General features: G+C 58.7%; 201 protein-coding genes, 6 tRNA genes and 2 pseudogenes (2 of these 209 only partly in view). 158 read left to right on the forward strand and 51 right to left on the reverse strand.

The genetic code is table 11. The features are described 5' to 3' along the window. A protein-coding gene (locus L2D14_09720; protein ID WNJ98158.1) for a LamG-like jellyroll fold domain-containing protein crosses the window boundary here: on the reverse strand, positions 1–5,182 show its start. The gene continues 15,917 nt to the left of window position 1, outside the view; the window shows 5,182 of its 21,099 coding nt (coding positions 1–5,182); the start codon lies at positions 5,180–5,182; its stop codon lies beyond the left edge, outside the window. Between the two features lie 471 nt (positions 5,183–5,653). After that, a tRNA-Thr gene (locus tag L2D14_09725) sits at positions 5,654–5,729 on the reverse strand. Between the two features lie 288 nt (positions 5,730–6,017). On the opposite strand from L2D14_09725, the gene L2D14_09730 reads away from it, so the two are divergent. After that, positions 6,018–6,911: an ion transporter gene (locus tag L2D14_09730; GenBank protein ID WNJ98159.1), complete on the forward strand. Its 894-nt coding sequence runs from the start codon at positions 6,018–6,020 to the stop codon at positions 6,909–6,911. A gap of 110 nt (positions 6,912–7,021) precedes the next feature. Then, a complete protein-coding gene (locus L2D14_09735; protein ID WNJ98160.1) occupies positions 7,022–7,453 on the forward strand; it encodes a hypothetical protein in 432 nt (143 codons plus the stop codon). 5 nt (positions 7,454–7,458) lie between these two features. On the opposite strand, the gene rlmB is transcribed toward L2D14_09735, so the two are convergent. Continuing rightward, positions 7,459–8,298, reverse strand: a complete 840-nt coding sequence (gene rlmB / locus L2D14_09740) for a 23S rRNA (guanosine(2251)-2'-O)-methyltransferase RlmB (GenBank protein ID WNJ98161.1) — start codon at positions 8,296–8,298, stop codon at positions 7,459–7,461. A 160-nt stretch (positions 8,299–8,458) separates the two neighbouring features. Between rlmB and L2D14_09745 the strand changes: the two genes are divergently transcribed. The 56 genes and pseudogenes from L2D14_09745 (at position 8,459) to L2D14_10020 (ending at position 54,317) form a co-directional block, all read left to right on the forward strand. After that, positions 8,459–8,543: transfer RNA gene (locus L2D14_09745), tRNA-Tyr, on the forward strand. A gap of 42 nt (positions 8,544–8,585) precedes the next feature. Further along, a tRNA-Gly gene (locus L2D14_09750) sits at positions 8,586–8,659 on the forward strand. Between the two features lie 95 nt (positions 8,660–8,754). After that, the gene (tuf, locus tag L2D14_09755) at positions 8,755–9,945 is read left to right on the forward strand and encodes an elongation factor Tu (GenBank protein WNJ98162.1); all 1,191 of its coding nucleotides are present in this window, start codon (positions 8,755–8,757) and stop codon (positions 9,943–9,945) included. Positions 9,946–9,996: 51 nt separating this feature from the next. Continuing rightward, a tRNA-Trp gene (locus L2D14_09760) sits at positions 9,997–10,072 on the forward strand. A 119-nt stretch (positions 10,073–10,191) separates the two neighbouring features. After that, positions 10,192–10,389, forward strand: coding sequence for a preprotein translocase subunit SecE (gene secE, locus L2D14_09765; GenBank protein WNJ98163.1), 198 nt, complete (start codon positions 10,192–10,194; stop codon positions 10,387–10,389). 4 nt (positions 10,390–10,393) lie between these two features. After that, the gene (gene nusG, locus L2D14_09770) at positions 10,394–10,924 is read left to right on the forward strand and encodes a transcription termination/antitermination protein NusG (GenBank protein WNJ98164.1); all 531 of its coding nucleotides are present in this window, start codon (positions 10,394–10,396) and stop codon (positions 10,922–10,924) included. A 109-nt stretch (positions 10,925–11,033) separates the two neighbouring features. After that, positions 11,034–11,465 (forward strand): 50S ribosomal protein L11, encoded by a 432-nt coding sequence (gene rplK, locus L2D14_09775; GenBank protein ID WNJ98165.1) that lies wholly within the window; start codon positions 11,034–11,036, stop codon positions 11,463–11,465. A gap of 1 nt (position 11,466) precedes the next feature. Beyond that, entirely contained in the window at positions 11,467–12,156 is a 690-nt protein-coding gene (gene rplA / locus L2D14_09780; protein WNJ98166.1) for a 50S ribosomal protein L1, read from the forward strand. Between the two features lie 321 nt (positions 12,157–12,477). Further along, entirely contained in the window at positions 12,478–12,996 is a 519-nt protein-coding gene (gene rplJ, locus L2D14_09785) for a 50S ribosomal protein L10 (GenBank protein WNJ98167.1), read from the forward strand. A gap of 45 nt (positions 12,997–13,041) precedes the next feature. Then, positions 13,042–13,422, forward strand: coding sequence for a 50S ribosomal protein L7/L12 (rplL, locus tag L2D14_09790; protein WNJ98168.1), 381 nt, complete (start codon positions 13,042–13,044; stop codon positions 13,420–13,422). Between the two features lie 318 nt (positions 13,423–13,740). Next, on the forward strand, positions 13,741–17,889 hold the full coding sequence (gene rpoB / locus L2D14_09795; GenBank protein WNJ98169.1) for a DNA-directed RNA polymerase subunit beta: 4,149 nt from the start codon (positions 13,741–13,743) through the stop codon (positions 17,887–17,889). A gap of 31 nt (positions 17,890–17,920) precedes the next feature. Beyond that, positions 17,921–22,093 carry a DNA-directed RNA polymerase subunit beta' gene (rpoC, locus tag L2D14_09800; protein ID WNJ98170.1) on the forward strand — a complete coding sequence of 1,391 codons (4,173 nt, stop codon included), beginning with the start codon at positions 17,921–17,923 and terminating at the stop codon, positions 22,091–22,093. Positions 22,094–22,283: 190 nt separating this feature from the next. After that, positions 22,284–23,453 (forward strand): ABC transporter substrate-binding protein, encoded by a 1,170-nt coding sequence (locus L2D14_09805; protein WNJ98171.1) that lies wholly within the window; start codon positions 22,284–22,286, stop codon positions 23,451–23,453. A gap of 91 nt (positions 23,454–23,544) precedes the next feature. After that, positions 23,545–24,468 (forward strand): branched-chain amino acid ABC transporter permease, encoded by a 924-nt coding sequence (locus L2D14_09810; GenBank protein WNJ98172.1) that lies wholly within the window; start codon positions 23,545–23,547, stop codon positions 24,466–24,468. 10 nt (positions 24,469–24,478) lie between these two features. Continuing rightward, entirely contained in the window at positions 24,479–25,474 is a 996-nt protein-coding gene (locus L2D14_09815) for a branched-chain amino acid ABC transporter permease (protein WNJ98173.1), read from the forward strand. Then, the gene (locus tag L2D14_09820) at positions 25,467–26,216 is read left to right on the forward strand and encodes an ABC transporter ATP-binding protein (protein WNJ98174.1); all 750 of its coding nucleotides are present in this window, start codon (positions 25,467–25,469) and stop codon (positions 26,214–26,216) included. The genes L2D14_09815 and L2D14_09820 overlap by 8 nt, the downstream gene beginning before the upstream one ends. A 7-nt stretch (positions 26,217–26,223) precedes the next feature. After that, the gene (locus L2D14_09825) at positions 26,224–26,928 is read left to right on the forward strand and encodes an ABC transporter ATP-binding protein (GenBank protein WNK01673.1); all 705 of its coding nucleotides are present in this window, start codon (positions 26,224–26,226) and stop codon (positions 26,926–26,928) included. 432 nt (positions 26,929–27,360) lie between these two features. Continuing rightward, the gene (rpsL, locus tag L2D14_09830; protein WNJ98175.1) at positions 27,361–27,732 is read left to right on the forward strand and encodes a 30S ribosomal protein S12; all 372 of its coding nucleotides are present in this window, start codon (positions 27,361–27,363) and stop codon (positions 27,730–27,732) included. Positions 27,733–27,744: 12 nt separating this feature from the next. Continuing rightward, entirely contained in the window at positions 27,745–28,215 is a 471-nt protein-coding gene (gene rpsG / locus L2D14_09835; GenBank protein ID WNJ98176.1) for a 30S ribosomal protein S7, read from the forward strand. A gap of 16 nt (positions 28,216–28,231) precedes the next feature. After that, positions 28,232–30,316, forward strand: coding sequence for an elongation factor G (fusA, locus tag L2D14_09840; GenBank protein ID WNJ98177.1), 2,085 nt, complete (start codon positions 28,232–28,234; stop codon positions 30,314–30,316). A 22-nt stretch (positions 30,317–30,338) separates the two neighbouring features. Next, positions 30,339–31,529, forward strand: a complete 1,191-nt coding sequence (tuf, locus tag L2D14_09845) for an elongation factor Tu (protein ID WNJ98178.1) — start codon at positions 30,339–30,341, stop codon at positions 31,527–31,529. A gap of 64 nt (positions 31,530–31,593) precedes the next feature. Further along, a complete protein-coding gene (gene rpsJ, locus L2D14_09850) occupies positions 31,594–31,902 on the forward strand; it encodes a 30S ribosomal protein S10 (protein ID WNJ98179.1) in 309 nt (102 codons plus the stop codon). A 23-nt stretch (positions 31,903–31,925) separates the two neighbouring features. After that, positions 31,926–32,594, forward strand: a pseudogene (rplC, locus tag L2D14_09855) (50S ribosomal protein L3). Positions 32,595–32,766: 172 nt separating this feature from the next. After that, entirely contained in the window at positions 32,767–33,387 is a 621-nt protein-coding gene (gene rplD, locus L2D14_09860) for a 50S ribosomal protein L4 (protein WNJ98180.1), read from the forward strand. Continuing rightward, a complete protein-coding gene (locus tag L2D14_09865; GenBank protein WNJ98181.1) occupies positions 33,384–33,707 on the forward strand; it encodes a 50S ribosomal protein L23 in 324 nt (107 codons plus the stop codon). Before rplD ends, L2D14_09865 begins: the two co-directional genes overlap by 4 nt. 15 nt (positions 33,708–33,722) lie before the next feature. Continuing rightward, positions 33,723–34,559: a 50S ribosomal protein L2 gene (rplB, locus tag L2D14_09870; protein ID WNJ98182.1), complete on the forward strand. Its 837-nt coding sequence runs from the start codon at positions 33,723–33,725 to the stop codon at positions 34,557–34,559. Positions 34,560–34,573: 14 nt separating this feature from the next. Beyond that, positions 34,574–34,852 (forward strand): 30S ribosomal protein S19, encoded by a 279-nt coding sequence (gene rpsS / locus L2D14_09875; protein ID WNJ98183.1) that lies wholly within the window; start codon positions 34,574–34,576, stop codon positions 34,850–34,852. Positions 34,853–34,854: 2 nt separating this feature from the next. Continuing rightward, the gene (rplV, locus tag L2D14_09880; protein WNJ98184.1) at positions 34,855–35,235 is read left to right on the forward strand and encodes a 50S ribosomal protein L22; all 381 of its coding nucleotides are present in this window, start codon (positions 34,855–34,857) and stop codon (positions 35,233–35,235) included. Next, the gene (gene rpsC / locus L2D14_09885; protein ID WNJ98185.1) at positions 35,235–35,912 is read left to right on the forward strand and encodes a 30S ribosomal protein S3; all 678 of its coding nucleotides are present in this window, start codon (positions 35,235–35,237) and stop codon (positions 35,910–35,912) included. Before rplV ends, rpsC begins: the two co-directional genes overlap by 1 nt. Positions 35,913–35,937: 25 nt before the next feature. Then, positions 35,938–36,357: a 50S ribosomal protein L16 gene (gene rplP, locus L2D14_09890; GenBank protein WNJ98186.1), complete on the forward strand. Its 420-nt coding sequence runs from the start codon at positions 35,938–35,940 to the stop codon at positions 36,355–36,357. A gap of 4 nt (positions 36,358–36,361) precedes the next feature. Beyond that, the gene (gene rpmC / locus L2D14_09895) at positions 36,362–36,565 is read left to right on the forward strand and encodes a 50S ribosomal protein L29 (GenBank protein ID WNJ98187.1); all 204 of its coding nucleotides are present in this window, start codon (positions 36,362–36,364) and stop codon (positions 36,563–36,565) included. Between the two features lie 11 nt (positions 36,566–36,576). Next, positions 36,577–36,813, forward strand: a complete 237-nt coding sequence (gene rpsQ / locus L2D14_09900; protein WNJ98188.1) for a 30S ribosomal protein S17 — start codon at positions 36,577–36,579, stop codon at positions 36,811–36,813. 31 nt (positions 36,814–36,844) lie between these two features. Then, positions 36,845–37,213 (forward strand): 50S ribosomal protein L14, encoded by a 369-nt coding sequence (gene rplN / locus L2D14_09905; protein WNJ98189.1) that lies wholly within the window; start codon positions 36,845–36,847, stop codon positions 37,211–37,213. After that, on the forward strand, positions 37,213–37,530 hold the full coding sequence (rplX, locus tag L2D14_09910) for a 50S ribosomal protein L24 (protein ID WNJ98190.1): 318 nt from the start codon (positions 37,213–37,215) through the stop codon (positions 37,528–37,530). The genes rplN and rplX overlap by 1 nt, the downstream gene beginning before the upstream one ends. 19 nt (positions 37,531–37,549) lie before the next feature. Continuing rightward, positions 37,550–38,092 (forward strand): 50S ribosomal protein L5, encoded by a 543-nt coding sequence (gene rplE / locus L2D14_09915; protein WNJ98191.1) that lies wholly within the window; start codon positions 37,550–37,552, stop codon positions 38,090–38,092. Between the two features lie 22 nt (positions 38,093–38,114). Next, on the forward strand, positions 38,115–38,420 hold the full coding sequence (gene rpsN, locus L2D14_09920; protein WNJ98192.1) for a 30S ribosomal protein S14: 306 nt from the start codon (positions 38,115–38,117) through the stop codon (positions 38,418–38,420). Between the two features lie 13 nt (positions 38,421–38,433). After that, on the forward strand, positions 38,434–38,832 hold the full coding sequence (gene rpsH / locus L2D14_09925; protein WNJ98193.1) for a 30S ribosomal protein S8: 399 nt from the start codon (positions 38,434–38,436) through the stop codon (positions 38,830–38,832). Positions 38,833–38,865: 33 nt separating this feature from the next. After that, the gene (rplF, locus tag L2D14_09930) at positions 38,866–39,399 is read left to right on the forward strand and encodes a 50S ribosomal protein L6 (GenBank protein WNJ98194.1); all 534 of its coding nucleotides are present in this window, start codon (positions 38,866–38,868) and stop codon (positions 39,397–39,399) included. Between the two features lies 1 nt (position 39,400). After that, positions 39,401–39,763, forward strand: coding sequence for a 50S ribosomal protein L18 (gene rplR / locus L2D14_09935; GenBank protein ID WNJ98195.1), 363 nt, complete (start codon positions 39,401–39,403; stop codon positions 39,761–39,763). A gap of 11 nt (positions 39,764–39,774) precedes the next feature. Continuing rightward, positions 39,775–40,377 carry a 30S ribosomal protein S5 gene (gene rpsE / locus L2D14_09940; GenBank protein ID WNJ98196.1) on the forward strand — a complete coding sequence of 201 codons (603 nt, stop codon included), beginning with the start codon at positions 39,775–39,777 and terminating at the stop codon, positions 40,375–40,377. Between the two features lie 19 nt (positions 40,378–40,396). After that, the gene (gene rpmD, locus L2D14_09945) at positions 40,397–40,591 is read left to right on the forward strand and encodes a 50S ribosomal protein L30 (protein ID WNJ98197.1); all 195 of its coding nucleotides are present in this window, start codon (positions 40,397–40,399) and stop codon (positions 40,589–40,591) included. Between the two features lie 68 nt (positions 40,592–40,659). Next, a pseudogene (gene rplO, locus L2D14_09950) lies at positions 40,660–41,109 on the forward strand (50S ribosomal protein L15). Positions 41,110–41,247: 138 nt separating this feature from the next. Beyond that, positions 41,248–42,591, forward strand: coding sequence for a preprotein translocase subunit SecY (gene secY / locus L2D14_09955; protein WNJ98198.1), 1,344 nt, complete (start codon positions 41,248–41,250; stop codon positions 42,589–42,591). Next, complete coding sequence (locus tag L2D14_09960; GenBank protein ID WNJ98199.1) at positions 42,588–43,154, forward strand: adenylate kinase; 567 nt, start codon at positions 42,588–42,590, stop codon at positions 43,152–43,154. Before secY ends, L2D14_09960 begins: the two co-directional genes overlap by 4 nt. 124 nt (positions 43,155–43,278) lie before the next feature. Beyond that, positions 43,279–43,650 (forward strand): 30S ribosomal protein S13, encoded by a 372-nt coding sequence (gene rpsM, locus L2D14_09965; protein WNJ98200.1) that lies wholly within the window; start codon positions 43,279–43,281, stop codon positions 43,648–43,650. A 12-nt stretch (positions 43,651–43,662) separates the two neighbouring features. Next, the gene (gene rpsK / locus L2D14_09970) at positions 43,663–44,058 is read left to right on the forward strand and encodes a 30S ribosomal protein S11 (protein WNJ98201.1); all 396 of its coding nucleotides are present in this window, start codon (positions 43,663–43,665) and stop codon (positions 44,056–44,058) included. Positions 44,059–44,203: 145 nt separating this feature from the next. After that, the gene (locus tag L2D14_09975) at positions 44,204–45,220 is read left to right on the forward strand and encodes a DNA-directed RNA polymerase subunit alpha (GenBank protein WNJ98202.1); all 1,017 of its coding nucleotides are present in this window, start codon (positions 44,204–44,206) and stop codon (positions 45,218–45,220) included. A 107-nt stretch (positions 45,221–45,327) separates the two neighbouring features. Next, the gene (rplQ, locus tag L2D14_09980; GenBank protein ID WNJ98203.1) at positions 45,328–45,753 is read left to right on the forward strand and encodes a 50S ribosomal protein L17; all 426 of its coding nucleotides are present in this window, start codon (positions 45,328–45,330) and stop codon (positions 45,751–45,753) included. Positions 45,754–45,904: 151 nt separating this feature from the next. Next, positions 45,905–47,335, forward strand: a complete 1,431-nt coding sequence (locus tag L2D14_09985; GenBank protein ID WNJ98204.1) for a Do family serine endopeptidase — start codon at positions 45,905–45,907, stop codon at positions 47,333–47,335. A gap of 93 nt (positions 47,336–47,428) precedes the next feature. Further along, positions 47,429–48,124: a dienelactone hydrolase family protein gene (locus L2D14_09990; GenBank protein ID WNJ98205.1), complete on the forward strand. Its 696-nt coding sequence runs from the start codon at positions 47,429–47,431 to the stop codon at positions 48,122–48,124. 18 nt (positions 48,125–48,142) lie between these two features. Further along, positions 48,143–49,447, forward strand: coding sequence for a replication-associated recombination protein A (locus L2D14_09995; GenBank protein WNJ98206.1), 1,305 nt, complete (start codon positions 48,143–48,145; stop codon positions 49,445–49,447). Beyond that, entirely contained in the window at positions 49,444–49,830 is a 387-nt protein-coding gene (crcB, locus tag L2D14_10000) for a fluoride efflux transporter CrcB (protein WNJ98207.1), read from the forward strand. The genes L2D14_09995 and crcB overlap by 4 nt, the downstream gene beginning before the upstream one ends. A gap of 34 nt (positions 49,831–49,864) precedes the next feature. Continuing rightward, positions 49,865–50,863 carry an RluA family pseudouridine synthase gene (locus L2D14_10005; GenBank protein WNJ98208.1) on the forward strand — a complete coding sequence of 333 codons (999 nt, stop codon included), beginning with the start codon at positions 49,865–49,867 and terminating at the stop codon, positions 50,861–50,863. A gap of 151 nt (positions 50,864–51,014) precedes the next feature. After that, positions 51,015–51,698 carry a response regulator transcription factor gene (locus L2D14_10010; GenBank protein ID WNJ98209.1) on the forward strand — a complete coding sequence of 228 codons (684 nt, stop codon included), beginning with the start codon at positions 51,015–51,017 and terminating at the stop codon, positions 51,696–51,698. A gap of 2 nt (positions 51,699–51,700) precedes the next feature. Next, the gene (locus tag L2D14_10015; protein ID WNJ98210.1) at positions 51,701–52,840 is read left to right on the forward strand and encodes a DUF2336 domain-containing protein; all 1,140 of its coding nucleotides are present in this window, start codon (positions 51,701–51,703) and stop codon (positions 52,838–52,840) included. A 79-nt stretch (positions 52,841–52,919) separates the two neighbouring features. Next, positions 52,920–54,317, forward strand: a complete 1,398-nt coding sequence (locus tag L2D14_10020) for a PAS domain-containing sensor histidine kinase (protein ID WNJ98211.1) — start codon at positions 52,920–52,922, stop codon at positions 54,315–54,317. 308 nt (positions 54,318–54,625) lie between these two features. Here L2D14_10020 and L2D14_10025 read toward each other — a convergent pair whose 3' ends face one another. Beyond that, positions 54,626–55,483, reverse strand: a complete 858-nt coding sequence (locus tag L2D14_10025) for an OmpA family protein (GenBank protein ID WNJ98212.1) — start codon at positions 55,481–55,483, stop codon at positions 54,626–54,628. Positions 55,484–55,800: 317 nt separating this feature from the next. Between L2D14_10025 and L2D14_10030 the strand changes: the two genes are divergently transcribed. The 4 genes from L2D14_10030 to L2D14_10045 are packed head-to-tail and all read left to right on the forward strand — an operon-like array spanning position 55,801 to position 60,931. Continuing rightward, positions 55,801–56,469 carry an HAD-IA family hydrolase gene (locus L2D14_10030; protein ID WNJ98213.1) on the forward strand — a complete coding sequence of 223 codons (669 nt, stop codon included), beginning with the start codon at positions 55,801–55,803 and terminating at the stop codon, positions 56,467–56,469. A 5-nt stretch (positions 56,470–56,474) separates the two neighbouring features. After that, positions 56,475–58,586, forward strand: coding sequence for an AsmA family protein (locus L2D14_10035; protein WNJ98214.1), 2,112 nt, complete (start codon positions 56,475–56,477; stop codon positions 58,584–58,586). A gap of 10 nt (positions 58,587–58,596) precedes the next feature. Next, positions 58,597–59,349 carry an ATP12 family protein gene (locus tag L2D14_10040; GenBank protein ID WNJ98215.1) on the forward strand — a complete coding sequence of 251 codons (753 nt, stop codon included), beginning with the start codon at positions 58,597–58,599 and terminating at the stop codon, positions 59,347–59,349. Positions 59,350–59,398: 49 nt separating this feature from the next. Continuing rightward, complete coding sequence (locus tag L2D14_10045; protein WNJ98216.1) at positions 59,399–60,931, forward strand: acyl-CoA carboxylase subunit beta; 1,533 nt, start codon at positions 59,399–59,401, stop codon at positions 60,929–60,931. 6 nt (positions 60,932–60,937) lie between these two features. Here L2D14_10045 and L2D14_10050 read toward each other — a convergent pair whose 3' ends face one another. The 3 genes from L2D14_10050 to L2D14_10060 form a co-directional block, all read right to left on the reverse strand. Beyond that, positions 60,938–61,528 carry a GNAT family N-acetyltransferase gene (locus tag L2D14_10050; GenBank protein WNJ98217.1) on the reverse strand — a complete coding sequence of 197 codons (591 nt, stop codon included), beginning with the start codon at positions 61,526–61,528 and terminating at the stop codon, positions 60,938–60,940. Between the two features lie 141 nt (positions 61,529–61,669). Further along, positions 61,670–62,614, reverse strand: coding sequence for an N-carbamoyl-D-amino-acid hydrolase (locus tag L2D14_10055; GenBank protein ID WNJ98218.1), 945 nt, complete (start codon positions 62,612–62,614; stop codon positions 61,670–61,672). A gap of 47 nt (positions 62,615–62,661) precedes the next feature. Next, a complete protein-coding gene (locus L2D14_10060) occupies positions 62,662–63,579 on the reverse strand; it encodes a diguanylate cyclase (GenBank protein ID WNJ98219.1) in 918 nt (305 codons plus the stop codon). A 191-nt stretch (positions 63,580–63,770) separates the two neighbouring features. Here L2D14_10060 and L2D14_10065 point away from each other — a divergent pair, with 191 nt between their 5' ends. The 6 genes from L2D14_10065 to L2D14_10090 all read left to right on the forward strand — a co-directional run bounded on the left by L2D14_10065 (position 63,771) and on the right by L2D14_10090 (position 68,303). Beyond that, on the forward strand, positions 63,771–64,655 hold the full coding sequence (locus L2D14_10065; protein ID WNJ98220.1) for a DMT family transporter: 885 nt from the start codon (positions 63,771–63,773) through the stop codon (positions 64,653–64,655). 43 nt (positions 64,656–64,698) lie between these two features. Continuing rightward, a complete protein-coding gene (locus L2D14_10070; protein WNJ98221.1) occupies positions 64,699–64,941 on the forward strand; it encodes a 2TM domain-containing protein in 243 nt (80 codons plus the stop codon). 86 nt (positions 64,942–65,027) lie between these two features. After that, a complete protein-coding gene (gene accC, locus L2D14_10075) occupies positions 65,028–67,019 on the forward strand; it encodes an acetyl-CoA carboxylase biotin carboxylase subunit (GenBank protein ID WNJ98222.1) in 1,992 nt (663 codons plus the stop codon). Between the two features lie 4 nt (positions 67,020–67,023). Further along, a complete protein-coding gene (locus L2D14_10080; GenBank protein ID WNJ98223.1) occupies positions 67,024–67,305 on the forward strand; it encodes an acylphosphatase in 282 nt (93 codons plus the stop codon). A 9-nt stretch (positions 67,306–67,314) separates the two neighbouring features. Further along, positions 67,315–67,785: a MaoC family dehydratase gene (locus tag L2D14_10085; GenBank protein ID WNJ98224.1), complete on the forward strand. Its 471-nt coding sequence runs from the start codon at positions 67,315–67,317 to the stop codon at positions 67,783–67,785. Next, on the forward strand, positions 67,782–68,303 hold the full coding sequence (locus L2D14_10090; GenBank protein ID WNJ98225.1) for a DUF2478 domain-containing protein: 522 nt from the start codon (positions 67,782–67,784) through the stop codon (positions 68,301–68,303). The genes L2D14_10085 and L2D14_10090 overlap by 4 nt, the downstream gene beginning before the upstream one ends. Positions 68,304–68,307: 4 nt before the next feature. Here L2D14_10090 and lipB read toward each other — a convergent pair whose 3' ends face one another. Further along, positions 68,308–68,946 (reverse strand): lipoyl(octanoyl) transferase LipB, encoded by a 639-nt coding sequence (gene lipB / locus L2D14_10095; protein WNK01674.1) that lies wholly within the window; start codon positions 68,944–68,946, stop codon positions 68,308–68,310. 201 nt (positions 68,947–69,147) lie between these two features. On the opposite strand from lipB, the gene L2D14_10100 reads away from it, so the two are divergent. From L2D14_10100 to L2D14_10200, 21 genes are all read left to right on the forward strand, one after another. Continuing rightward, positions 69,148–69,234, forward strand: a tRNA-Leu gene (locus L2D14_10100). A gap of 202 nt (positions 69,235–69,436) precedes the next feature. Next, the gene (gene mgtE / locus L2D14_10105) at positions 69,437–70,843 is read left to right on the forward strand and encodes a magnesium transporter (protein ID WNJ98226.1); all 1,407 of its coding nucleotides are present in this window, start codon (positions 69,437–69,439) and stop codon (positions 70,841–70,843) included. A gap of 57 nt (positions 70,844–70,900) precedes the next feature. After that, on the forward strand, positions 70,901–71,290 hold the full coding sequence (locus tag L2D14_10110; GenBank protein ID WNJ98227.1) for a MerR family DNA-binding transcriptional regulator: 390 nt from the start codon (positions 70,901–70,903) through the stop codon (positions 71,288–71,290). Between the two features lie 26 nt (positions 71,291–71,316). Further along, a complete protein-coding gene (locus L2D14_10115) occupies positions 71,317–72,135 on the forward strand; it encodes an aspartate dehydrogenase (GenBank protein ID WNJ98228.1) in 819 nt (272 codons plus the stop codon). A gap of 5 nt (positions 72,136–72,140) precedes the next feature. Further along, a complete protein-coding gene (locus tag L2D14_10120) occupies positions 72,141–72,596 on the forward strand; it encodes a PaaI family thioesterase (protein WNJ98229.1) in 456 nt (151 codons plus the stop codon). Positions 72,597–72,611: 15 nt separating this feature from the next. Then, positions 72,612–73,430 (forward strand): hypothetical protein, encoded by an 819-nt coding sequence (locus L2D14_10125; GenBank protein ID WNJ98230.1) that lies wholly within the window; start codon positions 72,612–72,614, stop codon positions 73,428–73,430. Between the two features lie 118 nt (positions 73,431–73,548). Further along, a complete protein-coding gene (locus L2D14_10130) occupies positions 73,549–74,721 on the forward strand; it encodes an isovaleryl-CoA dehydrogenase (GenBank protein ID WNJ98231.1) in 1,173 nt (390 codons plus the stop codon). A gap of 1 nt (position 74,722) precedes the next feature. Continuing rightward, positions 74,723–75,220, forward strand: coding sequence for a hypothetical protein (locus tag L2D14_10135; GenBank protein WNJ98232.1), 498 nt, complete (start codon positions 74,723–74,725; stop codon positions 75,218–75,220). Between the two features lie 66 nt (positions 75,221–75,286). Next, entirely contained in the window at positions 75,287–76,498 is a 1,212-nt protein-coding gene (locus L2D14_10140) for an acetyl-CoA C-acyltransferase (protein ID WNJ98233.1), read from the forward strand. Continuing rightward, positions 76,498–76,884, forward strand: coding sequence for a RidA family protein (locus tag L2D14_10145; GenBank protein ID WNJ98234.1), 387 nt, complete (start codon positions 76,498–76,500; stop codon positions 76,882–76,884). Before L2D14_10140 ends, L2D14_10145 begins: the two co-directional genes overlap by 1 nt. Before the next feature lie 212 nt (positions 76,885–77,096). Then, positions 77,097–77,780, forward strand: coding sequence for an SDR family oxidoreductase (locus L2D14_10150; GenBank protein ID WNJ98235.1), 684 nt, complete (start codon positions 77,097–77,099; stop codon positions 77,778–77,780). Positions 77,781–77,916: 136 nt separating this feature from the next. Beyond that, positions 77,917–79,053 (forward strand): acyl-CoA dehydrogenase family protein, encoded by a 1,137-nt coding sequence (locus tag L2D14_10155; GenBank protein ID WNJ98236.1) that lies wholly within the window; start codon positions 77,917–77,919, stop codon positions 79,051–79,053. Positions 79,054–79,277: 224 nt separating this feature from the next. Beyond that, on the forward strand, positions 79,278–79,679 hold the full coding sequence (locus L2D14_10160) for a GxxExxY protein (GenBank protein WNJ98237.1): 402 nt from the start codon (positions 79,278–79,280) through the stop codon (positions 79,677–79,679). Positions 79,680–79,741: 62 nt separating this feature from the next. Further along, positions 79,742–80,344 (forward strand): 2-hydroxychromene-2-carboxylate isomerase, encoded by a 603-nt coding sequence (locus tag L2D14_10165; GenBank protein ID WNJ98238.1) that lies wholly within the window; start codon positions 79,742–79,744, stop codon positions 80,342–80,344. 19 nt (positions 80,345–80,363) lie between these two features. Then, positions 80,364–80,777 (forward strand): rhodanese-like domain-containing protein, encoded by a 414-nt coding sequence (locus tag L2D14_10170; GenBank protein WNJ98239.1) that lies wholly within the window; start codon positions 80,364–80,366, stop codon positions 80,775–80,777. A 44-nt stretch (positions 80,778–80,821) separates the two neighbouring features. Then, a complete protein-coding gene (locus tag L2D14_10175; protein ID WNJ98240.1) occupies positions 80,822–82,429 on the forward strand; it encodes a carboxyl transferase domain-containing protein in 1,608 nt (535 codons plus the stop codon). A gap of 49 nt (positions 82,430–82,478) precedes the next feature. Then, positions 82,479–83,282, forward strand: coding sequence for an enoyl-CoA hydratase/isomerase family protein (locus tag L2D14_10180; protein ID WNJ98241.1), 804 nt, complete (start codon positions 82,479–82,481; stop codon positions 83,280–83,282). Between the two features lie 3 nt (positions 83,283–83,285). Further along, positions 83,286–85,298, forward strand: a complete 2,013-nt coding sequence (locus tag L2D14_10185) for an acetyl/propionyl/methylcrotonyl-CoA carboxylase subunit alpha (protein ID WNJ98242.1) — start codon at positions 83,286–83,288, stop codon at positions 85,296–85,298. A gap of 17 nt (positions 85,299–85,315) precedes the next feature. Then, a complete protein-coding gene (locus tag L2D14_10190; protein ID WNJ98243.1) occupies positions 85,316–86,230 on the forward strand; it encodes a hydroxymethylglutaryl-CoA lyase in 915 nt (304 codons plus the stop codon). A 10-nt stretch (positions 86,231–86,240) separates the two neighbouring features. After that, positions 86,241–86,678 (forward strand): DUF1489 domain-containing protein, encoded by a 438-nt coding sequence (locus tag L2D14_10195; GenBank protein WNJ98244.1) that lies wholly within the window; start codon positions 86,241–86,243, stop codon positions 86,676–86,678. A gap of 82 nt (positions 86,679–86,760) precedes the next feature. Next, positions 86,761–87,246: an Hpt domain-containing protein gene (locus L2D14_10200; GenBank protein WNJ98245.1), complete on the forward strand. Its 486-nt coding sequence runs from the start codon at positions 86,761–86,763 to the stop codon at positions 87,244–87,246. Between the two features lie 217 nt (positions 87,247–87,463). On the opposite strand, the gene xth is transcribed toward L2D14_10200, so the two are convergent. Together xth and erpA are read right to left on the reverse strand one after the other, a co-directional pair. After that, positions 87,464–88,276 carry an exodeoxyribonuclease III gene (gene xth / locus L2D14_10205; protein ID WNJ98246.1) on the reverse strand — a complete coding sequence of 271 codons (813 nt, stop codon included), beginning with the start codon at positions 88,274–88,276 and terminating at the stop codon, positions 87,464–87,466. Between the two features lie 21 nt (positions 88,277–88,297). Further along, positions 88,298–88,648: an iron-sulfur cluster insertion protein ErpA gene (erpA, locus tag L2D14_10210; GenBank protein WNJ98247.1), complete on the reverse strand. Its 351-nt coding sequence runs from the start codon at positions 88,646–88,648 to the stop codon at positions 88,298–88,300. A 241-nt stretch (positions 88,649–88,889) separates the two neighbouring features. Between erpA and L2D14_10215 the strand changes: the two genes are divergently transcribed. The 6 genes from L2D14_10215 (at position 88,890) to scpB (ending at position 94,903) form a co-directional block, all read left to right on the forward strand. Beyond that, positions 88,890–90,104 carry a deoxyguanosinetriphosphate triphosphohydrolase gene (locus L2D14_10215; protein ID WNJ98248.1) on the forward strand — a complete coding sequence of 405 codons (1,215 nt, stop codon included), beginning with the start codon at positions 88,890–88,892 and terminating at the stop codon, positions 90,102–90,104. Positions 90,105–90,299: 195 nt separating this feature from the next. Next, complete coding sequence (locus L2D14_10220) at positions 90,300–91,304, forward strand: SPOR domain-containing protein (protein ID WNJ98249.1); 1,005 nt, start codon at positions 90,300–90,302, stop codon at positions 91,302–91,304. Further along, positions 91,304–92,338 carry a beta-N-acetylhexosaminidase gene (gene nagZ, locus L2D14_10225; GenBank protein ID WNJ98250.1) on the forward strand — a complete coding sequence of 345 codons (1,035 nt, stop codon included), beginning with the start codon at positions 91,304–91,306 and terminating at the stop codon, positions 92,336–92,338. The genes L2D14_10220 and nagZ overlap by 1 nt, the downstream gene beginning before the upstream one ends. A gap of 33 nt (positions 92,339–92,371) precedes the next feature. Continuing rightward, positions 92,372–93,067: a site-2 protease family protein gene (locus L2D14_10230; protein ID WNJ98251.1), complete on the forward strand. Its 696-nt coding sequence runs from the start codon at positions 92,372–92,374 to the stop codon at positions 93,065–93,067. Between the two features lie 45 nt (positions 93,068–93,112). Further along, positions 93,113–93,985: a ScpA family protein gene (locus tag L2D14_10235; GenBank protein ID WNJ98252.1), complete on the forward strand. Its 873-nt coding sequence runs from the start codon at positions 93,113–93,115 to the stop codon at positions 93,983–93,985. 192 nt (positions 93,986–94,177) lie between these two features. Then, complete coding sequence (gene scpB / locus L2D14_10240) at positions 94,178–94,903, forward strand: SMC-Scp complex subunit ScpB (GenBank protein WNK01675.1); 726 nt, start codon at positions 94,178–94,180, stop codon at positions 94,901–94,903. A 42-nt stretch (positions 94,904–94,945) separates the two neighbouring features. Here the strand turns inward: scpB and L2D14_10245 are convergent, their stop codons facing one another. Next, the gene (locus L2D14_10245; GenBank protein WNJ98253.1) at positions 94,946–97,192 is read right to left on the reverse strand and encodes a CHASE2 domain-containing protein; all 2,247 of its coding nucleotides are present in this window, start codon (positions 97,190–97,192) and stop codon (positions 94,946–94,948) included. A gap of 36 nt (positions 97,193–97,228) precedes the next feature. Next, positions 97,229–98,386: a FecR domain-containing protein gene (locus L2D14_10250; GenBank protein ID WNJ98254.1), complete on the reverse strand. Its 1,158-nt coding sequence runs from the start codon at positions 98,384–98,386 to the stop codon at positions 97,229–97,231. Positions 98,387–98,663: 277 nt separating this feature from the next. Here L2D14_10250 and L2D14_10255 point away from each other — a divergent pair, with 277 nt between their 5' ends. The 10 genes from L2D14_10255 (at position 98,664) to L2D14_10300 (ending at position 107,328) form a co-directional block, all read left to right on the forward strand. Then, on the forward strand, positions 98,664–100,313 hold the full coding sequence (locus L2D14_10255; GenBank protein WNJ98255.1) for a ShlB/FhaC/HecB family hemolysin secretion/activation protein: 1,650 nt from the start codon (positions 98,664–98,666) through the stop codon (positions 100,311–100,313). Positions 100,314–100,497: 184 nt separating this feature from the next. Beyond that, positions 100,498–100,764 carry a twin-arginine translocase TatA/TatE family subunit gene (locus L2D14_10260; protein WNJ98256.1) on the forward strand — a complete coding sequence of 89 codons (267 nt, stop codon included), beginning with the start codon at positions 100,498–100,500 and terminating at the stop codon, positions 100,762–100,764. 64 nt (positions 100,765–100,828) lie between these two features. Then, a complete protein-coding gene (gene tatB, locus L2D14_10265) occupies positions 100,829–101,308 on the forward strand; it encodes a Sec-independent protein translocase protein TatB (protein WNJ98257.1) in 480 nt (159 codons plus the stop codon). A 5-nt stretch (positions 101,309–101,313) separates the two neighbouring features. Then, positions 101,314–102,174 carry a twin-arginine translocase subunit TatC gene (gene tatC, locus L2D14_10270; GenBank protein WNJ98258.1) on the forward strand — a complete coding sequence of 287 codons (861 nt, stop codon included), beginning with the start codon at positions 101,314–101,316 and terminating at the stop codon, positions 102,172–102,174. A gap of 253 nt (positions 102,175–102,427) precedes the next feature. Further along, on the forward strand, positions 102,428–103,705 hold the full coding sequence (gene serS / locus L2D14_10275; protein ID WNJ98259.1) for a serine--tRNA ligase: 1,278 nt from the start codon (positions 102,428–102,430) through the stop codon (positions 103,703–103,705). Next, positions 103,698–104,480, forward strand: a complete 783-nt coding sequence (surE, locus tag L2D14_10280) for a 5'/3'-nucleotidase SurE (GenBank protein ID WNJ98260.1) — start codon at positions 103,698–103,700, stop codon at positions 104,478–104,480. The genes serS and surE overlap by 8 nt, the downstream gene beginning before the upstream one ends. Continuing rightward, a complete protein-coding gene (locus tag L2D14_10285) occupies positions 104,477–105,118 on the forward strand; it encodes a protein-L-isoaspartate(D-aspartate) O-methyltransferase (GenBank protein WNJ98261.1) in 642 nt (213 codons plus the stop codon). Before surE ends, L2D14_10285 begins: the two co-directional genes overlap by 4 nt. Beyond that, entirely contained in the window at positions 105,115–106,167 is a 1,053-nt protein-coding gene (locus L2D14_10290) for a LysM peptidoglycan-binding domain-containing M23 family metallopeptidase (protein ID WNJ98262.1), read from the forward strand. Before L2D14_10285 ends, L2D14_10290 begins: the two co-directional genes overlap by 4 nt. 162 nt (positions 106,168–106,329) lie before the next feature. Beyond that, positions 106,330–106,704: a hypothetical protein gene (locus L2D14_10295; GenBank protein WNJ98263.1), complete on the forward strand. Its 375-nt coding sequence runs from the start codon at positions 106,330–106,332 to the stop codon at positions 106,702–106,704. Positions 106,705–106,842: 138 nt separating this feature from the next. Continuing rightward, a complete protein-coding gene (locus L2D14_10300; GenBank protein ID WNJ98264.1) occupies positions 106,843–107,328 on the forward strand; it encodes an ATP-binding protein in 486 nt (161 codons plus the stop codon). A 24-nt stretch (positions 107,329–107,352) separates the two neighbouring features. Here L2D14_10300 and L2D14_10305 read toward each other — a convergent pair whose 3' ends face one another. After that, positions 107,353–108,207 carry an ATP-binding protein gene (locus L2D14_10305; GenBank protein ID WNJ98265.1) on the reverse strand — a complete coding sequence of 285 codons (855 nt, stop codon included), beginning with the start codon at positions 108,205–108,207 and terminating at the stop codon, positions 107,353–107,355. Positions 108,208–108,441: 234 nt separating this feature from the next. Here L2D14_10305 and yajC point away from each other — a divergent pair, with 234 nt between their 5' ends. Genes yajC through L2D14_10325 form a run of 4 tightly spaced genes read left to right on the forward strand, consistent with a single transcriptional unit; the run spans position 108,442 to position 111,936 of the window. After that, positions 108,442–108,933, forward strand: coding sequence for a preprotein translocase subunit YajC (yajC, locus tag L2D14_10310; protein ID WNJ98266.1), 492 nt, complete (start codon positions 108,442–108,444; stop codon positions 108,931–108,933). 36 nt (positions 108,934–108,969) lie between these two features. After that, on the forward strand, positions 108,970–110,550 hold the full coding sequence (gene secD / locus L2D14_10315; GenBank protein ID WNJ98267.1) for a protein translocase subunit SecD: 1,581 nt from the start codon (positions 108,970–108,972) through the stop codon (positions 110,548–110,550). A gap of 21 nt (positions 110,551–110,571) precedes the next feature. Next, on the forward strand, positions 110,572–111,528 hold the full coding sequence (secF, locus tag L2D14_10320) for a protein translocase subunit SecF (GenBank protein ID WNJ98268.1): 957 nt from the start codon (positions 110,572–110,574) through the stop codon (positions 111,526–111,528). A 24-nt stretch (positions 111,529–111,552) separates the two neighbouring features. Further along, positions 111,553–111,936 (forward strand): Mth938-like domain-containing protein, encoded by a 384-nt coding sequence (locus L2D14_10325; GenBank protein ID WNJ98269.1) that lies wholly within the window; start codon positions 111,553–111,555, stop codon positions 111,934–111,936. A gap of 162 nt (positions 111,937–112,098) precedes the next feature. Here the strand turns inward: L2D14_10325 and L2D14_10330 are convergent, their stop codons facing one another. Then, positions 112,099–112,701, reverse strand: a complete 603-nt coding sequence (locus L2D14_10330) for a superoxide dismutase (protein WNJ98270.1) — start codon at positions 112,699–112,701, stop codon at positions 112,099–112,101. Positions 112,702–112,902: 201 nt separating this feature from the next. Between L2D14_10330 and L2D14_10335 the strand changes: the two genes are divergently transcribed. Continuing rightward, entirely contained in the window at positions 112,903–113,736 is an 834-nt protein-coding gene (locus L2D14_10335; protein WNJ98271.1) for a phytoene/squalene synthase family protein, read from the forward strand. Between the two features lie 145 nt (positions 113,737–113,881). Here L2D14_10335 and L2D14_10340 read toward each other — a convergent pair whose 3' ends face one another. Next, on the reverse strand, positions 113,882–117,250 hold the full coding sequence (locus L2D14_10340; protein WNJ98272.1) for a hypothetical protein: 3,369 nt from the start codon (positions 117,248–117,250) through the stop codon (positions 113,882–113,884). A 455-nt stretch (positions 117,251–117,705) separates the two neighbouring features. Continuing rightward, a complete protein-coding gene (gene trmFO / locus L2D14_10345) occupies positions 117,706–119,097 on the reverse strand; it encodes a methylenetetrahydrofolate--tRNA-(uracil(54)-C(5))-methyltransferase (FADH(2)-oxidizing) TrmFO (protein ID WNJ98273.1) in 1,392 nt (463 codons plus the stop codon). A gap of 197 nt (positions 119,098–119,294) precedes the next feature. Here trmFO and L2D14_10350 point away from each other — a divergent pair, with 197 nt between their 5' ends. Further along, a complete protein-coding gene (locus L2D14_10350; GenBank protein WNJ98274.1) occupies positions 119,295–120,662 on the forward strand; it encodes a pentapeptide repeat-containing protein in 1,368 nt (455 codons plus the stop codon). A 117-nt stretch (positions 120,663–120,779) separates the two neighbouring features. Here the strand turns inward: L2D14_10350 and L2D14_10355 are convergent, their stop codons facing one another. Further along, entirely contained in the window at positions 120,780–121,274 is a 495-nt protein-coding gene (locus tag L2D14_10355; GenBank protein ID WNJ98275.1) for a hypothetical protein, read from the reverse strand. A 295-nt stretch (positions 121,275–121,569) separates the two neighbouring features. Here L2D14_10355 and L2D14_10360 point away from each other — a divergent pair, with 295 nt between their 5' ends. The 3 genes from L2D14_10360 (at position 121,570) to L2D14_10370 (ending at position 124,052) form a co-directional block, all read left to right on the forward strand. Then, positions 121,570–122,367 carry a hypothetical protein gene (locus L2D14_10360; GenBank protein ID WNJ98276.1) on the forward strand — a complete coding sequence of 266 codons (798 nt, stop codon included), beginning with the start codon at positions 121,570–121,572 and terminating at the stop codon, positions 122,365–122,367. A 117-nt stretch (positions 122,368–122,484) separates the two neighbouring features. Beyond that, entirely contained in the window at positions 122,485–123,312 is an 828-nt protein-coding gene (locus tag L2D14_10365; protein ID WNJ98277.1) for a CoA transferase, read from the forward strand. Further along, positions 123,309–124,052, forward strand: coding sequence for a CoA-transferase (locus tag L2D14_10370; GenBank protein WNJ98278.1), 744 nt, complete (start codon positions 123,309–123,311; stop codon positions 124,050–124,052). Before L2D14_10365 ends, L2D14_10370 begins: the two co-directional genes overlap by 4 nt. A gap of 103 nt (positions 124,053–124,155) precedes the next feature. Here L2D14_10370 and L2D14_10375 read toward each other — a convergent pair whose 3' ends face one another. Next, a complete protein-coding gene (locus L2D14_10375) occupies positions 124,156–124,893 on the reverse strand; it encodes an MBL fold metallo-hydrolase (GenBank protein ID WNJ98279.1) in 738 nt (245 codons plus the stop codon). A 3-nt stretch (positions 124,894–124,896) separates the two neighbouring features. Continuing rightward, positions 124,897–125,721: a DUF2189 domain-containing protein gene (locus tag L2D14_10380; GenBank protein ID WNJ98280.1), complete on the reverse strand. Its 825-nt coding sequence runs from the start codon at positions 125,719–125,721 to the stop codon at positions 124,897–124,899. Between the two features lie 133 nt (positions 125,722–125,854). Here L2D14_10380 and L2D14_10385 point away from each other — a divergent pair, with 133 nt between their 5' ends. Both L2D14_10385 and L2D14_10390 read left to right on the forward strand, forming a co-directional pair. Further along, on the forward strand, positions 125,855–127,036 hold the full coding sequence (locus L2D14_10385) for a CoA transferase (GenBank protein ID WNJ98281.1): 1,182 nt from the start codon (positions 125,855–125,857) through the stop codon (positions 127,034–127,036). 63 nt (positions 127,037–127,099) lie between these two features. Beyond that, positions 127,100–127,426, forward strand: coding sequence for a hypothetical protein (locus tag L2D14_10390; protein ID WNJ98282.1), 327 nt, complete (start codon positions 127,100–127,102; stop codon positions 127,424–127,426). Here L2D14_10390 and L2D14_10395 read toward each other — a convergent pair. The 4 genes from L2D14_10395 to L2D14_10410 form a co-directional block, all read right to left on the reverse strand. After that, positions 127,423–127,821, reverse strand: coding sequence for a hypothetical protein (locus L2D14_10395; protein ID WNJ98283.1), 399 nt, complete (start codon positions 127,819–127,821; stop codon positions 127,423–127,425). The two genes, L2D14_10390 and L2D14_10395, sit on opposite strands and share 4 nt — an antisense overlap. A 5-nt stretch (positions 127,822–127,826) precedes the next feature. After that, positions 127,827–128,255: a PaaI family thioesterase gene (locus tag L2D14_10400; protein WNJ98284.1), complete on the reverse strand. Its 429-nt coding sequence runs from the start codon at positions 128,253–128,255 to the stop codon at positions 127,827–127,829. Further along, positions 128,255–128,791, reverse strand: coding sequence for a hypothetical protein (locus L2D14_10405; protein ID WNJ98285.1), 537 nt, complete (start codon positions 128,789–128,791; stop codon positions 128,255–128,257). Before L2D14_10405 ends, L2D14_10400 begins: the two co-directional genes overlap by 1 nt. A gap of 71 nt (positions 128,792–128,862) precedes the next feature. Further along, positions 128,863–129,060 carry a hypothetical protein gene (locus tag L2D14_10410; protein ID WNJ98286.1) on the reverse strand — a complete coding sequence of 66 codons (198 nt, stop codon included), beginning with the start codon at positions 129,058–129,060 and terminating at the stop codon, positions 128,863–128,865. A gap of 124 nt (positions 129,061–129,184) precedes the next feature. On the opposite strand from L2D14_10410, the gene L2D14_10415 reads away from it, so the two are divergent. Further along, positions 129,185–130,891, forward strand: a complete 1,707-nt coding sequence (locus L2D14_10415) for a hypothetical protein (GenBank protein WNJ98287.1) — start codon at positions 129,185–129,187, stop codon at positions 130,889–130,891. 41 nt (positions 130,892–130,932) lie between these two features. Next, positions 130,933–132,048: a C1 family peptidase gene (locus L2D14_10420; GenBank protein ID WNJ98288.1), complete on the forward strand. Its 1,116-nt coding sequence runs from the start codon at positions 130,933–130,935 to the stop codon at positions 132,046–132,048. 9 nt (positions 132,049–132,057) lie between these two features. Here the strand turns inward: L2D14_10420 and uvrA are convergent, their stop codons facing one another. Further along, positions 132,058–134,985 carry an excinuclease ABC subunit UvrA gene (gene uvrA, locus L2D14_10425; GenBank protein ID WNJ98289.1) on the reverse strand — a complete coding sequence of 976 codons (2,928 nt, stop codon included), beginning with the start codon at positions 134,983–134,985 and terminating at the stop codon, positions 132,058–132,060. A gap of 264 nt (positions 134,986–135,249) precedes the next feature. Here uvrA and L2D14_10430 point away from each other — a divergent pair, with 264 nt between their 5' ends. The 8 genes from L2D14_10430 to L2D14_10465 all read left to right on the forward strand — a co-directional run bounded on the left by L2D14_10430 (position 135,250) and on the right by L2D14_10465 (position 143,221). After that, complete coding sequence (locus L2D14_10430; GenBank protein WNJ98290.1) at positions 135,250–135,492, forward strand: hypothetical protein; 243 nt, start codon at positions 135,250–135,252, stop codon at positions 135,490–135,492. 72 nt (positions 135,493–135,564) lie between these two features. Further along, on the forward strand, positions 135,565–136,071 hold the full coding sequence (gene ssb / locus L2D14_10435) for a single-stranded DNA-binding protein (protein ID WNJ98291.1): 507 nt from the start codon (positions 135,565–135,567) through the stop codon (positions 136,069–136,071). Positions 136,072–136,224: 153 nt separating this feature from the next. Further along, positions 136,225–137,394 (forward strand): MFS transporter, encoded by a 1,170-nt coding sequence (locus L2D14_10440; GenBank protein ID WNJ98292.1) that lies wholly within the window; start codon positions 136,225–136,227, stop codon positions 137,392–137,394. Between the two features lie 156 nt (positions 137,395–137,550). Next, positions 137,551–140,409: a DNA gyrase subunit A gene (gene gyrA / locus L2D14_10445; GenBank protein ID WNJ98293.1), complete on the forward strand. Its 2,859-nt coding sequence runs from the start codon at positions 137,551–137,553 to the stop codon at positions 140,407–140,409. Continuing rightward, the gene (gene coaD, locus L2D14_10450) at positions 140,406–140,948 is read left to right on the forward strand and encodes a pantetheine-phosphate adenylyltransferase (protein WNJ98294.1); all 543 of its coding nucleotides are present in this window, start codon (positions 140,406–140,408) and stop codon (positions 140,946–140,948) included. Before gyrA ends, coaD begins: the two co-directional genes overlap by 4 nt. A gap of 131 nt (positions 140,949–141,079) precedes the next feature. Beyond that, positions 141,080–141,155, forward strand: a tRNA-Lys gene (locus L2D14_10455). Between the two features lie 133 nt (positions 141,156–141,288). Further along, the gene (locus tag L2D14_10460; GenBank protein WNJ98295.1) at positions 141,289–142,725 is read left to right on the forward strand and encodes an amidase family protein; all 1,437 of its coding nucleotides are present in this window, start codon (positions 141,289–141,291) and stop codon (positions 142,723–142,725) included. Between the two features lie 91 nt (positions 142,726–142,816). Next, positions 142,817–143,221 (forward strand): hypothetical protein, encoded by a 405-nt coding sequence (locus L2D14_10465; GenBank protein WNJ98296.1) that lies wholly within the window; start codon positions 142,817–142,819, stop codon positions 143,219–143,221. Positions 143,222–143,299: 78 nt separating this feature from the next. Here L2D14_10465 and L2D14_10470 read toward each other — a convergent pair whose 3' ends face one another. The 3 genes from L2D14_10470 to L2D14_10480 all read right to left on the reverse strand — a co-directional run bounded on the left by L2D14_10470 (position 143,300) and on the right by L2D14_10480 (position 145,227). Then, a complete protein-coding gene (locus tag L2D14_10470) occupies positions 143,300–143,533 on the reverse strand; it encodes a DUF465 domain-containing protein (protein ID WNJ98297.1) in 234 nt (77 codons plus the stop codon). A 69-nt stretch (positions 143,534–143,602) separates the two neighbouring features. After that, positions 143,603–144,745, reverse strand: coding sequence for an alpha/beta hydrolase (locus L2D14_10475; protein WNJ98298.1), 1,143 nt, complete (start codon positions 144,743–144,745; stop codon positions 143,603–143,605). Positions 144,746–144,792: 47 nt separating this feature from the next. Further along, entirely contained in the window at positions 144,793–145,227 is a 435-nt protein-coding gene (locus L2D14_10480) for a cyclic nucleotide-binding domain-containing protein (protein ID WNJ98299.1), read from the reverse strand. Between the two features lie 76 nt (positions 145,228–145,303). Here L2D14_10480 and L2D14_10485 point away from each other — a divergent pair, with 76 nt between their 5' ends. Beyond that, a complete protein-coding gene (locus L2D14_10485; GenBank protein WNJ98300.1) occupies positions 145,304–145,570 on the forward strand; it encodes a hypothetical protein in 267 nt (88 codons plus the stop codon). Positions 145,571–145,597: 27 nt separating this feature from the next. On the opposite strand, the gene L2D14_10490 is transcribed toward L2D14_10485, so the two are convergent. From L2D14_10490 to L2D14_10500, 3 genes are all read right to left on the reverse strand, one after another. Beyond that, positions 145,598–145,801, reverse strand: coding sequence for a hypothetical protein (locus L2D14_10490; protein ID WNJ98301.1), 204 nt, complete (start codon positions 145,799–145,801; stop codon positions 145,598–145,600). 11 nt (positions 145,802–145,812) lie between these two features. Beyond that, positions 145,813–146,103, reverse strand: a complete 291-nt coding sequence (fliN, locus tag L2D14_10495) for a flagellar motor switch protein FliN (protein ID WNJ98302.1) — start codon at positions 146,101–146,103, stop codon at positions 145,813–145,815. Between the two features lie 105 nt (positions 146,104–146,208). Further along, positions 146,209–146,787 carry a gamma-glutamylcyclotransferase gene (locus tag L2D14_10500; GenBank protein ID WNJ98303.1) on the reverse strand — a complete coding sequence of 193 codons (579 nt, stop codon included), beginning with the start codon at positions 146,785–146,787 and terminating at the stop codon, positions 146,209–146,211. Between the two features lie 282 nt (positions 146,788–147,069). On the opposite strand from L2D14_10500, the gene L2D14_10505 reads away from it, so the two are divergent. From L2D14_10505 to L2D14_10520, 4 genes are all read left to right on the forward strand, one after another. Then, positions 147,070–175,188, forward strand: a complete 28,119-nt coding sequence (locus L2D14_10505) for a LamG-like jellyroll fold domain-containing protein (protein WNJ98304.1) — start codon at positions 147,070–147,072, stop codon at positions 175,186–175,188. Positions 175,189–175,193: 5 nt separating this feature from the next. Further along, complete coding sequence (locus tag L2D14_10510; protein ID WNJ98305.1) at positions 175,194–176,333, forward strand: TIGR03032 family protein; 1,140 nt, start codon at positions 175,194–175,196, stop codon at positions 176,331–176,333. Between the two features lie 80 nt (positions 176,334–176,413). Next, positions 176,414–176,893: a hypothetical protein gene (locus L2D14_10515; protein ID WNJ98306.1), complete on the forward strand. Its 480-nt coding sequence runs from the start codon at positions 176,414–176,416 to the stop codon at positions 176,891–176,893. Positions 176,894–176,914: 21 nt separating this feature from the next. Further along, complete coding sequence (locus L2D14_10520) at positions 176,915–177,871, forward strand: hypothetical protein (protein ID WNJ98307.1); 957 nt, start codon at positions 176,915–176,917, stop codon at positions 177,869–177,871. Between the two features lie 6 nt (positions 177,872–177,877). Here the strand turns inward: L2D14_10520 and L2D14_10525 are convergent, their stop codons facing one another. Beyond that, positions 177,878–178,471 carry a 2-hydroxychromene-2-carboxylate isomerase gene (locus L2D14_10525; protein WNJ98308.1) on the reverse strand — a complete coding sequence of 198 codons (594 nt, stop codon included), beginning with the start codon at positions 178,469–178,471 and terminating at the stop codon, positions 177,878–177,880. 242 nt (positions 178,472–178,713) lie between these two features. Between L2D14_10525 and L2D14_10530 the strand changes: the two genes are divergently transcribed. Next, a complete protein-coding gene (locus L2D14_10530) occupies positions 178,714–178,953 on the forward strand; it encodes a hypothetical protein (protein ID WNJ98309.1) in 240 nt (79 codons plus the stop codon). 36 nt (positions 178,954–178,989) lie between these two features. On the opposite strand, the gene L2D14_10535 is transcribed toward L2D14_10530, so the two are convergent. From L2D14_10535 to L2D14_10545, 3 genes are all read right to left on the reverse strand, one after another. Next, complete coding sequence (locus L2D14_10535) at positions 178,990–180,645, reverse strand: acyl-CoA synthetase (GenBank protein WNJ98310.1); 1,656 nt, start codon at positions 180,643–180,645, stop codon at positions 178,990–178,992. Positions 180,646–180,732: 87 nt separating this feature from the next. Further along, positions 180,733–181,866 carry a hypothetical protein gene (locus L2D14_10540; GenBank protein WNJ98311.1) on the reverse strand — a complete coding sequence of 378 codons (1,134 nt, stop codon included), beginning with the start codon at positions 181,864–181,866 and terminating at the stop codon, positions 180,733–180,735. 29 nt (positions 181,867–181,895) lie between these two features. Beyond that, positions 181,896–183,008, reverse strand: a complete 1,113-nt coding sequence (locus L2D14_10545) for an NAD(P)/FAD-dependent oxidoreductase (protein ID WNJ98312.1) — start codon at positions 183,006–183,008, stop codon at positions 181,896–181,898. A gap of 154 nt (positions 183,009–183,162) precedes the next feature. Here L2D14_10545 and L2D14_10550 point away from each other — a divergent pair, with 154 nt between their 5' ends. From L2D14_10550 to L2D14_10580, 7 genes are all read left to right on the forward strand, one after another. Beyond that, entirely contained in the window at positions 183,163–185,232 is a 2,070-nt protein-coding gene (locus tag L2D14_10550; GenBank protein WNJ98313.1) for a molybdopterin oxidoreductase family protein, read from the forward strand. A gap of 24 nt (positions 185,233–185,256) precedes the next feature. After that, positions 185,257–186,099: a division plane positioning ATPase MipZ gene (locus L2D14_10555; GenBank protein ID WNJ98314.1), complete on the forward strand. Its 843-nt coding sequence runs from the start codon at positions 185,257–185,259 to the stop codon at positions 186,097–186,099. 79 nt (positions 186,100–186,178) lie between these two features. Next, positions 186,179–186,889, forward strand: coding sequence for a VWA domain-containing protein (locus tag L2D14_10560; GenBank protein ID WNJ98315.1), 711 nt, complete (start codon positions 186,179–186,181; stop codon positions 186,887–186,889). A 36-nt stretch (positions 186,890–186,925) separates the two neighbouring features. Continuing rightward, positions 186,926–187,648, forward strand: a complete 723-nt coding sequence (locus L2D14_10565) for a hypothetical protein (GenBank protein ID WNJ98316.1) — start codon at positions 186,926–186,928, stop codon at positions 187,646–187,648. 105 nt (positions 187,649–187,753) lie between these two features. After that, positions 187,754–189,079, forward strand: coding sequence for a UDP-glucose/GDP-mannose dehydrogenase family protein (locus tag L2D14_10570; protein WNJ98317.1), 1,326 nt, complete (start codon positions 187,754–187,756; stop codon positions 189,077–189,079). A 3-nt stretch (positions 189,080–189,082) separates the two neighbouring features. Next, positions 189,083–190,474 (forward strand): phosphomannomutase/phosphoglucomutase, encoded by a 1,392-nt coding sequence (locus L2D14_10575; protein ID WNJ98318.1) that lies wholly within the window; start codon positions 189,083–189,085, stop codon positions 190,472–190,474. 60 nt (positions 190,475–190,534) lie between these two features. Continuing rightward, on the forward strand, positions 190,535–190,951 hold the full coding sequence (locus L2D14_10580) for a gamma-glutamylcyclotransferase family protein (protein ID WNJ98319.1): 417 nt from the start codon (positions 190,535–190,537) through the stop codon (positions 190,949–190,951). 3 nt (positions 190,952–190,954) lie between these two features. Here the strand turns inward: L2D14_10580 and L2D14_10585 are convergent, their stop codons facing one another. Beyond that, entirely contained in the window at positions 190,955–192,163 is a 1,209-nt protein-coding gene (locus tag L2D14_10585; protein ID WNJ98320.1) for a D-alanyl-D-alanine carboxypeptidase family protein, read from the reverse strand. A gap of 432 nt (positions 192,164–192,595) precedes the next feature. Here L2D14_10585 and L2D14_10590 point away from each other — a divergent pair, with 432 nt between their 5' ends. The 3 genes from L2D14_10590 to clpA all read left to right on the forward strand — a co-directional run bounded on the left by L2D14_10590 (position 192,596) and on the right by clpA (position 196,150). Further along, positions 192,596–193,171 (forward strand): phasin family protein, encoded by a 576-nt coding sequence (locus L2D14_10590; protein WNJ98321.1) that lies wholly within the window; start codon positions 192,596–192,598, stop codon positions 193,169–193,171. Between the two features lie 246 nt (positions 193,172–193,417). Then, entirely contained in the window at positions 193,418–193,768 is a 351-nt protein-coding gene (gene clpS, locus L2D14_10595; protein ID WNJ98322.1) for an ATP-dependent Clp protease adapter ClpS, read from the forward strand. A gap of 72 nt (positions 193,769–193,840) precedes the next feature. Then, entirely contained in the window at positions 193,841–196,150 is a 2,310-nt protein-coding gene (clpA, locus tag L2D14_10600) for an ATP-dependent Clp protease ATP-binding subunit ClpA (GenBank protein WNJ98323.1), read from the forward strand. A 102-nt stretch (positions 196,151–196,252) separates the two neighbouring features. On the opposite strand, the gene L2D14_10605 is transcribed toward clpA, so the two are convergent. Both L2D14_10605 and L2D14_10610 read right to left on the reverse strand, forming a co-directional pair. After that, positions 196,253–196,852, reverse strand: coding sequence for a DJ-1/PfpI family protein (locus tag L2D14_10605; protein ID WNJ98324.1), 600 nt, complete (start codon positions 196,850–196,852; stop codon positions 196,253–196,255). 14 nt (positions 196,853–196,866) lie between these two features. Then, positions 196,867–197,865, reverse strand: coding sequence for a GlxA family transcriptional regulator (locus tag L2D14_10610; protein WNJ98325.1), 999 nt, complete (start codon positions 197,863–197,865; stop codon positions 196,867–196,869). Between the two features lie 132 nt (positions 197,866–197,997). On the opposite strand from L2D14_10610, the gene L2D14_10615 reads away from it, so the two are divergent. Next, positions 197,998–199,125 carry a CoA transferase gene (locus L2D14_10615; GenBank protein WNJ98326.1) on the forward strand — a complete coding sequence of 376 codons (1,128 nt, stop codon included), beginning with the start codon at positions 197,998–198,000 and terminating at the stop codon, positions 199,123–199,125. 3 nt (positions 199,126–199,128) lie between these two features. Here the strand turns inward: L2D14_10615 and L2D14_10620 are convergent, their stop codons facing one another. From L2D14_10620 to L2D14_10645, 6 genes are all read right to left on the reverse strand, one after another. Then, positions 199,129–199,680, reverse strand: a complete 552-nt coding sequence (locus tag L2D14_10620) for a hypothetical protein (GenBank protein WNJ98327.1) — start codon at positions 199,678–199,680, stop codon at positions 199,129–199,131. A gap of 72 nt (positions 199,681–199,752) precedes the next feature. Further along, on the reverse strand, positions 199,753–200,931 hold the full coding sequence (locus L2D14_10625) for a GNAT family N-acetyltransferase (GenBank protein WNJ98328.1): 1,179 nt from the start codon (positions 200,929–200,931) through the stop codon (positions 199,753–199,755). A gap of 42 nt (positions 200,932–200,973) precedes the next feature. Then, the gene (locus tag L2D14_10630; GenBank protein WNJ98329.1) at positions 200,974–201,906 is read right to left on the reverse strand and encodes a cobalamin-binding protein; all 933 of its coding nucleotides are present in this window, start codon (positions 201,904–201,906) and stop codon (positions 200,974–200,976) included. Then, positions 201,903–202,370: a RidA family protein gene (locus L2D14_10635; protein ID WNJ98330.1), complete on the reverse strand. Its 468-nt coding sequence runs from the start codon at positions 202,368–202,370 to the stop codon at positions 201,903–201,905. Before L2D14_10635 ends, L2D14_10630 begins: the two co-directional genes overlap by 4 nt. 59 nt (positions 202,371–202,429) lie before the next feature. After that, a complete protein-coding gene (locus tag L2D14_10640) occupies positions 202,430–203,668 on the reverse strand; it encodes a response regulator (protein WNJ98331.1) in 1,239 nt (412 codons plus the stop codon). A 252-nt stretch (positions 203,669–203,920) separates the two neighbouring features. Continuing rightward, the gene (locus tag L2D14_10645; protein WNJ98332.1) at positions 203,921–207,583 is read right to left on the reverse strand and encodes a vitamin B12-dependent ribonucleotide reductase; all 3,663 of its coding nucleotides are present in this window, start codon (positions 207,581–207,583) and stop codon (positions 203,921–203,923) included. 645 nt (positions 207,584–208,228) lie between these two features. On the opposite strand from L2D14_10645, the gene L2D14_10650 reads away from it, so the two are divergent. The 5 genes from L2D14_10650 (at position 208,229) to L2D14_10670 (ending at position 211,663) form a co-directional block, all read left to right on the forward strand. Beyond that, positions 208,229–208,588: an NADH:ubiquinone oxidoreductase subunit NDUFA12 gene (locus tag L2D14_10650; protein ID WNJ98333.1), complete on the forward strand. Its 360-nt coding sequence runs from the start codon at positions 208,229–208,231 to the stop codon at positions 208,586–208,588. Beyond that, complete coding sequence (locus tag L2D14_10655) at positions 208,585–209,067, forward strand: MlaD family protein (GenBank protein WNJ98334.1); 483 nt, start codon at positions 208,585–208,587, stop codon at positions 209,065–209,067. Before L2D14_10650 ends, L2D14_10655 begins: the two co-directional genes overlap by 4 nt. 25 nt (positions 209,068–209,092) lie before the next feature. After that, positions 209,093–209,545 (forward strand): outer membrane lipid asymmetry maintenance protein MlaD, encoded by a 453-nt coding sequence (locus L2D14_10660; protein WNJ98335.1) that lies wholly within the window; start codon positions 209,093–209,095, stop codon positions 209,543–209,545. A 62-nt stretch (positions 209,546–209,607) separates the two neighbouring features. Continuing rightward, the gene (locus L2D14_10665) at positions 209,608–209,961 is read left to right on the forward strand and encodes a DUF2155 domain-containing protein (GenBank protein ID WNK01676.1); all 354 of its coding nucleotides are present in this window, start codon (positions 209,608–209,610) and stop codon (positions 209,959–209,961) included. A 106-nt stretch (positions 209,962–210,067) separates the two neighbouring features. Then, entirely contained in the window at positions 210,068–211,663 is a 1,596-nt protein-coding gene (locus L2D14_10670) for a Rieske (2Fe-2S) protein (protein ID WNJ98336.1), read from the forward strand. A gap of 5 nt (positions 211,664–211,668) precedes the next feature. On the opposite strand, the gene aat is transcribed toward L2D14_10670, so the two are convergent. From aat to aroQ, 4 genes are read right to left on the reverse strand one after another with little or no spacing between them, the layout of a single operon-like run. Next, a complete protein-coding gene (gene aat, locus L2D14_10675) occupies positions 211,669–212,343 on the reverse strand; it encodes a leucyl/phenylalanyl-tRNA--protein transferase (protein ID WNJ98337.1) in 675 nt (224 codons plus the stop codon). Continuing rightward, positions 212,340–213,698 carry an acetyl-CoA carboxylase biotin carboxylase subunit gene (gene accC / locus L2D14_10680; protein ID WNJ98338.1) on the reverse strand — a complete coding sequence of 453 codons (1,359 nt, stop codon included), beginning with the start codon at positions 213,696–213,698 and terminating at the stop codon, positions 212,340–212,342. Before accC (L2D14_10680) ends, aat begins: the two co-directional genes overlap by 4 nt. Positions 213,699–213,711: 13 nt before the next feature. After that, on the reverse strand, positions 213,712–214,176 hold the full coding sequence (locus L2D14_10685; protein WNJ98339.1) for an acetyl-CoA carboxylase biotin carboxyl carrier protein subunit: 465 nt from the start codon (positions 214,174–214,176) through the stop codon (positions 213,712–213,714). Between the two features lie 3 nt (positions 214,177–214,179). Then, positions 214,180–214,626: a type II 3-dehydroquinate dehydratase gene (aroQ, locus tag L2D14_10690; GenBank protein WNJ98340.1), complete on the reverse strand. Its 447-nt coding sequence runs from the start codon at positions 214,624–214,626 to the stop codon at positions 214,180–214,182. A 157-nt stretch (positions 214,627–214,783) separates the two neighbouring features. Between aroQ and thiS the strand changes: the two genes are divergently transcribed. The 3 genes from thiS to L2D14_10705 all read left to right on the forward strand — a co-directional run bounded on the left by thiS (position 214,784) and on the right by L2D14_10705 (position 217,093). Continuing rightward, positions 214,784–215,776, forward strand: a complete 993-nt coding sequence (gene thiS / locus L2D14_10695) for a sulfur carrier protein ThiS (protein ID WNJ98341.1) — start codon at positions 214,784–214,786, stop codon at positions 215,774–215,776. A 106-nt stretch (positions 215,777–215,882) separates the two neighbouring features. Then, positions 215,883–216,464, forward strand: coding sequence for a TetR/AcrR family transcriptional regulator (locus L2D14_10700; protein ID WNJ98342.1), 582 nt, complete (start codon positions 215,883–215,885; stop codon positions 216,462–216,464). 32 nt (positions 216,465–216,496) lie between these two features. Then, on the forward strand, positions 216,497–217,093 hold the full coding sequence (locus tag L2D14_10705) for a thioredoxin family protein (protein ID WNJ98343.1): 597 nt from the start codon (positions 216,497–216,499) through the stop codon (positions 217,091–217,093). A gap of 3 nt (positions 217,094–217,096) precedes the next feature. Here the strand turns inward: L2D14_10705 and L2D14_10710 are convergent, their stop codons facing one another. Beyond that, positions 217,097–218,179 carry a GntG family PLP-dependent aldolase gene (locus L2D14_10710; protein ID WNJ98344.1) on the reverse strand — a complete coding sequence of 361 codons (1,083 nt, stop codon included), beginning with the start codon at positions 218,177–218,179 and terminating at the stop codon, positions 217,097–217,099. A gap of 49 nt (positions 218,180–218,228) precedes the next feature. After that, positions 218,229–219,791 carry a DEAD/DEAH box helicase gene (locus L2D14_10715; GenBank protein WNJ98345.1) on the reverse strand — a complete coding sequence of 521 codons (1,563 nt, stop codon included), beginning with the start codon at positions 219,789–219,791 and terminating at the stop codon, positions 218,229–218,231. 178 nt (positions 219,792–219,969) lie between these two features. Here L2D14_10715 and L2D14_10720 point away from each other — a divergent pair, with 178 nt between their 5' ends. Both L2D14_10720 and meaB read left to right on the forward strand, forming a co-directional pair. Continuing rightward, positions 219,970–220,656, forward strand: a complete 687-nt coding sequence (locus L2D14_10720) for an alpha/beta fold hydrolase (GenBank protein ID WNJ98346.1) — start codon at positions 219,970–219,972, stop codon at positions 220,654–220,656. A gap of 1 nt (position 220,657) precedes the next feature. Then, positions 220,658–221,599, forward strand: a complete 942-nt coding sequence (gene meaB, locus L2D14_10725) for a methylmalonyl Co-A mutase-associated GTPase MeaB (GenBank protein ID WNJ98347.1) — start codon at positions 220,658–220,660, stop codon at positions 221,597–221,599. A 91-nt stretch (positions 221,600–221,690) separates the two neighbouring features. Here the strand turns inward: meaB and L2D14_10730 are convergent, their stop codons facing one another. Continuing rightward, the gene (locus L2D14_10730) at positions 221,691–222,134 is read right to left on the reverse strand and encodes a GNAT family N-acetyltransferase (GenBank protein ID WNJ98348.1); all 444 of its coding nucleotides are present in this window, start codon (positions 222,132–222,134) and stop codon (positions 221,691–221,693) included. 100 nt (positions 222,135–222,234) lie between these two features. Between L2D14_10730 and L2D14_10735 the strand changes: the two genes are divergently transcribed. Then, on the forward strand, positions 222,235–223,734 hold the full coding sequence (locus L2D14_10735; protein ID WNJ98349.1) for a PLP-dependent aminotransferase family protein: 1,500 nt from the start codon (positions 222,235–222,237) through the stop codon (positions 223,732–223,734). A 105-nt stretch (positions 223,735–223,839) separates the two neighbouring features. On the opposite strand, the gene phaC is transcribed toward L2D14_10735, so the two are convergent. Continuing rightward, a complete protein-coding gene (phaC, locus tag L2D14_10740) occupies positions 223,840–225,642 on the reverse strand; it encodes a class I poly(R)-hydroxyalkanoic acid synthase (GenBank protein ID WNJ98350.1) in 1,803 nt (600 codons plus the stop codon). A 348-nt stretch (positions 225,643–225,990) separates the two neighbouring features. Between phaC and L2D14_10745 the strand changes: the two genes are divergently transcribed. The 4 genes from L2D14_10745 to glpX all read left to right on the forward strand — a co-directional run. Next, the gene (locus L2D14_10745; protein ID WNJ98351.1) at positions 225,991–227,172 is read left to right on the forward strand and encodes an OmpA family protein; all 1,182 of its coding nucleotides are present in this window, start codon (positions 225,991–225,993) and stop codon (positions 227,170–227,172) included. 69 nt (positions 227,173–227,241) lie between these two features. After that, positions 227,242–228,465, forward strand: a complete 1,224-nt coding sequence (locus tag L2D14_10750; protein ID WNJ98352.1) for an LL-diaminopimelate aminotransferase — start codon at positions 227,242–227,244, stop codon at positions 228,463–228,465. Further along, complete coding sequence (locus L2D14_10755; GenBank protein WNK01677.1) at positions 228,459–229,751, forward strand: homoserine dehydrogenase; 1,293 nt, start codon at positions 228,459–228,461, stop codon at positions 229,749–229,751. Before L2D14_10750 ends, L2D14_10755 begins: the two co-directional genes overlap by 7 nt. 142 nt (positions 229,752–229,893) lie before the next feature. Further along, positions 229,894–230,686, forward strand: partial view of a class II fructose-bisphosphatase gene (gene glpX, locus L2D14_10760; protein WNJ98353.1) — the 5' portion only. 185 nt of this gene lie beyond the right edge of the window; only the first 793 of its 978 coding nucleotides appear in the window; its start codon is at positions 229,894–229,896; its stop codon lies beyond the right edge, outside the window.

Raw genomic sequence — 230,686 nt, forward strand, 5'->3', positions numbered from 1 at the left:
AAACTCCGGTGAACGTCTTAACGAGTTGGCCGTCGACATAGAGTTTCAGTGTGCTGTTGCCATCGTGTGTCGCCGCGACGTGATGCCAGTCGCCGTCGGCCACACTGTCGGCACCGCCCGTGCTGCCGGCGGCATAGACGGTTTCACCGCTATGGTCGGTGTGGATGTATTTTAGCTCTCCGTTTTCGACGACCAGTTGGCCGGCGGTGCTTGACGGATTGGTCGCCGTGATGCTCAGGCCGTCGATCTCTTGTGTCGAGTTCGCGCCGCCCGTGCGTCCGGTGAAGATGTAATCGTAAGAGGTCTTGGTCGCGTTCTCGTAGGCCGTGATCCTGTGATTGGTGAGGATGTTCGTGCCGCCGACCGTAACGGTCAGGCCTGAATGCGTATAAGAGACGTCGACCTCCACACCGCTGGCGCTCGTGAAATCGACCGAAGTGTTGGCGGAACCAATGCGCGAACCATTCCACCACACTTCGACACCTTGCTCATCGCCAGAGACATCGGTGTTGTCGAGGGTGTCGAACGTGACGCTCAGACCGCTGGAGAGGGGGTCTTCCCCTAGGCCAAGCGTGCTTGCCAGGCCGTAATGGAAGCCAACGCCGTCTGCGATGCCATTGCCGCTGTCGGTGATGTACAGATCGAAATTCGCGTCGAAGTACGTCGCGCCGCGCAGGTTGCTCGGTGGGTCGATGGTGGCTGTGGCATTCTGGCCATGGTTGTCACTCGATGAGACGAGCAGGTCGTATGTGCCGATTCTGTTGCTGTCGGTGCCATTGGTCGAACCGACTGCGATGTAATACTCACCCGAGTAAGGTGCCGTATAAGTGTGAACGGCATCGTCGCCGGTACCGCCACTGTCGCCACTGTAGCCAGAGAGCGCGTTACCGTTGTAGTCAAAAATACCCTCCAGGTCCGGATCTTCGAGCGTGCGTCCGCCGCCGCTGTCCTGACCGAGAATATTGATCGTGTAATCCCGTCCTTTGACCAGAATGACTCGAATCCAGTCGACGTCTCCCGCCGACTGCAGTTCGCCGCGTAAGGCGCTGCCGATCGACGTTTGCCCGGTGGTCGATGTGCTTTCAGCGCCATTACCGTCACCCGTGTTGGTGAGGTCATAGTCCACGGTAAGGCGCAGTCGACCGTTATGTATTCCTGCATCGCCGCTGAGCGACAGGCCGCTCGAATTCGAGAAATTGGTGTTCAGCACCGTCGCCGTTTGTATTTCGCCGAACGAGAACAGTGTATTTCGGCCTGCAGCGTTGTCCGTGCTGTTTATCCATGCCTCCAGTGTCAGCGGATCATTGCTGTCCGTCAGCGTGGTCGCATTGCCGAGCGTGATCCGGTCGTTGCCGTCGAACGACAGTACCGTCCGCGCACCGGTGTGAGACACGAAATTATCGAACTGAACTTCGTTGAAATCGACGATGCGCGTGGCACCGGTGGTGTTCGCGTTCTGGCCGTCCGACGCGGTGAAGGTGATCGTCTTCTCGGCGGATGTATCGGAATCGTGGTCGGCGGTGCGGATTGTCACCGCGCGGGCGAGGGCCTGCACGGCATCGTTGGAAGCATTGCCGTTCAGGTTGATTTTCAGCGCCTGGTTCGACGTGCCGTTCAGCGTGCCGTCGATGGTGCCGATTGTCGTTCCGGCATAGGTGACGTTGGTGCCATCGAATCCGATTTGCCCGGCGCCGTTGCCGAAGTTGTTGATCGACAAGACATCGCCGGTGGTCTTGTTCGTTGTGATGGCGATTTGCAGGTAACCCGTGCCGGTATCGGCATAGGTGCCCGTGGCCGACCCGTTCGCGTCAGGATCGATCAGCGCGAGGCCCGGATCGATCAACACAGCCCTTGCCACGTTGGCCGGTGTCGTGCGCCCGCTGGCGGCGGTGATCTTCGGCGCATCATCGACGGCGGCAACGTTCACGGTTGCGGTTTTCGTATCGGCCACAGCAGTAAACTGCTTGCCGTCTCCGACGGCGAACTTGAACGTCGCCGTGCCGTTGTAATCGGCGGTCGGCACGAACTTCAGTTGTCCGGCATCAAGTTGCGCTTTGGTAATCTCTGCATTGACGGGAATATCAGCGCCGTTCAGTTGCAGCTTGCCCTGTGCCGAGGTCGGCAGTTGCGTGATCTTGATCGCCGTGAGGGTATCGCCCGCATCGCCATCGCTGAACGAGAAGTTGGCTGTCGTCAGCGTAAGCGTGGTGTCTTCGGTCCCATTGACCGAGAAATCCGACGTCGTCGGGCGCTGGTTGTTATAGGCTTCGACGCTCGTCGAGAATGTCTCTTCCGCGCCGTTGGCGTCGGTGAGGGTCATGTTGATGGTGCGATTTTCCTGCACCACCGTGCCCGCCGAGTTTTCGAACTGCAGCGATTTCAGCACTGCCTGTACCCGTGCCGTCGTCGCATTGGCGTTAAACGTGATCAGCAGAACCTTGCCGGTGGTATCTGTGCCGACGGTCGTGTCTGCGGTGCCGCCAAGGGTGGCGTCGATGGTGCCGACCACAGTGCCGTCGACGGTGATGTCGTTTCCGGAAAGGGCGACGACCAGACCATCGACCGTTTGCGCTTTAACCGACAGCGTATCGTCTTTCGATCCGCCTGCCGTACCTGTGCCGGATGCGGCGGCAGGCGCGGACATTTCGACACGGACCGTGCCACCGTTGAAGTTACCCTCCGCATCGGCCAGCGCGATTGCGGAATCAAGCGCTACCGCGCCACCACCAGCAGAGAAGATGGCATTGCCGCCGCCGCCTGCCGTCAGGTCCGGTGCGTCGTTGACGGTCAGGATGAAAGTGTTTGAAGCATTCCCGCCCGTGGATGAGCCGTTCACCGTGATGGTGTGGCTCTGATTTACAGCGCCCGCGGCGGGCGTGCCTGTGATGGAGGTGCCGTTGAAGCTTGCCCACGACGGCAGGCCCGTCACGGACATGCTGATGCCGTCGCCTTCCGGATCGCTGAACAGGTTGCTCAGAGAAAGATCGAGCGCATCGCCCTCATTGGCCACCAAGTCGCTGACCGGGCTGGCCACCGATGGCCCTTTGTTTGGCGGCGGCGGCGGTGGCGGCGGCGGCGGCGGTGGCGGCGGCGGTGGTGGCGGTGGCGGCGGCGGTGGCGGCGGTGGCGGCGGCGGCGGTGGCGGCGGAGGTGGAGGTGGAGGTGGAACATACAAACCACCGCCTTTATCCCACGGCATGCGAATTTCGTCCGGCGGCGGTGGCGGCGGCGGTGGCGGCGGAGGTGGCGGCGGCGGTGGCGGCGGTGGCGGCGGAGGAGGTGGCGGCGGCGGTGGCGGCGGTGACGAGATGTCACCTCCATCGCCGTTCCCATCCCCGTCACCGGTGTCACCATTGCCTGTATCGCCGTCATTCCCGGCGTCGGCATCTCCCTGACCACCGGTATCTCCGTCCGTTCCCGGAGTCCCTTCGTTACCGGCATCGTTCGATTGCCCGGTTTCGGCGCTCAACCCAGAGCCTGAGCCCGTGCCGCCACTCGGTTGTGTGTCCGTCGGCGGAGAGAATGCGATGTCAACGTTGTTGCCTGAGGCCCCCTGACTTCCCTGTGGGTCTGGTGGCGGCGGTGGCGGTGGCGACGTTTCCGCCGTTTGCGTCGTTGAATCCGTGCTGCCGGTTGTTGTGCCAGCATCCGGTGTTGCGTCGTTGGCGGCAATGGTTGAAACGGTTTCTGCATCACTCGCGGCTTCTGTCGGCGTGGCGCCGTCCGTTACCGCATTCGAAAGCTGTTGCGTAAAGGCCTCGGTCGCGGCAGCAGCTTGCTCTGGCGACATGCCGGACGTGTCCGGCCCAAGATTGTCCGCATTCCCGGACGCAAGCTGGGCAAGGACCGAGTTCTGTTCACCGGCGGTAGCCTCAGCGGTGGCCGTTGCGGCGGCGGTCGACGATTCCGTGGCCCCGGCAAGGGCAGCATCAGGCGGCGCACCGTCTGCAAGCGCACCGGTCAGTGATTGCTGGAATGCTTCGTTTGCCGCCGCAGCTTGTTCCAGCGACATACCGGACGTGTCGGGACCCAGATTGTCGGCATTGCCTGAAGCAAGCTGGGCAAGGACCGAGTTCTGTTCGCCTGCTGAGGCTTCCGCCGTTGCTGTCGCAGCGGCCTGCGATGCATTGCTGGCGGCCTGCAGGGCGTCAGTGGCGGAACCCCCATTGTCGAGCGCTTGGTTCAGTGCTTGCTGAAAAGCTTCGTTGGCGGCGGCGGCTTCCTCGGGCGACATGCCGGTGGTGTCCGGACCCAATGCGCCGCTGTCGTTGTTGCCCGATGCAAGCGCGGCGAGCAGGGGATCTGCATTGGCTTCGTCGGCCCGCTGTTCGGCAGTGACCAGACTGCTGGATTCGGCGGCTTGATTGGCCTGTTGAAGTGCGTCACCGATGCTGCCACCTTCGCCAAGTGCGGCGACAAGGGCATCCTGGAACGCGGCAGCGGCATCGCCCGTGCCGTCTCCTTCAAGCGCCCCGACGGTTTCCTCGACGCCTTCGCCGGACGCGAGCGCCGCGATCAGCGCATCGCCTGGAGTTGCGGCGGCAAGTTCAGCGTCAATCTGGTCCTGGACCGCTTGTGCTTCCTCGGCTTGTGCCAGTGCTTCGCCGATGTCGGCGCCGCCATCCAATGCGGCCTGCAAGGCTTCCTCGAATGCCGTTGCGTCTTCCCCGACGGCCTGGTCGACGTTCTCGCCGGTCGCCAGTGCATTGGCGATGGCGGCATCCTGCTCACCTGCCTGCTGTTCCTGGTTGACTTGCAGGGCGCTGAGAAATGCCTGATCGGCGGCGACAACGGCATCTTCCGCGCTCAACCCTTCGGACATGATGTCGACGAGGGTGGAGCGGAACGCGTTAACGGCTGCGGCTATGGATTCCGGCGTGGCATTGAGGTCGGCGGCCCGGGCCAGGCTGCTTTCCAGCATCTGGCCCATGGCTTCATCAATATCCTGACCCTGGGATATCGCCAGAAGTAAGGTGGCCAGGGCTTCGGGGTCCAAGTCTATGGCAGTGCCGGGAGAACCACCGGGTTCGCCCGGCGCGCCGTCGGGGGGCGGTTCTGACTGAGCGACATCCGATGTGACGTCTGGCTCATTGCCCACCTGTGCGACAACGATCTCGCCGGTATCGTCAGGTGTGGTCGATGGCGCCGTTTTGGGCGTATCGGGTGGGTTGTCTAAAGCCATATTGGATTTTGTTGCCCCGAGACCTTTTTCATATTGCCTAAACTTTTATAAAATTACCACTCTTGCGGCAGTGATACACGTCACTCAACATTGCCAGTGTTAATGGTGATAACTAATTGAAAACAATAGTAAAAAAATAGCTTTACCGCGTGCTCAGCAAGACTCCTTTATACGGCTGGATTAAACTATTCATCAGCACCATTCGCTGGAGCATTCTATTACATTTTTCTGACGGTTACGTTACGGCGGTAAGGACGGCTTTTCAGCACTAAATTGGTTTTGATTTGTTACAAAAAGTTGCCCAGCGATCCATGCCAAAGGATCGTGATAATTCGTGATCATTACAGCAAGCGGAGAATCAGCGGGAATATGTTAAAAAATGGATGCCATAGACGGAAAATAACAACTTAATCGACTGGAATATCGGACTAATATAGCTTAACTAATAAATGGTTATGCTTAAATAAAGAGTGGTGCCGGCGACAGGAATCGAACCCGTAACCTACCGCTTACAAAGCGGTTGCTCTACCAATTGAGCTACGCCGGCATCTGCATCCGGCCCGCAACATAATCGGGACACGCCGCCGGGACAATACTGTATTCCATAATGTTGATGCCCCGCCTCATTGGCGTAAGAAAGCAAGAAACCGACCTTCATTCCCATAGCGATTTTGAACTCACATTCAGCAACCTTCGGTATTGAGCGACACATACCTGTACATTCAGGGAAAATAATGGGTTACACTATAAAATATGTACAAATTGCGTAGTATGATCTTGTCCCCACCCTGTTCTCGGTTGCATTCACAGTGATCATTGCCTACGAAGACAGGGCTTGAAGGGACGCGTGCAGTTGCAACGCCGGCGTATCTATGACGAGGGATGGCAGTCGATGGACGGCATTCGCGAGACACTGGGCAATCTCGTAGATCATACCATTACACAGCGCTTCATCGTGTTTGTGCTGTTTCTGAATGCCGTGACCCTTGGTCTCGACACTTCCCCGGATGTTATGGGGCAGTACGGCGATCTGATCGATACCATCAACACAATCATCCCCGTTATATTCGTTATCGAAGTCGGTACCCGTTGGATTTCCAGAGGAAACCGCTTCTTCAAAGAATCCTGGAATATTTTCGATATCATCATTATTTCGGTTTCGTTCCTGCCGTCGGGAAGTGCTTTTTCAGCGCTCCGCGCACTGCGTATCCTGCGGGTTCTGCACGTTATCTCTTTGGTGCCGAGAATGCGTCATGTCGTGGCGGCAATGATCCGTTCGCTGCCGCAGATCGGCTCGATTCTGGCCTTGCTGGTGATCATTTCCTACATTTCGGCGGTCATCGTGACGCATCTTTACGGGGCGGATTACCCAGAATTATTCGGTTCCATCGGGCGTTCGATGCTGACACTGTTCCAGTTGATGACACTCGAAGGCTGGGCGGCTGAGGTCGTGCGTCCAGTGATGGAAACGCATCCGAATTCAGTGTTCCTGTTTATTCCCTATATGCTGATGACGGCGTTCGCCATTCTGAACCTGTTCACGGCGGTGCTTGTCGACAGCATGCAAATCCTGCAGCAGAATTATACTTATGAACGCTCAGAGCAGCAGACCGCGCGGGTCGTGACGACGGAGCTGATCGATGTCAAAGCCGACCTATTGAGTCTGACCCAGGAAATAAAGCAACTGCGCAACGAACTTGAACGCACAAACAAAAACAGCAGTGCCTGAACGCCATCTGTTTCCCACATGCAACGCCTCAACTCTTTGCTTCAACTTCGTTCTATGCCAGCATGTGCGGCGTGAAAGCGTTGGTATCAGGCTAGGACTGGAATGATTTTATGTTTCTAAATCTATTGACGGATCGGCAAAAGCAGTCGTTCCTCGCACTGGCAACGAAAATCGTTATGGCCGATGGCGAGGTGGTGCCGAAGGAACACGTCACGCTGAATGTGCGGGTCGCTGAAATGGGCGGCAATTTCAAAGCGCCGCCTGACGAGATCTACGGAGAGCCTAATTTTGCTGTCTTCGATACACCGCTTTCACAGGCAATTGTCGTGCTGGAGCTTTTGGTGATTGCCTATTCGGATGAAGAATATCACGAGAATGAAAAGCCGATTGTCGATCAGCTCATCGACAAATTCGAGATATCGCCTGATCACTTGGAGATGTTCGAGAATTGGGCGAAACGGCAATCTCCGCTCAGTGTCGAAGGCTGGAACTTCTTATCAGAAGTCAGTCCTATCGGCGAGAACCCGGGCGGCGGCAATTAATCGGTTCATCGTGCTCGCGTCAGCACATATAGCGCAATCGCTGCTGCATTTGATAAATTCAGGCTTTCCTGGTCCGTATCCATGGGGATGCGAACAAGCTGGTCACAGGTTTCACGGGTAAGCCGCCTGAGCCCCGAACCCTCAGCCCCCAGCACGATCACTCGCCTGGGCGTTGGATCGACGGCGCCGATGTCATCTTCGGCATATCCATCAAGCCCTAGACACCAGTAACCGGCATCTTTCAGGGTCCAGATTGCGCGCGCCAGATTGGTGACACGCACCAGAGATACGTGCTCCAGAGCGCCGGATGCGGCTTTCGCCATGGAGCCTGTTTCAGGCGGCGCGTTGCGATCCTGGATGATCAGTGCGCGCGCACCGAAGGCACGGGCCGAGCGCATGACGGCGCCGATGTTGCGGGGATCAGTAGCCTGATCCAGAACGACCAGAGTGTCAGGTGCCTGATCTTCGGGGGCTATTGCGTCCTCGACGTAAAGTTCGGGCAGAGGGTCGACCAAAAGTGCCAGCCCCTGGTGGACGCTGTCCGGACCAAGGACGGCTTCGATTTCGGCCCGGTCGACGGATTCGGCGTTAAATTCGGTGATATTTCTCCCTGGCAGGGCTTTTTCAAGGGATTCAATGCCTTGTTTCGTGGCAATCAGGCGATGTCTTCGGCGTTTCGGGTTCAGCAGCGCTGCACTGACGGCATGAAGGCCGAATAGCCATAGAGCGTGCCCGTGCGGACTTTGCCCGATACCTTTTGTGCTGCTGCGTACCGACGTTCCAGTGGGCCGCGGGGCGTTAATTCGGCTTCGTGCCGATCTCGGGGTGCGCTTGCGCTTGCTCATGTGGCCTTTTATCATACCATTGAGTGATGTTCCGCAAGTCAATTTGATGTTTTGAATTTGCTTGGGATTTGTCACGTTTAGGCGTTGACAATACTGCGGAAATCTTCATATTCCGACCGCCCGATCCACCGCCCCCGCGGTGGATCGTCACGTATTCGTCGGGGGGATGCCCGAGTGGCTAAAGGGGACGGGCTGTAAACCCGTTGGCTATGCCTACGTTGGTTCGAATCCAACTCCCCCCACCATTCTCCGGGGTGCCGGAGGGGCGGATAAGTGAAGAGGCGCTGGCGGGTGTAGCTCAATGGTAGAGCCCCAGCCTTCCAAGCTGGTTACGAGGGTTCGATTCCCTCCACCCGCTCCAACGCCGGCGAAGTGCGACCGCTGGGTTTTTATTTAGGTTTTTTTGTTTTCGGACCACTGATCGGGCCGAGGCGACAAGGAAAAGAGAGAACGAAGATGGCCAAGGAAAAGTTTGAGCGTAACAAGCCGCACTGCAACGTTGGCACGATTGGCCACGTTGACCATGGCAAGACGACGCTGACGGCGGCGATTACGAAGGTTCTTGCGGAAGCCGGCGGCGGTGAAGCAATGGCATTTGATATGATCGACAAGGCGCCTGAAGAGCGTGCCCGTGGGATCACGATTTCGACGGCGCACGTCGAGTACGAGACGGAAGCGCGTCACTACGCGCACGTCGACTGCCCGGGTCACGCGGATTATGTTAAGAACATGATCACGGGTGCGGCGCAGATGGACGGTGCCATTCTGGTTTGTTCGGCTGCTGACGGCCCGATGCCGCAGACGCGCGAGCACATTCTTCTGGCCCGCCAGGTTGGTGTTCCGGCGCTTGTTGTTTTTATGAACAAGGTCGACCAGGTTGACGACGAAGAGCTTCTTGAGCTTGTCGAGATGGAAATCCGCGAGCTTCTGTCGAGCTACGATTTCCCGGGCGACGATATTCCGATCATCAAGGGTTCGGCTTTGGCCGCGCTTGAAGGCCGCGATGACGAGATCGGCAAGAACGCCATTCTTGAGCTGATGAAGGCTGTTGACGATTACATTCCTCAGCCTGAGCGTCCGGTCGATCAGGACTTCCTGATGCCGATCGAGGATGTTTTCTCGATTTCCGGTCGTGGGACGGTTGTGACGGGCCGCGTTGAGCGCGGTGTGATCAACACCGGCGACGAAATTGAAATCGTCGGCATCAAGGCGACGCAGAAGACGACGTGCACGGGTGTCGAGATGTTCCGCAAGCTGCTTGACCAGGGTCAGGCCGGCGACAACATCGGCGCGCTGCTGCGCGGTACGAAGCGCGAGGAAGTTGAGCGCGGTCAGGTTCTGGCGAAGCCGGGCTCGATCACGCCGCACACGAAGTTCTCTTGCGAAGCGTACATTCTGACGAAGGAAGAGGGTGGCCGTCACACGCCGTTCTTTGCCAACTACCGTCCTCAGTTCTACTTCCGGACCACGGATGTGACCGGGACGGTTGAGTTGGCCGAAGGTACGGAAATGGTGATGCCGGGCGACAACATCTCGATGAACGTGACGTTGATTGCCCCGATCGCCATGGACGAAGGTCTGCGTTTTGCTATCCGTGAAGGCGGCCGCACCGTTGGTGCCGGCGTCGTCGCGAAAATCATCGAGTAACGGGAGTTACAAGGTCGCGGCTCCGTACTGGACGGGGGCGCGAGGCGGCATAGGGGTATAGCTCAGTTGGTAGAGCGGCGGTCTCCAAAACCGCAGGTCCCGGGTTCGAGCCCTGGTGCCCCTGCCACGCTTCTTTACCGATGAAGAGGTTGCGTAAGGCGATTTGAAACTACATCTCAAGGGAATGATCCCGGGGATGACTTGAAGAGCAGGTTCTTTTTTGAAGCTGCAAGGTGTGTAAGGCCAATGGCAAAAACCAATCCGGCACAGTTCGTTCGCGAAGTCCGACAGGAAGCCTCGAAGGTGACCTGGCCGACGCGCAAGGAAACCGGTATTTCGACGGCGATGGTGTTCGTATTCTGCATCATCGCGGCGATCTTTTTCTTGTTGGTCGATCAGGTCTTGCAGTTAGGTGTGAAGTTCTTGTTCGGACTCGGAGGCTGATCCCATGGCCATGCGTTGGTACGTCGTTCACGTTTACTCCGGCTCGGAGAAAAAGGTTGCTCAGTCGATTGAGGAGCAGGTGCGTCAGGCGGGGATGGAAGATCTTGTCGAGGAAGTCCTGGTGCCGACCGAAGAGGTTGTCGAAATGCGCCGCGGCGCCAAGCACAATTCCGAACGCAAGTTTTTCCCGGGCTATGTGCTGGTTCGCATGGAACTTTCCGACGAAACCTGGCACCTCGTGAAGAACACACCGAAAGTGACCGATTTTCTTGGCGGTCAGGGCCGTCCGTCGCCGATTACGGATGCCGAAGCCGAGCGCATCATTTTCCAGGTCAAAGAGGGCGTCGAGCGTCCGAAGCCGTCGATCACTTTCGAAGTGGGCGAGCAGGTTCGGGTTTGCGACGGTCCGTTCAACTCATTCAATGGCCTTGTCGAGGATGTCGACGAGGAACGGGCACGTGTGAAGGTTGCGGTCAGCATCTTCGGGCGTGCAACACCTGTCGAGCTGGAGTATTCGCAAGTCGAAAAGCTCTAACACAGGTTAACGGTGTGGAAGGCCCGCCAAGGCCGGACCACGCACTCAGATACGGGATGATCCCGTAAATGTAACGGGGCTTCAGCCTCATAGATAAACTGAGAGAGACATGGCAAAGAAAATCGCTGGCTACGTAAAGCTGCAGGTACCGGCGGGGCAAGCAAACCCGTCGCCGCCGATCGGTCCGGCCCTTGGTCAGGCCGGCCTCAACATCATGGAATTCTGCAAGGCGTTTAACGCCGAGACCCAGAACATGGAACCGGGCATGCCGATTCCCGTGGTTATTACGGCCTATGGCGATCGGACGTTCTCGTTCATCACCAAGACCCCGCCGGCCAGCTACTTCCTGAAGAAGGCAGCAAAGGTCAATAAGGGGTCGGGCACGCCGAACAAGAACAAAGTCGGCAAGGTGACCATGAAACAGCTCCGTGAAATCGCGGAACTGAAGATGAAAGATCTCAATGCGAACGATATCGAAGCCGCAGCAAGCATGCTTGCCGGTTCGGCACGTTCCATGGGTATCGATGTGGAGGGCGCATAACATGGCTCGCAAAGGTAAGCGTTATACGGCTGCGCTCGATAACATTGATCGGAATGCCGTCTACACGATCGAAGACGCCGTTAAAATCCTCAAGGACAACGCCAAGAGCAAGTTCGATGAAACCATCGAAGTTGCAATGAACCTGGGTGTCGATCCGCGCCATGCCGACCAGATGGTCCGTGGTACGGTGTCGCTGCCGCATGGGACCGGCAAGTCCTTGCGTGTCGCGGTTTTCGCCAAAGATGCGAAAGCGGATGAAGCCCGCGAAGCCGGTGCGGACATCGTTGGTGCCGAAGATCTGATGGAACAGATTCAGGGCGGCATGATGGATTTCGACCGCTGTATCGCGACCCCCGACATGATGGGGATCGTTGGTCGCCTCGGTAAGGTTCTGGGTCCGAAGGGCCTGATGCCGAACCCGAAACTCGGCACCGTGACACCGGATGTCGCCGGTGCGATCCAGGCAGCGAAAGCCGGCCAGATCGAATTCCGTGTTGAGAAAATGGGTATCATTCATGCCGGTGTCGGCAAAGCGAGCTTCTCCGCCGAGCAATTGCAGGAGAATATCGCGGCTTTCGTCAGTGCCATCCAGCACGCGAAACCGACCGGCGCCAAGGGCACGTACATGAAAAAAGTCAGCGTCACCTCGACGATGGGGCCTGGCATTAAATTGGACCTGAACGCGCTATAATCGCAATCAGGTCTTGAAGAATTCGGCCGAAACGTTTATGCGTCCGGTCGAATAGGGGCGGCTCCGGCAAGTTTCGGGGCCGTTCTGACCTGTCCGAGACCGTAGGTACACCTGTTTATTCAGGTGTTTAATGGGATTTCCCACCTGCATAGACAGTGTCGATGCCAATTCTTTTGATATTATTTTCAATGGATTGGCTTGGACTGTTGTACTGGACAGGGCGAGCCGGCCTTGATTGAAGCGCATCTTCGGGTGAGTTCGTATCAAGGTCAAAGTGCAACAGGGGTTCAATTGTGAACCACTTTTGACTGGAGACGATCCGTGGACCGATCGGAAAAAAAAGAACTGGTCTCGTCGCTCCGTGGAACGTTCGAGAACGCATCAATCGTCGTCGTGACCCACTATACCGGGCTTAACGTCGCCGATATCAGCGATCTCAGAACGAAGATGCGGGACGCCGGCGCCAGCTTCAAAGTTACCAAAAATCGGCTCACTCGTCTCGCTTTGGAAGGCACGCCCTACGATCAGATCGGCGATCTTTTCACCGGTCCCACGGCCATCGCTTATTCCGATGATCCCGTGGCGCCTGCGAAAGTCGCTGTGGATTTTGCCAAGAAGAACGACAAGCTCGTCGTTCTCGGCGGTGCAATGGGTGACGTTCGACTTGATGAAAATGCCATCAAGCAGCTCGCCACTCTGCCGTCGCTTGACGAACTCCGCGCCAAGATCGTGGGTATGCTGAACACACCGGCGACGAGAGTTGCAGGCGTCCTTCAGGCGCCGGCAGGTCAGATCGCACGGGTGCTCAGCGCGCGTAGCCAACAAAGTGAAGCGGCGTGACGCCGTAAACGATTGTCAATAGTTCAAGCCTTAGGAGACTGATAAATGGCTGATCTTGAAAAGATTGCTGAAGAACTGTCGAACCTGACGGTTCTCGAAGCTGCTGAGCTTTCCAAGCTCCTCGAAGAAAAATGGGGCGTTTCCGCCGCAGCACCGGTTGCTGCTGCAGCCGCGCCGGCCGCTGGTGGTGGTGATGCCGCCGCTGCGGAAGAAAAAGACGAATTCGACGTTATTCTTGCCGCTGCTGGCGACAAGAAGATCAACGTGATCAAAGAAGTCCGCACCATTACCGGTCTGGGCCTCAAAGAAGCGAAAGATCTCGTCGAAGGTGCACCGAAACCCGTCAAGGAAGGTGCCAAGAAAGACGAAGCCGAAGAGATCAAGAAGAAGCTGGAAGAAGCCGGCGCTACCGTCGAGCTTAAGTAAGCTTTTGGTGGACGCGGCCGCTTCGGCGGCCGCGTCGCCTGCTTGCGCATCGCCGCTGTATTTCAAGGCTGGTGCGTTGATTGGTTAGAACATTAGTTCAGGGAACGTATATCGTTCCCAGCCCATTATCGGGCACGACACTGCAGACGCGCTTTTACCCGCATAGGCCTTGCCGCGGCCGGGAAAGTGGAAGCGCAGAATTCGCGGGTCGGGATCATCGGTGCGGCATGCCGTTAGGTCTCTCCCACATGCAAACGGTCTCCGTTTGGAACGCAGGGAATGGCGTTCGAATGGGGCATTAGGAAATCGAGGGACGTAATGGCGAGCAGCTTTACGGGACGCAAACGCGTGCGGAAATATTTCGGCCGACTACAGGCCGCCGTTGAAATGCCGAACCTGATCGAGGTTCAGCGCACTTCTTACGAACAGTTTCTGCAACGCGACACGCCTAGAAACGAGCGGACGGACACCGGTATTCAGGAAGTTTTCAAATCGGTTTTCCCGATCCGTGACTTTTCCGAGCGCGGTACGCTTGAGTTCGTTTCCTACGAATTCGAAGACCCGAAATACGACGTTGAGGAATGCCAGCAACGCGGCATGACCTATGCAGCGCCCCTGAAGGTGACGCTCCGTCTTGTGGTTTGGGATATCGACGAGGAAACCGGGGCTCGCTCAATCCGCGACGTCAAGGAACAGGACGTCTACATGGGCGACATGCCGCTCATGACGGGTAAAGGTACCTTCGTCGTGAATGGTACGGAACGTGTGATCGTCTCACAGATGCACCGTTCACCGGGCGTCTTCTTCGACCATGACAAGGGCAAAACCCATTCTTCAGGTAAATACCTGTTTGCCGCGCGTATCATTCCCTACCGCGGCTCCTGGCTCGATTTCGAATTCGATGCCAAGGATCTGGCTTATGTGCGTATCGACCGTCGCCGCAAATTGCCGGTGACGACGCTTCTGCTTGCGCTCGACGATGAAGAAACCGCGAAGAAGCGCATCAAGGCCGCTGCAGACGAGGTTCCGATCGATCCGTCGGAAATCACCGGCCTGACGCCCGAAGACATTCTCAAGTATTTCTACGACGTGGTCAGCTACGAGCGCGTCAAGCGCGGTTGGAAGACCCCGTTCAACCCGGATATGTTGCGTGGCGTCAAGCTGACGGCCGACCTGATCAACGCCAAGACCGGCCGTGTCACCGCCGAAGCGGGGACAAAGATGACGCCGCGTCTGCTGCGCCAGCTTGCCGAGAAGGGGATGGAAGAGCAGGTCGTTACCGACGAGGAACTGATTGGCCGTTATGTCGCAAGTGACATCATCAATCAGGAAACCGGCGAGGTCTATGTCGAAGCCGGTGACGAAATCGTCGAAGATACGCTGGAAATGCTGGCCGAAGCCGGTGTCGACGTTATCGACACACTGGCCATCGACCACGTCAATGTCGGCCCGTACATCCGTAACACGCTTGCCGTCGACAAGAATACCAGCCGTGATGAAGCGCTGATCGATATTTACCGTGTCATGCGCCCGGGCGAGCCGCCGACCCTGGAAACCGCCGAAGCGCTGTTCCATGGTCTGTTCTTCGATTCCGAACGTTACGACCTGTCATCGGTCGGCCGCGTCAAGATGAACGCGCGTCTTGGTTTCGAAACCGAAGACACCCTTCGTGTGCTGCGCAAGGAAGACATTCTCGCCGTCGTCAAAACACTCGTTGAGTTGAAAGACGGCAAGGGTGAAATCGACGATATCGATCACCTCGGCAACCGCCGTGTGCGTTCGGTCGGCGAACTGATGGAAAATCAGTACCGTGTCGGCTTGTTGCGTATGGAACGTGCGATCCGCGAGCGCATGAGCTCTGTCGAAATCGACACCGTCATGCCGCATGATTTGATCAATGCCAAGCCGGCAGCGGCGGCGGTGCGTGAATTCTTCGGCTCTTCGCAGCTGTCGCAGTTCATGGATCAGACCAACCCGCTTTCGGAAGTCACCCACAAACGGCGCCTGTCGGCGCTCGGTCCGGGCGGTCTGACCCGCGAACGAGCCGGCTTCGAAGTGCGCGACGTGCACCCGACGCACTATGGCCGTATCTGCCCGATCGAAACGCCGGAAGGCCCGAACATCGGTCTGATCAACTCGCTGGCAACGTTCGCCCGCGTTAACAAGTACGGTTTCATCGAAACGCCTTACCGCGAAGTTAAAGACGGCAAGGTGACGTCCGATGTCGTGTACATGTCGGCAATGCAGGAGGGGCGCTATACCATCGCCCAGGCCAACGCCGAGTTGGACGCCAAGGGGCAGTTTGTTGACGACCTCGTTAGTTGCCGCCGTGGCGGTGACTTCCTGTTGTCACGTCCGGAAGACATCAATTACATCGACGTCTCGCCGAAACAGCTCGTTTCCGTCGCAACCGCGCTGATCCCGTTCCTCGAGAACGATGATGCGAACCGTGCGCTGATGGGCTCGAACATGATGCGTCAGGCGGTCCCCGTGATCCGCGCCGAAGCACCGTTCGTCGGTACCGGTATGGAAGCCGCCGTGGCCCGTGATTCCGGTGCGACGGTCGTTGCCCGCCGCTCGGGTATCGTCGATCAGATCGACGGCGCGCGTATCGTCGTCAACGCCACCGACGAGACCAACACCTCGGAAACCGGCGTCGATATCTACAACCTTCTGAAGTTCCAGCGTTCGAACCAGAACACCTGCCTGCACCAGCGTCCGCTTGTGAAGGTCGGTGACCGGGTCGAAGCCGGGGATACCATCGCCGACGGCCCGTCGACTGAGATGGGGGACCTGGCGCTTGGCCGGAACGTGCTCGTCGCGTTCATGCCATGGAACGGTTACAACTTCGAAGACAGTATCCTGATTTCCGAACGCATTGTACGAGACGACGTCTTTACCTCGATCCACATCGAGGAATTCGAAGTCATGGCCCGCGACACCAAACTGGGTCAGGAAGAAATCACCCGTGATATTCCGAACGTCGGTGAAGAAGCCCTGAAGAACCTGGACGAAGCCGGTATCGTATACATCGGTGCCGAGATCGAGCCGGGCGATATCCTGGTCGGCAAGGTGACGCCAAAGGGTGAAAGCCCGATGACGCCGGAAGAAAAACTTCTGCGCGCCATCTTCGGCGAAAAAGCCTCCGACGTCCGCGATACATCACTGAAACTGCCGCCGGGCGTTGCCGGGACGGTTGTCGAAGTGCGGGTGTTCTCGCGCCGTGGCGTCGACAAGGACGAACGTGCTCTGGCTATCGAGCAATCTGAAATCGAACGCTTGGCCAAGGACCGTGACGATGAACGCGCGATCCTCGAGCGGTCCTTCTCGCAACGTCTGAAGACGCTGATCCTCAAGAAAAAGGCAGTCAGCGGTCCGAAGGGCCTGAAAGACGGGACGGTCATCACCGAGGAAGTGCTCGAAGAGTACACCGTCGGCCAGATCGCCCAGATCGTCGTCGCCAATGACAAGGTCATGAGCGACGTCGAGGCCCTGAAAGCCAAGTTCGAGAGCGACATTGCCCTGTTGCAGGCGCGATTCGACGACAAGGTCGAAAAGCTGCAGCGTGGCGACGATCTCAGCCCTGGCGTCATGAAGATGGTCAAGGTCTTCGTCGCGGTGAAGCGCAAGCTGCAGCCGGGCGACAAGATGGCCGGCCGTCACGGCAACAAAGGGGTGATTTCGAAAATCATTCCTGCCGAAGATATGCCGCATACCGAAGACGGGACGCCGGTCGATATCGTGCTGAACCCGTTGGGTGTGCCGTCACGGATGAACGTCGGTCAGATTCTTGAAACTCATCTGGGTTGGGCCTGCCGCGGTCTCGGACAGCAGATCGGTGAGCTTCTGGATACCGGCAAAGCGCCGCAGACGGTTCGCTCCAAGCTGAAAGAGGTTTACGGCGAGAAGAACTATAAGGACGACATCCAGTCGCTCGACGATGACGAAATTATGGAACTTGCCGGCAACCTGCGCGGTGGCGTACCGATCGCAACCCCGGTCTTTGACGGGGCGCGTGAACCGGACATCGTTGAAATGCTGGATATGGCCGGGCTCGATTCCTCCGGTCAGGTCACCCTGTTTGACGGCCGCACCGGCGAGCAATTCCATCGCCCGGTCACGGTCGGCTACATTTACATGCTGAAACTGCACCACCTGGTGGACGACAAGATCCATGCCCGTTCCATCGGCCCGTACTCGCTTGTTACCCAGCAGCCGTTGGGTGGTAAGGCGCAGTTCGGTGGTCAGCGCTTCGGTGAAATGGAAGTGTGGGCACTCGAAGCTTACGGTGCCGCCTATACGCTCCAGGAAATGCTCACCGTTAAATCGGATGACGTCTCCGGCCGGACGAAGGTTTACGAAGCCATCGTCCGTGGCGACGACACATTTGAAGCCGGCGTGCCGGAATCCTTCAACGTTCTCGTGAAGGAACTCCATGCACTCGGCCTCAATGTTGAACTCCGCTAACCGGCAACGTCCCGAATAAAGGAAAATCGCTATGAACGAACTCTCGAAAATCTTCGGTCAACAGCAGGGGACGCAGCGTTTCGATCAGATCCGCATCTCGATCGCGTCGCCGGAACGTATTCTCAGCTGGTCCTTCGGTGAGATCAAAAAACCGGAAACCATCAACTACCGGACCTTCAAGCCGGAACGCGATGGCCTTTTCTGTGCCCGCATCTTCGGTCCGGTAAAAGATTACGAGTGCTTGTGCGGCAAGTACAAGCGGATGAAATACAAAGGCATCATCTGCGAAAAGTGCGGTGTCGAAGTCACACTGCAGAAAGTCCGCCGCGAACGCATGGGGCACATCGAACTGGCCTCGCCGGTTGCGCACATCTGGTTCCTGAAGTCGCTGCCGTCACGCATCGGACTTTTGCTCGACATGACGCTGAAGGATCTGGAACGGGTTCTGTATTTCGAGAACTACGTCGTCATTGAGCCGGGCACCACGCCGCTCAAGATGCACGAGCTGCTGACGGAAGAGCAGTACCAGAACGCCATGGACGAATATGGCGAGAGCGAATTTACCGTCGGTATCGGTGCCGAAGCGATGCGCGAAATGCTGATCGCGATCGATCTTGAGGAAGAGCTTGAAATTCTCAAGGTCGATCTCAAGGAAACCGGTTCGGAAGCCAAGCGCAAGAAATTCGTTAAGCGCCTGAAGCTGATCGAGGCATTCATGGAATCCGGCGCTCGTCCGGAATGGATGATCCTGACGCACATTCCGGTCATTCCGCCGGAACTGCGCCCGCTGGTGCCGCTCGACGGTGGCCGTTTTGCGACGTCGGATCTGAACGATCTGTATCGCCGCGTCATCAACCGTAACAACCGCCTCAAGCGTCTGATCGAACTACGTGCGCCTGATATCATCATCCGAAACGAAAAGCGGATGCTGCAGGAATCCGTCGATGCGCTGTTCGACAACGGCCGCCGTGGCCGTGCCATTACCGGCGCGAACAAGCGCCCGCTGAAGTCGCTTTCCGATATGCTGAAGGGCAAGCAAGGCCGGTTCCGTCAGAACCTGCTCGGCAAGCGCGTCGACTATTCGGGCCGTTCCGTGATCGTTGTCGGTCCGGAACTCAAGCTGCACCAGTGCGGCCTGCCGAAGAAGATGGCATTGGAACTGTTCAAGCCGTTTATCTATGCCAAGCTTGAACTCTATGGCCGCGCCACGACGATCAAAGCCGCCAAGAAGATGGTCGAAAAAGAACGTCCGGAGGTCTGGGATATCCTCGAAGAGGTGATCCGCGAACATCCGGTGCTTCTGAACCGTGCGCCGACGCTTCACCGTCTGGGCATCCAGGCGTTCGAGCCGGTTCTGATCGAAGGGAAAGCCATTCAGCTTCACCCGCTGGTCTGTGCCGCCTTTAACGCTGACTTTGACGGTGACCAGATGGCCGTGCACGTGCCGTTGTCGCTCGAAGCCCAGCTTGAAGCCCGCGTCCTGATGATGTCGACCAACAACATCCTCAGCCCGGCCAACGGCAAGCCGATCATCGTGCCGTCGCAGGATATCGTGCTTGGCCTGTACTACATGACGCTCGACCGTGAAGGCGAGAAGGGCGAGGGCATGGTGTTCGCCGACGTCAGCGAAATTCAGCAGGCGCTGGATTCCGGCTCTGTGTCGATGCATGCAAACGTCGAGGCGCGCTACCATACGGTCGATGAAGAGGGTGAGCCGAAAGTGGTGCGCGTAAAGACAACGCCGGGCCGCATGCTTCTCTCGGAAATTCTGCCGAAGAACAAAATGGTGCCGTTCTCGCTGATCAACCAGCTTTTAACCAAACGTGAAATCACCAACGTCATCGACGAGGTGTATCGTCACTGCGGTCAGAAGGAGACGGTAATCTTTGCCGACCGCATGATGGGCCTGGGCTTCAAGCATGCGTGCCGTGCTGGCATTTCGTTCGGTAAGGACGATCTGATTATTCCGGATTCCAAGGTTCAACTCGTCGGTGAGACCGAAGACAAGGTGAAGGAATACGAACAGCAGTATCAGGACGGTCTGATCACGCAGGGCGAGAAGTACAACAAGGTTGTTGATGCCTGGTCGCACTGTACGGACCGTGTTGCCGACGAGATGATGAAGGAAATTCAGAAGATCGAAGCTGGCAAGCCGATCAACTCGGTTTACATGATGGCGCACTCCGGTGCTCGTGGTTCGGCAGCGCAGATGAAGCAGCTGGCCGGGATGCGGGGCCTGATGGCCAAACCGTCGGGCGAGATCATCGAAACGCCGATCATCTCGAACTTTAAAGAAGGCCTGACCGTGCTCGAATACTTCAACTCGACGCACGGTGCCCGTAAGGGTCTGGCCGATACCGCGCTCAAGACGGCGAACTCGGGTTACCTGACCCGCCGTCTGGTCGATGTCGCGCAGGACTGCATTATTCTCGAAGAGGACTGCGGTACCGAGGGCTACATCACTGTGCATCCGGTTGTCGAAGGGGGCGATGTCGTATCGCCGCTGTCGGAACGGACGCTGGGCCGCACCACGGCAGAAGATGTGATCCACCCGATTTCCGGTGAAGTCATCATCAAGAAGAATAACATCATCGAAGAGCCGCATTGCGCCATCATCGAAGAAGCGGAAGTCGAAAGCATTCGCATCCGCTCGGTGCTCACGTGCGAACTGACCGGTGGTGTGTGCGCCGCTTGCTACGGCCGGGATCTTGCCCGTGGGACTTCGGTCAACATGGGTGAAGCGGTTGGTGTCATGGCGGCACAGTCGATCGGTGAGCCGGGTACACAGCTTACGATGCGGACGTTCCACATCGGCGGCGCCGTGCAGCGTGGCACCGAACGTTCGTACATCGAGTCGGTGGCGGACGCGAAGGTCAAGCTGATAAATTGCACGACCGTCAAGAACTCGCGCGGCATCCAGATCGTCATGAGCCGTAACGCCGAACTGACCCTGGTCGACGGTAAAGGCCGCGACCGTGCCAAGCACCGTATTCCTTATGGTGCGCAGCTCATGGTCAAGGACGGCGCAAAGGTTACACGCGGTGACAAGCTGGCCGAGTGGGATCCGTACACGTTGCCGGTGATCACCGAACGTGAAGGTATTGCTAACTACGTCGATCTGCAGGACGGCATCTCGCTGACCGAACGGACCGATGAAGCGACCGGGATTTCCTATAAGGTCGTTACGGACTGGAAATCGCAGCCGAAAGGTTCGGACCTGCGTCCGCGCATCACGCTGCGTGACAAGAAGGGTGAGGTCATCGCGCTCGATACCGGTCACGAAGCCCGTTACTTCCTCTCCGTCGACGCTATTCTCTCGGTCGAAAACGGTCAGGAAGTGCATGCCGGTGACGTGCTCGCACGTATTCCGCGTGAAAGCGCCAAGACCCGTGACATCACCGGTGGTCTGCCGCGTGTTGCGGAACTGTTCGAAGCACGCCGTCCGAAAGACCACGCGATCATCGCCGAGAGCGAAGGCCGCGTAGAATTCGGCAAGGACTACAAGAACAAGCGCCGTGTTATCGTGCAACCGGTTGACGATGGTCAGGAGGCAACGGAATATCTGGTGCCGAAAGGCCGTCACCTTTCGGTTCAGGAAGGCGACTATGTTCAGATCGGCGATGCGCTGATGGACGGTAACCCGGTGCCGCACGATATCCTGCGCGTTCTGGGTGTCGAGGCCCTGGCCGAATACCTGATCAACGAGATCCAGGACGTCTATCGTCTACAAGGCGTGAAGATCAACGACAAACACATCGAGGTGATCGTTCGCCAGATGCTGCAGAAGGTTGAGATCACGTCCGGTGGCGAGACCACGTTGCTGGTCGGCGAATTGGTCGACAAGGTCGAGTTCGACAAGATCAACGCCAAGGCACTGGAAGAAGGTGCCAAGCCGGCTGAAGCGACCCCGGTTCTTCAGGGGATCACCAAAGCAAGCTTGCAGACGCAGTCGTTCATATCGGCGGCGTCGTTCCAGGAGACAACGCGCGTGCTGACCGAAGCCGCCGTTTCCGGCAAGGTCGACGATCTGATCGGTCTCAAGGAAAACGTCATCGTCGGTCGTCCGATCCCTGCCGGGACCGGATCGGTTATGAACGGCATGCGCGAAATCGCTGCCAATCGCGATGCAGCGGTTGCCAAGACGCTGCCGCCGGAAGAAGCCGCCGAGCTTCTTGATGCACCTGTCGCAGCCGACGCCGACTAAGAAAAAGGTGCAAGAGCAAGAAAAACGGGCGCGTATCCTTCGGGGTACGCGCCTATTTCTATGCGACAAGCCGTACAGCCAGAGCTGCGCTGATACGTTGTCTGGGGGGGAAGGATCATTTAACCTCTGGCCCGGGTGCGCGCGTGGGGACAGTCCCGGCGCTGAAACGATAACCGGGGAGAAAAATCGGATGAAACGCTCAGGTATGCTTGCCGCTGCAGCGGTAATCAGTGGGATCGTATGTTCGCCGCCATTGGCTGCTGACGCGGTAAAGGTCGGGATGATCACGACACTTTCAGGTGGCGGCGCATCGCTCGGCATCGATATACGCGATGGCTTTGAGTTGGCGCTCAAGCAAAAAGGCGGAAAGCTCGGTGGCGTAGCAACGGAGCTGACCGTCGTCGATGATGCGCGCAAGGTCGAAACGGCCAAGCAGATCGCAACACGCATGATCAAACGTGATGATGTGGATGTAGTGACCGGTATTGTCTGGTCCAACCTGGCAATGGCGGTTGTTCCCAGTGTCACCCGCGCCGGCAAGTTCTATATCAGCCCGAACGCGGGTCCTTCGGCACTTGCAGGCAAGCAGTGCCATGCGAACTATTTCAACGTCGCATGGCAGAACGATAATCTGCACGAAGCCATGGGTCAGTACCTGCAGGACAAGGGGTACAAGAACGTTTATCTGATGGCGCCTAATTATCCTGCGGGTAAGGATGCGCTGGCGGGATTCAAGCGTTTCTATAAGGGAAATGTTACTGCGGAAGTCTATACCAAGTTGGGTCAGGTCGATTATGCAGCCGAGATCGCCAACCTCCGCGCTGCCAAGCCGGATGCCGTATTTTTCTTCCTGCCGGGCGGCATGGGCGTCAACTTCGTCAAGCAGTACGCCCAGTCGGGTTTGAACAAGGAAGTGCCTCTGTTCGGGCCGGCGTTTTCTTTCGATGAGGGAATTTTGAAAGCCGTGGGTGAAGCTGCGGTCGGCACCTTCAATACGTCGCAGTATTCACATGACCTGGACAACGCGGCGAACAAGGCCTTCGTGAAGGCGTTCACGGAGGCTTATGGCCGCAAGCCGTCCCTGTATGCATCCCAGGGGTATGACGCAGCGATGCTGCTGGATAGCGCCATCGCCAAAGTCGGCGGCGACGTTAAAGATGCTGGTGCTTTTCGCGCAGCACTTAAGGCTGCCGATTTCAATTCCGTGCGTGGCGCCTTCAAGTTCGGCCCCAACCATCACCCTGTTCAGGATGTCTATGTTCGTAAAGTGGTGAAGGATGGCGCGGGCGTTACCAATGAACTGGTCGGCAAAGTCTTTACCGCGCATGCCGATGCATACGCCAAAGAATGCAAGATGTAATCAGCAGGCGAGATCGCAAGAGACCGGAGATGGCAGGCGTGCCGTCTCCGGTTCTTTTGTATCCGGCTGAATTCATCGGCAGAACCATATCATGACCACCGTGCTGTTTCTGGAACAAGCCCTGAACGGTCTTCAGCAGGGTGTGACGCTGTTTCTGATGGCCGCCGGACTGACGCTGATCTTCGGCATCATGAATATGATTAATTTGGCGCACGGCTCATTGTACATGGTCGGCGCCTACGTGACGGCAAGCACAGCGGCCGCCAGTGGCAGTTTCACCGTCGGGGTCATCGCCGGCATGATTGCCGCAGGTCTGACCGGTGCGGTTCTGGAGCGACTGGCGTTACGCCGATTGTACGCACGCGATCATCTGGATCAGGTTCTTGCCACTTTCGGGGTCATCCTGACCTTCAACGAACTGACAAAGATCATCTGGGGTGCGCAGGCGCTGTTCATGACGACGCCCGCATGGCTTTCGGGCACGCTTGAGGTTATTCCCGGTGTGCCTTATCCGTCGTACAGGCTTTTCATCATTGCCGTGGGTTTGCTAGTGGCAGTCTTGCTGCGGTATCTGATCGTGATGACCAGATTGGGTATGCTGATCCGGGCCGGGGCAACAAACCGGGAAATGGTTGGGGCGCTCGGCGTCGATATTGACCGGTTGTATACGGTGGTATTCGGTATCGGCGCGATGCTTGCCGGTTTGGCGGGGGCCATGGCCGGCCCCGTGCTGGCAATCGAGGTCGGCATGGGCGAGCGGATTCTGATCCTGACGTTCGTTGTCATCATCATCGGCGGCATCGGATCCATACGCGGTGCTCTTGTCGGCGCCTTACTGGTCGGCATGGTCGATACATTCGGGCGCGCCTTTATGCCGTTGATCATGCGGTCCTTCTTCGATCCTTCATCTGCCGACAGCATCGGCGCATCCGTTTCCAGCGTGTCGATCTATATTTTGATGGCGCTGGTGCTGATCCTGCGACCGCGCGGCCTTTTTCAGGCTTATGGGAACTAGGGTCGGCAGGATGAAATTTTCCAGACGCACTTTGGTTCATCTTATCGGTCTTGCAGTACTGATCTTTTTGCCGTTGTTGGCGGAGCTTGGCGGTGAACCTTTTCTCGTCAATGTTTCAAGCCGGGTCCTGATCTATGCCCTGGCGGCGGTCAGTCTGGATCTGATCTTGGGATATGGGGCGATGGTCAGTTTCGGGCATGGCGCTTTTTTCGGTATCGGCGCCTATGTCGTCGGCATTCTCACGCATCATGCATTCAATGCGACGGATATCGCTTTCCTGCCAGGTATATGGACAGGGACGACAAGTGCAATTGTCCAGTGGCCTTTGGCCGTTCTTGTCAGTGGTTTTTTTGCGTTGGTCATCGGCGCGCTCAGCCTGCGTACGCAGGGTGTCTATTTCATCATGATTACATTGGCTTTTGCGCAGATGCTTTATTATTTCATGATTTCACTGCCGACATATGGGGGCCAGGACGGGTTGAGCCTGTGGGAGCGCTCTTCACTCGGTACGCTTGATCTATATGACGAGCGGACTTTTTACTACGTCTGCCTTTGTGCGCTGCTGGGGTTCCTGTTTCTTACACGGAAAATCGTCGCCAGCCGTTTCGGCATGGTGATTCGGGGATGTCAGCAGAACGAGACACGAATGCGCGCGCTCGGGTTTCCCACCTACCGCTATAAACTGGCCGCTTTCGTCATCGCGGGCATGGGGGCGGGACTGGCCGGCGCGCTCGCGGCCAATCACACGGAATTCGTTGGCCCCGGTCTGATGCACTGGACTCGCTCCGGTGAAATCATGGTGATGGTGATCCTGGGTGGCATGGGCACGCTGTTCGGTCCGATTCTGGGGGCAGCAACGCTTTTGATCATGGAGGAAGTGCTGATCCAGTATACAGAGCACTGGATGATCATCCTCGGGCCGTTCCTGCTGTTTGTGGTGCTGTTTGCCCGGCGTGGTATATATGGCTGGCTTATCGGCACGGAGAAGGGGGCGGACGATGACTGATCCCGTTCTCGATGTGCAGCAATTAAGCAAGTCATTCGGCGCGGTGCAGGCATCTGACAAGTTATCGTTCAGCGTCGCACCGGGGCAGGTACATGCACTGATCGGCCCGAACGGTGCCGGTAAGTCGACGGCGATCGCGCAAATAGTTGGCGAGTTACCACCGGATAGTGGGCGGATTTACTTTTCGGGTCAGGATATCACCGACCTTCCGACGTATCAGCGCGCTCAAGGTGGCATGCAGCGGTCTTACCAGATCACCAGCCTGTTTCAGGGGCTGACGGTCGAGGACAATGTTGCGATGGCGATACAGGCGCAGCAGGGTCACAGTTTCAGCTTCTGGGAAGCGGCGAGAAAAGTGTCGGCGCTCCGCACCCCGGCAATCGAAGCCCTGAAACAGGTAGGGTTGGAAGGCAAGGCCACGCTCCCGGTCACGGCGCTTTCGCACGGAGAGCAGCGTCAGCTCGAGCTGGCCATGGTGATGGCGGCAAAGCCGACCCTTTTATTGCTCGACGAACCGATGGCCGGGATGGGCCAGAGCGAAAGCCGCGCCATGATGGAGATTCTTAGACCGTTGAAGGGACGTATCAGCATATTGCTGGTTGAGCACGATATGGATGTCGTGTTCTCGCTGGCTGATGTGGTGAGCGTGTTGGACAAAGGGACCGTCCTGATGACCGGATCGCCGGACGAGGTCCGAAGCGATTCCCGTGTGCGCAGCGCATATCTGGGGGACGAGGGCTGATATGAGGATTCTCGAACTCGAAGCCGTCGAGACCTGTTACGGACCCAGCCAAGTGCTGTTCGGCGTTGATTTCACTGTCTCGCCCGGCGAGGTGGTAACGCTCATGGGGCGGAACGGCATGGGCAAGACGACAACCGTGCGCAGTATTATGGGGCTGTCACCCCCGGCACGGGGGCGGATTCGCTTTGACGGTAAGGATCTTGTCGGCATGCCGGCTTATCGAATCGCCCAATTGGGTATTGGATACGTGCCCGAGGGCAGGCAGGTGTTCCCGAATCTGACGGTCTTTGAAAATCTGGTTGCAACGGCATCGAATCGCCATGAAAGCCTTGCTCCATGGTCAGTTGCACGGGTTCTGCAGTTGTTCCCGCGCCTCGCCGAACGCAAGGAACAGTACGCCCGGACCCTATCAGGGGGGGAGCAGCAAATGCTGGCGATTGGCCGTGCGCTGATGACGAATCCCAAGTTTCTGATATTGGACGAAGCTACGGAAGGGCTTGCACCGGCCATTCGCGACGAAATATGGGGGGTGTTGGAACACAACCTCAAGAAGGCAGGGCAGGCGATACTGGTCATCGACAAGCACCCGAAAGCCATGGCACGCCTTGCTGACCGCCATTTCGTCATGGAGAAGGGGCGGATCGTATGGTCTGGCGACTCCGCCGCGCTTTTGGCCGGTCGGACGATGCAGGAACGGTTCCTCGGTGTGTGATTGCCGTTTCCGCGAAAGATGCAGGGCTGCGTGTGATTCTTGCCGCACCGCAGCATAAGCTGCCGTTTTCAGAAATAGGCACATCATGTTGTATGTGAAAGATTGTTTCGGGAAGATTCCGCAGTCTTTCCAAAAAGCGCTTAGGTGACTGATTTTACGAATTTTTTTTTCATGAAATTCAGGTTGACGACACCGGGGGGCACCTATATGTTCCGCCCCACTCAAGGGATTGGTGGTAGCCGTTTCCGGCTAGACGCAGTCGATGACTTGGGTGGAGATAAAAATTTAGCGAAAGCCCCGGACGCGAAGGTCGCTCTGGGGTGACGATATGAGCCATAGCCGGTACGCCCCGCAAGGTGTGCGCGGTCACGGCTCAACTCATGTTGAGAGCCCGATGGTGGGCGCGAGTATTTTAGGAGTTGGATTGAGCGTATGCCGACGATCAACCAGTTAATTCGCAAGCCGCGTAAAGCGCCTGTCACCCGTAACAAGGTGCCGGCCCTTGAGGCGTGCCCGCAAAAACGTGGTGTTTGCACCCGTGTTTATACAACCACCCCGAAAAAGCCGAACTCGGCCCTCCGGAAAGTCGCACGTGTGCGCCTGACCAACGGCTTCGAAGTGACGAGCTATATTCCGGGTGAAGGTCACAACCTGCAGGAACACTCGGTCGTCATGATCCGTGGCGGTCGCGTCAAGGATTTGCCGGGTGTGCGTTATCACATCATCCGCGGCACGCTCGATACCCAGGGCGTTAATGACCGCCGTCAGCGCCGTTCGAAATACGGCGCGAAGCGTCCGAAGTAAGGGAGCCAGGATATGTCCCGTCGCCACGCCGCTGAGAAGCGCAAAGTTCTGCCGGACGCGAAGTTCAAGGATCTGGTTGTCACCAAGTTCATGAACGCGCTGATGAATGACGGCAAGAAGTCCGCTGCTGAAAAGATCGTTTATGGTGCTTTCGACATCGTTCAGTCGAAGGGTGGCCAGGATCCGCTGCAGGTTTTCCATGAAGCTATTACCAACGTGAAGCCGATGATCGAAGTCCGCTCCCGCCGTGTCGGTGGTGCGACCTATCAGGTTCCCGTTGAAGTGCGTAATGACCGCCGGCAGGCACTGGCGATCCGCTGGCTCGTGGAAATGTCCCGCAAGCGTTCGGAAAATACGATGATGGAGCGTCTGTCCGCCGAGCTTCTTGATGCCGCCAACAACCGAGGCGCCGCTGTCAAGAAGCGTGAAGACACGCACCGTATGGCGGAGGCCAACAAGGCCTTCTCGCATTATCGCTGGTAATTTAGGAGCCGATCGAATGTCAGCCCGCGTAACACCGCTCGAGCGCTACCGTAATATCGGGATCATGGCCCATATTGACGCCGGTAAAACGACGACCACCGAGCGCGTCCTCTATTACACCGGCAAGTCCTACAAGATCGGTGAAGTCCACGATGGTAACGCCACCATGGACTGGATGGAGCAGGAGCAGGAGCGTGGCATCACGATTACCTCTGCTGCGACCACCGCATTCTGGAAAGATCATCGCGTAAACATCATTGATACGCCCGGCCACGTTGACTTCACGATTGAAGTCGAGCGTTCGCTGCGTGTTCTCGATGGCGCCGTTGCCGTGTTCGACTCGGTTGCCGGTGTCGAGCCGCAGTCCGAAACGGTTTGGCGTCAGGCCGATAAATACGGCGTGCCGCGGATGTGCTTCGTCAACAAGATGGACCGTATCGGTGCCGATTTCTATCGTTGCGTCGACATGATCATCGATCGTCTTGGTGCGATTCCGGCTGTGCTGCAGTTGCCGATTGGCAGCGAATCTGATTTCGTTGGTGTCGTCGATCTGATCACGATGCAGGCAATTATCTGGAAAGACGAAAGCCTGGGTGCCGAATTCGAATATACCGATATTCCGGCTGATCTTGCCGACAAAGCCGCCGAGTACCGCGAGAAGCTGATCGAAACCATTGTTGAAGTCGATGACGATGCGATGGAAGCCTATCTCGAAGGTAACGAACCGGACGAAGCCACCATCAAGAAATGCATTCGCAAGGGCTGCATCGGAAACGTATTCGTTCCCGTCCTGTGTGGCTCCGCATTCAAAAACAAGGGTGTGCAGCCGATGCTGGACGCCGTAGTAGACTTCCTGCCGTCGCCGCTCGATGTGCCGGCCATCAAGGGTGTCGACGTCGACGATCCTGAAAAGGCAATGATCCGCAAAAGCGATGACGAAGAGCCTTTCGCGGCGCTTGCGTTCAAGATCATGAACGATCAGCACGTCGGGTCGCTGACCTTCTGCCGTATTTATTCGGGCAGTGTTTCACAGGGTGCGACCGTCCAGAATACGGTCAAGGGTAAGCGCGAACGTATTGGCCGTATGTTGCTCATGCATGCCAACACCCGCGAGCAAATTGAAGAAGCAATGGCCGGTGACATTGTTGCCCTGGTGGGCCTCAAGGATACCACGACCGGTGACACGCTTTGCGACCCGGCCAAGCCGGTCATTCTGGAGCGGATGGAATTCCCCGATCCTGTGATCGAGGTTGCTGTTGAGCCGAAAACCAAAGCCGACCAGGAAAAGATGGGTGTTGCCCTGCAGCGTCTTGCTGCCGAGGATCCGTCTTTCCGTGTCAAATCCGACGAAGAGTCTGGCCAAACCATCATCGCCGGTATGGGCGAACTTCACCTCGATATTCTGGTCGATCGCATGAAGCGCGAATTCAAGGTCGAGGCCAACGTCGGGCAGCCGCAGGTTGCTTACCGTGAAACGATCTCTAAGCCTTACGACTGCGATTACACGCACAAGAAGCAGACCGGTGGTTCAGGGCAGTTTGCCCGCGTCAAGATCATGTTCGAGCCACTGCCGCCTGGTTCCGGTATCGAATTCGAAAACAAAGTCGTTGGCGGTAACGTGCCGCGTGAATTTATCCCGGGAGTCGAAAAGGGCATTCGCAGTGCTGCCGAAAGCGGTGTGATGTGCGGTTTTCCGTGCATTGACTTCAAGGCCCTGCTCTATGATGGCGCGTCGCATGACGTCGACAGTTCGGTCATGGCATTCGAAATCGCAGCCCGTGCCGCTTTTCGTGAAGGTATGGCGGCTGCCAAGCCGGTCCTTCTCGAGCCGGTCATGAAGGTCGAGGTCGTCACCCCGGAAGATTATATGGGTGATATCATCGGCGATCTGAATTCACGTCGTGGTCAGGTTCAGGATATGGACCAGCGCGGCAACGCCCGAGTAGTGACGGCCATGGTGCCGCTCGCTAACATGTTCGGCTACGTCAACGAACTACGTTCGATGTCGCAAGGCCGTGCCCAATACACCATGCATTTTGATCACTATGCCGAAGTGCCGAATCAGGTCTCTCTGGAGATCAAAGAACGGCTCGCCGGCTAATTGAGAACGGAGACGAACGAAGATGGCCAAGGAAAAGTTTGAGCGTAACAAGCCGCACTGCAACGTTGGCACGATTGGCCACGTTGACCATGGCAAGACGACGCTGACGGCGGCGATTACGAAGGTTCTTGCGGAAGCCGGCGGCGGTGAAGCAATGGCATTTGATATGATCGACAAGGCGCCTGAAGAGCGTGCCCGTGGGATCACGATTTCGACGGCGCACGTCGAGTACGAGACGGAAGCGCGTCACTACGCGCACGTCGACTGCCCGGGTCACGCGGATTATGTTAAGAACATGATCACGGGTGCGGCGCAGATGGACGGTGCCATTCTGGTTTGTTCGGCTGCTGACGGCCCGATGCCGCAGACGCGCGAGCACATTCTTCTGGCCCGCCAGGTTGGTGTTCCGGCGCTTGTTGTTTTTATGAACAAGGTCGACCAGGTTGACGACGAAGAGCTTCTTGAGCTTGTCGAGATGGAAATCCGCGAGCTTCTGTCGAGCTACGATTTCCCGGGCGACGATATTCCGATCATCAAGGGTTCGGCTTTGGCCGCGCTTGAAGGCCGCGATGACGAGATCGGCAAGAACGCCATTCTTGAGCTGATGAAGGCTGTTGACGATTACATTCCTCAGCCTGAGCGTCCGGTCGATCAGGACTTCCTGATGCCGATCGAGGATGTTTTCTCGATTTCCGGTCGTGGGACGGTTGTGACGGGCCGCGTTGAGCGCGGTGTGATCAACACCGGCGACGAAATTGAAATCGTCGGCATCAAGGCGACGCAGAAGACGACGTGCACGGGTGTCGAGATGTTCCGCAAGCTGCTTGACCAGGGTCAGGCCGGCGACAACATCGGCGCGCTGCTGCGCGGTACGAAGCGCGAGGAAGTTGAGCGCGGTCAGGTTCTGGCGAAGCCGGGCTCGATCACGCCGCACACGAAGTTCTCTTGCGAAGCGTACATTCTGACGAAGGAAGAGGGTGGCCGTCACACGCCGTTCTTTGCCAACTACCGTCCTCAGTTCTACTTCCGGACCACGGATGTGACCGGGACGGTTGAGTTGGCCGAAGGTACGGAAATGGTGATGCCGGGCGACAACATCTCGATGAACGTGACGTTGATTGCCCCGATCGCCATGGACGAAGGTCTGCGTTTTGCTATCCGTGAAGGCGGCCGCACCGTTGGTGCCGGCGTCGTCGCGAAAATCATCGAGTAACGATTAATTTGCCGCGCCTCCGGAATAATTCCGGGGGCGTTCGCAACTTTGAAGGTCGAAGGCCATGGAACAACAAAATATTCGTATTCGCCTGAAGGCATTTGATCACCGCGTTCTGGATCAGTCCGCCCGCGAGATCGTGAATACGGCTCAACGTACGGGTGCCAATGTTCGTGGCCCGATCCCGTTACCGACGCGGATCGAGAAGTTCACGGTGTTGCGGTCACCGCACATCGATAAGAAGTCGCGTGAACAGTTTGAAATCCGGACCCACAAGCGGGTTCTGGATATCGTTGACCCGACCCCGCAAACCGTCGACGCGCTGATGAAGCTCGATCTGGCGGCTGGTGTCGACGTTGAGATCAAACTTTAAGCGCCGTAATTGGGAACAGTGATATGCGTACCGGTTTAATCGCAAAAAAGATGGGGATGACCCGCATTTTCGCCGAGGGTGGAGCACACATCCCGGTGACCGTGCTGGCTCTTGATGAAGTTCAGGTTGTCGCCCAGCGCAACGATGAGCGTGACGGTTACACCGCGCTCCAGGTCGGCTACGGCAAGGCCAAGGTGAAGCGCGTATCCAAAGCGATGCGTGGCCATTTCGCCAAAGCCAAGGTCGAACCGAAGAAGAAACTCGTGGAATTCCGTATATCGGCCGACAACATGGTCGACGTAGGTGCGGAACTCGGTGCCAATCACTTTGTTGCCGGGCAGTACATCGACGTTGCCGGGATCACCAACGGTAAGGGATTTGCCGGCGCCATGAAGCGCCACGGTTTCGGCGGCCTGCGTGCCACGCACGGTGTGTCGATCAGCCACCGTTCGCACGGTTCGACAGGGCAGTGCCAGGATCCTGGTAAAGTCTTCAAAGGTAAGAAAATGGCAGGTCAGATGGGTAACGTTCGTCGTACCCAGCAGAACCTGATCGTCGCCGCCGTTGACGTTGAACGCGGCCTGATCCTGGTTCGTGGCGCAGTACCCGGCTCCAAGGGCGGTTATGTGTATCTGAGCGATGCGGTTAAACGCCCGTTGCACGAAGATGTGCCGTTTCCGGCTGGCCTCAAAAATGAAGCTCCCGCCAGTGAAGAAGGTCTGGTGATTGCTGACGATGTTGCTCCGGACGAAGCCGCTGAAGAAGCGGCGCTGGCCGAAGAAATGGCTAACGAAGTAGAAGCACCGGCTGAAGACACCGCTGCCGATACCGGCGTCGCCGAAACTGAGAACAAGGAATAAGACCATGAAACTTGACGTGGTCAGTCTCGATAACAAGAAATCCGGCTCCATCGAACTTGATGATGCTGTGTTCGGTCTTGAAGCGCGCAAGGATCTGCTGGCCCGTGCGGTGAAATGGCAACTCGCCAAACGCCGTTCCGGCAACCATCAGACCAAGGGCCGCTCGGACGTCAGCGCAACCGGCACCAAGCCTTTCAAGCAGAAAGGCACCGGCCGCGCCCGCCAAGGTACGCGCGTAGCGCCGCAGATGCGTGGCGGCGGTATCGTTTTCGGTCCGCAGACCCGCGATCACAGCCACGACCTTCCGAAAAAGGTTCGTAAACTGGCTCTGGCAACGGCGCTCAGCGCAAAGTGCGCCGAAGGCAAGCTGGTGATCCTTGATGAAGCCGTAATGAAAGCGCCGAAAACTGCCGATTTGGTGAAGAAACTTTCGGCACTCGGCTGGGGGCATGCCCTGATTATTGATGGTGAAAGCGTCGACGATAACTTCGCCCGCGCCGCCAACAACATCGTCGGTATCGATGTGCTGCCGAGCGTTGGTGCCAACGTTTACGACATCTTGCGTCGTGACACGCTGGTCCTGACCAAAGGCGCCGTAGACAAATTGGTGGAGCGCCTGAAATGAACCGCTACAGCCCCGTAAATTTCCAGCCGAGCAAGGAACGGATCTTCGAACTGATCCGCCGCCCGCTGGTGACTGAAAAAACGACGTTGATGTCGGAACATAATCAAGTTGCTTTCGAAGTGCCGCTCGATGCCAACAAGCACGAGATCAAAACGGCCATCGAAGAACTGTTCAAGGTCAAGGTAACGGCCGTTAACACGCTGCGTCAGAAGGGCAAAACGAAACGTTTTCGTGGCCAGCCCGGGCGCCGCAGCGATTACAAGAAAGCCGTAGTGACGTTAGCCGAGGGTGACAGCATCGACGTCACCACGGGCGTCTGACGGGGGATTTGATCAATGGCACTTAAACAATACAAACCCGATACGCCCGGTCAGCGCGGCCTGGTCCTGGTGGACCGTTCGCAGCTGTGGAAAGGCGATCCGGTTAAATCCCTGACCGAAGGTCTCCGCAAGAAAGGCGGCCGCAACAATCAGGGCCATATTACTGCACGCCGTATCGGTGGCGGTCACAAGCGCCGTTACCGCAAGATCGACTTCAAGCGGACCAAGCTCGATATGGCCGCAGTTGTCGAACGTATTGAATACGATCCGAACCGGACCGCTTTCATCGCTCTGCTCAAATATTCAGACGGCGAATTGGCCTACATTCTGGCACCGCAACGTCTGGCCGTTGGTGATGAAGTCGTATCCGGCAAGAACGGCGTCGATATCAAGCCGGGCAACGCCATGCCGATGGCGGCGATGCCTGTCGGCACGATCATCCACAACGTGGAAATGAAGCCGGGCAAGGGCGGCCAAATGGCCCGTTCCGCTGGCACCTACGCGCAAATCATCGGTAAGGATCAGGGCTACGCCCAGGTTCGTCTCAGCTCCGGTGAGATTCGGCTGGTTCGTGGCGAGTGCATGGCCACTGTCGGGGCCGTTTCCAACCCTGACCAACAGAACATCAACCTTGGTAAAGCCGGTCGTAAACGCTGGCTCGGTAAACGCCCGGCAGTTCGTGGTGTCGCCATGAACCCGGTCGATCACCCGCATGGTGGTGGTGAAGGCCGGACCTCCGGTGGACGCCATCCGGTTACCCCGTGGGGCAAACCGACCAAGGGCAAGAAAACCCGTAGCAACAAGAAGACGGATCGGCTGATTATGCGCAGCCGGCACGTCCGCAAGAAATAAGAGGAGACGGGACAGTGCCACGCTCCGTTTGGAAAGGTCCGTTCGTCGACGGTTATCTGCTCAAAAAGGCAGAAGACGCTCGTGCGTCAACGCGCAGCTCGGTCATCAAGACCTGGTCGCGCCGTTCGACGATCCTGCCGCAATTCGTCGGGCTTACGTTCGGCGTTTACAACGGCCAGAAATTTATCCCGGTCCTCGTGACCGAGGAAATGATCGGCCACAAATTCGGTGAATTCTCGCCGACGCGCACCTACTACGGGCACGGCGTCGATAAGAAGTCGAAAAGGGGTTAATCATGGGCAAGAAGGCCGCTGAGCGTCAATTGAATGACAACGAAGCGATGGCGTTCGCGAAACACATTCGCGTCAGCCCCCGTAAGCTCAATCTGGTTGCCGAGAGCATTCGCGGCATGGATTGCGGTAAGGCGTTGTCGCAGCTCATGTTCTCGCGCCGCCGTATCGCACAGGACGTTAAGAAGCTTCTTGAAAGCGCGATCGCCAATGCCGAGAACAATCACCAGCTCGACGTCGATCGGCTTTATGTCGCCGAAGCGAGTGTCGGCAAAGCGCTTGTCATGAAACGGTTCCGCGCCCGTGCGCGTGGCCGGGTCGGGCGCATCGAAAAGCCTTTCAGCAATATGCGCTTGGTCGTTCGCGAGCGTGAGGAGACGGTTTAATGGGTCAGAAAGTAAATCCGATCGGGCTTCGCCTCGGCATCAACCGCACGTGGGATTCACGTTGGTTCGCTGACGGTAATTATGCCGATCTTCTGCACGAGGATATCCGTATTCGCGATTTCCTGCGTAAGAAGCTTGCAGCCGCTGGTGTGTCCAAAATCGTCATCGAACGTCCGGCCAAGAAAGCCCGTGTGACCATTCACACCGCACGCCCGGGTGTCGTCATCGGCCGTAAGGGGCAGGACATCGAAAAGCTGCGCCGTGAAATCGCTGCAATGACCGATGCTGAAGTTCACCTGAACATTGTCGAAATCCGCAAACCGGAAGTAGACGCCCAGCTGGTTGCAGAAAATGTTGCCCAGCAAATGGAACGCCGGGTATCGATCCGCCGTGCCATGAAGCGCGCCGTTCAATCGGCCATGCGCATGGGTGCCGAAGGTATCCGGATCAACTGCGGTGGCCGTCTCGGCGGTGCTGAAATCGCCCGTATGCAATGGTACCGCGAAGGTCGCGTGCCGCTGCACACGCTGCGCGCCAACATCGATTACGGTGAAGCACGGGCACTGACCACATATGGTATTTGCGGCGTCAAAATCTGGATCTACAAGGGCGAAATCATGGCCCACGATCCGATGGCGATGGAAAAGCTGCAACTCGAACAGCAGCCGCAGCGTTAAGCGGGCTTAAGAAGAGGAAAGAGCGATGCTGTCTCCGAAAAGAACAAAGTTCCGCAAGGCGTTCAAAGGCCGTATCCACGGTCTGGCCAAGGGCGGCACGACGCTGAACTTCGGTTCATATGGCCTGAAAGCGGTTACGCCGGAACGTGTGACCGCGCGTCAGATCGAAGCTGCGCGACGCGCTATGACCCGTCACATGAAACGTGCCGGCCGTGTATGGATCCGGATTTTCCCGGATGTGCCCGTCACGCAGAAACCTGCAGAAGTGCGCCAGGGTAAAGGTAAAGGCTCGGTTGAATACTGGGTCGCCAAGGTCAAGCCGGGCCGGATCATGTTTGAAATCGACGGCGTGTCCGCCGAGATTGCCCGCGAGGCGTTCCGTCTGGCGGCTGCTAAATTGCCGGTAAAAACACGCTTTGTAACGCGTGTTGGTGAAGAGGGTTAATCAGATGAAAGCGGCGGATATTCGCACCAAGACCGACGACGAGCTGAAGGATCAGCTTGCCGACCTGCGCAAGGAAGCATTCAACCTGCGCTTCCAGGCGGCATCCGGTCAGTTGGAAAAAACATCACAGATGCGTCACGTACGCCGTGACATCGCGCGGATCAAGACCGTGCTGGTCGAGCGCGAAGCCGCTCAGGCACAAGGGTAAGGAACGACAAAATGCCGAAACGTGTCATGCAGGGCGTCGTCGTCAGCGACAAACAGGACAAGACGGTCACCGTACTGGTCGAACGTCGGGTCATGCATCCGCTGTACAAGAAGTACGTCAAGAAGTCGAAGAAGTACGCGGCGCACGACGAGGCGAATGCCTCCAAAGTGGGCGATCAGGTTTTCATCCGTGAATGCCGTCCGCTGTCGAAGCGTAAAACTTGGGAAGTTGTGACCGAAAGCGCTTAAGTGCTTTGGTCTAAGTAAAGGAACCGGAACGATGATTCAGGCCGAATCGAACCTCGAGGTCGCTGATAACTCAGGCGCCAAAAGGGTCCAGTGCATTAAGGTGCTGGGCGGTTCGAAGCGCAAATATGCGTCGGTAGGCGACATTATTGTCGTCTCCGTTAAGGACGCTATTCCGCGCGGTCGAGTGAAGAAAGGCGATGTGATGCAGGCTGTTGTCGTGCGCACCGCCAAGGACATCAACCGCAAGGACGGAACCGCGATCCGGTTCGACAGTAATGCAGCCGTGCTGATTAACAAGCAGGGCGAGCCGATCGGGACCCGTATCTTCGGCCCTGTGACGCGTGAACTGCGTGCCAAGCGTTACATGAAGATTATTTCGCTGGCGCCGGAGGTTTTGTAATGGCTCAGAAAATCAAAAAAGGTGACCGCGTGATCGTTCTCAGCGGCAAGGACAAGGGCGTAACCGGCGAAGTGGTCAAGGTTGACCCGGACGCGAACCGTGCTGTCGTTACCGGTGTAAACAAAATCAAACGTCACACCGCGGCGTCACAGACGTCGGCCGGCGGGATCATCGAGAGGGAAGCAAGCATTCACCTCTCCAATCTCGCCCATGTCGATCCGAAGGACGACAAGCCGACGCGTGTTGGTTTCAAGAAGCTCGATGATGGCCGCAAGGTGCGCGTTGCTAAGCGCTCCGGCGAAGTCATTGACGCTTGAGCGAGTGGAGAGCAGAAAAATGACCCCACGCTTGCAGGAAGTGTACGCAAACGAAATCGTCCCGAGCATGAAGTCGGAGTTCAACTATTCGAACCCGATGCAAGTGCCCCGTCTGGACAAAATCGTCATCAACATGGGTGTTGGTGAAGCGTCCCAGGACAAGAAGAAGATGGACGGCGCCGTTGCCGATCTGATGGCTATCACCGGGCAGAAGCCGATCGTTACCCGCGCCAAGAAATCGATTGCCGGTTTCAAACTGCGCGAAGAAATGATCGTCGGCTGCAAGGTGACGCTGCGCCGCAACCGGATGTTTGAATTCCTCGATCGCCTGGTGACGATCACCTTGCCGCGTGTTCGCGATTTTCGCGGACTGAACGGTAAAAGCTTCGATGGTGCCGGCAACTATGCCATGGGCATCAAGGAGCAGATTGTTTTCCCGGAAATCGACTACGACAAAGTCGATGCGATCCGTGGCATGGATATCGTGATTTGTACGACCGCCAAAACCGATGCCGAAGCAAAGGCATTGCTCAAGGCGTTCAATATGCCGTTCGCTAACTGAGCGGCAAGAGGAGTAGAGCGTAATGGCTAAGAAAAGCTCGATCGAGCGGGATAAGAAACGGACCCGGCTGGTGAAGCAGTACGAAGGACGCCGTGAGCGTCTTAAGGCGGCTGCCAAGGATCCGAACCTGTCGCCCGAAGAACGCTTTAATGCCCGTCTGAAGCTTGCCGAACTGCCGCGCAACTCGGCACCGGTTCGTCAACGTCTACGTTGCGAGCTGACCGGACGTCCGCGCGGTAACTATCGTAAGTTCCGTATTTGTCGCATCAAGCTTCGGGAACTGGCCTCCATGGGTCAGATTCCGGGCATGGTCAAGTCAAGCTGGTAAGGGAGAGACGACGATGTCGATGACGGATCCCCTCGGCGATATGCTGACTCGTATTCGCAACGGGCAACAAGCCCGTAAAAGCTCGGTCACTTGCCCAGCTTCGCGGCTGCGTTCAAACGTTCTCGAAGTGCTGAAGCGCGAAGGCTTTATTCGCGGTTTCGACCAAAGCGATGTGCGTCCTGGCATTTCCGAGATCAAGATCGAACTGAAATACCACGAAGGTGACCCGGTGATCCGGCACCTGAGCAGGGTTTCCAAGCCGGGCCGCCGGATTTATTCAGGCGTGCGTGACCTTGGCCGTGTTTATAACGGTCTCGGTATCGCCATTCTGTCGACGCCGCGTGGCGTACTGTCGGATGCCGAAGCACGGGCCCAGAATGTTGGTGGAGAGGTTCTCTGCGAGGTGTTCTAAGAACGCCCCAGGAATAAAACGAGGATTGAAGCCATGTCGCGAGTAGGAAGTAACCCAGTCACAGTGCCGGACGGTGTCACCGTCGAATTGAACGGCAATGTTGTGACGGCCAAGGGCAAGCTCGGTGAGTTGTCGGTAACGCTGACCGATGACGTCAAGGTCGAGCAAGCCGACGGTCAGGTCACAGTGAAGCCGCTGGCGCAGCACAAGCGCGCCCGTCAGATGTGGGGCACAGCCCGCAGTGTGATCGACGGCCTTGTCTTTGGGGTGTCCGAAGGGTTCACCAAGAAGCTCGAGATCAACGGCGTTGGTTATCGTGCTCAGGTTCAGGGTAAGGACGTTGTGCTGCAGCTTGGTTTCAGCCACGAAGTCCGTTATCCGATCCCGGAAGGCATCAAGATCGAGGCTCCGGAACAGAACCAGCTGATCATCAGCGGTGCATCGAAGCAACGAGTTGGCCAGGTGGCCGCGGAAATCCGTTCGTATCGTCCGCCGGAGCCCTATAAGGGCAAGGGTGTTAAGTACGATAACGAATACATCCTCCGTAAGGAAGGAAAGAAGAAGTAAGATGTCGAACGCAAGAAACCTGTTTAAACGCCGGACCATGCGCACGCGTGCGCGTCTGCAACGTCTGGCATCCGGGCGTCCGCGGCTTTCCGTGTTCCGCTCGGGCAAGCACATTTACGCGCAGATCATCGACGATGTTAGCGGCAATACGCTGGTTGCAGCATCTTCGCTGGAGAAAGACCTCAAGTCCGCGCTCAAAACCGGTGCCGACAGCAATGCCGCTTCTGAAGTAGGTAAGCTGATTGCAAAACGCGCTACCGAAAAGGGTGTCGGTGAGGTCTTCTTCGACCGCGGCGGCTACAAGTATCACGGGCGTGTCAAAGCCCTCGCAGACGGCGCCCGTGAGGGCGGCCTGAGCTTCTAGGAGAGCGACGAATGGCAGATAATAATTCACCGGAGCGTGGCGGCCAACGTGGCCGTGGTCGTGGTAGAGACCGCGATAACCGGGATCAACGCAACGACGATGGCGATGAACTGGTCGACAAACTGGTGCACATCAACCGTGTAGCCAAGGTCGTCAAAGGCGGTCGCCGCTTTTCGTTCGCAGCTCTGGTCGTCGTCGGCGACGGCAAAGGCCGTGTCGGTTACGGTACCGGTAAAGCCCGCGAAGTACCGGAGGCTATCCGTAAGGCAACAGATCAGGCGAAGCGCCAGATGATCCGTGTGCCGTTGCGTGAAGGCCGTACCCTGCATCATGACATTAACGGCCGTTTCGGTGCCGGCAAGGTTGTGCTGCGCTCGGCTCCGGCCGGTACCGGCATCATCGCCGGTGGCCCGATGCGCGCTGTCTTTGAAACCATGGGCGTTCATGATGTCGTTTGTAAGTCGAACGGCACGCAGAACCCGCACAACATGATCAAGGCGACGTTCGAGGCGCTGAAGAATCTTCAATCCCCGCGCACCATTGCGGCGCGCCGTGGCCTCAAGGTCGGCGATATCGTTGCCCGTCGCGGCGATACCGGCATGAGCGCCGAATAAATTTGGATCGGAACGAAAGATGGCTGACAAAAAAGCAACCGTCACGGTCACCCAAACCCGCAGCCCGATAGGGCGTCAAAGCGACCAGCGTGCGACGCTGAAAGGCCTGGGTTTGAACAGAATCAACAGGACCCGGACGCTCGAAGATACGTCAGCGGTTCGTGGCATGATTGACAAGGTAAAGCACCTGGTCCGGGTTGAGGAACAGGCCTAACAGGCTTACTTCTTTCAACAAGGAACGGTACCGGGCGTTTTGTCCGGGTACGCATAAGGAATTTGGCGATGCGACTTAATGAAATCCGAGATAACGCCGGCGCGACGAAAAACCGCAAGCGTGTGGGCCGCGGTATCGGCTCCGGTACGGGTAAAACCGCTGCGAAAGGTCAAAAAGGCCAGAAATCGCGGAGCGGGGTTTCGCTGCTGGGCTTTGAAGGTGGTCAGATGCCGTTGTATCGCCGCCTGCCGAAGCGCGGTTTCAACAATCCGTTTTCCAAGGATTTTGCCGAACTGACGACGGGCAAATTGCAAAAGGCGATCGATGCCGGCCATGTGGATGCCAAGAGCGCCATCACCGCCACAGAGCTTCTGGCCGCAGGTGTTGTCCGCAAATCGAAAGATGGTGTTCGGCTGCTCAACAAGGGTGAGCTGAGCGCCAAGGTCAACCTCGACATCGCGCATGCTTCCAAGGGTGCAATCGAAGCCGTTGAAAAAGTTGGTGGAACGGTCAAGGTTGCCGAGAAAAAAGAACGCCCGCAGGGCAAGGGCCGCAAGCGCGACCGTGTGTCTGCCGAGCGTAAGGCGAAGTACGAAGCCCAACGCGGTGCCGGTGAAGTCGTTGCCGTGGATCCGAAAGAGGAAGATTAATCTAGTATGGCTTCCGCCGCCGAACAATTAGCCTCGAACGTCAATTTCAGCGCCTTTTCCAAGGCGACGGAACTGAAAAAGCGCATCTGGTTTACGCTGGGTGCGCTTATCGTCTATCGATTGGGTACGTTCGTTCCGATCCCGGGTATCGATCCGACGATCCTTGAAAGCCTGTTCAATCAAACAGGCGGCGGTATCCTCGGCATGTTCGACATGTTCGCGGGCGGCGCACTTTCGCGGATGACAATTTTCGCCCTGAACATCATGCCGTATATCTCGGCATCGATCATCATGCAGCTCATGACAGCGGTGTCGCCGCAACTTGAGCAGATGAAGAAAGAAGGCGAGACCGGCCGTAAGAAAATCAACCAGTACACTCGTTATCTGACGGTCGCGATCTGTATCTTGCAGGCTTACGGTATCGCCGTCGGGCTTGAAAGCATGTCTTCTGGTGGCCGTGTCGCTGTCGATAATCCCGGTATGTTCTTCCGTATGACCGTGGTCATCACGTTAACCGGCGGAACGCTGTTTCTTATGTGGCTCGGTGAGCAGATCACGGCACGCGGTGTCGGCAATGGTATTTCACTGATTATTTTCGCCGGTATCGTCGCCAACCTGCCCACGGCTTTGGCCGGAACGCTTGAACTTGGCCGTACCGGTGCGCTTTCGACCGGGATCATCATTGCCCTGTTCGCGATGGCGATTGCAGTGATATTCTGCATCGTCTTTATTGAACGTGCACAGCGCCGCATTCTGATCCAGTACCCGAAGCGCCAGCGCGGCAATAAAATGTCGGGTGGCGATACGTCGCACCTGCCGTTGAAGGTGAACACCGCCGGTGTCATTCCGCCGATCTTTGCCAGCTCGATATTGCTTTTGCCGATCACGATTATTCAGTTTTCGGCCGGCTCCGGCCCGGAATGGATGAGCACGGTTGCAGCTTACATGGGGCGCGGTCAGCCTCTGTATCTGATCTTGTACATTTCCATGATCGTGTTCTTCGCATTTTTCTATACCGCAGTTGTATTCAACCCGGCGGAAACGGCTGATAACCTGAAGAAATACGGTGGCTTTGTGCCAGGGATCCGTCCCGGCAAGAATACAGCCGATTACCTCGACTGGGTGCTTACCCGTCTGACCGTGGTCGGTGCCGGTTATCTAGCGATCCTTTGCCTGTTACCGGAAATTCTGATTTCCAGATGGTCCGTGCCTTTCTACTTCGGCGGTACAAGCCTTCTGATCGTCGTCACTGTGACGATGGATACCGTGACGCAGGTGCAGTCGCATCTATTGGCGCACCAATACGAAGGTTTGATCAAAAAGTCCAAGCTTAGAGGGCGGAAGGCATGATCATCATCCTTCTTGGCCCGCCGGGTGCCGGTAAGGGGACTCAGTGCGAACGGTTGGTCGAGAAGTATTCGATCGTGCAGTTGTCGACGGGCGATATGCTTCGTGCTGCCGTTTCATCAGGCACGGAAATGGGGATCAAGGCCAAGGAAGTCATGGATCTTGGCGAGCTGGTATCGGATGACATCGTGGTCGGCATCATTTCCGATCGGATCGAGGAAGCGGATTGTGCCAACGGGTTCATCCTTGACGGTTTTCCGCGCACGGTGGCTCAGGCTGAAGCTCTTGATGCAATGCTGGCCGAAAAAGGCCTGAAGCTCGATTACGTCATTTCCATGGAAGTGGACGAGCAGGTGCTATTTGCCCGAATCGAGAAGCGCGCCGCCGAAACAGGTGGCGCACGGAGCGACGATAACGCGGAAACGCTAAAGAAACGGCTCGGGGTTTACCGCGAGCAAACGGCCCCAATTATTCCTTATTACAAGGATAAAGGGGTGCTGAAGACGGTCGATGGCATGCAGGATATTGATAATGTTACAAATTCCCTGTATGCGATCTTGGATTAACGAGGATTGGGTATCGAAAAAGTTTAGCTGATGAGTTGACTTGGCGGGTAAGATTTATATAATCCGCGCTCTTCAATCAACCGGTGGCTGTCCGTTTCGACCCAAAGTTTAAGGAGTACGAGCTTTGGCGCGTATTGCTGGTGTAAATATCCCGACTGGAAAACGTGCAGTTATCGCGTTGACCTACATTCATGGGATCGGCCGTACCACGGCTAAGAAAATCTGTGAAGCTTGCGGCATTGCCGCTGAACGCCGTGTCAATGACCTGTCCGATGACGAAGTTACGCGTGTCCGTGACATGATCGACCAGGAACTGACCGTAGAAGGCGAGCTTCGCCGCGACGTTGCGATGAACATCAAGCGTCTGATGGACCTTGGTTGCTATCGCGGCCTGCGTCACCGTCGGCAATTGCCGGTGCGCGGTCAGCGTACCCACACTAACGCCAGGACTCGTAAGGGTCCGGCCAAGGCGATTGCCGGTAAGAAGAAAGCTTAAGGGCGAAATATCATGGCCAAGGCAGCAACTACGGCGCGTCCGCGTCGCCGCGAACGGAAGAACATTGCAGCGGGTATCGCGCATGTTAATTCAACGTTCAACAATACCATCATCACCATCACGGATGCCCAGGGCAACGCGATTGCCTGGTCTTCTGCCGGTGCGCAGGGCTTCAAGGGGTCGCGTAAATCGACTCCGTACGCTGCACAGGTTGCCGGTGAAGTCGTCGGCCGTGCCGCGATGGAACATGGTATGAAGACCCTTGAGGTCGAAGTGAAGGGCCCGGGTTCCGGCCGAGAATCAGCGCTTCGTGCGCTGCAGTCGGTTGGCTTCACGATTACGGCCATTCGTGACGTAACGCCGATCCCGCACAACGGGTGTCGGCCAAGAAAGCGTCGTCGGGTCTAAGACCCTTCTTTCCCGGTTATTTTCCGGGGAAGTTTCATTTCGGGCAGGGCTGGTTCGATCGGCCAGATCTGTACCGGGCAGGTAAATAGGCGACGCCCTTGATTTCAAGGACGTTGCTGTCATTTGTGAGCGCGAGGTCACTGAAGTGCTTCAGAAAAATTGGCAAGAACTGATTAAACCCTCGAAACTCGAAGTCGTTCCGGGTAACGATCCGAGCCGTCAGGCGAGTGTCGTAGCTGAGCCGCTCGAACGCGGCTTCGGTTTGACGCTGGGCAATGCGCTGCGTCGTATTCTGCTGTCGTCGCTGCAGGGTGCTGCGGTGACGTCGATTCAGATCGACAGTGTGCTGCATGAATTCTCTTCGATTGCCGGCGTGCGCGAAGACGTGACGGACATCGTTCTCAACATCAAGTCGATGGGCTTGAAGATGATGGCCGAGGGTCCCAAGCGTATGTCCCTGAAGGCCAGCGGTCCTGGCGAAGTGACCGCCAGCATGATCGAAACCGGTTCTGATATCGAAATCATGGAGCCGGATCTTGTGATCTGTCACCTTGATAACGGTGCTTCGTTGAGCATGGAGCTGATTGTCGAAAACGGCAAAGGCTATGTACCGGCATCCCAGAACCGACCTGACGACAGCCCGATCGGTTTGATTCCAATCGATGCAGTCTTCTCGCCGGTCCGGAAAGTTGCCTACAAGGTGGAGAACACCCGCGTTGGCCAAGACACCGATTACGACAAGTTATTCCTGGACGTGACGACCAACGGCGCCGTCACGCCGGAAGATGCTGTTGCACTTGCCGCACGCATTTTGCAGGACCAACTTCAGCTGTTCATCAACTTCGATGAGCCGTCGGGTGAGGTAATTGAAGAAAGCCGTGATGAGCTGCCGTTCAATCGCAACCTGTTGCGCAAGGTCGATGAGCTTGAACTCTCCGTCCGTTCGGCAAATTGCCTCAAGAACGACAACATTATCTATATCGGCGATCTGGTACAGAAAACCGAAGCAGACATGCTGCGGACCCCGAACTTCGGGCGCAAATCCTTGAACGAAATCAAGGAAGTTCTTTCGCAGATGGGTCTGCATCTGGGTATGGAAATCTCCGAATGGCCGCCGGAAAACATCGAAGACATGGCCAAAAAACTGGAAGATCCGTTCTGATCGGATATTCCAGTGACCGGCCGGCGCTAAATGGCGCCGGTCGTTAACAAAAACCAGATGACCCGCGGGTAAAATGGCACGCGCGGGCAAAAATCAAGGAGCCTGACATGAGACATTCCAACGGTTACCGCAAGCTAAACAAGACGTCGACGCACCGCAAAGCCATGTTCTCGAATATGACGACGTCTCTCATTGTTCACGAACAGATCAAGACGACCTTACCGAAAGCCAAGGAACTGCGCCGGTTCATCGATAAGATGATTTCGCTCGGCAAGAAGGGTACATTGCATGATCGCCGTCGTGCTTTCGCTTTTTTGCGCGATGACGCAGCCGTCGCAAAACTGTTCTCGACGCTTGCCGAACGTTACCAGGACCGTCCGGGTGGGTACTCCCGCGTGTTGAAAGCCGGTTTCCGTTATGGCGATAGTGCACCGATGGCGGTCATTGAATTGGTCGACCGCGATCCCGACGCCAAGGGTGCAGAAGATCGCGCTCGTCTTGAAGCTGAAGCAGAAGCTGGCGACGACGCGTAATATTCGTCGATACAGGTTTTGAAAAACGGCGTCCCTTCGGGCGCCGTTTTTGTTTATGCGGATTGTAAAATAGAGGTCAGTGCCGCTAACAGTTTGTTGTAATTTATTGGGTGGATCGGGTATCGACACGCCAAATATTCAGGCTTATCTAATGACCATGCGCAAATTTCATATTGTTGTCTGCTTTAGTATTGCCATATGGCTGGCCATGGCCCCGGCAACGGCTCAGAACCGCCTGGTCCCGCAAAGCCGTACTCAGGTGCAGCTTTCCTATGCCCCATTGGTCGAACATGCAGCGCCCGCTGTGGTCAATATCTATACACAAAAGATCGTCGCCAATCGTCAGGTGCCGCCGCTGTTCGATGACCCCTTTTTTCGCCGCTTTTTTGGCGACCTCGGATTGGGTTTCAATCGCGGCCGGCCAAGGGCTGAGCGGCAAAACTCCCTCGGTTCCGGAGTTATCGTCAATCCGGACGGCCTGATCGTCACCAATCAGCACGTTATCGAAGGCGCTGATAAAATTACCGTCGTACTGGCCGACAAACGTGAATATGAGGCTAAAATCGTCGTTTCCGATGACAAGACGGATTTGTCCGTGCTTAGGATCGATCCAGGAAGTGACAAGTTGCAAGCTCTTGAAATTCGCGATTCCGACGAATTGAAAGTCGGTGATTTGGTGCTGGCCATCGGCAATCCGTTCGGCGTCGGGCAGACGGTGACCAGCGGCATCGTATCGGCGTTAGCACGCTCTGTTGGAAGCGATACCGAACTCAAATCCTTTATCCAGACAGATGCCGCTATTAACCCGGGTAATTCTGGCGGCGCGTTGTTATCGATGGATGGCAAACTGGTCGGGATAAACACGTCGATCTTTTCCAAAAGCGGCGGCTCGCACGGGATCGGTTTTGCGGTGCCGTCAAACATGGTGCGCGCAGTGCTCAACGGCATTTCCAGGGATGGCCGTCTGATCCGGCCTTGGCTGGGCGCATACGGGCAGGCTGTTACATCCGATATTGCACATTCACTGGGCATGAAGCGTCCGCAGGGGGTTATTGTTAATCTTGTGCACAGGCAGGGTTCGGCCAAGCTGGGCGGTTTGCGTGCCGGGGACGTGATCCTTGCCGTCAACGGGCATGAAATAGCCGGTGCGGAGGATCTCAAGTACCGGATAGCAACCTTGCCGGTCGGTGACCACGCGGTGTTCAGGGTCATGCGCGGAAACAAGGTGGTGCCGATTACCATCGATATGCAGCCAGCGCCTGATTATCCGGCGTCCGATAAAACAAAAATTGAAGGCCGCAACCCGCTTGCCGACTCATTGATTGCCAACCTGTCTCCGGCGCTGGCCGAGGAATATCATATGGACCCCTTCGGCGAAGGTGTCGTGATCTTGCAGATACGCCGCGGCGGGATTGCCAGCCGGCTCGATTTTCGCCCCGGCGACATCGTGCGCCAGATCAATCAGGTTCAAATCGCCACCGTCGATGATGCCAAAGCTGCGCTGAATGGGAATGAAGGCGACGAATGGCGCATTCAGGTGGAACGCGCCGGAAAGACATTCGATTTTGTCTTCAAGGGCTAGGAAATAGGGTGTGCGTTTCTTGGCCCGAATGCATTGATGCGCTAGGCTCTGCGGCAATGCACTAAATCAGGCTTCATCGTGGGAGGAAATAGCATGAGCGGTCAGGAAATTAGCATCAAGTCCAAGGACGGCGGTGAATTCATGGGCTATCTGGCCCTTCCGGAGGGGGGGACGGGGCCCGGTGTTGTCGTCATTCAGGAAATTTTCGGCGTCAATGAAGTGATGCGCGGTCTGACCGACGACTGGGCTGCCGCCGGGTATGTGGCGCTTTGTCCGGATCTCTTCTGGCGCCAGGAGCCGGGAATCCAGATTACCGATCAGACCGAAGCGGAATGGGCACGGGCGTTCGAACTGTTCAATGGATTCGACCTCGAAAAAGGCGTTGAGGATCTGGATGCGACGATTGAGCATCTGCGCGGTCTTGATGCCTGCACCGGGAAGGTCGGTTCCGTCGGCTTCTGTCTTGGCGGTCGCCTGGCATTCCTGACGGCGACGCGCACCAATGTGGATGCCGCCGTCGGCTACTACGGTGTCATGCTCGAAGAACATGTCGGTGAACCCATCAAGGCGCCGATATTGCTGCATATCGCGACAGAAGACGGTTTTGTGCCGAAGGAAAATCAGGCCAAGGTTCATGCCGCCCTCGATGGAAACAGTATGGCGACCTTGTTCGATTATCAGGGCAACGACCATGCCTTCGCCCGCAAGGGCGGAGAGCACTACGACGAAGAAGCGGCGAACCTCGCACGTGACCGCTCACAAGAGTTCTTTGCCGCGCATTTACGTTAAGAACGAAAGGAGGCATCGGTGAGTACTCTGTTCGAAGCCGATGCCCCACGGCCACTTGCGGACCGGCTCAGGCCGCAAACGCTGGAGGATGTGGTAGGTCAGGATCATATTCTTGGCCCTGAGGGGCCGCTCAGCCGTATGATACAGGCCAAGAAGCTGGCGTCGGTTGTCTTCTGGGGGCCGCCCGGCACGGGCAAGACGACCATCGCCAGATTGTTGGCAAAAGCGACAGACCTGGCTTTCACGCCACTTTCAGCGGTTTTTTCCGGGGTTGCGGATGTGCGCAAGGCGGTGGAGGAAGCCCGGCGCAAACGTGAAATGGGGCAGGGAACGCTGCTCTTTGTCGACGAGATACATCGCTTCAATCGCGCCCAGCAGGACGGCTTTCTGCCCTTTGTCGAGGACGGGACCATCGTTCTGATCGGGGCGACGACGGAAAACCCGTCGTTCGAGCTGAATGCAGCACTGTTGTCCCGTGCGCAGGTTCTGGTGCTGCGCAGGCTTGATGACGATGCGCTGGAAGAACTTTTGAAACGTGTCGAGGCCGCCGAGAAACGTGACCTGCCGCTTGATGACGATGCGCGCACGGCGCTAAGGGCCATGGCTGACGGCGATGGGCGTTATTTGCTGAATATGGCGGATATCCTGATCGGCCTGCCGGCGGATACCAAGCCCTTGTCGCCGGAGCAGCTTGCCAACGTAGTGCAGAGCCGCCAGCCGCTCTATGACAAAGGTCAGGAAGCGCATTATAACCTGATCTCGGCACTGCATAAATCTCTCAGGGGCTCCGACGCCGATGCGGCGCTGTACTGGTTCGCACGCATGATGGCGGGGGGGGAAGATCCGCGTTATGTCGCCCGCCGATTGGTTCGTTTTGCTTCCGAGGATATCGGTATGGCCGATCCACATGCACTGCCGCAGTCGATCGCCGCGTGGGAAGCGTATGAGCGTCTGGGCTCGCCCGAGGGTGAATTGGCGATCGTGCAGTGCGTGCTGTATCTGGCGACGGCGCCGAAATCCAATGCCGCGTACAAAGCGGCGTCGGCGGCGAACAGGCTGGCCCGCGAGACCGGATCCCTGATGCCGCCGAAACATATCCTCAACGCGCCGACAAAACTTATGAAGGAAATAGGCTACGGTGACGGCTATGCCTATGATCACGACGCCGAAGACGGTTTTTCCGGCCAGGATTACTTCCCCGACGACATCAACCGTCAGCGCCTGTACAGCCCCAGGGATACGGGCTTTGAGCGTGAGATTGCAAAACGCCTGCAATACTGGGATACACTGCGGGCGAAGCGACGCAAGGAAACGGAAAATTGAACGTCTCGATGATTTTATATGTTGCCGCCGGCGGGGCAATCGGCGCCGTCGGGCGATATGGCGTCGTATCGCTGGCCGGTGCCTTGCTGGGACATGGGTTCCCCTATGGCACGATGATCGTCAACATCGCCGGTTCATTCATTCTTGGGGCATTAATCGAAGTGTCAGCCCTTGCGTGGTCGCCAAGCCCTGAGATCAGGGCCATGATTGTTGTAGGCATCCTGGGGGCCTTCACGACATTTTCCACTTTTTCCCTGGATGTGATGAGCCTGATGACTCGAGGCGAAACGGTACACGCACTGTTATACGTCGCGGTCTCGGTCGTTGTCAGTATCGGCGCCCTTTGGGCCGGTATGACGATGACACGTCTCATTCTTACATGAGCAATTGCAGGATTTTCGGTATGGGTGAGTGGCAATGAGCGGCGTTCGCAATATCGTGGTTGAAGATGCGGATTCCGGTCAGCGCCTGGATCGCTGGCTGCGCAACCGTTTTCCGAACCTGAAGCAGGGCAAGATTCAGAAATTGCTGCGAACGGGACAAATTCGTCTCGATGGCGCCCGCTCCAAAGCTGCCGACCGCGTTGAGGAGGGGCAGACCGTCCGCATTCCGCCGAATATCGAAGATCAGGATCGGGATCATCCGGAAAAGTCGTCTCTTGGCGGTATGGATATCGAGACGGCGGGGCGGCTCGGCGATGAGCTCAAGGAATGTATCATCTATATCGATGACGACATTCTGGCGATCAATAAGCCACCCGGCCTTGCCGTACAAGGGGGATCGGGTACGGATACGCATATCGACGGCGCATTGGATCGCCTTAAATTAGGGGCCAAGGAACGTCCGCGGCTTGTTCACCGACTCGACAAGGATACATCCGGGGTATTGCTGCTGGCACGCACGCGGGCATCCGCTGCTCGGTTGGCGAAAGCGTTCAAGGACAGGGAAACACGGAAAATTTACTGGGCTGCCGTAGTCGGCAAGCCACCGCATGAAGGCGGTATGATCGACGCACCGCTGGCCAAGCTGCCGGGGCAACGCGGCGATCTTGTGCAGGTCGATGAAAACATGGGTAAAAGCGCGAAAACACGTTTTCGGATAATCGATCAGGCCAGCAAGGCGGTGACATGGCTTGAACTGGAGCCCCTGACAGGCCGAACGCATCAATTGCGGGTGCACTGCCAGTTGATGGGGAATCCCATTGTCGGCGATGCAAAATACGGCGAGCGTGACAGCGCTGTTTTCGAAGCCGGCATTGCCCGAATGTTACATCTGCACGCCCGGGCAATCATGTTGCCGAGAAAAAACAAAGCGCCTATTCAGATAACGGCCCCGTTGCCTGCGCATATGCTGGATACATGGAAAACACTTGGTTTTGACCCTGAAGATGAACAAGCTCAATTGATTGATTTATAAAGGTTCAACGCTTGCCCTATTTTGTCAGGGATGTAACGTCACCATTGACGGGGGGGTATTCTGGCATCTGTCCGGTGCCAGTTTCACTTTCATTTGTTTATTGATGTCAGCTAAAAGCGTTGCTGATAATCGCCTGCCTTAATTCGGAGATATGAACGTGCGCTTGTTGCTCGTTGAGGATCATGAACGATTTGCTGCATTTGTAAAAGAAGGCCTGGAAGCAGGCGGATTTACAGTGGATGTGGTTTACAACGCCGGAGACGGCGATGCAGCGATGGAAACCGTTGATTATGACGCGGTCGTCCTGGATTTGGGGCTGCCCGACAAGGACGGCCTCGATGTTCTAAAGAAATGGCGCGATGAAGGTGATGTCACACCGGTATTGATTTTGACGGCAAGGGATGCGGTCGAAGATCGGGTTCGGGGGCTGAATGCCGGGTCTGATGACTACATGCTGAAACCGTTCGCGATGGAAGAGCTTCTGGCTCGGGTAAGGGCATTGCTTCGCCGTCCGGGCGGTGTCCTTGGCACCGTTTTGGCAGAGGGTAATATCGAATTCGATACAACGGCCCGTGAAGTTCGGATCAATGACAGGACGACGTCGATTTCAAGACGGGAAATGGAAGTGCTTGAGCAGCTTTTGCGGCGCAAGGGGCGGGTTGTGCCGAAGGATGTCCTTGAAGACAAGATTTACGGATTTGACGAGGAAGTATCGTCGAATTCCGTTGAAGTCCATGTATCACGTTTAAGAAAACGCCTGCAGGGAGCCGGTGCCAATGTTACCGTACACACAATACGGGGCGTGGGCTATCTGTTGTCAGGTGAGGAAGCTTAAACATGGTCGGTGATGGAGAAAGCAAATTTGATGCTGACTTCTTGATGTCGCTGGCGCGCAAGAAATCATCTGAAAGCCGTTCCGAACTTACCAACATCATCATCGATCTGTTTGATAACCAGTCCAGTGTTCTGAGCGAACGCCAACGCGCTCAAATGTACGGTATCTTGCAATCAATCATCAACGATATCGAGGTTTCGGTGCGTCAGGCTGTCGCCGGGCGCCTGGCTTTGATGGACGATGTGCCGAGAAACCTTGTATCGAAACTGGCCAATGACGAAATCAACGTCGCTTTCCCGATTCTTTCCAAGTCCGGTCTGCTTAGAGATGCCGAGCTAATAGAGGTCATCAAGCTCAGGACTGAAGAACACATGTTGGCTATTACGATGCGGAAATCCGTTTCGGAACCGGTATCTGACGCCATTGTCGAAACCGGGCGAGAACCGGTGATTATCTCACTTTTGAAAAATGCGAATGCCCGGATATCAACCAACACCATGGAATATCTGGTTGAGCAGTCGCGCCGGGTAGACAGCTTCCAGGAACCGATTCTGAGCAGGGATGAGCTTGACCCAAATCTGGCGAAGAAAATGTTCCTCTGGGTCTCCGCGGCGTTGCGCGAGCACATTATCAGCGGCTTCAATCTCGACAAATCGACGGTCGATGAATTGCTCGAACAAGCGACAACGGATGAAATCGCGGCTAATAATCGTGGGCAAAAGAAAAAAGTATCAGAGCTTGCAGATGCGCTTCGTGAGGAAGGGCTGGTCACTGTCGAGATGCTGACCACTGCGCTGCGAGAAGGTGAAGTGCCTCTGTTCGTGGCCTTGTTTGCACAGGTTTCCAAATTGCGTGAGCACCTGATCCAGCGACTGGTTTTTGAATCCGGCGGGGAAGGGTTGGCGATTGCCTGTCGTGGTATCGGAATGTCTGAGCAGGAGTTTCTCGAACTTTATGAATATTGCCATCTGGCAAAAGCCGGTACGAAGGAAGAAGTCGAGGCACATATACCCAAGCTCAAATCCTTTTACAGTAACACGCCACGCAAAGCGGCTGTCGATGTCCTCAAGATGTGGCATCGAGGTTCCGATTATCTGGGCGCGCTCCGTGAACTTGAAACGCGTCTGAAAGATCATGGCTGAACGCAGGTCCAGAAGCTGGCCATCCATTTCCGGCTCCGAAAGAGAGCGGGCAACAGAAGCCTTTAGGCGACTGGAAGATATGACCCGACTGATATCCGACTGGGTATGGGAAACCGACAGCAACAATAATCTGACATATGTATCCGAGCGCATCATCGACCGTTTGGGAACACACCCCGTACAGGTCATTGGCAAAAGCTTCGATGATATAGGGATATTCAGGCTGCATGACGGGGCTGAATCGACGCCGCCCGACTTCAGGCGGCCGTTCAGGGACAAAAGTTTTGAAGCCATCGGCTATGACGGTGAAATTCGTCATTTCGCCGTATCCGGATTGCCTCGGTTCAGTGGAGAAAACGATGAGTTTGCCGGTGCTACCGGGATCGCCAAGGACATTACCGAGTTGATCCGTGTGGAGCGTGCCAACGTCAGGCTTGCAGATGCGATTGAAGTTCTCTCAGGGTATTTCGCTCTCTATGACGAAGAGGACAAGCTGGTTATATCCAATGCCCGGTTCCGCCAATTGAACAAGGATCTGGGGGACGTAGCGCATCCCGGCAGCCTGTTTGAAGATCTGCTCCGTGCCGAGGTGCGCTCAGGGCGTTATCCGGAAGCCGTTGACTCCAGTGAGGATTGGATCAAACGGCGCCTGGCCCGCCGTCAGCGTACCAGTGGACCGTTCGAGATTGAAGCCGAGGCCGGTCGTTGGCTGTATGTTGACGAGGAACGGCTGCCGGATGGCGGCACCGTGATGATGGCCCGTGACATCACCGATATGAAGCGCGCCATGGAAGCTCTGAAAAGCAGTATTACGACACACCGTGATTTTGCATCGAATGTTGCACATAAACTGCGTACGCCCTTGGCAGTTTTACGTGCGAATCTTGACAGCCTTGAGGATGACAAGGAAATCGCAGATCTCAAGAATGAGGTCGATACACTTGCGCGCATGGTTGAGCAGTTACTGACTCTGACTCGCTATGAGCACTATGTTCTTTCTTCAGATTCAAAATGCGATCTATATGGCATTACCGTCGATGTCGTCAGTAGTCTTGCGCCGTTGGCAATCAAGGAAGAACGTAGCCTGGAACTGGATGGGGATGCTGGTGTCATCATGATCCATGGTGACGCGGGAGCCATTGAGCATGCCGTGCGTAACCTAATCGAAAACGCAGTCAAGTATTCGGCACGCGGCACAGCGGTGCTGATAAAACTCGAAAAAGACCCGGCAGCGATCCGTATTTCGGACGAGGGAAGGGGCATTCCGTTCGAAGACAGGGGACGCATGTTCGAAAAATTCACACAAACGGACCGCCGTGGCGCCGGTGCCGGGCTTGGTTTGCATATCGTGAAAACGATTGCTGACATTCATCATGCGCAAGTTTCCATCGGGCACAGTATTTCCGGCGGTGCTGAATTTTCACTTGTTTTTCCGCCACTGGACGAGCCGTCGAAACGAAATGTGTTGGCGAAATAGACCTGAAAGACGTCAGGATGACGTCAGGTTCGTTACTTAGATTCTCATCATTGTTTTTGCCAAACGTTTGGCATGCCGGTCCGGAACAGGTTTCTCTCCGGGCTTTCAGTTCTATCGCCGCTTCCGGGCAATGCCCGGGGACGGTCACACTCCCCCTAGGGTCGCCTGTTGGCGACCCTTTTTTTTATGTATAACGCTGGACGTAATCATCAGACAACACGGTCTGCAGGAGTTGCGCGGATATCAAAAGAATAAAAGAAAACGCCGGGCACGAGGCCCGGCGCTTCCGTCATCTAACGATACGCGGTTTAGCGCGTAAAGGTAATCGTCACCCGACGGTTGCGGGCTTCTTTCTGTCCGTCCTTGGTGGCGACTTCCGGCGATGCTTCACCGGAATATTCGCGTTTCACCATGCTGCGGGCTATGCCTTCAGACATCAGCGCGTTGCCGACACTGGCGGCACGGGCACGTGACAGACCCTGGTTGTAGTCATCGCTACCGGCTTTATCCGTATGGCCCGTAACGACAACACCGGTCGCGCCTGCGTCCATGCCTGCCTTCGCGGCTTCCTTGATCACGGCCTCGCCGGTCGCGCTCAGATCGAAGCTGTCAAAGTCGAAGTAGACAGTGTACGGCCCCGGCAGCGCCATCATCTTCTTCATGGCGGGTTTCGCCATCGGACGCGGGCGCATCTTTTCCAGTTTTGCCAAGCTGGCATCGAAAACGCTCTTGCAGGCATCGATGTCCTTAGGCTGATCACCTTCTTCCTGCTCTTGCAGCCAGCAGTCGAACATAGCCTGGGCTTTGGCGGCTTCTAAAGGAGCCCAATCCTTGGCGCCGGAGAGCAACTCACCACGAAGTGCCTGACGGGCTGCTTCGAGTTCCCATTGTGCGTTACCGGTGATCTTGCGTTCCTTGATCGCCTGAGGTTGTACGTCTTCGCCTTTAGCAGCGGCGATGGCTTTGTTGTTGAAGTAGACGGCATCTTCGATGTCATACTCATCTGCTTCGGCTTGAGCCAGAGCGATATATTCGTTCTGTAATGCCATGTGGAACGGCGTACCCTTGTTCGACATGGCCTTGGTGGAGGCAATGTCCGGGCCAGCGGCACATGCTGCGAGGAGCGGCAAAAGTGCGATGGCGATGGCGAATTTGAAAAACTTCATGATTGGTCCCCAAATGTTGGTGAGTGATCTATTGATCCAAGTGGCCACTCTGCCAAATCCGACTTCGGACGCAGCAATGATGCCGACGCCGTCGGGATAGCATGGGTGTAACCCCCAGATATTTGCCTAGAGTCCCTACGAAGAAACTCCTCCCTGTAAATAAACCGGAAACTTAAGTGCCGGTTCTTATATTTTATACATGACTATTGTGCCTGTGATCTGCAATGGGAATCAAGCCTCATCGCGCATTGTGAAAAGGGACACGCGCCGTTAAGCTCAGACAGAAGCCATTTCACACACGTAAACCGGGTGACAGTTTGTCCGCGATAGTAAAACTAGCGGTTTTCGATTGCGATGGAACGCTTGTCGACAGCCAGCATGCGATCAATGCCTGCATGTCGGATGCATTCCGGAATGTCGGGCTGGTACCGCCGCCGATTGCCAAAGTGCGCCGGGTTGTCGGGTTGCCGTTGGCGGAGGCCATCGAAAATCTGGTGACGAACGATAATGCCCCGATAAAAGACATGGTCGAGGCGTATTCCCTTTCCTGGCACAGCCTGCGGGCAGTCGGAAATCTCGACGAGCCGTTGTTTGATGGGACACACGCACTGTTATCCAGTTTATTGGCCGATGACTGGACACTCGGTGTAGCAACCGGAAAATCCATGCGGGGGCTTCGCCATACCCTTGAACATCATGGACTTGATGCTGTTTTCTCTACGCTTCAGACAGCCGACTTGGCGCGCGGCAAGCCAGATCCGGAAATGCTGCATTTGGCGATGAAAGAAACTGCCGCCTCTGCGGATAATACGGTGATGATCGGCGATACAACATATGATATCGAAATGGCAGTCTCTGCAGGGGTGCGTGCACTCGGCGTTGCTTGGGGGTACCATTCTCCCGAGGATTTGCAGAGAGCCGGCGCCGCCATGGTCTTTGAGACCGTGACTGAACTTGAGCATTACTTGAAAAGTATGGAGGACTAAACCTCATGGGCAAGTGGATAAAAATCGCAGGCGGTGTCGTCGTTGTACTGATCGCCGTTGTTGTCGCCGGTGTTGCCATTCTGGGATCGATGGATTTTAACCAGTACAAGGGCGAAATCGCCACACAGGCTAAAAAAGCCACCGGACGTGATCTGCAGATTGCCGGTGACCTTAATCTGGAGATTTCTCTCAATCCCGCCATTGCCGTCAACGGTGTGACTTTTGCGAATGCGGATTGGGGCTCGAAACCGGCAATGCTGACGGTTGAACGCTTCGCTGCCGAGGTTTCGTTGCTGCCTTTGCTGAGCGGGCAAATTGTTGTTAACCGGCTTTTGGTTGAAGGCGTCGATCTGCTGGCGGAAACCAACAAGGACGGCGTTGGTAACTGGGAATTTGCGCCAGGTGAAAAAGCTGCACCGGCCGAAAGCAGTGATGGCGCGACGACATTGCCGTCCGTTGACCAGGTCGTGATGCGCAATATCAAGGTCACCTACAAGGACGGCGTCACCGGCGAAGCGCATCAGGTCGCATTGGATGAACTGACGGCTGCCGCCGGGTCCACCGATGCACCGGTCAAGATCGACGCCAAGGGCAGCCTGAATGAAAAAGTCTTTACGCTGGCCGGGACGCTTGGCTCCGTGGCGCAGATGACCTCCGCCGACGGCGTCTATCCGGTGGATATCGCTGCCGATGCGTTGGGGGTGAAAACCACCTACAAGGGCACCCTTGGGACACCGGGCGGGGTCATCGCGGTTGATGGCCAGATTGCCGTCGCCGTGGCTTCGCTCAAAAAGACCCTGTTGGAAGCTTCGAGCCTTGTTCCGGCCCTGAAAGACGTGCCTGCGATCGGCGCCGACAAGATCGATCTCGCCTCCAAGGTGACGTTCGACGGCAAGAATGTCACGCTGGGCGGCATGACCCTGCTGGCGGGCAAGACCGATCTGGCCGGGAATGTGACCGCGTCCATTGGCGGTCGTCCGAATGTCGACGTGACGTTAACGTCGAACCTGATCGACCTCGACGAATTATTGCCGCCTTCGGAAAAGAAAGCCGAAGCGCCGGCTGAGAAGCCTGCCGACGGCCGTGTGTTTCCGAAAGACCCGTTGCCGCTTGACGGTCTTAAATCTGCGGATGCCAAGGTAGCCTTCGACGGCAAGAAGATCATCGTGCAGGGCAATCATATCGACGACGTGTCGGTGCGCCTGACCCTCAAGGGCGGCAATCTGCAGATACAACCGTTCCAGGCAATGGTGGCAGGGACCAAGGTTTCAGGCAATGTCGGGCTGAATGGTGCCGTCAGCATGCCGACTTTGGCCGCCAAGTTGAGTGCAGCCGGGCTGGATTATGGCGAACTGCTGAAACAGCAGGGCATGACCGATATTGCATCGGGCAAGCTCGATGCCGATGTCGATGTCAAAGGGGCCGGCGGATCGGTTCGTGCCCTGATGGCGAGCCTGAACGGCATGCTGTTCGTGAAAACCGAAAACGGCAAGATCGACAGCAGTGCTCTGAATATCGTGTCGTCCGATGTGATGTCGGCACTGCCGGGGTTCAATTCCAAAGATGACAAAAAACTGCGCTGTGGTGTCGTCAATTTCGACATCAAGGACGGGATCGCCAGCGCCAAGGCTCTGGTCTTCGAAACCGGCGGCCTGTCGGCAATCGGTGTCGGCACCGTCGATCTGCGTGAGGAAAAACTGAATCTCCTCGTCGACCCGCGTGCCAAACAGACAAGCCTTGCGAGTGCGGCTATCGTACCCGTGGCCATTACCGGCACTTTCCTTGAGCCGGAATGGGCGCTCGATAAAGCGGCATTGGCCGGAAATGCAGCCAGTACCGTTGCCAAGGGGGCTGCAGCGTTTGCAACCATGGGGCTGTCATTGCTGGTTGAAAGTGCCGCCAAGCGTGCCGTGGGTGCCATTGATACCACCGATTACTGCACCCCGGCGCTTGCCGGAAAAACCGTTGTCCCAGGCAAGATGGAGCAAGCCGATAGTGGTAGTTCTACGTCATCCGGCAGTTCCGGCGAAACAGCACCGCCGAAACAGCAAGACAGCGGCAGCGGCGGTGTCGTCGACGGCGTGTCGAAAGGCCTCAAATCCCTGTTCGGCAACTAGAGCCTGAGACATGGCTGACGACACACCCGCAGCGAAGGCGCGGGACAAAACGGCCGCGCTCCGTAAGCGGTTTTATAAATCGGTTGGTGTCGAGCCGGGAGACGATGGTTTCCTGATAAAGCTCGACGGCCACCCGGTTAAAACCCCTGGAAAAGCGGATGTCCTGCTCAGTGCCCGCGCTTTGGCCGATGCGATTGCGGAGGAATGGGATGCGCAAGTTGAAAAAATCAATCCGCATTCCATGCCATTGACGCAAATCGCCTGCACGGCCATCGATAAGGTCGCGCCGAACCGAACCGAGATTCGCGACCAGATGGTGCGCTTCGCCAATGCGGATTTACTGTGCTATCGGGCCGAAACACCCATGGACCTTGCGCAACGCCAACATAATACCTGGCAGCCGGTGCTGGACTGGCTTGCCGATGCGCACGGGATTGCGCTTGCAACCTCGACGGCGCTGATTGCCGAAGACCAGGATCCGGGATCGCTGCGGGCGGCTATGGTCGCCGTTGGTGCGCTCGACGATCATGAACTCGCGGCAATGGCCGTGCTGACGCAGGCACTGGGATCGTTCGCGCTGGCCATGGCAGTGGTGCACGGGCACCTGGACTGGGAAGCAGCGACGGGCGCATCGCAACTCGACGAGAAATTCCAAAGTGAATTGTGGGGCGAGGACCGCGAAGCTGTGCAGCGCCTGCGAGTACTCAGAGATGATATCGCGGCAGCAGCGCGTTACCTTACCTTGCACCGCACAAAAAATTAGGGAACATTCACCGGGTATAGCCGATTATAAGAAATTTGAGGATACAGCCATGCAGGAAATCATCGCGGAGCTTGAAGAACGGCGCAAACGTGCGCGGCTTGGCGGCGGCGAGAAGCGGATCGAGTCGCAGCACGCCAAGGGAAAGCTGACGGCCCGCGAACGTATCGACGTATTTCTTGATGAAGGCTCGTTCGAGGAATGGGACATGTTCGTCGAGCACCGCTGCGTCGATTTCGACATGCAGGAAACCTCGACGCCGGGCGACGGCGTCGTGACCGGTTACGGCACCGTCAACGGCCGTCCGGTGTTTGTATTTTCGCAGGATTTCACCGTATTCGGCGGCTCGCTGTCGGAAAGCCACGCCGGCAAGATCTGCAAGATCATGGATCAGGCGATGAAGGTCGGCGCACCGGTGATCGGCCTTAACGATTCCGGCGGCGCGCGTATTCAGGAAGGCGTCGACAGCCTTGCCGGTTATGCCGAGGTGTTTCAGCGTAACGTGCTGGCATCGGGCGTGGTGCCTCAGGTGTCGCTGATCATGGGGCCGTGCGCGGGCGGCGCCGTGTACTCGCCGTCGATGACGGATTTCATCTTCATGGTCGAAGACACCAGTTACATGTTCGTGACCGGCCCGGACGTCGTCAAAACCGTGACGCATGAAACGGTGACGGCCGAAGAACTGGGCGGTGCGATCACACACACCACGAAATCCGGTGTTGCAGACCGCGCCTTCACCAACGACATGGAAGCGCTTTTGTATATGCGCCGGTTCGTCGATTTCCTGCCGCTCAACAACAAGGAAAAACCGCCGGTTCGTCCGACCCCGGATACACACGACCGTATCGAAATGTCGCTGGATACGCTGATCCCCGATAACCCGAACAAGCCCTATGACATGAAGGAACTGATCACCAAAGTGGTGGACGAGGGGGATTTCTTCGAACTGCAGCCGAACTATGCCGGCAACATCATTATCGGTTTTGCGCGCATGGAAGGCGCGACGGTGGGCATCGTCGCCAACCAGCCGATGGTGCTGGCCGGATGCCTGGATATCAATTCATCGATCAAGGCGGCACGTTTCGTGCGCTTCTGCGACTGCTTCAACATCCCGATCATGACATTCGTCGACGTGCCGGGCTTCCTGCCGGGGACCAGCCAGGAATTCGGCGGTATCATCAAGCACGGTGCCAAACTGTTGTTCGCCTATGCCGAAGCAACGGTGCCGAAAGTCACGGTGATTACCCGCAAGGCCTACGGCGGGGCTTATGACGTGATGAGTTCCAAGCACCTGCGCGGCGATGTGAACTTTGCCTGGCCGACGGCGGAAATCGCCGTCATGGGCCCGAAGGGCGCGGTCGAGATTATCTTCCGCTCCGACATCGGTGACTCTGAGAAGATCGCCAAGCGGACCGAGGAATATCGTACCCGTTTCGCCAATCCGTTCATTGCCGGGCACCGCGGCTTCATTGACGATGTGATCATGCCGCACTCGACCCGCAAAAGGCTTTGCAAGTCATTGCGCATGCTGAAGAACAAGGATTTGCAGAATCCCTGGAAAAAGCACGACAACATTCCGTTGTAGTAAGCTTTAAGCCTCGCGTACCATTAACGCCGCATGGCCGGTGTGATGGATCAGTTCATGATACTCGACAGGGCGGCGTTTTCGGGTTTCGAACCCTTCACGCTCATAAAGCCGGTAAGCGCCTTCGTTATCTTCGAAGCAGATGAGGCTGATTTTTTTCATACCCTCGGCGCGGGCGCGCTTATAGGCGAAATCCAGAAGTCGCGTGCCGACGCCCGAGCCTCTGTATTCACCGAATAGCGCCAATCCTGAAATATACAGGCTCTTCGGTTCTTCCAACTCGGCAAACGGACGTAAAATCGGATCCATGTCTTCGGGCGCATGCCCGACATCGTCACCCATCACATAGGCGTGCAGCATACCAACGGGTTGACCGTCGATTTCGGCGATGTCGCAATTTTGATACGAGAAATCGACACCTTCGCGGAGGTAGCGCTTGGCGCCCCGTTCAACCAGGGAAAGCCCCTCGTATTCGGGGCCTTCAAGCTGACTCCAGACGTAATCCGCGACTCCTTCGGATGATATCTGGAAAAGCTCCGCAATGACCCTTACATCCGCCCGTGTCGCCGGTCGGAATGTCACCTTGTTTGCTGACATATTCTTAACTCCCACCCCGGGTTCGCACCCACTCAATCGCATTCGAAACGGACTCTCAACGGCCCTTGGATGCGATGAATATTTTTCCCGTTAGTCGAATTGTAGGTTAAAATGGCGGACGATGCCAATTCGCTTATACACTTATTCCTGCTTGCCGCTTGAAGGTTTGATAACGCCGCTTTGTGTCGAAATTATGCCGTAGTGTTCAATGCGACGATGGCGGCCGAAGTCAAAAACAGTGGATTTGCCGAATTTGGTGTCATCAAGATCAATTTCGGCGATGACCAGCTCATCGTTCTCGGTTTCAGCCATGGCGATGATTTCGCCACTGGGCGCGACGATGCAGCTTTCCGCGAACATGTGATGACCGTCCTCGGTGCCGGCCTTGGCGGATGCGGCGATGAAGGTTGCGTTCTGATAGGCGCCGGCCTGCAGCGTCAGACGGTTATGAAACTTTCGCATGTCGGCGCTTTCTTCTGCATTCTGGGAATTTTCCGAAGGCGTGTTGTACCCAAGCATTACCAGTTCGACACCCTTGAGGCCCATAACGCGGAATGTCTCGGGCCAGCGACGGTCGTTACAGATACACATGCCCATGGTGCCGCCCATGGTTTCCCAGACCGGGAAGCCGAGATTGCCCGGCTCGAAATAGCGTTTTTCCAGATGCTGAAAGGCACGTTCAGGGTCGAACGCATCATGCCCGGGCAGATGGACCTTGCGGTATTTGCCGACGATCGCGCCGCTCTTGTCGACAAGGATCGACGTATTGAAGTGCTGGCCTTCTGAGGTCAGTTCGCCATAACCCAGATAAAAGCCTACACCACGCTCACGCGCCATATCGAACAGTGGCTGTGTCGCGGCATTCGGCATCTCGCGCTCGAACCAGTGATCCATTTCTGCCCGGTCTTCCGCGTAATAGCGCGGGAAGAATGTCGTTAGCGCGATCTCGGTAAAGACGACGATATCCGCCCCTTGATCGGCGGCGTCCGACAGCATCTTGCATAGCCTTGCGACATTGGCCTGACGGGGATCGGATTTCTGAACCGCACCGGATTGGGCAACGGCGATGACTAACGGACGTGGCATGTACGGGACACTCGTGAATAATTCTCGGGACGGAAAAACAGCTTCTATCAGGCACGCTTGAGTTGAGCTTTATGCGGCTCATCGAAGACGGCGCGATTGCGGCCCTGTGCCTTGGCGGTATAGAGCGCACGGTCTGCGCGGTCGAGTACTTCCTCTATCTTGAAATCTTTCCCCGTAGCACAGGCAATGCCGATGCTGATGGTATATTTCACGTCGCCTTTTTCGGAATCAACAACGCTGTCTTCAATACTGGCGCGCAGACGCTCGGCGATGATCTTGGCCATATCTTCGTTGGCGCCGGGCAGGACCACGGCGAATTCCTCACCGCCGTAGCGCCCGACGATATCCGTTTTACGAAATATCTTTCGGCAATTGTCGGCAAGGTCACGCAGCACGTCATCGCCGATGGCATGCCCATAGGTGTCGTTGACCTTTTTGAAGTAATCGGCGTCGGCCATCATGACGCTGACAATATGACCTTCGCGCTTGGCGCGTTCTTCCTCGTGATGGGCGAGGGTAAAGAATTCGCGGCGATTAACGAGGCCCGTCAGTTCGTCGCGGGTCGCCATGTCGATCAGACGTTTTTCGAATGCCTTGCGCTCTGTGATATCCGTGTAAAGCGTGATCACCCCGCCGCCGGGGATCGGATTCGCACGCACACTAAGGATGCGGCCGCCATCCAGCTCGCGCTCGAAGAATTGAGGTTTACCTTCGCGCGACGCATCCAATTGCTGCATCAAAAGCGAACCGGGATCGAAAACGTCATCTTCCTCGAGCTCGTGTAGTGAATCGCCTACGCCGATCGGATGATTGTCAATGCCGAGGTATTCCGCCGCCTGTGTATTGAAAAGCACCAGCTTGTCATTGGCGTCAATGATGGTGATGCCTTCGGAAAGCCTGTCCAGGCTTTGGATGATCAACTCCCAATTCTCTGCCGCGACGTGATCTTCGTTAAGCCCTGCCATGCTTTTACCTTGTGAAATTTCTTGTTCCGGATTGGAACGGCTTCATTTTCTCTCTCGCCATTCCCATATTGGATTGGCATATGCGATTGCTCAGGATTGATTAGCACAAATTTACATAAAATGTAGTGCTAATCATTAAAATATGGACGATTGATATCATTACAGAGAATCAAGAAAGCACGTCACAGGCATTGCCGCACCGTGCAATTTTAATCGCGACACTGTGGGCCGCCTGTGCAACCTGCCTGTTTGCCTTCATGTGGGTGTTGCCGAAATTCGTCGGGCAGAGTGTGCCTGCGGTGCAGGTGGCATGTCTGCGCTATGCGGCAGGGGCGGTATGCATTGCGCCTTTCTTTGTGGCGGAAATCGTTCGCAATGTTCCGGCACAGCCAGTTGAACCGCAGAAAGGCCGCTTGTTTTTGCTGCATCTAGCACGTGCGGCATGCGGTGTGACCTCTTTGGCGTTCGGAACGTATGCGGTCACGCGTATCCCGCTCGCCAATGTTCAGGCAATTGCCATGACTAACGGCGTGTTCACGGTTCTGTTCGCGTTTATCTTCCTACGTGAACGAGCCGGTTGGCGGGAATTGCTCGCCGGGGCAATTGCGCTTTGCGGGGCATTGATCGTTGCCGGGCCGGGAACACAGGAAGCTGCCGGCTGGGCACTGGCAGGCGTATTGGCAGCATTCGCGCAGGCGATTACATGGGGAGGCGAGGTCGTGCTGTTGCGTGCCACTGCTGCCCGCGAAAGCGCCAGCCGTATCCTGTTCAAGGTAAATGCCATGGCGGCTTTGATGGTGTTTCTGGTTGGCGTGTGGTTCTGGGAGAGCCTGACGCTCGATGCCTTTTTGCTGATCGCGGCCATGGGGCCGATCGCCATCATCGGCCAGCTTTGTAACATCCGTGCGTTTCGCGTTGCCGATGCGACGACCTTGGTCCCCGTACGCTACAGCGGCATTATCTTCGCGGCTATTTTCGGGCTGCTGCTGTTTGATGAATGGCCGGCATCGAGCGCAATTGTCGGCGCCGCGATGATCGTCGGTGGCGCCATGTGGCTGGCGCTACGTAAGTCATGATTGCGACTGTTCCTAATCGAGATACATGGGCTAGTATCGACGGATGACACGTGAACAATCCGGTGAAGGCTCAGCCCGTGCACGCAAGCGGCTGCGCGGTTTTGCACTGCACCTTGTGGTTTATTTAGCCGCTATGATCGTGCTGGTGCCGTACAACCTTATGGCAACGCCGGATGACCCATGGTTTGTGCTGCCAATGGTCGGTTGGGGGAGTGTGCTGGCGCTACATGTTGCCTGGGTTATGGGGCTGCTGGACGATCTGCTGAAGAGCCTTTTTGGTGAGTAGTATTTCGCGGCTGCAAAAAAACCTCGAAACCCCGTCCGCTGCGTCGTAAAACAGTGACCGGGAACCGGGTAACCAAGAGTAACACCATGTTCAAAAAAATTCTGATCGCCAACCGGGGAGAGATTGCCTGCCGGGTCATCAAGTCGGCGCGTGCCATGGGCATTGCCACGGTTGCCGTCTATTCCGACGCCGATAAGGACGCGCTGCATGTGCAGATGGCCGACGAGGCCGTCAACATCGGCCCGGCGCCGACGGCGGAAAGCTATCTGGTCATCGACAATATCCTCGCCGCGATCGAGCAGACCGGCGCCGATGCCGTGCATCCGGGCTACGGCTTTTTGTCGGAGAACACCAAATTCGCCCAGGCACTGGAAAAAGCCGGCGTCGCCTTTATCGGTCCGGGCCCCAAGGCGATCACGGCGATGGGCGACAAGATTGAATCCAAGAAGCTCGCCAACGCTGCCAAGGTGTCGTGCGTGCCGGGCCACCCGGATGCCATCGCCGACGCCAAGGAAGCGGTCAAGGTCGCCAACGAGATCGGTTACCCGGTGATGCTGAAGGCATCGGCGGGTGGCGGCGGCAAGGGCATGCGTATCGCCTGGAACGCGGCGGAGGCCGAGGACGGGTTCATCCGCGCCACCAACGAAGCCAAGTCGTCGTTCGGCGACGACCGTGTGTTCGTCGAAAAGTTCATCGAAGACCCGCGCCACATCGAAATCCAGATCATCGCCGACAAACACGGCAATACGGTCTATTTGGGCGAGCGCGAATGCTCGATCCAGCGCCGCCACCAGAAGGTCATCGAAGAAGCACCGTCGCCGTTCCTCGACGAGAAAACCCGCAAAGCCATGGGCGAGCAGGCCGTGGCGCTGGCTGCCGCCGTCGATTACCATTCGGCGGGGACGGTCGAGTTTATCGTCGACAAGGACAAGAACTTCTTCTTCCTGGAAATGAACACACGCCTGCAGGTCGAACACCCGGTGACGGAATACATCACCGGTCTCGACCTCGTCGAACTGATGATCCGTGTCGCCGACGGTGAAAAGCTGCCGTTCACGCAAAAGGATGTAAAGCTCACCGGCTGGGCCATCGAAAGCCGGATTTACGCCGAAGACCCGTTCCGCAACTTCCTGCCGTCGATCGGGCGTCTGGTGAACTACCGCCCGCCGGTCGAGGAACCCGACGCCGTACGTGTCGACACGGGGGTCTACGAAGGCGGCGAGATTTCCATGTACTATGACCCGATGATCGCCAAGCTGATCACCTACGGGCCGGACCGTGAAGCGGCGACGGAACGTATGCAGCGCGCCTTGGACGAGTTCCTCATTGAAGGCGTGCAGCACAACATCCCGTTCCTGAACGCACTGATGACGCATCCGCGCTTTATCGAGGGACGGCTGACCACCAACCTGATCGCCGAGGAATATCCCGACGGCTTTAACCCGGCCGACACGGCGCCGAAGGACCCGAAGATCTTCGCCGCCGTCGCCGCCGTCATGCATGCGGCTTACCAGGCCCGTGCGGCACGGATTTCCGGACAGATCGCCGCTCATTCGCGCCGCGTGTCGTCCGACTGGATCGTTATTTTCGCCGAAGGGGAGCACCGCGCCCGTGTCGGCGATGCGTCGGACAGTACGGTCAGCCTGACCGTCGACGGCGAAGACATGACCGTCAAGACCGACTGGCAACTGGGCGAGCCGCTGTTCCGCGCCGACGTCAACGGTGAGATGGTTTGCTTCCAGGTCCAGCGTTCGACGGTTGCCTACATTATCTCGCAGGGGGGGATTCGTGCCGAAGCCTGGGTGCTGTCACCGCACGTCGCCGAGCTGAATGCGCTGATGCCGGTCAAGGAGCCGCCCGACACGTCGAAGCTTCTGCTGTCGCCGATGCCGGGGCTGCTGGTCTCCGTCGCCGTCGAGGTCGGACAAGAAGTGAAGTCCGGCGAAGAACTGTGTGTGGTCGAGGCGATGAAGATGGAAAACGTGCTCCGGGCCGAAAAGGACTGTATCGTCGCCGCGGTCAAGGCCGAGGCCGGCTCGAACCTCGCCGTCGACCAGATCATTCTCGAATTCGAGTAAGGCGTTGCCCGCGCGTGCCGTCCACGTCTATATCGAAGGACGCGTACAGGGCGTTTGGTATCGCGGCTGGACGGTACAGCAGGCGGAAAATCTCGGCCTTGCCGGATGGGTCCGGAACCGCCGGGACGGACGTGTCGAGGCGGTCTTTTGCGGCGATACGGATGCAATCGATACCATGATCACGCTTTGCCGATCCGGCCCGCCACTGGCGCGGGTCGATAACATCATCGTATCGCAAGCCAAGGCCGACGGTCTGGGCAGCTTCGATACCCGGCCGACGGTTTGAGGGGGATACATGGCTCAGGAAAAAGATCTGTATTTTGAGGACTTTACTGTCGGTCGTACGTTCGAAAGCACCGGCATGACACTGACGGAATCGCAGATCCTCGATTTCGCCTGGGCGTGGGATCCGCAGCCGTTTCATATCGACGTGCCGGCCGCCGAAGCCGGTCCATACGGTGGCCTGATTTCCAGCGGTTTTCATACCATGTGCATCGCTTTTCGCCTGATCCACGATACCGGTTATCTGGAAACCGCCTCCATGGGCTCGCCCGGCATAGACGAACTGCGCTGGTACAGGCCGGTACGTCCGGGTGACACGTTGCGCACCAAAGCCGAAGTTCTTGAAAGCAAACCCTCGTCGTCGAAGCCGGATCGCGGCACGGCGCGTGTCCGTTACGCCGCAATCAATCAGGATGGGGACGAGGTGATGTCCTTTATTACCATTCACATTTTGCGCAAATGTGCAGCAGACAGCGACGCATGAGCCGTATCGGTTACATCAGGTTCAAATCCAGACAGCCGGTCGACGATCTGCTTGCGGGGTGCGTTTCCGTTCTGCAGAAAAGACATGTCCGCATTGCCGGCGCCATACAGGCATCACCCGAGGAATGTATCGATTGCAGCGGGGCGCTGAACCTCAAGGATGTCGAGGATGGTACGATCTTCAATTTTTCACAGGATTTGGGAGCTGGATCAGAAGGGTGTGCGCTTGATCCGCAGGCCCTGGCCGGTATTTCGCAACGTATCACCGATGCCCTTGAGCGAACGCCGCAGCTTGCCGTCATCAACCGTTTCGGCAAGGCGGAAGCGGACGGTCACGGACTGCGCAGCGTCATCGAGCGCGCCATGTTGGCGGATATCCCGTTGCTGGTCGCCGTCCGCGAGGACTTCGAACAGGACTGGTCTGCGTTTCACGGTGGTATGGCCGAGCGTTTGCCGTTGGATGATGCTGCCGTGCTGGCCTGGTGTGAGGACGTGATTGCATCATCACCGTCGTCCTGAGGAGTTATTCTCCGAAAACGTCTTCGAAGCTCTGGCGCAACTGGTTATCGACATCGGGCAGCGTCGCCGTGACGCCGAGGTCCCATAGTGACGTCACGCCGTGTTCGTCGATGCCGCACGGGACAATCCCCGAAAAATGCTCAAGGTCCGGCTCGACGTTGATGGATATTCCATGAAACGTCACCCAGCGGCGGATGCGCACGCCGATGGCGGCGATCTTGTCTTCCCGCGCTGCCGGGTTCGAGGGGGCGCCTCGGCGGACCCAGATGCCGACACGTCCGTCCCGGCGTTCGCCGATGACATTGAAGCCCATCAGGGTGCGTATTACCCATTCCTCGAGGTCGAAAACGAATTTCCTGACATCGGCGCCGCGCTTTTTCAGGTCCAGCATCACATAAGCAACGCGCTGGCCCGGTCCATGATAGGTATAACGCCCGCCGCGCCCGGTTTGATAGACGGGGAACCGCCCGCCATCCAGAAGCTCGTCATCTTCGGCGCTGGTACCTGCGGTATAAAGTGGTGGGTGTTCGAGCAACCAGATGCATTCAGGCGCTGTTCCGGCACGGATATCGGCGACACGCTGTTCCATGAAGGCGAGCGCATCGGGGTAGGGCACAAGCGTATCGCTGATACGCCATTCGATGCCGTCAGGCGTTGCCGTGCCGTTTTCCACAAGGTTCGCTGTTTGATCCATGCGGTTTTTATGGGGGACACCGTGGCGGGCTGCAAGGGGTTAGCTGTGGAGCTTGCTAAAAATCGCGGATTTCCGCCTTTTTTGACGGTCAATAATGGTTCATCTGTTGGCTTGACCACCACGCATCGACCTGATACTTCAACGCGCAGTGCGGTCGTGGCGGAACTGGTAGACGCGCAGCGTTGAGGTCGCTGTCCGGTAACACGGGTGGAAGTTCGAGTCTTCTCGACCGCACCAACCTTTCAGTCGGTAGACGACAATCAGGGAGAACGCGAAGACGACGTATTCGGGTCATAGATGATTGCCGGCGCCAGGCTGTTTTACCTTTTTGCCAATTGCCGCACATCGATCGTAAATGACCCGCCGCAAGGCGGGTTTTGTTTATCTGTCCCGAGTGTTTATCGTACGCGTTAATCCCGGACGGGCAGGCAGGGCGCTCATGGCGGACGACGATAACAAGCTCGAAGAACAAATATCCGCGGACGCCGACGTCATCGACGAGCCGGTCGGCCCGGAAGTGCTTGTGTCCGAGGCGATGAACGCCGGGGATACCGAGCGTGTGCACGATCTTGTTGCCGAGCTTCATTATGCCGATTTCGCCGATTTGCTGGAACGGCTCAGCCGTGATGACCGCGCTCGGCTAATCGACCTTACCCGCGATATTTTCGATCCGGAAGTCCTCTCCGAGCTGGACGAGACAGTCCGCGAACACGTTCTTGAAGTCCTCGGCGTGCAACAGGCTGCCGATGCCATTACCGAGCTCGACAGCGACGATGCCCTGATGGTCTTCGAGGACATGGACGAGGAGCGGCAGAAAGAGCTTCTCGAACAAATTCCTGACGAGGAACGCACCTTCATCGAAGAAGGTTTGGGTTATCCGGAAGACAGCGCCGGACGACTGATGCAGCGCGAAGTGGTGACGGTGCCGAGCCACTGGAACGTCGGGCAGTGCATCGATTTCATTCGCCGTAAGGCGGATATGGGCGAAGACGAACTGCCGAGCATTTTCTATGACATCTTCGTCATCGATGCGCGTCACCACCCGGTTGGCGCTGTTTCTCTCAGCCAGCTTTTGCGCTCACGCCGCCAGGTGCCGGTTACCGAGGTGATGGAAGAGGAGATGCACGAAATTCCGGTCGCAACCGACCAGGAAGACGTCGCTTTCCTGTTTCGCCAGCGCGACCTTGTCTCGGCACCGGTTATCGATGACGACGGCAGGCTTGTCGGTGCCATCACCATCGATGACGTCGTCGACGTTATTCATGAAGAACACGAAGAAGACATCATGCGCATGGGCGGTGTTATCGAGGATGACCTTTATCATGCCTCTATCTCGACCGCGCGCGCGCGTTTCAGCTGGCTTGTCGTCAATTTGCTGACGGCGATTCTGGCGTCCATGGTCATCGGTTTGTTCGACGCGACGATTGAGGAAGTGGTGGCACTGGCGGTGCTGATGCCGATTGTCGCTTCCATGGGCGGCAATGCCGGTACGCAGACCCTGACCGTGACGGTGCGCGCGCTGGCGACCAAGGAACTAACTGCGGCCAATGCGTCGCGTGTGATTACCAAGGAAGTCATCGTCGGCTGTTTCAACGGCATTGCTTTTGCCGTGCTCGCCGGCCTGGTTGCCTGGATCTGGTTCGGCAGTTCAACGCTCGGCATGGTTATTGCCAGTGCGATGATTATCAATATGATCATCGCCGGGTTTGCCGGGACGACAATACCGATCATGCTGGAACGCTTCGGTGCCGATCCGGCGATTGCATCGAGTGTTTTCCTGACCACGGTGACGGATGTGGTCGGCTTCTTTGCCTTTCTCGGTCTGGCCGCCTTGGTCCTGTTATAAGGGCGATTTTGACCATCGCTTCTTTACGTAAACGTAAAGCTCGCCTAGCATCGCCGCATGACTGAAAAAACATACGGCATCGCGGAACTCGCGAAAGAATTTGCTGTGACAACCCGCACTGTCCGCTTTTACGAGGATAAGGGGCTGATCTCGCCGTCACGTGAGGGTCAGCGCCGGATTTACAGTCCGCGCGATCGGGTGCGCTTACGTCTGATCATGCGCGGTAAGCGGCTCGGACTGTCGCTCGACGAAATCGCTGAGCTGATGGATCTTTACGATTCCGATCCAAGTGAAGTTACCCAGCTCAAGCAATTCATCGATGTCATCCGCGAACGCAAAACGGTGCTGGAGGGGCAGAAGAAGGATATCGAGGACAGCCTGTCCGAGATGATTCGTCTTGAGCGTCAATGCATCCAGCTTCTGTCACAAAAACAGTCTTCGAAATAATTTTTACCGATCTTGAAGGGATACCCATGACATCCAAGTCTAACCTTAAAGTTGCCGTTGCCGGACTGGGCGCGGTGTGTCTGCCGGTCGCACGATGGCTCGCTAACGGGGTCGAGGGTTTCGACCTGGTTGCGGTCTCTGCCAACGACAAGGAAGGTGCGGCGAAGAAAATCGCCGATTTTAAATACAAGCCGCCGATTGTCGATCTGGATGAACTGGTGAGCATGGGTGACATCATTGTCGAAGGGTTGCCGCCGGCGCGGTATTTCGATCTTGCCGAACCGGTGATCGAGCAGGGTAAGACCCTGGTCGCAGTGACCGTTACCCAGCTTCTGGAACGCCCTGATCTGATTGAGCGGGCCAAGCAGACGGGTGCCAGGATTATCGTGCCGACCGGTGCGCTGATGGCGTTTGATGCGGTGCGCGCGGCATCCTACGGGACCATAAACTCGCTTGTAATGGCAACCCGCAAACCGCCCAAGGGACTGCTCAAGGCGCCGTTCGTGATCGAACAGGGAATTGATCTTTCTGACCTCAAGGAACCGCTCTGTCTTTACAGCGGTTCGGTTCGCGACGCGGCCCAGAAATTCCCGGCCAACGTCAATGTTGCCGTGGCGCTTAGTCTGGCAGGTTCGGGACCGGATGAAACATCATACGAAATCTGGGCCGACCCGGCGGTCGACCGAAATACGCATACGGTAAAGCTGGACAGTGATGCGACGCGTTTCGAATTTACCATCGCTGGTGTGCCGACGGATGAAAACCCGGCCACCGGCAAATTGACGCCGTTGTCCGTCATGGCGACATTGGAAGGCATGGTTTCGACATTGAAAATCGGGGCCTGAGGGCGGTGACCGACTTTACGGTCGCGGATCCGGATTTCGCGGAACGGGTGCGGCACAGTTTCGGGCGGCAGGGGCTCATGGCCCATCTTTGCGCGGTGATGACCAAGGTTGAGCCGGGGATCGTTGAAATTGAAATGCCGTTTACCGACGAACTGACGCAACAGCACGGGTTTTACCATGCGGGCGGTATCGCGGCTGTCGTCGATACGGCCGGCGGCTTTGCTGGGTCGACGCTATTTGCTGCCGATGATGGTGTGCTGACCGTTGAATTCAAACTCAACTTACTGTCACCCGCCGATGGTGATCTGCTGATGGCCCGCGGCGAAGTCATCAAGCCAGGGCGCACACTTACCATCACCAAGGGCGAGGTGTTCATTCGCAAGAACGGTGAAAAAAAGCTTTGCGCCTTGATGCAACAGACGCTGATGCGGATTGTCGGTCATTCCGGCATCGTTGGGTGAGATTGGCAGAAGTGAATGCAGATTTTTTCTTTAATCATGATCATTTTCGGCGTTTGTTTTCTGGCGCTGTCCGGGCTGTTGATCCATGAGCGCGTGACGGCTGAAAATCAGAACTCAGAAGCACCTGCAAAGGCATTACGGAATGCGCTGAGTAATGCGGTGTCGAGTGCGGTAACTGCTTATGACAGGGATGTTGTCTTCGGTTCAGTTGTGCCCGTGGTCCTGTTTATGGTGCTCCCGCTTGCAGCATTCCTGAACATGTTACAGGGCGGCTCCCCCTTTATGATTTTGTGCTACGCACTAATCGTTTTGTCCGTATTTGCAAATTTGTTGCTGACCGAGAAATCCGGCACGGGTTTTATAAGGGCCTTGTTGTCGGGGACTGCAGCGGCTGCCGTGATGATCGTGCTGCCATATTACGCGTGCTGGTCGCTGACCAGCCACATCCTTAAAAGCATCCCGTCGATGGCTGCCGTTGCGGGTATATTTATCGCCGTTATTTTATACGCGGCGAATGCCGGAGTGTGGTCCTTGTTGCACACAAGTGCCGAGCAAAGCTTTTATACTTCGGTGCACAGGCTCTTTGCATCTTTTCTTTTCGCGATACCAATAGGATATGTCCTCTATTGGCTCGGACTTCTTACAATCGACGTATCTGGTCTTGATGCGGAACGCTTCCGCGGGTGGGGGGCGCTTTTTGCATTCTCACTAACATTCAGCTGCATTTTTGCCCTGGTCCAGAAGTTGCTGGAAAGATCGTGTCGTTTGCTATCGGCATGGGGATTTGCCGGGCTTGGAATTCTCGCCATCGGGGGGGCTTTGGCCCTACACTGATGCCCCCGAAAGTGACGATGTTGTGGGGTGAATAAATTGACGTTAACGTAAACGTAAACTAGACTTCGTGCACTTCGTCCCCACCTGATGAGAATGTTTCTGAGAGCGGAATAAACAAATGATCCCTAATGAATATCCCACACTCGATTTCGGACTTGGTGATGATGCGGATATGCTGCGTCAGTCGATCGGCGGTTTTGCCGCCGCCGAAATCGCGCCGCGCGCCGCGGACATTGACCGTGACAACGACTTTCCCAAGGACCTGTGGCGCAAGATGGGGGATATGGGATTGCTCGGCATCACCGTCGAGGATGAATACGGCGGCGCCGGGATGGGATATCTGGAACACTGCGTGGCGATGGAGGAAATCAGCCGTGCGTCCGCTTCGGTTGGTCTCAGTTACGGTGCGCATTCTAATCTGTGCGTCAATCAGATCCGCCGTAACGGCAGCAAGGAACAGAAAGACCGCTACCTGCATAAACTCATCACCGGCGAGCATGTCGGTGCCCTGGCGATGAGCGAACCGGGTGCCGGATCGGACGTCGTCAGCATGCGGCTCCGCGCCGAGAAAAAGGGCGACCGCTACGTGCTCAACGGCAACAAGATGTGGATCACCAACGGCCCCGACGCTGACACCTACGTGATCTATGCCAAGACCGATATGAATGCGGGGCCCAAAGGCATCACGGCATTTCTGGTCGAGCGCGGCTTCGGCGGGTTCTCTCAGGCACAGAAACTCGACAAGCTCGGTATGCGCGGTTCGAACACCTGCGAGCTTGTGTTCGAAGATGTGGAAGTGCCGGAAGAAAATGTGCTCGGCGGCGAAGGCCGGGGCGTCAATGTGTTGATGAGCGGCCTCGACTACGAGCGCGCGGTTCTCGCCGCCGGGCCGATCGGCATCATGCAGGCTTGCATGGACGTGGTCGTGCCGTATCTGCACGAGCGCAAGCAGTTCGGTAAATCCATCGGCGAATTCCAGTTGATGCAGGGCAAGCTCGCTGACATGTACACCACCATGAATGCCTCGAAAGCCTATGTATATGCGGTGGCGCGGGCCTGCGATCGGGGCCAGACCTCGCGCAAGGATGCCGCAGGGGCGATCCTTTATGCCGCTGAAAAAGCGACATGGATGGCACTGGAAGCCATCCAGTGCTTGGGCGGCATGGGCTATATCAACGAGACGTCGACCGGGCGGTTGCTGCGCGATGCCAAGCTTTACGAGATCGGCGCCGGCACTTCGGAAATCCGCCGCTGGCTGATCGGCCGCGAGCTGTTCGAGGAAACCAGCTGACATGAGCGATCATCATGGCGGCGGTGGAGATTACGGCCCGACGTTCATTGATGTCTACGGGACGTCGAAGCGTCTCGGCATGGAGCCGCCGTCCCTGATTCCGGGGCAGAAGAAATCGCACGGCTTCGAAGGTCCGCATCCGGATGGGCCGTTCTGGCTGAGGGGGCTGAAAGGCAGGCTGCCCTTGTGGATCGCGTTCTGGGGCGGGTTCTTTTTCGGACATGGAATCGTGCTGGCGTTTTCCGTCGGCTCAATGATCATCGGCGTCGTCGCGGGTCTGACGCTGGACCCCGAGCGTGTCGATGAATCGATGACCGCGGCGCGGCTGATCATGTATTTTACCGGCACCCTGATGGCCGTGTTCGGTACCTGGTCGGTGATCACGGTATGGCGCTCGGCGAAACATGCCGAAGAAAGAAAATGGGGGATCGCGGCGAGATGCGTGGTCAGCCTGTATGTCATCTGCTGGGGCGTCACGATCTGGAATCTGGCGACCTGAAATCTGCATTAACCTGCATAAATCTGTTTGAATTCCGGATTATCGGAGAATCGAGGAGCAAAATTAATGACTTCAAGCGCAAATAACGCCGCAAAGGACCCGATCGTCATCGTCGGCGCCGCCCGCACTCCGATGGGCGGTTTTCAGGGCAGCCTGTCCGACATGAGTGCCCCCGAACTGGGTGGCGCCGCGATCCGCGCCGCCGTCGCGCGCGCCGGGGTGAAGCCGGAAGAAATCGAAGACGTTGTGATGGGACTTTGTCTGTTCGCCGGCCTCAAGCAGGCCCCCGCAAGACAGGCCGCGCACGCCGCCGGACTGCCGTGGTCGACCGGCTGCACGACGCTGTCGAAGATGTGCGGCTCGGCGATGAAGGCGACGATGCTGGCGCACGACAACATCATCGCCGGTGCGCACGACATCATGGTCGCGGGCGGTATGGAGAGTATGTCCAACGCACCTTACATCCTGCCGAAGGCGCGCAAGGGTTACCGGCTCGGTCATGGCGACCAGGTCAAGGACCACATGTTCCTGGACGGGCTCGAGGATGCCTATGACGAAGGCCGCCTGATGGGAACCTTCGCCGAGGACACCGCGACGCATTACCAGTTCACCCGCGAGCAGCAGGATGATTTTGCCATCGAAAGTCTGACCCGCGCCAAGAAGGCCATCGACGACGGCACCTTCGAAAGCGAGATCGAGGCGGTCACCGTCAAAACCCGTAAGGGCGATGTCGAGGTTACGACCGACGAGCAACCGCACAACGCCAACATCGACAAGATCCCGCAGCTCAAACCCGCCTTCAGGAAAGACGGTACGGTGACGCCCGCCAACTCGTCGTCGATTTCCGACGGCGCGGCGGCGCTGGTGCTGATGCGCCTCAGCGAAGCCGAGAAGAGGGGGCTGACGCCGCTGGCAAAAATTGCCGCGCACGCCACGCACGCGCAGGAACCGGCGTGGTTCACCACCGCGCCGATCGGTTCCATCGAGAAGGTGCTGGCCAAGGCCGGTTGGGAAAAGAACGACGTCGACCTGTTCGAAATCAACGAGGCGTTTGCCGTCGTCGCCATGGCGGCGATGCGCGATCTCGATCTGCCGCATGACATGGTCAACGTCCACGGCGGCGCCTGTGCGCTCGGCCATCCGGTCGGCGCATCGGGTGCGCGCATCATCGTCACGCTGATGAACGCGCTCAGGAAATACGACCTGAAGAAGGGGGTCGCGTCGCTGTGCATCGGCGGCGGCGAAGCGACCGCGGTCGCCATCGAAAGGCTCAACTGATGACACGGAAACTGATTTCGTCCGGTTCGGAATTCGAGCAAAAGATCGGCTATTCCCGCGCCGTCGTCGATGGCGAGTGGGTGTTCGTGTCCGGCACCACCGGGTTCGATTATGCCGCCGGGACGATCTCAGACGATCCGGCGGAGCAGACCCGCCAGACGATCCGCAACATCGAGGCCGCGTTGGCGCAAGCCGGGGCCTCGCTGGCCGATGTGGTACGCGCCAATTACATTATCGTCGATGCGAACGACTGGCCGAACATCTATCCGGCGCTTGGCGAAGCCTTCGGCGATATCCGTCCGGCAGCGACGGCGATCATTGCCGGACTGGTCGATCCGCGCATGAAGGTCGAGATCGAGGTGACGGCGAAGAAAAGTGACGAATAGAAAAAATCGTCATCCCGGGCTCGACGGCTCTCCAAATCTTCGATTTGGTCAGAGACGTCAGTGACCCGGGACCCATTTCAGAAGCAAGGCATTTCAGCGCCATGGGTCCCGGATCGTAACCCTCACTCCCGTAACCCTTCGGATTACGGGCTCGGCTAACGTCCGGGATGACGGGTAAGTTGAAGACGACGACTAAAAAAGGGGAGAGTTAAATGCCAACCGTTCTGATCACCGGTGCCAACCGCGGTCTCGGGCTTGAGTTTGCGAAACAGTATGCCGCCGACGGCTGGTCCGTCATTGCCACGTGCCGTAACCCGATCGGCGTCGGCGAGTTGGCTCAGATCGAAGGCGACATCGCGGTCTATGGGCTGGATGTGCTTTCCGATGCCTCCATCAACCGTTTCGTGCAGGACCTGGACGGGCGCGCCATCGATGTGCTGATCAACAATGCCGGGGTTTACGGGCCGAAGCCGGTCAAGGCCGCCGACGTTACCGTCGCCGACTGGACGCCGGTCATGCAGACCAACGCCATGGCGCCGCTGCTGGTGGCGCGCGCGTTGCTGCCCAATGTGCAGAAAGGCGAACGCAAGTTGATCGTCAATATCTCGTCGATCATGGCCTCCATCGAACAGGGTTCGGGGCCGAGTGAATACATCTATCGCTCGTCGAAGACGGCGCTCAATATGGTGATGGCGTGTTATGCCGAGGAAATCGCCGAGACCGGTGTTGCCGTGACGATGTTCCATCCGGGCTGGGTGCAGACCGACATGGGCGGGCCGAGCGCGACGCTGACGCCGACGGAAAGCATTTCGCATCTGCGCGCGTCCATCGAAAAGCTGAGCTTCGCCGATACCGGCAAGTTCTTTAACTACGACGGCACGCCGCTGCCGTGGTGAGGATTGCCCCCTCTCCCGGCGCTTCGCGCCACCCTCTCCCGAGGGAGAGGGGCGCCAGTAATTCCCTCTCCCTGGGGAGAGGGAGGGGCCCGCGTGCATCAGCACGTGGGAAGGAGAGGGGAATGAAAGTGAACAAATGCACCTGACCGAAGAACAGAGGATGATCATGGAGACGGCCCGCGACTTCGCGCGCGAGCGGCTGGCGCCGGGCGCGGGTGTGCGCGACCGCACCGCGGCGTTTCCGAAAGACGAGCTGGCCGAGATGGGCGCGCTCGGTTTCTTGGGGATGCTGACACCGGAAGCGTGGGGCGGATCGGAAACGGGGATGATCGCGCACGCGCTGGCGATGGAGGAAATCGCCTACGGTGACGGTGCGGTGTCGACGATCATGAGCGTGCACAACGGTGTCGGCCAGAAGCCGATTGCCGATTTCGGCTCCGACGCGCTCAAGGAAAAATATTTGCGCCCGCTGGCCCAGGGCAAGATGCTCGGCGCGTTCGCCTTGAGCGAACCCGAAGCCGGATCCGACGCCGCCGCGATCCGTACCCGCGCCGTCAGGGACGGCAATCATTTCGTGCTTAACGGCACCAAGCAGTTCATCACGTCCGGCAAGAACGGCGACCTGGCGGTGGTGTTCGCCGTCACCGATCCCGACGCCGGACGCAAGGGGATCTCGGCGTTCGTCGTGCCGACGGACACCGAGGGCTACACCGTCACCGGTATCGAAAAGAAAATGGGCCAGCGCTGTTCCGATACGGCGCAGATTACCTTCAACGACTGCCGCCTGACGCCGGATCATATGCTTGGCGAGGAAGGGCAGGGCTATCGTATCGCGCTGTCGAATCTGGAAGGCGGGCGCATCGGTATCGCCGCGCAGGCTGTCGGCATGGCGCGCGCCGCGCTCGACTGTGCCGTCGATTATGCGAAAGAGCGCCAGAGTTTCGGCAAACCGATCATGGAGCATCAGGCGGTCGGCCACCGGCTGGCCGATCTGGCAACCCAGGTAGAAGCCGCAAGGCTGATGTATCTGAACGCGGCACGTCTGCGCGAGGCCGGTGAGCCGTGTTTGAAGGAGGCGTCGATGGCCAAGCTGTTCGCGTCCGAAATGGCGGAGCGGGTCTGTTCCGGCGCCATGCAGACGCTGGGTGGGTACGGCTATGTCGAGGATTTCCCCATCGAACGCATCTGCCGCGATGTCCGCGTCTGTCAGATCTACGAAGGCACGTCCGATGTGCAGCGTATGGTCATCGCCCGCACGCTGGGGGAAGGGTGATGCAATGCCCCCTCTCCCGGCTCACTACGTTCGCCACCCTCTCCCAAGGGAGAGGGGTGATGAGACGAGAGTTCCCTCTCCCTTGGGAGAGGGGCAGGGAGAGGGGCTTAAATTTATAAGGAGCGCAAATGCCAAATCCCGTTGAGTTCTATTTCGATGCCTGATGATCTCAACGCGATGGACTTGGCATGGTAAAGGAAACGCAAAGGCCGCAAAGAGACGCAATGGACGCGAAGAAAAATGAAAGAGAAAATTTGGAAGGCATTGCGTCATCGGTTGTCGATGCGGCATTGAAAGTCCACTCCGCGTTGGGCCCCGGGTTATTAGAAGATGTGTATGAGAAATGCTTGGCAATGGAATTGCAGAAACGGGGATATAAAGTCGAGAGGCAGGTAGCAGTGCCGGTAGAATATGAGGGCGCTTTCTTTGAAACAGGATACCGGCTGGATTTGTTGATTGATGAGTCGTTTGTGGTCGAGGTAAAGGCCGTAGAAAAGATGATGCCCGTGTATCTTGCGCAGATTCTGACCTATCTGCGTCTGGGAAAGATGAAGCTTGGTTTGTTATTGAATTTTAATGTCCCGAAAATGCGGGATGGAATCAGAAGGGTCGTGAATGACCTGTAGCTTTGCGCGCTTGGCGCTTTCCTTCGCGTTCTTCGCGTTTCCTAATATTGACTGAGGTAAAAATGCCAAATCCCGTTGAGTTCTATTTCGATTTTTCGTCGCCGTATGCGTATTTCGCGGCGCAGCAGATCGACAAGCTGGTCGAAGGCTTTGGGCGCGAATGCGTGTGGCGCCCCTACATGATGGGCGTGGCGATGAAGAATACCGGCGCCGAGCCGTTGGTGAACTATCCGGTCAAAGGTGAGTACTGCAAGAACGACTGGGCGCGACTGGCGCGGTTTCAGGAACTGAATTGGTCCATGCCGGAAAAGTTCCCGTTCGCCGCCATCGCGCCATCGCGCGCATTTTACTGGATGAACGACAAGGACCCGGCCAAGGCGAAGGCATTCGCCTGGGATTGCCTGGAGACGTATTTCGGCAGAGGTGAGGATATTTCCTCGAAAGACGCCGTTGCCGCCATTGCGGCAAAGCAGGGTTTCACCGAAGATGAAGTACTAAAGGCACTCGACGACGAAAGCGTCAAAGAACGATTGAAGGACGAAACCCAGGCAGCCATCGACAAGGGCGTCTTCGGATCGCCGTTCTTTATCGTCGACGGTGAAGGTTTCTGGGGCGCGGACCGTTTGTGGATGGTCAAACGCTGGCTCAGGGCCGGTGGTTGGTAACAAAGGAAAAGAAAGACATATGACGAAGAAGTTTAAAAAAGGCATTCAGGATCTGGTCGCCGAAGCGGAAGCCGCCATCGAGACGATCTCGCTGGAAGACGCCATTGCCCGGCACGGGTCGGACGACCTGATGTTTGTCGATGTGCGCGATGTTCGCGAACTGGAACGCGACGGCATGATCCCGGGCGCGTATCACGTGCCACGCGGCATGGCCGAATTCTGGTTCGATCCGGGCAGCCCGTACTTCAAGGAAGCGCTGGGCGACGAGAACAAGACGTACGTGCTGTATTGCGCGGCGGCGTGGCGCTCGGCACTGACGGCGAAGACGCTGAAGGACATGGGCATGGAAAATGCCGTGCAGTTTGCCGAAGGGTTCAAGGCCTGGAAAGAGGCCGGCGGTCCGGTCGGCGTGAAAGAGAAAAAAGACGCCTGACACGTCGCGCAATCGACGCCAGGGGACATCGCGGGGAACATCGAATGAGCGTGATCCGATCCAATATCGATACCAGGGGCGATGCCTTCCGCAACAATGCGGACGCGCTCAACGGCCTTTTGGACGATCTGTCCGAAAAGCTGTCCCGCATCAAGCAGGGCGGCGGCAGGGAAGCGCAGGCGAAGCACGAAGCACGCGGTAAGCTGCCGGTGCGCGAACGTATCCGCAACCTGATCGATCCCGGTGCGCCGTTTCTGGAGTTTTCGCAGTTTGCCGGCTATCAGGTCTATGACGACGAAGTGCCGGCCGGCGGTATCATCACCGGCATCGGCCCGGTCGAGGGTGTGGAATGCGTCATCGTCGCCAACGATGCGACGGTCAAGGGCGGCACGTATTATCCGCTGACGGTAAAGAAGCACCTGCGTGCGCAGGAAATCGCCCGCGAGAACAATCTGCCGTGCATCTATCTGGTCGACAGCGGCGGCGCGTTCCTGCCGCGTCAGGACGAGGTGTTTCCCGACAAGGAACATTTCGGCCGCATCTTTTTCAATCAGGCCAACATGTCGGCGGCGGGCATTCCGCAAATCGCCGTGGTCATGGGATCGTGCACGGCGGGCGGTGCGTATGTGCCGGCCATGTGCGACGAAAGCATCATTGTCGAAGGGCAGGGAACGATCTTTCTGGGCGGCCCGCCGCTGGTCAAGGCGGCGACCGGCGAGGAAGTCTCGGCTGAGGATCTGGGCGGCGCACAGGTGCACTCGAAGATTTCCGGTGTCACCGATCACATGGCGCGCGACGACCTGCATGCCCTGCAACTGGCGCGCCAGGCGATACGTAACTTAAATCGAGTTAAAAAGCCGAATATCGATCTGCGCACGCCCACCGAACCGCTGTACGACCCGGCGGAAATGAACGGCATTGCCCCGGTGGATCTGAGAAAACCGTTCGATGTCCGTGAAATCATCGCCCGGATTGTCGACGGTTCCGAATTCGATGAATTCAAAAAACTTTACGGGGAAACCCTTGTCACCGGGTTTGCGCGCATTCACGGCTATCCGGTCGGTATCGTCGCCAACAACGGCATCCTGTTTTCGGAAAGCGCGCTGAAGGGGGCGCACTTTATCGAACTGTGTGCGCAGCGCGGCATTCCGCTGGTCTTCCTGCAGAACATCGCCGGCTTCATGGTCGGCAAGAAGTACGAGCAGGGCGGCATCGCCAAGGACGGCGCCAAGATGGTGACCGCGGTCGCCTGCGCCAATGTGCCGAAATTCACCGTCGTCATCGGCGGCAGCTTCGGCGCCGGGAATTATTCCATGTGCGGGCGCGCCTATTCACCGCGCTTTATGTGGCTGTGGCCGAATGCGCGGATTTCCGTGATGGGCGGCGAGCAGGCGGCGAACGTGCTGGCGACGGTCCGTGCCGACGGCATGAAAGCGCGCGGCAAGAAGTGGCCGCAAAAAGAGATCGACGCCTTCAAGGACCCGATCCTCAAACAGTACGAGCATCAGGGCCATCCGTATTACGCCAGCGCCCGGTTGTGGGATGACGGTATCATCGACCCGTCGGAAACGCGCATGGTGCTGGGGCTTGGGCTGTCGGCGGCCCTGAATGCGCCGATCGAGAAAACCACGTTCGGTGTGTTCCGGATGTAATCGATGTCGGCGAACCGGCACGCAACGCGAATAAAAAGGGATGAAAGACATGGCCAAAAATACGACAGCGCCCCTGATCACAGAAATCTCCGGGCGTGGCGTCGCCACGATTACGCTGCGCCGCCCGGACATTCACAACGCCTTCGATGACGAATTGATTGAACGCCTGCGCCGGGAACTACAGGGGCTGAACAACGATCCCGTGGTGCGTGTCGTCGTGCTCGCGGCCGAGGGGAAAAGCTTTTCCGCCGGCGCCGATCTGAACTGGATGAAGCGCATGGCTGAATACGAGCGCGCCGAGAACCTCGAAGACGCCAAGAACCTCGGCAAGCTGATGGCGACGCTTTACCGTATGCGCCAGCCGACGGTGGCCGTGGTGCAGGGGGCGGCATACGGCGGCGGTGTTGGGCTGGTCGCGGCGTGCAACATCGCCATTGCCTCGGACGCTGCGCATTTCTGCCTGTCGGAAGTGCGTCTCGGTCTGATCCCGGCGGTGATCGGTCCGTATGTCATCGAGGCCATGGGCGAGCGCCAGGCGATGCGATACATGCTGACGGCGGAAAAGTTTTCGGCCAAGGACGCGATGCGGCTCGGCCTCGTGCACGATGTCGTTCCCGCTGACGTTTTGCAGGACCGCCGTAACGAAATCGTCGAGGACCTATTGAAGGGCGGGCCGAAGGCGCTCACCGAGATCAAGAATCTGGTTTCCTACATCACCAATTCGGCGACGCAGGACGAAAAGGTCGTGCGCGATACCGCCGGGCATATCGCCCGTGTGCGCGCCACCGAGGAAGGGCAGGAGGGTGTCGCCGCCTTCCTTGAGAAGCGCAAGGCGAAGTGGGTGAAGGATTAATCCGTGAACGCACGTCCGCACATCAAGCGTCTGCTGATCGCCAACCGGGGCGAGATCGCGTGCCGCGTCATTTCAACGGCGCGTGCGCTCGGCATCTCGACCGTTGCCGTCTATTCCGATGCCGATACGAACGCACGCCATGTGCGCCTCGCCGATATCGCTGTGCGCATCGGCCCCGGTCCGGCGTCGGAAAGTTATCTGAAAAGCGATGCGGTGCTGGCGGCGGCGATCGAAAGCGGCAGCGATGCGGTGCATCCGGGCTATGGCTTCATGTCGGAAAATGCCGAGTTCGCAGAGGCCGTCGAGAAGGCCGGGCTGATCTTTGTCGGCCCGCCGGCGCCCGCGATCCGCGCCATGGGCTCCAAATCGGCGTCGAAGCAACTGATGCAGAAAGCGGGCGTGCCGCTGGTGCCGGGCTATCACGGCGCCAGGCAGGATACGAAGACACTTGTCAAAGCCGCCCTCGACATCGGCTTTCCGGTCCTGGTCAAGGCCTCGGCGGGTGGCGGCGGTAAGGGCATGCGGGTCGTCAAAAGCGAGGCCCGGCTTGTAGACGCCATCGAAGGCGCGAAACGCGAGGCCAAGTCGTCGTTCGGCGATGCGCGCCTGATGATCGAGAAATATCTCGCCAAGGCGCGTCACGTCGAGGTGCAGGTTTTCGGCGACACGCACGGCAACTATGTGCACCTGTTCGAGCGCGACTGTTCCCTGCAACGCCGCCACCAGAAAGTGATCGAGGAAGCCCCCGCGCCGGGCATGACGAAATCGCTCAGGGACGCCATGGGCGAGGCGGCGGTGAACGCGGCCCGCGCCGTCGATTATGTCGGCGCCGGGACGGTCGAGTTTCTGCTCGCCGGCAAGGACTTCTATTTCATCGAGATGAACACCCGTCTGCAGGTCGAGCACCCGGTCACCGAAGCCATCACCGGGTGCGATCTGGTGGCGTGGCAGTTGCAGGTCGCGGCGGGCGGCACGCTGCCGATGGGACAGGACGATCTGGCCATCGACGGGCATGCCTTCGAGGCGCGTCTCTATGCCGAAGATCCGGACAAAAATTATCTGCCGCAGACCGGGACGCTGAAACATCTGAAATTCTCCGCCGCGCCGGGCGTGCGCATCGACACCGGCATCGAGCAGGGCGACAGCGTTTCCGTGCACTACGATCCGATGATCGCCAAGATCATCGTGCACGGGGCGGACCGCGCCGACGCGCTGGCGAAATTACAGGTGGCACTCGCCGGGACGCAGATCGCCGGACTGGAAACCAATCTCGATTTCCTGCTCGGCATCTCGATGCACGACAAGTTCCGGACGGCGAAGATCGATACCGGCTGGCTCGACCGCATGAAGCCGCCGCAGCTCGGCTGGCGCAGGCTGCGCATAGCCGATACGACGTCTTTGGCGCTGGCCGCGCTGCATGTGATCCGCGAACGCGGCGTAGCTGCCTGCAAGCGCGCCGCCGGTTCGGGCGATCCGTATTCGCCGTGGTTCCGCACCGACGGCTGGCGGCTGATCGACCGCGGCCATCAGGACGTTTTTCTGCGCGATGCCGCCGATGACGATGAGCCGTATCTGGTCACGGCCAAGGCGCGTCGAGAAGGCGGCTACGAGATGATCATCGGCGAGGAAAGCGTTGCCTGCGAACTGTTGGACGACGGCCGCGCCGTCATCGACGGCGTGCGCAGGACCGCCGACGTGGCGCACACCGGGGACCGGCTGTGCGTGTTCCACGAAGCCGGGCGTTGCGTCTTTACGCTGTTCGATCCGGCCGAGGCGGCGGCTGAGGAAACAGACAGCGGTGGCGATCTGACGGCGCCGATGCCGGGCAAGGTGACGCACGTGCACGTCAAGGCCGGGGCCGCCGTGAAGCGCGGGCAGCCGCTCTTGGTCCTGGAAGCCATGAAGATGGAGCACACCATCGCCGCACCCGCCGACGGCACCGTCACCGAGCTACGCTGCCGGGCCGGCGATCAGGTCGACGACGGCGTCGCCCTTGTCATCTTCGAGGCGTCCTGAGAGAATCCGGTCCAATCATGAAACTGCCCTCACACGTCAAGATCGTCGATGTCGGCCCCCGCGACGGGCTGCAGAACCACCCCGACACGGTGCCGCTGGAAACCAAGATCGAGCTGGTCGAACGCCTCGCCGACGCCGGTCTTTCAGTGGTCGAGGCGGGCGCCTTCGTATCGCCGAAATGGGTGCCGCAGATGGCCGACACGGCAGAGCTGATGACGCGGATCAAACGCAAACCCGGTGTTTCGTATCCGGTTCTGGTGCCGAACATGAAGGGCTACGCGGCGGCCAAGGACGCGGGCGCAGACGAGATCGCCATTTTCGGCGCCGCCACCGAGACGTTCTCGCAAAAGAACATCAACTGTTCGATCGCCGAGAGCCTTGAGCGCTTCCGCCCGGTCGCGGAAGCGGCGCTGACCGACGGCATCAAGGTGCGGGGTTATATTTCCTGCGTCCTCGGCTGCCCGTATGAAGGCGACGTCGCGCCCGCCGCGGTCGCGGATGTGGCCCGCGCGCTCGACGAAATGGGCTGCTACGAGGTTTCGCTCGGCGACACCATCGGCACCGGTACACCGGCAAAGGCGCAGGCGATGATCGAGGCCGTGGCCAAAGAAATTCCGGTCGCGCGGCTCGGCGCGCACTTCCACGATACCTATGGCCAGGCGCTGGCCAATCTGCTCGCCGTGATGCAGTTGGGCGTCGCCGTCATCGATACCGCCGTGGCCGGGTTGGGCGGATGCCCGTATGCCAAGGGGGCCAGCGGTAACGTCGCCACCGAGGATGTGGTCTACATGCTCGACGGGCTGGGCATCGAAACCGGCATCGATCTTGAAAAACTGCTGGCGGCGAGCCGCTTCATTTCCGACGCCATCGGGCGGGCGCCGGCGTCCAAGGTGGCGCTGGCCCGCATCGGCGCGGACGCCGCCGCCGAATGAGCGCGAATAAATGAGCGTCAACCTGATCAAGCTGTGCGTCGGCATCGAGAATCTGGCGCACCTGAAAGAGGTGCAGCAGCGCCGTCTTGAGCTGAAGCGCAAGTCCGGTGAGGCGGCGGAGCTGATGCACGTCACGCGGTCGTTCCCGCGCCGCGCCGCCGAGGTGCTGGACGGCGGCTCGCTGTATTGGGTCATCAAGGGCGTGATCCGCGTGCGCCAGCGCATCATCGATCTGCGCGAGACGGTGAACAAGGACGGCAACGCCGCCTGCGCCATCGTTTACGACGCCGACCACATCCAGACCGTGCCCCGTCCGTTCCGTGCCTTTCAGGGCTGGCGCTATCTCGATCCCGGCGATGCGCCGCGCGATCTGGACGATGTCGGCGCCGGTGCCGACGAGCTGCCCGAAGACATGGCCGACGAGCTTAGAAACCTTGGACTTCTTTAGGTAATTGCCGATATTGTATCGCATGGCCGGGGTTGCTAAGCTTCCGGCTTATTCGTGCACCGGCAAGGGAACGAAATAGCTGATGGCCGACGATGAAATGGAAATCATTAATCCGCCCAACACCTTGAAGAGCAAGGTCCGTGAGGGTGGGCCGGGCGCGGTTGACTTGGCGACGCTTGAGCGCGCCGAGAACGTCATCGCAGGCATGGCCGACAGCTATCTTGAATGGGTTCAGGAAGATCTGGTCCGGATCGAGGCCGCTTACAAGAAGCTGGCCGCGGCCGCTGCACCGCGCAAGGAAGAAGCCGACATGGTGTTTCAGGTTGCGCATGACATCAAGGGTCAGGGCGGCAGCTTCGGTTACGACCTGATGACCCTGATCGCCAACGAACTTTGCCGGCTCATCGAACGCCAGGAAGAATTCGGCGACGCCGAAGTGCAGGCCGTCAAGGTCCACATCGACGCCATGAAGCTGGTCATCCAGAACCGGATGAAGGGCGACGGCGGCACCAACGGCCAGGCCCTTGTCGAGGGCATTCGCCAGGTCGGCGACAAGCTGAACAAGTAAGCCCCGCTTTTCCCAGTCAAAGTAGACGTCACCCCAAACTTGATTTGGGGTCCATGATTCATGGGTCCTGAACCAAGTTCAGGACGACGTAAAGGGCAGGACGTTTTCATTCCGGCACCCGCTTTCGCGGGTCCCTCCCTCTCCCAGGGGAGAGGGGGATTTGCATTCCTGCCCTCTCCTTGGGGAGAGGGTGGCGCGCAGCGCCGGGAGAGGGGAGTCAGGCCGCTTTTGCGGTGGCGATGTCGGTGAATTTGCCCCACACGGGGGTGTGGTCGGAGGCTTTTTCCTTGGCGCGCGGCGTCTTGTCGATGCCGACGTCTTCCAGCAGGTCGGCGGCTTCCGGCGACAGCAACAGGTGGTCGATCCTGAGGCCGTTGTCCTTCTGCCACGCGCCGCGCTGGTAATCCCAGTATGAATAGGCGTGCAGGTCCGGATTCAGCGTCCGGTAAGCCTCGGTATAACCCAGATTGACCAGGGTGCGGAACCGCGCACGGCTTTCCGGGCGGCACAACGCATCGTCGGCAAACCTTTCGGGGTCGTAAACATCGACATCGGTCGGGCAGATGTTGTAATCGCCGCCGAGCACGACCGGGATCTGTTCGTCCAGAAGCGCGCGTCCCCGTGCGATCAGGCGGTCCATCCAGCCCAGCTTGTAGGTGAATTTTTCATGATCGGCGCCGGCCTCGTCGCGCGTCGGGTTGCCGTTCGGCAGATAGATGGAGGCAACGCGAAAGCCGCAGGTATCGGCTTCGAGGTAGCGCGCCTGCTCGTCGGACGCATCGCCGGGGAGTGCCCGGTGCACGACCTCGATCGGCTGCTTCGAGAGGATCGCGACGCCGTTATAGGTTTTCTGGCCGACGGTTTCGACGTGATAGCCGCATTCCTGGATCTCCAGGCGCGGGAAGGCATCGTCGACGGTCTTCAGTTCCTGCAAAAGGACGACGTCGGGCTGGAATTCACGCAGCCATTCGACGGCGCGCGGCAGCCGCGCCTTGATCGAGTTGACGTTCCATGTGGCGATAACGGTCATGGGCGGGGAGGGGCGATGCGGTCAGATCGAAAACGACGTGCCGCAGCCGCAGCTCGACGTCGCGTTCGGATTGTCGACTTCGAAAAAGGCGGCGCCGAGATCGTCCTTGAAGTTGACGGTGCAACCGGCGAGGAAGCCGAGCGATACCTCGTCCGTCACCACGGCCGCGCCGTTGTGGGTGAAGGTGATGTCCTCGTCGGTGGTCTTGTCGGACAGATCGAAGGCGTACTGAAACCCCGAGCAACCGCCGCCGTTGACGGTAATGCGCAGCATCAGGTCATCGTTGCCCTGTATTTGCCGCAGCTTGGCGATGCGTGCCGCCGCGCTGTCGCTGATGATCAGGTCTTCGGTATTGTGCGTGCCGTCGGGCATCGGAAACTCCTTCTTACGTGCCTTATATGTAGTCTACTCGATTTGAGTGTCAATCGCAGCAACTGTTCATCATGCCAATATCGTCACCCTGAACTAGTTTCAGGGTCCATGCGCACGAGGGAAGGCGGTGCCGGACCCTCATGGGTCCTGAACCAAGTTCAGGACGACGGGAGAGGAGCTTAACAAGCGGATCTAGGCTTCTTGCGTTGCTGTGAAGTGTGCCCTGAGCTACCCTTGCGGCATGGATGAAGCAAAGCCGATTGAGCCGGTTTCGACCGAGCGCCCGCCCCTGAAAGCGTATGCCTGCCGCTCGGCGGACAGCCGCGGACGGCTGTTTCCGGAGCCGGAAAGCAAGACCCGGGGCGCGTTCCAGCGCGACCGCGACCGGATCATCCATTCCGCCGCGTTCCGCCGTCTTGAATACAAGACGCAGGTGTTCGTCAATCACGAGGGCGATTCGTTCCGCACCCGTCTCACGCACTCGCTGGAAGTGTCGCAGATCGCGCGGTCCGTCTGCCGTTGTCTGGGCCTCAACGAGGATCTGGGCGAGACTTTGGCGCTGGCGCACGATCTCGGCCATCCGCCGTTCGGTCACGCTGGCGAGGACGCGCTGAAGGAAATGATGAAGCCGTTCGGCGGCTTCGATCACAATGCGCAGTCGCTCAGGGTCGTCACCAAGCTGGAAGCGCGCTACGCCGATTTCGACGGCCTCAACCTGACGTGGGAAACGCTGGAAGGCGTGGTCAAGCACAACGGGCCGCTGCTCAGGGGGCGCAAGAAACTCGAAGATCTGCCGCGCGGCATTCTCGATTATTCGGCGGCGCAGGATCTGGAACTCGCCACCTTCGCCAGCGCCGAGGCGCAGGTCGCGGCGATCGCCGACGATATCGCCTATAACAACCACGATATCGACGACGGCCTCAGGGCCGGCCTGTTCAGTATCGACGATCTGAAGGACGTGCCCTTGGTCGGGCCGATGTTCCATGAGGTGCAGCGTAAATACCCGGAACTGGATATCTCGCGCACCATCCACGAAGCGATCCGCCGCCTGATCGGCGAGATGGTCGGCGACCTGCTGAGCGAAACGCAGCAGCGAATCGATGCCGCCAGACCGGGGACGGCCGCCGATATCCGCCATCTGGATCATCCGGTGGCGCAGTTTTCCGAGGAAATGCGCGCCAACGACCGGGCGCTGAAGACGTTCCTGTTCGAGAACATGTACCGCCACTACAAGCTGAACCGCATGACGTCCAAGGCACGCCGGGTCGTCGTCGACCTGTTTCAGCTGTTGCTGGACGAGCCGGGCTGCCTGCCGACCGAATGGCGTAAAAATGCAGGAAAACCGGGCTCGCGCGAGACGGCGGAGCTGGTTTGCGACTATATCGCCGACATGACCGACCGGCTGGCGCTGGATGAACACCGCCGGCTGTTCGATCTGCAATCCAGGACCTCCTGAGGGCGGTCCTGTCTGTAAAGGCCGTGGGCGGCCTGTCCGCCTTGTGATCGGTCGAAACGCGTCCTTGCGCCGGTTCCGGCGTGCCTGTTACCCACATGGGTTCTGGCGTATATAATACTTGCGATTCGGCAATATCGTGCCAATTCAAGATTGGCGTGAATACCGCACGTTTCAGCGGATGGGAGAAGAAACAGAATGGCGCTATCAGCGAATTCCGACATGAAGGTGTCGTCGCCGGAACCCGAGGTCGAGGGAGATGGCGATACGGCGCGCACCGGTTCCGGTGCGACGCTCAAGGTGCTGGGCGCGCTGGTCGGCCTGACGCTGATCGCGGGGGGCGTGTGGATCGGCTTCGGGGAACGCATCGTGATGATGATGAGCCCCGATGACGGCGATGTGCCGGTGCTGGCCGCCGATCCGTCGCCGATCAAGGTGCGGCCTGAAAATCCCGGCGGCATGCAGGTGCCGAACCAGGGACGGCTGGTGTATGGCGTCGTCGACGGCACGTCCACGCAGCCGCGCGTCGAACGGCTGTTGCCGTCACCGGAAAAGCCCGTCGCCGTCGATGAAGTCCTGAAACGCGGTGTGCCGGAAACCTCTGAAGTCGTGACCGGCACCGCGCCGCGCGGCACCGCCGATATGAATTCGAGCGCCCCGGTGCGCCTGACGCCGACGGAATCCACGCAGCCACCGCTCTCGGCCGTTCCCAGCGCCGCCGATGTCGCCAAACTGCAGCCGACGGCACCGCCGCCGCCGCCACCGGCCGGCCAGACGGCATCCGCTGCCCAGCCGGCACAAACGGCGCCACCACCGGCCGCGCCGCCGGTCCCGCGCGCGCCTGCGGTTTCCGCAGCGCCCAAACCGGCACCGAAAGCACCGTCAGCACCGGCGCAGACCGCCACCGCCACGCCGGTGCCGGAATCCCCGGCCTCGGACATCACGCAGTCCTACCGGATCCAGCTCGCGGCATCGCGCAGCGAAGATGCGGTCAAATCGGAATGGGACCGCCTGCGCCGCCGCCATGTCGATCTGCTGGGGGAATTGCGTCTGCAGGTCATGCGCATCGATCTGGGGGCGACCAGGGGTGTGTTCTATCGCCTGCGCGCCGGTCCGCTCGCGGACGCGGCCGCCGCCAAGACGCTGTGTGAGCGTCTCAAGCAAAGGAAGCTCGGCTGTCTGGTCGTGAAACCGGGGGCCTGATGTCTTCAAGCGACACACCGCTGCCGATGGCAGCGATCTTCGGCTGTGCCGGGACCGAGCTTGGGATCGAGGAACGTTATTTCTTCGAAACCGCCGACCCGCTGGGATTCATCCTGTTCACACGCAATATCGACAATCCCGATCAGGTCCGGAAACTGGTCGCTGAGCTGCGCGCCGCCGTCGGCCGTGACGATGCGCCGGTTCTGATCGATCAGGAAGGCGGGCGGGTACAGCGCCTAGGGCCGCCCAACTGGCGGGCCCGGCCGGCGCAGAACCTGTTTGCGCGCATTGCCGCAGAAGACCGCTCGTTGGCCCGTGAAGCGGCTAGCCTGAATGCGCACCTGATGGCGGCGGAGCTGAGCGGACTTGGCATCGATGTCGATTGTCTGCCGGTGCTCGATGTACTGAGCGACGATGCGCACGACGTGATCGGCGACCGCGCTTTCGGCAGCGATCCGGCGCTGATCGCCGAATTGGGCGAGGCGGTGATTGCCGGCTTGATGGCCGGCGGCGTGATGCCGGTCGCCAAGCACCTGCCGGGGCATGGCCGCGCCAGACAGGACAGCCATCTCGAACTGCCGCGTGTGGACAGCGATGCGGAGACCCTGAGAAACACCGATTTTCTGCCGTTCCGGCATCTGTACTACGCGCCCTGGGGGATGACGGCGCACATCGTCTATGAAGCGTTCGATGACGAAAACCCAGCGACGCTGTCGGAAACCGTGATTCAGGAAGTCATTCGCGGTGAAATCGGCTTTTCCGGTTTCCTGATCTCGGACGATATCAACATGAAGGCGCTGAGCGGTAGCGAGGCGGAGAATGCCGTTCGTGCCCTCGATGCCGGCTGCGATGCGGTCCTGCATTGCAATGGCGAACTCGACGACATGATCAAGGTCGCCGACGGTCTGCCTGAGTTGAGCGGCATGTCCATGCAGCGGCTGCAATCGGCGCATGCGATGATGCCGGTCGTCGAGGAAATCGACGCTGCCCGATTGCAGGCACAATTCGATGATATGACCGCACCCTGGTCATAAACGCCGTCCAGGCAACATCACGAAAGCGAGCACATGGGCTACGAATTCGATACCATTGCCTACACGATATCGGTGTGGACGCTGCCGGTCCTGCTGGCCGTGACCCTGCACGAGGCGGCGCACGGCTGGGTGGCGATGAAGCTCGGCGACCCGACGGCGAAGATGCTGGGCCGCGTCACGTTCAATCCGTTCCGGCATATCGACCCGATGGGCACCGTCATCATACCGGTGATGATGCTGCTTCTGAGCGGTGGGCGGATGATGTTCGGATTCGCAAAACCGGTGCCGGTGGACTTCAGAAAGCTGAAAAATCCGCGCCGCGACATGATTCTGGTGGCCGCCGCCGGGCCGGGCATGAACCTGCTTTTGGCGATCCTCGCCGCAGCGTCGTTTCATTTTGCTTTTCTGCTCGACGGCGATGCCCAGGACTGGCTCGCGCAAAATCTCGCAAATGCTATTTGGATCAATATCTTACTGGCTGTCTTTAATATGCTGCCGATCCCGCCGCTGGATGGTGGGCGGGTTGCCGTCGGCATCCTGCCGTGGCCGCTGGCACAGCGCCTGGCGCGGCTTGAGCGGGTCGGCATCTTCATCGTCCTGGGTGCGATCTTTTTACTGCCGTGGATCGGTGGCATGATTGGGCTTGATCTGAACCTTTTCCAGTGGCTAGTGATCACGCCGACGGCCCACATACAGGATTTCATCCTGACGCTTGTCGGTCTTAAATGAGGACTGGTCTGATAACGGCGCCGCGTGCGTCCGTGGTTGATGTAAATGGCTGATATTATCGAATTCGATCCGAACCCCGACGAGATCCTCAACGACGCGCCCGCCGTCGTCAGTTCGTTCGTCGTCGACCTGGAAGGGTTCGAAGGGCCGATCGACGTTCTGTTGCAGCTGGCGCGCGACCAGAAGGTCGATCTGGTGCATATCTCGATCCTCGAACTTGCCGATCAGTACCTCGGCTTCGTCGCCGAGGCGCGCCGTCACAATCTGGAACTCGCCGCCGATTATCTGGTGATGGCAGCGTGGCTGGCGTTCCTGAAATCGCGCCTGTTGCTGCCCGATCTTTCCAGCGAGGAAGAACCGACCGGCGAGGAAATGGCCGCCGCCCTGCAATACCAGCTGCGCCGTCTGCAGGCGATGCAGAACGCCGGGCAGGGGCTGATGCAGCGCCCCCGGCTCGGCCAGGACTTCCTCGGCCGCGGCGACCCGGAACGCTTCAAGCCGCGCGAGGTCGAAATTCTCGACGCGACGCTGTACGACCTGTTGAAAGCCTACGCCGAACAGCATACGCGCAAGAACGCGCACGCACCGATGCATATCGAGGCGTTCGAGATCTACACCGTCGAGGATGCGCTGGGCCGGCTGCGCCGCCTTGTCGGCATGACACCCGACTGGCAGGACCTGTGGACGTTTCTGCCCGACGGTCTCAAGGGGCACCTGCTGACCCGCTCGGCGGTGGCATCGACGTTCGCCGCCAGCCTTGAAATGGCCAAGGAAGGCAAGGTTGCGATTCGCCAGACGGCGACGTTCGGGCCGATCTTTCTGCAGGGCAGGCGCGATGCGCCGATTGAGGAAGCCGCGCCTACGGTGACGGAAAACAAACCCAACGAGAGCCAATCCACGTCGGAGCCGGAAGAATAGATGGAACGCCCAATGGCCGAACAACATGCAAACGATGACGCCCTGAACGAAGCAGCGGAGCAGGAAGAGGCACTTGGCGAAACCGCCGAAGCCGTGCCTGCCGCCAACGAGGACGAAGCCGACCCGGAAACGGTGCCTGAAGCGGATGCCGATGCCGCGGACGCCGATGAAGCTGCCGATGATGCGACGCCGCTGGCCGAGGACGGTGCGGAAAATCCCGTCGATCCCGAAACCTGGGACCGATATCTTCGGATTACCGAGGCCCTATTGTTTGCTTCCGCCGAGCCGCTGACCGAGCGCATGCTGGCCAATCGGCTGCCCGAAGATGCCGACGTCAAGGGGCTCTTGAAGGCGCTGCGCAACCTGTACGAAGGCCGCGGCGTGCATCTGATGCGTGCCGGGGCGTCATGGGCGTTCCGCACCGCGCCGGACCTGACCGATTATCTGAACAAGGAAGTCGAGGTCGCGCGCAAGCTCAGCCGTGCCGCCATCGAAACGCTCGCCATCATCGCCTATCACCAGCCGGTGACGCGTGCCGAGATCGAGGAAATTCGCGGCGTCAGTATCTCCAAGGGCACCATCGACGTTCTGATGGAAGAAGAATGGATCAAGCCGCGCGGCCGCCGCCAGACACCGGGCCGGCCATTGCAGTGGGGCACCACCGACGGCTTCCTGGATCACTTCGGGCTGGAAACGCTGCGCGACCTGCCGGGCGTCGACGAAATGAAGGCGGCCGGGCTTCTCGATGCCTCGCCGGCGATCAACGCCTATCGCGCCACCGCCGATCTGTTCAACGAAGCCGAGAGTGCCGAGGAAGAGACCGACGGGGACGGGGAAGACGCTTTGCCCGCCGATGCGCTCAGCGAGCCCCGCGACGAACCGGAAGAGCCGCTCGATCCCGACGGTGGGGATTTTTAGGACGTCTTGAGGAGGGGGGCAGCTTTTAGCTGTGCCTGAAAACTAGGCCCTGTCGATCTGCACGATCTTCCCGGCCGTGACGGTGTTTTCCGGCGGAAATACAATTGAAATGCGTGTGCCGACCCTGATCTTGCTCTCGATATGCAGGGTTCCGCCGAGCAGCACGACTTGCGATTTTACCAGATGCAAGCCGAGCCCGCTGCCGTGATAGCTGCGCCGCATCGAACTTTCGAGCTGGTGGAAAGGCTCCATTACACGCTCGATCTGATCGGTGGGAATGCCGATGCCGTTGTCCTCGACGACGACTTCCATGCCGCCCTCGCGCGTCAAATTGACGGACAGGCTGACCTTGCCGTTTTCCGGTGTGAACTTGATGGCATTTGAAAGCAGGTTGAGGACGATCTGCTTGACGATCCGGGCGTCGGTCCAAAGCGTTTCAATCCGTTCGTCGACATTCGTCGTGATGTCGAGCAGGCTGGCGCCGGGATAACCGCCCGCGATGCGCATGCATTCATCGACAATTTCGTTGAAGTCGACGGCCGATGCATGGATTTCGGTCTTGCCGGCGGCAAGCCGGGAAACTTCCAGCAAGTCATTGATGATGGATAGAAGATGCGAGCCGCTGGTAAAGATATCATCGGCGTAGGCTTTGTATTTCATCGAGCCGACCGGGCCGAAGATTTCCGATTTAATGGTTTCGGAAAATCCCAAAATTGCGTTCAGGGGGGTGCGCAATTCATGCGACATATTGGCGATAAATTCGCTTTTTGCCCGGTTCGCCTCGATCGCCTGTTCAGCGGCCCGGTTCAGAACATCTTCCGTCTGCTTGTAAACGGAAATATCGGAAATCGCATAGATCGTGAAATCCCGGTTCGTCGTCCGCCTTTCAAAGGGGGCGGATTCGGGGGTTATCGAAACGTTGGAAATCGCAATTTCGACCGGAAGTGAGACATCGCCGGAAACTTTCAGCGACGTATAAATTTTCGAATGGTGCGGCGTCGGTTCGTCGAACGACACGTCATCATCGTCCGGCAGGATGACCTTGGCCACATCGCGATCGATGATTTCATCCCGCGACACGTTCAGCATTTCCGCCGCCGCCTTGTTGACGAAACGGATGATCCCGGCATGGTCGGCAACGACAATGCCGGTAAAGCTGTTGTCGGCAATGGCCTGGTTGAGTGCACGGCGTTCGCGAATTTCAGCGGACCGCTTGAATACGAGAAGTGCCTGCATGTCCAGTTGCTTGGTCAGACCGTAGACGAAACAGTATGCGGTGGTCACCAGCGCCGAACCGGCAGGGATGTCGACGGGGACGTATGTCTGAAGAATCATTGCCAGCGTGACCAGCAGTGTTGACGTGACGATGAAGGCAATGGAGCCGCGCACATGCGGCAAACGCACGAACATGCCGCTGAGGAGAATGCCGATCAGCAGCGCGGCGCCAAGTACGACCAGGGTATCCGCCTGCATGATCGTCCGGCCCAAAAGGATGGACTCCGCCGACATCGCCTGCAGTTCGGGGCCGCTCAGTGCGCCGTAAACGGGAACCGCGATTTCATCGCCGAGCTCCAGCGCCGTGGCGCCGATGATCACATACTTGCCTTTCAGCAGGTCGGCATTGAATTGACCGCTGAGCAGATCGACAAACGATACCCGGGGAATTGATTCCGGGCGAATGCTGTAATCCACATAAAACGATTCCGTACCTTCCGTCGTACGTCCGAGCAATTCGGTGGCGAAAGCGGGAACGAAGCTTTCATGCCATTTGTGTAGGCGGTCGTATTTTCGGACCAGGCCATCGGACGCCGGCGTCACATTCACCGAACCCAGAAGCGCCTTTTCTGCAAGATCGTGCATCGGCGTGGTTGTCGTCACCTCGCCACCGCGGGTCGAGGACCATTGCTTGAAAACGGGTAGCACGATCCGTGCCTGCGCGTTGCTGACGGCTTCGATCAGATCGTTATCCGCATTGCCCCGAGAGGGTGAACTGAAATCGATATCGAGGCCGATGCGCGAAACACCGGCTTTTGAAAGTTTATTGATGGCTTCTGCATGGAGCGATCGTGACCACGGCCATTCGCCGAGTTGCTGCAGGCTTTTTGAATCGATCTGGACAATGACGACCTTGCCGGATGCCTCGCGCGGGAACAGCAGGTATCTGAGATCGGCGAGTGCACGGTCAATGCCAGGGACAACCCCCAAGGCATATAATGCCAACAGCAGTCCGATCATTCCGGCAATATGCAGCCGGTTGGTCACGAGGCTGCGAAACGTTCCGCGCGTCACGGGGCGATGCAAAACGTTTCCCGATTTTCTCATGACCTAGCTGTTGCCATTGCCATTGCCGTTACCGTTACCGCCGGGATTGCCGTTGCCACCGGGATTGCCATTGCCGTTGCCACCGGGATTGCCGTTACCGTTGCCGCCGGGATTGCCGTTACCGTTGCCGCCGGGATTGCCGTTGCCATTGCCACCGGGATTGCCATTACCACCGGGATTGCCGTTGCCGTTGCCACCGGCATTACCGCCGGCATTGCCGTTGCCGTTACCGCCGGCATTGCTCTGCGCCGTGATGAATTTTGACAAGCTGGGACCGCGTGCATTGACGCTGTTGCCTTTGTCGCCGGGGGCTTTGAATTTATTTCCTTTCGCGTTTTGCGATTGGCCCGGGCCATTCAGGGAGAGCAGCCCCTTCGTATTCGCGGCAACGTTTCCGATACCGGCATCGATGGAGTTCCTGATTTTCAGGCCGGCTTTGCCCCGGTTGCCGCTCGCTTTGCCGTTCGCTTTACCGTTGTCATTCGCGTTGGCTGCGGTTTTTTTCTCTTTTTTACCGTCATCCGCGCCGGAATTGTTGCCTTCTTTTTGCGAATTCCCCTTGCCGTCGCCACGGTCGATGTTCAGTCCGCCGCCGCCCGTCGCCGCGACACGAGCCGTCTGTCCGACGGCGACCAGTCCGGTCTGCCCGGTCGCCAGTGATGCAACCTGAACCAGACCTTCCGTCACGTGCAGGGCGCTGCCGTCCGGGGTGACGCTAACCGAAAAAACGGTTCCCTTGATAACCGCCGCCAGATAAGGCGTGCGGACCTGGAAGTTTCTGGCGCCCTCGCTGGAATCGATGTTGAACAACAGGGTGCCGAGAGTCTGCAGAATGCTGGGGGACGATGCCGTGGCGCTTTCGGCGCCGACGCGGAACGCGCTGTCGGGGGAAACGACGATGCTGTCGCCTTTTCTGGACAGCACAAGGCGGCTTTCACTTCCCGTCGATACGCTCATGCCTTCGGCCAGTTGAGCGCCCGTTGTTGCCGGCATTTCGCCGGCGTCCAGCGAGCGGATCTTGGCATCGCCGACCACGGATGTGATGATCCATGCGGTGCCCGGCGCATAGACGCCGGGTGACTGTGCCTCAAGGTCGCCTGCGGCAAAAATCATTCCGACAAAAAGAAGCAGAAAATGAATGCGCTTCGGGAATCCGGGCATGCAGTGGTGCCTTAGATGCTGGTTAATCATAATCATGTGTATTCGTGCATGATGAATAAGGTTACATTCACTTAACGTAAAGTGTTGTTGGGTCCAAAACGGAACCGTATATTCGTCGCAAATAAGGACAGTCCAACAATCAATTCGTTAACGAATTGTATTGTAATGAAATTTTTGAGTGCGTACTACAGAATTAAGGTTTTCCCAGCACATTTGGAACGATTAATTGTGGAAATTATTTAGGTACACTAAAGGTTTATTTGTCTCTGTTGCGGTCTTGTCCGCCGTTTTGCCGTGCCTGGTCCTGGCCCAGACGACATCCGATCCGGCCCGTGTCGAAGAGCGGATCGACCAACGCAATGCCGCTCAGCCGCATATAAAAGATGAACTGAAACAACTGCAGCCGGCCACGGATACCGATGGTCCGGACGCACAGCCGTCCGAGCGTTTCGTGCTCGCCGCCGTGACCTTTTCCGGGAACACCGTTTTTACTGCAGCCGCTTTTACCGACATTTACACACCGCTGCTGGCGCGCCAAATCGGCATCGAAGACGTCAGGAAAGTCGCCACCGACGTCACGGCGTTTTACCGGGAAAAAGGATACTTTCTGTCCCGTGCCGTTGTTGAATCCCAGGGCGTTGAATACGGTGTGCTGAATATCCGCATCGTTGAAGGCAAGATCACCAACGTCAGTTTCGATGCCGAAACAGCCGAGCAGGCTGACCTGTTGCGGCCCTATGGCGAAAAGATCGCCGATGCCGCAATGCCGGCAAACGTCAATACCGTGGAACGCTATCTGCTTTTGATGAACGACCTTCCGGGCATCAAGGCACAGGCCAAGGTAAACAAGGTCGACTATGAAAAAGGAGTTTACCGGCTCGATGTTGCGGTCAGCAAAAAGCCGGTGAATTATTCGTTCAATGTCGACAACCGGGGCACGCGCTCGGTCGGCCGCGATCAGGCCTATGTCAGTGCCACGGCAAACGGCTGGATGAGCGGGCGGGAAAGCACGCGTCTCGGCATCTTCACGATACCCTCGTCACCGAAAGAACTGGCCTATGTCGAGCTTCAGCAGCAATGGGCGCTCGGCACGGAAGGGACGGCCGTCAGTCTCGGCGGTTCGTATTCCAAGATCGATGCCGGGGCCGATGAAATCGACAACGACCTTCACAGCAATTCCTGGCGCGCCAGTGTGACCGTGTCACACCCGGTGATCCGCGGCCGTGCCAAGAACCTTAATGTATACGGTGTGCTCAATACTTCCCGGCAAAAGCAGCACGATTTCGGCGTCTTCGATTACGAGGACCGGCTGCAGGTGCTGCGCGGCGCCGCGGAAATCTATTATGAAGACGACATGCAGGGCGCCAATTACGCCAACATCTGGCTCAGCCGCGGTCTTGGCCTGAACGATGTCCCGGGGGATGCTCAGCGCTCCAGAAGCGGCGGGCGGCCGGTCTTTACCAAGCTCTATGCCCGCACAGAACGCCGCCAGCTGTTTACCGACAACTGGGCGCTCAAGGTCTCGGTTGCGGGTCAGGTGGCGGACCAGCGGCTGTTGTCGAACGAGGAGTTCTCTCTCGGCGGTTATCTGTTCGGCCGCGGATATGACGGTGGCGAGATTTCAGGGACACACGGCGCCGCCGGTTCGATCGAACTGCAATACGGTGACGATCTGGAAGGCCGTTGGCTGTCGTCGTATCAGTTTTACGGGTTCTATGACGGCGGCGTGGTATGGGAAACGGCCGAGAACAGTTACGCCAGTGAGCATGAATCCCTGACGTCGGCAGGGATCGGCGTGCGCAGCGGTATCGGTGAAAATATGTCGAGCGGCATCGAGCTTGCCATGCCGCTGACCCGTCCGGCCGAGGAAGTGGGCGGAGACGGCAAAAAGCCGCGTCTGTTCTTTTACCTCAACGCGAATTTCTAAGCCCTGAAGAATAGCCTCAAAAATCCTTGCAATCTCCGGGGTGAGCCGCAAATCTAGCGGCACTGGGAGAGTGCGGCGCTGAAAGGCGCCGTTGTCGCGTTTCAAATGCGCGCTGTTCTAACGAACCGCTCTTGTTGGAAATTGAAATTCGACGAACACGCGACAAATAGTGGGAAGAAAATAAATGGGTGCGTTCAGTATTTGGCATTGGCTTATCGTCCTGGCCGTCGTCCTTGTCCTGTTTGGCGGCGGGGGCAAGATTTCCCGTCTCATGGGCGATTTCGGCAAAGGCCTGAAATCCTTCAAGAAGGGCATGAAAGACGGCGACGAAGCGTCAGGCGATGATGCCGGCGATGATGCCGGCAAGACCGAGAAAAAGGCGATCGATCAGGACGCCAAGGAAAGCGTCTCGGCGAGCGAGTCCGAAAAGGACAAGGCTTCCGGTGGCTGATCTTGCCGCGGGCGCGCCGGGCGCGTCCGCATTTTCGTTTATCGTTTGATCGAGGTCGTCCGCCATGTTCGATATCGGCTGGCAGGAAATCTTCCTGATCGCGGTGATCGCCCTGATTGTCGTCGGGCCCAAGGATCTGCCGCGAGCATTGAAAACCGTGACCGGGGCCTTGCGTAAGGTCAAGGGAATGGCGCGCGATTTCCAGAGCGGCCTCGATGACATTGTCCGTGAATCCGAACTCGACGACATGCGCAAGCAGATCGAGGCGGAAAGCGGCGGCGACATCCTCAAAAACATCGAAAACAGCATCGATCCGGACGGCGATATTTCCCGCGATCTGGACGAGATGCGCGATGTCGAGGGCGATCTGAGCAAGGCCGCGCAGGGCTATGGCGATGACGTCAAGAAAGCCGATAGCGATGCCCGCGCCGATCTTCCCGATCCCAGCGAAGCGATGACTTTCTCACCGCCGCCCGCACCCGAGCCTGAAGCGGCCGGGGCGTCCGAACCTGACAAGAACAGCAAAAATACCGGGGAGGGCTGAGAGCGGTGGCCAAGGACAGCGATACCATCGACGGCTCGAAAATGCCGCTGCTTGAGCATCTGATCGAGTTGCGTACCCGGCTGTTGTGGTCGGTTGTCGCCATCGTCGTGCTGTTTTTGATCTGCTTTTATTTCTCGACGCAGATCTACGCCTTTCTGGTGCAGCCGCTGTCCGACGTGCTCGACGAGGTCGGCCGCGACCGCCGCATGATCTATACGGCGCTGCAGGAAGCGTTCTTCACCTATGTCAAAGTCTCGTTCTTCGCCGCCATGTTCATCGGCTTCCCCTTCATTGCCTGCCAGATCTGGCTGTTCGTGGCGCCGGGGCTGTACAAGCACGAACGCTCGGCATTTCTGCCGTTTCTGGTCGCCACGCCGATCCTGTTCTTCATGGGCGGCGCGCTGGTTTATTATTATGTGCTGCCGGTGGCGTGGAAGTTCTTCATCGGCTTCGAAACCGCGGGCGGCGACGGTACGCTGGCGATCCAGCTTGAAGCCAAGGTCAACGAATACCTGTCCCTCGTGATGCGGCTGATTTTCGCCTTCGGCATCAGCTTCGAGCTGCCGGTTGTCCTCACGCTGATGGCGCGCGCCGGCATCGTCACCGCCGACGGGCTGGCCGCCAAGCGCAAGTACGCCATTGTCTGCGCGTTCGTCGCCGCGGCGATCCTGACGCCGCCGGACCCGATCAGCCAGATCGGTTTGGCGCTGCCAATTATCCTGCTCTACGAAGTCTCGATCATCATGTCGCGCATGGCGGAAAAGAAACGCGCCAAGCGCCTCGATGACGAAGAAGAAGCCGATGACGATGACGACGTCGACGACGATGAAGACGTCAAAAAACCGGAACCCGAGCCCGGGCCTTAAGACTTATTACCGTCACCCTGAACTTGTTTCAGGATCCATGACTACAAACTGAAATCGTGCCGGGTTCTATGGGGCCTGAACCAAGTTCAGGACGACGGTGATCCTTGGCTATGATGGGCTTTACATTACTCAATGATGTTGTTTGGAGAACGAAACGGGTGTCCCGCCGGGATTTTCATGTTAACTGACAGACGTTCGTGGCTGCATAATGGCCAGAGCGATTTCGTGAGTTAACAAGGACGCGACGTTTCCCATGTTCGATATCAGGTGGATCAGAGATAACCCCGATGCTTTCGATGCCGGTATGGCACGCCGGGGCTTGCCCCCGCAAAGCCCGGCATTGCTGGCGCTGGACGCCGAAAGGCGCGATGCGCAGACCCGCGCGCAGGAAATGCAGACCGAGCGCAATGCGCTGTCGAAACAGATCGGCCAGTTGAAGTCGAAGGGCGAGGATGCGTCCGATATCATGGCCAGGGTCTCCGAATCGAAGGATGCGCAGGCCGCCGCCGAAGCCGAGGCGAGCAGCGCGTCGGAACAACTGAATGACGCTCTTTCCCGATTGCCGAACCTGCCGCTCGACGATGTGCCGGACGGCGGCGGCGAGGACGATAACGTGGAAATCCGCCGCGTCGGTGAGCCCAGGACTTTCGACTTCGAGGTCCGCGACCACGTCGATCTCGGCGAATCCCTCGGCATGATGGATTTCGAGACCGCGGCCAAGCTGGCGGGCGCACGCTTCGTCATGCTGTCCGGCGCGCTGGCACGCATGGAACGCGCCCTGGCGGCGTTCATGCTGGATCACAATACCGCCGAATTCGGCTATACCGAGGTCAATCCCCCGGCGCTGGTCAACGACAAGACCATGTTCGGCACCGGGCAGTTGCCGAAGTTCGGCGAGGACCTGTTCAAGACCACGGCGGGATTCTGGCTGATCCCGACCGCCGAAGTGCCGCTGACCAATATCGTTGCCGATCACATCGTCGACGATGACTATCTGCCAAGGCGCTATACGGCGATGACGTGGTGCTTCCGCTCCGAAGCGGGCGCGGCCGGCAAGGACACGCGCGGTATGATCCGCCAGCACCAGTTCACCAAGGTCGAGATGGTTTCCGTTACGCATCCGGACAACTCGCTGGAAGAGCTTGAGCGCATGACATCGTGCGCCGAGGATATTCTGACGAAACTGGGCTTGCCGTTCCGCACCATCGTGCTGTGCACCGGCGACATGGGCGCGGGTGCGCGCAAGACGTACGATATCGAGGTCTGGCTGCCGGCGCAGGACCGTTACCGCGAGATTTCAAGCTGTTCCGTGTGTGGCGATTTTCAGGCCCGGCGCATGAACGCGCGGTTCCGCGTTAAGGGCGAGAAGGGGACGCAGTTCGTGCACACCTTGAACGGCTCCGGCCTGGCGGTCGGGCGCACGTTGATTGCGATCCTCGAGAATTATCAGCAGGCCGACGGCTCGATCGTTATTCCCGACGCGCTGCAACCCTATATGGGCGGCATGAAAGTGATCGAAGCCAATGGCTGAGGCGGGCTTCGATCTTAAAAAAGCGCGGGTTCTGCTGTCCAACGACGACGGCATCCATGCGCCCGGGCTGAAAACCCTCGAAGACGCCATCCGCCCGCACGTCGCCGAACTTTGGGTGTGCGCACCGGAAACCGAACAGTCGGCGACCAGCCATTCGCTGACGCTGCGCCGCCCGCTGCGCATCCGTCATGTTTCGGAACAACGCTTTGCCGTCGACGGCACGCCGACCGATGCGGTTTTACTGGGCGTCACCAACATCATGAATGATGCCCGCCCTGATCTGGTGCTGTCGGGCATCAACAGGGGCGGCAACCTGGGCGAGGACGTGACCTATTCCGGGACCGTGGCGGCGGCCATGGAAGGCGCCTTGCTGGGTATTCCGTCCGTCGCGCTGAGCCAGACCTACGAGGACCGTCACAAGGTCAAGTGGGCGACCGCCAAAGCATGGACGCCAAAGGTCCTGAAGCAGCTTTTCAAGCTCGGCTGGCCGAAGGGTATCTTCATGAACATCAACTTCCCCGATGCGACGGCTGCCAAGGTCAAGGGCGTCGAGGTCTGCCGTCAGGGACGGCGCAAGATCGGCGGCGGGCTGACACGCGGGGTCGACCCCCGGGGTGACGAATATTTCTGGATCGGCCCGCAACGCGACGAGGAAAAGTTCCTCAAGGGGACCGATCTGGCGGCCGTCAACAACGGCTATGTCTCGGTGACGCCGCTGGCGCTCGACCTGACCGACGCGCAGACACTCCGGAAAATCAAGGGCGGCATAAAATGAAGCCCGGCGGACTTGATGCGAGCACGCTCAGGAACGCGCTGATCGGGGACGGCATCACGGACGAGGCGGTTCTGGATGCGATCACGCTGACGCCGCGCGAACTGTTCGTGCCGAAGGCGTTCCGCGAACGGGCGTACGAAAACTCACCGTTGCCGATCGGCCTGCACCAGACGATTTCACAGCCGACCGTCGTCGCCATGATGACGCAGGCACTGGAACTCAACGACCGGGTCAAGATTCTCGAGATCGGCACCGGGTCCGGATACCAGACAGCGATCCTGGCAAGGCTGTGCCGCCGCGTTTACACCATCGAAAGACATAAGGCGCTATTGTCGGAAGCAGAGGAGCGGTTCGCCACCCTTGGCTTCAACAACGTCGTGACACGCCATGGCGACGGCTCGATGGGGTGGCGCGAACAAGCGCCGTTTTCGCGGATTATCGTGACGGCGGCGGCGGTCGACGTGCCGCATGTGCTTTTGGAACAACTTGATGTCGGCGGAATCATGGTGGTCCCGGTCGGTCTTGAGGAACGCACGCAGCATCTGCTCCGGGTCCGCAAGACCGAAGACGACATCGAAACCGAAGATCTGGGGCTGGTCCGCTTCGTGCCTCTGATAAGTGACGAGGAAGACGGTTGAAATACAGTTTCGCCATCATTGCGATCCTCTGCGCCGGCCTGAGCGGATGCGGCAATATCCAGATACCGTCATCGTCGATGCCCCGCGACATCAACACACCACCCGTACGGGCAACGCAATCGGGTAACGTGACACGCTCGGCAAGCGGGCAAAGCGATGCGTCCTTCGTCGGCGCGTCGGCGGTCAAGGTCGGGCCGGGCGATACCGTCTATGCCCTGTCGCGTCGCCACCGCGTCCCGGTTCAGGCGATCATCCGCGCCAACGATCTGCGCCCGCCGTATCTGTTGAATGTCGGCCAGCGCATTGAACTGCCGCGCGGCACCCAGCACACGGTGACGCCCGGCGACACGCTGTATTCCGTAGCCCAGCGTTATGATGTGGTAATGTACGAACTGGCGCGGCTGAACGGCATCGATGCGCCCTATACGATCCGTGTCGGTGAGGTGCTGGTTATTCCGTCCGACGACAAGCCGCCGAAATCGGTCAGCAGCCCCCCGGTGCAAAGCGCCGCCGCGCCGCCGCCGGCAGAAAAACCAAGGCGGATGGTGCGCGTGCCGCAAGCACCCAGAGGGACAACGAGCGGGACGAGCAGCGGCGCAGTCGGTCAAATCGCCGTGGTGCCGCCGAAAAAGCCGCCGGAACCGGTGCCGCCGCCGGTCGCCAGAACGGGCAGGGGATTCGTATGGCCGGTCAAGGGGCCGCTGATGTCGAATTTCGGCACCAAGGACGGCGGGCTGCGCAATGACGGCATCAACATCATTGCGCCCAAGGGGACGCCGGTACGCGCAGCCGAAAACGGTGTCGTCGCCTATGCCGGGAATGAAATCCGTGGCTTCGGCAATCTGTTGCTGATCAAGCACGCCGACGGTTATGTCACGGCCTATGCGCATAACGCGGATTTGCTGGTAAAGCGGGGCCAGCGTGTCTCGCGCGGCCAGAAGATCGCCACGGTCGGCCAGTCCGGTTCGGTCAACCGCCCGCAGCTGCATTTCGAAATCCGCAAGGGCCGCCGCCCGCAAAACCCCGAAAAGTATCTCAGAGGGGCCTAGAAATACCGCACACCCCCTCACCCTGCCTCTCCCCCTGAAAGGGGGAGAGGGGTTATGCTGTGCCGTGATCCGGGAGTCCCTCTCCCCTACGCAGTGGGGGAGAGGACAGGTGAGGGGGCGATATTTTATAACCGCGAACCGAAATCCCTGCTAAAATAGCGCATGCTCATCATGCAGATCCTGCGCTCACCGCGCACCGCGTTCGTTTTCATGTCCTTTGTCGTGGCCTTGGGGATTGTCTTCGGTTTTCGCTGGTTCGGCTGGCTGGGGGTCGGCTTCGTCGGCCTTCTGGGGCTGATGATCTCGCACAGGGCGGAAATCTTCGATGACTGCAGCGACCCGCACGAACGGGCGTCGGCGCAGGTCACCGACATGTACGCCCGCCAGCTCGAAAACAAGCGCCTCGATAACCATGATGCACGCCGCCGCCGCGAGGGCGAGGCACTGCAGCGCCACATCATGCACCGGGTGATCAACGCCGTCTTCGCCGCCATTCTGATGCTCGGCGGGTCGATGTTCTTCCTGAAGGAGTTCTAGCTTATGGAACTTTTGTTGACGGCCAACACTGCCCGCATTGACGGATGGATTATTTGCCCGGCCGGATCCGTCGGGCCGGGTTATCTGAACTACTGAACACCCCATCACGCATTTTGCGCCCGGTCAGAGTAATCGATAATGTCAGAACAAAATCCCACACTTCATATGGTGTGCGGAAAGATCGCCTCAGGAAAGTCAACGCTTGCCTCTTCCTTGGCGAAAGCGCCTCGGACGGTGCTGATTTCCGAAGATCTTTGGTTGTCGAATCTTTACGCGGACGAGCTGCGGAACATCGCCGACTATGTGCGTTGTTCCGCGCACCTACGCGCTGCAATCGGTCCGCATATCGTTGAACTGCTTCAAAACGGCACATCAGTGGTGCTGGATTTTCCGGCGAACACGCGTCAGATTCGCGCCTGGATGCACAGCCTGATCAAAGAAGCCGGCGCAGCGCACGCGCTTCACCTTCTGGATCTGCCGGATGCGGTGTGCAAGGAGAGGCTGAGGGAACGAAATGCCGCCGGTACACATGAATTTACAGTCTCGGACGAGCAATTCGACCAGATTACCCGGCATTTCGAACGACCGGTGCCCGATGAGGGGTTTAAAATCGTAATCTATTAGAGTTGGTGGGCGGTCAAATCTATTCTAGTCGAGCTTTTTGCCGAGCCGCCCGGCCAGATCTTGAATGTATTGCCACGCCACACGGCCCGAGCGCGCACCGCGCGTCACCGACCATTCGTTGGCTTCGGCCTTCAGGTCGATCGACGGATCGTCGAGTCCGTAGTGTTTGGCATAGCCTTCGATAATCTCGTAATAGGTTTTCTGATCGACGTTGTGGAAACCGAGCCACAGGCCGAAGCGGTCCGACAGCGAGACTTTTTCCTCGGTCGCTTCCGACGGGCTGATGGCGCTGGAGCGTTCATTTTCGATCATGTCGCGCGGCATCAGGTGGCGGCGGTTCGATGTCGCATAGAACAGGACATTGTCGGGCCGGCCCTCGACGCCGCCGTCGAGCACGGCTTTCAGGGACTTGTAGGCTTCATCCTGGCCGTCGAACGACAGGTCGTCGCAGAAAATCAGGCAGCGGCGTTCCGTATTGCGGAGCTGGCCGAGCAGCGTCGGCAGCGACGGGATATCCTCGCGGTGGATTTCGATCAGCGCCAGCGCGCCCGGCGTTTCCTGGTTGATCTTGGCATGCACGGCCTTGACCAGCGACGACTTGCCGGTGCCGCGCGCGCCCCACAGCAGGGCATTGTTGGCGGGGAATCCGTTGGTGAAACGCTTGGTGTTGTCGATCAGTTGATCCTGCTGGCGGCTAATGCCCTGCAATAGGCCGATATCGACGCGGTTGACCTTGGCAACGGATTCCAGACCGCCGCTTGCATGCCAGACGAAGGCATCGGCATCGTCGATGCTGCATTCCGGCGTCGGCTCGGGGGCCAGACGCTCAAGCGCACCGGCAATCCGGCCCAGTAGGTCCTTGGTTTCCTGATCGGTCATCTTCGTTTCACATTCCGCTCATGTCATTCGGTTCAGGGCGCGGAAGGTATACGCGCGCCTTTTGAGCGTCAATAAAGGTTTGCCCGCGTGCGCCGAAGATTACGATACGTTAATGCGCGATCCCCCGGATTTCGGTCGGAATCGGTTGCAACTCCGGGTCTGGGCGGTATAGTCCCGCGACTTTTATAAATGGGCGCATTCGCCCCGGCTGAGGCGTCTCGAGGAGTTGATACAATGTTTATTTCCGAAGCTTACGCACAAGCGGCAGGTGGTGCTGGCGGCGGCAATGCTTTCCAGGCGTTCCTGCCCCTGATCCTGATCTTTGTGGTGTTCTATTTCCTGCTGATTCGTCCACAGCAAAAGAAGATCAAACAGCACCGTGAACTGCTCGACGGCCTGCGTCGTGGCGACAAGGTGATTACCGGCGGCGGCATCATCGGCACCGTCACCAAGGTCGACAACGACAATGAAGTGACCGTCGAAATCGCCAAGGACATCAAGGTCAAGGTACAGCGCGCCACGATCTCCGGCATTGTCAATCGCACCGATCCGGTCGGCGGTACGCCGGCCAACGATTCCGGCAAGAAATCGGGCGGTCTGCTGGCCGGTCTGTTCGGTGGCGGCGCCAAGCCTGCGGCCCCTGCGGCACCCGAAGCACCTGCTGAAACCGAATCCGGCGACAGCGGTGACGGCGACGACAAGGGCAAGGACGCTCCCAAGAGCTGATCCGAAGCACGGGCACGACAATTACAGGATAGTCAGATGGTCAATTTCCCGACCTGGAAAAAGGTTCTGGTGGCGCTGGTCTGCTTTTTCGGCATTGCCTTTGCCGCGCCGAATTTCGCGCCCGAAAACGTCACCAAGGATTTGCCGGACTGGATACCGCATCAGCAGGTCAACCTGGGCCTCGATCTCAGGGGCGGTTCGCACCTGCTGCTCGAAGTCGAAGTGCAGGCGGTCATCAACGAATACCTGGAAGCTTTGGTCGACAGTGCCCGCGCCGAACTGCGCGGCGAACGCATCCGCTACCGTGCGCTCGGCAAGCAGACGCAGAGCATCGGCGTCACCATTCCCGATGCCGCGCAGCGCGATAAGGCGCTGGAACTGCTGAAGGCGCTCGACAGTGCCGCCGAAACCTCCATCGACGGTGACCGCATCACCATCGCCATGACCGATCCGCAAATCATCGAACGCCGCACCTCGGCCGTGCAGCAGTCGATCGAGATCATCCGCCGCCGTATCGACGAGACCGGCGTGCGCGAGCCGACCATCCAGCGACAGGGCGATGACCGCGTCATCGTGCAGCTGCCGGGGATCGACGATCCGGAACGCGTCAAACGGCTGATCGGTAAAACCGCGAAGCTGACTTTCCAGATGGTCGATGTACAGAATTCCGTCGAGGAAGCCATGGCCGGGCGCGTGCCGCCGGGCTCGGTGCTGCTGCCGTTGGTCGAAAGCTCGGTCAGGCCGGGGCAGAACCCGTTCATTCTGGTCAAGAAGCGCATCGCCGTCAGCGGCGAGAACCTTGTCGATGCCCAGCCGACCTTTGACGGCCGCGACAGCCAGCCGGTGGTTTCGTTCCGTTTCGACACCATCGGGGCGCGCAAGTTCGGCAAGGTGACGACGGAAAACGTCAAACGTCCGTTCGCGATTGTGCTGGACGGCAAGGTGATCTCGGCGCCGACCATTCAGGAACCGATCCTTGGCGGTTCCGGTCAGATTTCAGGCAGTTTCTCGGTTCAGGAAACCAACGATCTGTCGCTACTGCTGCGTGCCGGGGCATTGCCCGCGCCGCTGACCATTCTTGAAGAACGCACCGTCGGCCCCGGGCTCGGTGCCGATTCCATCGCTGCCGGCGAGATCGCCTGCCTCGTCGGTCTGGTCGCCGTGATTATCTTCATGGTGATCGCCTATGGCCGTTTCGGCATCTATGCCGACATTGCGCTGGCGATGAACATTTTCCTGATCCTGGGCGCCCTGTCGCTGTTACAGGCGACACTGACCCTGCCGGGGATCGCCGGGATCGTGCTGACGATCGGCATGGCGGTTGACGCCAACGTGCTGATTTTCGAGCGCATCCGCGAGGAAGTGCGCTCCGGCCGCACACCGATTTCCGCCATCGACGCCGGCTACAGCCGCGCCATGACGACGATTATCGACGCCAACCTGACGACCCTGATCGCCGCCGTGCTGTTGTATTCGTTCGGCTCCGGCCCGGTGCGCGGCTTTGCCGTGACGCTGGCCATCGGGATCGTCACGTCGATGTTCACGGCGATCATGCTGACCCGCCTGTTCGTGGTCTCGTGGCTGCGCAAGACCCGCCCCAACGAACTTCCGTTGTAATGGCGTTGTGAGGGACAAGATATGAAACCGCTTAATCTGATACCTGCCGACGTCGACATCGCGTTCATTTCCAAGCGCAAGATATTCTTTACGATTTCGGCCCTGCTGATTGCCGCCTCGATTGCCATGGTGCTGACCAAGGGGCTGAACTTCGGCATCGACTTCAAGGGCGGTATTCTGATTGAAATCCGCACCGAGGACGGCCCCGCCAATATCGCCGAGATGCGCGGCAAGATTTCGGCGCTGAACATCGGTGCCTTCTCGTTGCAGGAATTCGGCGAGCCGACCGATGTGCTGATCCGCATCCAGCGCCAGGACGGCGGCGAAGAAGCGCAACAGCAGGCAGTCAACGCGGTCAAATCCACACTCGGCGAGGGAATTTCCTATCGCCGTACCGAATTCGTCGGGCCGCAGGTTTCCAAGGAACTGCTGGAAGACGGCGTGATGGCGGTGTCGCTGGCGATGCTGGCGATCCTGATCTACATCTGGTTCCGTTTCGAATGGCAGTTCGGGGTCGGTGCGCTGGTTGCGCTGCTGCACGACGTCACGGCGACCATCGGCATATTCTCGCTGCTGGGACTGGAATTCAACCTGACCACCGTGGCGGCGGTGCTGACCATCGCCGGGTATTCGATCAACGATACCGTGGTCGTATTCGACCGGGTTCGCGAAAAGCTGCGCAAGTACAAGTCCATGCCGCTGGACGAGCTTTTGAACTTCGCTATCAACAGGACGCTGTCGCGCACCATCATCACCTCGTTCACGACGGTACTGGCGCTGTTGGCGCTGTTCTTCCTCGGCGGTGAGGTGATCCACGATTTCAGCTTCGCCATGATCTGGGGCGTCATCGTCGGGACCTATTCGTCGATCTGTATCGCCGTGCCGCTGTTGCTGTATTTCGGCATCGACGACAAGGCGCGCGGCAACATGGCCGGCGGCGACGAAGAAGACGCCCAGCCCGAGCCGGGCGTCTCGTAACGCAGGAGTCCGGTACGCGCGCTCATGTCCCTCGATATCAACCCCGTTGTCCCGAATGACCGCCAGCTCATCCAGTCCTATGGCGACGGGCGCTTCAAGGTAACGGGCGAGGTGTACGAGGGCAGCATTCTGGTGTTTCCCGAGCGCACCCGGCTTTGGCCGGTCACCCATTTCGAACACATCGACCATGAATCCTTAAGCGAGGTCGTCGCCGAACGCGATGCCGTCGACATTTTGCTGGTCGGCTGCGGCGAACGCTTCAAGGCAGTGCCGAAGGGACTGCGTGCGGCGCTCAAGGACGCAGGCATCGTGCTTGAGTGGATGGACACCGGCGCCGCGTGCCGCACCTACAATGTACTGGTCGCCGAGGAACGCCGCGTCGCGGCGGCGATTCTCGCGGTGGATTGAGTGTCCCGTCACCCTGAACTTGGTTCAGGGTCCATGCCTGCAAATCGGGATGGTGCCGGGAATCATGGGTCCTGAATCAAGTTCAGGACGACGATAGCGCAGTACGCATAGAAAAAGGCGCGCCCCGAAGGACGCGCCCTGTTTCTAGAATTGCCGGTAAAATCAGGCGTTGGCCAGATTTTCAGCGGCGAAATCCCAGTTCACAAGATTATCCAGGAACGCGGCCAGGAAGTCCGGGCGGCGGTTCTGGTAATCCAGGTAGTAGGCATGCTCCCAAACGTCGCACGTCAGCAACGGGGTCTTGCCCTGGGTCATCGGGTTTTCGGCGTTCGGCGTCTTGACGACTTCGAGCTTGCCGCCGTCACCGACGACGAGCCATGCCCAGCCGGAACCGAACTGCGTTGCGCCGGCCTGCTTGAAGGCGTCCTTGAAGGCGTCCAGGCTGCCGAAATCGGCATCGATCTTTGCGGCCAGATCGCCGGAAGGCGCACCGCCGCCGTTCGGCTTCATGGAATTCCAGAAGAAGGTGTGGTTCCAGACCTGGGCTGCGTTGTTGAACATACCGGCCTTGGCTGCATCGCCGGCGGTTGCCTTGATGATCTCTTCAAGGCTTTTCCCGGCAAGGTCGCTGCCGTCGAGAAGACCGTTCAGGTTGACCACATAGGTGTTGTGGTGCTTGCCGTGGTGAAAATCGAAAGTGTTGGCCGACATGTGCGGCTCAAGGGCGTTCTTTTCATAGGGTAGTGGGGGAAGTTCAAAAGCCATAATGCTCCCTCTCGTGTGTTAAATAACTTAAGCGAATGTGACGTCCAGCGACGCAGACGGCACGTTAGACCACGCGTATCCCCGGTGCAACGTCCGGTGAACGATGGCGGCCGGTCTTTAACCCGGCCCTACACTCCCATATAAGTGACGAATGGCGAGTTTCCAGTATTTACACAATGAAGGATCGGTGACGGTGTCGAAATGGCCGAAGTGAGCTATTGCGCCGAACAGGTCCGCCTGTTCGATAACGACCGTTTTCTGGCCAGCCTTTTTGCTAGCGAGGCGGTGCGCGAGGACCTGTTCGCGCTGTATGCCTTCAATCTGGAGCTGTCGAAGATTCGCGAAACCGTTTCTGAGCCGATGATCGGCCGCATGCGGCTGCAATTCTGGCGCGATTCCCTGCCGGGGGTGGCCGCTGGAAACCCGCCGCAGCATGCGGTGGCCGAGCCGCTGGCGGCATGCGTGGCCCGCGCGGGAATCGCCGAGAGCGAATTGGCGGCGCTGATCGATGCCCGCGAAACCGATCTCGACGATGTACCGCCCCGCGATCTGGCGGCGTTCGAGGATTATGCCGTGCGCACGTCGTCGTCGGTCATGGCGTTGGCGCTTCGGGTACTTGGCGAGGACCCGCAGCGCCATGCCGATTTGTTGCGCGCCGCCGGGATCGCCGTGGCGCTCGTCGGTCTGGTCCGCGCCATCCCCTTCATGGCAGCGGCCGGGCGGGTGACGTTGCCCGCCGACCTGTGCGCCAGGGCCGGGCTCGATCCGGCGCAACCGCACCAGTGGCCGCAAAACCCGGACCTCCGCGAGATCACCGGGCCGCTGTTGGCCGCCGCCGCACGCCATCTGCATGACGCACGGGGAAAGATGCCGGGGCGCACGGCCCTGCCGGCGTTCCTGCCGTTGAGTCTGGCCGCGCTTTATCTCAAGGACCTGAAAAAGGTGGGCGGCGATCCGGCGCGGCATGCCGCCCGTCCGCCGGGCGTGCGGCGTCCGCTGACGGTGCTGTGGCGCTCGGCGCTGGGGCGCATCTGAAATTATTCCGTCATTCCCGCGAAAGCGGCGACCTGGATAAATCCGAATGACTGGATTCCGGCCTGCGCCGGAATGACAATGCGTCAATCAAACATCGATCGTCACCCCGGCGAAGGCCGGGGTCCATGCATTCCAACCGATATCGTTACTTGTTCGCCCGTCTGAGCCGCATCAACTCATGTGACGAAACCTGCGGGAAGATCGACGGTGCGTTGAAGTGATACAGCATCACCGCGCCCCGGTTGGTGTCGGGGAAGCCGCCACGGCTGTCGTCGAACTTGCGGATCTCGAGAACCGATATCACGTTGGTGCGTGAATCCCGACTGCGCCACGTGACCGTCGGATTGTCCATGCGCGGTTTGGCGAGCGGTGCGATGGAGCGCTTCCAGATTTCCGTCGGCTCACCGTAGCGGACCTGATAGTACGCCACCACCTGCTCGAATTTGTCGGACTCGAACAACGCGTGGAAGCGCGACGGACTGCCCTGATCGTAGCGTGTGATGGCACTCGGCCCGGTATACAGGATCGTCGGCACGACGAACGTCGGACGCAGATCCTGCGGCCAGTCGACGGGTTCGATACAGAACAGCGTCGTGCCGCGGTTCTTTTTGACGCACGCATTCAGCGGGTCGATACCGTCCTGTTGCGGCGGCAGGGTGTTTTCCAGCGTCACCGATTCACCCAGACTGAGCACCACATCTTCCAAGGACGTGCGGGTCAGCACGCCGGGACGCGGCGCCGGGGGCACGCCGGGGGTGGCATTGATGGTGTCGACTTCGGTGACCGGCCATTGCCCCTGATCGGGCAGCGCTGTCGGTGCGCCGTCGCGCAGCGCGTCTGAAAGCAGCCGCTCGGCAGCGGCCTGACGGTCCTGATCATCGAGCTTCTCGACCTGCGGCCCCTTGTCGAGATCCTTCGGCCCCTTGAACAACTGGCGGATGCGGCCGACCATTTCCGACACCACGCCTTGCTCGCTTCTGATTTCCGAGCCGTCCTCGGGCGAGATCGCGGTCACGCCGAGAGTCTGTTTCTGGCCTTCGGCATCTTTGCGTTCGACGGTCATGGTCCAGGGATCGGGGATTGCCGGTTTCGCCGGCTGGATCATCTGATCCTTGGGCACATCAAGCTCGCCGAGGCCGATGGTGCCTGGCTCGGGCGGCGGCGGCGCGTCACCGGGCAGGCCCGGCTGTGCGCGCGTCGGGCCGAGAACCGATGTCAGGCGCTCAAGGAAATTCTGATCGAGATCGCCGTTGCGGGTCGCCGTGGCCCCGGCTTGTGTGCCGGGTGTTTCGGGGCGCAGTTCGACACCGCGCAAATCCAGCAGCTTGTCATCGACGACCTGGCCGCGCGCCGGATCGTTTTCCGGCATCAGGTTATCGATGACGCGGGGCAGCGGTTCTTTTTCGACCCTGTTTTCATTCTTGAACTGGGGCGGCTTCATGCCGGCTTCTTCTTCCTGATCGCCGCGGAAGAAGCGCGCCAGTTTCTGAATCTTGGCATCGGCGTCCTTGACCTCGTCGGCGGGCAATCCGGCGATTTGTATGTCCTTGCGCGGCGGAATGGTCTTGTGCTCCTTGCCGCCGGCAATCGGCTGGCGGACGATCGGCAGGCCGTGCACATCCTCGTTCTCATACTGGTCGCCGGTCAGATTTCTGAACCTTGCCATCATGCGGCTCGACGGTTCCTCGCGCGCCGTGATCGGCTTGTCCGGCTGCGGTAACTGGTGGCCGGAAGGCAGCATCGGGCGCGGAATATTCTGAACATTGCGGCCGGGTTTGTTTGCGTGAATTTCACGCTCGCGCATGACGGCTTCGCTCTCGCGGGCGCGGCGCAGGATTTCCGCCGGTGAACTGCGCTCGGGTTCGCGCTGGCGCGGTGCGGTGCGCGGCGTTTCCAATCCTTTCGGTATTTCCAGGAACGGGTCGGATTTCGTCACCGGCGCTTTGGCCGGGGCGGTGCGCGGTGCCCCGGTGTTGGGCGTGCCGGTTTCCGCATCGGTACCGCGCGGCGTCAGATAGCGTTCGGTATTCTGTGTCGGATTGCGGTTGAGGATCTCGTCGATCCTTTTCAGCCGCGCCTGCAGATCGCCACCGCCGGGCGGCGGCAGCACGTTCGGGTCGCTGGGTTCTATCAGGCCGCCGGGACGGCGCAATTGTCCGGTGTCGGAACCGGGCAGAGGCTCCAGACCGGGTGGCAGGGCAGGGATGGCGCCGGCACTCTCGGAAGGCGGCGGAATGATGCCTGGTACTTCGCCCGCCGGTGCAGCCAGTCCTGGTATCTCAAGGCCCGGTGATTCCGGATCGGGCGGTGCCGGGCCGTCCGGCAATTCGGGGGCGGCCAGTCCTGGCATTTCGAGCCCGGGGACATCCATGCCTTCACCCGCGGGCGGCAGGGTCGGGGCGGCGAGACCGGGGATTTCCGGCATCGGTTCGCTGCCCGACGGCGGCAGGACGGGAACGGCAAGACCGGGAACTTCCGCGGTCTCGGTCTCCAGGCTCGGCGCGGCGAGCCCCGGTGGATTGCCCGGTGGCGGCGTTGTCCGTTCGATGGTGACGGTGCCGGGGGGCTGCATGGTGCTTTCGGGCAACGGCGGAACGACCGGCGATTGCGGCAGGCCGAATTCATTTTCCGCCGGCTGATTACTGCCGACCATGCCGGTCATGCGGTCGACCATGCGTCCGGCGGAACTGGTGCTTTCCGGCGGCGTTGAATCGCCGAAGCGGTCGGCCGGGTTGGTCAGGCGTTGGCCGCCCGAACCGAATACGTCCTTGGGCGGTCCCGCCGGGACGTCCTCGTTTCTGCCGAATATGTTGTCGGTGGTGAAGGATCGCCTGATCTCGCCCCACAGACTGGTCAGAAACCCGCCGTCTTCGCCGGCAGCCTCGCCCGAAGGCTCATTCGCAGCCATGTCAGGGGCTTCGGCGGTTTCTTTCGGCGGCATGGCATTGGTGTTGGCGATTTCATCGTCCGGCCGCATTTCAGGCGGTGGTGCCTTGCCGGGCGACGCGGACGGCATCGGGGCCTGGGCGGGGGTGCCGGTGGGCGGCATGTCCGTTTCCGCCGTCGCTTCCGGCATGCTGTCAGGCGCTTTGACCGGCTGCGGTTTCTTCGGCGGCACCAGATCGGAAAGTCTGGGGTCGGGCATCGCCGGCCTCGGTGCGGCGACACGCCGCTTCGGCTGGGTCAGGGCTTCCTTGACCTTATCCGTCACCCTGGGCTGCGTTGCGACGCTCGGCGGCTGGGTGCGTTTCGACAGCAGGATATGCGCGATGCGGAAGTGGCCGAGGTCGACCGCGACGTCGGCCGGGGTCATGCCGTCGGCATTCTTGGCGCTGAGATCGGCGCCGGCGGAAATCGCCGCCTCGACGGCATCGATATCATTGACCTCGACGGCGTTGAACAGGGCCTCGTTCGGGCTTTGCGCGGTGAGCGGCAGGGATGTCGCAAGGGAAATCGTCAGGGAAATCAGCAACGCCAGCACGCAGGCACGCAAAAACGCCGGAAAACGCGCCATGCGTCCCGGGGTAACCAAAGGTCCGGCGTATGAAGGATGCGTGCTCATCGGCAATGTGTCAGTTACGCTGCCTCCTTCAATGATAAGTGCTTGAAATCATGGCGTTTCAAAGGCAGTTCCCAGAATTTGCCGCGCGGAATCGATTCTGCCTCGAATATACACTGAATCTTAACTTTTAGACATGCCGAAGGACGAAAAACACACATCATATCGTGTGTGTTTTTGTATCGGCATCAAAGATTTAGGGGGTGGCGCTAGGGGTAGGGTGCGCTAAGCGGCCCTCTCCCTCCCACGCGCCGATGCGCGCGGGTCCCTCCCTCTCCCCGGGGAGAGGGTGGCGCGCATCGGCGCGCCGGGAGAGGGTGGCGCGCATCGGCGCGCCGGGAGAGGGTGGCGCGCATCGGCGCGCCGGGAGAGGGTGGCGCGCATCGGCGCGCCGGGAGAGGGGTATGAGGTTATTCCGCCGCCAGCAGGGCGTCGGCGGCGATCCAAGCATCCATATCGGCCAGTGCGCGCTCTGACAGTTTGATCTTGCGATCGCGCCCGCGCGGGCGCTGCTTTTTCGGCAGGTGATCGGTATCGAGTGGCGGGAACAGGCCGAAATTGGCGTTCATCGGCTGGAACGTATCGGCATCGGCGCCGAGGGTGACGTGATTCAGGATCGCGCCCATCGATGTCGTCACGGGCGGCGCGGACGGGTCGAGTCCAAGCCGCTCAGCGGCCGCGAAACGTCCCGCCATCAGGCCGACGGCGGCGCTTTCGACATAGCCTTCGCAGCCGGTGATCTGCCCGGCGAAGCGCAGGCGCGGATCGGCCTTGAGCCTGAGCCGCGGGTCGAGCAGCTTCGGCGAATTGATGAAGGTGTTGCGGTGAATGCCGCCGAGGCGTGCGAATTCGGCATTTTCCAGGCCCGGGATCATGCGGAAGATGCGTTTCTGTTCGCCATACGTCAGCTTGGTCTGGAAGCCGACCATGTTGAACAGCGTGCCGAGTTTGTTGTCCTGGCGCAATTGCACGATGGCGTGCGGCTTTTTGTCGGGGTTGTTGGGATCGGTCAGGCCGACCGGTTTCATCGGCCCGAATGACAGGGTCATCCGCCCACGCTCGGCCATGACCTCGATCGGCAGGCATCCCTCGAAATACGGGGTGTCCTTTTCCCAGTCCTTGAACTGCGTCTTTTCACCGTCGAGCAGCGCGTCGATGAAGTCCTCGTACTGATTGTGGGTCATCGGGCAGTTGATGTAATCCTTGCCGTCGCCTCCGGGGGACGGCTTGTCGTAGCGCGATTGGAACCACGCCACGTCGAAATTGATGCTTTCCTTGTAAACGATAGGCGCAATGGCATCGAAGAACGCAAGCTGGTCTTCGCCGCTGACCTCAAGGATGGCCTTCGTCAGATCCGGCGAGGTCAGGGGCCCGGTGGCGATTATCACGTTCGACCAGTCCCGGGGTGGCAGGGCGGCAACCTCGCCGCGCACGATGGTGATCAGCGGATGCGTCTGCAGCGCTTTGGTGACTTCGGCGGAAAACGCGTCGCGGTCGACGGCCAGGGCCGAACCCGCAGGCACACGGTGGGTATCGGCCGCGCGGATGATCAGCGATCCGGTGCGGCGCATTTCCTCGTGCAGAAGCCCGACCGCATTGGTTTGATAATCGTCCGAGCGGAATGAATTGGAGCATACAAGCTCGGCGCAGCCGTCACTATGATGTGCATCGGTTTTCCGTTCCGGGCGCATTTCGTGCAGGATCACCGGCACACCGGCCGCCGCGATCTGCCAGGCCGCTTCGGACCCGGCGAGGCCGGCGCCAATAACGTGGACAGGCTCTGGTAAGTCTTTGATATTCATCTCGATCCGGTTAATCGCTGTTTAAGAGTTCGAAACGACAATAGGCACCGTAGTGACCATAAACACTGACTGCAATGCGCGCGGTCTTTATAGTCGTTCGCTTGAATTGTCCAGTCGGCATCGATCCCTTTGGATGATTCTCCTGGCGGCCAGTAAATGGTGCCGGATTTTTTTTATGAAATGGATGGAAGTGCGCCATGGCGCTGAATGACGACGTCGAAAAGAGCGAGTGGACAAAACTCACGCAGCAGGAAGCCGACGCGATTGTCGACGTCCATGAGCAATTCCTGAAAGGTGCGCGCGGCGGTGAGCGGGCCAAACTCGCAATGATGGATCTGTCTTATCTGGACTTCAGCGGCCGCGATCTGAGCCGCGCCGATCTCGTCGGCGCCATCCTGAGCAACTGCGATCTCGAGGAAACCAAATTCGACGAAGCGAATCTTTTCGCCTGCGATCTCAGGGGTGCGATCCTGGTGCGGGCCAACCTGAACCGTGCGGATATTCGCGGCGCCTGCCTGGCCGGAGCGAACCTGACGCTGGCCAGCCTTGTTGATTGCGACATGCGCGACGGGGTCCTGCTGCGCTCCGGCGAACGCGGCGATCTGATGCCGCTGAACAAGAACGAAGCGACGCCGGGCATGGAAAAGGCCAAGGTACGCGGTGCCGACATGAGCGGCGCCAAGGTCTCGGACAGTGTCATCGTGCAGACTGACCTGACCGACTGTAATCTGAAAAATGCAAAATTCGTGCGCGCCAACCTGTCACTGTCGAACCTGACCGGGTGTAATCTCGAAGGCACCGATTTCACCGACGCCAACCTTTCGGGGGCGGTCTTCCACGGTGCAATCTTTACCGGCACGACGCTTGACGGCGCCGACCTGTCCGGTGCCGATCTGATTGGTGCGATGTTCGACAATGTGGATTTTTCGAAGGTCGATCTTTCGGAAGCTAAAATCGCCAAAAGCATCGAAACCGTCGACTTGTCGTTGAAGGACATCATCGCCGCTCACGCCGCGTGGATGAAAACCAACGGCAAGGAAGGCAAGCGGGCGGTGTTCTCGAAAAGCGATCTCAACAATCACAATCTCAGCGGCGTCAACCTGTCGGCCGCCGATTTCTCGCTCGCCAACATGAAGGGCGTGGACATGTCCAAGGCGGAATGCCTGATGTCCGATTTTTCATATTGCGATCTGCGCGGCGCGGTGTTTGCCCGGGCCGACCTCAGGGGCTCGAAATTCAGCCGCGCCAACCTGACCGGCGCCAACCTTGTCGCCGTCGATCTCAGTGAAGTCATGATCTCGACCCGTGCCGGCGGCGGCGAATGGCGGGCCAATCTGGATAATGCCAAGCTCAAGGGGGCGCTGCTGAACGGTGCCAACCTGAAGAACGGTGATTATACCAAATGCGATTTTACAGAAGCTGACCTGCGCGATGCGGATCTGCGCGGCTCGCTGTTGACCGATGCGATTTTCACCGGCGCCGATCTGCGCGGCGCCAAGCTTGAAAACACGGACCGCCGCGGTGCCATCGACCTGCCGAAAGCGTTCGAAGAAGAAGACGACTGAACCCCTCTCCCGGCGCGCTGACGCACGCCACCCTCTCCCTTGGGAGAGGGTAGGACCCCGCATGCGTCAGCATGTGGGAGGGAGAGGGGACTAAAGCCCGATGCCGTCACGTTTGCCCTACATTTTCATCGCGTTCTGAAGTTGGCGCAGATAGAACTCTTCCTTTTTGCTGATCGAACTGCCGAAGGCGAAAAAGCCTTCCTTGGAGGCAGCCGCCACGGCGGTCGCGGCGTCGATCAGGAATTTCTTGTATTGCTTGGCTTCTTTCTTGTCGGCGATCCGATCGATAATGTCGCTGGCTTCGGCAATGGTTTTTACCCGGTCTTCAAGCGGTGATTCGTGCGATGCCGACGCGCCGATGGAGGCAAACAGGATATCGAATTCCTGGGTGCCTTCGTCTTCGATGGAATCCAGCACTTCACTGACGAGGGCCGTCTTGCCGTATTTCTTGCGCAGTTTGATGAGCGAGTCCTTGAACGCCTGCATTTCCTCTTCTTCGGAATCCATATCGTCACCGACGTCGTCGGACGCCGAAATCACCGCCGCCGCGATAATCGGCGCGGATGCTATGAGTTTCCATTCTTCAGGATTGAAATCGCTTTTAGATGCCATGACTTCCCCCTCGATCAGAGCATGTGCCGTCATGCTAACGTAAAACGGCCTAGCGTGAAACGGCCCAACGTAATACTGCATCCCAGGTGAATAACCAGCCAAGTTTTGTCATTAAATGTTACTCGATTTGTTACAAATGCAGTTGCTTCGCCATATCGCCTTCTGACGACGCCATTTTCGGGAAGGGGCCGACAAACATGCAATTATATGTTAAGGTCCCTGCAAACAGGCTTCGGTTGAAGGCGGCCTTGCTCTTTCGCTTTCTTCCGTGATCATGATCATGAGGAGGCGAGTAATGCATAAACTTGCAAAGACTTTTGCCCTTGTTCTGGGCGTCGCGGCACTGCCGTTCGGCGCCGAGGCCGCGCCGCAACTGCTTGGCGTGGTGGCGACGGCTTCACCGCTTAAACTGCAATGCGACGGGAATACCTGCGCGGTCGAACTGACCACGTTCTGCATGCAGTCGGAGCGCAAGACACCTGCAAGGGATTACGCCTATTCACCGCATGACCTGTCGGTGTTCAAGATTCTGGTGCAGGACAGCGACGGCAAGACGGCCGGTGTGCCGTTGAAGGCAGCCAAGGTCATTGCCGTGCGCGGTTATACCGCGGCGCGGTTCGAGTTTTCCGTGCGCGAACTTGCAGAGCGCGGGCAAAGCGCGAAAGCCATCGAGGTTGCGTCGGGCGGCGTTCTGGTGCCGATGCCGGTGCCGGGCGACGACAACCCGATCCGTGACGGCGAAGTCGAACACGCGTTGGCGTCCCTTAACCCGGTTGCCGATCGGATTTTCAAACTGCACAGCACCGAATTCGAGGCGATCAAGGTGGTCAGCCGTTTGCTCAGCGAAACCCCGGCGCGCGGGCGCATGGCGAAACAGCAGCGCGAAAACCTGTGGCAGGACACGTTCAACGAAAACCCGCGCGAGTCTGTCGGTTCCGGGATGCACCGCGCCGCCGATGTGTTGGGCTATTGCCAGTACCGCACCTCGCAGGGCCGTTTCTTCAGCGTGCGCCGCTGTCTGGAACAACGCCTCGACGGCATGATGATGAATATCAATACCGATTACTGGAAAGCCGTGAAGCCGGGGTCGTAACGCACCGCTTTCCCCCTCTCCCGGCGCGCTGACGCGCACCACCCTCTCCCTGGGGAGAGGGAGAGGGGCTGTCGATTTTTCCGTGCCAAGCCGGAACCGTCATCCTACAATCCGCCCATGACAAATTATCTGAACGACGTCGAAGAACTTGCCGCACTGGTGCCGGATGGCGCGCTGCTGGCACTGCCGCCCGAATACAGCTTCGTGCCGATGGCGCTGACACGCGCGATCATCCGCCGGGGCGTCAAAGACCTGCATATCCTGACCGTGCCGATCAACGGCCTGGCCGCCGACATGCTGATCGGGGCGGGGTGTGTGAAGACGGTCGAATGCGCTGCCGTGTCGCTCGGCGAAGCGGGGCCGGCATCCAGGTTCGGCGCCGCCGTCGAAAACGGTTCGGTGAAAATCATCGACAGCACATGTCCGGCCATTCACACCGCCCTGCAGGCGACCGAGAAGGGCGTGCCGTTCATGCCGCTCGCAGGCATCATCGGCTCGGATATCCTCACCTACCGCGATGACTGGAAAGTGGTCGACGATCCGCTCGGCCAAGGCAACGGCCGCATCGTCCTGATCCCGGCGATCAGCCCTGACGTTGCGATCATTCACAGCCCGCTCGCCGACCGCGACGGCAACGTCTGGATCGGCCGGCGGCGCGAACTGGCAACTATCGCGCATGCGGCGAAGACGCTTCTGGTGACGGTCGAGAAAATTCAGGACGAGAGTCTGTTGGCGTCCGAGGCGACGGCGGCGGGCACGCTGCCGGGTTTCTACGTCACCGCACTGGCCCGGGCCGAAATGGGCGCCAAGCCGCTGGGCCTGGTCGAACATTACGCGCCGGACACCGACGAGCTTGCGGTCTATGCCCGCGAGTCGCGGACCGAGGACGGTTTCAACGCCTATCTGCAGCGCACCGTGTTCGGCACGCAGGAGGCGGCCGAGTGACGTATTCCCGCGATGAATTTCTGATCACGACCATTGCCCGGTTGCTTGAAACCGATGATGTGCGCCATGTCGCCGTCGGCGCCGCATCGCCTATTCCCGGTGCCGCCGCGTTGCTGGCGCGCAAGGTGCGGGGCGGCTCGCCGCGTGTGTCGCTGATTCACGGCAAGGCAACCAATCCGTTCTGTGACGGCGGGCGTGAAATCTTCGATGCCGCCGGGCAGGGACGCATCGACGTGTTCTTTCTGGGCGGTGTGCAGATCGACGGCGAGGCCAATCTGAACCTTGTCGGTACCGGGACTTATCCAAAAGTCGACAAGCGCTTTTCCGGTTCGTTCGGCTCGGCGTTCATGTATTTCACGGTGCCCAAGGTGATCTTGTTCCGCCCGGAACATTCGCGCCGTGTGTTCGTCCCCAAGGTCGATTTCATCTCGGCCCCCGGTGTTTCGGACCCGGACGTGCATCGCCCCGGCGGTCCGAAGTATCTGGTGACGGAACTCTGCGTGATGGCCTTCGACAAGGACCGCCGCCGCTTCCGTCTTGAAAGCGTCACGCCGGGCCGCACGGTCGAGGAAGTGCTGGACAACACCGGCTTCGAGATCGACGTGCCGGAAAGCGTCGGTGAGACCAAGGCGCCCGAGGAAGAGCGCCTCGCGTTGCTGCGCTCCACGGTCGGGGTCGAGGTCGCGGATACCTATCCCGGCTTTGCCCGCGATGTGCTGGGCGTCGACGTCGCGGCCTGAAAATACGCGTCACCCCAAACTTGATTTGGGGTCCATACATTCAAATCGATATCGTGCCGGGAAGCATGGGTCCTGAACCAAGTTCAGGACGACGGACTTATCGTCAGAAGCTGACCGTCTTGCCGTCTTCCGCCAGTTCGTAATCCGTGACGTCCGAAACATGCTGCATCATGTCCGGGCCGAAGTGCGTCAGGATCAGGCGTTTCGGCGCGATATCCGGCAGGTGTTCGGCGATCGTCGCAAGGTCGAGATGCCCTTTCACCTGCTTGTCGAAGAACAGGCATTCGGTGATGAACAGGTCGGCTTCCTTGCCCGCGCCGGCGACGCCGTCACACCATTGCGTGTCGCCTGTGTAGGCGACGGTCTTGCCGTCGAGGGTGATGCGCAGCGCATAGGGCGGACTGCCGCAGGCATGCGAGACCGGGAATGTCTCGACCGCCAGGCCTGCGACCATCGTCGTTTCCAGCTTCGGCATTTCGATCACGTGTGTTTCGAACTTGCGCGGCGCGTCGGCGGAGCCGGGGAACAGCAGTTCCATCGCTTCGCGTAGCTTGGCTTCGGTCCCGGGCGGTCCGGCGACGGTCAGCGGCTTGTCGCGCTTCGAGTACAATTGCGCATCCAGAATAAAGAACGGAATGCCGGCGAAGTGATCGCCGTGCAGATGTGTAAGGACGATGGCATCGATGCTGTTCGGGTCAACCCCGTGTTTACGGATGGCGACCATGCTCGAAGCGCCGCAATCGATCAGAAACGCTGTGCTTTCACCTTGTACGTAAAAACAGGTGTTGAAGCGGCCGCCGGTCCCGAAGGCGTCGCCGCAGCCGACGAATGTGAGTTCCATGTCTTATCCCGGTTTGTCGCTATGCGGTTCGGATCTTACCAGCGTCTTGTAGGCATGCCACGTCGCATGACCGATCAGCGGCAGCGTCACGGCAAGGCCGACCATCGCCGCGACCATGCCGACGCCGGTGACGACGACGATAATGCCGGCCCACACGGCCATGGCGCGGGGGTTCTTGGTCACGGCGAAAATCGACGTCAGGATCGCCGGCAGGAAATCCGCCCGTTCGCCGAGCATCATCGGCAGCGATACGGCGCTGACCAGAAACGCCGCCGTGGCGAATACCGCACCGATGACCGTGCCGACCGCCAGGAACACCAGCCCGTCGACAGAAAACAGTGTCGTATTCAGCAGGTTCTGGATCGTCAGCATGCCGTGCGGAAAATTGATGACATAGATCAGCGCTGCCGAGCGCACCCACAGGATCAGGAAGAACGCCATCGCCAGCCCGGCACCGAGAAAGCGTCCCGGCGCTCTGCGCCAGGCATTCATGGCGCTCATGAACGTTGCCGGTTCACCGGCTTCCATGCGCCGGCTCAGCTCGTAGATACCGACCGCGAACACCGGGGCGACCAGCACGAAACCGGCGCTCAGCGGCCAGATCAGATAATAATAGCCGAGCTGATACAGGCCGATGGTGACGGCGTAACCCGAGACCACGAAAATCAAACCGTAGATCAGGCTGATCCCCCGGGTGCGGCGCATGTCGGCCCAGCCGAGCGCCAGCCATTGCCAGGGTTCCGTGGTGCTGACGGTGTTGATGCGACGCGCAAACGGCATGGCCGTTCCGTTGCCGGACGGCCCCGCCGGTGTCGAAGTCTCCGGCATAATATCCCCTCCCAAGGAATGGTTATTTGGACAATAGCGCGGCGGCGAATGTCCGGCAATCACCGGGTCGTGCCTGGAATGTCGGGTTCTTGCGGGCGTTGCCTTCATGGGGCGAATGGATAAACTCGCGGCCATGAAAAACACATCCACGACAGACACACCCACAACAGACACTGCCAAGGCCAATGGCCCGCTTCACGGGATCAAGGTTCTCGATCTTTCGCGCGTTCTCGCGGGGCCGTGGTGCGCCATGGTGCTGGGCGATCTCGGCGCCGACGTGATCAAGATCGAAAGCCCCGAAGGCGACGACGTGCGTCACTTCGGCCCGCCGTTCAAGAATGGCGAGAGTGCTTATTTCATGGTCGGCGGACGCAACAAGCGAAGTGTCGTCTGCGATCTGAAAACCGACGAAGGCAAGGCGCTGGTCAAGCGGCTGGCACTCGGTGCCGATGTGCTTGTCGAAAATTTCCGCAAGGGCACGCTGGAGAAATTCGGCCTCGCGCCCGATGAACTGAGAAAAGAAAACCCCGGCCTGATCGTCTGTTCGGTATCCGGTTACGGACGTACCGGCCAGATGTCGGAACGCGCCGGTTATGATTTCGTCATTCAGGCGGAAAGCGGCCTGATGTCGATCATCGGCGACGAAGATACCGAGCCGATGAAGGTCGGTGCCGCAGTGACCGATCTGGTGGCCGGGCAGTACGCGACGCAGGGCGTGCTGGCGGCGCTGTTTCACCGCGAGCGCACCGGCGAAGGGCAGGATGTCGATATCTCGCTGCTCGACGGTGCGGTGACGCTGCTTGCCAATCAGGCGGCGGCGTATCTGATGACCGGCGAACGGCCGGCCCGGCTCGGCAACGATCATCCGACGGTCTGCCCGTACCGCCCGTTCGAAACGGCGGATTACCCGATTGCGCTGGCGATCGGCGCCAACCGTCAGTTCCGCAAGCTGTGCAAGGCAATGGGCCACGATGACATCGCCGACGACCCGCGTTTCGCCACCAACCCGGCCCGGGTCGAGAACCGCCGCGCGCTTTACGATATTCTCGAAACCACATTCCTGACCCGGACCCGCGACGAATGGCTGGCGGCGTTTCATGCCGAGGGACTGCCCGCCGGTGCTATCCGCACCGTAGATCAGGTCATGGAAGCGCCGGAACTGGCGGAACGCGACATGGTGACGACGGTCGAACACGAAACCGTCGGTCCGGTGCGGCTTGTCGGTTCGCCGATCAAGCTGTCGAAGACGCCGGCGTCGATCCGTCTGGCCCCGCGGCCGCTCGGCGCGGACGGCGATAATCCCGACTGGCTTTAGAGGATGATCTATGCTGTGACGAATTACATATCCGCGTCACTTGATTAAGCGTATATTCCGCGCATGGTTGAAATATCAGATCGCGAAAACCAACGGCGGGACCTGCTGTCGCAATTGCTGCAGCAGCACCGCAATAACGCGTTCTATAAAAAAGGCGAGCAAAAGCCGTATGTGCCCAAGGGCCGCGAAGTGCACGACACGGTCAATTTGTCCGACGGCGCCAAGATCATCAACCTCGGCCGCGGTCTCGATCTCGCCGGCGAGGTTCGTTCCGACAAGGATCCGGAAACCCTGCGCGAACGCCTGAAGCAGGGGACTTCCGATATCGAACGCATCGGCCGTTTGTTCCGTGCCGTGTTCGCCAGTCTGCGTGCGTCGTTCGGGCGTTAAAGCCCGTAGCGCTTCAGTTCCATTCGCTGATCGTGATGACTTTCGTATTTCCGTGAAACCCGGCGCTTGATGGCGTTGATGTGATTTTTCGAATACGCCTTCGGCTCTGACGGTTCGCGTGCCAGGCGGCCCCGGATGGTATCCAGTTCATCCCTCAGACGTTCGATATCGCTGTCGGGCTCATCGTTCCTGAGCACGCGGCGCGTCAACAGGTTGAGGGCATCGACATCGTCCGGCCCGTATATCGGAACGTCGGGCTCGGCACCGTAGACATCGACGTAACGCTGCACGGTCGCTTCCGGCACAGCCGGCGCCTCGGGCGGCCAGTCGGCGATTTCCGGCGCGGCGCAGGCACCTAGAAGACAGAGAACGGGCAGGGTCAGGTGCTTTCGCATATTTCCTATCTAAGGATCATTTGCGTGCAGCGGAAGAGGGCGATGGTTTTTCCCGTTTCCTCGTGCGTCACCTCGGCGTCCCAGACGTGCGTCCGGCCACCCAGATGGCGTGCCGTCGCGGTGGCGATGATGGCGCCGTCGCGGGCCGTGCTCAGGTGGTTGGATTTCAATTCGATGGTGGTGAAGTTCGTGCCGCCTTCGGGCATGTGCGCATAGGTCGCATACCCGCACGTGGTGTCGGCCAGCGAAATGATTGTCGCCGCATGCAGATAGCCGTTCGGCGCCGTATGATGCGGCTTGATATCCAGCCGCGACACCAGCTTGCCTTCGCTGATTTCGACGGGAACGACGCCCATGTATTCCGGCAGGTAGCCTTTCGCCCGCTCGATCATGTGTTCAATGGTGACGTGGGGCAGGGGGTAGGTCGTGGACATTAACCGAAAACTCCATTGGCGCGGATCATTTGTGACAGGAACAGGATGCAGAAAGAGCCGGCGGCCCAGAAAAGTGCACGCAGGAAACGCGTGCGTTTCTGGTCGCGGATCAACGAGACTTTGGTGATTTCATAGAGAATTTCCATTGCCCAGTCGGATTTTCGCGCGGCATCGCTGAAGCTCTTCACATCGGGAAAACTTTTGGGATCGAAGTACATCACCCCCTGAACGTTAGCGGGGCGGTTCTGGCGGTCGATCTTGTCGACCCGCGACGGATAAAGCACCAGCGCGAACATGATGATCGGAATGACGATGATCAGCCAGCCGGCAAGAACATAGAACGAGGCGTATTCGATCGGTACCGGAATGCTGTCGCCGGCCTGCTTGACGATGCCGAGTGCGAGAATGAAGCCGACGCCGCATATTTCCGCCTTGGTGTCGTAATTGCGGATGGTGTCCTGTGCTTCGGCAAGGATCGCCAATAGCGCATCGGCGTCTAGTTTTTCGTGAAAATCGTCTGAGTATTCTTTATTCACAATCGGCCTCCTGTTGCCCGGCGGAGTATTCCATGGCGGGCAGGCAGGTAAAAGTCATAGCGGAATGACGGTTATTTTAAATTGGCCTCGATGTCGGCGATCTCGGCCTCGATATCGTCGACATTCCGTCTGATCCGCTTTACGTCCGCTTCCGACGCGCCGAGCACGCCGCCGTTGCGTTCGGCGGTGTCAGAATATCTGCGTAGTTGATGTTCGAACTCGGCCTTGGCGGCACGCAGCTCGCGAAGGTGCGCTTCCATGTTATTCAAGTGCGGCAATTCCAAATACCAATACCTGTATAATACCAAGAAATATTTGTAATAGTTGTAAAAGCGAATTTGTGGTAACATTCCAACTATAAGTCATCAAATTAAAATGACAGGGGGTGTTCTCATGCGGAAAGTATTTGTACCGGTACTGGTCAGCATTTTAAGCGGGTGCGCCAGCGGCAGTGTTTTTCATGAATTCCAACTCGATCCGAATGGTGGCAACTCGTACACCACCAGCGCCGATCAGCGCCTGATCTCAAGCATGTCTTACGGGGTCGCTACGGCGCCCGGCCGGGTTCATCCGCAACGGATCGTATGTGTGGAACCCAGCCCTGACGTCGCCATGACCGTTGCCAACCAGATCGGCGCCGGAGTCAGCGCATTCGGGTACGGGAGCGGATCTCTGAGTGCATCCACGGCGCAGGGGATCGCGCAACTGGCGGAGCGGACGACAGCCATTCAGGCGCTTTTGAAACAAGGCTACCAGGCCTGTCTGGACTACGCGAACGGTGCGATTACCGGCACCAGCTACAGCCAGCGCACCAGCCGTTTGGATGATCTGATGGTCACGCTGATCCTGTCCGAAAATGCAAGCGGCGCATTCGGCAGGAGCGGCGCCGCACTGGCCGGCAAGGCATCCGGTTCCGCGCAGGCATCCCTGTCGCAATTGGACAAGGATGCTTCGGACGTCCAGAAGCTTCAGGAAAAACTGGCAACAGCCGAGAAGAGCGTGACCGACAAGGAAGCCGAGGTCGAAACGGCCGAGCAGGCGGCGGCTTCGGCACCCGAGGCGGAAAAAGAGGCCAAGAATGCGATTGTTAGCGCAAAGCAGGCCGAACTCGGCAAGGCCAAGGCCGAGCGCTGGGCGATCCTTGCGCAACTGAAGCAGAGTGCGGACTCGCTGGTCACGTCATCTGCGGAAATCACGACCGCGACGGGGATCGGCGGCATCACCGCAAACCCGAATGCGGAAATCGCCAAGGTATTGGGCGAGATGCAGGCGCGCTTTCTCGACAAGGATATCGATCAGTCCTATATCGCCACGTGTCTGACGGAATTGGGGCATCGCAAGCTGGCGACGGCGGAAGACAATGAATACAGGAAACTGGCGCTGGCCGAATTGACGAAAATCCACGACAAGGCAGCAAATGGGCTGACGTTCGGCGACGGCGGCTTCCCCGGAACTGATTACGGTCTGCATCTCGAAAGTTTCTTCCTGTCCACCCAGCTGACCGGTGAAAACCAACTGACACAGCATTGCCGGCAGAATTTGAGCGGCTTCGTCGAAACCTCCATCCGTAACCGCCAGGAACTCAAGCTCAAACGTCTCGAAATAGAGCAGGCGAAGCTCACCTTGCTGGCGAAGCAGGCGGAGCAGGCAACGCCCAAGGCATTCCATCCAAAACTGGTCATGGCCCGCCTGCAGGCGGACAAGGCGGCGTATGACAAGGTCAAGAACGCATACGACACGATGATCGTGAAGGTGCCGAAAGAACCGAAGCCGGATCCGAACAAGGTGCTCCGCGATGAATTCAAGGCGTTCGTCAAGGGACTGCCCGCGTTCGAAAAAGAAATGAATGCGGCCGTCGCGGCGGGACCGGTTGGCGAGGTTGCGAAACTGGAGGCTGCATACCTGACGCTCGTCGCCGACATCCGCCAGGAGGGGACAACCCTGCAACGTAAAGCCTGGAAGGCGGACTACGATAAACAACAAGCAGAAGCCGAAAGCCGGACTGTTGGGCTGACAAAGGTTTCAAAGAAAGTGCGGGGCATGACCGCCGCGTTGAAGGATCTGCACGACCGCATCGTCAAAACGTTCGATATCAAGTGATCGGAGCGGGCTGAGCAGACATAACCTGATGGAGGAATCCTATGGCAGATAAAAAGAAAGGATCGCGTTCCAAGACCCCCAAGAATGAAGCGCCGGACGTACCGGACGCGCCGGACGAATTGGCCATGCGTTCAAGGGGCGGCGGTGGGCACGGCGGCGGCGGACATGGTGGCGGCGGACATGGCGGCGGAAATAGCGGCGGCGGAAACTGGGGCGGCGGTAACTGGGGCGGCGGTCTGCGGCTGGTCGCCATGCGTTCGGGCCTTGATGCGCCGGTTGTGCGGCCCGGTCGACATCTCGTTAGCATGGGCTGGCATCCCGATGTGCCGGATTTCCGCGATCTGAACCCGCGAAGCGACAAGATCGCCAATATCTTGAAGAAATCGAAGTCCGGCATTCTCGGCAATACACGCGTCCCGGCAAAAGTCGATAATCGGCGCAAATGTTCTCCGATAGAAGACCAAGGACGACTGGGATCCTGTACCGCACAGGCGGTCGTTGGTCTGATGGAATATATGATGCGCGCGAGCGGCACGGATCATATCGACGGTTCCAGACTGTTTGTCTACAAGGTGTCGCGCAAACTGCTTGGCTGGCAGGGCGATACGGGCGCCTATTTGCGCACGTCCATGCAAACGGTGGCGGCCTTCGGTGTGCCGCCGGAACAGCATTGTCCGTATGACATCGACCGCTTTGACGAGGAGCCTTCGTCGTTCCTGTATTCCTATGCGGATCGTTTCAAGGCCTTGAATTACACGCGGCTCGATCCGGCAGGGGCTTCGCCCGACGAAGTTCTTGGCATGGTCAAACGCGTACTTGCGGCAAATTTTTGTGTCGTCTTCGGTTTCACCGTCTACAACTCCATATCGCATCTGCCCGATATTCCGTTTCCGGACGATGACGATAGTCAATCCGGCGGGCACGCCGTGATGGCGGTCGGATTTGACGACAATCATATGGCCGAATATGTCGATGCCGAGACGGGTAATGTCAAAAAAGTCAGGGTGCCGTCCCTGATAATCCGGAATTCGTGGGGTACGTCGTGGGGCGAAGACGGTTACGGCTACCTGCCGTATGAATATGTCCTTGCCGGGCTGGCCCGCGATTTCTGGACGTCATTCAAGTGGGAATGGCTGGAAACCGCGCAGTTCGGCTAGGAACGGCCCTCACGACGCCTTTTTTTTGGCGCCCTTGGCGGCGAGGTAAGGGGCGAGGTATTGGCCGGTATAGCTGGCCTTTACCTTGGCGACGTCTTCGGGCGTGCCCTGGGCGACGATGTGGCCGCCCTTGATGCCGCCTTCGGGGCCGAGGTCGACGATATAGTCGGCTGTCTTGATGACCTCCAGATTGTGTTCGATGACGATTACGGTGTTGCCCTGTTCGACCAGCGCGTCGAGGACTTCGAGCAGTTTCCGCACGTCGTCGAAGTGCAGCCCCGTCGTCGGCTCGTCCAAGATATAGACCGTCTTGCCGGTGGCGCGCCGTGACAGTTCCTTGGCCAGCTTGACGCGCTGCGCCTCGCCGCCCGACAGCGTCGTCGCCTGTTGGCCGAGATGGATATAACCCAGGCCGACGCGCTGCAACGTCACCATCTTGTCGCGGATCGCGGGCACCGCCTTGAAGAAGTCGGCGGCCTCGTCGACGGTCAGGTCCAGCACCTCGGCGATGGACTTGCCACGGAATTTGATTTCCAGGGTTTCGCGGTTATAGCGCGCGCCCTTGCAGACATCGCATTCGACATAGACGTCGGGCAGGAAGTGCATTTCGATCTTGATGACGCCGTCGCCCTGACAGGCCTCGCAGCGCCCGCCCTTGACGTTAAACGAGAACCGGCCCGGCTTGTAGCCGCGCGTCTTGGCTTCGGGCAGGTTGGCGAACCAGTCGCGAATCGGCGTGAAGGCGCCGGTGTACGTCGCCGGGTTGGAACGCGGCGTGCGGCCGATCGGGCTCTGGTCGATGTCGACCACCTTGTCGACGAATTCGAGGCCCTTGAGGTCGTCGTGGTGCCCCGGGATTTCCCGCGCGTTCATTAACCGGCGGGCCAGTGCCTTGTACAGCGTCTCGATGATCAGCGACGACTTGCCGCCACCCGAGACGCCGGTGACGCAGACCATGGTGCCGAGCGGCAGGCTGACGCCGACGTTCTGCAGGTTGTTCGACGTGGCGCCTGTCAGTTTGAGCTTCTGGCCCTTCTTGCCGGGACGGCGCTTGGCGGGAATCGGTATCGCTTCCTTACCCGACAGATAGCGCCCGGTGAGGCTGTCCTCGCACGCCAGAATGTCCTTCGGCTGCCCGGCACAGACGACATGACCGCCGTGCACGCCGGCGCGCGGCCCCATGTCGACGACGTAGTCGGCGGCGCGGATCGCGTCCTCGTCGTGTTCGACGACGATCACCGTGTTGCCGATATCACGGAGCCGTTCCAGCGTCTTCAGCAATCGTTCGTTGTCGCGCTGATGCAGTCCGATGGACGGCTCATCCAGCACATACAGCACCCCGGTCAGGCCGGAACCGATCTGCGACGCCAGGCGGATACGCTGGCTTTCGCCGCCGGAAAGCGTGCCGGATGCCCTGGACAGGGTCAGGTATTCCAGCCCGACATTGCGCAGAAAGTGCAGGCGTTCGTTGATTTCACGCAGGATACGCCGGGCGATTTCGTTCTGTTTCTTGCTGAGAGTTTTCTCAAGGCCCTCGAACCAGTCCGCCGCTTCTTCAATCGACAGGTCGCTGACGTCGGAAATGTCGCGCATGTCGATTTTGACGGCCAGCGCTTCCGGGCGCAGACGCTTGCCCTTGCAGGTATCGCACGGGGCAACGGTCTGGTAGCGCTGCAACTCGTCGCGGACCCAGTTGCTGTCGGTTTCACGCCAGCGCCGTTCCATGTTCGGCACCACGCCCTCGAACGGCTTCTTGATTTCGTAGCTTTTCGAGCCGTCCTTGTACTTCATCGTCACGGTTTCGCTGCCGGACCCGAAAAGCAGAATTTCGCGGTGTTTTTTCGACAGTTTCTCCCACGCCTGATCGAGCTTGAAACCGAAGTGTTTGGCGAGGCTTTCCAGCGTCTGTGCGTAGTATTTCGACGAAGACCCGGCCCACGGCGCAATCGCGCCCTGGGCCAGCGATTTTGTCTCGTCGGGGACCACCAACTCGGCGTCGAAAAACATTTCTGTCCCCAGCCCGTCGCATGACGGACAGGCACCGAACGGGTTGTTGAAAGAAAACAGCCGGGGTTCGATCTCGTCAATGGTGAAGCCGGAAATCGGGCAGGCGAATTTGGCGGAAAATACCGTGCGGCCTTCGGGGACGTGATCCTTGATGCCGCCTTTCTTGCCTTTTTGCGGCTTGGTCGTTTCGGCATTTGCGTCGTCCGTACCGGGCGCGGAAGCTAAGTCGACGTAGGCTATGCCGTCGGCGAGACCCAGCGCGGTCTCCAGACTGTCGGCGAGGCGCTGTTCCATGCCTGTCTTGACGACCAACCGGTCGACGACGATTTCGATGTCGTGCTTGTATTTCTTGTCGAGATCGGGGGCGTCTTCGAGGTCGAACATCTCGCCGTCGATGCGGACGCGCTGAAAACCGCGCCGTGCCAGATCCTGCAATTCCTTTTTGTATTCGCCCTTGCGGCCGCGGACGATGGGGGCCAGCAGGTACAGCCGAGTGCCTTCGGGCATGTCCATGACCCGGTCGACCATCTGGCTGACGGTCTGCGCCTCGATCGGCAGGCCGGTTGCGGGCGAGTAGGGGATGCCGACTCGGGCGAACAAAAGCCGCATGTAGTCATAGATTTCCGTCACCGTGCCGACCGTCGAACGCGGATTGCGCGACGTTGTCTTCTGTTCGATGGAAATCGCCGGGCTGAGGCCTTCGATGGTATCGACGTCGGGCTTTTGCATCAATTCCAGGAACTGCCTGGCATAGGCCGACAGGCTCTCGACATAGCGGCGCTGGCCTTCCGCGTAAATTGTATCGAAGGCGAGCGACGACTTGCCGGAACCGGACAGACCGGTAATAACCGTCAGGCTATGGCGCGGAATATCCACGTTGACGTTCTGCAGATTGTGTTCGCGTGCGCCTTTTACGCTGATGGTGTCCATATCTGTCCTGTGTGTGGTGCAGGTTTAACGCTCAACCGACGATGGATATATGGGTTTGCCATGGCGGTAAAGAAGGGACACGTGGATAACTTCACTTAAAACGGACGAATTTGATGAATTGTATATGACTCAATCACAATTATAAGTTGTTTTGTGATAAAAAATCTCTCTAAGCCTTATATGGATGATATGGCACGTTGACTCAAAAGCAAACGTGACGAGACTGCGTCGCTACAGACGCGTGGAGATTTAGGAGAAACCGGTATGAGTGACCAGTTAAACGAGGAATTTGAAAAAGCGGACATAATTCTAGCCGATGCCCTCGTCGCATTTCAGGACCAGCACGTCAGCCAGTACGTCTATGGCATGGCGCTTCTGGAGATCGGCATTGCCGCTCTCGTCAAGCTCGAAGAGCCGGACGAAACGATCTATCAGGTGGCGCGCGAATTCATCGACAAGGCCAAGGGGTTTCAGGATTCGGCTTTTCCCGTTCCCAGAGAGCAATGAGCGGGCAAAACGACTCCACTCGGCAAACTTCAACCGTTATAGTGCCGACGAATTCATCCAAGCGGGGGAAAAATGGCAGGTTCAGTTAACAAGGTTATTCTCGTCGGCAATCTCGGTCGCGACCCGGAGATTCGTTTCACCCAATCCGGCCAGAAAATTGCCAATATGAGCGTCGCCACCTCCGAACAATGGCGCGACAAGCAATCCGGCGAACGCCGTGAAAAGACGGAGTGGCACCGGGTTGTCATCTTTGACGAACGGCTCGCCGACATCGTCGAGAAATACGTCAAGAAGGGCTCCAAGGTTTATCTCGAAGGCTCGTTGCAGACCCGCAAGTGGACCGGTAACGACGGCATCGAGAAATACACGACCGAGGTTGTGCTGCAACGCTTCTCCGGTGTCCTGACCATGCTCGACTCGCCCGGCGGCGGCGGCGGCGGTTACGGTGGTGGCAGCGACGAGCCCCCGTCGTGGGACAGCCCCGACAGCGGTTCCGCGTCAGGCGGGTCATCGTCAGGCGGGTCATCGGGGGGCGGCAAAGGTCCCGGCGGCGATCTCGACGACGAAATTCCGTTCTGACGCGACTGATAATCTGAAGCGCCCCTCTCCCTGTCCCTCTCCCGAGGGAGAGGGAACTCTTGGTTAAACGCCGGCCTTTCACCCTCTCCCCGGGGGGAAGGTGGCGCAAAGCGCCGGGAGAGGGGATTCGAAAAGGCTAAAGCTTTGATCAACATGCGCCGAAATGTGCTGATTCTCGCCAGTTGTCAGGCGCTGGCGATGTCCGGCACGTCGATGATGCTGACCGTCAGCGCGCTGGTCGGCGTCATGCTGGCGCCCGACAAGACGCTGGTGACGCTGCCTTTGGCGGTGCAGTTCATTTCGACGACGGCCTCGACCATTCCGGCGTCGTTCTTCATGGCCCGGGTCGGACGGCGCACCGGCTTCACCATCGGCCAGATGCTCGGCATGATCGGGGCGGCGATTGCATCCTATGCCATCTATATCGGCAATTTCTGGCTGTTCATGGTCGGCACGGCGATTCTCGGCGTGCATAATGCATTCTGGCAGTATTACCGCTTCGCCGCCGCGGAAACGGCGAACGATGAATTCCGGCCGCGGGCGATTTCATATGTCATGGCGGGCGGCCTGGTGGCGGCGTTTCTGGGGCCGCAGCTGGCCAAATGGACGGCGGAGCTCAGCGTTGCGACCTTTGCCGCCAGTTTTGCCGCGATCATCGGGCTGAGCTTCATTTCCGTCGTCCTGTTGCAGTTTACGCGCATTCCGACACCGAACTTCGAAGGCGTCAGCACCGCGGGGCGGCCGATCGCCCAGATCATGCGCTCGCCCGGCTTTATCGTCGCCGCCATGTCGTCGACCATCGGCTATGGGATGATGAACATGCTGATGACATCGACGCCGCTGGCGATGACGTTCTGCGGCTTTGCCTTCAACGATGCGGCGACGGTGATCCAGTGGCATATCGTCGGCATGTTCCTGCCGAGTTTCTTCACCGGCAGCCTGATCAAGCGCTTCGGTGTCATCAGTGTCATCGCCTGCGGGGCCGCGCTGCAGGCCGGAGCCATCGCGACAGCGCTTTCGGGAATCGATTTCAGCAATTTCTGGGGCGGACTGATCATGCTCGGCGTCGGCTGGAATTTCATGTTCATCGGCGGCACCACGCTGCTGACCGAATCCTACATGCCCGAGGAACGCGCCAAGACGCAGGCAGCGCACGATTTCCTGGTTTTCAGTCTGGTTGCGGTGACGGCCTTTGCCTCCGGCGCGTTGCATGAAACGCTGGGCTGGCAGGCGGTCAATCTGATCGCTGCCGTACCGGTCTCGGCGGCGTTTGTGATGGCGATCTGGTACGGCACGCGCAAGGCCCGAAAACCGTCGATTTGAGGCGGCTAGACAAAAGCTTAAAAAAGCCCCTGAAAGTCCCCGCCCGAGGTTGTGGGCAGGGGTTCAAAATGCTACAAATAGGGGTCTATCGGGGGTGCTTTCAAGGCGCTCTAGCATCGACGCTTAAGTAACTGAAAACAAAGCGAAATATAAAAATTGACAGATACGCCTGAAGCGCCGCCGCCGGCGACTCCGCACGACGATGTGACGCCGGTTTCAATCATCGACGAAATGCGCAGTTCGTACCTCGATTACGCAATGAGCGTGATCGTCAGCCGCGCGCTGCCCGATGTCCGTGACGGCCTCAAGCCGGTGCACCGCCGCATTCTCTTCTCGATGAAGGAAAACGGCTTCGACGCCAACAAGGCTTACCGTAAATCGGCACGTATCGTCGGGGACGTGATGGGTAAGTACCACCCGCACGGCGATCAGGCGATCTATGACGCCATGGTGCGCATGGCGCAGAATTTCTCGATGCGCCTGCCGCTGATCGACGGACAGGGCAACTTCGGCTCGATGGACGGCGACCGCGCCGCCGCGATGCGTTATACCGAAGCCCGGCTGGCCTGGTCGGCGCACGAGATGATCGAGGATATCGACAAGGACACCGTCGATTTCCAGCCCAACTACGACGAAACCGTCATCGAGCCGAAGGTGCTGCCGGCCGGGTTCCCGAACCTTCTGGTCAACGGCGCCGGCGGGATCGCGGTGGGCATGGCCACCAATATTCCGCCGCATAACCTGGGCGAAGTGATCGACGCCTGTTTTGCGTATATCGAAAATCCCGACATCACCATCGACGAGATCATCCAGAACCACATCCCCGGTCCTGATTTCCCGACCGGCGGCCTGGTCATGGGCAAGAACGGCATTCTGTCGGCATACCGGACCGGGCGCGGCTCGGTCGTCATGCGTGGCCGCACCTCGATCGAGGAAATCCGCAAGGACCGCTTCGCGATCATCGTTCACGAAGTGCCGTATCAGGTGAACAAGGCCAGGATGGTTGAAATCATCGCCGAGGCCGTGCGCGACAAGCGGATCGAAGGAATTTCCGACCTGCGTGACGAAAGCGACCGCACAGGTGTGCGCGTTGTCGTCGAGGTAAAGCGCGATTCCGAGCCGGAAGTGGTGCTGAACCAGTTGTTCCGCTTCACGCCGCTGCAGACCAGCTTCGGCGTCAACATGCTGGCGCTGCACGAAGGCCGCCCGCTGCAGATGAATCTGAAGCAGATCATCGTCGCGTTCGTCAAATTCCGCGAAGAAGTGATCCGCCGCCGTACCATCTTTGAACTGGGCAAGGCGCGCGAACGGGCGCACGTGTTGGCCGGTCTGGCCGTCGCCGTTGCCAATATCGATGACGTCATCGCGCTGATCCGCCATGCCCCGAACCCGCAGGACGCCCGCGAACAGCTTATGGCCCGCGAATGGCCGGCCGAGGACGTGGCGCCGATGATCGCGCTGCTCGACGAACCGGGCCGTGGTGTCGTCGACGGCAAATACCGGTTGTCCGAGGAACAAGCCCGCGCGATCCTTGAATTGCGCCTGCACCGCCTGACCGGGCTGGAGCGGGACAAGATCGGCAACGACCTCCGGGAAATCAGCGAACGCATCGCCGAATACCTGGAAATCCTGCGATCCCGCGAAAAACTGCTCGGCATCCTTGTCGACGAGTTGCAAGTCATCCGCGACAAATTCGCCAACGATCGCCGCACGACGCTCGAAGAAGACGCCTACGAACACGATATCGAGGATCTGATCCAGCGCGAGGACATGGTCGTCACCGTGACCAACGCCGGCTATATCAAGCGCGTGCCGATCTCGACCTATCGGGCGCAGCGCCGCGGCGGCAAGGGCCGCGCCGGCATGGCGACGCGCGACGAGGATTTCGTCAGCCAGGTCTATGTCGCCAATACGCACCAGCCGGTGCTGTTCTTCTCGTCGACCGGGATGGTCTACAAGATGAAGGTCTATAAGCTCCCCGTCGGCACGCCACAGGCGCGCGGCAAGGCGCTGATCAACCTTCTGCCGCTCGATCCCGGCGAAACGATTTCGACGACCATGGCGTTGCCCGAGGATGAAACCACCTGGGAAGACCTGTTCGTCATGTTCTCGACGGCGCAGGGCAACGTGCGCCGCAACCGCCTGTCCGACTTCACCAACGTCATGGCCAACGGCAAGATCGCCATGAAGTTGAACGAAGGTGATTCCCTGGTCCGCGTGCGCACCTGCTCCGAAGACGACGACGTCGCGCTGTCGACCAAGGGCGGCAAGTGCATCCGCTTCCCGGTCACCGATGTTCGCGTGTTCTCGGGCCGCACCTCGGTCGGTGTGCGCGGTATCCGCCTGAAAAAGGGCGACGAAGTCATCGCCATGTCGATCCTGAGCCACCACGAAATCGATACCGAAACCCGCGACGCCTATCTGCAGGCGGAACACGCCTATCGTCGCCTTCATAACCCGAATGCCGATTACACTGACCGTGACGAGGACAAGGCGCGCGACACCGAACTGGCGGCGCGCATGGACGAACCGGCGTTCGCGGCCCTGGCCGAACGCGAGGAATTCATCCTGACCGTGACCGCCGACGGTTACGGCAAACGCTCGTCTGCCTACGAATACCGCATTTCCGGGCGCGGCGGGCAGGGCATCACGGCGATCTCGCTGGATCGCGGCAAGGGCGAGGCAGAGGCGCATGTCGTCGCCTCGTTCGCGGTCGTCGACAACGACCAGGTCATTCTCGTGACCAACGGCGGGCAGATTATCCGCACGCCGATCGACACCGTCTCGATCGTCGGCCGCGGCGCACGCGGTGTGCGGCTGTTCAACGTCTCCGGGGACGAGGACGTGGTTTCCGTGTCCCGGGTCCGCGAAGCCGTCGATGGGGAAGATGACGCAGACGTCGAAGGTGAAGAGGGCGAGGACGCCCTGGCGGAGGCCGCCGACACGGCACCGGGCGATGCGCCCGACGCTGACGACGAGGGCGTTGAGACACCGGAAGAGGATACCGGGGCATGAGCGTAAAGCGTATCGGCGTCTATCCGGGGACCTTCGACCCGGTAACAAACGGGCATATGGACGTGATCGGCCGCGCGACGCGTATCGTCGACGAGCTGGTGGTGGCCGTCGCCGTCAACATCGGCAAGGGACCGCTGTTCACGCTGGAAGAGCGCGTCGAACTGCTGGAAGGGTCGATCAAGCACCTGTCGGCGGACGCGGCGTCGCGAATCCGCATCGTGCCGTTCGATAACCTGTTGATCGATTTCGTGCATACGCAGGGGGCGTGCATGATCGTGCGTGGCCTGCGGGCGGTGTCGGATTTCGAGTACGAATTCCAGATGGCCTCGATGAATGCGCGGATGGATAACCGCATCGAAACGGTGTTCCTGACGGCGTCCGAGCGCAATCAGTTCATTTCGTCGCGTTTCGTCAAGGAAATCGGCCGTCTCGGCGGCGATATCGGCCATTTCGTCACACCCGAGGTCAAGGACCGGCTGATTCAGCGATTTGACGAGATCCGCAATGACGGTCTCGACGCCGACGGCGGCGACGACTGATTGCCGGCGGCAGCGGCGAACGCAGAAAATCTGCCGTAAACGGCAAATCGAGCGTTGACCATCGGAGCCTGTCTACGTAATGTCCCGGCGGTTCCGGGCAGGACGCTGTCTTGGCACCGAACGTTACCTGGGCGCGCTTAGCTCAGTTGGTAGAGCAACTGACTTTTAATCAGTAGGTCACAGGTTCGACCCCTGTAGCGCGTACCATTTAAAACCCCGCAGCCGGCAACGGTTCGCGGGGTTTTTTTTGTGTGTAATTTCCGTCCGGTTCGCAACGTGCTAGCGTCGCTTTTCAAGCGTGTGAAACAGGCTCGACAGTTTGTACGTGAGGGATGAACAAATGACCCACCCCTGTGATCTCAGCGCCGTTGAGGCGCGCAGGCTGATGAAAGCGCGTGAGCTGTCGCCGGTCGAGCTTCTGGAAAGCTGCCTTGCACGCATCGAGGGCCTGAACGGCACCGTCAATGCGATCACGGCGATGGATGTGGTGCGCGCGCGGGCCGAGGCAGTGGCAGCCGAAAAGGCCTTTGCCGCGGGCGACGTGGTGGGACCGCTGAGCGGGCTGCCGGTCGGCATCAAGGATCTCAACGTCACGGCCGGGCTGCGCACCACGTTCGGCTCGCTGCTGCATGAAAACGATGTGCCCGACACCGACGAGGCGATGGTGGCGCGGCTGCGGGCCGCAGGCGCGATCGTGCTCGCCAAGACCAACACGCCGGAGTTCGGGTCCGGCTCCAACACCACCAACCGGGTCTTCGGGCCGACACGCAATCCCTACAACGTCGAGCGGACGCCGGGCGGCTCGTCCGGCGGCTCGGCGGCGGCGCTGGCCACGGGCATGCTGCCGCTCGCACACGGCAGCGATACCGGCGGCAGTCTCCGCAATCCGGCGACGTGGTGCGGGGTCGTCGGCCTCCGACCGACGCCGGGGCTGGTCGCGCGCGAAGCGCGGACCCTGAATTACACGCATTTCAGCGTGCAGGGCCCGATGGGCCGGAGCGTCGCCGATGCGTCTTTGATGATGGCCGGGCTGGCCGGGGATGACGCGCGCGATGCGCTGGCGGGACCGTGTGCACCGAATGATTTCGTCGAGCTGCCCGATTGCGACCTGTCGAAACTGCGTATGGCGTGGTCCACGGACTTCGCAGGCAGCGCACCGATCGACGATGACATCCGCACCTGTTTTGCCGCGGTGATGAACGACATCGCGCCGTGGTTCGGAGACAGCGGCGCGCACGATCCGGATTTCACCGATGCCCGGGATATCTTCTGGACGCTGCGCTGTGTTTATTACGTGGCCAGCCATGAAGAGCGGGTGGCCAACCATCGCGATCTGCTGGCGCCGAGCATCGTCAGCAACTATGAGGCCGGGTTGTCCATGTCGCTGGTCGATGTGGCACATGCCGAGCGGGCGTGGACAAAACTCTACAAGGCGTTCGAGGCGTTCTTTGCCGATATCGATCTGCTGATCGTGCCGGGCAACGCGGTGTCACCGTTCCTGATCAAGGACGGCATCCCCAGATCCGTCGGCGGCAAGGTGATGGAGAACTACGTCGATGCCTCGTTGATCCGCTCGGCGCTGACCCTGACCGGCCATCCGGTGATCGCGATCCCGGCGGGCGTCGATGCGCTGGGCATGCCGTTCGGCGTGCAGGTCGTCGGCAAACGGCGCGGCGATCTTGATCTGCTGGCGGCGGCACAGGCGCTCGAAGCGAAAATCCGCACAAACTCACGTTTGACGCTGCCGCCGCCCGACCTCGCCACATTGATGCGTTGAACGGCAGCGTGTGCTGACGACGGGCATCGGGGTCTGCAAAGTATGCTAAGGTCGGCGGGTGCCGCCGTCATCGACATTGAGGCTGATTGCCGTGAACCGGTTTGTCGTTTTAGTCGTCCCGCTTTTGCTTGTGTGCGGCTTTGCCGCCGCAGCGCAGGCAACGGTCTTTTCATGCACGGTCGCCGACAGCCGCAGGCTCGACCCGCAGGGCAAGCTTGTCATGGGGGAAGGAACCGCGACGGGGGATCGGCCGCTCGGCCACTTCACCTTCAACGACCGCACCGGCCGGTTTTACGGTTATGGCGATCCATGGGTGCTGAGCATCATCCAGCGCGGTTCCCGCGAGCATGTCCTGTTGGCGATCAGTACCCATGTGGGGCCGGGAAATACGGCCATCCAGATGCTGAAGATCAACACCTTCAACACCGGACGGATGCCGTTTTTGTGGCTCAACGACGACGAACTTGCATCCGGCGTCTGCACGGCGGGAGAGTAGTCTCTCGGGATGCGGACAAAAAGAACCCCGCAGCACCCTTTCGAATGCAGCGGGGCGTTATTGGGGGACGAGCCCGGATTACTTGAGGAAACCCGAAATTTCGTCGAGCAGGGCCAGGCGCTTTTTCTTGAGGTCCTCAAGGTGGTCGTCGCTCATCGGCTCGACGTCGGTTTCGCCGCGGTGAATTTCCCGGTTCAGTTCGTGATATTCATCGCTGATTTTGGCGAAGTGCGGCTCGCTTTCACGCAGCTTGTGAAGCTGCTCTGCCTGTTCGGGGAATACTTCAGCAAGTTCGTGCGGGGTGTGGGACATGTTTCTCTCTTTGACGTGTTGATTATGTTCGATGATGCGGCGTGTCCGCGGATTGCTCATTGACCTACATCAATAGGTCCCGGACGGCACGCTGTTTTTCAGGAAATCCAGCAGCAGACGGCAGACCGCAACGGGTTGTTCCTGCTGGACCCAGTGCCCGGCGCCGGCGATCAGTTGCGTACCGCGATAATCCGGACAGACGGCGGTCTCCATCTTTTCCAGCGCGCCCGGTGCCTGATACGTGCCCCAGTCGCTTTTGCCGGAAATGAACATCACCGGCACGTCGATGGTACGCCCGGCGAAAATCTCCTGTTCGCGGGTGAAGCGCTCGACGAAGCGGCAGCGATACCAGTTGAGACCGCCCTGAAATCCGGTCCGCCCGAAGGTGTCGCTGTAGACGCGCAGCTCATCGTCGGTGAGCCATGTGCAGCCTGCGATATGCTCTGGCGTCGGCATTTCCGGAGCGACGGTTTCGGCCATGGTCCGGTTCAGGTCCATCACGTAATACGTCGGCAGCTTGGCCAGTTCTCCGGCCGTCCAGCCGTCCAGCCTGTGCGGCGTGTTGCCGGGCCAGTCCGCGCTTTTGAAATGGAAATAGGCGCGCAGGAAATCGTGGATGCCCTGTTCGCAGGCCCACATGTGGCCATTGGCATCGCGGGTCGAATAGTACCGGTGATAGTGCTTGCGGGGCCGCTCGAGGGAGGCCAGCTCAACGTCCATACCGGTGACCGGGTCGGTATCGGATGTTCTTTTCAGGGGCGGTGGTCCGGCGTAAGGCGCGCTCATCAGAACGCATGAGGTGAAGACATCGGGGCGGATCAGGGCGAAGTGCGCGGCGGCGAACGAGCCGAAGTCATGTCCGACGAGCCCGGCCACGCGATCGATGCCGAGCGCCGACAAAAGCCCCAGGGTATCCCTGAGCAGGTTGAGAAAGCGGAAGGACGAAAGATCGCCGTCATAGGACGCGTCCCATCCGGTGCTTAGCCCGTAACCGCGCTGATCCGGGGCGATGACGTAATAGCCGGCGTCCGCCAGCTTCGGCATGACATTGCGCCAGCTGTAGGCCAGTTCCGGAAAGCCGTGCAAAAGCAGAACCGGCGGGCGGTCCGGTGCGCCGGCTTCGAGGACATGCATGTTGAGGCCGTTGCCGTTGTCGATAAAGCGCGATCGGATTTCGGGCGGCAGCGATGCGGTGTAAAGCGTTTCTGTCAATTCGGGACTGGGGGCAAAGAGGCTGGGGGGCAGGGATGGCGGCGTGATCAAGGCGGGACCGGCATGACCCGCTGGTTGGTGGAACGCAGCTTTTTGCTGATGTCGAGAAACAGGCTCTCATAGAAGCGGGCGGTGAAGTTGATATCCTGCTTCAACTGCGCGAAAAGAACGCTTCCGGGGATCGAGAGGATTTCACAAGCGCCGTCGGCGACAAGGGTGGCGCTGGCGCCGTGACCGTCCATCAGGGACAACTCGCCGATTACTTCTCCCGGGCCGAGCGGTCCGGCGAATTCGGCGCAAATTTCATCCAGATACATCCGCGTGACGCGGAGATTGCCGGACTTGATGATAAGCAGACTGTCGATGACATCGCCTTCGGTGATAACGGCCTCGCCGCTTTTGTAGGAGAGCGTATCGGCAACGGATATGAGCCAGTCGTGCTCGTTTTCATAGAGCTTTGGAAATGCGCCGATAAGATTCATGCCCCGTCCTCTCTGCCCCGCACCCGTATTGGCTTATTAATTGTGCCAGTAGGTCCAGCTATGATAAGCCGGTACAATGAAGAAATACAAATTCTTAGCTGTTTTGCTCGGGGCCGTCCTGTTGAGCGGGTGCGCCGTTGTCGCCGCGGATGAAAACGGCATTTCGATCCGGCACTCGGCCGAAAACAATCTGCTGGTCCAGCGCAAGGCCGAAAAGCACTGTGCAAGTTTCGGCAAAATTGCCGTCAAAGTGCAGGAAAGCTCCATCATGAACCTGTATTACGTGCGCACCTCGGTCAGCACGTTCGAGTGCGTCAAGAAAGCGCCGAAGCCGCCATCGTGAGTATTGAGGGACGCGCGCGTCAGCGCGTTAGTGAAGGACGCAATCCTGCGGACGTTCGTCCGACAGAAGTTCCTCCGCCGCCCTTGCGATCTTGAGCCAGATTTCACGTCCGGCAGCATCACCGGCATCGCGCAACTGGTCGGCTTTGATGAAAGCGCCGGCGGGGGCGAATTCACCGTATTCCTGGATCATCAGCGTGGCGGTCTTATAGACAGCGGGTGTAAGTGTCATGATTGGCCTCGTTAGCCCGAAGGGCTTTTGATCACGTCATTGACGGTCACGCCAAGCCGGTCTTCCACGACGATGACCTCGCCCTTGGCGATGAGCTGGTTATTGGCATGAAGCTCGATATCCTCGCCGACGGTGCGGTCTAGTTCGACAACCGCGCCACGTCCGAGTTTTAGAATTTGACTGATCGGCATGAAGGCCGTGCCGAGAACCGCCGTGACCTCGAGCTTAACGTCGAGAACGGCCTCCATCTCGCTGCGCGAGCCGTCACTTTTGACGCCGTATTCCTTATCTTCTTCTGCCATAATCGCGATCCTAGCGGCAACTTGGTTAACGCTTGATGAATCTCTTGCCCTGAGAATCGCAGATTATCATTTTCGCGCAGACCAGCCTACGGCATTCGCACAGGCTCAGATTCCGCCGCCCTGATCGATTTCGCCGGTCAGGATGCGGACCCGCTGGCGCAGCGACATCAGGTCGGGCTCGGCGAAGCCTTCCGTCTCCAGTTTGGCTACCGTATTCAGCAGGTATTCGCGGTTCAGGCCGCTGATCCCCTCGGCCCGCATGATGATTTCCGCCGCCGTGCTTTCGCCGAGCGTACCGGCATATTGTTCGTGTGCCGGATCGGCGATGAAGGTGTAGGCGGAGACCGCTTTCCCGTTGATATCCACGTCCACGCAGGCCGGTTGATACGCGTAGCCGATCATCTCTCTTTCATAAAGATAATCAAATATTTGTACCCTGTCCTTAATGTCTATTCTGAATGCTATGCCAAGGCAATAACCGCCTTCGTCCAGACCAAGAACCAGACCCGGCACATCAAGCGTGCCGCGATGGTAATGCGAATAGATGCATGGCGCGCGATGATAGCCGTCGAGCCGTGCCGTCTGCTGTTCGAGGAAGCGGAATCCCGGTCGCCACATCAACGATCCGTAGCCGAATATCCATTCGACATCCGGGATCTCGTTTCCATAGCGCGAGCCTGTCATGTAGCTGTCATCCTGGCGGTTTACTTAGTGAGACTTAAATCCCGGAAATTATTGGATTTTCCGTTACATCAAATTTGGCTAGAGTAATCTTCTGGAGTGAAATGGCCAACCATCGGAATTTAGTTAAAATTTTCATCAAAAGTGATGCATGTCACAGTTGGTTTTGACGGAAAAGACGATAACCGACAAGTGCTGCAGAGAAGCTGCTGCCATCGGGGTTTATATGAAGTGTTTCGCGGTTTCCCAGCCGCTGGACACCGAGCCTTTGGGGGGCTCTTTTGAATGAATAACATGCCACCTGATGCCGGATCTGACTCCGGCAGCGGTCAAACGAATATCCAGGGCCAGATTCTGATTACGGCGGAAGCCGGCCAGGATATCGTTATTGAGGGGGCATGGTTCCTGCGCGCCGATTTCGACAGATCCGGCCCGGATCTGATCATCAAAGGCCCCGACGGCGAAGTCGTCGTCGTCCGCGGCTACTTCAATCAGCCTTCACCGCCCGATATCACAACCCCCGACGGTGTTGTCCTGAAAGGCGAAACGGCAACGCTCCTGGCCGGGCCGCGCACGGACGTGCAACTCGCGCAGGTTCAGGAAATCGCCCAGGTCGAACCGATCGGCACTGTCGAGACCATCGAAGGCACGGTCGAGGTAACGCGCGCCGACGGTTCCAAGGTGACCCTTCAGGCCGGCGATCCGGTTTTTCAGGGCGATGTCATTGAAACCGGCGGTAAGGGTGCCGTGGGCATTGTCTTTGCCGATGAAAGCACGTTCGCGCTCGGCGAAAGCGGCCGCATGGTGCTTGATGAAATGATCTACGACCCGGCGGCCCAGCAGGGGCAGGCCGCGATCTCGCTGCTGCAGGGTGCATTTACCTTCGTTTCCGGGCAGATCGCCAAGACCGGCGTTGACGCCATGACGGTCGATACGCCGACGGCGACCATCGGTATTCGCGGCACAGCGGGCGGCGGCGGTGTGAATGCGCGCGGGCAGATGACCATCGCCATCGCCAACGAGCGCGGCGATATCGTCGGCGAAGTGACGATCACCAACGAAGGCGGATCGCAGACCATCAACCAGGCTTTCCAGGCGCTGTCTGTCGGCAGCCGCGATGCGGCCCCGTCGCAGCCGTTCGTGATGACGGCCAGGCAGTTCGGCCAGGCCTTCGGTTCGGCCATGAAAAACCTTCCGAATGCGGAAGCCGCCCTGCCGCCGGAAGTCGTCGCCGAAGCGACGCAGGCGTTCGAGGAACAGCAGCAGGTCCGCCAGCAGGCAGAATCCGCCGAGCAGGAAAAGGAACAGAAACAGGCCGAAGCCGAGCAAGCGGCGCAAGCCGAACAGGCGGCAACGGCCGAGGCTCAGGCGGCACAGGAAAATGCCCAGGCAGCCGAAGCGGCGGCGCAGGCGCAGGAAGCCCAGGCGGCCGAAGCGGCGGCGGCTGCAGCCGAAGCGGCGGCGGCGGCGGAAGCCGCGGCCGCGGCGGCAGAGGCGGCAGGAACGGCGGAAGCGGCGGCGGCGGCGGAAGCGGCGGCGGCGGCGGCAGCAGCGGCGGAAGCGGCGGCAGCGGCGGAAGCGGCGGCGGCGGCGGAAGCAACCGCACAGGCCGAAGCAGCGGCGGCTGAAAGCGCCACCAAGGAAGCCGAGGCCGCGCAGATCGGTGCCGAGGCGGCGCAGAAACAAGTGGAAGCCGCAACGGCGTCGAAAGCCGCGGCGGAAGCCAAGGCGCAGGCCATCGAGTCGAGCCCTGAAAACGCGGTTGTCCAGGCGGCGCAGGCCGCCGGGGTGGAAACCCACCTGCAGCAGGACGTCGAGCAACAGCAACAAGAAGTGCAGCAGGAAGCCCAGCAGGCCGATGCCCAGGCACAGGCCGCACAACAAAATGCGGAAGCTAAACAGGCCGAAGCGGCGGCGAAGGTGGAAGCGGCGGCGGCCCGTGAAGCGGCGGCGGCGGAAGCGGCGGCGGAAGCCGAAGCAGCGGCGGCAGCGGCGGCAGAGGCGGAATCTGCAGCAGCGGCAGCCGAAGCGGAAGCGGCAGCGGCGGAAGCGGCAGCAGCAGCGGCGGAAGAGGAAGCAGCAGCGGCAGCCGAAGCGGAAGCAGCAGCGGCAGCCGAAGCGGAAGCAGCAGCGGCGGAAGCGGAAGCAGCGGCAGCCGAAGCGGAAGCCGCAGCAGCCGAAGCGGAAGCCGCAGCAGCAGAAGCGGAAGCCGCAGCAGCAGAGGCTGAAGCCGCAGGAACCGAGACTGAACAAGGCCAGGAAGGCGGCGCCGAAGGGGAAGGGACCGCATCGCCACCGCCGACAACAACGACGACGACTACGTCGCCGCCGCCAACGACAGTCATCACACCGGTTTTTACCTCGCCACCGCCGCCCCCGCCGGAAACAGTGGGGGAATCAACAACCCCGAAAGATAATGACCGCGATGACGACGTCACCAACGATGACGAAGATGAAGACCAGGACGTTTCCGCCAGCGGCGGTGTCATCGACGGTTATCTGCGCGGCGCCACGGTGTTTATCGACGCCAACGCCAATGCTGCCTACGACAGTGGCGAAACCTTCACGTCCACGGACGCCTACGGCCAATACATTCTGACGATTCCATCAAGTTTGAGCGGGTTCCCGGTGTATGTGACAGGCGGGGTCGACGTCACGACCGGTCTGCGTTTCGAGGGGATACTCAAGGCACCTGCGAATTCAGGTGTCGTCACGCCACTGACGACGCTGATCCAGCACATGGTGGATAACGGCGTTGCCGACGACGAAGACGCGGCACATGACCTTCTGCTAACGAAATTCTCGATTTCACTGTCCGCCGGCGATGACCTGCGAGACTACGACCCGATTGCAGGCAGTGACGGCCCGGTATTCGCCGCCGGGCTCAAGATCATGTCGGTGGTGCAGATTCTGACCAAGGCGATCACCGGCAGCCATCCGAGCCTATCGGCATCCGAGGTGATCGAGGAGGTGATGAGCGCGTTTGCCAATCATCTCGCCACCGGTTCCACCGATTTCGATTCCGCTGCCGGTATCGAGTCGATCCTGAATGAAGTTGCGAGCAATCTAACGGGCTTCACGGCTTCAACCGTGACCGCGCACAAGGGCAATATCGCGACGCTGATTCAGGAAGTAACGGGACATTTCGACAGCAACACCGGCGATTTCGATGCGCTCGCACGCGGGGCGTTCCACGCCATGGGCGCGGTCGCCGAGCATTTGAATACAGTCGGCGGGTCGAGCTTCAGCGGCCTTCAGACCAACCACTTCTCAAACAATCTTGCAAATGCATCGCACATATCGTTCGCAGCGTCCGCCAATCCGATCGAAGGCACGGATGGGGGCGACTTTATCTCGACCGAGGACTCGATCCTGTCGACGTCCGGTCGCGACATCATCGACGGGCTGGGCGGTGACGATGTCATCGATGCCGACGACGGCGCGGACGTCGTCTTCGGCGGCGACGGCGACGACAGTATTTTCGGCGGTGCCGGTGCGGATATTCTGTACGGCGACGATGGCGACGATACGCTGGAAGGCGGCGCCGGCAACGACATTCTCGAAGGCGACGACGGCGACGATACGTTCGTCATCGATGCTGAAACCGGCGACACCGATACGGTCCGCGGCGGCGCCGGCTCGGACACGCTCAGTTTCGAAAACGCCCAGTCGGGCACGGTGACGGCCAATCTGGCAACGTTGCTGGCGTCCGGACTTAGCACCGCCAACGGCCTCGCCGGCCTGACGATCACCAGCATCGAGAACCTGGCCGGGTCGCTGACCCTGGCCAACGTGCTGACCGGCGATGCCAACGCCAACGTGCTGACCGGCGGTGGCGTCAACGACAGTCTGACCGGCGGCGCCGGTGACGACACGCTGATCGGCCTCGGCGGTGCGGACATTCTGCTTGGCGGAGATGGTGCTGACGTCATCGACGGCGGGTCTGAGGACGACACGATCACCGGCGGCGCCGGGAACGATGACATTACCGGCGGTGACGGTACCGACCGCGCTATCTTCTCCGGCAATCTGGCCGACTACACGGTGACCAACGTGTCGACCGGTGTCTTTACCGTGGTGCACAACACCACCGGCGAAACCGACACGGTAACGGAAATCGAGACCCTGCAGTTCGCTGACGGCACGTTTAACCTGCAATCGGTTACGGAAACCGACGGCAGCGGCCAGGTCTTCGGCAGCGATTTCGGTGACACCATTGTCATGACCGGCGACGGCGTGGCCGAGGGCTTCGGCGGGCCGGATACGATGACGGTTGAAGCTGCGTCCGCGACCGTACCGCTCGACGTTACCCTCGACGGCGGCGAAGGCGACGATATTCTTGAGGTCGACAACCTGACCCTCGATACCGGCGTCGTCGCGCGTTATGCCGGCGATATCGGCGACTTCGATATCACCGAGGACGGTGCCACCGTGCGCGCCCCGTTCGAGGCCGTGGACGCGACGCTGTCGGCGGCACTGGACAGCATTCTCGGATCGGACCGGGGCGGCGATACCCAGGGTCTGCTATTCGATGCCGACCAGATAGTGTCGACCAACAGTTCGGATGCTTTCATTGTTGCGAACTCGAGCGCATTCGCCGTCAACGCATCAAGTGATCTGTCCTCTGCCATCTCAACACTTTCGGGTCTGATCGACGCCGAAGCACTTGAAGCGGAGCCGTTGGATACGACCATCGCAGAAAGTTATCTGACGGTGCTGGAAAATATCCAGACCACGCTCGATGATGCGGTCACCAGTGCCAACACCACGCTCAGCGATCAGGTCTATGTGCTCGACGCCATCGCCACCGCCGACCGCACCGAGCGCGACGATATCCAGCAGGTGCACATCGAAAGCATCGTGCAGCCGACACTGGTCACTGTCGCATCGATCTCGGCATTGTCGTCGGCGGAGACGGTCAACATCGGCAACCTGGCGCAGCTCGGCAATCCGTCACCCTCCAGCGATCATTACTTCCTCAACGTCACCGATGAATTCGCGACCGACGATGACGAGGGCTCGGACACCCTGACCGATATCCGCACCCTGGAATTCGAGGGCGGCATCAAGCTCGACGTCACGGACTCTATATATGAAGCGGGCGACAGCGGTGAAACCATCGATGCCAGCGCGCAGGGCGCGACGACGCAGTTCTTTGGCGGTGACGGCGACGACGACTTCTCGGGCGACGGCGACGACGAAATGGTTGCCGGCGGCCTTGGTAACGACACGCTGTTCGGCGGCGCCGGCAATGACCAGATGTCCGGCGGTCAGGGCGATGACGTGATCAGCGGTGATGACGGCGACGACCTGCTGGTCGGCAGTACCGGCGACGATACGCTCGGCGGCGGCGCCGGCAACGACACGCTCGATGGCGGTACGGGGACGGATACGGCGATATACACCAATTCTGTCAACGAATTCACTTTCGACGCCACCTACGATACCGACAGCGATCTGGAATCCCTGACCGTCGGTCATTACCCGAACGGGGCGCTGACACTGGTCGGCGCCGAGGGAGAGGATGTGCTCAAAGGGATCGAGCAAATCCAGTTCACCGACGCCACGCTCGACCTGACCAAGCTTGCCGAGACAGGGACCGACGCCGACGACCTGCTGCTGGGGAACGAAGCGGTGGAGACCTTCTCGGGCGGCGCAGGTAACGACACCATCTATGCGCAGGAGGGTGACGATACCCTCGACGGCGGCGCCGGCGACGACACCCTGGTCGGTGGTACAGGCGCGGACAAGTTCATCCTGTCCGAAGGCGACGACACAATCATCACGGACAGCAGCGGCACCGATACGCTGACCATCGATTTGACCAATCGCGGGGTCGCCGGGGTCGAGCGTTCCGGCACCGATATGCTGTTCAGCATTCTGGATGCGGACGGCAATACGCACACGACGACGGTCGTCGGTGTCTTCGGCGCGACGCCACTGCAAAGCATCACGATTACCGAACAGGGCGAGGCGGACGAGACCTTCCTGTTCGACCCGGACTTTATCGGCAGCGCCGGTAACGACATGCTGTTTTCGACGTCAGCCGGGCCGAACATCAATGCCGGCGCCGGGCGCGATATCGTGTTCGGCGGTGCCGGCAATGATACGTTGAACGGCAGTGACGGCAACGACATTCTGTTCGGTGGTTTGGGAGATGACAGCCTGATCGGCGGCAACGGCCAGGACGAAGTGTCTTACGAAACCGCAAGCGCCGGCGTGACTGTTGATCTGGCAAACGGTACGGCGAGCGGCGGCGCCGGAAACGATGCCATCAGCGGCGTCGAAGATATTCACGGATCGCGGTATGACGACGTGCTGACGGGTGACAGCACGGTCAACGAGATATTCGCTGGTGCCGGAAACGACACGATCAGCGGCGGCGGCGGTGCCGATATACTGGATGGCGGTGCGGGCGACGATCTGCTGCTATACAGCGGCTCAGAGGCTTCGCTGAGCGGCGGAGCCGGTGACGACGCCATTGAATTTTCCGGCAGCAATCTGACGCTTGTCGACGGCATGCCGCCCGCCACAGCAGTGTACCCGACACAGACCAACGATGCGACGGACGTACTGCGCGAGATCGAAGGCATTTTCCTGTCTGATTCAACGGATGCCTATCTGGATGCCGAAGGTGTTGTCAAGATCACGGACGAAAACAACACCCTCGTCATTCACGACGATGGCACGGGCGGCAATGTCGGCAGTATCGAGTCCGTTGCGCAGGACGGGACGTGGACGCTGGACAGCAGTCAGGAAAGCATCTCGGTCAATGGCGTCCTGAACGACTACAACGTCTATACCGCGACCGTCGGCGGCGAGACGGTGACGCTGAAGGTCGACACCGATATCGATCAGGCATCGATCGCCAACGCCGGCGCTGTGGTCAACGAACCGACCATCGCCGGTGCCGGGGCAGCGAATTTCCCGATTGAAGGACTGGTGATCAGCGACAGCGACGACCAGGGCGGCAACTATACCGTAAATATCTATACCACCGGGGAAACCGCACTGCTGACGTTCGATCCGGGCAGCACAAACGTGGCGATAACCGGCAACGGTACCTACGACGTGACACTGTCGGGAACGCTGAGCGAGATCAACTCGATCCTCGCCGCTTCAAACGGTGTCGTCTACACGGTCAACGGGCAGACCGGGCCGGATAGTCTTGAATTCGAGATCGTCGATGACGGCGGTTCGTCCGGGATCGCACGGACGACGTTTGACAGCGTCACGGTCAATCTCGATCTGATCACCACCAGCACCAACGCCAATCCGGGGAGCGCGCAATGGGGCAATGCAGCCACCTGGGCGCATATCGGACCGGATGCGAACGGTACCACAGGTGTTGTTCCGACCATCGCGCACCATGCTTACATTATTGATGGTTCCGGTGGCATGACCCTGGGTGACGGCAACAGCTATTCCGTCGGCGCGGTATCGATCGGTAACGGATTCACCATTTCCAACGGCAGTTCGCTGACGGTCGAACAGTTCATAGATTTCAAATTCGACGCATCGTTCATCGGACGCGGCGAAATCAGCAACAGCCTGCAACTGAACACGGACGGTGAGCTGTATGTGAATGGCGCCGTCGACGACGATGACGGCTCGCTCTTTCTCAAGGACGGGATTCTCGGCGGTACCGGCAGCCTGGCGATGTCGAAAATCACGTTCGGGGCCAGCAGCACCGGGACCGATGATCTAAGTGTCGAAGACCTGGCGATCACCATCAACTCATCCGGCGCCAACCAGTCGAAATCCCAGGGCAGCGGCACCAAAACCTTCGACAATGTCGACATGACGGTCGCGGGCGATCTTATCCTGCAAACCGGAAACGAGAATTTCATTCTCGCCGGTGGCTCAAGTATTACGGTCGCCAGCGGCGGCGTGCTCGATCTCCAAGACGCCGACGGCATCAACGCAGGTACCGGCAGCGGTACGTTGACGGTCGACGGTACGCTGGCGCGATCAGCCGGTGGCGGCAGCACGTCTATTGATGTCAGCGTCGATTTGAATGGCAGCGTGGATGTCGATAGCGGAACACTGGAACTGACCGCCGGTGGCACAATTGCCGGTGCGGTTGACGTAGAATCAGGAGCGACGCTCGAGTTGAGCGGCTCGGCCGCCTATAGCATCGACGACACCTTCAGTCTCAACGGGGCCGGTACGACGACGCTGGACAACGTCACTCTCGGCGTCGATGCGGACCTAAGCGTTGCCGGCAGCCACATCCTGAATATCGCCGCCGGGACGACGGTTACGGTCGCCAGCGGTGTGACGATCACCAACAACGGTATCATCACCGGCGAGGGGACTATCGATTTCAGCGCCGGCGGCAGCTTCGTCAACAACGGCATCATCGATCCGGCAGGCGATCTCACGGTCGTCGGCGACGTCGACCTGTCGACGTCGGGCGGCATGACCTTCGATATCGCCAGCACGTCCGATTTCGACGTCCTCAGCGCCGACAGCCTCGATCTCGACGGCGGGTCGAACGTACTGAACCTGAACTTCGGCGGCAGCGTTGCCGCGGGTGAGAGCTTTAATATCGTCACCTACAACAACACCGATACCGATCTGACGGACGTGTTCGAGAGTGTCAACGTCACCGGTCTGGCGTCGAACCAGGCGGCCGCCCTCAGCTATACGGCGAGCGGCATCACGGTGACGATCACCGAGGGGCCGACCATCGCCAGCACCAGCAGCACGGTCGATATCACCGACCCGCAGGTACAGGTGAACTCCGAGACCGACGGCGAGCAGGCCCGGTTCTCGGCGGCAGCCCTCAACAACGGCAATGTCGTTGTTGTCTGGGATTCCCTCGACCCGCAGACCGACGGTAGCGGCCTCGGCATTGGCGTGCGGCTCATGACGGCGGCTGGTGAGGTCATCGGCACGGACGAGTTTATTGCCAACACGATCACGACGGGCGGGCAGGCGCGGCCCGATGTGTCGGCGCTGGCGGATGGCGGGTTCGTCATTGTCTATCAAGCCGACTCGTTTGGCGCCGATACCGGCAACGCCGCCATCGTGATGCAAAAGTTCGACGCAAGCGGCACCAAGGTCGGGTCCGAAACCCTCGTCAATACGCTGACCACGGACATCCAGACAGATCCCTCGGTCTCGGTGCTCTCGAACGGGCAGATCGCCGTCACGTATGGCTCCGACGCAACAATGGACAGCGTTACCGACCGCAATGCCGCCGTGAAGATCTATGACCCCGACCTGACGGTCGCCGTCGACGAGTTCCGCGCCAACTCGGCGACCGGAAACATCAATACGCCGCAGATAGCACCGCTGGCGAACGGCCAGTTCGTTATTACCTACTCGGCCAACACCAACGCCAACATCTATGCCCGCATCCTGAACGCGGACGGCACCGAGGCAGTCGCCGAGTTTCAGGTGGAGACGGACTCCACGGGTACGCAGGCGGTTCCCGAGGTTACGACGCTCGACAACGGCAACTTCGTCGTCACCTGGCAGACTCAGGCGGGTGCTTCCAGTTCGGCCGTCGCGGCGCGTATTTACCAGCCGGACGGCACGCCTGTCACCGGTGAGTTCCAGGTTTCCGACGAAACGACGCTGGAACAGAAAAACCCCGAAGTGACGGCGCTGGATGGCGGCGGGTTCGTCGTTACATACTACACGAACGTGTCGCCGCAGGGTGTGCGGGCGCGCGAGTATGCCAACGACGGCACGCCGACGACGGATGTGTTCCTTGTCGAAGACACAGGCGCTTCCACCTTCAACCCGCAAACGGCTGTGGTCCCGCATACCGACGGCGGCTACTCGGTCGTCTACAACGATCTGGACGCAAGCGGTCTCGGCATTTTCTCGACGACCTACCGCAATCCGATTGTGCCCATCGCCTTTGCCGAGGGCGAGGGCGCGATCGCCGTTGACGACGGCATCACCATCAGCGATCCGGACTCCGCCGATTTCGACGGCGGCACGTTAACTGTTTCGGTCAGCGTCAACGCGACGACGAACGACCGGCTGTCGATCCAGGATATCGGCACGTCGACCGGCGAGATCGGCTTCGACGGCACTAACGTGACGTATGAAGGCACACTGATCGGCACCGTCTCTGGTGGCGTCACCGACAATTCTGATCTGGTGGTGACCTTCAATTCAAGTTCGTCCCCGGCGGCAGCGCAGGCGTTGGCGCGCGCGGTGACCTTTAATAATGTCGGATCGCCGCCGGATACGACAACGCGGACGATTTCGTTCGTGGTCAATGACGGCGATGGCGGCGACAGTGAAACGCTGACCCGTGACGTGACGCTCGGCGTCAACGATCCGCCGGACATCCTCGGCGCCAGCGTCAACGCCGGCGCGCTGCAGTTCGACGGCACCGACGATATCGTGACGACACCGGTCACGTCGCTGGGCGCAAGCTATACGCTCGAAGCATGGGTCAATCTCGATGAACTGCCGACGACGCAAGCGGCGATCATGAGCAAGCCGACCGTGACGAGCGGCCAGTTAAACGACAACTCTGAAGCCATCCTGTACGTCAATGCGGCGGGCGAACTGATTTTCATTGCGGGGACCGGAAATTCCAACCCGGTCATGGGGCTTAACGCGGGGGCGACGATCACGGCGGGGCAGTGGCAGCACGTCGCCGTAACCGTCGACGATACGAACAAGGAAATTTCCCTGTTTGTAGACGGTGCGTCCGTCGCTACGCTGGACTTCACCGGCAACACGCTCGTTTCCGGCACTTTACCATTGGAAATCGGCCACTTTAACAATACGAATGATCGTTATTTCGATGGCGCGATGAGCGACGTCCGCGTCTGGAGCGATGCGCGCACGGCGACCGAAATCGCCGACAACTACGATATCCGTATCGATGATCCGACGACGGAAGCGGGACTTGTTGCCAACTGGACGTTCGACGGGCTGAATGCATCCGGCGCCGCAGTCGATGTCACCGGCAACGGCAACGATGTGCAGGTTCTTCAAGGCCCGCCGGTTGATTCAAGGAGTGCTGCCGCAACGTTCGACGGGAATGGCGACTATATCGCACTTGCTAATCCATCCTCGCTGTCGACGGGCAGCGGCAGCTTCACGTACGAAACGTGGATCAGGACCGACAATGCCGACGCGAGCCATGAATATATCGCGACGATCGGCACGACCGGAACGAATACGGCGAGCCAGTTCTTCGTCGAGGCCACGACCGGCGTGTTACGGGGGCAATTCAGCGGTCAGGGCGGTCCTGCCGGCACCGTTGCGGTGAATGACGGCGAATGGCACCACGTCGCTTTCGTCTTCGATGATTCCACCAACGGCACCGCAGGCACCGGCCAGTTGACCATGTACATCGACGGGGTCGCCGACGGGACGCAGCTGATGAGCGGCGTCAACCTCGGAACATCGCTCGCCCGCATTGGCGTTGATAACAACGGGTCCAGTTTTTTTGACGGCGACATTGCCGATTTCCGCGTCTGGAACACCGCGCGGACGGGTACGGAACTCTCCGACTATGCGGACGTACGCCTGAACGGGGACGAGTCCGGTCTGATCGGGTATTTCCCGCTCGAAAGCGACGCCAACGACTACCAGACCAACACAACCGCGTCGAACGGCACCGTGCAAGGTAATGTCTCTTTCATCGACAGTTCGCCGCTGCTGCTGGGCGACAACGTGGCGCGCGCACTCGATTTCGACGGCGCGGATGATGTGATCAGCATTCCTGACAGTAGCGACTTCCGGTTCTCGGGCGGGTTGTCGCTGAGCGCGTGGGTAGAACTGGATAAGTTAACCACCTACGATGTAACCAGCGATCCGGATGATATTCAGAGCCTCATCAGCCGGTTCGGAAGCGTATCGCCAGAGCGGGCGTTTGTTCTGGAAGAATTCGAAAGTGGCAAGCTGCGGCTCTATCTTTCAGCTACCGGTCCGTCCGTTGTTACGGATGCAGCAGTGTTCGAGGTCGGCAAACCGGTTCACGTCGCTGCTACTTATGACGGATCGGTGGTTAAATTATTCGTTAACGGCGAGGTCGTAAAAACTCATACAACGTCGGTTTCAATCCCCGATGCGGTCGGCCTCGAAACATTGATCGGCGATGTCAATGGAAGTGATAATCGCTTTGTTGACGGTCGCATCGCCGATGTCGCTATCTTCAATCAGGGGATCAGCGACGACGATATCCTGAGCATCTACCGGAGCGGCGTCGATGACGCGGCGACGGGCCTGATCGGGCATTACGATCTGGGCGCTGCCGACATTAATACTGGGACGGTCAGCGACCTTTCCACCGCCGGTAACACTGCCAATCTGGGCGCGACGTCAACGGCAGGCGAATCCAGCGAGCCGGTCCCGGGTTCTCTGTCATTCGGTCCGCCGATCTACGGCACCGAGATTACGTTGACCGAGGACAGCGCCTATACCGGTATTATCGCGGCCGAGGACCTGTCTTCCGGTTCTCTGACGTACACCGTTTTCCCGGGCGGCGATCCTGATCACGGGACGCTGGATATCGATGCTGCCACCGGCGAATTTACCTATACGCCAGATGCCGACTATTCGGGGACCGATACCTTCACCGCCAAGGTCTACGACGCCACCGGCGCGTATTCTACGCAAGTCATCACGGTCACCGTCGACAGCGCGCCGGACGCACCGACGATCCTCGGCGCCAGCGATGCCCAGATTTTTGTGCAGTTGGACGGTCAGGACGATTACCTGCAGATCGACGACAACGGTTTCGATCTTGATTTCGGCGCCGACGATTTCACCTTCGAAGCCTGGGTCGATCTGGCGGAACTGTCGGGCACGATGACGCTGTTCGACAAACGCGACGCGAATGGCGTCGGCGTACATGCCTTTATCGACGCCAGCGGTATTATCAGCCTGGAAATGGGCGACGGTATGCAACTCAATGCCGGCGGTTCAAGTTCCGGCACCCTCGATGCCGATGGCTGGCATCATGTGGCGATCTCGGTCGACCGCGACGGCAATGCGGATTTCTATATCGACGGGATGCTGTCCGGCAGCAACGATGTCACAACCGCGAGCGATTTCCCGCTCAGCAACAGCGATCCGCTGCTGATCGGCAAGGCCAACGACGACAGCGGTTATCTTCAGGGCGCCATCGACGAAATCCGGTTCTGGAAGGAAGCGCGCACGGATATTGAGATCGCGCAGAATTACGCCACCAAGATCGCTGCGCCGGCATCTGAAAGCACGCTCGCCGGGTACTGGAACTTCGACAACATCGATGCCCATGACGAAGGTTATGCCAGCGATCTGTCCGCGAACGGTAATCGCCTTTACGCCGGCGATCCGCTGCTTGACGGGGATGCCGACACGGCGTCGGGCGAGACCGTCAATCATCTGATCAAGGCGTCGGATTTCAACGGCACGTCGTCCAATGTCGACCTGTCCGCGAATGCGGCGGCGCTGTCGACCGGGACCGACAGCTTCACCTACGAAGCCTGGATCAAGACGACTGCGACGGCTGACGGCGAAATTCTGACTATCGGCGATAACCCTGGTACCAATTCGCTGACACAATTCCGCACCCTGGCGAACGGCACGGTCACATTGCAGGTTCTGAACGGCGGTGCGGCGGTCAGCAGCGGCACAGTAAATGACGGAATTTGGCATCATGTCGCGGTCCGCTACGACGCTGCCTCCGGCATGGCGAGTCTTCTTATCGATGGCGTAGAGGACGGCTCTGCTGCGGTATCGCCGAACCTTGGCAACAGCCTTGCCTATATCGGTCAGAACGCCGCTGGCAACGCCCACTTCTTCGACGGCGAGATCGCCGATCTCAGGATCTGGGATTATGCGCGTACCACGAGCGATATCGCCGACGGCCGTGAAGACTTCCCACAGCCGGACGAAGAGGGGCTTCTGGCGCACTACAAACTCGACGGCGCCGACGGTTCGGCGATCAGCGATTCCTCGATACACGGCTACGACGGCACGTCGACCGCCGTGCAGGCGACAGAAGCCGCCGCGCCGGTGTTCTCCGCCGCGATCACGATGGACGAGGACCAGACGTTTACCGGTAGCATCGGTGCCATCGATCCGGACGGGGTGACCTCGCTTGTCTTCTCGGTTCAGTCCGATGCCGCGACCACGCAGGGTGGGGTGGTCAACGTCGATGTGGACGGTAACTTCACCTACACGCCGCCGTCGGGATATCTCGGCGCGGATACGTTCACGGTCACGGTTTCCGACGAGCAAGGCAACCTGAGCACCGACACGATCACCATCAACACGGCGGCCTATAATGATCCGCCGGCGCTGCTGGGCGTGGCGCCGACGTCGGGCGGAATTCAGTTCGACGGCGTCGATGACAAAGTCGTCGTCGCAGACGCTGCGAACCTGCGCCCGGGCACCGGCAGCCAGACGATGGAGGTCTGGTTCTACTGGGACGGCAGCGCCAACGAATTGGACTCAAGCCAGCAGTTCCTGATGGCGAAAGGCAACCTGGCCGGTGGTTGGGAAGGCACATCCATATTCCTGGCCAATCTAGATACATCGCCCGAATTGAAGGTTCGCGTTGCAACGACCGGAACCGGCGGCACGCCGGCTGTTTCGAATGCGGCTGGACAAGCCATCGACATATCGGGCCTGGAACATGGTTGGCACCACGTTGCCCTGGTGCTGGATCAGTCACAGGCTACAGGAACGATTTCCGGTTATCTTGACGGGGCGAACACCGGCTGGACGGATGATGCCACCAATGGCAGCACCTTCACTTCTGGGAACATCGATGTCACGAGTGGTGTCATCTTTGGTCAGTCGCAGACGGGGTCGGCCAACAAGTCATGGTATATCGGCCAGATGGACGAAGCGCGTATCTGGTCCGAAGCGCGCACCGCCGAGGACATCGCCGGGAACTACCAGCAGCGCCTCGATGCCGGTGTCGACACCACGAACCTCGAAGGCTACTGGCGGTTCGATCAGATCACAGACGCCGGGACGGCAATCGATCATTCCGGCAACGGGAACGACGCCGTCGTCGGGCAGGGTTCGCCCGCGGATGCGTTCGCCCCGACGATGAGCTTCAACGGCTCCACCGACGAAATCACCACGGCCAGCCCGCCGGAGATATCCGGCTCGCATACGGTAGAGGCCTGGTACAAGACAACCTCGACAGGCACGGTGGCCGTTGTCTCAAGCGACGATGTCGGCGCTGACGGCACCAACGCGATGCAGATTTACGTCACCAACGGCCAGCCGAACCTGGAGGTCGCGGGCTCGGGCGGGATCGACGTCTTTACGCTGAGCGCAAACTCGACGAACGACGGCGAATGGCACCATATCGCTTATTCCTACGATGCGTCGACGCAGACATTCGCCGCCTATCTCGATGGTGCGCCGGCAGGCGGCACGATGACGTTGAACCAGGACATCGGCACATTCGCGCCCGACGGCAACCTGCAGATCGGCATCAACCGTCTGGGCAGTGCGAACTTTAACGGCGAAATTTCCGACGTCAGGGTCTGGGACGATATCCGCACATCGACGGAGATTTCCGATAATTATACGTCTCGCCTGAACGGCGGAGAGGCGGATCTGGCAGCATATTATCGACTGGATCAGGACGGCGCCGACAGCACGCCGAACGGCAACGACGGCACGCTCACGGGCACGACGCTTATCTATCCGTCAACATCGCCGACGCCGATTCCGTTCGCGCGGTCGCTCGAGTTTGATGGCAGCGCCGATTACGTTTCGATCAGCGGCGCGCCGGCCAGCATGTCCGCCATCACGTACGAAGCCTGGATCAAGCCGGACACGGTTTCGGCTTACGGCAACATCGTCTCCAAGGCTTCGGATACCTTCGGGACCAGTTTCGTTATTTGGTCGGACGGCAGACTCGGGCTGCAAACGGATGGTGGCAGCTGGACGTACTCGACATCCACCGTCGCGGCAAACGAATGGCAACACGTTGCCGTCAGTTACGACGCGGCGGCCGCGGGCGGCACGATGACGTTCTATATCGATGGGGTGAAGGACAACACCATAACGGGTGTTGGCGGCACCATCGACCCGTCCACGCTGTTCGCCATCGGCAGTCAGGACGGTGACGCGGCCGCGAACCTGTTTAATGGCAATATCGCCGATGTCCGGGTCTGGAACGACGTTCGTACGGACAATGAAATTCGCGACGGCATGACAGGATATGTCGATAGCAATTCGACGAACCTTATCGCCAATTGGCGCCTGAATGACGATCTGGGCGCGGTGACGGCTGGCACGACAATCACGGACAGCGCCGGTGGTATTGACGGATCCATCGTCGGCGATCCGCAGTTCGTCGACGGTGCGGCGCCGGTCTACAGCTATTCGTTCTCGACCGACGAGGATATCGCTGTACACGGTTCGTTGGCCGCGACGGATGCCGAGACCGCATCGCTGACATTCACGCTCGATCAGGATGCCGGACACGGCACGGTCAGCATCGACAGCAACGGCGAGTTCGTCTATACGCCCGCCGGCGATTATTCAGGTGCGGACAGCTTCCGCGTCAAGGTCAGCGATGGTTCGGCGACGGTGACGCGGACCATTGCCGTCAGCGTCGAGGCCGTGAATGACACGCCGGAAATCCTGGGGGCGCAGACCACGTCCGGTACCGTGCAGATGGATGGCGTCGACGATTATATTCAGGTCCTGCACGATCCGGCGCTGAACCCGGGCGAAGGCAGCTTCAGCGTTCAGTTGATGGCGGACTTCCGCGACACATCGTCGCTTCAATCGCTGCTTTCGAAGGGCAACGCGACGTCGAGCGTCGAAGGCTGGAACGTCTTCATTCAAAGCGGATATCTGTACGTGCGCATGGGGGACGGCGGCGTCGATGCAGCAAACAAGGCGGAACTGAAGTACGACCTGACCGGGATCGACGGCTGGCACGAGATCACATTCACGCTCGACCGCGATAACGGCACGTTCGATGCCTATTTCGACGGTTCGTCAACCGGCTGGAGCCAGACTGCGGGGCGGGACAATGATCCGTCTGGCTGGAATGTTTCCAACACCGATCCGCTTCTGATGGGCAAGACAGTCAGCGACACGGCCTTTGCAAACACGGCCATCGACGAGGTCCGTATCTGGAACACCGCGCTCAGCGAAGCTGAGGTTTCCAACAACACCAACACGAGCCTGACGGGCTCGGAAAACAACCTGGTTGCCTACTGGCAGTTCGAGGCGGATCAGCAGGACACGGCTGCGGGCACTTTCGCGGACCTGACCGGCAACGGCCACGATGCTTATCTGGGGGCGCTTGAAGCCGGCGACGATGCCGAGCCGCAATTCCTGATTCCGCCGGCACAGGCGATGCAATTCGACGGTGTCGATGACAAGATCGTGGTCCTCGACAACGACCAGCTCTCGACCGGGACCAACGATTTCAGTGTCGAAGCGTGGGTCTATCGTGACACGTCGGGGACCGAGAACGTCATCATCGACAACCGGGATTCCGCCTTCAAGGGCTGGATGTTAGGCGTCAGCGCCAGCGATACGCTGGAACTGGCGATGGAAGACGCCAATGGAAACACCAGCAATGTCTTCTCAACGGCGACCATCCCCATGGGGCAATGGGTGCATGTTGCCGTCACCGCAGACCGTGACGGCGATGCGACGTTCTATGTGAACGGCGTGGCCGGGGGCACGGCCAGTATCGACACTTCGCCGGGCTCGCTGACAGCCGTCAGTAACCTTCTGATCGGCGATACCGACACCGCCGGCTCAACCTATGACGGCTGGAGCGGCATGCTCGCCGATGTGCGTATCTGGGACGATGTGCGCGATGCGTCGGAGATCGGCGGCGACAACTTCGGTCATTTGCAATTGCCGCAGGAAGGCCTGGTCGGCAACTGGCGTCTCGACGATCCGTCGGGCACGGGCGAGGTGGTTGATTATTCGGGCCACGACAATACCGGCACCGTGAGCGGTGCGACAAGCGTTGCCGTTTCGCAAAACATCTATGAATCGACGATCACGCTTGATGAGGACACGCCGATTGTCGGCACTTTGCAGGCCACCGATGCGGAAGGCGATGCCGTGACGTGGTCGCTCGACGCCGGGCCTTCTAACGGCACGCTTTCTTTGTTGTCGAACGGTACGTTCAAGTACACGCCAGCGAGTGATTATTCTGGATCCGATAGTTTCACGGCGACGGTCACGGACGCAAACGGCGCGTCCCGGTCGCAGGTCTTAACCCTGTCGATCGGCGAGCGTGTCGACGCGCCGCAACTGCTCGGTATTTCTGCGCACGAAACGGTGCTGCAGTTCGACGGTGCCAGCGTGCTCAATGCCGGACGTGGAGACAGTGATGTGCTGGCCATCACGGGCGATGTCACGGTCGAAATGTGGATACAGCCCTCGGAACTCAAGAATGCGCACCTGCTTGCATTCGGCAGGGCAGATGAAACGCTTGCCGGCAATGTGCTGTATAGCCTGGAAATGCAGGCATCAGGTGCGTTGCGCTTCTTCCACGAAGATGCATCCCTCGCCAACGTGACGCCGACGACAACCGCGACGCCGCTGGTCGCCGGTGAATGGGCACACGTCGCCGCGACGCGCGATACGAATGCCGGGACTGTCAGCTTCTATGTCAACGGCGAGTTGCTTGAAACCATCGACTACGTCGGCGAGGCGTCTGGCGGGTCGGCGAGCGAGCTCCTGTTCGGCGCACTTGATCTGAGTGACGACTATGCGGGTCTGATGGACGAGGTTCGTGTCTGGAATTCGGTCCGCACCGGAGATCAGATCGCCGATGCCTATCAGCGCCATCTAAGCGACGATGAAATTGCCCAGGCAACCGATCTGGTCGGGTACTGGGACTTCGACGAGAAGAATGTTGACGGCTCTTACGCCGACCTGAGCGGCAACGGCGCGGACACCAACCCGGCATCGACAACGGACAGCGATGTTGCCGCCCACCTGTTGCGTTACACGACGTTCGACGGCACCGACGACAATGTGGTCATCGCAAATGACGCCACGCAGAGCGCCACCGACGTGACTGTTGAGGCATGGTTCCGTGCCGACCCGAACGGGACAGGTTCCCAGCGGATCATCACGAAGGAAACCGATGGTGGCGGTGCTAGTGAATACTCTCTTTTAATCGATTCCAGTGGCTACTTGACCGGCTGGAGCGGATCGACACCACTGTCCGGATCGACCGATCTCCGAGATGGCGAATGGCATCACGCCGCGCTGGTAATTGAATCCGGCATTATCGGGGTCGGAAACATAAAGCTCTATCTGGACGGCGCTGAAATCGACAATAGTGGCCTCGGGCTTCTGATCCCCGCACCTAGTTCCTCGCAACCCGTTGTTATTGGCGACTTCGATAACGATGACGGCTATCAGGAGAATTTCCAGGGTGATATCGGAGATGTCCGTATCTGGGACGATGTCCGCACAAGCGGCGAGATCAGCAACAACAGCACCACAGTATTCTCGTCGTCGGAGCCGAACCTTGTCGGCTATTACCGACTGAACGACACTGGCGGAACCGCGACCGTCACCGATAGTTCTGCAACCGGCAACGATGGCACCCTGCAGAATGGTGCATTCGTGGCATTCGACACGGCGCCATTACCGGTACCTGTTAAGGGTGATGCGCTCGAATTCGATGGCTCGAGCACATATGTAAGCATGGGCGATGTCGCCGACGTCGACGGTCTCGCCGCGATGACGGTTTCCGCCTGGGTCAAACCCGATACGGTCGGCACTCATTCGATCGTCAGCAAATACAAGGACGGCGATCAGGGATATCTGTTCCGCCTGCGCGGTGACGGTGATCTGGATGTCATTCTTGCCGATGAATCAAATCCAGCGACTCAGGCTTTTTGGACGTTCGATGCCAACTATTCGGCTGGTGAGTGGGCGCATGTCGCATTCACGGTCGAAATGAACGGTGGCTCGCCTGTCGTCAAGGCTTTCAAGAACGGTGTCGAACTGGGCGTTGTTACGTCGGCGAACACATCTGAAATCGACACCGCGAACCTTAACGACACGTCGGCGTCACTGCAGATCGGTGCACGTCAGGACGGAAGCGGTAACCCGTTGGATTTCTTTGACGGCGTGATAGCCGATGTGCAGATGTACAATGTGTCCCTCGGTGTAAGCGATATCGGCACGGTGATGTCGGGCGGCAAAGTTGCGTTGTATGATCCGGTCGGTTCCTGGCCACTGAACGAAGGTGTGGGTGTGGCGGCCGACGATGTGGCGGGCAACTACAACGGCACGATCACCGGTGCGACGTGGGTCGATACCGCCCCCGATGTCTATGCCGATCACACGTTCGTTGATGAAGGTGGGTTCCTGCGTGGCGAAATCGGCGTGGCCGATAGCGATGCCGGTGAGACCTTTACCTTCAAGGTTGTCGATGACACGCACTTCGGCGAACTGGTTGTCGATCCGACGACCGGTGCCTTCGAATACGAGCCGGTGCCGAACTTCACCGGCGAGGATACGTTCACGATCCGCGTTACCGACAGCGACGGTCTTTATACCGAAAAGACCATCGCCTTCGAAGTCAACAATGTGCGCGATGACGCGCCTGTCATGGACGGCTATGACGGCGGATCGCATATCAGCCTCGCCGACACCGAAACCTTTGTCCTGCCGGGTGTGACGACGACGCCAGCCGACTTCACGATCGAGACCTGGTTCCGCGCCGACGGCACGCAGGATGCCGGCGATATCCTGTTCTCGGCCGTTGGTGGAACGCATGATCTTGGTGTCAAGTTCAATGCCAGCGGCGGACTGGACGGCTTTGTCCGAGACGTTGACTCCGTTGGCCCTGCCGTCGACGTGCTGGACGGCGACTGGCACCATGTTGCATTACGTTTCGACAGCGCCGACAACGGTTTCGAGGTTGTCGTTGATGGTCAGGCCGGCTCGAGTGCAAGTAAAACGTTTACCAACGTCGGCGCGCTGACTTTCGGAGACGTGACCACGGGCCTCGGCCTTGTCGGCGACATCGATGAAGTTCGCTATTGGAATACCGTCCGCACCGACGATGAAATCAAGGCGGACATGCACACCACCGTCGATCCGGCAACGACCGGGCTGGTGGCATATCTGCGCGCCGACGAAGGCACCGGCACCACGGTTGCCGATCTGACCGGTAACGGCAACGAAGCCACGGTCCCGTCCGGCGCGCTGGTGACGGATCAGCATTCAACGCTTGCACTGTCGCATGACGCGCGCACGTCGCTGTCGTTCTCGGATGCAGACTCAAGCATGGCCAGCATGGGCACGGTGACGATCCCCGATAATGCCCTGGCACTGACGTTCTGGGCCAACGTCGCCGCATCGGCGACGGAAAACCGGATCATGGAGATCAATGACCTGAGCGGTTCTACGCCGAACCCGCTGATGGTTTCTGTCGGCGATGAGGGCGAGGTCTTCGTCGAAATTTATGACGGTACAACGACGGTCACGCTGAATGCCGGAAACGGCTGGAATTACGGCGAGTGGACGCACTTCGGCGTCAGCTATGACGGTACCGATCTTGAGCTGTACATCGACGGCACGCTTGCTGCCACGGAGGATGCCAGCGCGCTGAATATGGCCGGGGTGTCCGGCAGCATGTTCCTTGGGGTCGACGTCGACGGTGAAGACGCCGGGTTCACCGGTGAGCTATCGGATATGATGCTGTGGAACACGGATCTTCCCGAAGCCGCCGTTCGCACAGCGATGCTGGGCCGTGTGCCGGCGGCCACGACGGATGAGTTGATCGGCGCCTGGCCGATGGACGATGGCCTGACGGGCAGCGCCTATGACGCCAGCGGCAACGGTTACACCGGATCGCTGACGAACGTCACCGTTTCCAGCGAGGTTCCACCGCAGCCGGGTAACGCGTCGGGCATGGACTTCGACGGCGCCACCGGCTTCGTGAAAATCGCCGATGACGGTGTCGGCGATAACCCGCTGGCGCTGAAGGGCGATATGACGGTCGAGTTCTGGGTCAACCCGGAAAGCTTCGGTGCGGGCCGGGTCTTCAGCTTCTCCGGCGAGGCGACAACCGACGATGCGCCCAACAATTCGCTTTATGAACTTTACATAACCACAGGCGGCAACGTGCAGTGGGTGCAGGAAAACGGCGCCGGGTCAGATGAGAGCATTTCACCATTCACATCCACCGGGATCGCATTGGACGCGTGGTCACATGTGGCCCTGGTCCGCGATGCATCGGCACAGACGATCACCCTGTATGTCGATGGCACCGCAGTCGGCTCACCCGTCAGCTATACGGCGCATCCAACGGGCGGCGATAACGGCGAATTGTTCATCGGCGTCAACGGCGGCATGCAGCACTTCTTTGACGGCCAGATCGCCGATGTCAGGGTCTGGGACGATGTACGCACGCCCGTCGAAATTTCATCGAACCTGAACCATGAACTGGTCGGCGGTGAAGAGGGCCTTGTCGGGTACTGGCCGCTGAGCGAAGGCACGGACCGCACGGTTCGCGATCTCAGCCACAATGCCGCCGACGGTGACATGCACGGCGGTGCCAATTGGGTCGACGCATCTACGGTCGTCACGGACGTTGGTTCCATGGTTCAAGGCCGCATATACGCTCAGGACATGGACAGCGACCCGTTGACGTATGAACTGGTCGGCGCGCAGAGCGTCACGAACACCGGCGAAACCCAGGTCAATTCCACGGCGGCAAGCGACCAGCTCGATCCTTCCGTCGGCGCGTTGGTGGATGGCGGCTATGTCATAGCCTGGACATCGACAGGACAGGACGAGGGTGCGACGCTCGGCGTCTATGCACAGCGTTACGATGCACTTGGGAATGCGGTCGGTTCGGAATTCCTGGTGAACTCGACAACGGCGAACAATCAGGAACACCCGGATGTGATTGGCTTGTCAGACGGCGGGTTTGCCATCGCCTACACTCACTATCACGATGCGACGTTCCTCGAAGGCGCTTACGTCACCATTTACAACGAGGACGGCACCGTCAGGGCTTCCCAGTTTTCGGCATCCCAGGTGACGGGCGTTTCCGAACTGTATCCGAATATAGTCGAACTGGCGGACGGTAACCTTCTTGTGACGTTTAGCGATGTCACGAATGCGGATGTCAAATTCAGCATCGTTTCCTCTGCCGACGGCTCACCGGTAACGAACGGCGATATCGCGGCAACCGCTGATAATGAAGACGCATTGCAGGTTACGGCGCTGCCGGACGGCGGTTTCCTTGCTGTTTGGGAAAACGTGACGAATGAAACGATCGAAGCACAGCGCTTCGATGCCACGGGTGCCGCAGTTTCCAGGGACGGCGTGACGGCCGGCGCGGACGTTTATCAGATCAACTTCGGCACGCCGACAAATGTCGGCAATACGAATGTGGCCGTACTCGATGACGGGAATGTTGCCATCGCTTGGCTGCAGAACGATGGCGTCGATACCGATGTTCGCTATCGGGTGTTTGATTCCACAGGAACGCCGTTGTCCGCATTCAGTTCGACTTCGGCTTTGGCGACGGCAGATTCGTCAGACGGGCAAAACCAGATTGACCTTGCCGTGCTTTCCGATGGCGGTTTCGTTGTCGGTTGGAAAGAAAACAACGAGGTCCTTGGGCAGAAATTCGATGCTAACGGCACGAAGATTGACGGCGAGTTCAGTCTGAACACGACGACCGCCGGGATTCAGAAAACACCGGCCCTTGCCGGGCTTTTGGACGGAAGTTTTGTGTCAGCCTGGAATTCGGGCGGCGGCCAGGATGGGGACAGCGAAGGGGTGTTTGCGCAGCGCTTCGATGCCCCGGCAAGCCTTCTGCAAACGCAAAACGGCGTTGTCTCGATAGATCAAACCGGGGTTTATAAATACGGCGGCGGTTCGCAGGGTGCCGATACCTTCACGGTCAAGGTTACGGATCCAAACGGAAACGTCGATTACACCACGGTAACGGCCGGGGTGCTCGGGACCACAACATGGATCGGCGGCGACGGCGGCGGCGCGGATGATCCTTCAATTGCGGCGAACTGGTCGAACGGTTTGCCGGATGCGTACACGGTCGCAACCATCGGCGACACCGCCAACCCGCCGATGCTGACGACACTCGGCACCTTTGCCGATGAAACGATGACGGTCGGAGCAATCGTCAACAACGGTCCGGATGACCTGGCCATTGCCTCCGGCACGATACTTGAACTGGCGCAACCCGTGGCTTCCGTGATCTCCGGCGGATCGCTGTCGCTAAGCGGGACAATTACCGGCGAAGGCAGCATGACATTCGGCGCCGCGTCGACCTTCAACTTCTCAGAAGGGACGATCTCGACGGACGGCAGCATCGTCGTTAGGGGCAGCGCCAACATTACCGGGGCGACGACACGAACGGTCGATACCACGCTGGTGCTGGCCGGGACCACGACGCTCGGATCGGCAGCCACGATCAACGGGACCGGCAATGTGGAAATCGCCGGGACGACAACCGTCAGCGGCACTGGCAGCACAATCTCCAATGATCTTTATATTGCGCCCACCGGCACGCTGCAGATCACGGCGACGGCCAACAACAACATCGATCTGACGGGCAGCAGTGTCGTTAATGCCGGTCTGATCCTGCTCGGCGGGTCTTCGACCAACACACTTGATATCGACATCACCAACGCAACGCTCCGCAACGAAGGTACGATCCAGTTCACCAATACGGAATCCGCCGGCGTTCGCAATCTGCGCGGCAACATCGAGAACCATGGCACGATTGACGTCGATGCCAATGGCCAGCTTATAGGATCGGGCGGCAACAGTCTGCTTGTCGATATCCGGGACGGCAGCATCGATATCGCATCCGGCGCGACGCTGACCGTCGGCAGCGGCTCGAATGTCGAAAGCATCATCGTCGGACCGGACACGGTGCTGACGGGCGACGGCACGCTGAATTTCACGACCGGCAACGAACTGATGGTCGACGGGTCGTTCGTCTATACCGCCGACATGCCCGCACTTGTGATGGGCAGTGCTGTCGACATCGTATCGTACGACGGCGGGCCTGTGACATTCACGGTTGGCGCCGGCGCCACACTGGACATATCGAATCTCGCTTTTACGTCAGATGTCGAACTCATCAACTACGGCACGCTGACCACCAGCGGTGCATTCGATGTTTTCGGCAGCTTCACCAACATGGAAGGCGCAAACCTGACGGCGACCATGGGTGCTGTTACCAATTATTGGGACTTCGGCGACGACGTGAACAACTACGGCACCATCACCGTCACGGAAACCGATGCGTCGACCAGCTTCTTCCAGTTCAATGTTGCCGGCGGCGAGCAGCTCAACAACCACGGCACGATCACCATCGACCAAAGCGGATCGTCATCCGGAACCACGGCGACGTTCCACGCCGACATCCACAATTACGGCACCTTTAACGTCAACCGCAGTGTTGACCTGAACGGCAGCGGCTCGGCATTGCACACCAATGCCGGTGTCATTGCCATTGCCTCGGGGGCGACGCTGGCATTCAAGGCTGGCGACGATCTGACCAACCTCGAAAGCGGAACCATAACCGGTGCGGGGACTCTGGATTTCACCGCGAGTGGTGCCGTTTTTGTTAATGAAGGCGTGATCGATGTCGCCGGTATAACTGCGGCAACTGTCGATGCGCTGAGCGTCGCAGGCAACATGGTCGCCACGGATAGCAGCGTCATCAACATCGATGTCGGCAACGACAGCGGCGGCGCGGTCAATGACAGCCTCAGCGTCAGCGGGGAGTTCACCATGGCCGGCACGCTGAATGCCAGCTTCATCAGCGGCAACACGCCGGTGGCGGGTGACATCTTCAACACCATCAGCTTCGGCACCGCGACGTCCGGCACCTATTTTGCCGAGATCGACGGCATGGAAGGCAACGGCGTGATCCTGCTGGATCCGACGTTCGGGGCCTCGTCGCTCACGTTGACTGCGGTCATCAACGCGATTTCCATAACCTCCGGAACAGACGTCCTCGCAGGTTCGTCGACGGCGGATTACGCCTATGGCGGCGCGGGTAACGACATCCTTGAAGGCGAGGGCGGTGCGGACGTGCTGATCGGCGGCGCCGGCGATGACGTTATCCAGGTTTCCGACAACAGCTTCCACTTCATCTCGGGCGGGGACGGTACGGATACGCTGGTGGCGCGCAACGGCCTCGATCTGAGTGCCGTGCGGAATGATATCGTCAGCGGTTTCGAGGTCGTCGAGCTTGGCTTCGGCGCACTGACCCTGGATGCCGACGACGTGATGTCGATGACAGCCGGCACCAACGCCCTCACCGGGACCGAAAACACGCTGATCGTGACGCGTAACGATTTCGGCGAGGCCATCGATATCGGCACCGGCTGGGAGGCGGCTACAACAACGACGCTGACCGTCGATGGCGAGCTCAAAACCTTCGACAAACAGGTGCACAGCGTCAGCGGTGCGACGATTTACGTTCAACAGACGATCGCCAAACCGGATGATATGACAGCCGCCCTGGGTATCAAGATTGCCGGCGAGTTCAGCGGCGACAGTTCCGGTTATTCGGTGAGCAGTGCCGGGGATATCAATGGTGACGGGTTCGGTGATTTTATCATCGGCGCACCTCTTGGGGATCGGGATCAAACGGCGGACATCGCCGATACCGGGGCTGCTTACGTCGTCTTCGGCGCGGCGAGCGGACTGACGGATATCGATCTGACGGATATCAGCATCGGTGACGGCACCCTTGGTTTCAAACTGGAGGGCGGAAGTGCCGGTGACGGAGCGGGCGTATCGGTTTCGTTGCTCGGTGACGTTAACGGCGACGGCTTCGACGATATTATCGTCGGCGCGGATTATGCCGGGGTGAACGACGAAGGTGCCGCATACGTTGTGTTCGGCAAGGATACGGGCTTTGCCAATGCCTATAACCTCGAAGCGCTTGGCAGTGCCGGATTCAAGATCAGCGGTGTGTTAACGGATGACTATGCCGGAACGTCCGTCGGCGGACATGGCGATATCAATGGCGACGGCCTGGACGACATCATCGTTGGCGCCCGCCAAGATGTGTCTAATGCCGGCCAGGCTTATGTCATCTACGGTGCGACGTCGCTCGGCACGGATTTGTCGACCAGTGCCATAACCGGCGCCGTCGGCACGACGATTTCCGGCGTAAGTGCCGATGATTTGGCCGGTGTTTCGATCGATATTGCCGGTGATATCAACGGCGACGGGTATGACGACATGATTGTCGGCACTCTGAATGCAGAGGAGGCCTACGTTCTGTTCGGCAAGGACGGCGGGCTCGGCAGCAGCTACGACCTGTCCACCGTGGACGGCAATACCGGGTTCCGTATTACGGCAACGGTCGGTGCCGGGTTGTTGGGCGCATCGGTTTCCGGCCTCGGTGACATTAACGGCGACGGATATGACGACATGATTGTTGCCGCGGCTAGTGCCGATACACCGACCGGTATCGCTTCCGGTGCGGCGTATGTGGTGTTCGGCAAGGCGGCAGGCTATACGGCGGCGCTCGATGTGGACGATCTTGACGGCAGTGATGGCTTCCGGATTCAAGGATCGGAAGCCTATGCAGGTGTCTTTAGCGTTGCGGGTGCGGGCGATTTCAACGGTGACGGGTTCGACGACATGATCGTCAGTTCGCCGCTCACGGATGCGAACACCGGTTCCGCCTATGTTGTCTTTGGCTCGGGTGACGGGTTTGCTGCCGATATCTCGCTCGGCGACTTGTCCGCCGAGCAGGGCGTCCGGTTGAGCGGCAGTTATGCTGGAGACAATCTCGGCATTTCCGTGAACAGCGCCGGCGATATTAACGGCGACGGATTCGATGATCTGATCCTCGGCGCCTCTGGGACGGAATACTATTACAGCGGCGGCGAGGGGAATTCATACATCGTTTACGGCGGCGATTTCTCGGGCGAAGTCGATACTACTGGTTCGGAATATGACGATGTGCTGATCGGCTCCAGCGGTAATGACACATTGGATGGCGGCGAGGGGGGCTCAGACGTCCTGCGCGCCGGGGCCGGCGATGACACGCTTATCATCAGCAATAATTCGTTTACGCGGATCGACGGCGGCAGCGGTCAGGACACGCTTTATCTGCAAGGCGGCTTCGATCTCGATTTCACGTTAATTTCAAACGGCCTGGTGACGGGCATCGAGCATATCGACATGGATAACGATATGCTGAATGTTCTCGACATCGACTTCGCCAGCGTGCTCGATATCGGTGAAGCGATCGATCAACTTGTGGGCGAGACGAACATGCTGGTGATATCCAAGGATGCAACTGACGAAGTCAACCTGATCGGCAACTGGACCGAGCGCGCCGAACAACCGGCGGCAGCGGCCTCGCAAGGCTATACGGTCTTCGACAGCGACGATTCCAATGCCTCGGTGGCGATCCAGAATTCCCTGCCCGGCGGTGGGCTTGCCTGATCGTCATGCCGCCACGTAAAAAAACAGCCGCCAAGTCCAAGTCTCCGTCCAAGAAGACATCATCGGTAAAATCAAAACCGGGTGACAAAACGGGCACGGACGACAGCGCCAAGAGCGTTGAGTTGATTACTTCACGCCATTTCGCTTCGTGGATGGCAGGGCAGGGCATCAGTCTTGCCTTCACTACCTATCAGGCATCGAAACTTTTTCTGATCGGCCTGACCCCGGAAGGGGAGATATCGGTATCCGAGCGGACCATCGATCGCTGCATGGGGATCGCTAGTTCGGGCCGCTCGCTCTACGTCGCCTCGAAATGGCAGATCTGGCGGTTCGAAAACGCCATGAACCCCGGCGAGCGCGCCGACGGGTACGACGCCGTCTATGTTCCCAAGGCGAGCCATGTGACCGGCGATGTCGATTGCCATGAAATGGCCGTCGACGGCGATGGTCGTCTGGTGTTCGTCAACACCCTGTTCAACAGTCTTTCGTATCTCAGCCGGGACTACAGTTTTTTCCCGGCATGGAAGCCCGATTTCATTTCGGCTTATGTACCCGAGGACCGCTGTCATTTGAACGGGGTTGCCATACAGGACGGCCGCCCTGCTTACGTGACGGCCGTATCACGCTCCGACATGGCGGATGGCTGGCGCGACCGGCGCAAGGACGGCGGCATTGTCATCGACGTCCGCAGCAATGAAATCGTCTGCGAAGGCCTGTCGATGCCGCATTCGCCGCGCCTGCACGGCAAGACGCTGTGGGTGCAGGATTCAGGTACGGGATTTCTCGGCCGTGTCGACGTGAATGCCAAGAATTTCGAACCCGTCGTGATGTGCCCCGGATTTCTGCGCGGTATGACCATCGTCGGCAATTTCGCCATTGCCTGCATTTCCAAGGGCAGGGAAGGACATACCTTCGGCGACCTGGCGCTGGAACAGAATCTGAAAGACCGTGACACCGACGCCCGCTGCGGTCTGGTCGTGATCGAACTGACGTCCGGCAATATCCTGCACTGGCTCAGGCTCGAAGGCCTGGTCGAGGAATTGTTCGGCGTGGCAGCCCTTCAGGGCGTGCTCAATCCCCGGGCCGTCGGCTTCAAAAGCGACGAGATCGCCCGCACCATCAGCCTGCCGCCCGATCTTAATTAAACTGCAAAATTGATGACACGAAATGGATGCAGTTTATAATAAACATCCTGATTGCTCATGCGCGTAAACGTGGAATGTATGTGGAAATGAAAAAATCTGTTCGGTATGTCAGCGCGCTTCCATTTCTTTTGCTTACGCTACTATCGGGATGTGTAGCAGGCGGCTATCAGTTTTTGCATTATGAGAATGTCAATTCCAGCGAATACCGTTTAGACCGGATGGCCTTCAAGCAAACGGGAGATTCTGTATCTGGAGAGGAAATTTGTGCAATCGAGGTTTATTCGAAATTTTATAACCGAGAAGGTAAACTGGCGGGTTGCGGGTATTTGGTGGATAAGTGTAGCGGTTGGACGAGCAGCGAACTGACAGAAAAATGGTTCGCGAGCGCCACTTTGCTTCTCGATGGCAAGGAAATTTCCAACTCTGGTTTTTTCAGTCTGAATGATGTCGGCCCCAACAAGGGGCAGGCAACATGCGTCATTACCGAGAAGCCTTGGCAGTCGAATTATCATAACCAGCAACCGGTCTTTCGCGGTCAAGATGTTTCAGTCGCATACTGATTGTCTGCTGGTTGCTGGTTAATGCATTCCAGCGGCTTGAGGAATTCGCTAGGTGCGACCCTCATTGCTCTATGTGTATTCCTTTCTGCATGTAGAGCAGGACTGCCTTACGATCCTGGCATCGAAAAATTCAACACGAAGCATTTCCTAAATGGCATGCATGCCTCTCCTGATGAGTGCGGTGCTTATAGGGATCGGTTGTGGGTCGTCGTTGAAGGAGAGGGATACTGCATAAGATATTTTGGAAGCAAACTCCAAAAGCCGACCGATATTCTCCAAGTATATCTATCCGGTGACTTGCCAGCCGGTGATATTTGGGCGTTGTACGATGAATATACACCGAGAACGCTGACGGCTTTTGCGAACGGTATCGCAGAGACCGGTAAAATTCCGACAATTGTTGTTGCACGACCGGGGACATTCGGTTCCTCCGGTGACCACAAAAAAGTCAGCCGATGGACAGGGCATGAAGCACGTATTCTCAATGCTGTGCTTAATGAGATGAAGAGCATATATGGGATAAAAAAATTCGGACTTGTCGGTCAGTCGGGCGGTGGGCATGTCGCTGCATATTTGCTGACGCTTCGCACCGACATCAAGTGTGCAACGTTGGCATCGACACCTCTCTCTCTTGAGCATTACCGAAAGAACTGGAAGAGCGTGATCGATTTTTCGGATTTCGCGGAATACTTTTGGGACCCGTTGATACATTGGCCTGATGTTAAACGCGATGAAAAGCGACGCATCCTCGTTATGAACGACAAGAAAGATCAAGTCGTGCCGTACGAAGGGGCGCGAGCATATGTGCAACGGGGCATGGCCAGAGGGCACAATGTATTTTTCATTGATGCCAAGGCGAAGGATAAGAACTTCCACGGCCTGGGAGTATGGGGACTGGCCGTAAACACCTTCTGCGTAAAGGGGCTATCCGATCAAGACATTCAAGAGAAAATTCAAATGGTGAACGGCAACTCCTAGAAAGAATTACCGGGCAAGGATCCGTTCGACGAATTCCAGCCGGTCCTGCCCCCACAGGGTTTCATTGCCGATGATGAAGAACGGTGCCCCCATGACACCGCGTTCGATCGCCGTGTCGGTGTCGGCTTCCCATTTCTGCGTGACGGACGGGCTGAGTGCCGCGGTGGACAGCAGCTTGCCGTCGAGACCGCACGAATCGGCGATCTCGATCATGGTGTCGGTATCGGAAATGTCGCGTTCCTCGGCCCACACGGCGCGCATGATGGCGTGGCAGAAATCATAGACGTCTTTGCCTGTCTCCTGTGCGGCGATGACCATGCCGGCGGCCAGCTTGTCAGAAACGGGGAAATGCTTCGGCTCCAGGTTAAGCGGCACGTTCCGGTATTCACGCCAGCGCCGGAGTTCCTGCATCCTGAGTGCCTTGCGCGCATCCGAGCGCTTGGCCAGCGGTAATCCGCCTGTGGCCCCGAATACACGTCCCAGATTGACCGGTATGTGGCGAATCTTCGCGCCGTGACGGTCGGCAATTTTCTTGAATTCGGCATCGCCCAGATAAGTCCAGGGGGAAACGAGGGTGAAATAGTAGTCGATGGTGGGCACGGGCACTCTCCTTTTTCGCGCGAAGTTTGCATACACTCTCGTGTTTATAGCGCTGCGGCAAGAGCACCGGTGTTGCGATTTTACAACGAATTCAAAATTCTCACTTTTTTTGCGTAATTTACGGTTTCTTCACGTTGACAGAAAAAACTGAGGTCCTAACCATTGTCACATAAGGGTCATTAAAGGCTCGGACGAGAAGTCCCCGGGGAGGCGCGTCGTGATACCGCATAGGGGGTTCGTACATGGAACGTACGCCGCATAACGGAGACCAGGTTTTTGAGGTTTCCATCTATAACAAGGAAGTGCGCTCTCTCGTAAAAGAGAACATGAGCCACGACTTTTTTGACGATCACTGGGCAGATGAACAAGTTCGCGATGTCCTCGCCGAAACGGCGGACGAGGCGCGTCAACTTGTCGGAAAACGATTCCCGCCAGATGAGGGTTTCGTGATCGCTTCGGTCAAACCGCTGCAGATGGCCTGATTCGTCGCCGCCTCGCCGGCGGTGAATTATCGGTCTTCACGCAGTCGCGGACGTTTCCGCCTGTTTGGCGATTTCCCGGTCTCGCAGAACTTTACGCATGATCTTGCCGGTCGAGGTCAGCGGCAGTTCGTCGACGAACTCCACCAGTCGCGGATATTCGTGCGGACTGAGCCGTGTTTTCACAAACCCCCGAATATCCTCTTCCAGATCGGGCGATCCGTTGTTGCCCGGCATCAGCTTGATAAATACCTTGATGATCTCGGTCCTGACCGGGTCCGGCACGCCGACGGCGGCGGCCAACTCGATGGACGGATGCTTGGTCAGGCAATCCTCGATCTCGCCGGGGCCGATACGATAGCCCGCCGATGTGATGACATCGTCATCGCGGCCGACAAACCACAGGTACCCGTCTTCGTCCATCTGTCCCTGGTCGCCGGTGAGAAGCCACTCGCCCAGATACTTGTTCCGGGTCGCTTCGGGGTTGTTCCAGTATTCCAGCATCATCACCGGGTCCGGCGCCCTGACGGCGATTTGGCCGACCGTGCCGGGGGCAACCTCTTGGCCTTCGCTGTCGATGATCCGGACATCGTGACCGGGGATCGGGCGGCCCATGGAACCGGGCTTGATGTCCATGATCTTCTGGCAGTTGGCGACGACCAGATTGCACTCGGTCTGTCCGTAAAACTCGTTCAGCGTGATCCCGAACGACGCACGGCCCCAGTCGAGCAGTTCAACGCCCATCGGTTCGCCGGCGCAGGCGATGGTCCTGAGATCGACACCGAACGAGGGGATGTCGGCCACCGCGCGCATCATTTTCAGGGCCGTCGGCGGCATGAAGGTATTTCGCACCCGGTATTTCGCCATCAATCTGAGGGCTGCTTCCGGGTCGTACTTGCCGGCACGGTATGCCAGCACCGGCACGCCATGAAACCAGGCCCCCATCAGGCAGTTCATCAGGCCGCCGATCCATGCCCAGTCGGCGGGTGTCCACATCAGATCGCCCGGTTGCGGCAGGAAGTCATGAAAGAATTCGACCGCCGGCATATGGCCGATCAGGGATCTGTGGCCCTGCAGCGCGCCCTTGGGGTTGCCGGTGGTGCCGGAGGTATAAACGATATACGACGGATCGGTACTGGCGGTATCGACGTTCGTATAGGCGTCGGAGGCTTTCTCCAGCCCCTGCCACAGATCGAGTGTACCGTCGCCTGCTTCACCGTCGATCAAAAGCACCAGTTTCAGCTCTGGGAGCTGATCGCGGATCGCGGCGATTTTGGGGTAATGCGCGGCCTCGGTGACGATAACGCGCGCACCGCTGTCCTTGAGCCGAAAGGCGAGGGCTTCCTCACCGAACAGCGAAAACAACGGGATAGAGATCGCCCCCATCTTCCACGCGCCGACATGGCTGATCGCCGCTTCGACGCACTGCGATAGCAGGATGCCGACACGGTCACCGCGCACGACCCCCTGGGCCGTCATGAAATTGGCCATTTTGTTGGCGAGGGTACGTAATTCACGCCAAGAATAATCGCGCTGCGTGCCGTCGGGATGGGCGACGATCAGTCCCGTCGCATCCGGTGTGGCCAGGGCATGCCTGTCGCAGACCTGTTCGGCCATGTTGACCCGTTCAGGTACGTGCCAGGTAAAGGCATCACGCACGGCTTCGTAACTGCCTGCATCGTGCAACAGCGGCATGAATGGTCCTCCCGTTTCCCGCTTTTTAGATAGCAGAAGACGCACCGATAAAACAGTTTGAAGGTGTGATTAGCGGAAAATAGCGGCTCAGTTGGCCGATGTCGCGAGGGGGGCGAATTCCTGATCGATTTCGACGTTGCCCTCGAACACCAGATAATTGCGCATGCCTTCCAGCAAAACCCCGTCATATCCTTGTGCGATCAGGCCGTACAGGAAGGACTGCGGATTGCCGAACATCAGATCCTGCCAACCCGGATTCCAGTATTCGACGAAATAACGGTCCGGATCGCCCGGGAACGGATTGGCGATAAAGCCGGGGGATCCTTCACCCCAACCGTTTTGCCAGTAAAAACGGTAACTGGCGGCGGTGCCGATATCCATCCGTGCGAAAACCAGCCTGCGCGCGCCGAGCTTCTTGTATTTAAGCGTTTCCACGGCGCTTTTGCTGAGCGGTTCTCGCCCAGAAAACGGATCGACGATAACCAAATCGAAATTGGTCCCGTGAATTTTCAGCGCGAATTCATCCTGACGGCCGAAGGCGGCGGGGTCGCTCAGGTATAAAAAATTCCGCACATTGTTCATCGCCAGGATGTTGTTCGGATTTTCACGATTGGGACGGCGCGGGTATCGGGGAACCGCCGTCAGATCCGATGTCGAACCCGGTACAACGGCGGCGACGAGTCCTCGTTGATTGGCGGCCTTGTAAACGGCATCGATGGATTTGGGGTCGGTGGCGTAATCGATGGTCAGCACCGGCAGTCCGGCTTTTTTCGCACGTTCAATGCTGGACAGATACTGCTGCTGAATCTCGGGGGGCGGGGCTTCGCCGACGGCCTTGTAGCCCAGAAAGACACCGTCATACAGAACGGCATCGACCGAGCGCATGAAGGTCCTTGCCGGCGAGATGATATTCTCGTCCTGCAGGTCGCGCTTGATGATCAGTTCCTCGGCATCGCGGGCAACAACCATGAAATTGCGTTTCTGCTGGCGGGCATAGGTCGAGATGCGCTGGATAAAACTACGCATTTCCTCGCGGTGATCGACAAGGGCACGTTGCACGTTCAGCGTTGGTAACGGGGGCTGCTGGCCGTCCTGTCCCTGAATTCGGGTGTAACCTGGCTGAGCTTGCGTCGGTTGCTGCTGCGCCAGAACCGGCGCAATGCACAGCACCGCCAGTGCAACGCCCAGAATCGAATTATACGCTATTTTCGCCGTCGGCATGCCGTCCGTTCCTTGCCGGCGACGTATTGTCAGGCCGGCAACAAGTTCGCCACATCCTCGGCAATTGCCATCGAGGACGTCAATCCCGGTGATTCTATGCCGTAGAGGTTAACCAGACCTTTAATGCCGTGTACATCCTCTCCCTGGATGACGAAATCCGTGGCGTGCGAGCCTTTGGGATGGATTTTCGGGCGGACTCCGGCGTACCCCGGTTGCAACGCGCCATCGGGAAGCGCCGGCCAGTACTTGCGGATCGAGGCATAGAAACTCTCGCCGCGTGCCGGGTCGACTGTGTAATCGATCTTGTCGATCCATTCCACATCCGGGCCGAATTTAACCTGCCCGCCGAGATCGACCGTGACATGGACACCCAGCCCGCCCAAAGGGTCGGGAACGGGATAAATCAGCCGTGTGAACGGCGGTTTGCCGCCGCCGAGCGTGAAATAGACGCCGCGGGCGAAAAACTGACCGGGAATCGTCTCCGCCGGAATGCCGTCGATCGTGCGTGAAACCGGTTGTGCATACAGCCCCGCCGCATTGACCACATGATCGCACAGCAGGTCCATCGGCTCATCGCCGCCGACCCTGAGCAGAATGCCGTCGCTCTGGACCTCGCCGCCGATGACAGGGCTGTTGAAGGCGAACATGGCGCCGTGATCCTCGGCATCGCCCTGATAGGCCAGCATCAGCCCGTGGCTGTCGACCAGACCCGTCGACGGCGACAGCAAGGCGCCGAAGCAGGTGACGTTCGGCTCCATTTCCAGGACCTTGGCGGAATCGATAAATGTCAGGTCGTTGACGTGATTGACGGCGGCACGGCCCTTGATGTCGTCGAGAAGCTCGAGCTGCGCCTCGTCGGTGGCGACAATCAGCTTGCCGCAGCGTTTGTGATTGATACCGTGGCTTTGGCAGTATGCGTACATCATGTCGCGGCCTTTGACGCAAAGCCGGGCCTTGTTCGAATCCTTACCGTAATAAATACCGGCGTGGATGACTTCCGAGTTACGCGAGCTTGTTCCGGTGCCGATCATGTCGGCACTTTCCAGCACGATGACCTCGTGCCCGGCCATGGCCAGCGCCCGCGCCGACGCCAATCCCACGACACCTGCGCCAATGACGACGCACCCAACTCGTTCAACCATGAAAACTCCGCCTGATAAGCCGAAACGGCAAGAATGACGGCGGATTTTCCACTTCCACCGCCAGCCGGTCAAGCACCGCGCCCATACGCCATGGAATTTGTGAATGGCTTGCTGATCGCTTGATGGCGGGACACGCCAAGGGTACATTTCGCGGATGGCACCTTTTGACGATCAACCGCATTGGCTCCGCAGCGCTTGTCCGCACGACTGTCCGTCGACGTGCGCGCTGGAAGTCGAGAAAATCGCCCCCGACCGTATCGGCAAGGTTCGCGGCAACGCCATGAACGACTACACCGACGGCGTGATCTGCGCCAAAGTCGCGGCGTATCGTGAGCGTGTGCATCATCCTGACCGCCTGACGCAACCGTTGCGCCGTGTCGGCGCCAAGGGTGAGGCGAAGTTCGAGCCGGTCAGCTGGGACGATGCTTTGGACATTGTCGCCGAAGCATTCACCAAAGCCGAACTGAAGCACGGCCCCGAAACCATCTGGCCGTATCATTTCGCCGGCACCATGGGCCTGGTACAGCGTGACATTATTCACGGCTTCCGCCACGCGCTCGGATATTCCCGCGAGGACGAAACGATCTGCGTCGCTACCGCCGTATCCGGCTGGACCGCCGGGACCGGCAAGGTGTGGGGCTCCGATCCCCGCGAAATCGCGGTTTCCGACATGGTCGTCGTGTGGGGCGGCAATCCGGTCGCGACCCAGGTCAATGTGATGACACATGTGGCAAAGGCCAGGAAGAACCGGGGCGCGAAGCTGTATGTCGTCGACCCGTACCGCACGCCGACGGCACGCCAGGCGGACGTGCACCTGTGTCTAAAGCCGGGCACCGACGGTGCGCTGGCCTGTGCCGTGATGCATGTGCTGTTTCGTGACGGCTACGCCGATCGCGCATACATGGCGCAATATACGGATGTTCCCGGTGAGCTTGAGGCGCACCTGAAATCGCGCGATCCCGCATGGGCATCGGAAATCACCGGCCTGAGCGTCGAGGAAATCGAGAGCTTTGCCCGCGCTTATGGCGAGACGGAACGAGCTTATATCCGTGTCGGATACGGCTTTACCCGCTCGCGCAACGGCTCAGCGAACATGCATGCGGTGTCCTGTCTGCCGGCCGTTGCCGGTAAATGGAAATACGAAGGCGGCGGTGCCATGCATTCGAACCGCCATATGTTCGGTGTCAATCAGACCCTGGTGCGCGGACTCGATCTGGTCGACCCGTCGAAGCGTACGCTCGATATGTCACGTATCGGCCGCATTCTGCTGGGCGAGGAAGAAAGCCTTTTGGGCGGCCCGCCGGTGACGGCGATGATCATGCAGAACATCAACCCCGCCGAGGTCGCACCGGAAACACGGCGTGTTGTCGAGGGGCTGATGCGCGAGGACCTGTTTACCTGCGTGCACGAACAGTTCCCGACGGCGACGACAGCCTATGCCGACATCGTATTGCCGGCGACGACGTTCCTTGAACACGACGATCTGTATCAGGGCAGCGGGCATCTTTACCTGCAGGTCGCCAAACGCGTCATCGAGCCGGTCGGCGAATCCCGCTGTAACGTCGATGTGCTGTCGGCGCTGGCCAAGCGCCTTGGTTCCGATTACGAGTTGTTCGATCTGAGCCCTTGGGAGATTATCGACCGCTCGCTCCGTGCCACGGGACATCCCGGTGCCGACGAAGTGCATGCGGCAGGCTGGGTCGATTGTTCGATCAGTTTCGACGATGCACATTTTCTGAACGGGTTTCATACCCCGGACCGTAAGTTCCATTTCAAGCCGGACTGGTCGCGCATCGGCGCGGCGCATGAAGCCATGCCCGTATTGCCGGACCATCTCGACGTCATCGACGTGGCGACCCCGGAAAAGCCGTTCCGCCTGGTCGCTGCACCGGCGCGCCGGTTCCTGAACACGTCATTCACGGAAACCCCGTCATCCGTGAAGAAGGAAGGCCGACCGACGGCGCTGCTTCATCCAGACGCCATGGCCGGCCTCGGTCTGGCGGACGATGACGAGGTTACCCTCGGCAACGATCTCGGCGAAGTGACGGTGCACGCCAAAACCTTCGACGGGCTGCAACCCGATACGGTGGTTGTCGAAGGGATATGGCCAAACAAACATTTCAAAAACGGCCTCGGCATTAACGTCTTGATAAGTGCTGATCGGGCATACCCGAATGGCGGTGCTGTATTCCACGATACGGCTGTGTGGGTGCGCGCCGGATAAGAAAAGGCTTTTGAGGGGTTATTCGTGACAGCTTCACATGCGCACGTGATTGTCGTCGGGAACGAAAAGGGCGGCAGCGGCAAGTCGACGACATCCATGCATCTGGCGATTGCGCTGATGATGCAGGGCTACAGCGTCGCCACCATCGATGTCGATGGCCGGCAGGGGACGCTGAGCCGCTATATCGCCAACCGTGAGATGTTCAACAAGAAGCTCGGCCGGGATTATCCGTTGCCGGAGCATCACCGCATGACGGCGCATCAATTCGAAGGTATGAACGATGCCGAGCAGGCCGCCGAGGCCGAGCGTCTGCAGCTTTTGATCGAAGGCGCATGTTTCAACCATGACATTGTGATCATCGATACACCGGGTGCGGCGAACAAACTCTCGTTCATGGCGCATACGTATGCCGACACGCTGATCACGCCGCTCAACGACAGCTTTGTCGACCTCGACGGGTTGGCGCATATGGATGGGCAGAGTGCCGAGATCAAGGGGCCGAGCCACTACGCCGAGGCGATCTGGGAAGCGAAGAAGATCAAAGCCACGCGCGACGGCGGCTCCATCGACTGGGTCGTGATGCGCAACCGTCTGACGAATCTCGATGCCTATAACAAACGCGAAGTCGAGCGCGCGATCCGCGATCTGTCAAAACGGCTGGGATTTCGGGTTCTGCCGGGTTTTTCCGAGCGCGTCATTTTCCGCGAGCTTTTCCTCGTCGGCCTGACGATCCTCGATCTGAAACATGCTGCCGGCGGTGCACCGCTCAGCCGTTCGCACATAGCCGCGCGCGATGAAGTGTTCTCGATCGTCGACGGATTGTCGCTGCCCGGCGTGCCGGTACGCGAACAGACCGCGCACGGCTGATTTTTCCTATTCGTCGCATAAGCCTCGCAAATCGGTTATTTTTGCTTATCTCATAAGGAACGATGGGAAAGGAGCGAACGTGGCCGACGACCTGCCGGATAAACAACGACGCGCCAAGGACGTAGACGCCTTTTTGTCGAAGGTGGCCGTCACGCCGAAACGCGCCGCTAACGCGGGCAAGCGTGGCCGTCTGCTGTTCGCCATGGATGCGACGGCAAGCCGTCAGCCGACGTGGGACACGGCCGCAACCATACAAGGACAGATGTTTCATGAAACGGCGTCCCTCGGCGGATTGGACATACAGCTCGCTTTTTATCGCGGTTTCGGTGAGTTCATGGTCAGCCCGTGGACAGATAACGAAAAGGAACTGCTGCGGCTGATGACCTCGGTGTTTTGCCTGGCCGGGCAAACGCAGATCGGCAAGGTTCTGCAGCATGCCGTCAATGAAGCGAAACAGGGGCATCTGAATGCGCTGATCTTTGTCGGCGATATGGTCGAGGAAGATGTCGATTATCTCGGCAAAACGGCAGGAGAGCTTGGCCTGCTCGGTGTCCCGGCATTCATCTTTCACGAAGGCCATGATCCTGTGGCCAAGTTTGCGTTTCAACAAATCGCCACCCTGACCGGCGGTGCCTGCCTGCAATTCGATGCCGGCAGTGCGGAGATGCTTCGCGAACTCTTGGCGGCCGTCGCCGTGTATGCCGCAGGCGGCCGCACGGCGCTTGAAGACAAGGCAAAAAAGGGTGGCGCGGCGCTGCAGCTTACGCATCAGATGTCGCATGCCAAATAACAACATCGTGCAGCAGACAATGGACGTTACGACATCATGAGTTACCTGATCGCGGGCATAATCGTTCTGGGCCTGCTGCTTTTGGCCGGGAAGTGGTTTGTTTCGACGGAACCGAAGGCCCTTGTCCGCATACTGAAACCTGTCCTGTTTGTCCTTGCCGCCGTGGTCATACTGTTTCTGATCGTTACCGGGCGGCTGTTCTGGGTGTTCTGGATATTGCCGTTCGCGGTGCCGCTCTACATGCGCTATCGCGGTGCGCAACGTATGGCGAAGAACGCGTCCAGGATGTCTTCGGGCGGCGCTTCCGGCATGGCCAGCGAGGTTTCCAGCGAATTTCTGGAGATGCGGCTCGATCACGACAGCGGCGATATGGACGGGACGGTCCGCAAGGGAAGATATGCAAACCGGCGCCTCAGCGATCTGAGCCTTGAACAGTTGCTCGATCTTTATGCGGATTACAGCGGCAGTGACGGCGAATCGGCGCGCCTTTTGGCCGCATTTCTGGACCGCATGCATCCTGATTGGCGCGAAAACGCGTCCGCTGACGGCACGCACGGCGATGATACGTTCGCACATAGCACGGGGTCGATGAGCCGTGCAGAGGCCCTGCGCATACTCGGATTGCCTGACGACGCCGACGAGGCGGAAATCAAGGCAGCGCATCACAGGCTTATCGCCGGATTGCACCCGGACCGCGGCGGTTCGGCCTATCTGGCGGCGAAAATCAACGAAGCACGGGATGTTTTGCTGAAACCCTGATTACGCCGCTTCCGTGTCATGGCTTTTTCATACTTAGTCTGCTTGCCGGAACCGGGTCCCTGTGGCAGAAACCGAGTGTTTCAGGCGTCATAGAGGGGATTTTTTATGCGCGTAGCAATGATCGGGACAGGATATGTCGGTCTCGTCTCCGGAGCGTGCTTTTCCGAATTCGGTCACGATGTCGTTTGTGTCGACAAGGACGAAGCAAAAATCGCCGGTCTTCACGAAGGCAGGATGCCGATCTATGAACCGGGCCTGGAAGGCCTCGTCGAAGGTAACGTCAAAGCCGGGCGGTTGACGTTTACGAAAGATCTGGAAGGCGCCCTGAAAGGGGCCGATGCGGTGTTTATCGCCGTCGGTACGCCCAGCCGTCGCGGCGACGGTCACGCCGACCTCAGCTACGTCTATGCGGCCGCCGAGGAAATAGCCCGTGGCATGGACGGCTATACCGTCATCGTCACAAAATCGACGGTCCCCGTCGGCACCGGCCGCGAAGTCGAGCGCATTATCCGCGAAACGTGCCCCGATGCGGATTTCGATGTGGTTTCAAACCCGGAATTCCTGCGTGAAGGTTCCGCCATCGAGGATTTCATGCGCCCGGACCGTGTCGTCATCGGTACCAATTCCGACCGTGCCAAGGAAGTGATGCGCGATCTTTACCGGCCGCTGTACCTGATCGAAACACCGATCGTCTTTACATCGCGTCAGTCTTCGGAACTCATCAAGTACGCCGCCAACACATTCCTGGCGACGAAAATCACCTTCATCAACGAGATCGCCGATCTTTGCGAGCAGGTCGATGCCAATGTGCATGACGTGGCGCGGGGTATCGGTCTGGATGGCCGGATCGGCCGCAAGTTCCTTCATGCCGGACCGGGTTACGGCGGGTCATGCTTTCCCAAGGACACACGGGCACTGGTGTCGACCGCACGCGATGCCGGCAGCCCGCTCAAGATCGTTGAAACCGTCGTTGCCCTGAACGAGGAACGCAAGCAGCAGATGGCCAAGCGGATCATTGCCGCGGCCGGGGGCGATATTAACGGTAAAAAAGTCGCTGTCCTCGGTCTGACCTTCAAGCCGAATACGGATGACATGCGTGAAAGTCCGAGCCTCGATATCGTGCCGGCATTGCAGAAGGCCGGGGCAACGATTACGGCCTATGATCCTGAAGGCATGGACGAGGCAAAGCAGATGCTGAACGATGTGACCTGGTGCGACGGCGCTTACGAGACCATGGCCGGTGCCGATGTTCTGGCCATCATCACCGAATGGAATGAATTCCGCGCGCTCGACCTGGAGCGCGTCAAATCACTGATGAACGCGGCGGTCATCGTCGACCTCAGGAATGTCTACGATCCGGACGTTATGGCCGAGAAAGGTTTCTCATATCACAGCATCGGCCGTCCGGGTCCGATGGCAGGAGGCAACTGATTGGTGTCCAGGCGGCTCAAATCGTCGCTCGCGCCGTCGATTTTGCGGGCCTACGACATTCGTGGCATCGTCGATGAAAATTTCAGCGAGGATGACCTGTATGTCATCGGCAAGGCCTTTGCCGCTGAAATGATCGCGCGCGGCCTGAAACGGGCATGCGTCGGCTATGACGGGCGTCTGTCGTCACCGATGCTGGAACAGGCGCTGGTCGATGGTCTGGTGTCGTCGGGTATCGATGTTTTGCGCTCCGGGCTGGGACCGTCCCCCATGCTCTATTACGCCACCTACAAGCTCGAGGCGGATGCCGGTCTGATGATCACCGGCTCGCATAACCCGCCGGAATTCAACGGTCTGAAAATGACGTTGGGTGGGCATGCCTTTTTTGACGAAGACATCCAGCGTCTGGGGCGCCGTGTTATCGATCAGGATTTTGTCGACGGCGCGGGGCATGCCCGGCATGTGAACGTGTTCGATGATTATGTCGCCCGGATTGTTTCGGATTACCGCGGGGGCAAGGAACTGCGTGTTGCCTGGGATCCCGGCAATGGTGCAGCAGGCGACGTGACAAAGGCCCTGACGGAAAGACTTCCGGGTACGCATTTCCTCATCAATGAAAAGATCGACGGAACATTCCCCGCGCATCATCCGGACCCGACGGTCGAGAAGAACCTGGTTCAACTGAAAGCGCTGGTCGCCGACAACAAATGCGATCTCGGGATAGGCTTCGATGGCGACGGCGACAGGATCGGCGTTATCGATGCCGCCGGGAACGTGATGTGGGGCGATCAGCTTCTGGTGATGCTGGCCGGTGAAGTCCTGGCCGATCACCCGGGCGCCCCGATTCTTTGTGACGTCAAGGCAAGCCGTGTCTTTTTCGATGAAATCCGCAAGATGGGCGGCGAGCCGGTGATGTGGAAGGCCGGACATTCCCATATCAAGTCGAAGATGGCGGAACTCAATTCACCCCTTGCCGGCGAAATGAGTGCACACATCTTCTTCAAGCACCGGTATTACGGTTATGACGATGCGATTTATACGGCGATACGGCTGTTGTCCGTGATTGCGTCATCGCAACATTCATTTACGGAAATGCTGGCGGCGCTACCTGTCATGCACAACACGCCTGAAATCCGGTTCGATTGCGACGACGCGCGTAAATTCGAAGCCGTTGACGAAATCACGGCCCGCGCACGGCTTCTGGACGGTGTCGAGATTTTCGACATGGACGGTGTGCGCGTGGAGACGCCTTACGGCTGGTGGCTGCTCAGGGCCTCCAACACGCAGCCGATGCTTGTCGTTCGCTGCGAGTCGGAAACGGCTGAAGGGCTGGAACGTCTCAAGGACGATGTCCGCGCCCAGCTTTCACAATCGGGCATCGACGCTTCCGCCATTTGATCCACAGCTTTCATAAGTTACCGGCTTGCGGTGTGCCTTATGTTTGCTTAGGAAAATGGCATGGCAAATTTCTTTTTCTACGGGACCTTATGTGAGCCGGAAATCGCGCGGGAAATTCTCGGGCGGCCGCTATCTGGCTGTTCGCCGCGCCCGGGAATCCTATCGGGCTATAAACGCGTGTATGTTTCGGACGCCACGTATCCGGCGGTCGTGCCCGATGATGAGCATGCAGTCGATGGCCTGCTGGTTAAGCGCATCAGTGCTTTGGAGGCATCCCGCCTGTCGCGCTATGAGGGACCTCAATACCATGTGCAGGAAGTGGAAATCAGTCTCAAGGACGGCACGCATGATCAGGCCAGGATCTTCCTGCCGAAACCTGCATTACAGCTAAGCGACCGTCTATGGGATCTGGAAACCTGGCGGCGGCAGGAGAAGAAGCGTTTCATGGCCGGCTTGAAACGTAATGTACTGATATAGAGATCAGTCGGCGCGCTGAGCCAGTTCGGCATTTTCCGGCGCCTTAAGTTCCATGCAGTCCCTGAGAATACGGCAGGTTCGATACGCATCGCGTTTCGAGATTCCAACGATTCTGGCCCGGTGGAGAATGGATCCATTACGCTTTTTGAGCGGCACAATTCTGATCGCACCGTCGCCCAGATATCTCGAGGCTTTGCCGATAGCTTTCTCGGCGGCGGCCTGTGCCTGCGATACTTGTGAAAAGGCACCGACCTGCACGGCCCAAACCGTTACGGAGGATTTGCCCAGAGACGCTGTTTTAGCCTGTGGTGAGGCTTTTGCAGATGTAGCAGGGGTCTGGGCAATAAGCTGGTTGCCCTGACGCTTGGCCAGAAGGGCAAACCCCTTATCCAGCAGCGATGTCATGTGATTGTTACGGTGGCGGGACGAGCGACCGCCAAAGACCACACCGATTAAACGGCGTCCGTTCTGGGTCGCAGACGCGACCAGATTGAATCCCGAGGCCCGGATATAACCGGTCTTGAAGCCGTCCGCGCCGGGATAGGTTTTCAGCAGTTTATTGTGATTGCTATGGACGCGACCGTGGAACTTGAACGAGGCGGTCGAAAAATAATGATAATACTGCGGGAAATCACGGAGTAGGGCGCGCGCCAGAATCGACATATCCTTGGCCGTGGAGAGCTGCGCACGGTGCGGCAGGCCCGAAGCGTTGCGGAAGGTGGTTTTCGACATGCCGAGCGAACGTGCCTTGGCCGTCATCTTCAAAGCGAAATTCCGTTCGCGACCGCTGATGTTCTCGGCGATTACGGTGGCGACGTCATTAGCCGATTTCGTTACCAGTGCGAGGATCGCTTGTTTGACCGATATTTGCGATTTGGCAGACAGGCCCAGTTTGGAGGCCGGCTGACGTGCGGCACGGCGTGAAACCTTGAGCTTCGTTTCGAGCGTCCAGCGTTTCTGTTTGAGCCGGTCGAAAACGATGTAGAGGGTCATCATTTTTGTCAGAGAGGCCGGATAATTCCGGGTTTCTTCGTTCGTCGCGTGCAGAACTTCACCGGTATCAGCGTCAACGACATAACTCGCATATTTGGCTTCGGCCGTCTGTAGCGACACACCAAGCAGGGCAAACACTGCTAAAGTCGCATAAATCGTATGCCTGACCGTAAAAATCGCCCGTTTCATCATCGGTTCCCAGGCCGCACGCGGTCGCATCCTCTGATCCCCTTGTTCTCTATCGTTATCCGCGGTGCTGCCCGATCATAAAATCAAACATCACCCGTCGTCGACGAGATTTTTTACGTCGAATCAATCTCTTGGTACGATAGCGGATCATAACAATGAGTTAACAGGGGGCGCGGTGTCACGGAATTTGTGAGGATTTCCGGGGGTGAGGCGCATGATTTAGAAAAAAATTCGCAAGTGCAATATATGTTAAAATCAGGGACGATGAGTTAACTTATTGGAAATAAATAAAATATCATCATATTAAGCATTTGTGCACTGCACAATAAACAATTGACTCGACCCATCCTTGGGCTATATATTTCTTGCGATGCTGCAGTGCAACAAAAGTAGTTAGCGAAACTGTCGTGCGAGCGATCCCCGAATGGGCCGAATCCTCGGCGATAAAAAAATGGAGATAGAATGATGGCTACCGCCAAGAAAACCACAACGCCGAAAGCCGCGCCGAAACAGGCATCCGCACCGATGACCGCCGTACCTGTCGAAGCCGCAGTAAAAGCCGGTCAGGAAACCGTTGAAACGATCGTCAAAACCAACACTCAGGTCGCCCAAAAAGGCGTCGAAAAGGCTGTTGCCATGACCGAAGAGCAGTTTGCCGTTGCCGCCAAAGCAGGCGCCGATGCCTACAAAGGCTATGAAGACATGGTTGCCTTCTCGAAAAGCAATATCGAAGCGATGGTTCAGTCGAACGAGATATTTTCGGTCGGTGTGAAGGAAATAAATTCCACGATTTACAAGCTGGCTCAGTCCAATATTGAGCAAACCGTTGCCCTGGCTCAGAAAATGATGAGCTGCACGTCGCTTGCCGAAGTTGTTGAACTGCAGAGCGATCTTGCCAAGACGCAGTACGAAACGGCGGTTGAGGAAACCCGCAAGCTTTCCGATCAGACGATCAAGCTTGCCGAGAAAGCTTCAAAACCGCTTGCCGAGCGTTTGACGGTTGCGGTTGAGACTCTGTCGAAACCGCTTGCTGCCTGATTTCCCATCCCCCCCTTTTTTGGGATTTGGCAGTACACAAGGGTGCCCGGTGGTCCTCCCAACTCCGGGCACCCACTCTTAAAGTCCGATGGGTTTAACGATCTACGGCATTCAAAGGCCTGCAGCCCCGCTGCAGGCCTTTTTGCTGCCCGGATATTTCTTTTCGCTTGCCCATTTTGGACTGAGCATTTTTCACCTATATTATAGGGAATGAACCTGAACCATATGGATAGACGCTGTACGAAAATGGCAGAACGAAAAACACCGCCGTACACTGGCGGCGACGAAGAAACCGGTGTCGTCGTCAAGCCGCGCGAGAAGACCAAACGTCCGGCGATGTACAAGGTTCTGATGCTGAATGACGACTACACGCCGATGGAATTCGTCGTTCATGTGTTGGAACGTTTCTTCAGCAAGTCGGCACAGGATGCGACCCAGATCATGCTGCATGTACACCAGCGCGGTGTCGGCGTTTGCGGCGTGTATACCTACGAGGTTGCCGAAACGAAGGTCGCCCAGACCATGGACCTGGCGCGGCAGCACCAGCATCCGCTTCAATGCACGATTGAGAAGGACGGCGGTGAAGACGACGAGTAGAATACATTTGCTGACGAACAGTCATGTCAGTCTCTAAGGCCGGAAAAAATCCGGCGGAAGGATAGAAACCACATGTTATCACGCAATCTGGAACAGACGCTGCATCGTGCCCTGGCCTTGGCCGCGGAACGCTATCACGAATATGCGACGCTTGAGCATCTGTTGCTGTCCCTGACGGAAGACCAGGATTCTGTCGCCGTACTCAGGGCATGTGGCGTTGATCTTGAACAGCTGACCATGGACGTCACCAATTTCATTGACGATGAACTTGAAGATATACGTAACGAGCGCGTCTCCGAACCGAAGCCGACGGCCGGCTTTCAGCGTGTCGTGCAGCGCGCCGTTATTCATGTGCAATCGTCCGGCCGCGAGGAAGTGACCGGTGCCAATGTTCTGGTTGCACTGTTTTCCGAGCGTGAATCACACGCGGTGTTTTTCCTGCAGATGCACGAGATGTCCAGGCTCGATGCCGTCAATTATATTTCCCATGGCATCGCCAAGGTGCCGGGCTATTCCGAAGAACGCACGGTTGAGGGGGCGGATGAAGAAGCCGAAGGCGAAAACGTAGTCCGCAAGGGATCGGAAGCGCTCGATGCCTATTGCGTCAATCTGAATGCAAAGGCTGCCGACGGCCGAATCGACCCGTTGATCGGCCGCGAAAAAGAGGTCGACCGCACCATTCAGATTCTCTGCCGCCGCAACAAGAACAACCCGCTCTATGTCGGCGATCCGGGCGTCGGCAAGACGGCCATTGCCGAAGGTCTTGCCAAGCGTATCGTCGAAGGCGATGTGCCGGAGGTTCTTCAGGGCGCTACGATCTACTCGCTCGACATGGGTTCCTTGCTGGCCGGAACGCGTTATCGCGGCGATTTCGAGGAACGCCTGAAAAACGTCATGGAAGAACTGGTCAACGCCGACAACGCGATCCTGTTCATCGATGAAATCCATACCGTGATCGGCGCCGGCGCCACGTCGGGCGGTTCCATGGATGCGTCGAACATCCTCAAACCGGCATTGCAGAACGGCGCGCTCCGTTGCATGGGCTCGACGACCTACAAGGAATACCGCGGCTACTTCGAGAAGGACCGCGCACTCGTCCGCCGTTTCCAGAAGATCGATGTCTACGAACCGTCGATCGACGATACCATCAAGATTCTCAAAGGCCTGAAGCCGTACTTCGAAGCGCACCACAAGGTCCGCTATACCGCCGAAGCCCTGAAGACCGCCGTCGAGCTGTCGGCGCGTTATATCGGCGACCGCAAACTGCCGGACAAGGCCATCGATGTCATCGACGAGGTCGGGGCGTCGCGGATGTTGCTGCCCGTGAACAAGCGCCGGAAAACGGTTTCCGCCAAGGACGTCGAAGCCATCGTCGCGATGATCGCGCGCATTCCGCCGAAAAGCGTGTCGCGTGATGACCGCGAAGCCCTGAAGACGCTGGAGCGCGATCTGAAAACCGTGGTCTTCGGTCAGGATCCCGCCATCGATCAGTTGTCCAGTGCCATCAAACTGGCACGTGCCGGCTTGCGTGAGCCGCAAAAACCGATCGGGTCCTATCTGTTCTCGGGGCCGACCGGGGTCGGCAAGACCGAAGTTGCGCGCCAGCTCGCCCTGACCATGGGTGTCGAGCTTGTCCGTTTCGATATGTCGGAATACATGGAGCGGCATTCGGTATCGCGCCTGATCGGTGCACCGCCGGGCTATGTCGGCTTCGATCAGGGCGGTCTGCTGACGGATGCCGTCGACCAGAACCCGCACGTCGTGCTGTTGCTCGATGAAATCGAAAAGGCGCATCCGGACCTGTTCAATATCCTGCTGCAGATCATGGATCACGGCAAACTGACCGACAACAACGGCAAGACCGTCGACTTCAGGAACGTGATCTTGATCATGACGACCAATGCCGGGGCCGCTGACATGGCCAAGCCGGCCATCGGCTTCGAGCGTGAAAGCCGTGTCGGCGAGGACAAGGAAGCCATCGAAAAGATGTTCACGCCGGAATTCCGCAACCGGCTCGATTCAATCATCGGCTTTGCCCCGCTTGGCACGGAAGTCGTCGCCAAGGTCGTCGACAAGTTTATCATGGAACTGGAAGCGCAACTCAGCGACCGCAACGTGATGATCGAATTGACCGACGAAGCGCGCGCCTGGCTGGCCGAGAAGGGCTACGACAAGTTGTTCGGCGCACGGCCGCTTTCGCGCGTCATCCAGGAACACATCAAGAAAGCGCTGGCCGAAGAAATGCTGTTCGGCAAGCTTGCCAAGGGCGGGCTTGTTCTCGTCGACATCGAGGACGGTATACCGACCTTTACCTACCCGAAGCAGGGTGGTGACGATCCGAAAGGTGGCGGCAAGAAGAAGAAACCGGCCTACGTCGAGTAAGCAACCGGATCGCTTATCCTGTCACCCCGGCGAAGGCCGGGGTGCAGGCTTCTGTGGAGTCCTGGCGAGCGCCGGAACGACGGTCTTGGACGTGATAATATCTCAAACCTCCGCCGTATATGGCGGCGCCGGGAAATATTCGATGCCTTTCTGGACGAAGCGTGCGAAGTCGGCATCGTAAATCTGCCCCAGCAACCACAAAGACATATCCATGCCTGCGGAAATACCAGCCGAGGTCACGACATTGCCGTCGCGCACATAGCGGACATTTTCCAGAACCTCGACATCACCGCCATTGCGCAGCAATTCCGTCGCCCCCCAATGGGTCGTCGCTCGCTTGCCTTTCAGATATCCGGCCCGGTGCAAAAGCAATGCGCCGGTGCAGACGCTGGTGACCCACGTGCAGCCGGGTGCAACTTTCTTGATCCAGTCGATTTCCACGCCACCGTCCTTGAAGATTGGCCGTGTCCCCTGACCACCCGGAACCAGAATGACATCAAGCGACGGGTGATCGTCGAGAGTGAAATCGGTAACGATCCGGAGTCCTTTGCCGCAGGTGATTTCACGTCCGGTGCTGCCGATTGTACACACGGTCATATCGGATTGCTCCTGCTTGGCGGCCCAGGCAAGAACCTCCCATGGTCCGAGTGCGTCCAGTTCTTCCATATCGTTGAAGGCAAGAATGCCGAAATTCATTGTCATAGTGGTTTTCCTTTTTATGTGCGGGATGAGGATGTGAAGCGGCGTCGGTAGTCGTCGGGACTGATGCCGAACCCGCGTTGAAAAGCACGGCGCATGCGTTCGATATCACCGAAGCCGCACCTCGCAGCGATGACCTTGATCTGCATCGGGCTTTCCTCGATCAGACGGCGCGCTGCATCAAGTCTGGATTGCGACAGGAATTTCGCCGGTGTCATGCCCGTGGATTTCTTGAACTGCCGATAAAAAGTACGTGGACTCATCGCTGTTTTTTCGGCGAGTTTCCCGACATCAATGTCACGAGCCAGATTTTCCAACATCCATATCTGCAATTCGCGGATGCTGCCGGGCGGTGCCATTTGCGCGGCCAGGTGTGTGCTGAATTGCGCCTGCGAGCCGGGGCGCTTGAAAAACATGACCATGTCACGCGCTACCGCGAGTGCTACGTCGCGGCCCAGATCTGCTTCAACCAGGGCAAGCGCCAAGTCCATGCCCGCCGTCACACCGGCAGACGTGAAGACATTGCCGTCTTTGATAAAGATCGGATCTGCATCAACTGTAATGGCGGGATAATCCCTGGCCAGCCGTTCACAATAAGCCCAGTGCGTCACCGCGCGCCGTCCGTCCAGCATACCGGCTTTGGCAAGAATGAAGGCCCCGGTACAGACCGATACCACACGTGTCGCGCGCGCCGTCAATCTGGCGACGGCAGCGACAAGCCTGGCATCTTCTGTGAAAGCCTGAGTGCCTTTGCCGCCGGCACAAATAAAAGTATCGAATGCGGGGGGGCGGGATGTCAGCGCATGTTTGGCGAACAGTGCCACACCGGCCGATGTTTTGACCGCGCCTGACTTGGGTGCAATGAAGCGAAGATCATAGAAGGGGAATACCTGACCCGACGCCTTCAAAATCTCGTTAGCTGTGCCGAAGACACCGGCGGCCCCGGTCGCGTCGACAATCTGGCAGTGCTCGAAAATCAAGATGCCGATCCGCTTTTGTTTAATGTCGTTTTTCATGGATGTATATTTGCGGTAAACCGGAAATGTCACAATGACAATGACTCCTCAATTTCTGCCATTTATATCCAAGCCTTGATCGAGTGCCTGCGGATGCAGAAACTGCCAGGGCGGCAATTTACGGAGGAGACGATGTCTCAGGATTTTCTAAATGGTATCCGTGTTCTTGACCTGAGTCAGTTTCTGCCGGGGCCGTTCGCGACGCAGATGCTGGCCGACATGGGGGCCGATGTCGTCAAGATCGAACCGCCGAAAGGCGATCCGATGCGTGCCCTCGATCCGGTGACGAATGCACGCGGTGCAAGCCCGTATCATGCACTGGTCAATGCGGGGAAACGTGTCATCAGCCTTGATCTGAAAAGCGATGCGGGCAGGGATGATTTCAAGGCCCTGGTGTCGGCCTGCGATGTCCTGATGGAAAGTTATCGGCCCGGGGTCATGGCACGCCTTGGCTTCGAACACGAAACGCTGCGCGAACTCAATCCGGGCCTGGTGCACTGCGCACTGTCCGGATACGGGCAGAACGGACCGATGCGGCTCACCGGCGGGCATGACATCAATTATGTCGCGGCGGCAGGGCAGCTTGGCCTGACAGGGCCGGGGGCGAAGCCGCACATGGCCTATCCCATGGTTGCCGACTATGCCGGCGCCATGCAATCGATGACGGCGATCCTGGGGGCTCTGGTGGGGCGCGGTGTATCCGGCAAAGGGGCGTATCTGGACGTCGCCATGTCGGACAGTGTGCTGGCCTGGCAAAGTCAGGCACTGACGGCACTGGCCCGCGGCGATACACCGGACCGCGATACCAGTCTACTGACTGGGGGGGCTGCTTTTTATGGTGTCTATGAAACCCAGGACGGCAGGTTTGTCTCGCTCGGCGCGATCGAAACCGTATTTTGGGAAAATTTCTGCCGCGCCGTTGATCGTGACGATCTGATCGCGCGGCAGAACGAAGCATTGCCGCAGACCGCACTGATTGCCGACGTCGCGACGATCTTCAAAAGCAAAACGCGTGACGCGTGGGATACACTGCTGGAAAGCGTCGACTGTTGCTATCACCCAGTGCTGGAGGTTGGCGAAGTCGCCAAGCATCCGCAAAACACGGCGCGCGGTCTGATACAATCGCAACCCGGGCTTGAAGCTGAGAAGGGCGTTTCGGTGCTGTTGCCGTTCTGGATCGACGAAAATCCACCAACACCGAGACCTGCGATGCAGACCTCAACAGCGGATGACGTTATTGCCGGCTGGACGGCAGCGTAAGGTTTATTTCGGGCAGTCGATTTCGGCCAGTAAACCGACACCGGCAAAACCGTTTGCCCGCACGGGAATGGTCGAGCCACCGGCCAGCGCCATGTAATCACGACTGCGGCTGGCGCCATCGGCGGTCACACGTTCGATCGCAACGGCTTTGCACAGTCCGCATTTGTTGACGAGGACCGGACCCTGATTGCCGCGCTCCATGCTGACGCACTTCGGCGTTGCTTCCGGTTGGTTGAAACTTTCGAGAAGATCCTTTTGCGCGCCTTTTTCACCCGGGCAGGGACGTTCCGCCGTAATGCGCGAGCGGCCCGGTCCCCGGAAAGGGACCGGAAAATCGGAACGGGCCTGGACGTTGAATTCACGGCCGACAGGGACAGAATTGCCGGGGCGTGAGCGGATGATCGTTGCATGCACGCACGTGTTGCAGGTGTTGATCAGGGTTTCGATATTTCCTTGCCGGAAAATCCGTACGCATTTCGATTTTGCCTGCGCATCGGTGGGCCAGAAACTGCTTATGGTCAGGGCGATCAAACCCGCGGCCAATAGACGTATCATGGTAAACGCTCCCTCCTTAAGGCCTTAAAAACTAGGCCCAAAAGGTTAACAGAGGGTGAGCGTGCCGCTGTTTCAGTCGTTCTCGGTCTGCCGGTAAGGGGAGTATTCGGCGACGATGGCCTGCATCTCGTGGCGCATCTGCGTGCGTTCGCGGGTCAGAAAATCGTCGACCGCGCTTTCGAAGCCCGGGTCTCGAATGTAGTGCAGGCTGTATATGGGCGAGGGCAGGTAGCCGCGCTGTACTTTGTGCGGGCCCTGCGCCCCGGCCTCGACCCGGTCCAGCCCGTGTTCGATGGCATAGTCGATGGCCCGGTAATAGCAGCATTCGAAATGCAGAAACTTGTGCGACTGCAACGATCCCCAGTTCCGGCCATACAGACAGTCGTGCCCCAGAAGGTTCAGCGCGCCGGCAACCGGTCGCGTGCCGTCGAACGCCATCACCATGACGACAGCGTCGGCCATGCGCTCGCCCAGCATGGAAAAGAATTCACGGTGCAGGTAACTCTGCCCCCACTTCTTGTCGGTCGTCGACATGTAGAAGTCGAAGAACGCGTCCCAGTGCCGTTCTTCAAGGTCGCTGCCCGCCAAGGTTCGGATATCGAGCCCGAGATCGGCGACTTTCTGGCGTTCCTTGCGGATCGTTTTACGTTTACGGGACGATAACGCGCCGAGAAAATCGTCGAAATCGCTATAGCCGTCGTTGTGCCAATGAAACTGCTGACCGAGCCTGTGCAGATATCTGGCTTCCTTGCCGAGTTCCCACAGTTCTTTTTCACAGAACGTGATATGCGCCGACGAAACCTTGAGCTGATCGGCGACGCGTATCAATCCGGCAAGCAACAGCTTTTGTAACTCGTTGCGCAGGGCGGCGTCAGCGTCGGGTGCAACCAGAAGGCGGGGGCCCGGGACCGGGGTAAACGGCACGGCGCACTGCATTTTCGGATAATACCGGCCCCCGGCGCGCTCATAGGCATCGGCCCATGCCCAATCGAAAATATACTCGCCATAAGAATGGGTTTTCAGATACAGCGGCGCACACGCTTCGATGCGGCCGTCGGGTGCTTCGATCACCAGATGGCGGGGGATCCAGCCCGTTTCATCCGTTGCCGATCCGGACTCTTCCAACGCCCACAAAAAAGCATGACGCACGAATGGATTGTCCGTGCCGGCGCAGGCATCCCAGGCTTCGGCCGGAATGGCAGAAATACTGCTTAGCGTCTTGATGACTCTCTGCTCAGACCCGTCCGGCATGTGCGTCCTGCGTTCGCGTTTCGGTTCTCATCCAGATATCGCTCATAAAACCGCTTTCCAGGCGATATCCTTGTATGTCGGCAGTCCCGCGCCAGGATACAAGATTTCAGACAGGATAACGGCACTGTCGAGCAGCCGTGGACCGGGGCGGTTGAAGTAACTGTTGGCGTCGGTCGCATAGACACGCCCGTTTTTAACGGCATTCAGCGCCTGCCATTCTGGTTTCCCGACAAGGGCCCGTGCCTCGGCCTCGCTCCGTTCCAATCCGAAACCGCAAGGCATGAAGACGATGACGTCCGGATCTTCGGCGAAAAGCTGCCCCGGCGCCAGCCAGGGCGCATGCTCGCCGGCCGTGCCGAACGGATCGCGGCCGCCGGCAATGTCGACCAGTGACGGGACCCAGTTGCCCGCCGCCATCAGGGGGTCTGCCCATTCGATACAGGCGACGGAAGGCGGCTCAGCCGTTTGTGCGCGGCGTTGTATATCCGCAAACCCGTCCTGCATGGACTGAATCAGTGCGGCGCCGGCCTCTTCAGCATCGAGCGCGGCTGCGACCCGGCCGATATCGTCAAAGACCTTTTCCAGGCCTTCCGGGTTTAACGAGACGATTTTCGTTTGCGTGCCGAGCATATTGCAAACCGCCGCCTCGACATCGTGAAGCGCGACGGCGCAGACATCGCACTGGTCCTGGGTAACGATGATATCCGGCTGCAAACGGGCCAGTTCATCTTCCAGCACCTCATAGATCGCCAGCGCGTTTTTCAGCGCATGCCTGATCTGTGCGTCGATCTCGGCGCTGCTGCCTTCGGGCTGGACCATGGCGCGGGTACAGACCGGCAAATGAGAAATCCCGGCGGGGTAATCGCATTCATGCGAGCGGCCGACGAGGTTCTCTTCAAAGCCGAGTGCGGCAACGATTTCCGTCGCCGCCGGCAGCAGGGAAACGATCTTTATGCTGGAACGCCGCGCGCTCACGCCAGCTCGAAGATGCCGTCGATTTCCACCGCTACGCCGCGGGGCAGGTCGCCGGCGGAAACCGCAAAGCGGGCATGCTTGCCGTTATCGCCGAACACATCGACCATCAGATCGGATGCGCCGTTGATGACTTCCGGCTGATTGGTGAAACCGGTCGCCGAATTGACGAAGCCGCCGAGCTTGACGACGCGGGCAATGTTATCGAGATCGCCACCGGCAGCGGCCTTTGCCTGCGCCAGCAGGTTCAAACCGCACAGGCGTGCCGCCTGATATCCTTCATCGACCGTCAACTCATCGCCGATCTTGCCGATGTATTCGATCTTGCCGTCTTTCAGGGTGATCTGGCCGGAAACGAAAACAAGGTTTCCGCTAACGACGAACGGAATGTAATTCGCGGCGGGCGCCGCTGCATCCGGCAGTTCAATGCCGAGTTCCTGTAAGCGCGTTTCGATTTTGCCAGCCATGATGATGCCTCTTCGTTAGGTGTGGATCGTTTGTGGGAACGTATTGCCGGCGGCTCGCGTCAGAGCCTGACGTTGTCGCCTTCCTTCGGCGCGAAGCAAATGACTTTGCTGCCCAGCTCTTTCAGTTTCGCTTTCGCGGCCTCGAATTTTGCATCGATCTTGTCATCGTCCTGATCCGGGTCGTGATGGAACAGGTACAGTTCCTTAACCTCGGCCTTGTGTGCCATTTCGCAGACCTTTGACACGCAGGAATGACCCCAGTTGACCTTGGTTTTGTATTCCTCGTCGGTGTACGTGGTGTCGGTAATCAGGACATCGGCGCCGCGAATGAATTCGTTGATGGTCTTTTCGTAGTGCGGGTCGAAGAAATCGCTGTCGTCCAGGTAAAGTTCCTGGTCGGTCACATAACAGATCGAGCGCCCGTTGTAATTGACGCGATAGCCGAGTGCCCGGCCGGGGTGCGCGAGAAGTTTCGTCTGCACTTCGATGCCGGCGACGTCGTGCGTGCCTTCTTCAAGATTTCGGAAGTATGTGCGCGCCGAAAACTCCGTCAGCGTGATCGGGAAATAGACACCGTCCATTTGCGCCGAGATCAGTTCGCGCATCGTGATGTCGCCTTGCTTGGCACCGAGAATTTCAAACTCGTTTCCCTGCATGTACAGCGGGGCGAAGAAGGGGATGGCGTTGATGTGATCCCAATGCGGATGCGAGATGAACAGTTTGGCGTTGATGCGCTTTTTCTTTTCCTGGAGCAACTTGCTGCCCAGTTCCTTGATGCCCGAGCCGCCGTCGAAAATGAACAGTTGCTGGTTCGGAAACTCAAGCGTGACACAGGAAGTGTTGCCGCCGTATTTGAGCGCTCCCGAACCGGTCTTCGGCAAGGTCCCGCGTACGCCCCAGAAGGTCATGCTGATCTGGTCCTCGATGATCGAGCGTAATTTGTCGGCAAACGTTTCGGTGTTGATCGGTTTGCGGATGAACCCGTCGGCGCCCAGCTCCAGCGCGCGGGCTTCGTCCGACGCGTAGGCCTTTGCCGAAACGACGATGAAACGCGTGTCCTTGAGGGCCTCGTTTTCACGCACGCTCTGACAAAGCTCGAACCCATCGATTTTCGGCATCATCAGATCTGACAGAACAACATCCGGACGTGACTTTTCGATCGCCTTCAGGGCGTTTTCGCTGTCGGTCATCGTCTGAACGTCAAAACCCGCTTCATTCAAAACGGCTTCGAGCAGGGAGAGGGTCACTTCATCGTCGTCGATGATAAGCACACTCGTTTTGCCGTTGGCAGCATTCATATTGGGCGGTCCTAAATCCTGATTACCGCGACAATATATGCCGTGCAGGCAAGTGTCGATATTAGAATATTTATAGAGAACAGCGGTTTAGCTTATTATCCTCAACAAAAATGAGGCTTTTCAGCCCCATTTCCGTTACCACTCCCCAAAAAAACGGGCACGCACCGGAACAAAATCCCGGCACGCGCCCCAAGTTTCCCAGGGAGGATCTCCATGCAATCTCATGAGATCACCTTATTCATTCAATGCACCTCATGAGCATCCGGTCGTACCGCCGCACGTGTTGCACTTCAGGCACGTGCCGTTACGAACCAGCGTGAAGTTGCCGCACTCGCCACAAGGATCACCTTCGTAACCCTTCATCCGCGCTTCGCGGATCTGTGTCATGTGCGTGTCCGTCTTTTCCATCACTTCGGCGGAAACCATCACGGCAGAGGACTGCTCGGTGACGACCTGTGTCTGACCGCCGCCGGATGCGACCTGCTGTGTCGCCTGGGCCGGGGCTGCTGCCTGGGTCGCGGCACGTTTCGCTTTCGCGCCGTTGATGACCAGGAACTTGGTCCGCATGAAGCCCATGCTGGCACCGGCCGGAAGGTCGGATTCCGGAAGATCGCCTTCGGCGTCGCCCGAACCGATGCTGTCCGGCGTCAGGTCGCTCGGCTCCACATGCGCCAGGTCGTTGCGGCCCATGTAGCTGACGGCAAGTTCGCGGAAGATGTAGTCGAGGATCGACGTCGCCATCTTGATGGTGTCGTTGCCGCGCACGATACCCGACGGCTCGAAGCGGGTGAACGTGAAGGCCTCGACATATTCCTCGAGCGGCACGCCGTATTGCAGACCGATGGACACCGCGATCGCGAAGTTGTTCATCAGCGAACGGAAAGCCGCACCTTCCTTGTGCATGTCGATGAAGATTTCACCGATTTTGCCGTTCACGTATTCACCGGTACGCAGGTACACCTTGTGCCCGCCGACGGTCGCTTTCTGGGTGTAACCCTTGCGGCGGTCGGGGAGGCGTTGGCGCTCGGCGATATAGCGCTCGATGATCCGTTCCGTGATTGCTTCGGCACGGGCCACCAGCGGTGCTTCGCTGAGTTCCGCGGCGACATCGTCGGCATCCTCGACATCTTCGTCGATCAGCGACGCCGACAGCGGTTGCGACAGCTTGGAACCATCGCGGTACAGCGCGTTCGCCTTGAGGCAGAGACGCCAGGACAGCAGATACGATTCCTTGCAGTGCTCGACCGTCGCCGCATTCGGCATGTTGATGGTCTTGGAAATCGCCCCCGAGATGAACGGCTGTGCCGCCGCCATCATGTGGATGTGGCTTTCGACCGAAAGCGCGCGTTTGCCGATCCGGCCGCACGGGCTTGCGCAGTCGAAGACGGCCAGATGCTCTTCCTTCAGGTGCGGCGCACCTTCGACCGTCATCGCCCCGCAAACATACGTGTTGGCGGCTTCGACATCGGCCTTGGAAAAACCGATGGCCGTCAGAAGGTTGAAGTTCAGGTCATCCAGCGATGCCTTTTCGAGCTTCAGGACTTCGGTGCAGAAGGCTTCGCCCAGCGTCCACTTGTTGAAGGCGAACTTGATCTCGAATGCTTCGCCGAGGTTCTTTTCGACCTTGGCGATGGCATCGTCGGTGAAGCCCTTGGCTTTCAAGGTTTCGTGGTTGATCGCCGGTGCCCCCTTGAGCGAACCGTGCCCGACGGCATAGTCGATGACATCCTTGATCTGCTCGGCGTTATAACCCAGCGTCGTCATCGCCTGCGGCACCATCGAGTTGATGATCTTGAAGTAACCGCCACCGGCCAGTTTCTTGAATTTCACCAATGCGAAATCAGGCTCGATGCCGGTGGTATCGCAATCCATGACAAGACCGATGGTCCCGGTCGGCGCGATCACCGTTACCTGCGCGTTGCGGTAACCGTGATGCTGTCCGAGTTTCAATGCACGGTCCCAGGCATCCGCGGCGGCGGCGGAAAGTGCCGTATCGGGACAATTGTCGGCGTTGAACGCAACCGGATTGATCGACAGACCTTCATATCCTTCGGCCTCACCGTGTGCGGCGCGGCGATGGTTGCGGATGACCCGTAGCATATGCTCGGCGTTCGGTTCGTAGCCCGGGAAGGCGCCGAGTTGTTCGGCCATGGCGGCCGAGGTCGCATACGACTGACCGCACATCAGGGACGTGATGGCGGCGCAGATGGCGCGGCCTTCGTCGCTGTCATAAGGAATGCCGGCGGCCATCAGGAACCCGCCGATGTTGGCGTAACCCAGACCCAGCGTCCGGTAACGGTAGCTGAGCTCGGCGATACGTTTCGACGGGAACTGCGCCATCAGTACCGAAATTTCCAGAGTGATGGTCCACAGCGTTACGGCGTGAGTGAAGCCGGCAACGTCGAAGATGCCGTCCTCGCCACGGAAGTTCATGAGGTTGAGCGACGCCAGATTACAGGCGGTGTCGTCCAGGAACATGTATTCCGAGCACGGGTTCGAGGCATTGATACGGCCGGATTCAGGGCAGGTGTGCCATTCGTTGATCGTGGTATCGAACTGGATACCCGGATCGGCGCAGGCCCATGCCGAATAACCGACATCGTCCCACAGCTTGGCGGCGCTGACGCGCTTGTCGACCTTACCGTCCTTGCGGCGGATCAGGTCCCATTCGCCGTCATCGAGAACAGCCTGCAGGAAGTCGTTGGTAACACGTACCGAGTTGTTGGAATTCTGGCCGGAAACCGTCACGTACGCATCGGAATCCCAGTCGGTGTTGTATTCCTTGAACTCAAGCGACGTATAGCCCTGCTTGGCGAACTGAATGATCCGCTGCACGTAGTTTTCCGGTATCATCACCTTGCGCGCGGCGCGGATCGCCGATTTCAGCTCGGCGTTTTCCTTGGGATCGTACTTCTTTTCGTCATCGAGATCGCTCTCGCAACATGCCTTCATGACCTCGTTGAGATGCTTGTTGGCAAGCTTTGAGCCGGCCACCAGCGCGGCGACCTTCTGCTCTTCGATGACCTTCCAGTTGACGAATTTTTCAATGTCCGGGTGATCGATGTCGACAACGACCATTTTCGCGGCACGGCGCGTGGTGCCGCCCGACTTGATCGCGCCGGCGGCCCGATCGCCGATCTTGAGGAAGCTCATCAGGCCGGACGACTTGCCGCCGCCCGACAGGGGCTCGCCGTCACCACGGATCGCCGAGAAGTTGGACCCGGTGCCTGAGCCGTACTTGAACAGCCGTGCTTCACGAACCCACAGGTCCATGATGCCGCCTTCGTTCACCAGATCGTCGCTGACGGACTGGATGAAACAGGCGTGCGGCTGCGGGTGCTCGTAAGCGGACTGCGATGAGACCAGCTTGCCGGTTTCGAAGTCCACATAAGAGTGTCCCTGCGCCGGCCCGTCGATGCCGTATGCCCAGTGCAGACCGGTGTTGAACCACTGCGGGGAGTTCGGTGCGCCGGACTGATTGGCCAGCATGAAGCGCATTTCGTCGAAATACGCACGGGCGTCTTCTTCGCTGTCGAAGTAGCCGCCTTTCCAGCCCCAATAGGTCCAAGTGCCGGCGAGGCGGTCAAAAACCTGCTTGGCACTGTGTTCGCCGACAAGGCGTTCGTGTTCGGGCAGCGATGCAAGTGCCTTTTCATCGGGGACCTTGCGCCATAACCAGGACGGAACCGAGTTTTCCTCGACCGCCTTCAGAATGGCCGGAATACCTGCCTTGCGGAAATACTTCTGCGCCAGAACATCGCTCGCCACCTGAGAGAATCTTTTCGGTACCTCAAGCTCGTCGAGCCTGAAGACGATAGACCCGTCCGGGTTGCGGATCTCACTCGAAGTGGTGCGGAACTCAAGCGCATCATATGGTGATTGGCCGTCGGTCGTGTAGTGTCTCGAAATACGCATCTTTCCCCCGAATAGATGTATAGGGTTTCAACTCATGTTTTAATGGACCAGTGACGGCCCCCCGGTTGCCCTACGGCGGCGGTTTTCCGCTGCTCGAAGCGATAAAGTGCTGAACACTAGATATCGTGTCTGCCCAGGTGCAACGAACGACATCTAGACATAGCTGAAATTTTGGTTCAACAAGATTTCGCGTCTGAGGCGTCAAAAAAACGCAATATTTTGGGTTGACTTTTTTCCGAGTGGTTCGCGGCCCCCGGAATTCCGGGGATAACCGTCGACCGGCTATCTCGAGAATTATATCAACATTCCCGGACGCCCGTTTCGGTTAAAATTTTAACCAGATTCCGGCATGTCGGCTGGAATCCGCCGGACTCTCTGACGAAAGATTGTTAACGGGCGAAAAGGTGCGTTTGAAAGAAATTTTCTTCATCCCTGATTTCCATGGACGATTCGATGTAAATACGCACTTTTTGCCAGCCTGTTTTCCAGGCAGGTTCGGAACAGGCATGGTGACCCGCCCGGTTCGGAGTTCACTTGCCGCGTTAAATCCTAAGTGCGATATTAAGCTCGATATTGCATAGATGGCAGCCTGCCTCGATTGACCGTCGGCTGGCCAAAGACAGATCGGAACGGATACGTACATTGATGAGCATCGGCACACTGATTTATACGTGGCTCAACGGCCGGCAGGTTGGAGCCGATGAATTCGGCAATCGCTACTTCGAGGCCAGGAACGGTGCCAAGCTGCATAACCGGCAACGCCGCTGGGTTTTATTCAAAGGGGGCGTCGAAGCTTCCAAGGTGCCGCCGGAGTGGCATGCATGGCTGCATCACATGACGCCTGAGCCACTGACCGATGAAGCGGCGAAATCCCGTGCATGGCAAAAGCCGCATCAACCGAATCTTACCGGCACGATCAATGCCTATCGACCCAAAGGTCACGACTTCAAGGGCGGGCAGCGCGCGCATGCAACGGGCGATTATGAGGCTTGGTCCCCCGAATGAATGCCGAAGTGAAGGAAATTTCGGTCGGCGCGGTCGTCTTCGCGGTTTTCCTGGGTGTCATGGTGTATGTCTATAGCGGGCAAAATGACCTCGCCGACGAAGGCTCCGGCACCCGCGTATCGGCAAGTTTCAACCGTATTGACGGTCTGGTCGAAGGCGACCCGGTGTATTTATCCGGGGTGCGTATCGGTTCCGTTGAAAAAATGTGGCTGAACAAGGATTTTCGCGCCGTCATCACATTCTGGGTCAACGGCGACATCAAGATACCGAAGGACAGTTCCGCCGCCATCCATACGGACGGTCTGTTCGGTTCGAAATTCGTCGTGCTGGAACCGGGCGCAGAAGAAGCGCCGCTTACGGACGGCAGCACGATTACATTCACGCAGGATGCCGTTGTAGTTTCCGAGCTTCTCGATCTTATTATTTCCGAGGGCAAGGCAAACCGCGCCCAGGAAAAGAAAAAGCAAAACACACAGTAATCGGCAGCATCCGGGAGATATCAAGATGAAGAAAAATGCGGTCGAAACAATCCTGGGAGCCGTCGTTCTTGTCGCTGCGGTGACGTTCCTTATTTTTGCCCTGAATACCGCGCAAGTCAGCACGGTGCATGGCTACCGCGTCTCGGCGGCGTTTTTCAAGGTTGGTGGCCTGACCAACGGCAGCGATGTCCGCATCAACGGCATCAAGGTCGGTACCGTCAGCGATCTGGAACTGGATGCGAGCACCTTCGATGCTGTTGTGTCGATGTCGATCCGCTCCGATGTGAAAATTCCGGCCGACAGTGTCGCCGCAATCGGCAGCTCCGGCATCGTCGGCGGCAAGTTCGTCAGCATCCAGCCCGGCGGTTCCAAGGACTTCCTCGCGGCGGACGGCAAGATTTCCAGAACCAAGGACTTCAAGTCACTGGAAGACCAGGTCGGAGAAATCATCTTCCTGGCGACGGGGGGCGGGAGCTGATTTTCGCTTCCTTGTTCCGCCGGTTTAAAACATCGAGCGCCTGGACGTTGTGCGTGGCAGGCATGCTTGCCGCGCTGTGCAGTTACCCAGCTCATGCCGATCCGCACGCCGTTGCCGTGCTGCAGACCCTCGACAAGGTCACGGCGCGGGTAAATACGATCGATGTTCGTGTCGGTGCGACGGTGCGTTTCGGGACGTTACTTATCCGAGTCGATCACTGCGATAAGCGGCCGCCGGAAGAAACGCCCGAAAGTACCGCGTTCCTTGAAATTGCCGAACAACGGCCCGGTGAGCAGCCGGTGTTGACGTTCGCCGGCTGGATGTTCGCCTCGAGCCCGGCACTGAATGCCCTGGAACATCCGGTCTATGATGTCTGGTTACTGGACTGCAAGGAACGGATCGCGTCCGACAATTGAGTCCGAAGCACACCTGCATAGCCCTGAAAACCACAGTTATTTTATGGGCGAAATATCCGATGAAATTAGTCAAGATTATCCGTCTTCAAGAACACGGATAGTTATGATGAACAGGATTGTAAACGAGCGATCAAAGGCAGATTGGGTCCATGCCCTTGATGTGGCCGAACTGAACGGCAAGCCTAAAGTCGTAAAACTGGACGGTCGTCAGTTGGTGCTCTTCAAAAGCGGCAATGATATTTTTGCCTGCAACAACCGCTGCCCACACGAGGGCTATCCACTTTCCGAAGGTGTGCTCAGCGACGGCTGCATCCTGACGTGCAACTGGCACAACTGGAAATTCGATCTTCGCTCCGGCGCGACAATCGTCGGGGGCGACCGGCTGCGCCGGTATCCGGTCAAAGTTCATGATGGTCATGTATATGTCGATGTGGCCGATCCGCCGCCGGGCGACATCGTTGAAGACTCGATCACGGACCTGCTCGACAGTTTCGATGATCATGATTACACCCGAATGGCGCGGGAAATTGCACGAATCATCAAGGCTGACGGCAATCCGCTGGATGCGGTCACGGCGACCCTGAAGGAAACCTATGACCGTTTTGAATACGGCATGACGCATGCCGTCGCCGCCGCGGCGGACTGGCTCGCTCTCTACAGCGCGTCAGCCGGCGAACCTGCGAGACAATTGACGTGCATTACCGAAATCGTCGGCCATATGGCGTGGGACACACGCAGGCAGACCTCATTCCCATATGCCGGTTCGATGCAGGCTTTCAATGCCAATGTATTTTTGCGCGCGATCGAACTGCAAGATGAGGACACCGCCATTTCGCACATGCGGGGCGCTTTATGTGCCGGTTATGAATTCGACGATTTATATGAGTATCTGGCTCGATCCGCACTTTCACATTATCAGGATTTCGGTCATTCCCTGATTTATGTGCTCAAGTCCCGGCAGTTTGTCCGCAGAACCGAAGGGCATACGCTGGAGCAGGTTTTGTTCATGCTTGTGCGTGCCTTGATTTACGCAACCCGCGAAGATCTCATCCCGCAATTCAAGGCCTACCGCCAATCTCTTGCCAACTGGACCGACGGAGAGGGTGAACCGGACAAGGCAGTCCTTCGCGAGGGCGGGGTCAGCGAAGTTCTGAGTGAAATTCAGAAATGCAGCGGCGATCCGATGGCTTGCTACAATGCGCTTTACGATGCCGCCGCGTGGCAGATGCTGCATATGGATATCGATTATTCACTGTCGACATCGGGACCGGTGCAGGACAATGTCGGCTGGCTGGACTTCACGCACGCCCTGACTTTTGCCAATGCCGTCCGCATCATTTGCAGCGATTTCCCCGATTTGTGGCCACAAGGGCTTTTGCAAATCGGCTGCTTTCTCGGGCGCAACGCCAAATACACCGACAAGACGCAGGACACGAGCCAGTGGCGCGTGGACGATCCGCTGACATTTGCCAGATCCGCGCGTGACGGCGTCATCGATCATGGGCAGTTCGAATACATCGTCGCCGCGCACATGCTGAAACTGTCACACGCCATCGTCGACGAAATAGAGGCGCAACCCGATGCGCCATGGACTGCCACGGCGGCAGCCGCACTCAACCGTTTTCTGAATTCCCCGCTGAAGCGTAAACATGCGCTTCGTACCGCACGACAGGCCATGTTCATCGTAGAAAGGGAAGACTAAGGGACTTAGTCCTTGCCGGCGAACATGCGCCCGAATTCTTCATTCAGTGTCTCGGAATCGATATTTGCGGGAAACAGACAATGAACGGCCAGGGCGGCCTCGAGTTTCTTCAGGAACTCACGCGCCGGAATTTCAATGGCGCCGAAGGTCTGCAAGTGATCGGTGACGAATTGTGTATCGAGTAGTTTGAACCGGCCGATCCTGAGCCGTGCACACAAGTGGATGAGCGCAACCTTGGATGCGTCGGTAACACGCGAGAACATACTCTCGCCAAAGAAAACGCCCCCCAGCGCCACGCCGTACAGGCCACCGGCAAGGCGGCCGTCGATCCAGCTTTCGACGCTGTGCGCATAACCCATGCGGTGTAACTCGTTGACGGCCTGTTCGATCTGCGGATTGATCCATGTTTCACCGCGTTCGGGCGTTCGCTTGCCGCATTCCGCAACGATACCGGCGAAATCATAATTGCAGCGCACTTCGAAGCCGCCCTTGCGGATGGTCTTTTTCAGGCTTTTTGAAATATGCAGATGATCGAGTGGGAGGATGCCGCGATTTCTGGGGTCGATCCACGAAATCGTGGTCGCGGTTCGGCTTTCGGCCATCGGAAAAACGCCAACGGTATAAGCCCTGAGCAAAAGCTCCGGTGTCAGTTCGAAGTCGTCTGAACTTCGGTTGCTCATCTTCCTCCGTCGGCGTCGATCTTCTTCAGATATTCTTCCAACCAGTGAATATCGTAGGCCCCGTTGATGAAATCGTCATTCAGAATCAGTTCCTGATGCAACGGTACGGTTGTCTTGATTCCGTCGATGACAAACTCCGTCAACGCGCGGCGCAGGCGCATCAGGCATTCGCCACGGTTACGGCCATGAACAATCAGCTTGGCGATCATGCTGTCGTAATGCGGCGGGACGCGGTATCCGGAATATAGCCCACTGTCGACGCGTACACCGAGGCCGCCCGGCGCATGATATTCATTCACGAGTCCGGGCGAGGGCGCAAAGGTGAACGGGTCTTCCGCATTGATCCGGCATTCGATGGAATGACCGTTAAAGCGAATGTCTTCCTGCGTGTAATGGAGCGGCTCACCGGCCGCGATGCGGATCATCTCGCGCACCAGATCCAGTCCGGTGACGGCTTCGGTGACCGGGTGCTCGACCTGCAGGCGGGTATTCATCTCGATAAAGAAGAACTCGCCGTCCTCATAAAGAAACTCGACAGTCCCCGCAGAGCGGTATCCCAATTTGCGGACGGCATCGGCGACGGTTTTGCCGATATCCGCACGTTCCAGGGCGTTCAGGGCAGGCGAGGGTGATTCCTCGAGAATTTTCTGGTGCCTGCGCTGCAGCGAACAGTCGCGTTCGCCCAAATGCACAACGTTGCCTTCCTGATCGGCAAGCACCTGCACTTCGATATGGCGGGGCCGGTCGAGGTAGCGTTCCATGTAAACGGCGCCGTTGCCGAACGACGCTTCCGCCTCGTTCCGGGCGACATCGAAGGCGTCGTGCAGGTCGTCTTCCGTCAGGGCGACTTTCATGCCGCGGCCGCCGCCACCGGCTGCGGCCTTGATCAGTACCGGATAACCGATTTCATTGGCCCATTTCTTGGCATGCTCGAAATCCATGACTTCGCCATCGGATCCGGGCACGCAGGGAATGCCGGCGTCGCGGGCAGCCTGTTTGGCGGTGATCTTGTCGCCCATCAGGCGGATGTGCTCAGCCGTCGGGCCGATGAACTTGATCCCGTGTTCGACGACCATTTCCGCGAAATCGGCGTTCTCGGAGAGAAAACCGTACCCGGGGTGTATGGCGTCGGCGCCGGTAATCGATGCCGCCGAGAGGATTGCAGATGTGCTGAGGTAACTGTCCTTGGCGGCGGGCGGGCCGATACAGACACTTTCATCGGCGAGGCGGACATGCATCGCATTGGCGTCTGCCGTTGAGTGCACGGCGACGGAGTGTATCCCCATTTCGCGGCACGCCCGCATGATTCGGAGCGCGATTTCGCCGCGGTTGGCGATGAGGACTTTTTCGATCATTCGGCCGGCCCGTTCACTCGATGATGACCAGGGGTTCGCCGAATTCCACCGGCGTTCCGTCGCGCACCAGAATGCGTTTGACGGTGCCCGATCGCGGCGCCGAGATCGGGTTGAAAACCTTCATCGCCTCAATCAGCAAAAGCGTGTCGCCTTCCTTGGCGGTATCGCCTTCATTGCAGAACGCATCGCTTTTCGGGTCCGGCGACAGGTAGCATACGCCGACCATCGGCGACTTCACGACGCCCGGATGATTGGCGGGATCGTCGGCGTCGGGCGCCGGGGCGGCGGATGCCGCCGGTGACGCTGTCATGGGCGGAGGTGCGGCATAGGAAACCGCGCTGCCGCCGCGTGCCACACGGATTTTGCTGTCACCTTCCTCGATCTCGATTTCACCGAGTCCGGTTTCATCAAGCAAACCGGCGAGTTTTCTGATCAGGTCTTCATTGACCATCAAGCCGGTTTTCGCGTCCTTAGCCATGCTTCATTTGCTCCCGTCTAGCCGTCTTGTCACGGCTTCAATTGCCAACTCGTAACCGAGCGACCCGATGCCGCAAATCATGCCGTCCGCCGCACGGGCGATATAAGATTTGTGGCGGAATGATTCGCGCTGGTGAATATTCGATAGATGAACCTCGATGATCGGCATGTCGCAAGCATTCAGCGCATCAAGCAAAGCCACCGACGTATGTGTATAGGCGGCGGCGTTAATGATGATGCCGGCGTGCGCTGCGCGGGCTTCCTGTATCCAGCCGACCAACTCGCCTTCGATATTTGATTGGCGGAAATCGACAGCCACGCCAAGGGCTTCGGCACGCGCCACACACCGGGCCTCGATGTCAGCCAGGGTCTCCGAGCCGTAAATCTCCGGCTCGCGGGTTCCCAACAAGTTCAGGTTGGGCCCGTTTAATATCATAATCGTACTCGGCATCGGCTATTCGCGTCCTTACAACCCTTGAAAGGCAAGGAGATTCGGTATTTTTATATCACGCCCGGCAGCATGGGAAACAGGACGAATTCTCAGCCCTGCCACGTTGAAAAAAGTGTGCCGCCAACCCATACTCATGGGAACACCATAGGAAAGACAAATGAACATTACGATTAACGGTGAAAAACGGGAATTCGGCGTCGAGTTGAGCGTCGACAACCTGCTGCGCGAAATAGGCCTCGATCCCGCGAAAGTCGCTGTGGAGCGCAATCTGGAGATCGTTCCCAAGTCGACCTATGGTCAAACACGGCTGAACGATGGCGACAAGCTTGAAATCGTGCACTTTATCGGCGGCGGCGCGCCCGATGGCCCTGCCGTAGAAGACGACGACCCGCTTATTATCGACGGCCGGACCTTCAAATCGCGTCTGATCATCGGTACCGGGAAATACGCCGATTACGAAATCAACCGCAAGGCCTGCGTCGCAGCCGACATCGATATGATCACGGTCGCCGTCAGGCGCGTGAACCTGACCGATCCGGATCAGCCGATGCTGATCGATTATATAGATCCGAAGAAATACACCTATCTGCCGAACACGGCGGGCTGCTTTACGGCTGAAGACGCCGTGCGCACGCTGCGCCTGGCCCGTGAAGCCGGCGGCTGGGATCTCGTTAAACTCGAGATACTGGGCGAAGCCCGCACACTTTATCCGATGATGCCGGAAACCATCGAAGCCACCGCCAAGCTGACCGAAGAAGGCTTCAGGGTCATGGCCTATTGTTCAGACGACCCAATCCTCTGCAAGCGTGTCGAGGAAGCGGGAGCCGTTGCCATCATGCCGCTGGGTGCACCGATCGGATCCGGCCTCGGCATTCAGAACCCGGTCAATATCCGCCTGATCGTCGAACAAACGGAAGTCCCCGTCATCGTCGATGCCGGTGTCGGCACCGCATCCGATGCGACCATCGCCATGGAACTCGGTTGTGACGGTGTTCTGATGAACACTGCGATTGCCGGGGCCGACGACCCGATCCGCATGGCCAGAGCGATGAAGCATGCGGTTATCGCCGGTCGCCTTTCGTACCTCGCCGGCCGTATGCCCAGAAAAATGTACGCCGATCCGTCGTCGCCGCTGTCGGGCCTTATCTGATGTTTCCCTGAACCGCTTTGCTAACGCTTCGTTAGCATTGTCTTAGGATTGTCATGGCAGGTTCTGGACAGAGCGGTCCGTTATTGTATCATAAAAGGTAAAGGCAATGGCCAGACCCAAGGAATTCGAAGTCGACGAGGCGCTCGGCCGCGCAATGGATGTGTTCTGGAGTTATGGATACAAAGCGACGTCGCTTGGCGATCTGACATCCGCCATGGGGATTTCCAAATCCAGCCTGTACGAGACTTTCGGCTCCAAGCACGATCTGTTTCTGGCAACGATCGAGCATTACATCCGCACGGTTACATCGCAGATTTCCGGCGCAACGCATATCAATGCCCCGGCGCGCAAGGTAATCCGCGCACTGTTTGACCGTGCTGTCCAACGCATGGCGGAGCCGACCAGCCGGCGTGGATGTTATCTGAACAACTGTGCCGTCGAGGTGTCGGTGCGAGACGAACAAGCAGGTGTACGGGTCGAGCAGGGACTGGCGATCATGGAAGAAGCCTTCCATACCCTCGTTGTGCGCGGTCAGCGCGAAGGCACGATATCTCCCTCGCACGATACAAAGTCCATGGCACGGTTCCTTGTTTCTAGCCTTAATGGTATTCTTGTCATGGGAAAAGCGCATACCGACACGGAAAAGCTCTATGATGTGGTCGATATTACAATTAATGCGCTTGGCTGATAATTTGTCTCTTACATGGGACGGAGGAAAACATGACAAGTGTTGTGCAACGCCTGTTGGCGATACTAGCCGTTAGCCTAAGCTGTTTTTACACACCTAATGCCGGGGCCGTAACGTTGAACGAAAGCGGTCTGCATGTGCAGCCGTGGTTCGCGGAAAGTTTTCTGATCCTTGGTGAAGATGCTGCCGAAGCGGCAGCGAACGGCAAGCGTCTTGCGGTGTTTTTCGAGCAACGCGGCTGCCCGTATTGCAGGGAAATGCACGAGGTCAATCTGGCGAAACCGGAAATCAGTGATTTCATCAAAGAGAATTTTTCAGTCGTGCAGTTGAATATGTGGGGGTCGCGCGAAGTCACGGATCTCGACGGCAAGGCCATGGAAGAACGCGAACTGTCGCGCCGCTGGCGGGTCAACTTCACACCGACCATCGTCTTCGTCGGGACACCGGACGAAATAGCCAAAGGTGAAAACGAAGTTGCGCGCATGCCCGGTTACTTCAAGCCGTTTCACTTTCAGTCCATGTTCGAATTCGTGCATCAGGGCGCGTACAAGGACCAGCTCTTCCAGCGCTTCCTGCAGGACAAGTTCAAACGACTGGAGGCCGAAGGCAAAAAGCCCGAGATCTGGTAAGTATCAGGCGAGGATTTTTCTAAGCGCGCTCAGCGTCAGGTCGATGCTTTCCGTGCCGACGTCAAGATGGGTGACGGCCCGCATGCGGGTATCCGTCTGTGCACCGATGCGGATGCCGTGTTCCAGTAACTGAGCTGCCACATCGCGGGCATTCTTACCCGTGCCTGCGACATCGAAGAACACAAGGTTGGTCTCGCAGGTATCATTCTGCACCGTAACACCCTTGATCTCGCGCAGCCCCGCATGAAGTTTGCGGGCATTCTCGTGATCATCCCTGAGACGTTCCACATTATGATCGAGGGCATAATTGCATGCCGCCGTGACAAGCCCCGACTGGCGCAAGGCGCCGCCGAACTGGTGCTTGATGCGGAACGCTTCGTCGATGAAGTCGGCTGGTCCGGCGAGAACGCCGCCGATAGGGCAGCCCAGTCCCTTTGAGAAATCGATCCACACACTGTCGACCGCGGCGGTGAAATCGCTCGCCTGGGAATTGCTTTCGACAACGGCATTCATCAGGCGCGCGCCATCCATGTGCGCGAACATATCAAGGCTGTGTGCGGTGTCGGCCACGTCGCGGATATGATCGATCGGCCAGATTTTACCGCCGCCGAGGTTCGATGTGTTCTCGATATTGACGACTTTCGGACGTGGCGAATGGCGTCCCGGGTTGGCCACGGCGGCGCGCACTTCGGTCCCTGTGAATATGCCTTCGGGGCTGTCGATGGTGGTGATCATCAGACCGGAAAGGGCGGCCGGGCCACCGGTTTCGAACAGCAGCGCATGGCCTGTTTTATCCATGACGATGGCGTCGCCCTGGCGTGCCCAGACACGGTAGGCGATTTCGTTGCACATGGTGCCGGACGGCAGAAAGACAGCCGCTTCCTTGCCGAGCAGTTCGGCAACGCGTTCCTGCAGGCGGTTGGTAGTCGGATCTTCGAGTGCCTGTTCGTTGCCGCATTCGGCATCGGCCATGGCCTGGCGCATGCCGGCCGTCGGTTTTGAGTTGGTATCGGAATAAAGATCGACGCGGAGTTTGCCGGCGATTTCAGCGGCCTTGCGCGCGTTGCCGAGTAAATCGACTTTCATGACTGGCTCTCCCGTGAAGTGTATGCCCGGTTATACAGGCTATATTGTTTCACCCCTTGGAGAACACAACCTCTTTGGTGAGGAAGGCAGGCATGTGTTCACCCCAGGTGGGGTTCTCATCGTCGTCCTTGCCGCTCAAATTGCCGGTGCCGGGTTTCTTTTCGGCATTTTTACGGGCCGGTTTGCGGGTCGGTTTTTCGCCGTTTTTTGAAGCGGGTTTCTCGTCGCCCTTGGATTCGGCCTTGGGTTCCGCCTTGGATTCCTGCTTCGGTTCCGGCTTTTCGGCGCTCTTTTCTTTGGTGCCCCGGCCACGGCCGCGCTTGGGTTTCTCGTCGGATTTCGTATCCGGTTTCTGTTCGGTCTTGTCGGTCTTTTCAGCGGGCGATTGATCCGCTGCTTTTTCCGGCGCCTGATCCGTAGCCTTATCCGAAGCTTGGGCAACCGCCTCGACTTGCTGGGCGCTGCCGGTTTCGCCGGTCAGTACCGGAATCGGCTTGCCGATCAGTTTCTCGATGCCGTCCAGATATTTCTTTTCATCCGGCATCATCAGCGTAAAGGCTGCACCTTTGCGCCCGGCACGTCCCGTACGGCCGATGCGGTGCACATAATCTTCGGCATGCGTCGGTACATCGAAATTGAAGACGTGGCTGACCGTCGAGATATCGAGGCCACGCGCGGCAACGTCGGAGCAAACCAGAATGGTGACTTCGTTCTTCTTGAATTTATCGAGCGTATCCATGCGCACCGACTGTGCCATATCGCCATGCAGGCGGGCTGCATTGACACCGTGCTTTTCAAGTGAACGGTAGACCACGTCGACATCGCGTTTGCGGTTGCAGAACACAAGCGCATTGGTCAGTTCGGTTTGTGATTTGATCAGACCGCGCAGGGCTTCACGCTTGACCTTTTGCGCCGCACCCGGCGCACGGCCTGCGGATTTGAGTTTGATCAGCCCCTGCGTGATGGTGTCGGCGGTGGACGCCGGCGCGGATACGGAAATTTCCTTCGGGTTCGACAGGAACTTGTCGGCCAGACGGCGGATTTCCTTGGGCATGGTTGCCGAGAACAGCAGCGTGGTACGCATCGGCGACAGCAGGCTGACGATCTTCTCGACGTCGGGAATAAAGCCCATGTCGAGCATTCGGTCGGCCTCGTCGATGACCAGCACCTTGACGTCGTTCATCAGCAGGTGGCCGCGTTCGAAGACGTCCAGCAACCGACCCGGCGTTGCGATCAGCACGTCGACGCCGCGGTTCAGCACCTTAAGCTGTTCTTCCATCGATGAGCCGCCGATCAGAAGAGCTTTCGAAAGCTTGTGATATTTGCCGTAAACTTCGAAATTGTCGGCGACCTGTGCAGCCAGTTCGCGCGTCGGCTCGAGGATGAGCGAGCGCGGCATGCGTGCCTTGGCACGGCCTTGCGCCAGAATATCAATCATCGGCAGGGTGAAGGAGGCCGTTTTGCCGGTACCTGTCTGGGCACAGCCCAGCACGTCGCGGCCCATCAGGACAACGGGGATGGCTTTCTCCTGGATCGGAGTCGGTTCCTCGTAACCCGCTTCAAGAACGGCACGGAGAAGTTCGTCGCTAAGACCGAGATCGGTAAATTTCATATGGAAGCGTTTTTCCTGAGATGCCATTGCGAGCCGCTACGTGGCCAAAGATTTAAGTGCATCTCGTCATCATCATTATTAGACTGGCCGGAGTGTATGGTTTCAGCGGCTTAAGTCAATAACTTCCGGCCTTTTCCAAAGCGAAAGCATATTCTAACGTCATTCCATGAAAACACCTTTGCTTCTTTTGCCCGGCTTACTTTGCGACGATGCATTGTGGTCGGGACAGGTTGCCGGGCTTGCCGATGCGTGCAGCCCGGTGATCGCGGATATGACGCTGGACGACAGTCTAGCCGGTATGGCCGTGCGCGCTGTCGCCAGAATGCCTGAAACCTTTGCTGTCTGCGGCTTGTCCATGGGCGGTTACACGGCGATGGAAGTCATGCGCCAGGCCCCCGAACGGGTCACGCACCTGGCGCTGTTCGACACATCGCCGCACGCCGACACGAACGAGCGGATCGAAATCCGCCGGGATTTGATCGGGCGTGTCGAAAACGGCGGATTCACGGACGTCATCGAAGAACATTTCCAGAGCTTCGTCCATCCATCGCGCCTGAGCGACGATGAACTGATGGCGAAAATTCGCGCCTCCGCCCTGCATGTCGGGCCGGAAGCCTATGTGCGTCAACAAAACGCGATTATTCAGCGTCCGGACAGCACGGAATCCCTGAAGCGGATCGATTGCCCGACGCTCGTACTGTGCGGTGCCGAAGATGCGCTGACACCGCCGCCGCTGCATGACGAGATGGCGGCGCTGATTCCCGGGGCAAATCTGGTCAAGGTGCCGATGAGCGGGCATTTGCCGACCCTGGAAAGACCGGACGCCGTGAATGCGGCGATGCGGCAATGGCTCGGAATTGACTGATATGGATGGCAATGACGATATCCTGAGCCGCGTTCTCGCCGGCGAAACCCGGGCCATTGCCCGGTTGATGTCGAAAGTCGAAGGACGCCCGGCAGACGTCGCGACGGTCATGGCGGACATCCACAGGCATGCCGGGCAGGCGCACGTTATCGGTCTGACCGGTGTGCCGGGGTCCGGCAAATCGACATTGGTGCATGCCATGGCCAAGGCGCTCAGGGCGCGCGGCAAAACCGTCGGTATCGTTGCCGTCGATCCGTCCAGCCCGTATTCCGGCGGCGCGATTCTCGGCGATCGCGTCAGGATGAGCGATCTATCCACCGATAACGGGGTTTTCATTCGCTCACTGGCAACACGTGGTGCATTGGGCGGGTTGGCGCGCGCCGCGCTGGACACCGTCGATGTGTTGGATGCGGCCGGCTTTGATGTCGTGCTGATCGAAACCGTCGGCGTCGGTCAGGACGAAGTCGACATCGCCGAAGCAGCGCAAACCGTTCTTGTGGTCTCAGCACCTGGACTTGGCGACGGCATTCAGGCAATCAAGGCCGGGGTGTTGGAAATCGCCGACCTTCATGTCGTATCCAAATGCGACAAGGAAGAATCCAGCCGCACCGTCGCCGACCTGAAGGCCATGCTGCATCTCGGCTCGACGGCCCGTAACCGCCATGGCTGGGAAGTACCGGTATTGCGCACCAGCGCGGAAACGAGCCTCGGCATCGAGGAACTGGTCGATAAGCTCGAAACTCATCGCGCACATTTGATCGAGAGCGGCGAGGGCGAGATCCGCAAGCGGCGCATTCTTGAAACGCGTATTCTGAAAACCGCCGAAGACCTTTTGCGCCAGCGCATCGGCGAGGGCGATTCCCTGACCCACGCGGTTGAAAGCGCGATCAGTGGTGACATGTCACCGCGTCAGGCCGCGGAAGAATTGCTGAAGAAAATTTAACCCCTCTCCCGGCTCGCATTGCTCGCCACCCTCTTCCTTGGGAGAGGGTGAGGCCTGCGTGCGTAGCACGTGCGAGGGAGAGGGGGCGGACCTACGGCAGCTTCCGGTACTTGATGAACGGTGTCAGTTCACCGACGCGGTCGTACAGCACACGGGCGACGCTGTTGAATTCCTGCGTCATCCAGTAAACCTCGGACGCTTTCGCTTCGGCAGCCTTTTCATAGACCGCTTCGATCAGCGCGCGTCCGGCGCCGCCGACACGGGCTTTTGGATCGACGAACAAATCCTGCAAATAGCACTTGTCGTGGACGGTCCAGCAGGTGGCATGGAAAAGATAATGCACAAGACCGACAACCGATCCGTCGTCCGTACATGCGACCAGGCCGTGCGGATCGCTGTCTGCCATCAAGCGGTCCCAAAGCAGCGCCGTATTTTCGTCATCGATTGGCGCTTTATAAAACGTCAGATAGCCGTGCCAGAGTTCCGTCCAACGGGCTTTGTCTGTTTCCGCAATCGGGCGGACAGTAATGTTCATGGATATTCTCCTTCGTATGACCGGTGCTGATAGGTATCACATAATGGTCTTTTCAAAAGTACCTTAATACGCAAAATAAGGGTGCCAATTGGAGGGCGCCGTGCCACAGATTTCCGACCACGCACCGTTATTGATGATCGCCGTCGATCGCGACAGCGCCGTGCCCATGCATCGTCAGGTATACGATCAGATCCGCGACGCCATCCTTGGCGGACGTCTGGCACCGGGGCGCAGGTTGCCGTCGACCCGCGCGCTCGCGGTTGAATTATCGGTATCCAGGAACACTGTACTGGCGGCGTTCGATCAGCTTTTCGCCGAGGGATATACGGAAGGCCATGTCGGTTCCGGTACACGCGTATCCAGAGTGCTTCCCGAAGATGTACTGGCAGCGCGCACGCTCTCTGAAAAGCGCTCTGTCACCGAAACTGCACCCGACACGGAACTGTCCGTAAAGGGCCAGGCATTGTTGGCGGCAAAACCACGCATGCACAGATCTTCATCGGCGCATACCTTCCGTACAGGCTTGCCGGAAATCGACCGGTTTCCGTGGACACAATGGAGCCGCATGGTCGCCAAGTTCTGGCGCAATCCGCCACGGATGCTTGTATCTTACGGCGATCCCGGCGGACATATGCCGCTCAGGGTCGCCATCGCGGAATATCTGCGTGCCGTGCGCGGTCTCGTCTGCGATGCCGAACAGGTTATCGTGACTGCGGGGGCGCAGCAGGCAATAGATCTGGCATCCCGTGCATTGCTCGATCCCGGCGACAAGGTCTGGATCGAAGATCCCGGCTATGCGGGCATCAAGGGTGTGCTGACGGCGACCGAGGCCGAGTTGGTGCCGCTACCGGTCGATGAGCAGGGGCTTGTGGTAGCCGAAGGAATCGCGCGCGCGCCCGACGCGCGGATGGCCGTCGTCACCCCGTCGCATCAGTATCCGCTGGGGGCGGTGATGAGCCTTGCGCGGCGTCTTGAACTTCTGGAATGGGCGGCGGAGAGCGGTGCGTGGGTACTGGAAGACGATTACGACAGTGAATACCGCTATGCGGGCCGCCCGCTGTCCGCTTTGCAGGGGCTGGATCACAGCGGCCGGGTGATCTATGTCGGTACCTTTTCCAAGGTCATGTTCCCGGCGATCCGGCTCGGTTACATGGTGGTGCCGCCGTCGCTGGCGGAGCCGATCATCCGCATTCGCCGATCACTCGATGATCAGACGGCCATCGTCATGCAGCCGGTATTGGCGCAATTCATCGAAAGCGGTCATTTCGCCGCGCACATCCGCCGCATGCGCATCCTCTATGCCGAGCGCCAGCAGGTTCTGATCGATACGGTCCGCAAGCACCTTTCCGATGTTTTGGAAATTGCCCCCGATGAGGCCGGCATGCACATGGTCGCGTTGATTCGCCCTGAAGCGGGAATTTCCGATGCCGACGTTGCGGATGCCGCAGCCCGGGCAGGAGTAAGTGTTGATCCGCTGAGCGCGTTTTACCTGGGCACACCCGACCGCAACGGACTGGTGCTGGGATACGCCGGCTCGGAAACCCGCGATATCAAACGCAGCGTCGAGAAACTGGCCGCTGTGATTGGGAATATTCTCTGAGCGTCGTCCTGAACTTGATTCAGGATCCATATTTCGAGTCACGGACTTTGCCGGACTCTCAGGATTCCAAATCAAGCTTGCGATGACGGATGCAGTATATTCCGCTCAGTCCTCGGCCGTCATGGAAACATAGGTGCCGGGCGCATCGCAAAGAGCCTTGAGCTTGCCGTCGCCGGGTTTGCGGGCGTCGACCATTTCCTTGCCGTTCTGCTTCGTGATCCACTTTTCCCAATCCGGCCACCACGACCCGTCGTGCTGTTCGGCACCGGCCAGCCATTTGTCAGGATCGGCCGGCGTTTCGTCGTTGATCCAGTAGCAGTACTTGCCAGCCGCGGGCGGGTTGACGACACCGGCGATATGGCCGGATGCGGAAAGCACGAAGCGGATCGGGCCTTTGTAAAGCTGCGTCGCCTTGTAGGTCGGAATCCACGGCGCGATGTGATCTTCGCGAGTCGAAATGATGTACGTCGGCACATCTATCTTGCGGAGGTCCAGCTTGACCCCTTCGATTTCGATACCGCCCGGTTCGACCAGTTTGTTGTCGAGATACATGTTGCGCAGATAGAAGCTGTGCATGGCCGCCGGCATCCGTGTCGAGTCCGAATTCCAGTACAGCAGATCGAACGGGAACGGATCCTTGCCGAGCAGGTAGTTGTTGACCACGAACGACCACACAAGATCATTGGCCTTCATCATATTGAAGGTCGAGGCCATCTCGCTGCCTTCCAGATAGCCGCGGGAATTCATCTTGTCTTCGAGGTTCTTGAGCGAGGTGTCGTCGATGAACACACCAAGATCGCCGGCTTCCTCGAAGTCGACCATCGTCGTGAAGAAGGTGGCGGATTTGACGCCCTTCATCTTTTTCGCCGCCATATAGGCAAGCGTGGTCGCAAGCAGGGTGCCGCCGATGCAATAGCCGATGGCGTTGACCTCGTCTTCGCCGGTTGCCTTCTTGATCGCTTCGATGGCGGCCAGCGGACCTTCAAGCATGTAATCGGTAAACGTTTTCATGGCCAGTTCGCGGTCCGGGTTGACCCAGGAAATCACGAACACGGTGTTGCCTTGTTCAACGGCCCATTTGATGAACGAGTTTTTCTCGCGCAGATCGAGGATGTAAAACTTGTTGATCCACGGCGGGCAGATCAGCAACGGCGTCTTGGCGACTTTTTCCGTCGTCGGCGTGTACTGGATCAGCTCCATCAAGTCATTGCGGAAGACAACCTTGCCCGGCGACGTGGCGACATTTTTGCCGACTTCGAAGGCATCGGCATCGGTCATCTTGATCGAGAGTTTTCCGCCGCCGCGCTCCAGATCCTCAAGCAGGTTGCGCAGACCGTTGACGAGGTTCTCGCCATGGCTCTCGATGGTCGTCTGCAGCACTTCGGGGTTGGTCATCACGAAATTGGTCGGCGACAGCGCATCGACATACTGCTTGGTGAAGAACTCGACCTTCTTGTGGGTTTTCTTGTCCAGGCCCTCGACGTCGCTGACGGTGGATTCCATCCAGTTCGATGTCAGCAGGTAGGACTGCTTGATAAAATCGAAGACTTCGTTTTCCCAGGCTTCGTTCTTGAAACGGCGATCGTCGCGCTCCGGCTCGACAACGGGTTCGGTATCCTGACCCATCATGCGGCTCGCGGTGTTCTGCCAGAGCTTCATATAGTCCTGCCAGAGGTGCATGTTGGCTTCGACCATTTTATGCGGCTGGGTCATCATCTTGGAGGTCATCTCGAAAAACGCCGTACCGATGTTCAGCGGGTCGTCGATGCCGACGGAAGACTTGCCGGGCTGGGAATGACTGCTCAGGAATTCCTGCACGAGGCGCTGCGAGCGCTCGGCGATATCGGCCATCGTTTCCGAAATCTGGGACTCATCGATATCGACTTTTTGCTTGGATTGATCAGTCATTTAAACACCTATCAGAAGCCTTTGATAAACAAGAGAAACCGCTAAACGTGCCGGATGGAAACGTGAAGGCTTGAACACGCTTCCGGCACGGGTCACTGCCGATAAAGCCAGCTTGAAATTTGTATATCGCCATGCTTATTGTGCAATGCAACATATTTGCATGTTTGTAAAGATTTAACCCTTTGGGAGCAATGTAAAATCTTGCGCTCATTGTATGTTATGCTTTCAATAGCGCAGGATAACAGAATAATAGGCCCGATCAGGGGCTGGCATGGCAGTGTGCTTGTGCCATAAGGTTGCCGGGTAGGGCATATCCGGCAGGAAATAACGAGGGAGCTTAGGGGCGCAATGACAAGAACGCTTGATTCCGTGGTTGGTAAAACCGGCCAGCGACCGCTATTGAAAAGCATGATTGTCGTTATCGGCAGCTCGATTGCTTTGAGTGCGTGTTCGAAGGTTCCCGATGCCATCAACCCTGCTGCCTGGTACCGCTCGACGTCGGACTACGTCGCAGGTGAAGACAGCAAAACCAATGAAGCAGCCGGCAATGACCTGCAGGCAAATCGCGGTGAACAGCCGCCGGGCGCCGATGGCGCGAGCCCAAATCTCAGCCGTGTCGACGAGCAGATGGCGCAACGCCAGAACATGACCAGTGGCCTGACCGCCGATACGCAGGGCCGCAAGTATGCCGACAGCGTGCAGCGCCAGGGGGATTCTGCGCAGAATTCCCTGTATGCAGAGGACAAGGCACCGAGTGCGCCGCAGGTCGAAGCACAGCAAATCGCCCCGGCACCGCAACCCGCCAAGCCGGTGATGACGACCAAGGCGCCGGAACCGGCAATGCCGGCGAAAACGGTGACGAAAACCGCCGAAAGCAGTGTCGCCCCCGTTTCCAGTGGACCGGATGCTTCCTACGGCGTCGATCCTGGCATGCGCGGCCGGTTGCAGCAGCAATTGGCGGAAATTCAGGCGCGTGCCGCCGATCAGGGATCGTTGCTGCCGTCTGATACGGGCTATGCCGGGGACGGTCAGTCGACCGTGATTATTTCTTCCGGCGGTGTGCAGACGGCAATGGCGCCAACCATGCAGTTCCAGAATGTCGGCACCGGTGCCCCCCTGTCGCGTCTGGCCGCAGGGCAGGTTTCCAACAATGGCGCACTGCCTTTGCCGTCGACATCGACCAAGGTGGCGACGATCCTGTTCAATAACGGTTCAGCCGGCCTGGATGCCAACGATCGCAAAATTCTTGCCGACGTGGCCCGCCTGCAGCGTGAACGCAATGCCACCGTACGGGTGATCGGACACGCCAGCCAGCGCACGAAAAACATGGATCCGTCGGTACATAAACGCGCCAATTATCAGGTTTCGGTCAAGCGTGCCAATCAGGTTGCGTCTGAATTGAAGCGGATGGGGATTTCATCAGAGAAAATCCTGACGGCAGCCGTCGGCGACAATCATCCGATTTATCTTGAAGTCATGCCGTCGGGTGAAGCCGGAAACCGCCGCACCGAAATCTATCTTTCAAACTAGCTGCCAATTCGCCATTTCGTACGAATTCAGCCTTGTATCGCTGGGGTCTTTCTGTGATGAAAGAGCGCCATGGAACGTGACTTTTACAAGATCAGACGCCTGCCGCCGTATGTCTTTGCCGAGGTAAACGACATGAAGGCGCGTGCGCGCGCCGACGGTGCCGACATTATCGATTTCGGTATGGGTAACCCGGATTTGCCGACACCGGAACATGTGGTCGCGAAGCTCAAGGAAACCGTCGATAACCCGAAGACGCACCGCTATTCGAATTCACGCGGTATTCCGGGTCTTCGCAAGGCGATTGCCACGTATTACGGCCGTCGTTTCGGTGTCGACGTCGATCCCGACAAGCAGGCCATCGTCACGCTTGGTTCCAAGGAAGGGCTGGCCAACCTGTCGCAGGCGATCACCAGTCCGGGCGACGTTATCCTGGTGCCGAACCCGAGTTACCCAATCCATCAGTTCGGCTTCATCATCGCCGGCGCGGCGGCCCGCTCGATCCCGGTCAAGCCGGGGCCCGAGTTCATGGCGGCCCTGGACCGCGCCGTGCAGCACAGCGTGCCGAAGCCGACGGCGGTGGTGCTCAACTATCCGAACAATCCGACAGCCGAACTGGCCAGCCTCGATTTCTACGAAGAAGTCGTCGATTTCTGCCGTCATCACGGTATCTGGATATTGTCCGACCTGGCTTACGCCGAAATCTATTTCGACGGCAATCCACCGCCGTCGATCCTGCAGATACCCAAGGCATGGGATGTCGCCGTCGAATTCACATCGATGAGCAAGACCTATTCCATGCCGGGCTGGCGCATCGGTTTTGCGGTCGGCAATGAACGCCTGATCGCGGCACTGGCACGGGTAAAGTCCTATTTGGATTATGGTGCCTTCACACCGATCCAGGTGGCTGCCGCTGCCGCGCTGAATGGTCCGCAGGATTGTGTCGACGAAGCCAGAAGCATCTACAAGGAACGCCGCGATATTCTGATCGATGGCCTGTCTGCCGCCGGCTGGAATATCCCGTCACCGCCGGCGACGATGTTTGCCTGGGCACCGATACCACCTGCGTTCAAGGACATGGGATCGATCGAGTTTTCCAAACTGTTGCTGAGCGAAGCCGAGGTCGCCGTCGCACCGGGGCTGGGCTTTGGGGAACATGGCGACGATCATGTCCGTATCGGCCTGGTCGAAAACGTCCAGCGTACACGTCAGGCGGTCCGCAACATCAAGAATTTCCTGAAAAGCCATGGTGTGAATGCCGATCCGGCCGCAAACCGTGCCAAGGAGGCATCATGAACACCATCAGGATCGGCATCGCCGGTCTCGGCACTGTCGGCGCAGGGACGGTACAGGTGATAGAAACCCATAAGAACCTGCTGTCGTTGCGGGCCGGATGCGATATTGAAATCACCGCCGTTTCCGCGCGTTCGCGCACGCAGGACCGGGGCATCGATATTTCCGGGTATCGCTGGTATGACGATCCGGTAGAAATGGCCGCTGCCGACGATATCGATCTTGTCGTCGAACTGATCGGTGGCTCGGACGGGGTTGCCAAGGCGCTGGCCGAGAAAGCGCTTAAGGCCGGCAAGCATGTGGTGACCGCCAACAAGGCCCTGATCGCCCATCACGGCAGCGATCTTGCCGCGATTGCCGAGGCGTCCGGAGCCGCGATTTATTGTGAAGCGGCTGTCGCCGGCGGCATTCCCATACTGAAGGGTCTGCGCGAAGGGCTGGCCGCGAACGGCATTAAACGGGTTTACGGCATTCTCAACGGCACCTGTAACTACATTCTGACGGAAATGCGCGATACGGGGCGCAGCTTTGCCGACGTTCTCGAAGAGGCTCAGAAGTTGGGATACGCCGAAACCGATCCGAGCTTCGATGTCGACGGTATCGACACCGCCCACAAACTGGCGATCCTGTCGGCGCTTTCGTTCGGTACAAAAATCGATTTCGACGGCATTCACGTCGAGGGGATCCGCAATATCGCCCCCATCGATATCGATTTTGCCGCAGAACTGGGATATGGCATCAAGCTGCTGGGCATTGCATCGCTGGACGGCGATGTGGTGGAACAGCGGGTGCACCCCTGCATGGTGCCGATCGACACCCCGATCAATCTTGTCGAAGGCTCTTTCAATGCCGTCGTTGCCGAGGGCGATTTCGTCGATACCGTGTTGCATGAAGGCCGTGGCGCCGGCGGCGGCCCCACCGCGTCCGCCGTCGTCGCCGACATCATCGATATCGCGCGCGGGCATCGTGTGCCGCTTTTCGGCATACCGGCAAGCACGCTTCGCGACATTCCGACACGCCCCATGGATCGTCATATGGGGGCGTATTACGTCCGCTTTAATGTCGTCGACAAGTCCGGCGTGTTTGCGGAAATCGCCGGCGCGCTGACGGATAACGATGTTTCCATGGAATCCGTGCTACAGCGTTCCCGCGATCCCGGGCAGATCGTTCCGGTTGTCATGACGCTGCACGAAACCGAAGAAGCGGCCATGCGCCGCGCCGTCGATCAGATCAGCCGTATCGATGCCGTGGTGGAGCCGCCGGTCGTTATTCGAATCGAAGCTCTATAAGGCCGGAACTAACTGCTGTTTGGGTCTGGTAAAACCCGGTTTTTCAGTCTTTTTGAGCTGTAATATCCCGAAAACCTGCTTTTCACGAAACTATCAGGTATTCTTCCTTTAGTTCGATCCTTGATACGGACAAAATAGCACTATGTCTGAACCCGCAGCAAAAGACCGTAACCTGTCGCTTGAGCTGGTCCGTGTGACCGAAGCCGCCGCCTTGGCGGCGTACCGGCACATGGGGTCGGGCGATCATATGCAAGCCGATCAGGCCGCCATTTCCTCGGCCAAGGAATTGCTGAACAGCCTGGCCATCGAAGGCACGGTGCGTGTCGGGGAAGGGCAGAAGGGTGAGGTTGAAAAGCTTTATCTGGATGAAAGTGTCGGCACCGGCCGGGGGCCAAAGGTCGATGTTGCGGTTGTCGCCCTTGAAGGGGCGAGCATCGTTGCCCGTGGCGGGCCGAACGCCATCTCCACGGTGGCCATGGCGGAGGGGGGCAGTTTTCTGAAAGTCCCCGACATCTATATGAGCAAGATCGCCGTCGGCCCCGGACTGCCGCAAGGGGTTATCGACCTTGACCGCGAACCAGAGGAAAATCTCAAGGCCCTGGCCGCCGCAAAGTCGGTACCGGTTTCGGATCTGGTCGTCTGCATGCTCGACCGCCCGCGTCACAGTCCGCTGCTCGACAAAGTCCGTGCCGCCGGTGCGCGTGTCCGTCTGATCCTGGGCGGCGACGTCTCGGCAACGATTGCAACGGCACTGGATGAAGGCGGGGTCGATATCTACATGGGCATCGGTGCGGCCCCACAAGGTGTGTTGTCGGCGGCTGCGCTGCGAGGATTCGGCGGGCAGATGCAAGGCAGGCTCTATGCCCGCAAGGACGATGACAGGCTGCTTGCCCGCGACGCTGGGATCGAGGATTTCGACAGGATTTACACCGAGC

It is taken from the genome of Thalassospiraceae bacterium LMO-JJ14, assembly GCA_021555105.2.
In the GTDB taxonomy this organism is placed as follows: Bacteria; Pseudomonadota; Alphaproteobacteria; order Rhodospirillales; family Casp-alpha2; genus UBA4479.

Bases quoted from the DNA above. Each gene is read 5' to 3' on its own strand.
- L2D14_09735 (WNJ98160.1), top strand. From the start codon at position 7,022: ATGTTTCTAAATCTATTGACGGATCGGCAAAAGCAGTCGTTCCTCGCA.
- rlmB (WNJ98161.1), bottom strand. From the start codon at position 8,298: ATGAGCAAGCGCAAGCGCACCCCGAGATCGGCACGAAGCCGAATTAAC.
- tuf (WNJ98162.1), top strand. From the start codon at position 8,755: ATGGCCAAGGAAAAGTTTGAGCGTAACAAGCCGCACTGCAACGTTGGC.
- secE (WNJ98163.1), top strand. From the start codon at position 10,192: ATGGCAAAAACCAATCCGGCACAGTTCGTTCGCGAAGTCCGACAGGAA.
- nusG (WNJ98164.1), top strand. From the start codon at position 10,394: ATGGCCATGCGTTGGTACGTCGTTCACGTTTACTCCGGCTCGGAGAAA.
- rplK (WNJ98165.1), top strand. From the start codon at position 11,034: ATGGCAAAGAAAATCGCTGGCTACGTAAAGCTGCAGGTACCGGCGGGG.
- rplA (WNJ98166.1), top strand. From the start codon at position 11,467: ATGGCTCGCAAAGGTAAGCGTTATACGGCTGCGCTCGATAACATTGAT.
- rplL (WNJ98168.1), top strand. From the start codon at position 13,042: ATGGCTGATCTTGAAAAGATTGCTGAAGAACTGTCGAACCTGACGGTT.
- rpoB (WNJ98169.1), top strand. From the start codon at position 13,741: ATGGCGAGCAGCTTTACGGGACGCAAACGCGTGCGGAAATATTTCGGC.
- rpoC (WNJ98170.1), top strand. From the start codon at position 17,921: ATGAACGAACTCTCGAAAATCTTCGGTCAACAGCAGGGGACGCAGCGT.
- L2D14_09805 (WNJ98171.1), top strand. From the start codon at position 22,284: ATGAAACGCTCAGGTATGCTTGCCGCTGCAGCGGTAATCAGTGGGATC.
- L2D14_09810 (WNJ98172.1), top strand. From the start codon at position 23,545: ATGACCACCGTGCTGTTTCTGGAACAAGCCCTGAACGGTCTTCAGCAG.
- L2D14_09815 (WNJ98173.1), top strand. From the start codon at position 24,479: ATGAAATTTTCCAGACGCACTTTGGTTCATCTTATCGGTCTTGCAGTA.
- L2D14_09820 (WNJ98174.1), top strand. From the start codon at position 25,467: ATGACTGATCCCGTTCTCGATGTGCAGCAATTAAGCAAGTCATTCGGC.
- rpsL (WNJ98175.1), top strand. From the start codon at position 27,361: ATGCCGACGATCAACCAGTTAATTCGCAAGCCGCGTAAAGCGCCTGTC.
- rpsG (WNJ98176.1), top strand. From the start codon at position 27,745: ATGTCCCGTCGCCACGCCGCTGAGAAGCGCAAAGTTCTGCCGGACGCG.
- fusA (WNJ98177.1), top strand. From the start codon at position 28,232: ATGTCAGCCCGCGTAACACCGCTCGAGCGCTACCGTAATATCGGGATC.
- tuf (WNJ98178.1), top strand. From the start codon at position 30,339: ATGGCCAAGGAAAAGTTTGAGCGTAACAAGCCGCACTGCAACGTTGGC.
- rpsJ (WNJ98179.1), top strand. From the start codon at position 31,594: ATGGAACAACAAAATATTCGTATTCGCCTGAAGGCATTTGATCACCGC.
- rplD (WNJ98180.1), top strand. From the start codon at position 32,767: ATGAAACTTGACGTGGTCAGTCTCGATAACAAGAAATCCGGCTCCATC.
- L2D14_09865 (WNJ98181.1), top strand. From the start codon at position 33,384: ATGAACCGCTACAGCCCCGTAAATTTCCAGCCGAGCAAGGAACGGATC.
- rplB (WNJ98182.1), top strand. From the start codon at position 33,723: ATGGCACTTAAACAATACAAACCCGATACGCCCGGTCAGCGCGGCCTG.
- rplV (WNJ98184.1), top strand. From the start codon at position 34,855: ATGGGCAAGAAGGCCGCTGAGCGTCAATTGAATGACAACGAAGCGATG.
- rpsC (WNJ98185.1), top strand. From the start codon at position 35,235: ATGGGTCAGAAAGTAAATCCGATCGGGCTTCGCCTCGGCATCAACCGC.
- rplP (WNJ98186.1), top strand. From the start codon at position 35,938: ATGCTGTCTCCGAAAAGAACAAAGTTCCGCAAGGCGTTCAAAGGCCGT.
- rpmC (WNJ98187.1), top strand. From the start codon at position 36,362: ATGAAAGCGGCGGATATTCGCACCAAGACCGACGACGAGCTGAAGGAT.
- rpsQ (WNJ98188.1), top strand. From the start codon at position 36,577: ATGCCGAAACGTGTCATGCAGGGCGTCGTCGTCAGCGACAAACAGGAC.
- rplN (WNJ98189.1), top strand. From the start codon at position 36,845: ATGATTCAGGCCGAATCGAACCTCGAGGTCGCTGATAACTCAGGCGCC.
- rplX (WNJ98190.1), top strand. From the start codon at position 37,213: ATGGCTCAGAAAATCAAAAAAGGTGACCGCGTGATCGTTCTCAGCGGC.
- rplE (WNJ98191.1), top strand. From the start codon at position 37,550: ATGACCCCACGCTTGCAGGAAGTGTACGCAAACGAAATCGTCCCGAGC.
- rpsN (WNJ98192.1), top strand. From the start codon at position 38,115: ATGGCTAAGAAAAGCTCGATCGAGCGGGATAAGAAACGGACCCGGCTG.
- rpsH (WNJ98193.1), top strand. From the start codon at position 38,434: ATGTCGATGACGGATCCCCTCGGCGATATGCTGACTCGTATTCGCAAC.
- rplF (WNJ98194.1), top strand. From the start codon at position 38,866: ATGTCGCGAGTAGGAAGTAACCCAGTCACAGTGCCGGACGGTGTCACC.
- rplR (WNJ98195.1), top strand. From the start codon at position 39,401: ATGTCGAACGCAAGAAACCTGTTTAAACGCCGGACCATGCGCACGCGT.
- rpsE (WNJ98196.1), top strand. From the start codon at position 39,775: ATGGCAGATAATAATTCACCGGAGCGTGGCGGCCAACGTGGCCGTGGT.
- rpmD (WNJ98197.1), top strand. From the start codon at position 40,397: ATGGCTGACAAAAAAGCAACCGTCACGGTCACCCAAACCCGCAGCCCG.
- secY (WNJ98198.1), top strand. From the start codon at position 41,248: ATGGCTTCCGCCGCCGAACAATTAGCCTCGAACGTCAATTTCAGCGCC.
- L2D14_09960 (WNJ98199.1), top strand. From the start codon at position 42,588: ATGATCATCATCCTTCTTGGCCCGCCGGGTGCCGGTAAGGGGACTCAG.
- rpsK (WNJ98201.1), top strand. From the start codon at position 43,663: ATGGCCAAGGCAGCAACTACGGCGCGTCCGCGTCGCCGCGAACGGAAG.
- rplQ (WNJ98203.1), top strand. From the start codon at position 45,328: ATGAGACATTCCAACGGTTACCGCAAGCTAAACAAGACGTCGACGCAC.
- L2D14_09985 (WNJ98204.1), top strand. From the start codon at position 45,905: ATGACCATGCGCAAATTTCATATTGTTGTCTGCTTTAGTATTGCCATA.
- L2D14_09990 (WNJ98205.1), top strand. From the start codon at position 47,429: ATGAGCGGTCAGGAAATTAGCATCAAGTCCAAGGACGGCGGTGAATTC.
- L2D14_10005 (WNJ98208.1), top strand. From the start codon at position 49,865: ATGAGCGGCGTTCGCAATATCGTGGTTGAAGATGCGGATTCCGGTCAG.
- L2D14_10010 (WNJ98209.1), top strand. From the start codon at position 51,015: ATGAACGTGCGCTTGTTGCTCGTTGAGGATCATGAACGATTTGCTGCA.
- L2D14_10015 (WNJ98210.1), top strand. From the start codon at position 51,701: ATGGTCGGTGATGGAGAAAGCAAATTTGATGCTGACTTCTTGATGTCG.
- L2D14_10020 (WNJ98211.1), top strand. From the start codon at position 52,920: ATGACCCGACTGATATCCGACTGGGTATGGGAAACCGACAGCAACAAT.
- L2D14_10025 (WNJ98212.1), bottom strand. From the start codon at position 55,483: ATGAAGTTTTTCAAATTCGCCATCGCCATCGCACTTTTGCCGCTCCTC.
- L2D14_10035 (WNJ98214.1), top strand. From the start codon at position 56,475: ATGGGCAAGTGGATAAAAATCGCAGGCGGTGTCGTCGTTGTACTGATC.
- L2D14_10040 (WNJ98215.1), top strand. From the start codon at position 58,597: ATGGCTGACGACACACCCGCAGCGAAGGCGCGGGACAAAACGGCCGCG.
- L2D14_10045 (WNJ98216.1), top strand. From the start codon at position 59,399: ATGCAGGAAATCATCGCGGAGCTTGAAGAACGGCGCAAACGTGCGCGG.
- L2D14_10050 (WNJ98217.1), bottom strand. From the start codon at position 61,528: ATGTCAGCAAACAAGGTGACATTCCGACCGGCGACACGGGCGGATGTA.
- L2D14_10055 (WNJ98218.1), bottom strand. From the start codon at position 62,614: ATGCCACGTCCGTTAGTCATCGCCGTTGCCCAATCCGGTGCGGTTCAG.
- L2D14_10060 (WNJ98219.1), bottom strand. From the start codon at position 63,579: ATGGCAGGGCTTAACGAAGATCACGTCGCGGCAGAGAATTGGGAGTTG.
- L2D14_10070 (WNJ98221.1), top strand. From the start codon at position 64,699: ATGACACGTGAACAATCCGGTGAAGGCTCAGCCCGTGCACGCAAGCGG.
- accC (WNJ98222.1), top strand. From the start codon at position 65,028: ATGTTCAAAAAAATTCTGATCGCCAACCGGGGAGAGATTGCCTGCCGG.
- L2D14_10085 (WNJ98224.1), top strand. From the start codon at position 67,315: ATGGCTCAGGAAAAAGATCTGTATTTTGAGGACTTTACTGTCGGTCGT.
- L2D14_10090 (WNJ98225.1), top strand. From the start codon at position 67,782: ATGAGCCGTATCGGTTACATCAGGTTCAAATCCAGACAGCCGGTCGAC.
- mgtE (WNJ98226.1), top strand. From the start codon at position 69,437: ATGGCGGACGACGATAACAAGCTCGAAGAACAAATATCCGCGGACGCC.
- L2D14_10110 (WNJ98227.1), top strand. From the start codon at position 70,901: ATGACTGAAAAAACATACGGCATCGCGGAACTCGCGAAAGAATTTGCT.
- L2D14_10115 (WNJ98228.1), top strand. From the start codon at position 71,317: ATGACATCCAAGTCTAACCTTAAAGTTGCCGTTGCCGGACTGGGCGCG.
- L2D14_10125 (WNJ98230.1), top strand. From the start codon at position 72,612: ATGCAGATTTTTTCTTTAATCATGATCATTTTCGGCGTTTGTTTTCTG.
- L2D14_10130 (WNJ98231.1), top strand. From the start codon at position 73,549: ATGATCCCTAATGAATATCCCACACTCGATTTCGGACTTGGTGATGAT.
- L2D14_10135 (WNJ98232.1), top strand. From the start codon at position 74,723: ATGAGCGATCATCATGGCGGCGGTGGAGATTACGGCCCGACGTTCATT.
- L2D14_10140 (WNJ98233.1), top strand. From the start codon at position 75,287: ATGACTTCAAGCGCAAATAACGCCGCAAAGGACCCGATCGTCATCGTC.
- L2D14_10145 (WNJ98234.1), top strand. From the start codon at position 76,498: ATGACACGGAAACTGATTTCGTCCGGTTCGGAATTCGAGCAAAAGATC.
- L2D14_10150 (WNJ98235.1), top strand. From the start codon at position 77,097: ATGCCAACCGTTCTGATCACCGGTGCCAACCGCGGTCTCGGGCTTGAG.
- L2D14_10155 (WNJ98236.1), top strand. From the start codon at position 77,917: ATGCACCTGACCGAAGAACAGAGGATGATCATGGAGACGGCCCGCGAC.
- L2D14_10160 (WNJ98237.1), top strand. From the start codon at position 79,278: ATGGACGCGAAGAAAAATGAAAGAGAAAATTTGGAAGGCATTGCGTCA.
- L2D14_10165 (WNJ98238.1), top strand. From the start codon at position 79,742: ATGCCAAATCCCGTTGAGTTCTATTTCGATTTTTCGTCGCCGTATGCG.
- L2D14_10170 (WNJ98239.1), top strand. From the start codon at position 80,364: ATGACGAAGAAGTTTAAAAAAGGCATTCAGGATCTGGTCGCCGAAGCG.
- L2D14_10175 (WNJ98240.1), top strand. From the start codon at position 80,822: ATGAGCGTGATCCGATCCAATATCGATACCAGGGGCGATGCCTTCCGC.
- L2D14_10180 (WNJ98241.1), top strand. From the start codon at position 82,479: ATGGCCAAAAATACGACAGCGCCCCTGATCACAGAAATCTCCGGGCGT.
- L2D14_10190 (WNJ98243.1), top strand. From the start codon at position 85,316: ATGAAACTGCCCTCACACGTCAAGATCGTCGATGTCGGCCCCCGCGAC.
- L2D14_10195 (WNJ98244.1), top strand. From the start codon at position 86,241: ATGAGCGTCAACCTGATCAAGCTGTGCGTCGGCATCGAGAATCTGGCG.
- L2D14_10200 (WNJ98245.1), top strand. From the start codon at position 86,761: ATGGCCGACGATGAAATGGAAATCATTAATCCGCCCAACACCTTGAAG.
- xth (WNJ98246.1), bottom strand. From the start codon at position 88,276: ATGACCGTTATCGCCACATGGAACGTCAACTCGATCAAGGCGCGGCTG.
- erpA (WNJ98247.1), bottom strand. From the start codon at position 88,648: ATGCCCGACGGCACGCACAATACCGAAGACCTGATCATCAGCGACAGC.
- L2D14_10215 (WNJ98248.1), top strand. From the start codon at position 88,890: ATGGATGAAGCAAAGCCGATTGAGCCGGTTTCGACCGAGCGCCCGCCC.
- L2D14_10220 (WNJ98249.1), top strand. From the start codon at position 90,300: ATGGCGCTATCAGCGAATTCCGACATGAAGGTGTCGTCGCCGGAACCC.
- nagZ (WNJ98250.1), top strand. From the start codon at position 91,304: ATGTCTTCAAGCGACACACCGCTGCCGATGGCAGCGATCTTCGGCTGT.
- L2D14_10230 (WNJ98251.1), top strand. From the start codon at position 92,372: ATGGGCTACGAATTCGATACCATTGCCTACACGATATCGGTGTGGACG.
- L2D14_10235 (WNJ98252.1), top strand. From the start codon at position 93,113: ATGGCTGATATTATCGAATTCGATCCGAACCCCGACGAGATCCTCAAC.
- L2D14_10250 (WNJ98254.1), bottom strand. From the start codon at position 98,386: ATGCCCGGATTCCCGAAGCGCATTCATTTTCTGCTTCTTTTTGTCGGA.
- L2D14_10260 (WNJ98256.1), top strand. From the start codon at position 100,498: ATGGGTGCGTTCAGTATTTGGCATTGGCTTATCGTCCTGGCCGTCGTC.
- tatB (WNJ98257.1), top strand. From the start codon at position 100,829: ATGTTCGATATCGGCTGGCAGGAAATCTTCCTGATCGCGGTGATCGCC.
- serS (WNJ98259.1), top strand. From the start codon at position 102,428: ATGTTCGATATCAGGTGGATCAGAGATAACCCCGATGCTTTCGATGCC.
- surE (WNJ98260.1), top strand. From the start codon at position 103,698: ATGGCTGAGGCGGGCTTCGATCTTAAAAAAGCGCGGGTTCTGCTGTCC.
- L2D14_10285 (WNJ98261.1), top strand. From the start codon at position 104,477: ATGAAGCCCGGCGGACTTGATGCGAGCACGCTCAGGAACGCGCTGATC.
- L2D14_10295 (WNJ98263.1), top strand. From the start codon at position 106,330: ATGCTCATCATGCAGATCCTGCGCTCACCGCGCACCGCGTTCGTTTTC.
- L2D14_10300 (WNJ98264.1), top strand. From the start codon at position 106,843: ATGTCAGAACAAAATCCCACACTTCATATGGTGTGCGGAAAGATCGCC.
- L2D14_10305 (WNJ98265.1), bottom strand. From the start codon at position 108,207: ATGACCGATCAGGAAACCAAGGACCTACTGGGCCGGATTGCCGGTGCG.
- yajC (WNJ98266.1), top strand. From the start codon at position 108,442: ATGTTTATTTCCGAAGCTTACGCACAAGCGGCAGGTGGTGCTGGCGGC.
- secD (WNJ98267.1), top strand. From the start codon at position 108,970: ATGGTCAATTTCCCGACCTGGAAAAAGGTTCTGGTGGCGCTGGTCTGC.
- secF (WNJ98268.1), top strand. From the start codon at position 110,572: ATGAAACCGCTTAATCTGATACCTGCCGACGTCGACATCGCGTTCATT.
- L2D14_10325 (WNJ98269.1), top strand. From the start codon at position 111,553: ATGTCCCTCGATATCAACCCCGTTGTCCCGAATGACCGCCAGCTCATC.
- L2D14_10330 (WNJ98270.1), bottom strand. From the start codon at position 112,701: ATGGCTTTTGAACTTCCCCCACTACCCTATGAAAAGAACGCCCTTGAG.
- L2D14_10335 (WNJ98271.1), top strand. From the start codon at position 112,903: ATGGCCGAAGTGAGCTATTGCGCCGAACAGGTCCGCCTGTTCGATAAC.
- L2D14_10340 (WNJ98272.1), bottom strand. From the start codon at position 117,250: ATGGCGCGTTTTCCGGCGTTTTTGCGTGCCTGCGTGCTGGCGTTGCTG.
- trmFO (WNJ98273.1), bottom strand. From the start codon at position 119,097: ATGAATATCAAAGACTTACCAGAGCCTGTCCACGTTATTGGCGCCGGC.
- L2D14_10350 (WNJ98274.1), top strand. From the start codon at position 119,295: ATGGCGCTGAATGACGACGTCGAAAAGAGCGAGTGGACAAAACTCACG.
- L2D14_10355 (WNJ98275.1), bottom strand. From the start codon at position 121,274: ATGGCATCTAAAAGCGATTTCAATCCTGAAGAATGGAAACTCATAGCA.
- L2D14_10360 (WNJ98276.1), top strand. From the start codon at position 121,570: ATGCATAAACTTGCAAAGACTTTTGCCCTTGTTCTGGGCGTCGCGGCA.
- L2D14_10365 (WNJ98277.1), top strand. From the start codon at position 122,485: ATGACAAATTATCTGAACGACGTCGAAGAACTTGCCGCACTGGTGCCG.
- L2D14_10375 (WNJ98279.1), bottom strand. From the start codon at position 124,893: ATGGAACTCACATTCGTCGGCTGCGGCGACGCCTTCGGGACCGGCGGC.
- L2D14_10380 (WNJ98280.1), bottom strand. From the start codon at position 125,721: ATGCCGGAGACTTCGACACCGGCGGGGCCGTCCGGCAACGGAACGGCC.
- L2D14_10385 (WNJ98281.1), top strand. From the start codon at position 125,855: ATGAAAAACACATCCACGACAGACACACCCACAACAGACACTGCCAAG.
- L2D14_10390 (WNJ98282.1), top strand. From the start codon at position 127,100: ATGGTTGAAATATCAGATCGCGAAAACCAACGGCGGGACCTGCTGTCG.
- L2D14_10395 (WNJ98283.1), bottom strand. From the start codon at position 127,821: ATGCGAAAGCACCTGACCCTGCCCGTTCTCTGTCTTCTAGGTGCCTGC.
- L2D14_10400 (WNJ98284.1), bottom strand. From the start codon at position 128,255: ATGTCCACGACCTACCCCCTGCCCCACGTCACCATTGAACACATGATC.
- L2D14_10415 (WNJ98287.1), top strand. From the start codon at position 129,185: ATGCGGAAAGTATTTGTACCGGTACTGGTCAGCATTTTAAGCGGGTGC.
- L2D14_10420 (WNJ98288.1), top strand. From the start codon at position 130,933: ATGGCAGATAAAAAGAAAGGATCGCGTTCCAAGACCCCCAAGAATGAA.
- uvrA (WNJ98289.1), bottom strand. From the start codon at position 134,985: ATGGACACCATCAGCGTAAAAGGCGCACGCGAACACAATCTGCAGAAC.
- L2D14_10430 (WNJ98290.1), top strand. From the start codon at position 135,250: ATGAGTGACCAGTTAAACGAGGAATTTGAAAAAGCGGACATAATTCTA.
- ssb (WNJ98291.1), top strand. From the start codon at position 135,565: ATGGCAGGTTCAGTTAACAAGGTTATTCTCGTCGGCAATCTCGGTCGC.
- L2D14_10440 (WNJ98292.1), top strand. From the start codon at position 136,225: ATGCGCCGAAATGTGCTGATTCTCGCCAGTTGTCAGGCGCTGGCGATG.
- coaD (WNJ98294.1), top strand. From the start codon at position 140,406: ATGAGCGTAAAGCGTATCGGCGTCTATCCGGGGACCTTCGACCCGGTA.
- L2D14_10460 (WNJ98295.1), top strand. From the start codon at position 141,289: ATGACCCACCCCTGTGATCTCAGCGCCGTTGAGGCGCGCAGGCTGATG.
- L2D14_10470 (WNJ98297.1), bottom strand. From the start codon at position 143,533: ATGTCCCACACCCCGCACGAACTTGCTGAAGTATTCCCCGAACAGGCA.
- L2D14_10480 (WNJ98299.1), bottom strand. From the start codon at position 145,227: ATGAATCTTATCGGCGCATTTCCAAAGCTCTATGAAAACGAGCACGAC.
- L2D14_10485 (WNJ98300.1), top strand. From the start codon at position 145,304: ATGAAGAAATACAAATTCTTAGCTGTTTTGCTCGGGGCCGTCCTGTTG.
- L2D14_10490 (WNJ98301.1), bottom strand. From the start codon at position 145,801: ATGACACTTACACCCGCTGTCTATAAGACCGCCACGCTGATGATCCAG.
- fliN (WNJ98302.1), bottom strand. From the start codon at position 146,103: ATGGCAGAAGAAGATAAGGAATACGGCGTCAAAAGTGACGGCTCGCGC.
- L2D14_10500 (WNJ98303.1), bottom strand. From the start codon at position 146,787: ATGACAGGCTCGCGCTATGGAAACGAGATCCCGGATGTCGAATGGATA.
- L2D14_10505 (WNJ98304.1), top strand. From the start codon at position 147,070: ATGAATAACATGCCACCTGATGCCGGATCTGACTCCGGCAGCGGTCAA.
- L2D14_10510 (WNJ98305.1), top strand. From the start codon at position 175,194: ATGCCGCCACGTAAAAAAACAGCCGCCAAGTCCAAGTCTCCGTCCAAG.
- L2D14_10520 (WNJ98307.1), top strand. From the start codon at position 176,915: ATGCATTCCAGCGGCTTGAGGAATTCGCTAGGTGCGACCCTCATTGCT.
- L2D14_10530 (WNJ98309.1), top strand. From the start codon at position 178,714: ATGGAACGTACGCCGCATAACGGAGACCAGGTTTTTGAGGTTTCCATC.
- L2D14_10535 (WNJ98310.1), bottom strand. From the start codon at position 180,645: ATGCCGCTGTTGCACGATGCAGGCAGTTACGAAGCCGTGCGTGATGCC.
- L2D14_10540 (WNJ98311.1), bottom strand. From the start codon at position 181,866: ATGCCGACGGCGAAAATAGCGTATAATTCGATTCTGGGCGTTGCACTG.
- L2D14_10545 (WNJ98312.1), bottom strand. From the start codon at position 183,008: ATGGTTGAACGAGTTGGGTGCGTCGTCATTGGCGCAGGTGTCGTGGGA.
- L2D14_10550 (WNJ98313.1), top strand. From the start codon at position 183,163: ATGGCACCTTTTGACGATCAACCGCATTGGCTCCGCAGCGCTTGTCCG.
- L2D14_10565 (WNJ98316.1), top strand. From the start codon at position 186,926: ATGAGTTACCTGATCGCGGGCATAATCGTTCTGGGCCTGCTGCTTTTG.
- L2D14_10570 (WNJ98317.1), top strand. From the start codon at position 187,754: ATGCGCGTAGCAATGATCGGGACAGGATATGTCGGTCTCGTCTCCGGA.
- L2D14_10580 (WNJ98319.1), top strand. From the start codon at position 190,535: ATGGCAAATTTCTTTTTCTACGGGACCTTATGTGAGCCGGAAATCGCG.
- L2D14_10585 (WNJ98320.1), bottom strand. From the start codon at position 192,163: ATGCGACCGCGTGCGGCCTGGGAACCGATGATGAAACGGGCGATTTTT.
- L2D14_10590 (WNJ98321.1), top strand. From the start codon at position 192,596: ATGATGGCTACCGCCAAGAAAACCACAACGCCGAAAGCCGCGCCGAAA.
- clpS (WNJ98322.1), top strand. From the start codon at position 193,418: ATGGCAGAACGAAAAACACCGCCGTACACTGGCGGCGACGAAGAAACC.
- clpA (WNJ98323.1), top strand. From the start codon at position 193,841: ATGTTATCACGCAATCTGGAACAGACGCTGCATCGTGCCCTGGCCTTG.
- L2D14_10605 (WNJ98324.1), bottom strand. From the start codon at position 196,852: ATGACAATGAATTTCGGCATTCTTGCCTTCAACGATATGGAAGAACTG.
- L2D14_10610 (WNJ98325.1), bottom strand. From the start codon at position 197,865: ATGAAAAACGACATTAAACAAAAGCGGATCGGCATCTTGATTTTCGAG.
- L2D14_10615 (WNJ98326.1), top strand. From the start codon at position 197,998: ATGTCTCAGGATTTTCTAAATGGTATCCGTGTTCTTGACCTGAGTCAG.
- L2D14_10620 (WNJ98327.1), bottom strand. From the start codon at position 199,680: ATGATACGTCTATTGGCCGCGGGTTTGATCGCCCTGACCATAAGCAGT.
- L2D14_10625 (WNJ98328.1), bottom strand. From the start codon at position 200,931: ATGCCGGACGGGTCTGAGCAGAGAGTCATCAAGACGCTAAGCAGTATT.
- L2D14_10635 (WNJ98330.1), bottom strand. From the start codon at position 202,370: ATGGCTGGCAAAATCGAAACGCGCTTACAGGAACTCGGCATTGAACTG.
- L2D14_10640 (WNJ98331.1), bottom strand. From the start codon at position 203,668: ATGAATGCTGCCAACGGCAAAACGAGTGTGCTTATCATCGACGACGAT.
- L2D14_10645 (WNJ98332.1), bottom strand. From the start codon at position 207,583: ATGCGTATTTCGAGACACTACACGACCGACGGCCAATCACCATATGAT.
- L2D14_10650 (WNJ98333.1), top strand. From the start codon at position 208,229: ATGAGCATCGGCACACTGATTTATACGTGGCTCAACGGCCGGCAGGTT.
- L2D14_10655 (WNJ98334.1), top strand. From the start codon at position 208,585: ATGAATGCCGAAGTGAAGGAAATTTCGGTCGGCGCGGTCGTCTTCGCG.
- L2D14_10660 (WNJ98335.1), top strand. From the start codon at position 209,093: ATGAAGAAAAATGCGGTCGAAACAATCCTGGGAGCCGTCGTTCTTGTC.
- L2D14_10665 (WNK01676.1), top strand. From the start codon at position 209,608: ATGCTTGCCGCGCTGTGCAGTTACCCAGCTCATGCCGATCCGCACGCC.
- L2D14_10670 (WNJ98336.1), top strand. From the start codon at position 210,068: ATGAACAGGATTGTAAACGAGCGATCAAAGGCAGATTGGGTCCATGCC.
- aat (WNJ98337.1), bottom strand. From the start codon at position 212,343: ATGAGCAACCGAAGTTCAGACGACTTCGAACTGACACCGGAGCTTTTG.
- accC (WNJ98338.1), bottom strand. From the start codon at position 213,698: ATGATCGAAAAAGTCCTCATCGCCAACCGCGGCGAAATCGCGCTCCGA.
- L2D14_10685 (WNJ98339.1), bottom strand. From the start codon at position 214,176: ATGGCTAAGGACGCGAAAACCGGCTTGATGGTCAATGAAGACCTGATC.
- aroQ (WNJ98340.1), bottom strand. From the start codon at position 214,626: ATGCCGAGTACGATTATGATATTAAACGGGCCCAACCTGAACTTGTTG.
- thiS (WNJ98341.1), top strand. From the start codon at position 214,784: ATGAACATTACGATTAACGGTGAAAAACGGGAATTCGGCGTCGAGTTG.
- L2D14_10700 (WNJ98342.1), top strand. From the start codon at position 215,883: ATGGCCAGACCCAAGGAATTCGAAGTCGACGAGGCGCTCGGCCGCGCA.
- L2D14_10705 (WNJ98343.1), top strand. From the start codon at position 216,497: ATGACAAGTGTTGTGCAACGCCTGTTGGCGATACTAGCCGTTAGCCTA.
- L2D14_10710 (WNJ98344.1), bottom strand. From the start codon at position 218,179: ATGAAAGTCGATTTACTCGGCAACGCGCGCAAGGCCGCTGAAATCGCC.
- L2D14_10715 (WNJ98345.1), bottom strand. From the start codon at position 219,791: ATGAAATTTACCGATCTCGGTCTTAGCGACGAACTTCTCCGTGCCGTT.
- meaB (WNJ98347.1), top strand. From the start codon at position 220,658: ATGGATGGCAATGACGATATCCTGAGCCGCGTTCTCGCCGGCGAAACC.
- L2D14_10730 (WNJ98348.1), bottom strand. From the start codon at position 222,134: ATGAACATTACTGTCCGCCCGATTGCGGAAACAGACAAAGCCCGTTGG.
- phaC (WNJ98350.1), bottom strand. From the start codon at position 225,642: ATGACTGATCAATCCAAGCAAAAAGTCGATATCGATGAGTCCCAGATT.
- L2D14_10745 (WNJ98351.1), top strand. From the start codon at position 225,991: ATGACAAGAACGCTTGATTCCGTGGTTGGTAAAACCGGCCAGCGACCG.
- L2D14_10750 (WNJ98352.1), top strand. From the start codon at position 227,242: ATGGAACGTGACTTTTACAAGATCAGACGCCTGCCGCCGTATGTCTTT.